Raw genomic sequence first — 230,686 nt, forward strand, 5'->3', positions numbered from 1 at the left:
GATTGTCCCATTGGCAAAGCCTGGCGCTCATTGCCATGCTCTGCGCCATGTTGTTCCTGGTAAAAAAATTCTCGCAGAGGCGGAAAGCCGACCCCGCCGATGCGCTATACTCGCTCCTGTGCCAGCGCCTCGGCCAGCTTGGCGTGCCGCGTGCGCCGGACGAAGGGCCGACCGCGTACGCGCAGCGCCTCGCCGCCGCCGACCTGGCTCCCGAGACTGGCGCGGCCGCGACGGAATTCCTGCGCCGCTACAGCGCTTACCGCTACGGACCGCAGAGTCCGGGCACCGGCCTCGTTCCCATCCTGAGAGATTTGCTGTCCCGAGTTCGATGAAATCCTTCGCTCCCCTGCTGCTTGCCCTGGCCATCGGCGCCGGGCCGGCGGCGGATGCCCTCGCCGCATCCTCGCTCCATCACACCAAGACCACGGCCAAGACCACGGCCAAGGCCGCCAAGGCCGCCAAGGCGGGGCGAAAGGCCGGCAGGAAGGCGAAAGCCGCCGCCCCCGCCCGCCCCGCCATCGATTACGACGGCGAGGCCGTCAATTTCAGCGACTGGCAGGCCGTGCGCGATTTCGAGGACGACATCGTCGCCCGCAACGGATTCGAGCGCGCGCAGATCGAGGATGTGATCAAACGCGCACGCTTCATCGATTCCGCCGTCCAGCTCGTAAAACCGGCGCCGCCCGGCAAGCCGAAGAACTGGCAGGCGTACAGCGACCGCTTCATCGAGCCGATCCGCATCAACGCGGGCGTGCGCTTCTGGAACGAGAACGCCGACCTCCTCGCGCGCGCGGAGGCGACGTATGGCGTGCCGGCCGAAATCATCGTCGGCATCCTCGGCGTGGAAACGATCTATGGCCGCGACACGGGCCGCTTCCGCGTCGTCGACGTGCTGACCACCCTCGCCTTCGCCTATCCGGAAGCGCCGAACCGCGCCAACCGCATGGCGTTCTTCCGCAGCGAGCTGGAACACACGCTGCTGCTCGCGCGCAAGGAAAACATCGACCCGTTCTCGCTGCTGGGCTCGTTCGCGGGCGCCGTCGGCATGCCGCAATTCATGCCAGGCAATATCCTGAAATACGGCGTGGACTTCGACGGCGACGGCATCGTCGACCTGCGCGGCTCGGCCGCCGATGCGATCGGCAGCGTGGCCAACTTCCTCGTCGAGCACGGCTGGGATCGCAACAACACGGGGCCGGCCGTGTTCCCGGCCAACGTGGCCCCCAGTCTCGCCTGGCAAGGGCTGCTGGGCGGCCTGGAAGCGCGCTACCGTCCGGGCGAGCTGGACGGTGCCGGCGTCGCGACGCGCACGGCCCTGCCGGACGGCCGCCTGTACGGCCTCGTCGATTTACAAAACGGGGCGGACCCGACGGAGTATTGGGTGGCGAACGCTAACTTTTTTGCTATCACTAAATACAATCGCAGTTATTTCTATGCCATGTCCGTGATCGAATTAGGCCGTGCGGTGCGGTTGGCGCGCGGAATCTAGTGTCCTCCAACCAACAACTTTGTATCAGTTTGTAACAGGATTGTCATAAATACGGCTGAGTCATGCAGTCGTGACAACCTTATACTCCCCGGGGGTATGCTTATTTCTTCTAGACAGTTCTCCTGAGAAACATAGCATTCTCCCCGATACCCCCTCTCAAGTTGTCATTCCACTACTCAATTCCTAATTGTGCGGCAGCGCATCGTTAATTGCTCTACACTTAAGTTTAAATAAAAAACAATGATATTCTCAGTGAGTTTGTGAGAGAATTGCATTGCGGCCATTGTTGCGATGGGACAACGAACTCAACGAAAGCCACTGATCCTTATTGCTCTTAAGTACTAAATTGGAAATTAGTTGTATAATTTAGTAGAAACTTTCATATCCTCACAGGAGTGGAAGTTCCGCCGCGAGCTCTGACAAACCCTCATAGGAATAGTGAATCATGACGAACCAAGTCGGTATCGATATGAACAGCGATTCGGAAAACGACGAACTGCTGCAATACAACCCGAATCGCCTGCTCGACACCCTGATCGAGAACCTGCGCCTGAAGAACGACGCCGCACTGTCGCGCGCCCTGGAAGTTGCGCCGCCGGTGATCTCGAAAATCCGCCACCACCGTCTGCCGGTCGGCGCTTCGCTGCTGATCCGCATGCACGAAGTCTCCGATCTGTCGATCCGCGACCTGCGTTACCTGATGGGCGACCGCCGTGCCAAGTTCCGCATCAGCGACAAGCAGTTCAAGCCGAAAGACAAGGACAGCAACGCAGGCGGCAGCGAGTAATAATGGCACGCACCGGACCGGACGGCGGCCATTGATGCCGCCGCACCGCCCGACTCTGCCGGCCTCCCGAATGATCGGATTGCCGGGTCAGGGATAGTATTTCCCCGCAGCGGATGCGGGATGGGGAAGACCCAGCGCCGGGAACCCGCGCCGGGCAAGCAAGCAATCAGGCGGGGAACACACCCGTCGACAGATAACGATCACCGCGGTCGCAGACGATGAACACGATCGTCGCATTCTCCACCGTTTGCGAGATACGCAAGGCGATTTCGCAGGCGCCGGCCGCGGAAATACCGCAGAAAATACCCTCTTCGGCCGCCAGGCGGCGTGCCATCTGTTCCGCCGCGGCCTGGGTCACATTCTCGACCTGGTCGATGCGCGATTTATCGAAGATCTTCGGCATATAGGCTTCCGGCCATTTACGAATGCCGGGGATCGACGATCCCTCCTCCGGCTGCGCGCCGATGATGCGGATCGCTTCGTTCCGTTCCTTCAGGTAGTGCGACACGCCCATGATGGTGCCGGTCGTGCCCATCGCGCTGACGAAGTGGGTGACGCGGCCTTCCGTGTCGCGCCAGATCTCCGGACCCGTCGTTTCGTAATGGGCGCGCGGGTTGTCCTGGTTGCCGAACTGGTCGAGGATGATGCCCTGGCCATCCTTCTGCATCTGCTCGGCCAGGTCGCGCGCGTATTCCATGCCGCCCGTCTTCGGCGTCAGGATGATCTGGGCGCCGTACGCGGCCATGCTCTGGCGGCGCTCGATGGACAGGTTGTCCGGCATGACCAGCACCATCTTGTAGCCGCGGATCGCGGCCGCCATCGACAGCGCGATGCCCGTGTTGCCGCTCGTCGCTTCGATCAGCGTGTCGCCGGGCTTGATCTGGCCGCGTGCCTCGGCCCCGCGCAGCATCGACATCGCCGCGCGGTCCTTCACGGAACCCGCCGGGTTGTTGCCTTCCAGTTTGCCGAGGATGACGTTGTTGCGGGCCGCCGCTTCCGGCCCGGGGATGCGCACCAGCTGCACCAGCGGGGTATTACCGATCGTGTCTTCGATGGTCTTGTATGCCATTGCCTACTCTTTTGCGAACGCGAAACCGACATTCTAATCCGAGTTGACGGGGCGCGTATGGGACCGGCAAGCGAAATACTTTTGTACAAACACAAAACCCCGCGCGGGGCGGGGTTCTCATGCGGCAGGAGCCGGATCAGGTCGCCGATTTGGCGGCCTCGGGTTTGGCTTCCGGCTTGGCCTTCGCGTCGGCCGGCTTGGCGCCGGCTTTGGCGGGCTTGGCGGTCTTGGCGGTCTTGTCAGCCGGTGCTGCGGCCATCGGCGCGCCGTCCTTGGCCTGGCCATTGACCTGCAGGCCGGCCTTCGACAGCTGGGCGGCGCGCTTGTCGGCCACACCTTTCACGCGCTTCTGGAAATCGGCCCAGTCCTTGAACGGACCGGCCTTGGTGCGCTCGTCGATGATTGCCTTCGACATGGCCGGACCGACGCCCTTGACCGAATCCAGCGCGGCGGCATCGGCCTTGTTGACGTCCACCTGGGCGAATGCAAAGCCCATCGACGCCACCAGCGTGGCGACTGCAAGCATCAGCTTCTTGATCATCTCGTATTCTCCGTTATCGTTGGCTTGGTTGGCGGCCGGGGATGGCCGCCTGTTGCCTTAACGGATAAATACGGCGATGGGTTGACACCCTGGTTTGCGACCACGCAATCACGCGTGGCCGTCGTCCTTGCGGCGTTGCGCGAACAGCTCGTCGCGCGTGACGGTCGCCGTACCCAGCTTGCCGACGACGATGCCGCCCGCGCGGTTCGCCGTCGCCAGCGCTTCCGGCAGCGATACGCCGGCACCCAGCATGGCGGCCATCGTCGCGATGACGGTGTCGCCGGCGCCGGAGACGTCGAACACCTCGCGCGCGTCCGCTTGCACGTGCAGGACCTCGTTCGCCGTGTACAGGCTCATGCCCTCTTCCGAGCGCGTGAGCAGCAGCGCTTCCAGGCCGAGGTCCTCACGCAGCTTCTGCGCCTTTTCCGTCAGCTGCTCTTCCGTCTTCCAGCTGCCGACGATGCGCTTCAGTTCCGACTTGTTCGGCGTGAGCACCGTGGCGCCCGCGTACGGCGTGAAATCGTCGCCCTTCGGATCGACCATCACGGTCTTGCCGGCCGCGCGCGCGGCGCGGATCATCTCGGCCACGTTGACGAGGCTGCCCTTGTTGTAGTCGGACAGGATGATCACGTCGTAGTCCGGCAGCAGCGCCTTGAACTGCGTGAGCTTGTCGCGCAGTGTCGTTTCGGTGGGCGCGTCCTCGAAGTCGATGCGCACCATCTGCTGCTGGCGGCCGATCACGCGCAGCTTGATGATCGTGGAGATCGCCTCGTCGCGCTTCAGGTAGCTGTGGATGCTCGATTCGCGCAGGATGCGTTCGACGTGGTCGCCCGCCTCGTCGGCACCGACGACGCCCAGCAGGCCGCAGTGCGTGCCGAGGGCCGCGGCGTTGCGCGCCACGTTGGCGGCGCCGCCCAGGCGCTCCTCGCGGCGTTCGATGCGCACGACGGGCACCGGCGCTTCCGGCGAAATGCGCGAGACGTCGCCGAACCAGTAGCGGTCGAGCATGACGTCGCCGACGACGAGCAGGCGCACGCTCTCCAGTTGGGGCGCTTCGGCCTGGCGGTAGCTGTCGGTCGGCAGCAGGCGGCTGGGGATCGTAGCGGTCATGCGTGCCTCACTTGCCCGTCAGGACCGAACGGCCGATGCCGTGGTACTCGATGCCCAGGCCCGTCATCAGCGGCGGCTCGAACAGGTTGCGGCCGTCGATGATCACCGGGTGCTTCAGGCGCGCCTTGATCTGCTCGAAGTCCGGGCTGCGGAACGCCTTCCATTCGGTGACGATCACCAGGGCTTCGGCGCCGTCCAGCGCTTCCATCGGCGTCTTCTTGAAGTCGACGCGCGCGAGTTGCGCTTCGGAGAGGTCCAGCGCCAGCACGCGCCGCGCTTCTTCCATCGCGACCGGATCGTGCACGGCGACGCTGGCGCCCCGCTCGATCAATTCCTTCAGCAGCACGCGCGACGGCGCCTCGCGCATGTCGTCCGTGTTCGGCTTGAATGCGAGGCCCCAGACGGCGAAGGTCATGCCCGCCAGGTCGTCGCCGAAGCGCTGCACGACCTTGCGGCCCAGCACCTGCTTCTGGCGGTCGTTGACGGCTTCCACGGCGCGCAGGATCAGGAGTTCCTGGTCGTACTGGCGCGCGGTGCGCTCGAGCGCCTGCACGTCTTTCGGGAAGCACGAGCCGCCGTAGCCGGCGCCCGCGTACAGGAAGCTGTGGCCGATGCGCGGGTCGGAGCCGATGCCGTGGCGGACGGCTTCGATGTCGGCGCCCACCTGGTCGGCGAGGTTGGCCAGTTCGTTCATGAACGAGATGCGGGTCGCGAGCATCGCGTTGGCCGCGTACTTCGTGAACTCGGCCGAGCGCACGTCCATCCAGTAGACGCGTTCGTGGTTGCGGTTGAACGGGGCGTACAGCAGCTTCATGAGGTCGCGCGCGCGCTGGCCCGCGGGGCTGTCGTCGTGGCCGATGACGATCCGGTCCGGGCGCATGAAGTCGTCGACGGCGGCGCCTTCCTTCAGGAATTCCGGGTTCGACACGACGGCGAATTCCATGCTTTCTTCACCACGCGCACGCAGCTCTTCGCGCAGGGCGGCGGCGACGCGGTCGGCCGTGCCGACGGGCACCGTGGACTTGTCGACGATGACCTTGTAGCCGTCCATGTGGCGGCCGATGTTGCGGGCGGCGGCCAGCACGTACTGCAGGTCGGCGGAACCGTCTTCGTCCGGCGGGGTGCCGACGGCGATGAACTGGAGCTGGCCATGCGCGACGCTGGCGGCGACGTCGGTCGAGAACTGCAGGCGGCCGCTGGCGCGGTTGCGCGCGACGACTTCTTCCAGGCCCGGCTCGTGGATCGGGATGCCGCCGTTGTTCAGCAGGTCGATCTTGCGTTGGTCGACGTCGAGGCAAAAGACGTCGTTGCCGAGTTCCGCCAGGCAGGCGCCGGTCACGAGGCCGACGTAGCCGGTGCCGATAATCGTAATCTTCATGGTTCGCTTTAGCTTAGTTCATCACGTTCAGTTCTTCGGTGCGGCGCGGCGGGTAAGTCTCCCACTTGCTGCACCCCGGGCATTGCCAGTAATACTGGCGCGCCTTGAAACCACAATGGCTGCACTGGTAGCGCGCCAGCTTCTGCGTGTACCCGTGCACCAGGTTCTTCACCATCGACAGCTCTTCCCACACGTTCGCCGGCGCATCCATCAGGCGCGCTTCCAGCAGCTTGTCGAGACCGAGCAGGGTCGGATTGCGGCGCAGCTCTTCCACCACCAGCTGTTTGGCAGCCTCCACGCCGTTGAGTTCAATGACGGCCTTGAAGACCACCTCGATCAGATCAATCGACGACGCTTCTTCCAGGTAGGAGCGCAGCAGGTTGACGCCTTCCTGCGGGCGGCCGACGGTGCGGTAGCCATCCATCAGGCGCGCGGCGACGAGGGCCACGTGCGGCACGCTTTGCTGCTCCACGCGGCGCCACGTCTTCAGCGCGCCCTCGATGTCGCCTTCGGCCTTGAGCGCATCGCCGCACAGCATCGTCGCGCGCACGTTCTTGCGGTCGGCCTGCAGCGCCTTGTCCAGCAGCGCCTTCGCTTCCTCGGACTGCATGTGCACGAGGGCGTCCTGCGCCAGCTCGCAATAGAACTGCGCGATTTCCTTGTGGTGCGCGCCGGCGCCGGATTCCATCAGGCCTTCCGCGGCGGCGATCGCGCGGCGCCATTCCTTTTCGCGCTGGAAGATCTCCAGCAGCGCGCGGCGGGCCTGCACGCCGTACTGCGTGTCGACGAGCAGGTTGAACGTCTCTTCGGCGCGGTCCAGCAGACCGGCCTTCAGGTAGTCCATGCCGAGTTCGTACTGCGCGTGCACCTGCTGCTCGATCGGCAGGTCGGGACGCGACAGCAGGTTCTGGTGGACGCGGATCGCGCGCTCCGTCTCGCCGCGGCGGCGGAACAGGTTACCCAGCGCAAAGTGCATGTCGGCCGTTTCGGGATCGAGCTTGACGATCTCGATGAACGCGTCGATGGCCTTGTCCGGCTGTTCGTTGAGGAGGAAATTCAGGCCCTTGAAATAGCCGCGCGGGAGGCTGCGCGATTCGGAGACGAGCTGCTTGATGTCGACGCGGGCGGCGATCCAGCCGAGGGCAAAAAAGACGGGGATGCCGAGCAGCCACCAGATTTCAAATTCCATATGTTGTTCTTATTGATGACTGAGTTACGGTCAGGCGCGCGGCGCGACGCTGTCCGGCTGCGGCGCATTGGCGGCGGTACCGGCCGCGCTCTGCAGGGCCTGGATCGTGTGCTTGTGCTGCGAGCTTTCGCGGCGGTGCCGGAACACGGTCGGCGTCACGGCCAGGATGCCGAGGAAGGCGCCGGCGATGAAAAACGCGAGCAGCATCAGCACCAGCGGTCCCCGCACCTCGTAATTCAGGAAGAAATGCAGGTCGACCTGATGCGTGTTCTTCAGGGCGAAACTGAAGAACAGGACGAACAGCAGGCATCCGACGATGGTGGAGACGAGTTTCATCAGCAGGTCCCGAAGAAAAGACGGCAAATGCGCAGTGTCGCATATTTGTAACGATATTCCTAGGACGGCTGGCCCTGCCGTTGTGCGCATGCGGCGTGATTATACGTGGGTTGCACGAACGGCATCGCCCCTGCAATGCGCGCTTACATTTTGACCATCCTGGCGTCAGAACGCGGCGATCGCGGCGCGTAGCCGGGACACCAGGTCCGGCACCAGATGGAGCCGTCCGGCCTCCTCCGCCATCACGCATTCGAATCCCGCCTTCTTCATGGCATGCAGGTCGATCGTGTTCCGGATCTGGTTCGGCAACGTACTGGACAAGATATCGAACAGCCGGTCGACTGCATGCAGCCGCCCCCACAGATAGTCGTTTTCGCGCGTCGCACGATTGAGAAAGCCGCCGAAACCGGCAAACGTCCCGCCCAGCAGGACGCGCGGGTTGCCCGGCGGGGCGAGGCCGGGCGCGTCGTCGGGGCTGATGCGATCGACCAGGATCTCTTCGATCGGTCCGGTTTCCAGCGCCAGTGCGGTGACGACTGGGTGAAGGATGACGTCCCAATAAAAATAGCCGAGATAGCCGGTGAGGATCGCCGCGCGGTAGTGCGGTTCCAGGTTCTGCACCAGCCCGGACGACAACAGCGTGTCGGCGTCGTCGTTCTTGCCCGGGAGGTCGCATTCGATGCCCAGCCGCCGTACCAGTGCGGTCAGCTCGGCGTCCCGGCCGGCGACGAACTGCTCGACATCCATCCGGTTGGGAGTCTCGGGCACGAACAGCGTGCGGCACATGGCGACCGCGCGCTCGCTGAGGAAATCGGCATTGTCGTACGTCGATAAGGCATCGATGAGTTTGTGGACCTGGATCTTGATGAGATCGAGGTCTTCCGCAGCCGTCGCGTCATACAGGTCGCTGATCTCGTGCAGTACGAAATTCAGGCGGCGTTTCTTGTACACGACGCCAAAGTCGATCGTCATCTTGGCCCACGGGGGCATGTCGACGTTTTCATAGGCGTTTTCCGCCGCCGTGTAGGAGTCGGCAAGGAGAATGGCATGCCGTGCGGCCCACAGTTCGATCGCCTCCTGCACGCGGTGCGATGCCGTCGATTCGCGGGCAAAGCCGCACGCACCGGCGATCAGTTCGGCGAGAAAATCCAGCGCCTCCAACACCAGCGTCCGGACGAACGAATCGTAGACGATCGGCGTGGTGGACAGCGCGTTGGTCGAGCTGAGACGCCAATGGCGGAGATCGCTGACGGTGTACCGGCCCCTGGCCTTGCCTTCGGTGACCTCGTCAACCAGTTTCGCGACCTGCGGCCGGGCGTAGGCGATCGCCTGCTTCAGGCGTCGCACCTGCTTGTTGTAGCGCCCGACGTCCGCCAGTTCCTTGTAGGTCGGGTCGGTGCGCGGCAGGTCGGACAATGCCCCACGCAAGGTCGCGAAGAAACCCGGCACGTCTGTTCCGGGCGGCGGCTTGTCGAGCTGGGAGTGCGGGTCGATGAAGATCAGCCGGCGATCGACCTCGCGGAACGCGCTGTGGGTGCGGATCGCGTCCAGCGTCGCCTTGATCGGCTTGTTGTCGAGGATGCTCCCGTCGACCAGCACGGCATCCTCGGGATCCTTGCGCTGGTCACGATAGCCGCCAAAGTTGTGTTTGATGAATTGGGCACGGGTCGGCCATGGCCGGTGGCGCGCGGCCAGCAGGTCGTCCACTTCGCGAATCCGGGCCGGCGGAAACGCCCCGGGATACGATGCGGATGCGCGTGCGGCGAACGCGAGCGACGGGACATTGTCGAGATCGAAGTCGCTGCGCAGGTGCCCGCTTTTTTCATGATAGAGCTGAAAGTGGAATGGACGCCTGTGCTCGCGCTCGGTGAGCACGGGCGGGTCATGGATGAAGATCGCGCGATCGAGGCCGCGGAAATCCGTCGCCGTGACCAGCAGGTCGAGCCGCGTGCCGGGAGGCAGCAGCGATTCGCCGGCTGCACCGGCACGTTCCATGGCCGTGAGGCCGTCGAGGATCAGGCTGGCGAGGCGGCAGCCGTCAAGCGGCGGCTTGAACCACCGCGAACGGAGGAACATCGACGCCCGTTCCTGCATTTCGCGATCGATGGGTCCGATGATGAGGCCTTCGCGTTTCAACCGGGACAGCAGGGGCCGGACGAAGGGCCAGAAAAACCATTTGCTCCAGCGCCTGGCCCTGGCGTCGGCGTGCAGCAATTGTCCGATATCTGCGTCGGCCAGCCACATGTCCGTCAACGGCGCCAGGCTGAGATCGTGCGCGAGCGCCCTGCCCAGCGCAACGCCATTCATCGCACCGGCCGAGGCCCCGGACACCACGTCGACGATCACCTGCAAATCGAGTTGCTTGCCGACCGTTTCGAGGAACTGCAGATAAACGTCGCCCGTCGAGTGTTCCGGCTCGTCGGGATAGTGGTCGTGCATGGAGGCGGGGCCGTCGTGCCGGCGATACCATTTCGACGCGCGCACGAGGTTGAGGATTTCGCGGTTGATGCCATGCTGGTAGACGGCCAGCGACACGCCGCCGAAGAATACGATTGCCAGCCGTAATTCTTTCTGTTTCATGGCCGAGGTCTGCGCAACGCATGAGAGATGGCACGTTCATTGTATTCCCATGGGTTCCAGGCCGCAAAAAAAAACGGCGCCCTTGCGGACGCCGTCTTGTGAGCCTGTTACAGACGAATCAGTCTTCGATGATCGGTTGCCCGACCATCGCATCCACCCGCTCGCGCAACTGTTTGCCCGGTTTGAAGTGGGGCACCCGTTTTTCGGGCACCATCACTTTGTCGCCGGACTTCGGGTTGCGGCCGATACGGGGCGGCCGGCTGTTCAGGGCAAAGCTGCCGAAACCCCGGATCTCGATGCGCTGGCCGCTCGCGAGAGCGCCCGTCATCGCATCGAGGATGGTCTTGACGGCGAACTCGGCGTCTTTTGCCACCAGCTGAGAATAGCGCTCGGCCAGGCGGTTGATCAGCTCGGACTTGGTCATCTGCTCATTCTCAGGTGATTAACCTTTGTTATCGAACTTGGCCTTCAGCAGGGCGCCCAGCGAGGTGGTGCCGGTTGCTGCGCTGTTGTCCGAAGCCAGCTTCTGCATGGCTTCCTGGGTCTCGGCGTTGTCCTTGGCCTTGATCGACAGCTGGATGCTGCGTGCCTTGCGGTCGATGTTGATGACCAGGGCTTCGACCTTGTCGCCCACTTTCAGGTGGGTGCCGGCATCTTCCACGCGGTCGCGCGAGATTTCCGAAGCGCGCAGGTAGCCTTCGACTTCGTCGTTCAGGGCGATCACGGCGCCTTTCGGCTCGACCGACTTCACGGTGCCGGTGACCAGGGTGCCCTTGTCATTCAGCGAAGCGAAGTTGTTGAACGGGTCGCCTTCCAGCTGCTTGACGCCCAGCGAGACACGCTCGCGCTCGACGTCGATCGCCAGAACGACGGCTTCCAGCTCGTCGCCCTTCTTGAAGCGGCGGACAGCTTCTTCGCCCGGCTCGGTCCACGACAGGTCGGACAGGTGCACCAGGCCGTCGATGTTGCCCGGCAGGCCGATGAACACGCCGAAGTCGGTGATCGACTTGATCAGGCCCTTGACCTTGTCGCCCTTCTTGTGGGTCATGCCGAAGTCGTCCCACGGATTCGCCTTGCACTGCTTCATGCCCAGCGAGATACGACGACGCTCTTCGTCGATTTCCAGGACCATGACTTCGACTTCGTCGCCCAGCTGGACAACCTTGTTCGGCGCCACGTTCTTGTTGGTCCAGTCCATTTCCGAGACGTGCACCAGGCCTTCGATGCCCTGCTCGACTTCCACGAACGCACCGTAGTCGGTCAGGTTCGTGACCTTGCCGAACAGGCGGGTGCCTTGCGGGTAGCGACGCGACAGGCCGGTCCACGGATCGTCGCCCAGTTGCTTGACGCCCAGCGAGACGCGGTTCTTTTCCTGATCGTACTTGAGGACCTTAGCGGTGATCTCTTGACCAACCGACAGGACTTCCGACGGGTGACGCACACGGCGCCATGCCAGGTCGGTGATGTGCAGCAGGCCGTCGATGCCGCCCAGGTCGACGAACGCGCCGTAGTCGGTGATGTTCTTGACGACGCCGGTGACGACGGTGCCTTCCTTCAGCGTTTCCATCAGCTTCGCACGCTCTTCGCCCATCGATGCTTCGATGACGGCGCGACGCGACAGCACGACGTTGTTACGCTTGCGGTCCAGCTTGATGACCTTGAATTCCAGGGTCTTGCCTTCGAACGGGGTCGTGTCCTTGACCGGACGGGTGTCGACCAGCGAACCCGGCAGGAATGCGCGGATGCCGTTGGTCAGGACGGTCAGGCCGCCCTTGACTTTGCCGTTCACGGTACCGGTGACGATCTCGCCCGATTCCATTGCTTTTTCCAGAGCCAGCCACGATGCCAGGCGCTTGGCCTTGTCGCGCGACAGGATGGTATCGCCGAAACCGTTTTCCAGCGATTCGATGGCCACGGAAACGAAGTCACCCACGTTGACTTCCAGTTCGCCCTGGTCATTCTTGAATTCTTCGATGGGGATGAAAGCTTCCGATTTCAGGCCGGCGTTGACGATCACGAAGTTGTGATCCAGACGCACGACTTCGGCGGAGATGACTTCGCCCGAACGCATGTCTTGACGCGCCAGCGACTCTTCGAAGAGTGCTGCGAAGCTTTCCATACCGGTATCTTGATTTGCTGCAGTAGCCATAAGTTTTGAGATGTTAGCCAGCAGATCGGCTATATGCGATCTGAACTGGGTCAAGTTGAACCACACCCGGGACATCCCGGGCACCAAAAAACGCCGCTCTCACGGCAGTTCCTACGCCTTCAGGAACGAATTCTTGTTCAGGGATGCGCGTACCAGGCCAGTACCTGTTCGACGGCTTCGTCCGCCGTCATCTGCGAGGTATCGAGGATGTGCGCCCCTTCCGCCGGCACCAGCGGGGCCACGGCGCGCTGGGTATCGCGCGCGTCGCGGGCCTGCAAATCCGCCAGCAGATCGTCCATATTAGCAGAAAACCCTTTGTCAATCAATTGCTTATACCGGCGTTGCGCACGTGCCTCAACACTTGCGGTCAGGAACACCTTCAGCTGGGCGCCGGGAAAGATCACCGTGCCCATGTCGCGGCCGTCGGCCACGAGCCCGGGCGTTTCGCGGAAGCTCAGTTGCAAGCCATACAACGCCTGGCGCACGGCCGGCAGCGCGGCGATCTTCGACGCGGTATTGCCGACTTCTTCCTGGCGGATGGCGTTGCTCACCTCTTCCGTGCCGAGATAGATGTGGCCGGCGTTGAAGCGGACGGGCAGGTGTTCGGCGACCTTGGCGAGCGCGTGCTCGTCGCGCAGGTCGGTGCCGCGGCGCAGCGCGGACAATGCGGTCAGGCGATACAGGGCGCCGGAATCCAGCAGGTGGAAGCCCAGGCGGTCGGCGACCTTGTGGGCAACCGTGCCCTTGCCCGAGGCGGTCGGGCCGTCAATCGTAATGACGGGAATATTCGAGTTCGGCATGTGAATTTGTTACCAAAATGCCGACGGGATGCTCGCATGATGGCGGGCACGGGGTGCCCACCCTACGGCAATCGTCGGACGTAGGGTGGGCACCCCGTGCCCACCGAAAATCAAACCATCAGGATACGGTGTCCTGGGCGATTCCGGAAAACGTTTCGAAATAATCCGGGAACGTCTTGGCCACGCACTTCGGATCGTTGATGCGCATCGCGTTGCCGCGGCGCGCGGCGCCATCCAGCGACGCCAGCGAGAAACACATCGCCATCCGGTGGTCGTCGTAGGTGTCGATCGTCGCATGCGACAGCGTGTCGGGCGGCGTTACGCGGATGTAGTCCGGGCCCTCCTCCACCGTCGCGCCGACCTTGCGCAGTTCCGTCGCCATCGCGGCCAGGCGGTCGGTTTCCTTCACGCGCCAGCTGGCGATGTTGCGCAGCGTGCTCGTGCCGTCCGCGTACAGTGCGGCGACGGCGATCGTCATCGCGGCGTCCGGGATGTGGTTGAAGTCGGCGTCGATCGCTTTCAGCACGCCGTTCGACTTCGCCTCGATCCAGTTGTCGCCCTTCGTGATCGTCGCGCCCATCTGCTCCAGCGCGTCGGCGAAGCGCACGTCGCCCTGGATGGAATCCTTGCCCACGCCTTCCACGCGCACCGGACCGCCGGCGATGGCGCCCGCGGCCAGGAAGTACGACGCCGACGACGCATCACCCTCGACGTGGATGCTGCCCGGACTCTGGTAGGTCTGGCCCGGCTGCACGGTGAACGACGCCCATCCGTCCTGGCCGACCGTCACGCCGAAGCGGCGCATCAGGTTCAGCGTGATCTCGATGTACGGCTTCGAAATGAGCTCGCCCACCACCTCGATCGTGACCGGCTTGTCGACCGCCATCAGCGGCGCGGCCATCAGGAGGGCCGTCAGGAACTGGCTCGACACGTTGCCGCGCACGGCGATGCGGTCCGGCTGGACCTTGCCCGCGCGGATGTGCAGCGGCGGGTAGCCCGGATTGCCGGTGTAGTCGATGCTGGCGCCGACCGCATTCAGCGCGTCGACCAGGTCGCCGATCGGACGTTCGTGCATGCGCTCGACGCCGTGCAGCGTGTAATCGCCGCCGATCACGGCCAGCGCCGCCGTCAGCGGACGGATCGCGGTGCCCGCGTTCCCCATGAAGAGGTCGGCCTGGCCGACGGGCAGCTTGCCGCCGGCGCCGTGGACGACGTGCGTGCGCTCGTCGACTTCTTCCCACCGGATGCCCAGCTTCCTGAGGGCGTCCAGCATGACGGACGTGTCGTCCGACGCGAGCAGGTCGTGGATGGTCGTCGTGCCTTCGGACAGTGCGGCCAGCAGCAAGGTGCGGTTCGAGATGCTCTTCGAGCCGGGCAGGCGTACGGTGCCCTGCACGCGCATCACGGGTTCGAGGTCGATGTGCTGGGGATAGATTTTAGCTTGTGTCATTTTCCAGATTCCTGATCGGGCGCCGGCGGTTTTTCCGCGGCTTCGATCGCTTCGGTCCACGCGCGGCGGGCGCGCTGGGCGTTGGCGTAGGTCGCCTCCAGCGCGGGTCCGTCACTGGCGGCGAGCCGCGCGCGAAGGTGTGTCAATTGAGCGAGATAGGCGTCCAGTTCGCCGAGCAGCGCGTCGCGGTTCGCGAGGCTGATGTCGCGCCACATTTCCGGCGACGAGCCCGCGATGCGGGTGAAGTCGCGGAAGCCGCTGGCGGCATACTGGAACAGCAGGTCCGCGTGCGGCTTGTTGGCGATGTCGTCGACAAGCGCGTACGCGAGGAGGTGCGGCAGGTGGCTGACGGCGGCGAACACCTTGTCGTGTTCCTGCGGCGTGAGCATGTGGATGATGGCGCCGCACGTGCGCCACGCGGCGGCCACTTTCTCGACGGCTTGCGGGGCATTTTCCGGCAGCGGCGCGAGCACGGCCTTCTTGCCGCGGTACAGGTCGGGGATCGCCGCGTCCGGACCGTTCGATTCACGGCCGGCGATCGGGTGGCCCGGCACGAACTGGTGGACGCGATCGCCCAGCGCGGCACGCGCGGCCGCCACGACGTCGGACTTGGTGCTGCCCGCGTCCGTGACGATCGTCTGCGGCTCCAGGTGCGGCAGCAGCGATGCGAGGATGGTCCCCGTCTGCGCGACGGGCGCCGCCAGCAGCACGAGGTCCGCACCGCGCAGCGCGACTTCCGGCGATGCCGCCGCTTCGTCGATGATCCCGAGTTCGCGCGCACGCGCCAGCGCCTGCGCGGAGCGTCCCAGGCCCACGATATGGCCCGCGGCGCCGGCCGCCTTCAGGCCCAGCGCGAACGAGCCGCCGATCAAGCCGACGCCGACGATGACGACTTTCGTGAACATCAACCGAGGGCCTTCTTCAGCGCTTCGATGAACTTCGCATTCTCTTCCGGCAGGCCGATCGAGATGCGCAGCCATTGCGGCAGACCGTACGCGCCGACCGGACGCACGATCACGCCCTGCTTCAGCAGCGCGAGGTTCACGCGCGCGCCGGCGCCCTCGTCGTCGCCCACTTTCACGAGCACGAAGTTGCCGTACGACGGGACGTACTCGAGCTTGAGCTCATCGAACGCCGCGGTCAGCTGCCGGTAGCCGGCGCGGTTGTTCTCGGCACCCTTCTGCAGGAATTCTTTATCGTTCAGCGCCGCGATGGCCGCGGCCTGCGCGAGCGAATTCACGTTGAACGGCTGGCGGATGCGGTTCATCAGGTCCGTCACGGCCGGCTGCGCGATGGCGAAACCGACGCGCAGGCCCGCGAGGCCATACGCTTTCGAGAAGGTGCGCGAGACGATCAGGTTCGGGTATTTGCGGACCCACTGCGTCGATTCGAACTGGTCCTTCTGCTCGAGGTATTCGTTATAGGCCTCGTCCAGCACGACGACGACGGATGCCGGCACCTTGGCCAGGAACGCTTCGATCTCGGGTGCCGAGATGAAGGTGCCGGTCGGGTTGTTCGGGTTGGCGATGTAGACGAGACGGGTGTCGGCATCGATGGCGGCCGCCATCGCATCGAGGTCGTGGCCGTAGTTCCTGGCCGGAACGACGATGCCGCGCGCGCCGACGCCCTGCGTGGCCAGCGCGTACACGGCGAACGAGTACTGCGCATAGACGACGGCCTGGCCCTTCTGCACGAACGCGTGCGCCGCGATCTCGAGGATGTCGTTGGAGCCGTTGCCGAGCGTGATCCAGTCGGCCGGCACGTCGTAGCGCTTGGCCAGCGCGGCCTTCAGCTCGAAGCCGTTGGCGTCCGGGTAGCGGCCGAGTTCAGTGGCGGCAGCAAGCATCGCGGCCTTGGCCGATTCGGGAACGCCGAACGGGTTTTCGTTGGACGCCAGCTTGACGATATTGGCTTCATCGAGGCCGAACTCGCGGGCGACTTCGGAAATGGGTTTGCCGGCCTGGTAAGGGGCGATGGCGCGGACGTAATCGGGACCGAATTGCGACATGGGATTCTCTTGGCTGTAGTGGTGTGATTCAGAGGCCGACGGGATAGGATCCCAATACCTTGAAGAAGGCGGCGTTGTCCTTGAGTTCTTCGAGCGCGCGGCCGACGGCGGCATCGGCGATGTGGCCTTCGACGTCGACGTAGAAGTAGTACTCCCACGTGCCGATGCGCGCGGGACGCGATTCGAAACGCGTCATCGACACGCCGTGCTTCGCGAGCGGCGCGAGCAGGCCGTAGACGGCGCCGGCCTTGTTCGGCACGGCCAGCACGATCGACGTGCGGTCCTTGCCCGACGGGCCCGTGGCCTGGCTGCCGATGATCAGGAAGCGCGTGCGGTTGTGCGGGTCGTCCTGGATGTGCGCCTGCACGACGCCCAGCTTGTACTGTTCGCCCGCCATCTCGCTCGCGATCGCGGCGATGGCCGGATCCTGGCTCGCCAGCACGGCCGCTTCCGCGTTCGACGCGACGGCGCGGCGCTCGATGCCGGGGTGGTGCAGGTTGAGCCAGACCTGGCACTGGGCCAGCGCCTGCGAATGCGCACACACGACCTTCACGCCGTCCATGCTGCCCGTCTTCGTCATGAGGCTGTGGTGCACGGGGATCGACACTTCGCCGCTGATGATCGTCGTGGTCGCGAGCATCAGGTCGAGCGTGCGGTTGATGGCGCCCTCGGACGAGTTCTCGACCGGGACGACGCCGTAGTCGGCGGTGCCGGCCTCGGTGGCGCGGAACACTTCGTCGATCGACACGCACGGCAGGCCTTCGACGGCGCTGCCGAACTGCTGGAACACGGCCTGTTCGCTGAACGTGCCGGTGGGGCCGAGGAACGCGACCGTCACGCGCTTTTCCAGCGCGCGGCAGGACGACATGATCTCGCGGAAGATGGTCTGCACGTCCTGGTTCTTCAGCGGACCGGGGTTGCGCTCGGCGACGCCGCGCAGCACCTGCGCTTCGCGCTCGGGGCGGAACACGGGGGCGTTCGTCTCGGCCTTCACGTGGCCGACTTCCTGCGCGACCCTGCCGCGGCGTGAAAGGAGTTCGAGGATTTGCGCGTCGATCGCATCGATCTGTTCGCGCAGGGGTTTGAGTTTGTCTGTCATTGTCTGCTCGTTGGGTGCGGTTCGCGTTTGGCCCGTACCATGGATACGTCGTCCCCGCGGAGGCGGGGACCCAATTTTTATGCGGACCGGAATGCGGGTTCGCGCGACTCCGGTGGTCAACTTGGGTTCCTGCCTTCGCAGGAACGACGATGGATGCGGCGACTCAGCGCCCCGCGAACTCGTTCAAATAATCGACCAGGGCTTGCACACCCTCGATCGGCATCGCGTTGTAGATCGATGCCCGCATACCGCCGACGGACTTGTGGCCCTTCAGTTGCAGCAGGCCGCGCGCTTTGGCGCCGGCCAGGAATTGTTCGTTCAACGACTCATCGCGCAGGTAGAACGGTATGTTCATGCGCGAGCGATATTCGGGCGCCACACGATTCTGGTAGAAGTCGTCGGCGTCCAGCGCCGCGTACAGCAGGCGCGCTTTTTCGATGTTGCGGCGTTCCATCTCGGCCACGCCGCCCTGTTTTTTCAGATGCGCGAACACGAGGCCCGCGATATAGATCCCGTACGTCGGCGGCGTGTTCAGCATCGACTCCGCCTCCGCCACCGCGCGCCAGTTGAACACACCCGGGCAGATCGGCAAGGCGTGATCGAGCAGGTCCTCGCGCACGATCGTGATCGTCAGGCCCGCCGGGCCGATGTTCTTTTGCGCGCCGGCGAAGATCACGCCGTACTTCGACACGTCGACCTGGCGCGACAGGATGTGCGAGGACATGTCGACGACGAGCGGCGTATCGCCTTGCACGGTCGGGACGTAACCGATCTCGACGCCGTCGATGGTCTCGTTCGTGCACAGGTGCAGGTAGGCCGCGTCGGCGCTCAGCTTCCACGTCTCCTGCGGCGGCACGGTGGTGAAGCGGCTCGCTTCGCCCGATGCGGCCACGTTCACGTTCGCGTAGCGCTTCGCTTCCTTGATCGACTTGCCGGACCACGAACCCGTGTGGACGAAATCGATGGTCGCGGGCTGGGGTTTGCGGCCCACCATGTTCATTGGGATGATCGCGTTCTGGCCCAGGCCACCGCCCTGCAGGAACAGGACCTTGTAGTTGTCCGGGACACCCAGCAGTTCGCGGAAGTCGGCTTCGGCCTGCTTCGCGATCGAAATGAACTCGGGGCCGCGATGGCTCATCTCCATCACGGACATGCCGCTGCCGTGCCAGTCGAGCATCTCGTCGGCCGCCTGGCGCAGCACTTCTTTCGGCAGAACGGCCGGGCCGGCGGAGAAGTTGTACACCTGGGTCATCGTCTCCTCCTTACTTGCCGACGATGCTTTGCGCGCTCTGCGCCATCATCTTCTGCACGCGCGGCATCATCACGCGGTTGCTGATCTCCATGCTGCGGCTCATCAGCGTCGGCATGTTCGCCAGCATCTTCTGGCCCAGCGGCGACGCGTAGAACGCGGACAGCTGGCGGATCTCGTCCAGCGTATAGGTCTCGGCGTACAGCGGCACCATTTCGGCCAGCATGTCGTCGACGAGGGTCGGGTCGCTGAATACGCCGTGCATCTGCGCGGTCAGCGTGGGCAGCGCTTCCTGCAGCTTCTTGTGCGCCTCGGCCTTCTTCTCCGCGGAGAGCGTGGCGTCGCTGTCGATCATCGCATTCATCGACGCGCTGATCTGGGCCGGCATCTGCTGGTCCGCCTGCTTCAGCGACGCCTGCATCACGTCGCGGATCTTCATCGACGCCAGCATCTGCTTGGTGGCGGCGACGACGGCCGGATCGGCTGACGGCACCGGCGTCGCGGCGAACGCGGCAGGGGAGCAAATGACGAGGGCGGAGGCGATGGCGACGAGAGTTTTTTTCACGGATGTCCTTGATGATGGCTGGTGCGGGGGCTTGCAATCCCGGCATGACAATGCGGGTTCCTCGATTTTCGCACGAAACTTGCAAAAAATCCTCAACAGGCCCCATTTCGACGGCATATGACACGTCGCCCCCGTGCAGGCGGGGGCCCAAGTTTTGCATCCAGGCTGCTCGAAATTGGGTTCCCGCCTGCGCGGGAACGACGGTCATCATCATGCCGAGGGCAAAAAAAGCCGCCGAGACGCGAGCGTCAGGGCGGCTTTGTCGCTGGCTATCCGGCTTATTCCGGCGCCGGCTCCAGTTCCGTTTCCTCGAGGTCGGTCTCGACCACGCGCTGCAGGCCGGACAGCCTGGTACCGTCTTCCACCGCGATCAGGGTGACGCCCTGGGTGGCGCGGCCCATCTCGCGGATCTCGGCCACGCGGGTGCGGATCAGCACGCCGCCGGTCGTGATCAGCATGATCTCGTCCGTCTCGTCGACCAGCGTCGCGGCGACGACCTTGCCGTTACGCTCGGACGTCTGGATCGCGATCATGCCCTTCGTGCCGCGGCCGTGGCGCGTGTACTCCGTGATCGGGGTACGTTTGCCGAAGCCGTTTTCCGTCGCGGTCAGCACGGACTGCTGCTCGTTCTCGGCGACCAGCAGCGCGATCACGTTCTGGCCCTCTTCCAGGTTCATGCCGCGCACGCCGCGCGCCGTCCGGCCCATCGGACGCACGTCGTTCTCGTCGAAGCGCACGGCCTTGCCGGCGTCCGAGAACAGCATCACGTCGTGCTTGCCGTCCGTGAGCGCGGCGCCGATCAGGAAGTCGCCGTCGTCCAGGTCGACCGCGATGATGCCGGCCTTGCGCGGATTGCTGAAGTCGCGCAGCGGCGTCTTCTTGACCGTGCCGAGGCTCGTCGACATGAACACATAATGGTCTTCCGGGAACGTCGAGTTCTCGCCCGACAGCGGCAGGATCACGGTGATCTTCTCGCCATCCTGCAGCGGGAACATGTTCACGATCGGCTTGCCGCGCGAGTTGCGCGAACCCTGCGGCACTTCCCACACCTTCAGCCAGTACATCCGGCCGCGGTTGCTGAAGCACAGCATGTAGTCGTGCGTGTTCGCGATGAACAGCTGGTCGATCCAGTCCTCGTCCTTCGTCGCCATCGCCTGCTTGCCGCGGCCGCCGCGCTTCTGCGCGCGGTATTCGGAAATCGGCTGCGACTTCATGTAGCCCGTGTGCGACAGGGTCACGACCATGTCCTGCGGCGTGATCAGGTCTTCCGTTTCCAGGTCGGACGCATTGTGCTCGATGGCCGAACGGCGGGTGTCCTTGCCGTTGTCCGCGTAGTCCGATTTGATCTGCGCCATCTCGTCGACGATGATGCTCGTGACGCGCTCCGGGCGGGCCAGGATGTCGAGCAGGTCGGCGATGTGCAGCATCACTTCCTTGTACTCGTTGACGATCTTGTCCTGCTCCAGGCCGGTCAGGCGCTGCAGGCGCATCTGCAGGATTTCCTGGGCCTGCTCGTCCGACAGCTTGTAGAGGCCGTCCTGCTGCATGCCGTAGTGCTTCGGCAGGTGCTCCGGACGGAACGCCTCGATGCCGCCGGACGCGCCGAGTTCGGTGCGGCTCAGCATTTCGCGCACGAGGGACGAATCCCACGCGCGCGACATCAGTTCCGTCTTCGCGACCGGCGGCGTCGGCGCGGCCTTGATGATGGCAATGAAATCGTCGATGTTCGCCAGCGCGACCGCGAGGCCTTCCAGCATGTGGCCGCGTTCGCGTGCCTTGCGCAGCTCGAACACGGTGCGGCGCGTGACCACTTCGCGGCGGTGCGACAGGAAGCACTCCAGCATCTGCTTCAGGTTCAGCAGCTTCGGCTGGCCGTTGACGAGGGCCACCATGTTCATGCCGAACGTGTCCTGCAGCTGGGTCTGCTTGTACAGGTTGTTCAGCACGACTTCCGGCACTTCGCCGCGCTTGAGCTCGATGACGACGCGCATGCCCGACTTGTCGGACTCGTCGCGGATGTCGGAAATGCCTTCCAGCTTCTTGTCGCGCACGTTTTCGGCGATGCGCTCCAGCAGCGATTTCTTGTTGACCTGGTACGGCAGCTCGTCGACGATGATCGCGATGCGGCCGCCGTCCTTGCCGTATTCCTCGAAGTGGGTCTTGGCACGCATCACGACGCGGCCGCGGCCCGTGCGATAGCCGTCGCGCACGCCCGAGACGCCGTAGATGATGCCGGCCGTCGGGAAGTCCGGCGCCGGGATCAGCTCGATCAGCTCGTCGATCGTGCAATCCGGGTTGCGGAGGACGTGCATCGCGCCGCTGATCACTTCGGACAGGTTGTGCGGCGGGATGTTCGTCGCCATGCCGACCGCGATACCGGACGAGCCGTTGATCAGCAGGTTCGGGATCTTCGTCGGAAGGACGGTCGGTTCTTTTTCCTTGCCGTCATAGTTCGGCTGGAAGTCGACGGTGTCCTTGTCGATGTCGGCCAGCAGCTCGTTCGAGATCTTGTCCAGGCGGCACTCGGTGTAGCGCATCGCCGCGGCGGAGTCGCCGTCGATCGAGCCGAAGTTGCCCTGCCCGTCCACGAGCGTGTAGCGCAGCGAGAAGTCCTGGGCCATGCGGACCAGGGTGTCGTAGATCGACGCGTCGCCGTGCGGGTGGTACTTACCCATCGTGTCGCCGACCACGCGCGCGCACTTCAGGTAAGGACGGTTCCACACGTTGTTCATCTCGTGCATCGCGTAGAGCACGCGGCGGTGCACGGGCTTCAAGCCGTCGCGCACGTCCGGCAGAGCACGGCCCACGATCACGCTCATGGCGTAATCGAGGTAGCTCTTGCGCATCTCTTCTTCCAGGGAAATTGGAACTGTTTCTTTTGCGAATTGATCCATTGTGCGGGTCGGCGCCTTCAGGCTGATAAGTGATATTCCAAGCCCATGATTTTACCACGGCAGCCCTATCAATAACCGATTTCAACGGCAAGCGGCGCCGATAGCAAACAAGCATAATTAGCCCTTTGACACATGCTTGTCATAAACCTTCGTCAAGCTTGCGTGCGACTTCCGACACCTTGTTGCGCAGAAACAACGCGACAAATAGCATGCACGGCAATTGGTCGCCGGTCGGTCGTGCGGATGTGGCGTATGTGGCAAAATGGCCGAGACGTTAATTGCTTGTTTCACAATGCGGAACTGACGTGCTGTCTCGAGTGTTAATATTATGCTCACGTCTTATTGCCCTGGGGCAGTTTCGCCGCTAGAAGATTTTACCGAAAGGAAGAAAAAATATGAACAAATTGGCAACCCTCGTATTCGCAGCTACGGCCGCGATGGCGGGCAGCGCATCCGCGCAAAGTGCGCCTCCGTATGCGCCGCTGACCACCGATATCAAGGCGCCGACGCCGTACAGCGCTTACGTGCAGGATGCCCGTGGTGTCATCGCCCGTAATCCGTTCGGCCTGTGCTGGCGCACGGGCTACTGGACCCCGGCCGACGCGGTCCCGGGCTGCGACGCACCGCTGTGCGTGGAACCCGAGCGTCTGGAAAACGGCAAGTGCGTCGCTCCGCCGCCGCCGCCGGTCGCCGCTCCGGCACCTGCCGCCCCGGCTCCGGCCCCGGCACCGGCTCCGGTCCCGACCTCGGAAAAAGTGAGCTACTCGGCTGACGCCTTCTTCGACTTCGACAAGGCCGTCCTGAAGCCGGCCGGCAAAGCGTCGCTGGACGACCTGGTCTCGAAGCTGAAAGACATCAACCTGGAAGTCATCATCGCCGTCGGCCACACCGACTCGGTCGGCACCGATGAGTACAACCAGAAGCTGTCCGTCCGCCGCGCCGAAGCCGTCAAGGCCTATCTGCAGAGCAAGGGCGTCGAATCGAACCGCGTCTACACCGAAGGCAAAGGCGAGAAGCAGCCGGTCGCCGACAACAAGACCGCCGCCGGCCGTGCGAAGAACCGCCGCGTGGAAATCGAAGTCGTCGGTACTCGCGGCAACAAGCAGTAATCTGGCTTAACGCCTGAACAACCCCGCTGCGGCGGGGTTTTTTTATGGCCCGGTTTTTTTCACGTTCCCATCCGTACCGCTACCCATTTCCGCTATCATTCCGTCCTATGACTACGACGACCAATGCCGATCCCTTAGAGATCCAGAAGTTCAGTGAACTGGCCCACCGCTGGTGGGACCCGACGTCCGAATTCCGTCCGCTGCACGACATCAACCCGTTGCGCCTGGAATGGATCAACGCGCGCGTGCCGCTGGCCGGTAAAAACGTCATCGACATCGGCTGCGGCGGCGGCATCCTGGCCGAATCGATGGCGCGCAAGGGTGCCAAGGTCACGGGCATCGACCTGTCGAAAAAGGCACTGAAGGTGGCCGACCTGCACAGCCTGGAATCGGGCGTGGAAGTGCGCTACAAACTGATCGCCGCCGAGGACATGGCCGCGGAAGAGCCGGGCCAGTTCGACGTCGTCACCTGCATGGAGATGCTCGAGCACGTGCCGGACCCGGCTTCCATCGTGCGCGCCGCGGCGGCGCTCGTCAAACCGGGCGGCCGCGTGTTCTTTTCCACGCTGAACCGCAACGTCAAATCGTATCTGTTCGCCGTCGTCGGCGCGGAATACGTGCTGCGCATGCTGCCGCGCGGCACCCACGATTACGCCAAATTCATCACGCCGGCCGAGTTGTCGAACTTCGTGCGCGACGCCGGCCTCGTCGTCGACGGATTGAAAGGCCTGACCTACAACCCGCTGACCAAGATCTACTCGCTGAACCAGGACACCGACGTCAACTACATGGTTGCCTGCAGTAAGCCGCTCTAAGTACCGACTCATGACCTTTTCTTCTTCCCTGTCCGCGCCGCGCGCCGTCCTGTTCGACCTCGACGGCACCCTGGCCGACACCGCGCCCGACCTCGCGGCGGCCGTCAACTGGATGCGCACGGAACGCGGCCTGGAACCGACGCCGTACGCCATCCTCCGCCCGACCGCATCGGCCGGCGCCCGCGGCATGATCGGCGCCGCCTTCGGCCTGGCGCCGGGGGACGATGGCTATGAAGAGATGCGTCTCGAATGGTTCGAACGCTACCAGTCCAACATGGCCGTGCACAGCACGCTGTTCGACGGTATCTCCGACCTGCTGGACGGCCTGACGGCGGCCGGCATGGCCTGGGGCATCGTCACCAACAAACCGGCCCGCTTCACGGACCCGCTCGTCCCGCTGATCGGCCTGGCGCACGCCGGCTGCGTGATCTCGGGCGATACGACCCCGCACGCCAAGCCCCACCCTGCCCCGCTGCTGGAAGCGGCGCGCCGCCTGGACATCGACCCGACCCACTGCTGGTACGTGGGCGACGACCAGCGCGACATCGAAGCGGGCCGCGCGGCCGGCATGGTCACCGTGGCCTGCAACTGGGGCTACTGCGGTGCCGTCGATCCGGCGACGTGGGGTGCTCACTACCAGCTGGACACGCCGCGCCACCTGCTGGACATGCTGCGCGAGCTGGCGGGCGCTGCTGTAACAACGGCCTGATCCGGCGTTCATCATTGCTTCATCCTGGCCGTGCCGCCTGCCCCGGCGGCGCGGTTGTATTGTCGCGGCGCGCGTCGGTTAGTTGCAGATATCACGCTCTCGTCTTCGTCTTCGTTAGATCGCGATCCCGATCGGTCAGCTCGTCATTTACATATCTTTACGATTGATACAGGGATACGTCTATCTCTCGACAATGCCTCTGGGTAATCTACAGCCATACGACAACAACGTCTCAGGAGCATACAAAATGGAAACGATCAAGACCGCCACCTCCCGTGTCCACCCGCTGGTTGCAGCTGCCGCGGTGTCCGTCATCGTCGTCAGCCTCGCTGGCACGGCCGCGATCACCGGCCTCCTGCCGAGCTCGCACAGCGCTCCCGAGGCTGCTCCGAGCCAGGTGAACCCGGCCTACGCCGCTGCGCCGACCGCCGCACCGGCCCTGCCGATGGCTGCGGATGCGACGGCACCGCAAGGCCTGCAGCCGGTCCAGGGCGCCTATGCACAGCCGGCCGTCGCCAGCGCCCAGCCGGCCCCGGCACCGACGGTGATCAAGGAAACGATCATCAAGGAAGTCCCGGCGAAACCGGCCCCGCGCCACACGACGCACCACACGAGCTACGCCCACAACGATGCGCCGTCGTATCGCGAGCCGGCACCGCGCCCGGCTCCGCAGCCTGCGCAACCGAACTACGTCGCCATCGGCACGGGCGCCGTCGTGGGCGGCCTGCTGGGCAACCAGGTGGGCAGCGGCAACGGCCGCAAACTGGCGACGGTCGCCGGCATCATCGGCGGCGGCATGCTGGGCAACCAGATCGCCAACCAGAACCAGGGCCGTTGATCCCCGGGCCTTGATTCTCCGCACCTCGCACCCATATCGGGTGTGAGGGCACTACAGGGCTCTCCGCTCGGAGGCCGATTGCGGTACAATGAGCATTCCTATCTGGGGGCGACCTGGTTTCGACGTGGGTTGCAAAGCAGAACAGGGCATACCGAGGACTGGTTACCTCGTAAATACATCCAGAAATCAATAACTGCAAACGATAACTCGTACGCACTCGCAGCCTAATCGCTGCTAGCTCTACACCACCTCGCCTCTGGGGTGTGCCGCAAGGCAAGTAGAGTCATTTACAGAGGCTAGGACTCAACCGGGTTACCTGGTTGCTTCCGAAACTTTAGGTAACTCGCTTGGCTGCAGGGTGCACGTCCCCGTCAACCAGGTTAAATTAAAAGACAGTGCTAAGTATGTAGAACTGTCTGTAGAGTGCTTGCGGACGAGGGTTCGATTCCCTCCGCCTCCACCATAATTCCGATAAACCCCTGATTCGTCAGGGGTTTTTCCTTTTCTGCTCCCCGGTTTTGGCTTGTTCACCCCAAGTCAGCACCGCAAGAGACAGAATGGCAATCCGACTACCTTCTCACCCCTAAATCCCGTTACTATTTTGGTTAGGGCATGATACTGACAGCAACCTGCCGAAATGGCTTGTGTTGAGAAACGGCTATGTACGACTTTGCTCGTTCTTTGAAAATTTGGAGAATTTATGGATGATGACCTATTGAAATCTCTGAAGCAACATGTCCCCTTAGGAGTTCCGTTAAGTACCTTGGTTGATTTTTCCGTACCAATTGCACAACGATTGTCAGACCTAACGGGAATTGAAGCGGACTTAGAAAACGTCGAAAAGATATGTAAACGACTCGAAGCCAGGGATAAGATCGACATGATGTCCGTTACGGACGGCATTGCCTATCTCGACAATATGATGTTATGTGATTCATTATTTGATGCTGCTGTGATCAAATACGGTCGCATCAAAGCGACAGGGGCGCGCGCAGGCTTGCCGCCGGAATGGATCAGTGAATTGCCACCTCACCTAAAGGAAAATCATCAACACATTACGGACCTACGTAATAAATTCATAGCGCATCCAATAGCGCCGCTGGAGGATAACCAAGTTTATGTAACAGTACAAATCCACGATGGCCAGGCAGTCGCCGTAAACGGAGTGACCGTTTCCAAAGGTAAAGTATATAGAGGAAGCCAAAACGACGCCGCATGCTTGCGCCAACTGGCAAGTACGCTTAGAGCCAGATTGCAGATCGAAATCGAACTGGAGAAAGCTGCGGTACTTGAGGCCGCTCGGTCTATGCCACTCAGCGACCTGCTTAAGCGCGGCTACCAAGAATTCCCAATCCCGTCAATTAATGACGTTAAGAAAGGACGGAAGAAATTCTAAGCTAACCTACCACTTGCCCGGCGTTTCGAAAGCCTTAGCTGTCTCAGCGACTTTCAGACATACTGGTACGCAAAGACGATCTATGTACTCGTCGCCGGCCTAAGCTATCTGATTAGACCGAACCGAACAACGGGTCACTCTTTTTTAGCTGTAACTTTTTCTTGCTCGCGAAATGGCTTCAATTTTCCTACCGCATCAATAAGCTGTGTGGCCTTCTCGACAATCTTCGGATCGAACTTATCAGAATCATCTTTTGAGAACGCAGAGGACGGCGCAATATTCCAGTGTTCAAAGGCTTCTTTGACGTGCTTCCATTCCGCGCTAACGCCATACGATTGAAGATAGAGCTTACCGAAATTAATCGCATGCTTTCTTTCGCTATTTTTAAGCGATTCGTGCATGAATGATTGGCTGTACGAAAAACAGTACTTTGCGATCGCAACAAACAGTGCGACTAGAATAACACCTTTGAAACCAAAAAAGATGACGCGCGCCCAGTCAGTGTCTTGACTAGTCGGGCCAAGTCCGAGGCCTACAAGCGCAAAATACCCCGCTGCACTGACTCCAGAAATAAGCGCTGCAAGACCCGTCAGAGACCAGTTCCGGGAAATACTGTGATATTTTTTCGCAGACTCATCAAGGGCGGATAATGCCTCATTGACATATTCCTCTGAATTTTTCTCGATCTTCTTCTGACTTTCTTCATTATATCTTTTCTTTTCTTGCTCCAACTCTTTCTGAGATAACTGCAAAAGCTCTTCGCGCGCTTGTAGTTCCTGATTCAAATTACGTCGCTCATCTTCTAGGGCAAGCATCTTTTTCGTAATTACATCCTCATTATGCTGCATTTTGAGCTGGTATTCATTCTGCTGCTCACGGAATCTCTTCTGCTGGCTCTCCAGTTCGGCCTGCAGTTCCTGCTCCCAAGTTGATTGTTCTATTCGAAGACGAGCCTGGGCCTCTTCCAATTCTTTTTGCTGCCGTTCTAACTGCCGTCGATAAGCTCGTTCTCTTTCGAACGCTTCCTTTTCCCGTTTCGATATTTCTTCTTGTCGAGCCTTTAGCTCATCAAGCAACATTTTTGTTCGGCGCCGATCATCGTCTGCTAGTGAAGCATTAATATCATGCCTTATCAAAACTAAATTATCAAGATCATCAGTACCCCCTGCATTCAACGGTTTAATGTGCTCAATGCTCAAATCCTCCGGTCGAGAAACCTCCTCGCCAGTAATGGCGCATCGCAGACCATCCCGCTCAATAAGTTTATTTTTTATTTCTTTTGAATTCATCTCAGTTAAATTATCTAGATTTTTTATTAGATTATATTGGAGACAATCGCGTTAAGTCTCGGCATATATAAACGTTAGAAGATTTTAGCGATGGCACGATAGACCTACTTTATTTTTGGTTTAGCAAAATGCCACTGTACAATACCACGATCAAGTACCCCGAGTGGTAGCAATTTTGCCCTGACCGTAAAGGTAAGGCCCTTACGAAGCAACGACCTAGTAATCAAGATGGTGGATGACCCGACAACGGCAACTAGTGCAATTTAAGCAATATCTTGAGGTTCACAGCCAGTTCTACACATTCTGTTCGTCAACGCCCCCTTGATGCTAGAATCCCAACTTGGCACCCCAAGTGGGGGGCGTTTTATGGGCCACGCCGGGGCCGAAACCGTAGAATCAAAGAGTTATGGAACAGATGGTGGAGGTTGGAGACTCCCTCCGCCTTCACCAGTATTTAAAATAAAAGCCCCACCGGCGCAAGCCGGTGGGGCTTTTATTTTGTGCGATTGCGCATACGGGCGGACGCAATACCGGACCCTCACGCCTCCGCAGTTTCCGCATTGCGCATCAGCCAGTGATAACGGAATGCGTCGGCGATACTCGCACATAAGGCCTCGTCATCCCAAGGCTTCGTGTGGAACCGGAATACGGCGCCGCTATTGGTCGCTTCGATGATCGCGTCGACCGCCGTGTAGCCCGACAACATGATCCGGATAACCTTCGGGTGAATCTGCTTGACGCGCGACAGGAATTCGATACCCATCATGCCGGGCATGCGCTGGTCCGAGATGACGACCTGGACGTCGTTCAAGGCAAGCAGGCTCAAACCTTCCTCTCCGCTTGCCGCATGCAGTACCCGATAGCCCTGGCGGCGCAGAAGCCGGCGCAATGCCGCACTGACGCCAGGGTCGTCGTCCACGAGCAGCAGCGTCCGCACCTGTTCGTCAGGACACGCCACCGGCAGCGCCCGCTCCTCGCGCAGCAACTGCTCGAATGCCGCGGCCGGAACCGGACGGCTGAAATAATAGCCCTGGATCTGGTCGCAACGGTACGTGGTCAGATAGCTGAGCTGCTCCTGGGTTTCCACGCCTTCCGCGATGACTTGCAATTGCAGGCTTTGGGCAAGCGAAATGATGGACCGCGCGATCGCCGCCGCGTCCGGATCGGTGGTAATGTCCCTGACGAACGACTTGTCGATCTTCAGCACATCGATCGGGAAGCGCTTCAGGTACGACAGGCTGGAGTAGCCGGTGCCGAAGTCGTCCAGCGACAGTTGTACGCCGAGCCCCTTGAGCGTATTCATGGTGGCGAGTGCGTGGTCGATGTCGGTCATGACCAGGCCTTCCGTCAGCTCGATGTCCAGGTAGCGTGCCGCGAGCCCTGATTCCGCCAGGACCCCTGTCACGACCTCGATCAGATCCGGCTGGTAGAACTGCTTGCCCGACAGGTTGACGCCCACGCGCAGGCCCTCCCAGCCGGCATCATGCCAACGCCTGGCGTCCGCGCACGCGGTCCGCAATACCCACGTGCCGATCGGGACGATGAGCCCGGTTTGTTCCGCCAGGTCGATGAACCGGTCGGGCGACATCATGCCGAGTTCGGGATGCGCCCAGCGCAGCAGCGCTTCCACGCCAACGATCCGACCGGTGCGCACGTCGACTTGTGGCTGGTAATGCAACAGCAATTCGCCCCGCTGGACGGCATGCCGCAGGTCGCCCTCGAGCCGCAGGCGTTCCATCGCGCGCGCTTTCATCGACGCCGTATAAAACTGCAGCTCGCCACCGCCTGCTTCCTTGGCACGCTGCATCGCGATGTGGGCATTCTTGATCAAGGCGTTCGCCGTGTCGCCGTCGGCCGGAAATACCGACAACCCGGACGTGCAGCTCAGGAAATGCTCGTGCTCCCCGACCTTGATCGGATCGCGCAGCGCGGCCATGACGCGCTGGACGGTATTGATCGCGGCGTGCTCGTCGGGTGTATCGGCGAGCACCAGCACAAATTCATCGCCACCGGTGCGCGCGGCCGTATCGTTCGGCCCCAGTGCCGTTCTCAGGCGCGCCGCTGTCTCTTGCAGGACCAGGTCGCCGGCTTCGTGGCCCAGCGTTTCGTTGACCAGGGCGAAGCGGTCGAGATCGATACAGACAAGCCAGGCCTGTTCGCCCCGGCTCAGGGCCCGTGCCATCGTTTGACTTGTCCTATCGCAAAGCAGATTACGGTTGGCAAGTCCCGTCAGGGTGTCGTAATTCGACTGATATGCAAGCTGGTCCTCGCTGGCGCGTGCCTTGCGTTCAATGTGAAGTCGTTCGACCGCGATGCTGACCGTGTGGGCGCACAGGCCAAGGATCTCCATTTCGCCCTGATCGGGCACGCGTCCGGCTTCGGTGAACACCGCGAGTGTACCGAGCAGCCGGTCCTGCCCGGAGCGAATGCCATACCACCAGCAGGCACGATCCGCATGCAGTGCGGCCGCATCGTGCGCGCCAGTCCAGCCCGGATCTTCCCCCACGTCGGCAACGAAGACCGGCCCGGCTTGCAGCCGTGCGCGTCGGTCCGGTGGCAATACCTCATCGACGTCGAATTCGTTCAGGATGCCTCGTAGCGAAGCCGGAAGACTTGGCGCGACAACGTGTTCGAAGGCGGCGCCGTCCGCACCCAGCAACATCACGGCACAGTGCATTGCATTTCCGGACGACTCGACAATGTGCGTGGCAAGTTCCAGGAGCTCCGGCAACGGCGCCCCCAGTGCCATCCGTTCCAGCAATTTCATCTGCTCGTTCTTGAACTTCTGCAGACGCCGGCTCGCGCTGATGTCGCGGCAATATACGGCAAGCCCTTCCGATGAAGGATAGGCACGAACCTTGAACCAGCGATTCAACGGCGGGAAGTAAATATCGAATTCGACCGTGCAATGTTCATGCATGGCCCTTCGAAATTCGGTATCGGCGATGCCGCCGACGAGCGCCGGATATTCCTGCCATAACATTCGTCCAAGCAATTGCTGGCGATCACGCTGAAGCAGGCGCTCGGTTTCCTTATTGACGTACGTAAATCTCCAGTCCAGATCGACTGTGAGGAATGCCTCCGTGATGCTTTCGAGCGTGGTGCCGAGCCGGTGTGCGAGCCTGCGGATTTCGTCGTTCGCCAACCGCGTGTCATGGTTGTCGGTGGTGGTGCCGTACCATTTTACGATCGTACCGTGTTCGTCCCGGATCGGTATGGCACGCACCTGATGCCAGCGATAGCTCTGGTCGGCGCTGCGAAACACGCGGTATTCGGTCTCGAAGATGGCGCCCGAGACGAGCGACGCCTCCCAGATGCGCAGCGTCGGCGCAACGTCGTCCGGGTGCAGTATCGTGACCCAGTTGTCGGCATCGATCTTCTCGACCAGTCCCGTGTAGGCATGCACCCAACTGTTGGCGTAATCGATCGCACCATCAGGGTCGGCAGTCCATACGATTTGCGGCATCGCATCGGCAAGCTGGTGAAAACGCTGTTCGCTTTGAAACAGGGCCTGCGCGGCGTGCATCTGCTCCATCTGAAGGAGCGTCTCTTCCCGCAGCTTACGATCGGTCAAGTCAGTATGGGTCCCGATCACCCGCGCCGCCTGTCCGCCCGCATCGGTACCGACGGCCATGCCGCGACTGAAGATCCAGCGCCAGCTACCATCCTTCGCCCGCATGCGGTATTCCATCGCGTAGGTCGGCACCAGCCCGGCCACCAACCTCGCCGTGGCGTCGAGAACCCGTCCACGGTCCTCCGGGTGGATCAGGCTTTCCCATTGTTTCCCGGTCCGGATCTCGGCGTCACCATAGCCGAGCATCTCGCGCCAGCGGTGTGAAAAGTACACCGTATCGGTCCGGCCGTCCCAATCCCAGACACCATCGCCCGCGCCTTCGAGCGCATATTTCCAGCGAAACTCGCTCTCCTCGAGCGCGGCCCGGGCGCGGGCACGGTCGCGCATTCCGGACAACACGCTGTAACCGATCAGGACAATCAGGATGGACAGCCCACAGGCGCCGCCCAACACCAGGTTCCGCTGCCGGACATACGATTCGAGGATTTCATCGCGGCTACGGCCGACCGCCACGGCCAAGGCCTTCTTCGGCAATACACGCCAGGCATAGAGTCGAACGACACCGTCGATCTGCGAGGCGCGTGAATACATCAGTGTTTCCGTGCCCATCACGCCGAAGTCCGGCATGGTCCTCAGTACGTTGCGCGGCTCGGACGACACCGCCGGCTCGCGCGCGACAATTGTACCGTCAGAGCGAACCAGGGCGACTGTCCCGTGCGCGCCAAGTTGCAGCTTCCCCGAAAACCGGGTGAAGTACTCCGGTGCCACCGACAACACGATCACGCCTGCGAAACGCTTCCCGCCGGCCAGCAATGGACGGGTGAACTGGATACTTCCCCGTCCCGACACCCGGCCCTTCACCGGGCGGCTGACGAACAGCTTGTCGATCCCGGCCAGATGGGTGCGAAAGTGCTCGCGGTCGCTCAAATCGAGCCGCGGCGCCGAGCGGTCCACGCTCGAATATGCCAGGTGCCCTGTGGCGTCGATGATACTTACTTGAAATGCCACGGGTTTTTCGAGAATCGCCTGACGCTTGCGCACGTGGTCATCAAACCTGTCCGGGTCGTCGAGCCATCGTTCGCGCAGGTCGATCGCCGCCAGGTCGATCATGTTGATGGAAGAATTGACTTCTTCAGCGAACAGACGCGCAATGTTATTGCTGTCCTTGGCGGCCTCGGCCAAGGTTTTCTCATAGGTGCCGTGTAACGACGCGATCACGACGGCCCACAGGCAAGGCAAGATAACTGCCGCAATGAGGGCGAGCTGTCCAGGCAACGGAAGTCGGGAAAAAACCTGCAATGGCAGGCCGATCGATTTGGAGCTCACTCAGCGACCTTCTTATCCGGAAGGGCATCGCCGGCGCAACGACCGCGCGATACCGTTAGATAGCCTTTGATTGGACCGGCGCTATCCAGGACGGCGGCGGCGCAGTCCAGTCACGGACATCTTGCATGGCATTTCCGACCACGTCATATCGTCAACAACAGCACATTGCCCGCCAAAACCACGGCTTACATTTTACATAGATTCCCACGGGAAACATAAATGCCTTTCCACGAAGAAGAAAAAATGTCGCATTTATGCTCAATATTATTCTTGCAAAGGATGAAACCGCTGGGGAGACACCCGCTCCACTCAGACGAGCTCGCGATAAAAAAACGTCGTATCGCACAGCCCGCCTTCCGGCAGCAACGCAAAGCCGGGCACGACACCCAACCGCGTCCACCCCATGCGCGCGTACAGGCGCTCCGCCTCGGCGCTGGCCGTATCCAGCACCAGCAGCGTCTTGCCGAGCGACCGCGCTTCCCGCTCCGCCGCATCCATCAGCGCCGCGCCGACGCCCTGCTTGCGCGCCCGCCGCATGACGAGCATCTTGCACAGGTCCGCCCGATGCGGCTGGTTGTCCGGCATCGCCAGCACGAGGTGGACGGTGCCCACGATGCCGTGCTCGTCCTCGGCGACGAGCAGCGCGCGCCGGCCAGACTCGACGTCGGCCGCGAGCCCGCGCCACCAGCCGAGCGCCTGCCCCAGCGTGTATGGCTGCATGAACCCGACGGACGCTCCACCCTCGACACAGTCGAAGAGAACGGCCGCCAGGCCTTCGATGTCGGGATCGGTCAGCGAATGGATACGGCGTACGCGGCAACTCATGATCAGCTCCTGCCAAGCGTGGTAAGGACGACGGCGTAGCGCGCCGGCACGTCCCCGGGGTTGTGGAAGGAATTCGGTGCGTCGAGGGGAATGACGAGGCAGTCGCCCGTCTCCAGCAGCCAGGATTCGCTGCCGTACGTGATCTGCATGCGGCCTTCGAGGATCCAGATCTGTTGCAGCACGGCGGGCGTGCGGGGACCGGCCTCGTACGTCACGCGCGTCCGCGGCGGAAACTCCACGTCGACGATGCGTGTCGGCGACTGGAATCCTTCGGGCGATACATTGCGGCGCAGATAGCCGGAATGCGGATCCCGCCACGTGACCTGGTCGGCATGGCGCGAGACAGGCTCGGCCTTGCGCGCCGGGTCGTCGAACAGCGATGCGAGCGGCACGCCGAGGCCGGCCGCGAGCTTGTCGAGCACGACGGCCGTCGGGCTCGTCTCGCCCCGCTCGATCAACGACAGCATCGAACGGCTCACGCCGCACTGGGTCGACAAGGCATCGAGCGACAGGCCGCGCTCGCTGCGGAGGAGGCGCACCTGCTGGGCGATGCGTTCGTTAACGGTAGAGTCATCTTTCATAATGGATGTATTCTCCAATATGAAAGATAGGACGTCAACTATTCTGGATTGGTTCTCCAGTTTATTGGATGCATCGACTACGACGTCGGCCCAGGGTCCGTCCCTGGCGCCACGAGCAATTCCTTCAACAACATGTCGTTGAAGGCGGGCAGATCATCCGGCTTGCGGCTCGTAACCAGCCGGGCATCCAGCACGACTTCCTCATCCGACCACTCGGCGCCTGCATTCATCAGGTCGCGCTTCAGGCTGGGCCAGCTGGTGAGATGCTTGCCGGTGGCGATGCCCGCATCGATCAGCGTCCACGGACCGTGGCAGATGGCCGCGACCATCTTGTCCTCGGCATCGAAGTCGCGAATGAAATCGATGGCTTCCTTGCTGAGGCGCAGTTGATCCGGATTGGCGACGCCGCCCGGCAGCACGAGCCCGTCGAAGTCCGCCGGTTTCGCGTCGCGCACGTTCATCTCGACCTTGAAGCGGTCGGCCGGCTGCATGTGATTAAAACCCTGCACTTCGTCGCCGGCGGCCTTCGGCGACAGCAACACGACGGTGGCGCCCTGCTCTTCCAGGAAAGAGCGCGGGCTCGTGTACTCGATCTGTTCCACGCCATCCGTCATGAGCATGGCGACGCGCTTGCCTTGCAAAGGCTTGTTGGCAACTTGTTCCATATAAACTCCTTTTGGTCGAACGTATGAGGACGATCGACCATTCTAGGCAGGGCTGGCGGGGCGCGTCGCACGCGGCGAATCAGGCAGACAGCGCCTGCCACACCATCCATGCATTGGCGGAGGAAATCACGACGAACAGGAACCACGACAGCACCGTGGTCCACCACTTGTTGCCGAACTGCCCCATCAGGTCGCGGCGGCCCGTCAGGCGGATCAGCGGGTACATGGCGAACGGCAGCTGCAGGCTCAGCACGACCTGGCTGCCGACGAGCATGTTGCCGATGGCGTGGTCGCCCAGCGTGAGCACGCCGATCATCGCCGGCCCCAGCGCCAGGCCGCGCGTGATCAGGCGGCGCTGCCAGCAGGGAATCCTGAGTTTCAGGAAGCCTTCCATGATGACCTGGCCGGCGATGGTGCCGGTGAACGTCGAGCTCTGGCCGGACGCCAGCAGCGCCAGGCCGAACAGGATCGCCGCGGCCGCCGTGCCGGCGACGGGGGCCAGCAGGTAATAGGCCTGGTCGATGTCCATCACATTGCCGCCGCCCGGTTTATGGAACGCGGCCGCGGCCAGCACGAGGATGGCGCCGTTGATGAACAGCGCCAGCAGCAGCGACACGACCGTGTCGATGCGCGACAGCTTGATCGCTTCGGCCAGGTGGGCGCCGTCCTGGTTGAGGTCGTGGCGCAGGACGCGCGTCTGCACGACGGACGAGTGCAGGTACAGGTTGTGCGGCATGACGGTGGCGCCGAGGATGCCGATGGCGAGGTACAGCGCGTCGCGCTGGCCCACCTTTTCCAGCGACGGCACGAGGCCCGCCAAGACGGCGCGCGGGTCCGGGTCGACGAGGAACAGCTCCGTGAACAGGCAGATGGCGATCGTCGCGATGAGGCCCAGCACGATGGCTTCCAGTTGACGGAAGCCCTTCCCTTTCAGGCCCAGCACGATGATGGTGTCGAGGGCAGTCAGTGCCACGCCGACGGGCAGCGACACGCCCAGCAGCAGATGGAACGCGAGCGCGCAGCCGAGCACTTCGGCCAGGTCGCACGCGATGATCGACAGTTCGGCGAACGCCCACAAGCCTTTCGCGTGCACCGGCGAATATTGTTCGCGGCAATGCACGGCGAGATCCTTGCCCGTGACGATGCCGAGCCGCATGCTCAGGCATTGCAGCGCGATGGCCGCCAGGCTGGACAGAACGACGACGAACAGCAGGTCGTAGCCGAACTGCGAGCCGCCCTGGATGGCGGTCGCCCAGTTGCCCGGGTCCATGTAGCCGACCGACACCAGCAGGCCGGGGCCCGCATAGCGCAGGATCTTTTTCCACAGCGGATCGTTCTCGGGCACGCTGACGGTGCCGGAGACTTCCGATGGGCAGAACGGTGCGGTGGCGTTGGTCGGTAGTTTGAGCATAGCGGGCAAGATAGCACGGCGAGTCTGGCGCACACCGTGCCCAGTCGCGCCCGCCATAAGGCCGGTGCCCGCAGGCGGCCGGACCTTTAGTCGATGCCGAGCACGCGCATGCGGGCGCGCAGGCGGCGGATCTCGTCGGCCATGTCGACCACGAGCGCGGCGAGGTCCTCGTTGGCGTCGAAGTCGCGTTCGACGCGCAGCAGGCGCCGGGCCCGTGCCAGGTCGCCGCTGCGGAAACGCCAGCTCGTCACCTGCACGCTGGTCTCGCCGCCCAGCACGCCCGCCTGCACGTGGCGCACGACCCAGTCGGTCTCCACGTTGCAGGCGCGCGCCAGTTCGTCGAGCGTCAGCGCCACGTCGTCCAGCAGCACGCCGGTGAGAATATCGTCATGCATCGTTCAGGCTCCTATGCGTTCGCGTGGATTGAAGGCAAGGTCGCGCGCCATCGCCTCGTACAGCTCGCGCGCACGGTCGCTGGTGGCGGGCGGCAGCACCACGTTCAGCATCAGGTACAGATCGCCCGGCGTCCTGGCCGGAATGCCGCGTCCTTTCAAACGCAGCTTGCGTCCGCTCTGCGACCCCGGCGGCACCGTCACCTCGACCGTGCCGGACGGCGTGGGCACCGAGATGCTCGCACCGAGCGCCGCTTCCCACGGCGCCACCGGCACGTCCTGGTACACGTGTGTCCCTTCGACGCGATAGCGCGGGTCGGGGTTCAGCTGGATTTCCAGATACAGGTCGCCGGCCGGCCCGCCGCCGAATCCCGGATGCCCCTGCCCCCGCATGCGCAGCTGCTGGCCCGGCGTGACGCCTTTCGGGATGTTCACGCTGAGGGTCTTGTCCTGCATCGTCGTGCGGCCCTGTGCATCGTGCTGCGGAACGCGCAGGCTGACCGTGCGCGTGGCGCCCTGGTAGGCGTCGCGCAGGTCGATGGAAATCGCCGCATGGATGTCCTCGCCGGGCATCTGGAACCCGCCGCCGCCCGCGTGCGCGCCCCCGCCCGCGCGCGAGCGCCGGCCCACGTGGGCGAACAGGTCGTTGAAGAAATCGTCCCCGCCGGCACCGCCGAAATCGAACTGCGTGCCCCAGTCCGGCGGCGGCTGGAAGCCCTGGCCGGGACGGTGCCCGCGGCCCAGCTCGTCGTAGGCCGCACGCTTTTCGGCGTCGCCCAGCACGTCGTAGGCCTCGTTGATTTCCTTGGTCTTCGCGTCCGCGTCCTTGTGCTTGCTGACGTCGGGGTGGTACTGCCGCACCAGCTTGCGGTAAGCCTTCTTGATGTCGTCCTGGGTCGCCGTTTTCTCGACACCAAGCGTCTGGTAATAGTCCTTGTATTCCACGAGCTTGCTCCTGGATCGGTTGGATAGTTGAATGTCCCGTAAGTTGTGGCGGGGGGCTTGCTTTTCAACTACGCCTCTTCCTGGCGTGGGATGACAAGTAGCTCGGTATCCCGGCATGCCTCCCTTAAAAATCAGTTTTTGAAATGTGGCTCTCCACCTTAACCACACGATCGCTCAACAGTGCTTGAATATGCACTTTAGTGACGAATCTTGTCGTGCCTTTTCGATCCGCGCTCACGATGATCGATTTTGCACTTCCGTCGTAGCAACACGGTGTATCGGTCTCGGGCGGACAAATAAAACCCAGTTCCTCCAAGGCTTTGCGGCGGTCGACCTGATTCACGACTCGAGGAGAATTGACCAGATTGCCTATCGAATGATCCACGGCCACCTCACCCAAAAAAAGCGAATGTTTTAGTTGTGCCGCGACTTCACTACCCAATAAATCAATGACGCATGCTTGATGCATGCCTCATCACGTCCCTCTGGCCGTGCTTAGCATTTCAACCAGTATCCGGCCAAAAACGGCAGTGCTAGATTCCTCGTGTTGCCGTTCGTCCAACAAGGAGAGAGTCATGGTGAGCAAATGGGTCAAGCGCACGAGCATCGCATTGGCGGCACTCGCCCTGCTGGGGGTCGCCACGGCCGGCGTCGGCAAGGTGCTGGGGGAACGCAAGATGGCGCGCAGCATCGCGTTGCAGGTGCGTCCGCTCGACGTCGTACCCGACGTCGCCCGCGTCGACCACGGCCGCTACCTGTACAACACGCGCGGCTGCGCCGAGTGCCATGGCGCGGACGGCGCCGGCAGGACGGTCGTGCGCGACGGCGCCATGCTCGTCGTCGCCCCCAACATCACGGCGGGCCCGAACGGCACCACGGCGCGCTACCGCGTGATCGACTGGGTGCGCACCGTGCGCCATGGCGTCAAGCCGAACGGCAATCCCGTCATGATCATGCCCAGCGAGGATTACAGCCGCCTCAGCGACGAAGACATGGCCGCCCTCGTCGCCTTCCTGGAACAGATGCGCCCCGTGTCCGGCGCGAAGGCCGTCATCGACGTGCCGGTGCCCGTGAAGGCGCTGTACGCGTTCGGCGTGATCAAGGATGCGTCCGAAAAGATCGACCACGCCCTCGCGCCGCCGCAGGCCGTGCCGGCCGCCGTCACGCCGGCGTATGGCGCCTATGTCGCCGCCACGTGCACCGGCTGCCACGGCGCGGACCTGGCCGGCGGCCGCGTCCCCGGCGCCCCGCCGTCCTGGCCGCCCGCCGCGCGGCTGGCGCCCGGCAAGGGCAGCGCGATGAACCGCTATCCGACGGCGGACGCGTTCATGGCCATGCTGCGGACGGGCCACCGGCCGGACGGCAGCGCGATCAGCGCCGTGATGCCGTTCGGGTCGTTCCGCCAGATGAACGAGACGGACCTGCGGGCGCTGTATGCCTACCTGAAATCGGTACCGGGGACGACCCTGGCGCAGCGCTAGTTGTCGTTCCCGCCCATGCTGAGCAACAAAATTCTGTACATGTTAGTCAGTGCAACCTGAGCCGACTTCGGAAACTCAGCTTGGATTCCCGCCTGCGCGGGAATGACGGGTTGGAAGTAAAATGATCGGTTTCCCCAGCAAACCGATCCATGACGTCCAACCTGTCCAGCGCCGGCGCCCTTGCACCGCATCCCGTCCGCACCGAGATCGCCACCTTGTGGCGGCTCTCGTGGCCCATGCTCGTGGGCCAGCTCGCGACCGTCGGCATGGGCGTGGCGGACGTCGCCATGACGGGCCACGTCAGCGCTGAAGAGCTTGCCGCGGTGTCGCTCGGCACGTCCGTGTGGTCGATCATCCTCGTCACCGTCATGGGCATCATGATGGCCGTGAACTCGGTCGTCTCGCACGAGATGGGCGCCGCCCGCTTCGACCGCATTTCCCACTCCGTGCGCGAAGCGCTGTGGATGGGTCTCGGCGTCGGCGTCGCGGGCTGTCTCGCGGCAAACCTGTGCACGCTCGTGTTCGACCACATCGGCCTGGACCAGGCCGTCGCGGACCGCGCCTCGAGCTTCCTGCACATCATCAGCCTTGGCATGCCCGCGTTCGCCTGCTACCGCGCGCTGTACGGCTATACGACGAGCATCAACCAGACCAAGCCGATCATGATCATCGCGCTCTGCGGCCTCCTGTACAACATCGGCATGAACTGGCTGTTCATCTTCGGCGAGTTCGGCTTGCCGAAACTGGGCGCGCTGGGCTGTGCCGTGTCGACGGCCAGCGGCATGTGGCTGATGCTGGGCGCGATGGTCGTGTGGATCAGGTTGTCCAGCGCGTACCGGCAGACGTATCCGTTCGCGCACTGGGAAGGCCCGAACTGGAAAGAGATCGGCAGCATGCTGCGCCTGGGCCTGCCGATCGGCGTCACGCACTTCGCCGAGGTCAGCGCGTTCGGCATCATCAGCCTGCTCGTGGCGCGCTTCGGCGTGATCGAGGTGTCGGCGCACCAGATCGCGCTGAACTTCGTGTCGCTCGTGTTCATGGTGCCGCTGAGCTTCGGCATCGGCGCGCTCACGCGCGTGGGCCAGGCGATGGGTGAAGGCAATCCGGTGCGCGCGCGTTTCGTCGCCTGGGTGGGTACGGGCATGTGCATCGCGTTCGGCCTGATGTCGGCCATCGGCATCGCCCTCTTCCGCTGGCAGATCGCGGCGATGTACACGTCCGACGCGGCCGTCCAGGCCACGTGCGTGATGCTGCTGCTGTTCGCCGCGCTGTTCCAGCTGTCCGATTCCACGCAGGTCGCGGCCGCCTCGGCCATCCGCGGCTACAAGGTGACGCGCTCGCCGATGGTGATCCAGATGATCGCGTTCTGGGGCGTGGCCCTGCCCGTCGGCTGGATCCTGGGCCTCGCGCCGGACTGGTTCCCGTGGTCGCCGGGCAAGCCGATGGCCGCGACCGGCTTCTGGATCGGCCTCGTGCTGGGCCTGACCGTGGCCGCCGTGTTGCTGGCATGGTCGCTGAATCAACTTTCCAAGCTGCGCATCCGCGACCACGCATAAACTCGGGGTCATAAATTCGGGGTCAGAGCACTTTTTTGTGCACAATCCTTGAAGCAAGCTTTAATGGTGGCCCAAGCCCGCTTGCACTTCCTGTTGCAAGCGCCGGGTGTCCTCGCAGCGATTTTGTCCAGCGACACATTGATCGAAAATGTGCTCTGACCCCGAATTTAAAGCAAAAAAAAGCCGATGGACGGGGAATCCATCGGCGTAACCCTAGGAGAGAGTTTCATCCTATTGTCGGCATTGGGGTGCCGACGAAATGATCATAGTGCATTGCAGCAGATGCAAACATTACAGTTCGTCCATCATCCCTTCCTTCCCGCCCGCCGTCTTTACAGCGTTTCGCGGACGACTCTGGTATCGTTCCGCCGTTGCACAAGAATAATTTCTTAATTCTTTACCCAAGAGCCCCCATGCGCCTTTTTCTCTGCCTTTTAGCCGCATTGTCGGCCGTTCCCGCATCGGCGGAACGGCTGACGCTGGACCGTATCCACGCCGACCCGGCGTTGGCCGGTCCAGGCGTCCGCAGCCTGCGCGTCTCGCCCGACGGCGAACGCGTGACCTTCCTGCGCGGACGCACCGACAACCAGTTCCAGCTGGACCTGTGGGAATTCAACATGAAGGACAAGACCACGCACCGCCTGGTCGACTCCAAGCAGCTGGTCCCGAACGAAAACCTGTCGCTGGAAGAAAAGGCAAGGCGCGAGCGTGCCCGCACGGCCAGCCTGTCCGGCATCCTGAGCTATAGCTGGTCGCCGGACGGCAAGCAGCTGCTCGTGCCGATCGCGGGCGACCTGTACCTCGTCGACGTCGATAAGCCGGAAGCCGCGCGCAAGGTCGCGTCCGGCAATGTCGGCGATCCGAAGATCTCGCCGAAAGGCCGCTACGTCTCGTACGTGCGCGACCAGAACCTGTTCGTCATCGACCTCACGACGGGCCAGGAGCGCCAGCTGACGACGGACGGCAAGGACACCGTGCACAACGGCGAAGCGGAATTCGTCGCGCAGGAAGAGATGGACCAGCACACGGGCTATTACTGGGCCCCGGACGATTCGGCCATCGCCTACCGCCGCTACGACGAGGCGCAGGTGCCCGTCGCGCGCCGCTTCGAGATCTTCGCGGACCGCACGGAAGTCATCGACCAGCGCTACCCCGCCGCCGGCGCGAAGAACGTCGAGATCGACCTGATGATCGTGAACCCGGCGACGGGCGCGCAGAAGAAGGTCGACCTCGGTCCCGAGAAGGACATCTACCTCGTGCGCGCCGACTGGAGCGCGGATGCCAGGACCCTCGTCTACCAGCGCCAGTCGCGCGACCAGAAGCGTCTCGATCTCGTCGCCGTCGACGCGGCCACGCTGACCCAGCGCCCGCTGCTGACGGAAACGTCGAAAACCTGGGTCAGCATCCACGACGACCTGCGCTTCCTCGGCCGCCAGAAAGCCTTCATCTGGGCCTCCGAGCGCAGCGGCCGCAAGCACCTGTACCTGTACGACCTGTCGGGCAAGCTGCTGCACCCGATCTCGAGCGGCGAATGGGGCGTCGACAACATCCTCGCCGTCGACGAGCAGGCCGGCAAGGTCTATATCGCGTCGAACAAGGATGCCGTCATCGACAAGCAGACGTATGTGCTGAACCTCGACGGCAGCAATGCGAACAAGCCGGTCCGCCTGACGAAGCAGGACGGCTGGCACGAAGACGTGTTCGCCCGCAACGGCAAGATTTTCGTGGACACGTTCTCCGATCCGGACACGCCGCCGCAAGTGTCGATCCGCCGCGCGGACGGCAGCATGGTCGAGTGGCTCGAACACAACGAGCTGAACGCCCAGCACCCGTACGCCAACTACGCGAAGGATCACCTGCCAACGGAATACGGCAGCATCAAGGCGCACGACGGCCAGACGCTGTACTACTCGATGATCAAGCCGGCCAACTTCGACGCCACGAAGCGCTACCCGGTCTTCCTGTTCACGTACGGCGGCCCGCATTCGCAGCGCGTCACGCGCCAGTGGGGCAACCTGTTCAACCAGTACATGGCCCAGCAGGGCTTCGTCGTGTTCGTGCTGGACAACCGCGGTTCGTCGCGCCGCGAGCGCGCGTTCACCGACGTCATCTACGGCAACCTCGGCGCGCATGAAGTCGAAGACCAGCTGACGGGCATCGACTGGCTGGCGCAACAACGCTTCGTCGATCCGAAGCGCGTGGGCGTGTTCGGCTGGAGCTATGGCGGCTTCATGACCCTGCGCCTGCTGGAGGCTGGCTCGGACAAGATCGCGATGGGCGTGTCGGTGGCGCCCGTGACGGACTGGGCGCTGTACGACACGCACTACACCGAGCAGTTCGTGGGCGCGACGCCGCAGGCGGATCCGGCCGCGTACGAGCGCAGCGGCGTGTTCGCGCACCTGGACGGCCTGAAGTCGCCGCTGCTGCTGGTACACGGCATGGCGGACGACAACGTGCTGTTCACGAACTCGACGCGCCTGATCGACGCGCTCGTCAACCGCAACGTGCGCTTCGAGCTGATGACGTATCCAGGTGCCAAGCACGGCATTTCGTCGCGTGCGGGACAGCGCCATGTGTACGGCCTGATCGAGGCATTCTTCAAGAAGAACCTGGGCGGGACCGCGCCGAAGTAAGATTCGTTTCCCAATAAAAAAATCGGTCGCAAGTGCGGCCGATTTTTCTTGGCGCCAGCTTATTTGGTGGCGTCGTGGATTTTTTCCTTCAGGTCGCCCAGCTTTTCCTGGGTCTTGCCTTCGAGCTGGTTCTGCAAGCCTTTCACCTGCTGCTCGGAGCTGCCGACGATCTTGCCGGCCTCCTCCTGGATCTTGCCGCCGATGTCTTGCAGTTTGCCGTTGATCTGGTCCGAATTCATGGTGTTCTCCTTTCGTTCAAAGTTCGACACCATCGTAGCGCCCGCGCCCGTATGGCTCAGTTAGCGCACGCACATTGCCACGCGCGCGACGGCCCCGCGGCGCCGCTGATAGCATTCTGTCATGAACGACACGTCCACCTCCCCCGCCGTCAAGCCGGCCCAGCGCAAACTGATGCGCCGCTTCGTCCTTGTCGACGGCATCGCGGTGCTGTTCCTCGCGCTCGTCGCGGCCGTCGTGCTGGCCATCGACGCGCTGCTGCTGCTCTTTGCCTGCGTCCTGTTTGCCGTGCTGTTGTACGAGCTGAGCGCGATCCTGTGCCGGCGCTTCGGCTGGAACCGCAAGCTCGCGCTCGTCGTCGTCGTGCTGGCGCTGCTGCTCATCATCGGGCTCGGCGGGTGGGCGATGGCGCCGCAGATTGCCGAACAATCGACCGAACTGGCGCAGCAGATTCCGCAATCGCTACAGCGCCTGCGCCAGATGGTGGAGAACCAGCCGCTGCTCGCGCGCATCGCCGCCGACCTGCCGGATGCCAGGCAACTGATCGGATCGATGCAGCAGTTCGTGCCGAACGCGGGCCTGTTCTTCGGCGGCGTGCTCGGCGCGCTCGGCAACGTCGTTATCATCGTGTTCGTCGGCATTTATTTTGCGCTGTCGCCGCGCCAGTACAAGCAAGGCATCGTGAAGCTCGTACCGCAGGGCAAGCGCGAGCGCGCCGTGCAGGTGATGGACGACATCGGCGACACGCTGGCGCGCTGGCTGATCGGCAAATCGCTGTCGATGCTGATCGTCGGCGCCGCGACGGCCGGCGCGCTCACGCTGCTGGGCGTGCCACTGGGTCTGATCCTCGGCATCATCGCCGGGCTGCTCGACTTCATTCCCTACATCGGCCCGATCATGGCGGGCGTACCGGCGGTATTGATCGCGCTGTCGATCAGTCCCGACCTGGCGCTGTACACGGTGCTGCTGTTCCTCGGCATCCAGACGGTCGAAGGCTATGTGCTGCAGCCGCTCGTCGAGGCGCGCGCGGTCGAGATTCCGCCTGCGCTCACCATCGTCATGCAGCTCGTGTTCGGCACGCTGTTCGGTTTCGCGGGCATCGCGCTGGCGACGCCGTTGACGGCCATGTTGATGGTGCTTGTCGACAAGCTGTACGTGGAAGACATCCTCGGCGACCGGCAGGCCGAATAAGTAAAACGGCCGCACGCGGCGGCCGTTGGTCAGGTGGACAGGCGCCGCGTATCAGCGGTTGCCCTTGTTGATCGCGTCACGCAGATCACCGGCTTTTTCCTGCACCTTGCCTTCGACCTGCTTCGACAGGCCCTTGGCCTGCTGTTCGCTGCTGCCGACAGCCTTGCCGACTTCCTCCTGAATCTTGCCGCCGATATCCTTGGCTTTACCTTTGATTTGGTCGTCGTTCATGTCGGAATCCTCCTTGATGAGTAAGACCGCTTGCGAATCAAGCGGGATGCACTCAGGATAATTGGATGGCGGCCTTCATTCTGTACGCAAACTAACAAACCATTAACTTGCCTTGCGCCACACGCTGGCCAGCCAGGGCTGCTGCTCGCGCGGCAATCCTTCCGGACGGTAATAGTGGCGCAGCGGCACGAAGCCGGCCTCGACGACGTAGCGCTCCCAGGCGGCGTAGTCGTGGAAGCAGCCGTAGCGCGGCCCGTTCCACCCTTCTTCGTTATGGCCGCGTGGATTCGAGCTGAACAGCACGCCGCCCGGCTTCAGCGCCGCGCACAATTCCCTCAGCACCTTCGGCAGCAGCTCGCGCGGCACGTGGAACAGCGACGCGTTGGCGAAGATGCCGTCGAACGCCGCGTCCGGCAGGTCCAGGTCGATGAAGTTCTGGTGCCATACCTCGCAGCCGCTGTACGCCCGCGCCATCTCGACGAATCGTTCGCTGCCGTCCAGGCCGATGGCGTGGTGGCCCAGCGCCGTGAACGTCTTGAGGTCGCGACCCGGACCGCAGCCGAAGTCGAGAATGGTGTACGGGGCCGGCGCCTCGATCGAACTCAGCAGCGCATCGATGTTCTGGCTGACGTCGTGGTCGATGGTGCCGGCGAAGAACCGGCGCGCGTTGTCGTCGTAATGGTGCAGCGTGCGCCGCGTGATGTCTTCGTAGTCGTCGTCTTCGATCATAGGTGCAAAGTGATGGATGATGCGCCGGTCGACGCCGAGATAATGCTGTTTCATAGCAAGAACCACGATGAAAGATGCCCGATCCATTCTAGTCCGGGGCTCTTTCCGACCGGCGCAGCTTACCCGTCAGACATAAATCGCCGGCTTACCAAACGCGTACGCGCTCGTCCGGCGGCAGGTACAGCGCCTGCCCCGGCTGCACGTCGAACGCCTTGTACCAGGCGTCCAGGTTGCGCACGGTGGCGGTGCGGTATTGCGGCGGAGCGTGGCCGTCCGTCAGGATACCGCGCCGCTCGGCCGCCTCGCGCGCCTTCGTGCGCCAGCTCTGCGCATAGCCCGTGAAGAACTGGCGGTCGCTCTCCGCCGACGCGTTCTTGCCGGCGGCGGCGCGGTAGGCATCATACGACGCTTCCAGGCCCGCCAGGTCGGCGAGGTTTTCGGACAGGGTCAGCTGGCCATTGACGGCGAGGTCCGGGTACGGTTTATAGGCGTTGTACTGCTCGACGAGCTTCCGGGACGCGGCCTTGAAGTGCTCCATGTCCTCCTTCGTCCACCAGTCGCGCAGGCGGCCCTGGGCATCGAACTGCGAGCCCTGGTCGTCGAAACTGTGGCTGATCTCGTGGCCGATGATGGCGCCGATCGCGCCGTAGTTGACGGCATCCGGCGCCTTCGGGTCGAAGAACGGCGGCTGCAGGATCGCGGCCGGGAAGTTCAGCGCGTTCTGCAGCGGCAGGTTGACGGCATTGACGAGCTGCGGCGGCATCGACCAGTCCGTGCGGTCCGGCTTCGCATGCAGCTTCGCGAATTCCTGGTCCGTGTGGAACGCCTCGGCGCGCAGCGCGTTGCCGAACGCATCCTTGGCATCGACCTTCAGGCCAGCGTACGATTTCCACCGGTCCGGATAGCCGACGCCCACGTACAAGGTCTTGAGTTTTTCCTTCGCCTGGGCGCGGGTGGCGGGCGCCATCCAGTCGAGCTTGTCGACGCGCTTGCCGAACGCCGCCACGATGTTCGCGACCATCTTCTGCAGCTGCGCCTTGTTCTCGGCCGGGAAATATTTCGCGACGTACAGTTTGCCGACCGCCTCATCCATCGCCTCGTTCGTCGCGCCCAGCGCCCGCTTCCAGCGCATCGATTGCTGCGGCGTGCCGGACAGCGCCTTGCCGTAGAACGCGAAGCGCTGGTCCACGAAGGCCTTCGGCAGCACGTTGGCCATGCGGTTGATGGTGTGGAAGGCGAGATAATCCTTCCAGGTCGCGAGGTCGATCTTGTCGACGAGCGCCGCCTCGCCTTTGACCGCGGACGGATGCCAGACGATGAACTTCTCCTGGCCGCCCAGGCGCGCGGCCTTGAAGAACGCATCCCAGTCCAGGCCCGGCGCGTTGGCGGCGAAGTCCTTGCGGGTCCATGTGTTGTCGGCCTTCAGCACGTCAGCCGAGTCGGCCCGGGTGCCGTGGGTGTTGGCGATGTCGACTTCGAGCGCGAAGATTTTCGCGGCACGGGCGTCGGCGTCCGCATCGGTCGCCGCATAACCCGCCAGTTTCAGCATCGCGGCGATGTGCTTCTGGTACTGGCTGCGCAGGCCGGCCATGCGCTCGTTGTTGTCCAGATAATAGGCGCGGTCCGGCATGCCCAGGCCGCCCTGCAGCAGGTACGGCCAGTTGTGGGCCGGATCGTGCAGGCCGGGCGAGATCCAGACGCCGAAGATGTTTTCGGTCGCAAAATGCGTATTGTTCAGCGGGTCGACGTCCGCGCGCACGGACGCGCCAAGCGCGCGCATGAGGCCCGCCTTGTCCTTGATGGCGCCGACCTGCGCCAGCAGCGGTTTCAGCGGGGCGGTGCCGCGCGCCTCGATCGCGGACTCGTCCATGTAGGCGTTGTAGTAATCGGCAACCTTGCGCGCTTCCGGTCCCGCTTTCTTGTTGGAGTCGACGCCTTCGATCAGCTTGACGATGCGCTGGTTGGTGTCTTCCGCCAGGTTGTCCATCGCGCCCCAGCGGCTGCGGTCCTCTGGGATGGTCGTTTTGGCAAGCCAGTCCTTGTTGGCCCAGGCAAAGAAATCGTCGCCCGGCCGCAAGGTGGCATGGGCGGTCCCGGCCGCATTGACGTCCTCCCTGGCCGCGGGCGGGGTCTGCCCGGATGCCGCCGCGCCCGTGGTAACGAGCGCGGTACCGCACATCGCGAGGACGATGACGGTCCTGACCGGAGTCCAGCTGATGTTCATGGTGCCTCTCCTAAAAGAATTTCAAAAAAATCTTTCGACAACCCTAAAGTTCTCCAAAACGCTGCCGTAAAAGGCAGACAACCGGCAATCCGGCCGGAGTTTGCCTCATTGGTGGAGCGCAGTCATGACGTCCAACGAAGTCCTCGCAATGTACGAAAACATCGCCGCCCTCAGCAGCCGCATGGCTGTCGCTGCGCGCGAAGGGGATTGGGACGGCCTGGCACGCCTGGAAACGCAGTGCGCCCTGCAGTCGAGCGCGGCGAAGAGCGGCGTCCCGCCGCTGGATGGCGCCGCCCGCAAGCGCAAGATCGACCTGCTCAAGCAGATCATGGCCAACGACCGCGCCGTGCGCGACATCACCGAGCCGTGGATGGGCCAGCTGGACCGCGCACTGAGCCCGGCCCACTGATCCGCCCTACCCCGCCTGCAGCCCCTTCGACTTGCCGTCCAAGGGGCTTTTTGCTTTCTGCGCGGCCAGGATGCCATCCATGTTCCCTTCGATCCATGCGGCGAGGTCGCCAAGCTTGTGCCCGATCTGCTCGCCGAGCGGCGTCAGCCGGTATTCCACGTGAGGCGGGACGACGGGATGGGCGATGCGCTGCACGAAGCCGTCCTGCTCGAGCCAATACAGCGTCTGGGCCAGCATTTTTTCGCTGATGCCGCCCACCTTGCGGCGCAGTTCGCCGAAGCGGTGCGTGCCATCCGTCAACGCGACGAGCAGCAGCACGCCCCAGCGGCTCGTCACATGTTTCAGCACTTCACGCGACGGGCAGTATTCGGAGAATAAATCCGCGCGTACCAGCTCGTTCATGCCCCCTCCTCGATCGATGATCTGCCCCTATGGTAGCGATAACCCGAGCGAGAGGCCAACGCGCGCCGCGCAAACAAAAACCGCGCAGCGACGTGGGTCATCAGCGCGGTTTCCGGGAATGGGGAGCGCGACTACCAGGCATCCCCTGGCGTCGCCTCTTGCCGGTTGCCTCCGGCGTCCGTCTGCCACTGTTGGCAGCGAACCGCTTCCGGCATCAGGCGCTTCCTCAGCGATCGTCCGACCCCGCGCCACGCTATCGGTGGTGGCTGCGGCGGACCCTGATCCGTGTACTTCTGGATTGAGTATAACGCAAAATCCGCACTTGTGTAGACGACTCGAGCGAAGATTTTGAACACTACTCCAGCGTCGGCTCGGCGGTCCCGCCTGCCGCGGGCGGCGCCTTGCGGCGACGGACGGCATATGCCCCCGCCCCACCCAGCGCCAGCACGCCGATGGCGGCGCCGATCCAGCCCCACGGCAAGCGTTCGTCCGGCGGCGGCGCCTTCGGCTTGTGCGGCACGAGCGGCTTGATCGACGAGATCGGGCGCGGGCCGGCGGGTTTCGGCGGAGGCGGCGCCGGCTTGCTCTCCGGCTTGCTCTCCGGCTTGGCCTCGGGCTTCGGCGCCTCGTGCGCCTCGTGCGCCACGGCCGGTGCGGCCAGCGACACCTGCAGCTTCTTCATCCGGTCCTCGACCTGGCCGAGGCGGGAACGCAACTCGTCGTTCTTCGCGCCGAGGGCCGCGCAGGCCTGCACTTCCTCGGCCCGAGGCGCACAGGCGGGCGGCGGGACCTCCGGCCTGGCGACGGGCGCCGGCGGCGGACGGCGCATCACCGGCCTGGGCGGCGGCGTTACCGGTTTTGCGGCTTCGCGCCGGACCACCGGCGCCGCGTGCGCCACGCGGGCCCGTTCGACCTGCGCGAGCAATACCGCGTCGGGGTTGGCCGGCGGCACCGGCGCCGGCGCAGGTGCCGCCACGCGCACGGGCGCGGGCGCGGGCGGCGGCGCGGGATTCGGATCCGGCGTCAGCCACAGCGTGGCCAGGCGCACGGCACGCTGGCCCTTGTCGACGAGTTCCAGGTACAGGTGCACATGGTCCGCGTCGACGGCACGCGGCGACGTCACGTGCAGGAACTGGCGGCCGTCGCGCCGCATCACCGACAAATTCAGGCTGGACAGCACGGGCGGGACGGCGATGCCCGCACCGTTGTAGACCTCCGGGCTGGCCACGCGCACCTGCACGGGCGTGGCGGCATCGTCGAGCATCGTCAGCTCGACGTCGGCCACGAGCGGCTGGCCGATGTGCGACGACACGCGCGGGTCGCCCAGCTCGGCCGCGTGGGCGGATGCAAGCGCGGCGAGAGCGAGGCTGGAGAGAAGAAGGCGGGTGCGGCGGGCCATGGCGTGGAAAAATGGGGGCTACAACGTGGTTAACGGCCGTTGCGGTACACTCTTTAATTCCATTGTCAAACCAACAGGATGCATCCATGGAAAACCGGATTGAGAAGGACAGCTTCGGCCCGATCGACGTACCGAACGATCAGCTGTGGGGTGCGCAGACCCAGCGTTCGCTGCACCACTTCCACATTTCGAGCGAGAAGATGGCGCCGGAACTGGTCGCCGCACTGGCGCAGGTGAAGCGCGCGGCCGCCGCCGTCAACCGCTCGCTCGGCAAGCTCCCGCAAGACAAGGCCGACGCCATCATCCGCGCGGCCGACGAAGTGCTGGAAGGCCGTCATCCGTCCGAATTCCCGCTGTCCGTGTGGCAGACCGGCTCCGGCACCCAGAGCAACATGAACATGAACGAGGTGCTCGCGAACCGCGCCTCGGAACTGCTGGGCGGCGAGCGGGGCGAGGCGCGCCTGCTGCATCCGAACGACCACGTCAACATGGGCCAGTCGTCGAACGACATGTTCCCCACCGCGATGCACGTGGCGGCCGCGCTGGCCGTCGCCAGGGACGTGCTGCCGGCGCTGGCGAAGCTGCGCGGCACGCTGGAAGTGAAGTCGCGCGACTTCGCCGACATCGTCAAGATCGGCCGCACGCACCTGCAGGATGCGACGCCGCTCACCTTGGGCCAGGAATTCTCCGGCTACGTGGCGCAACTCGAATTCGCCGAGCACGCGATCAAGAACACGTTGCCGGGCCTGCTGCTGCTGGCCGCCGGCGGCACCGCGGTGGGCACGGGCCTGAACGCGCATCCGGAATTCGCCAACCGCATCGCGGCCGAGATCTCGTCGCGCACCGGCCTGCAATTCAAGTCGGCGCCGAACAAGTTCATGGCGCTGGCCGGCCATGACGCGATGGTGCTGGCGCACGGCGCGTTCAAGACGCTGGCCACGGCGCTGATGAAGATCGCCAACGATGTGCGCTGGATGGCGTCCGGCCCCCGCTCCGGCCTGGGCGAGATCACGATCCCGGAAAACGAGCCGGGCAGCTCGATCATGCCGGGCAAGGTGAACCCGACCCAGTGCGAGGCGCTGACGATGCTGTGTTGCCAGGTGTTCGGCAACGACGTCGCGATCACGGTCGGCGGCGCGCAGGGCAATTTCGAACTGAACGTGTTCAAGCCGATGATCGCCCACAACTTCCTGCAGAGCGCGCGCCTGCTGGCGGACGGCATGCGCTCGTTCGACGAGCATTGCGCGCAGGGCATCGAACCGAATCGCAAGCGCATCGGCGAGTTGATGGAGCAGTCGCTGATGCTGGTGACCGCGCTGGCCCCGCATATCGGGTATGATCGCGCCGCGCAAATCGCCAAGACGGCCCAGCACAACGGCCTGACCTTGCGCCAGGCAGCCCTGCAATCGGGCTTCGTCGACGAGACGCAGTTCGACCAGTGGATCGTGCCGATCGAGATGACGCGGCCCAGCCCGGCCTGACGGTACCGCATCGGATACATGACGTCGCCCCGCTCGCGTGGAGGCGACGTTGTTTTTTTGAAAAGTGTTTTCTAAACGAACACAACAATACGACGCCCATTTTTAACAGAGGATAAAATGCAAACAACAACTTTTGAACTGACTTCCGAGTTCATCGAGCTGAACCAGCTGCTGAAGCTGGTCGGCGTGGTGGACAGCGGCGGCGCCGGCAAGCACGTGGTGGCAAGCGGCGACGTGTCGGTCGATGGGAAGAAGGAACTGCGCAAGACGGCCAAGATCCGTGCCGGCCAGGTCGTGACGCTGGGCGATATCCGCATTCAGGTACGCTGAAATGAGCTGAGGCGCACCGCGCGCGCCCCGCGGTTGCACCCCGCGAGCCGTCCCCGACGGTAGGGTTGACGTTTGCGCGCTGACAAACTTGGGCAGTCCCCCTTCTCTATATTGAAGTCGTAACATTCGGCCCAAAGGTGAGGAAGATGGAAACCCCAGAATCAAGCCCCATGACGCAGCAGCGCTTGATCGGCGACCTGCGTCTCGTCATCGAAAACGCGGAAGAGCTGCTCAAGAATACCGATCACTACACCGGTGTCGTGTACCAGAACGCCCGCGCCAAGCTGGCCGTCGCGCTCAATGCCGCCAATGAGGAACTGGCCCGCTTCGAAGAGGACCAGTTGAACCGGATGATGGAAGCGACGCGTGCGGCCAACGAGCTGCACCACGACAGGACCGGAGAAGAACGCATCCTGCGCGCCTTCTACCACTGAGCGCGCGGCGCCACCGTCCACGGCGCCGCGTTTGCCCCGCTTTTCACTCCCGCCACCATTCCCCGATCGAGCCAGCGCCGCAGGTGCATGGCCACGTCGAAGTCCTCGTCCACATCGAATGCCGCATCGAGCGCCGCGCCGAACGAATCGCCGCGCGCCAGGCACGCCAGCGCCGCATGTTCCGCCGCGCCGATGGCTTCCACTTCCACGTCGAGCCGGGGCCGCAGCACCAGCGCGTGCGTGGGCGCCTGCAATTTATCCGGGAAGCCCGGACCGTCCGCCTGGTGCGCGCGCCACAGCGCCACCGTGGCCCACGGCGACGCATGCAGGCGCAGCGCCGGATGCAGCACGGCGCGCGCCGCTTCGAATGCGTCGGGCGCGAGGCCGGCGATGCTCGCGGGTGCCACATCCGCATCGGGCGCGTACCACGCCTCGTGCACACACCATTCGAGGCGCGCGACGTCGGGCAGGTAAGGATGATCGGCCGCCGGCGTAAAACCGGCGAGGAAGTCCGGCAGCGCGGCGCCGAAGCGATTGAGGTCCGGATCGCGCGCCGGATGCGCCTGGCCGTAGACCCGGGCGAGCGCGTCGAAAAACTCCCCGCCCACGAGCTGGCGCAGCACGGGGTATGCCGACGCCAGCGCGCGCGTCCAGTGCGCGTGCAGGTTGCCCCGGTAGATGCCGACGCGGCGCGGATCGCCTTTCAGCAGCGGAGACAATGCGGCGTCGTGCGTGCTGTCGAACAGCGCCGCGCCGAACGTTTGCTGGAGTGCCTCCAGGCCGGCGGCCGGCGCCGGGTCGATGGGCGCGGCGGCGCTGTCGGCGCTGTCGGCGCTGTCGGCGCTGTCGGCGATGACGCCCTGCCCTACCGTCGCCGCCATCGCGTCCGCCTGCGCCGCCTCGTCGAGCAGCACGTCGAGCGGCGGCAGGTCCGTGTCCCATTCGACGAGCGTGGGCACGGCGCCGAAGCGCGCCAGCGCCGCGCGGTACAGGTCCCACACGGGCGGCGCGACCCGGGCGCCGTGGTGGTCGATGAGGCCATCGGCCGTGACGAGATGGCCGCCCAGGTGGATCTCGCCCACGCAGCCGGCCGGCAGCGCGGCGATGGCGGCATGCGGATCCTCGCCGTGATTGCGCTCGTTGACGTACAGGTTGTTCACGTCCAGCAGCACGCCGCAACCCGTGCGGCGCGCGAGTTCGGCGAGGAAATCCGCTTCGCTCATCGCGTCGCCCGCGAAGCGCACGTAGGTGGAGACGTTTTCGACGAGGATGCGCCGTCCCAGCACGTCCTGCACGCGCTGGATGCGCGCGGCGACGAGGCCGAGCGCCTCATGGTCCAGCCGCAGGGGCAGCAGGTCGTTCAGCTGGCGGTCGCGCAGCGCGCCCCAGGACAAGTGTTCGGAGACGAGGACCGGCTGGAGTGTACGCACGAGGGCGACCACGCGGGCCAGGTGGTCATCGGAAAAGCCGTGCACGGACCCTAGGCCGAGGCCCACGCCATGCAGGCTGACTTGATAGTCGCGGCGCACCGCGGACAGCACGCGCCAGTCGTGGCCCGCGCGCGCGAGAAAGTTTTCCGTGTGGACCTCGACCCAGCCAACGTCGGGCCGGCGGTCGAGGAAATCGCGGTAATGCGGCGCGCGCAGACCGATGCCGGCGGCCATGGTCGTGCTTATTTACCCGGCTTCGGCGGATTGAGTTTGCCGCCGGCTTTTTCGCAGGTGCCCTTCGGGACGAATTTCCATTCGCCCGGGTCCTTGTCGGCCGTCGCCATGCCGGCGCAACCGTGGGTCGCGGTGCCGCAATCGTTCTGGCCGGCCTTGGCGACGCCGTAGCATTTTTCTTCGTTGCCGGATTGCGCATCCATCTGGCCGCCGGCCGTGGCCTGGGTGGCGCAGACGCTCGCGAGCGCGGCAGCGATCAGGGCTTGTCGTTTGTTCATGAGCATTCTCCAAAAATACGCGTACGTACCGCGGGAGGCATTCTATCCCGGTCGGAACGTGCTGAGGGGAAAAGTAACCCGGCCGGGGCGGCCGTTGTCGGCTGCGCGCCGGACGTTGTCGTCGCTGGCGGCAGCCCGATGGTGGCGGCTGAGCGGATGGTATTGTGTGGCCGCCCCCGTCGCGCCGGGTACTGGGCCGATAACGCGGGCGGCGGGAATTCCGTTGACGCGCGCGCGTCAGGCCGTCGTGTTGATGTGGTTGCCCAGGTGCGGCGGCAGGTTCGACGCCGGCGCGGCGGACTGCACGGCTTCCAGCAGCTGGGTGGCTGCCGCAGCCTGGATGTCCTGCGTCTTTTTCAGCACGGCGACGGCGACGTCCTGGCGGGTGCCGGTGTCGGCGATGCTGGTGGCAAGCTTGGCGATACCTAAGGCGTCCATATGCGCTCCTGGTGGGTGTGTCGACAGTCGGGCAGCACGGCGGTCGCCCGCACTGCCGCTTATCCCCTGTTATCGACAGGGCGCGCAGGAACTTTAGGCGGGCAAACCATTAAATTGCCTGACCCAGCGCAAGACCGCGTCCGGGTCGAGCAGGTCGAGCCACGCCACGTGCGGCGCCAGCCCTTCGGGGCGCGCCATCGTGGACGCGACGGCCACGATGTGCGGGTCGCCCGGAAACATCGGCGGCTTGCCGACCTCCGGCCGGTAGACCTCCAGCTTGGGCAGCGCCTCCCATTTATAGCCTTCCACCAGGGTCAGGTCGGCCGGCGCGAGGCGTGCCAGGTGTTCGGCCAGCGACGGCTCCGCGGCACCGCGCAGCTCGCGCATGATGGCCACGCGGTACGGCGACGCGATCATGACCTCGGCCGCGCCGGCCGCGCGCATGCGGGCGCTGTCCTTGTGCGGCGGTTCCAGCATGACGTCGTGGTGGCTGTGCTTGACGACGTTGACGCGCAGGCCGCACGCCGCCAGCCGCGCGACGAGGAGTTCCAGCAGCGTCGTCTTGCCGCTGCCCGACCAGCCGATGACGCCCAGCACGGGCCCGCGGCCGGCGAAATCAGTAGGCGACACGGTAGCGGATTCCCCGGAAGTTCATGACGGCCGCCTTGGGCAGCAGCTTTTCCAGCACGAGGCCCGGGGCGACTTCCTCGCCTTCGTGGCGCAGCGCCTTGTCGACGATCAGCAGGCGGTCGGCCGCGTTGGCGGAATACATGTAGCCGCCGAACGTGACGCGCGGGATGTCGCGCTGCTGGGCGTCGGGCAGCTGCTGCAGGAACGGCAGGCTGTCTTCCGGCGCCGCCTTCGCGACGGGCGCCGGCGCGGCCGGCACCGGGGCCGGGCGGGAGGGCGCGGGCGCGGGTACGATTTCGCGCACGGTCACGGGCGGCGGCGCGGGCGCGCGTTCGCGCACGGTCACGGGCGTGGGCGCAGGTGCGCGTTCGCGCACGGTCACGGGCGGCGGCGCGGGCGCGCGTTCGCGCACGGTCACGGGCGGCGGCGCGGGCGGCGCGCTCACCACCAGCGGCTCCGGCGCAGGTGCTGCCGGCGCGGGCGCGCGCTGCGTGACGGTCTGCGGCGCAGGCGCCGGCGCCGGCCGCCACAGCACCAGCGCCCCCGCGACGACGACGAGCGCACCGGCGCCGAGGCCGACGAGGAGCGGCTTGCGGCTCGCCCCGGCGGCCGCCGGCGCGGGCGCCGCGGCCTGCGGCGCGTGAATCGTCGGCGCGTTGCCGAGCTGGCGTTCGGCCTGGGCCTTCTTCAAAGCTTCGAGGATGTACGACATATCACTTCCCGGTGGCTGCCAGCAGGCGCGGTTCGTCGACGCCCGACAGCTGGTTCAGGCGCATGTAGGTGCGCGGACCGGCCAGGCCGTCCGCCTTCAGGTTCTGCTTGACCTGGAACGCGCGCAGCAGGCGCCGCGTGGGCTCGTCCAGGACCTGCCTGGCCGGCGGCGCGGCGCGCCGGCCGTCCAGTTCGGCGAGGCGGGCGGCGATCCAGTCGACGTCCGGCCCGCTGTCGCCCGGCCCCACCTGGTCGCGGAAACCGCGCGGCACCTTCCACAAGGTCGTGTACTCGCCATCGATGCGGGTCGCGAGCAGCCCCAGGCTCACCGTGTGGCGCCGGCCGTTGATCGCGAGCGTGGCCGTGTCGTCGTCCATGCCGGTCAGCACGGCGTAGCCGACCCGGGCGCCGTCGTGCAGGCCGACGATGGCCGGCCGGTCGAGCAGGCGCAGTTCGTACAGGCCGCCACGGCCCTGGTAGCAGCGCAGGCCGGCGCGCGGCGCGGCGTCGCACGCGGCGGCGGCCGGCAGTTGCTGGCCCCACAGCGCGCCCAGTTCGCGCAGCGCGTCGTCCTGCGTGGACAGCGCCAGCGGCTTGGGCTGCATGCCCGCCTTCGCGGGCGCGGGCTGCGCTTTCACGGCCACGGGCGCAACCGGCGCAGGCGCCGGACGATGCGGCACCGCCTGCCACGCCGCCGCGCTGATGGCGGCGCCGGCCAGCACGCCGCCGGCCACGAGCGGCCAGCGCAGCGGCTTGCGCGGCGCGCCGCCGGCGCTCGCATCGTCGCCGGAAAATACTTCACGTGCGGCACGGCGCAGGATCGCCGGCGTGACGTCGCGGCTGTTCTCGACATAGGCGCCAAGCAGCGCGCGGTCGCACAACAGGTTGATGCGGCGCGGGACGCCGTCCGTCAGGCGATGGATCAATGGCGCCAGCGCGGCGGGAACCGGCGTCGCCGCCTGCACGCCCGCGACGGCCAGGCGGTGCGCGACATAGGCGCTCGTCTCCTCGGCGGACAACGGACCGAGATGGTAGCGGGCGATGACGCGCTGGGCCAACTGCTCCAGTTCCGGCCGCGCGAGCATCGTGCGCAGTTCCGGCTGGCCGATCAGGATGATCTGCAGGAGCTTGCGCTCGCTGGTCTCCAGGTTCGTCAGGAGGCGCAGCTGCTCCAGCACCTGGGCCGACAGGTTCTGCGCCTCGTCGATCACGAGCACGTTGTTGTGGCCTTGCGCGTGGCTGTCGAGCAGGTAGGCGTTGATCGCGTCCACATAGGCTTTCACCCCCGCCGCGGACGACACGGCGATGCGGAATTCGTCGCAGATCGTCTGCAGCAATTCCTCGACCGTCAGCTTCGGGTTGAAGATATAGGCCAGGCGGCAGTCGTCCGGCACCTGCTCGATGAAGCAGCGGCACACCGTCGTCTTGCCGGCGCCGATCTCGCCCGTGAGCAGCACGAAGCCCCCGCCGCTGCCTATCCCGTACAGCAGGTGCGCGAGCGCCTCGCGATGGCGTTCGCTCATGAACAGGTACCGCGGATCGGGCGCGATGGAAAACGGCGCCTGTTTTAAGTGGAAGTAGTTTGTGTACATGTCAATACCAAAAGCTTACCGGCGCGGGGGCAGCGGTTTGAACTTCGCGCAGTATATTTTGCTTTTGGCATTGTAGTAAGCGATCGTGCTGCCGGGGACGGATACGCGCAAAGGGTAAGGCGACGCATCGGCCGCCAGGTGGCGCACGCCCGCCGCCTTGCGGACGGCCTGCTCCAGTTCGTCCGGCGCCACGTCGGCGACGGCGCCCACGAACACCCATTCGCTCGTGTCGTCGCTGACCATCACCTCGGTGACGGGCGCGCCCCACAGGGTCGTCTCGCCCGTGCGGAACCAGTACGCGCCGCCCTCGTGCTTGTACGCGGGCCCGAAATGGGTCTTCAGCCAGGTATAGAAATACTTGTTGTCGAGATGGTCGTGGCACAGCAGGGCCGCGCCGATGACGGGGCCGAACGTGGACGGCGGCTTGTCCTGGGTCTGCGCGTGCACGGGCCCGGCGAGCGCCAGTGCGGCAGCCAGCAGGCCTACAATTTTCCCAACCATGCGCGGTTGGCGGCGATCTTCGCCTTCACCGAGGCCGGCAGCGCCTCGTAACAGCCTGGATGCTGCTTGAGCGCGTGCTCGCGCACTTCCTTTTCCATGCCGTTGACGATGAATATATAGACGGAGGCACCTTCCGCATTCTTGCGGGTGCCCATGTAGCGAATCACGATGATCTCCTTGACGAGCACCCATTATGACATTCGCCCTCCGTTCCGGCCACGGCCGGGCACCAGGCGTGCGTCGGGATGGGGTACGCGCAATGGCCCGGCAGGCGCCGTCGTTGCGCTCCAGCCACATCTGCAGCAGGTCGCGGTTGTCATGCTGCCAAGCAATCCGTAGCTATAATTCCGGCATGACGACCGCCCTCCTTCCTCGCATCTTCGCGTGCCTGCTCGCCCTGGCGGCCGGTACGGCGCATGCCGCCACGCCGCGTCTCTGGAAAGCCACGCATGCGGTCGAAGGCCATGGCACGACCACGCTGTACGTGCTCGCCGCGACGCCCGCCGGCCTGCCGGCCGAATTCGACGCCTATTACACGCGCGCCGTGCTGCCGGCGCTGCGCGCGTCCGCCACGCTGGCGGTCGAGGGCGTCGGCGATGGCGAGGAAGGCCCCGCGGCACCCGGATGCGACCTGCGCCAGCTCGACGAGCAAGGCATCGCCATGCTGAACGACGCGCGCCAGCGCATCCTCACGCTCGCGCTGCAGGCCGACATGGCCCGGCGCGACGCGCTCGACGTCAAGGCGCTCGCGAAGGCGCCCGATCCGGACACGCAGGCGCAGTCCTGGGCGCGCCTGGTCGAGATGAGCGACGAATTCACGCTGCTGCAGTTCGCGCGCATGCAGGTGGCCGCGCTCGCGTCCGCCGCGCCGGACCACAAACAAGGCGGCAACGTCGCCGAAGCCCTCGTGCGCGCACGGCCGGACCTCCCCGTGCACGACATCGATTACCGCACGGGCATGATGCACGCCTACTGCGCCGCCGGCCCGCGCCGCACGATGATGCTGCTGGACGTCGTGGACAGTGCGCCGCCCTCCCCGGCGGCCACGGCGCGCCTCACGCGCGATTTCGACGCCCTGCTGCACGGCCGCGCGCCGTCCGACGGGAGTCCGCTGACCAGGCTGGCGCCGCTCGACGCGGGCCTCGTGTGTGCGCGCAACCGCGCCTGGATCGCACGCATGGCGAAGGTGGCGGACGGCCGCACGCATTTCTACGTGGTCCCCGTGCGCAACCTGTTCGCGGCGCGGCATGACGACGCGGATTGCGGCGGGCTGCTGGACGATCTCGCACAGGCTGGATTCTCGGTTACGCCGATCAAATAGCCGCCCTGAAGACCGTCGCCCCTGCGAAGGCAGGGCCCCAATGTAGCGCTACCGAGAAGCACGCAAAATTGGATTCCCGCCTGCGCGGGAACGACGAGGTACGGGCCGTCCACTCCTTGTTTTCCGCAGCCTGTCCCCCGTTTTCGCGCATTCGTCGAAAGCCGGCTGCGCCGGCGTTCTGCCTGCCGTATCGTGCAGTCTCCCGGCGCTGCCGCAGACAACCACGACGACACCATGAAAAACGCCCTCAAGCTCACCGTCCTGGCCGCCGCGCTCGCGGCCGGCGCCTACGTCACGATGCCCGCCTCGTTCGCCCAGCCGCAGGAGACCGGCAATGCCACGGAACGGCGTGCCGTCACGGCATTCAGCGCGATCGAGCTGGCGGGCCCGTACCACGTCGTGATCGACGCGCAGGCGCAGCCGTCGCTGGAACTGAGCGGCGAACGCAAGCAGCTGGCCGACATCGAGACCGTCGTGCGTGGCGACACGCTCGTCGTGCGGCCCGTGCAGCGCAACGGTTTCTTCTTCAACTTCGGCAAGCGCCGCGAGACCGTCACCGTCCGCATCGGTGCGTTTGCCCTGAAACGCCTGACGGTGGCCGGCAGCGGCGACGTCGAGATCGACCGCATCAACGCCGAGCGCTTCACATTGGCCGGCAACGGCCCGGGCGACGTCCACGCGAGCGGCACCGTGCGCCAGCTGACCGTGACGTCCAGCGGCAGCGGCGACCTCGAGCTGCAGCACCTGAAAGCCGGCGACGTCGACCTGGCGCTGAACGGTCCGGGCGACGTGGAACTGGCCGACGTGAGCGGCACGCTGTCCGTGCAGGCCGGCGGCTCCGGCGACCTGGAAGCGGACGGCCTGCGCGCGAGCAAGGTGACGGCACGCATGCGCGGGCCGGGCAACGTCAAGCTGTCGGGCAGCGCGCGCGAACTGGACCTGGAGATGTCCGGCTCGGGCGATTTCGAAGGCTGCGACCTGCGCGTCGACGGCGGCGCGCGCAGCGTGCAGCGGGGACCGGGCAATGCGTGCCTCGCGGGCGCCATCCGCAAGTTCGACGGCGAAGTGGACGGCTCGGGCGAACTGGCCGTGCGCGGCCTGCAGGCCGGGACGGCGCAGCTGCGCATGAACGGGCCGGGCAACGTCGCGCTGGCCGGCACGGTGGGCGACCTGGACGTGGAACTGGCCGGCTCGGGCGATCTCGATGCGGCCGGCCTCAAGGCGGGCAAGGCGACGGTGCGTGCCCGCGGCCCCGGCGGCGTCACGCTGGCGAACGTGGGCGATACGCTGGACGCGGCCCTGTCGGGCTCCGGCGGCCTCAAGGCGAGCATGTCCGGCAAGCGCCTGCTGCTGCGCATGAACGGTCCGGGCGACGCCCGCATCGACGGCAACGTCGCGCAGGTCGACGCCCAGATCGCCGGCTCGGGCAGCCTCGATGGCCATGGCCTGACGGCCGCCCATGCGGACATCGTCGTGCACGGACCGGGCACCGCGTCGGTCAACGTCGTCTCTCAGCCCGACCGCGCGGACACGAAGACCGGCGCGCGCGGCCAGCTGCTGCTCGTCGACCGCAGCGGTTCGCACACGGCCCGGTAAGGACGTCGCCATGCTGTCCACGATGTCGCCTATACTCGCCCGCCTGAAACGCCGTCTCGTGCCGGCGCTTGCCCCCGCCGTGCGCGTGTTCCCGGACTGCTTCGCCGCCGGCGATACCGCCGTGCCGTGGGAAGACGTGAGCCGCGTGCCGGCCTATGCGAACGAGGACGGCCTGCGCATCGAGGTGCGCGCCGCGCATCTCGACGAGGCTATCGTGCTCGTCGAGACGCGGCCCGGCTTCGACGCCTTCGTGCGCATGGCCGACCGCCGCCTCACCTTCCCGCTCGCGTGGTGGGAAGCGCTGCCGCGCGCGCGCCGCGTGGTGCTGTTCGAGGCCGCGCTGCGCGAAGTCCAGCTCGACCATCCGCACGCCGGGCAACGTGCCGCCCACGGCTGAACGTCTGGTCCTTGTGCTAATGTAGCGGGCGCCGCCCACGACACGCCCAAGGATATCGATGACGTCATGCCCAGTCCGCCTCGCGCCGCTCATCGGTGCGGTGGCGCTCGCCGGTTTCGCGCACGCGCAGACCGCGCCGCAGTATACGGAACTCCCGTCCGAGACCCCGGCCGAATTCAGGCCACCCGACGCCGGCTTCAACTACGTGAAGCGCACGGTCATGATCCCGATGCGCGACGGGACGAAGCTGAACACCATCATCATCGTGCCGAAGGGCGTGCACGACGCACCCATCCTGCTCACGCGCACGCCGTACGATGCGTCCAGCCTCGTGAACCACGCGGACAGCTCGGACCTGGAGACGATCCTGACGGGCTACGACAACGCGGCCGACGTCATCGCCGGCGAAGGCTATATCCGCGTCGTGCAGGACGTGCGCGGCAAGTACGGGTCCGAGGGCGACTACGTGATGAACCGCCCGCTGCATGGCCCGCTGAACCCGACGCCCGTCGACCACTCGACCGACACGTACGACACGATCGAATGGCTGACGAAGAACGTGGCGGAGACGAACGGCCGCGTGGGCATCATCGGCATTTCGTATGACGGCTTCCTGCCGCTGATGGCGCTCGTGAACCCGCACCCGGCGCTGAAGGTCGCGGTGCCGATGAATCCGATGGTGGACGGCTGGAAGGGCGACGACTGGTTCCACAACGGCGCCTTCCGGCAGATCAATATGTCGTACATGCTCGAACAGGTCGTCACGCGCGCTAACACGGCCAAGTGGCCCATCACGAACTACGACGACTACGACATGTACCTGCGCGCCGGTTCCGCGGGCGCGCTGGGTCGCGAGCGGGGCCTGGAACAGAGCGGCTTCTGGAACAAGGTCGTCGCGCATCCGGCGTACGACGCGTTCTGGCGGCAGCAGGCGATGGACGGCATCCTCGCGCGCCAGCCCGTCACGGTGCCGACGCTCCTCGTGCACAGTTACTGGGACGCGGAAGACATCTACGGCGCCATCGCCGTGTGGAAGGCCATCAAGCCGCACGACACGGAGAACAAGGTATTCCTGTCGCTGGGCCCGTGGTCGCACGGCGGCGCGATCGGCGACGGCGCCACGCTCGGCACCCTGAAATTCGGCAGCGACACGGCGCTGTACTGGCGCCAGCAGGTCTTGAAACCGTTCCTCGCGCGCTACCTGAAAGGCGATGCGAATGTACCCGATATTCCGACGGTGACCGCGTTCGAAACGGGCACGAACAAGTGGCGCAACCTGCCCGCGTGGCCGGGCGGCGCCATCGAACCCGTCGCGCTGCGCCTGGCCGCGAACCAGAAGGCCCAGTTGGGCGGCGCGGCCGATGCGAAGGGCTACGACGAATACGTGTCCGACCCGGCCAAGCCCGTGCCGTTCCGCCAGCGTCCGATTCCGCCATACGGCTACGACGAAGCGAAGGGACAGACGTGGCCGCGCTGGCTCGTCGACGACCAGCGCGAGGCGTCGGGCCGCACGGACGTCGCGACGTTCGTGTCCGACGTCCTGACGGCGCCCGTGAAAATCAGCGGCGAGCCGGTCGCGCACCTCGTCGCGTCGACGAGCGGCACGGATTCCGACTGGGTCGTGAAGCTGATCGACGTGTACCCGGACCAGGTGGGGTCGCAGCCGGCGATGGGCGGCTACCAGCTGATGGTGGCCGGCGACATCTTCCGCGGCCGCTACCGCGAAGGCTTCGACAAGCCGAAAGCGCTGGCGCCGAACAAGGCGCTGGCGTACCGCTTCGGCCTGCCGACGGCGAACCACGTGTTCCTGCCCGGCCACCGCATCATGGTGCAGGTGCAATCGAGCTGGTTCCCGCTGTACGACCGCAATCCGCAGACGTTCGTGCCGAACATCTTCTTCGCCCAGCCGGGCGACTACCGCAAGGCCACGCAGCGCGTCTACCACAGCAGCTACGTCGAACTGCCGCTCGTGAAAGCGGCGCAATGACGGGCGGCGTGCGCACCTGGCACGGCAGCTGCCACTGCGGCGCGGTGCGCACGGAGCGCCACCTGTTCTGCGCCACGTGCGGCATCCGGCCGTTCGGCACGGGCACGTCGCCGCGCTGGGGAGACTACGTCGCGGTCAGCGTGCACTGCCTGGACGACCTGGCGGCCGACGCACGCGCGACGCTGCCCGTCAGGTACCTGAACGGCCGCAATGACGACTGGGACAACCCGCCCGTCGACGTGCGTCAGTTATAATTCCATTTTTTCGAAGAAATCCTTCTGTTTACTTCGCTTTTCCAAGATGCCTCCTTGTCCTATCCTTCGCCTTGACCACGGCCGCTTGCGCCGCGATTCTTGTTATTGATGAGAGATACGACCATGAAACGCATCCTGCTTTTCCTTGCCACCAACCTCGCCATCATGCTCGTGCTTGGCATCACGGCGAGCCTGCTGGGCGTTAACCATTACCTGACGGCCAAGGGCCTGAACCTGGGCGCCCTGCTCGTCTTCGCCGGCCTGATGGGCTTCGGCGGCGCGTTCATTTCGCTGTGGCTATCGAAGCCCATCGCGAAATGGTCGACCGGTGCGCGCGTGATCGCGCAGCCGTCCAACCCCACCGAGCGCTGGCTGCTCGACACCGTCGCCCGCCAGGCGCAGAAGGCCGGCGTCGCGATGCCGGAAGTCGCGATCTACGAAGGCGCGCCGAACGCATTCGCGACCGGCGCGACGAAGAACGCGTCGCTCGTCGCCGTGTCGACGGGCCTGCTGACGTCGATGACGCACGATGAAGTGGAAGCGGTGCTGGCGCACGAAGTGGCGCACGTCGCGAACGGCGACATGGTGACGCTCACGCTGATCCAGGGCGTCGTGAACACGTTCGTGATCTTCCTGGCGCGCGTCGTCGCATACGCCGTCGACCAGTTCCTGCGCCGCGACGGCGAGGAGCGCGGCCCCGGCATCGCGTTCACGATCACCTCCGTCGTGTGCGACCTGCTGTTCGGCCTCGTGGCCAGCATCATCGTGGCCTGGTTCTCGCGCCAGCGCGAATACCGCGCCGACCGCGGCGCCGCGCAGATCATGGGCACGCCCCGTCCGATGATCGCCGCGCTCCGTCGCCTGGGCGGCCTGGATCACGCCGACCTGCCGAAGAACCTGGCCGCGTCGGGCATCGCCGGCGGCGGCGTGCTGGCCCTGTTCAGCAGCCACCCGTCGTGCGAGGACCGCATCGCGGCCTTGCAGCAGGCATGACGGACCGGCGCGCGTCCAGGCTTCTCGTGCCGGCGCTGTTCGCGCTGGCGCTGGGCGTCCTCCTGCAGCACTTCCTCGGCGCGCTGGCCTGGGCCGGCCTGCTCGCCGTGATCACCTGGCCCGCGCACGTCCACCTGCAGCGCCGCGGCTGGCCGCCCGCCGCCAGCGCGGCCTGCCTCGTGGGCCTGCTGATCCTCGGTTTCGTCGGCCCATCCATCGTGTTGCTGAATACGCTGGGCGGCGAACTGGCCGGCGTGCAGCGCCTCCTGGCCCGCGCCAACGAGACGGGCATCCCCGTCCCCGCCTGGATCGCGCACCTGCCGATGGTGGCCGAACACGCGGTCCAGTGGTGGAACGAACACCTTGCCCTGCCCGGCGGCTTGAACCGCCTCGTCGGCAGCGCGGCCGGCGACTTCGCTCCGCACCTGACGGGCGCCGCGCGCCTGTGGGGCTCGACGATCCTCGCGAATGCGCTGTACCTGTTCCTCGCCCTGCTCACCCTGTTCGTGCTGTACCTGCACGGCCCCGCCGCCATCCGCCACGTCGACACGGCCGGCATGCGCGCGCTGCCGCGCCAGTATCCGATGCTGCGCCGCGTGTTCCCCCTGTCCGTGCGCGGCACCGCGCTGGGCCTCGTCTCCGTCGCCATCCTCGAGGGCTGCGTGCTCGGCGTCGCCTACGCCATCGCGGGCGCGCCGGCGCCGGCGCTGCTGGGCGTGCTCACGGGCTATCTCGCGCTCGTGCCGGGCGGCGCGCCGCTGTCGTTCTCGCTCGTCTCGTTGCTGCTGCTGGGCCAGGGTCATTCCGGTGCCGCGCTGGGCCTGTTCTGCTGGGGCGCGTTCGAGCTGTTCCTCGTCGATAAATTCATCCGCCCGAAGCTGATCGGCCGGCGCGTCAACCTGCCGTTCCTCGCCGTGCTGTTCGGCCTTCTCGGCGGCGTCTCGACCCTGGGCGTGCTCGGCCTGTTCGTCGGTCCGTTCCTGATGGCGATCCTGTTCGAGTGGCTGCGCGACAATACCGCTTTCAATACCAATTCGCCCTTCGACATGGATGCCTCCAGCAGAGAGGACGAGACCAATCTTGTCTCTTCCGACCGGCGCGACAATACCAATTAAATACCTGTTGACAAGCCTATCAGTGCTGCCTATAGTGCCCTGACCTTCCCGGCACAGCACTCATATGATCGACTATCTCATCGGCGTCGACGGCGGCGGCACCGGCACCCGCGTGCGCCTTGCGCGCTTTTCTCCCCACGGTGTCGTCGAACTGGCCCAGGGCGCCAGCGGCCCGTCCGGCCTCGGCCTGGGCATCGCCCGCGCCTGGGCTTCCGTCCAGGACGCAGTCGCCCAGGCCTTCGCCGCGGCCGGCATCGAACAACCTTCGCTTGACCGCATCGCCATCGGCCTGGGCCTCGCCGGCGTGCACAATCGCCAGTGGGCCCAGGCGTTCGAGCAAGCGGATCCCGGCTACGCCGCGCTGCGTCTCGAAACCGATGCTTTTTCTACCCTTTTGGGCGCGCACGGTGGCCGTCCCGGCGCCATCGTCGCCATCGGCACGGGCAGCGTCGGCGAAGTGCTGCAACCCGACGGCACGCGGCGCGAAGTGGGCGGCTGGGGCTTCCCCGCCGGCGACGAAGCGAGCGGCGGGTGGATCGGCCTCGCCGCCATCAACCATATCGAACAGGTGCTCGACGGACGCCGGCCCGGCGGCGCCTTCGCCGACGCCGTCGTCGACGCATGCGGCGGCAACCGCGCCGCGATCCAGGTCTGGCTCGGCCAGGCCACGCAGACGACGTACGCCACGCTCGCGCCCCTCGTGCTGCAGCACGCGGACGATCCGGCCGCGCGCGCCATCCTGGCGAAGGCCGGCGAGGAAGCTGCCGCCATCGCCCGCGCGCTCGACCCGGACGGGCGTCTCCCCCTCGCGCTGTGCGGCGGCCTGGGGAGCGCCCTGCGCGACTGGCTCCCGCCCGCGCTCGCGGCCCGCGCCCGCGCGCCCGAAGGCGATTCCGCACGCGGCGCACTACGGATGATCGAGCTGCACGTCGCGGCATGAAAGGGCCCACCATGCAAGGCAATATCCTGACTCCGGACGGCTGGATCCTCGGCCGCATCGTCATCGAAGACGGCACGGCGACGATCGCCGCCATCGAAGGCGACACGGCCGACCCGGCATCGAACAACGACGACTACATCCTGCCCGGCTTCATCGACCTGCACGTGCACGGGGGCGCGGGACGCGACATGATGGAAGGCGGCGACGCGCCGCACGTGATCGCCCGCCTGCACGCGCGGCACGGCACGACGAGCCTGCTGGCCACGACGATGACGGCGCCGCTGGACGATATCGACCGGGCGCTCACCGCCATCGGCACTGCGTGCGCGGAACGGGGCAAGGGCGAAGCGCGCATCCTCGGCGTGCACCTGGAAGGCCCGTACATCAACTCGGGCAAGCTGGGCGCGCAGCCGCCGTTCGCACGCGAAGCGACGATGGCGGAAGTGGAGCGATTCAACGCGCAGGCACCGATGCGGCTGATCACCGTGGCGCCCGAGATCGACGGCCACCTCGCGCTCGTGCGCCAGCTGGCCGACGCGGGCATCCGCGTGCAGATCGGCCACACGAACGGCAACTACGACGACGGCGTGCGCGCGCTGGAACACGGCGCGGCCGGCTTCACGCATTTGTTCAACGCGATGCCGGGCCTGCACCACCGCGATCCCGGCATGGTCGGCGCCGCGCTGGCGCATGCGCAGTACGCGGAAATCATCCCCGACCTGTTGCACGTGCATCCGGGCGCGATCCGCACGGCGCTGCGCTGCATCCCGCACCTGTACTGCGTGACGGATTCCACGGCCGCCGCCGGCATGCCGGACGGCCAGTACATGCTGGGCCGCCAGGTCGTCCACAAATGCATGGGCGGCGTGCGCCTCGCGGACGGCACGCTGGCCGGCAGCACGCTGACGATGGACCAGGCGCTGCGCAACCTCGTCTCGATCGGCCTCGATCTCGCCGATGCCGCGCGCCGCGTGTCGACGAACGCCGCCGACTACCTGGGCGAAACGCGCCGCGGCCGCATCGCGCCGGGCTGCTTCGCCGACCTCGTCGTGCTCGACCGCGACCTGAATCTGAAAACCGTTCATATCGAAGGAGAACAGTGTGACCTCGCTGATGCTTGAAGAAGCCGTGTCCGCGGCCGACTGCGTCGCCCTGCAGCTGGCAAACGACGCCGACCGCTACGCCGCGCTGGGCCACCACCTGCGGGGCGCCTCCTTCCATAACGCGGTGACGGTGGCGCGCGGCAGCTCGGACCACGCGTCCAGCTACCTCGCCTATTTGATCATGGCGCGCATGGGCCGTCTCGTGACGTCGCTGCCGATGTCGCTCGTCACGTTGTACAAGGCGCCGCTGCAGGCGTCCGGCACGCTGGCCATATCGATCTCGCAATCGGGCCAGAGCCCGGACGTCGTCGAACCGGTCCGCTACTTCCGCCAGGGCGGCGCGACGACGGTAGCGCTCGTGAACGACATCGATTCGCCGCTCGCACGCGCGGCCGAATGGGCGCTGCCGCTGCGCGCCGGGAAGGAGCAGAGCGTCGCCGCGACGAAGAGCTTCATCGCGAGCCTGACGGCCGGCGCGCGCCTCGTCGCGGAATGGCAGCAGGATGCAGAGTTGAAGGACGGCCTGGCCGCCCTGCCGGACGCGCTGCGCCAGGCCGCGCGGACCGACTGGTCGGCGGCGCTCGAGGTGCTGGCGCCGGCGCGCAACATCATGGTCGTGGGCCGCGGCATCAGCTTCCCCATCGCGCTGGAGGCGGCGCTGAAATTCAAGGAGACGTCCTCGCTGCAGGCGGAAGCGTTCTCCGGCGCCGAGATCAAGCACGGCCCGATGGCGTTGATCGACGAGGGCTATCCGCTGCTGATCTTCGCGACGCGCGGCCCGACGCAAGCGGGCCTCGTCGCGCTGGCCGACGAGATGCGCGGCCGCGGCGCGCGCGTGCTGCTCGCGGCGCCGACCGACATCGCCTCGCGCGATCTCGACCTGCCCGTGTCGACCTGCGCGGACCTCGACCCGATCGTCGCGATCAACGCGTTCTACGTGATGGCGGCGCACCTGTCGAAAGCGCGCGGGCTCGATCCGGACAAGCCGCGCCACCTGAACAAAGTCACAAAAACACACTGAGCCGCACTGATGCACACGAACGATTTGCGCCAACTTGCCGGGCGCCTGATCATGATCCGGCTGTTCGGCACGGCACTCGACGCCGACACGGCCGACTTCATCCGCGCCAACCGCATCCGCGGCGCGTGCCTGTTCCGCCAGAACATGACGGACGCCGCGCAGCTCACGCGCTTCACGAGCGACTTGAAGGATGCGATGGGCGAGCACGCCCTGATCGCGCTCGACCAGGAAGGCGGCGCCGTCGTGCGCGCGCTGTGGGTGCCGCCGCCGCCGTCCGCGATGGCGCTCGGCGCGGCGGGCGACGAACCGCTCGCGCGCGACGTGGGCGCGGCCGTGGCGCGCGCGATCCGCGCGCTGGGCTTCAACTGGAACTTCGCGCCCGTGCTGGACCTGAACAATAACCCGCGCAATCCCGTCATCGCGGAACGCTCGTTCGGCGCCGATCCGGATCGCGCCACGGCCCTCGCGCTCGCGTGGATGGCGGGCAGCGACAGCGAAGGCGTGGCCTGCTGCGTCAAGCATTTCCCCGGCCACGGCGACACGCACGTCGACTCGCACCGCGACCTGCCCACCGTCGACAAACCCTTGCCGGAACTGGAGCGCTTCGAATTCGCGCCGTTCCGCGCGGCCGCGCCGCACGCGCCGGCGGTGATGACGGCGCACATCGTCTACCCCGCCCTCGACGCCGACAATCCGGCCACGATGTCGCGCGCGATCCTGCATGACCTGCTGCGCACGCAATGGAATTACGACGGCGTGATCATCACGGACGGCATGGACATGCACGCGATCGCGCACCGGTACGACGCCGGCGACGCCGCCGTGAATGCGTTGATGGCGGGCGCGGACATGGTGATGGCCATCGGCAGCCGCGACACACAGGAACGCACGATCGCGGCGATCGCCGCCGCCATCGAGGACGGCCGCCTGCCGCTGGCCGACGTGCATGCGCGCCTGGCACGCCTTGACCGCCTCGCGCGCGCACATCCGGCGGGCGCCGTGCGGTATGCGACGGAAGACGCGGACCGCGCGCTGATGGCGGACGCATGGCGCCGGGCGCTCACGGCGCGCGGCAAGCCGCGGCGTCCCGCACCGGGCAGCAAGGTGCGCCTCGTGGCGCGGCAGGACGTCGTCAGCGACGGCGTGTCGGAAGCGGGCGTGCCGGCCAGCGCCATCGCGGCGATGCTGGCGACGCTGTTCGACGTGGACCTCGTGACGTTCGCCGATGCCGAGACGTTCGACTGGAACGCGCTGCCGGACGACGGCCGCTTCACGATCCTCGCGTCGACCTCGCGCCGCCGCTACGGCCCGCACGCACGTGGCACGTGGACGCCGGACCTGCACCTCGCGTTGTGGAATCCGTACCAGGCCCTCGACTTCGCCGCGCCCGCGCTGATGACCTATGGCTTCGCACCGCCCGCGCTGGATGCGGTCCGGGCCTGGCTGGCGGGCGGGATCGAGGCGGCGGGACAGTGCCCGGTGCCCGGCTTCTGACCTCGGGCGGTAACGCATTGTAACGACCCATACCGACGTCGCACCGCTGGGGCACAATTGCCACGCCCGTCAGCAGTTTGTGGGACAATGCACGCTTTGTCCGAGATCGGCACCCGGCACCGTCGGCGTATGTATTTGCAGTCTCTGATAGGTGCAACTTTATCGTCATTAAGAGAGGATTTTTCAATGTCCCAATTCCGTTTCGCCCGCCTTGCCATGATGCTGGCCGCCCTTGGCCTGAACGCCGCGCCGGCCCTGATGCACAGCGCGTCGGCGCAGGACAAGAAAACCGAGGCGCCCGCGCCGAAGCCTGATTCCGTCCGCCCGGAACTGTACAAGCTGCTCGACCCGGCGCAGATCAAGCCGCTGATGGACGCAAAGAACTATGGCGAGGTGAAGAACCGCATCACCCAGGCCGAAGCGTTCCCGGACAAGACGCCGTACGAGACCTATGTGTTGAACCGTATGAAGTTGTCGCTGGGTACGTCGACGGGTGACGACCAGATGGCGATCGGCGCGCTGGAAGCGATCCTGGCGTCGGGCAAGCTGCCGGACGCGGACAAGGGCAACTTCACGCAGGCGCTGGCCACGATGTACTACAACGCCAAGAATTATCCGAAGGCGATCGAGCTGTACAAGCAGATCCAGGCATCGGGCAAGTCGACTGACCAGATCAACTCGGCGCTGATCCGCGCGTACTACCTGAGCGGCGATTACGCGTCGGCGCTGAAAGCCCAGGAACCGGTGCTGCAGGCAGCGGAACAGGCCGGCAAGACCCCGACCCAGGAAGACCTGCGCCTGTACGCGTCGGCCGCGAACAAGGTCAAGGATGACGCCGCCTACCTGCGCGGCCTGGAAAAGCTGGCCGCCTACTACCCGACCGACGATTTCTGGACCGACCTGATCAGCCGCGGCATCGTGCGCAAGCCGGGCTTCCAGGACGCCAACATCCCTGACGTGCTGCGTCTCGAATTCGCGGCCGTCAAGCAGATGTCGTCGGACGCCTACACGGAACTGGCCGAGCTGGCCATGAAGGATGGCTTCCCGACCGAAGCGAAGAAGGTCGTCGACGCGGGCTTCGCCGCCGGCGTGCTGGGCACGGGCAGCGGCGCCGCCAAGGACCGCCAGCTGCGCGACCGCGCCACCAAGGAAGCCGCAAGCGATGCGAAAAACATCGCCGCGGGCGAAGCGGGCGCCGCCAAGGCCAAGACCGGTGCCGGCCTCGTCAACCTGGGCTGGGCATACGTCACGATGGACCAGTTCGACAAGGGCATCCCGTTCATCCAGCAAGGTATCGCCAAGGGCGGCCTGAAGTCGCCGGACGAAGCCAAGCTGCGCCTGGGCATGGCCTACGCGAAAGCCGGCCAGAAGGACAAGGCCATCGAGACCTTCCAGCAAGTGAAAGCCGGCGGCGGCCTGTCCGACACGGCCAAGTACTGGATCCTGCTGCTGAACCACCCGACGGGTGCGATGGCGGCCAAGTAATCCCGGCCGGATCACCGGCAGACAGGGCGGCGCGGACCACGGTTCGCGCCGCTTTTTTTCGTTTGTGTGAATTACCGTACGGGCAGAGCCGGAGCATGCGGCCGATAATCACCGCAACTCTTCTGGAAAGGGCGGCCATGACGACCGTACGCAAGGGCCAGGCGCCCGCGAAGCTGAACCGCGACGAATTTCATCTCGTCTTTTCGCGCGACTTCTACGATCCCGCCTACCAGGCCGTCGCGAAGGAACTGGCGGCCGTCGAAGAGGTCGCGTGGCGCGCCTACATTGATTCGCACAAGGCGCCGATCACGGTGAAGGCCGGCCCCGGGTTCGCCGACCCGGACTACGACTTATCCGCCGAATGGAAAGAGGCGCACGACCGCCTGCTGGCCGCCGAGGCCCGCCAGAAAGATCCGGCGACGCCGCGCCGCATCCTCTTGATCAATGGCGCCGCGCGCAACGACGGCAGTTGCCCCGGCGAAATCTCGAAGACGTGGCGGCTCGCGCAGTTGTGCGAGGCCACCATCGCGGCCGAGGGCATCGAGACGGATCTGCTCGACCTGTCGCGCCTCATTTCCGACTACGACCGCCACATCCACCCGTGCAAGGCCTGCGTGTCGACGGCGATGCCGCTGTGCCATTGGCCGTGCAGCTGCTACCCGAACCATTCGCTGAACCAGGAAAACGACTGGATGAACGAGATCTACGAGCGCTGGGTGGCCGCGCACGGGGTCATCATCCTCACGCCCACGTACTGGTACCAGTCGCCATCCGTGCTGAAGCTGATGATCGACCGGCTCGTGTGCGCCGACGGCGGCAACCCCGATCCCACCTCCACGCACGGCAAGAACGCGGAAGAAGCGAAGGTGCTGGAGCAGGACTGGGACTATCCGAAGCATCTCGCGGGCCGCGTCTACGGCCTCGTCGTGCATGGCGACGTGGCCGGCATCGAATCGACGCGGCGCTCGCTGTCCGACTGGCTCGACTGGATGGGCCTGATCGACGCGGGCCCCACTGCCCTGCTCGACCGCTACGTCGGCTATTACGAATCGTATGCCGAAAGCCACGACACGCTCGACAAGGACACGGCGTTCCAGGAAGAGGTGCGCAACGTGGCGCGCTCCGTGTCGGCGGCCGTCGCGGCGGTGCGCTCGGGCAAGCTGCTGCAGCCGGACCGGAAGCTGGCCAATCCCCGGCCGAAGTGATGGGCGGTCTTTTTTTGGTATCATCCCGGGATCGCTTGCCAATGAACCCCGCCGCATGTCCCACCTCGCGCAGCTGATGCATCAGCTTTCCGCCACCAGCAACCTGCCGCTCTACCAGCAATTGCAGCGCGCCCTGCGCGACGCGATCGACCGCGGCGTCTACGGCCCGGCGGAAGCGTTGCCGGCCGAGCGCCAGCTCGCGGCCGAACTGGACATCTCGCGCATCACGGTGCGCAAGGCAATCGACGGCCTCGTCGAGGAAGGCCTGCTCGTGCGCCGCGCCGGCTCCGGCAATTTCATCAACACGCGCATCGAGAAGAATTTCGCCAAGCTGACGTCGTTCTCGGAAGACATGCGCTCGCGCGGCCGCACGCCGCGCAGCGTCTGGCTCAAGCGTTCGGAAGGATTGGTGACGCCGGAAGAAGCACTGCGTCTCGGCCTGTCGCCGGGCGCCGCCGTCTATCGCTTCAACCGCATCCGCTACGCCGACGACATGCCGATGTGCCTGGAATACGCGACCATTGCCGCGTCCGCCCTGCCCTCGCTGGACGCGGTGGACGTGTCGATGTACGAAGCGCTGGAAGCGAACGGCAAGCGTCCCGTGCGCGCGCTGCAGCGCCTGTCCGCCCTGCTGCTGAACGCCGAGCAGGCGAAGCTGCTGCAATCGAAGGAAGGCGATGCGGGACTGTGCGTGGAACGGCTGGGCTTCCTGCCGGACGGCCAGGCCGTGGAATTCTGCCGCTCCTATTTTCGGGGCGACATGTACGACTTCGTGGCCGAGCTGAGCGCCGGCTGATCAACTTTTACAACAACAACACCATGACCAACCTGACCTACGAAGCCTATCTCGACGAAGTCGCCACCCTGCTGACCGAGCTGTACGACCTCGACGACGCCACCGCCATCAAGCTCGTCGTCGACGCGCAGGCGGCCGAGTATTTTTCGCCGCACGACGACCATCCGGACATGCGGACGCTCACGCGTGCGCGCGAGGATGCCGTGGCGTTATACAAGGCACGCCAGGCCCGGGTGAGCACGCAAGCGAAGCAACAGCGCGCCACCCACAAGAAACGGTAGGCAGGCGCCCGTCAGATCGCCGTCAGGCCGCCATCGATGGCCAGTTGGTGGCCGGTGACGAACGACGCCTGCTCCGAGCACAGCCATAGCGCCGCGTTGGCGATCTCGGACGGGTCGGCGATGCGGCCCATCGGATGCGCCGCCTTGAGCTTCTTGTCTCGCCCCGGCTCGCGCTCGAGCATGCGCGCCAGCATCGGGGTCTTGACGGCGCCCGGGCACACGCTGTTGACGCGGATGCCGTCCTTGGCGTATTCGACGGCCGCGCTCTTCGTCAGGCCGACGACGGCGTGCTTGGACGCCGAGTAGATGGCGCGGTGCGGTGCCGCCACGAGACCGCCGGCGTCCGCGATGTTGACGATCACGCCGCCGCCTTCCTGCTTGAGCATCTGGCGCAGCTGGCTCTTCATGCACAGCCAGACACCCTTGACGTTGACGCCCATGATGCGGTCGAACTGGTCGTCCTCGCCTTCGGCCAGCGGCAGGTATTCTTCCTCGACAGCGGCGCCATTGACGGCGCAGTCGATGCGGCCGTAATGGCCGACCGCCTTGTCCATCAAGGCCTCGACGTCCGCCGCGACCGTGACATTGGATTTCACAAACAGCGCCTTGCCGCCCGCTTCGACGATTAGCGCCGCAGTCATGTGGCCGCCGTCGACCGACGTGTCGGCGATGACGACACAGGCGCCCGCGCGCCCGAATGCCAGCGCCGTCGCCCGGCCGATGCCGCTGGCACCGCCGGTTACCAGCACTACCTTGCCTGCATACGAAATGCCGCTCGGAGTCTGCTTGGTCATGCCCTTCATCATGCTTCCTTTTCAATATCCTTGCGCAAGCTTTGCTTCCTACAAGCAATACTGCGCTCAGGCAACATGATAGCGCCCGTCCCGGGCAATGACCAAGTTTCTCAGCCATTCTGCAAGCGTATGAACGGCCGAGTGTTGCAATCAGGGTGCAGGTTTCACTTTTGCCTTGTCTCCAGCCATGACGACGGACATCTTCGCGGGGTCGACCGCCTTGCGGAACGCCGCGTTCAACTGGGGCAAGGTGACGGCCATCAAACGCTGCTCGAACTCGGCCGACCACTCGAAGGTGCGACCGCGGTACATGTACGACGTCCAGCCGGCGGCCAGCGCGCCGTCGTCGGCACGGTTCTGGATCCTCTGTTGCATCAGACCCGACTTGGCGCCATCGAGTTCCGCCGTCGTGAAGCCATCCTTGAGCACGCGCAGGAGTTCCTCCCGTACGGCGGCGTCGACCTTGGCCAGGTTCTGCGGCGCGGCGATGGCGCTGATCGCGAACATGCCTGCACGGTCGAGGTCGCCGGCGACGAGATTCGAGCCGCCGCCGTACGACAGCCCTTCTTTCTGGCGGATGCGGTCCATCAGGCGCGAGCGCATCCCGCCGCCGCCGAAGATGTAATCGGCCAGCATCAGCGCCGGGTAATCCGGATCTTCCACGTTCAGATCGACATTGATCCGCGCCGTATAAAAGCCGTTTTCCTTGTCGGGCGTATTCAGGAACGTATGGATGGGCGCGATGTCGCCGTTCTTGCGCAGCACGGGTGCCACGTGCATCGGGGCCTTCCACCGGCCGAACAGCTGGTCGACGAGGGGCGTGATCGCCTGCGCATCGAAATCGCCCACGATGGCCATCTCGGCCGGTACCGTGCCGTAGTAATCGCGGTGGAAGGCCTTGACCTGGTCCAGCGTCGCGCCCTTGATGTCCGCAAGATCTTCCTCGAGCGTCGTTTCGTGGCGAATATCACCCTTGGGATAAATATCAAAATGCTCGTTCAGCGCGCGCGATGCCACGTTGGTCGGCTCGCTACGGCTCGCTTCCAGCCCGACGATCGATTGCTGGCGCAATTGTTCGAATTCGGCAGCCGGGAAGCTCGGTTCGCGCAACACGTGGGCGACGAGTTTCAGCGCTTCGGGCAGGTTCTCGCGCGTCGTCTGGAAGTGCGTGAGGCTGCCGGAAATCTTGAGCTTGTCGAAGGCGTCGGCCAACTGCACGCGGTCGTACTTCGTCGTGCCGCGCATCAGCATCGCGTTCGTCAGCCCCGGTAGCGCCGCCTTGCCGAACAGGTTCTGCTCGTCGCCGATGTGCTGGCGCAGGTCGACGGTGACCGTCTGGCCGCGGTTCTTTTTCGGCAGCAACGCCAGTTTCACGCCGCCCGCCGTCGTCAGCGTCGTGCGTTTCATGATGTTGGCCTGGCTCGGATCGAAGTCCTCGGCGCTCAGGGTGGATGCCCGCGGCTTGAAATCCTTGAGCAGGCTTTGCACGCTGGGCGCGGGCGGGATCACGGCGCGCTGCGGATTGTCGTCCGGGATGAACTCGCCCGTGACGCGGTTATCGCGCTTGAAATAGCGCCCCGCTGCCGCGGCAACCTGTTCCGACGTAATCTTGTTGACGCGGTCGCGGCCGACGAAGAACAGGCGCCAGTCGCCCAGCGCGATCACTTCCGACAGCGCGACGCCAACCTGCTGCGGATCGTTCAGGCTGCGCTCGAATTCGTTCAGGAAGGTGCGCTTCGTGCGCTCCATCTCTTCCGGGGTCGGCGGGTTCTTGGCGAACTCTTCCACGGCCTGCGTGAGGGCGGCGCGCACGGGTTCGAGCGGCGCGTCCTTCTTCACCACGGCGCCGAAGTATTGCAGGCCGGGCGCATAGCCCGTTTGGCCATAGGCGAATACCTGGCTCGCCTTGCCCGTCTCGACGAGCAGCTTGTGGAGGCGGCCCGTCGGCGAATCGCCGAGGATGGTCGAGGCGAAGCTCAGCACGTCGCTGTCGTCGTGCAGGCCGGACGGCACCTTGTAGCCGAGCGCGACGATCTGCACGTCGCCCTGGCGCCGCACGGTGAACGTACGGTCGCCGTCCTGCGTGGGCTCGACGGTCCAGAATGCCGGCAACGTGCGTTTCGGCTTCGGGATCGCGCCGAACAGGCGATTGATCGACAGCAGGGTCTTCGCGGGATCGAACTTGCCCGCGACGAGCAGCACGGCATTGTCCGGCTGATAATACGTGTGATAGAAATTCTGCAGGTTCGAGATCCTGACGTTCTCGATGTCGCTCTTGTTGCCGATCGTCGAGCGGCCATACGAATGCCAGTCGTAGGCCACGCTCTGCATGCGCTTCATGAGGACGGCGCCCGGCGAGTTCTCGCCGTTTTCGTACTCGTTGCGCACGACCGTCATTTCGGAATCGAGATCCTTCCTGGCGATGCTGGAATGCGTCATGCGGTCCGCTTCCATGCCCAGCGCCCAGTTCAGGTTATCGTCGGACGCCTGGAACACCTCGTAGTAATTCGTGCGGTCGAGCGACGTCGTCCCGTTGAACTGCATGCCGCGGTCCTGGAACTGGCGCGTGATGTCGGGATGCTTCGGGCTGCCCTTGAACATCAGGTGTTCCAGCAGGTGGGCCATCCCCGTCTCGCCATAATTCTCGTGGCGCGAGCCGACGAGGTACGTGACGTTGACGGTGACGGTGGGTCGCGACGAATCGGGGAACAGCAGCACTTTCAGGCCGTTCGGCAGCCGGTATTCCGTGATGCCTTCGACGGACGGGCCTTGCACGACACCCTTGGGCAGGTCGAAGGCGAAGGCGTTGCCGGTCGCGATGAACGTCAGGCCGCCCGCGACCGTATAAGCGGCCAGGCCGCGCTGGAAAAACGTCAAGCTCATGTCACTCCGTCAGTTACTGTTGTCCTCGGGACATGGTAACAGACGGGTACTTAGGCGAGGCTTACCATTATTGCCGCACCCGGCGTTCGTGCTGTTGCTGGTAGGGACTGATGCGGGCGAGGTCTTCCATTTCCTCGGCCAGGAAGCCGAGCAGGTCGTCCGCGCTGACGATGCCCGCCAGGCGTCCGCCCTCGCCCACGACGGGCACGCGCCGGATGCCGCGCAGGCGCATGCGTTCGATGGTGACGGAGACGTCGTCGTGCTCGTCGGCCGTGAGCAGGTCGTCCGTCATGATGTCGCCGACCTGCAGGCCGGCCGGATCGAGGCCGAGGGCGACGACGGACACGACGATGTCGCGGTCCGTCACGATGCCGGCGGGCGTGCGTTCGCCATCGACGTCGTCGACGACGACGATGTCGCCCACGTGATGTTTGCGCATGAGTAAGGCCGCGCCCTGCACGCTTTCATCGCGGGCGCAGCAGACGGTGTCGACCGTGCAGAGTTTTCCGACTTCCATGGCGAGCTCCAACGTCAAGCGTTAAAGCTACCCATGGTGCATTGATCGGAGTTTGAGGTAGATCAGGACTTCTTCTTTTCGTCCGCAGGTGGGACGAAGCACGCCTCGACGACTTGCAGGTCGTTGTCTTTGGCGAAATTGCACACGAAGTGGTAAGCGAGCGGTTCGATGCTTTTGAGGGCGTTGTTCACGACGACCGCCTTGACACCGTTCACGACGGTCGGGTGCACGTAGGGCGAGAACTTCAGGTGGGCGTTCGGACCACCGCTGCCGGCCGGCCGGAAACACGACATGACGCCGCACAGACGCTCGGCCCAGTCACTCGGGCGGAATTGCCTGCCCTTACTTGTCACGCCGAGAATGAAGAATTCGTCGGCGCCTTTCCCGGTTTGCGGTGAGTCGGCCATAGTGCGGCTTCTGAAACAAAGGCGTGGATGAGAACAACCCGACTATTATATCTTATAGAAGACCTGCGGACGAGCCCCTTGTGCCGGCCCTGGTCGGACCGGCACGATGGACATCAGCCGAGCAGGACTGCGCCCGACAACAGCAGCAGGAGCAGCATCCATAATAACAGCGCGCGCCAGACCAGGCCGACCGTGCTTTGCAGTGCGCGCACGCTCGGCTCGTCGCCGGGCAGCATGTCGTCCTCGCTGGCGGTGCTGTCGACCGTCGCCGCGTCGGCCGGCAGGACGTGCGGTGCGTTCTCGGCCGGGCTGCCGAGGCGCACGCCCATCGCGCCGCCGCCGGCGGCCAGGATGATGCCTTTCGATTCGTCGGCCCAACGATTGGCGAAATTGCGCCACGCATAGATCGCATCCTCGAAATTGCCGACCACCGCAAACGCGATCGCCGTCAGGCGCACGGGAATCCAGTCGATCCAGTAGAACGCACGGGCCGCGAACTGGCCGAACGCCTCGTTGCGCATGTGATCCGGCTCGTTCCACGCGCGCGCGAGATATTCGGACACGCGGTACATGACGGCGCAAGCCGGGCCCAGCGGCATCAGGAACCAGAAGAACACGCCGAACACGTTGCGGTGCGTCGTGATCAGGGATTTTTCGACGGCGATGCGGGCGATCTCGGTGGCATCCATGCCGACCGTGTCGATCCTGGCCCACTCGGCCAGGAGTGTCCGCGCCGTCGCCTCGTCGCCCGCATTGAGGGCGAACTGGATCGACGTGAAGTAATGGCTGTAGTGGCGGAAACCGAGCGTGAGGTAGACGATCAGCACGTTCCAGGCGAACGCGGCGAACACGAAGCGGTAGTGCACGAGGACACCGTAGATGACGGCCGTCGGCACCATCAGCACGGCCATCATCAGGAACCAGCCCAGCCGGCCATGACTGACCTGGCCGGCATTGAACCAGCTCTCGATCTTCATGGCAAAGCGCTTGATCTCGGCGTAGATCTGGTTATCCGCGCGCAGCGGCTTCAGCTGTTCGATGAGCAGCGCGCACAGAATGGAGAAAAATGTCATGCACGGTCCTTTGTACGTTGTTGCCTTACTTCATTGCCCGCTAGGGTAGCGCAGAGACCGACTGGAGTCCATGCCCTTTAAGGCACCTCGAAAAACCGTCGCGAGCGGCAGCAGATTTGGCCGAGAAGCGCAGCTGTACGAAAGTACAGTGAGCATCGCAGGGCTAGGCGCCCCCGCCAATATGCAACGCGCAGCAGGTTTTTCGACGTGCCTGGTCAGGCGCGTAACAAATGAAACAGATTGCGGAGCATACCTGCTGTGGCGCCCCAGATGAAGAAGCGTTCGTACGGCATCGCATAAAAACTGCGGCGGCCGGCGCCGTCCGGCAGGTCGAACGACATGATCTGGTGGTTCATGCCATCCATGAGGAACCGCAAGGGCACTTCGAAGATGTCGGCCACTTCGTTCGATTCGGCCGTGAGGTCGAACGGCGGCGTGACGAGGCCCACGACGGGGGTGACGATGTAGGCGGACGCGGTGACGTGGTCGGGCAGCACGCCGACGATCTCGACGTGGCGGCGCGTGAGGCCGATCTCTTCTTCCGTCTCGCGCAGCGCGGTCTCGATGGGCGACGAGTCGTCCTCCTCCGCACGGCCGCCGGGAAAGCTGACCTGGCCCGCGTGGTTGCTCAGGTGTTCGGTGCGCTGCGTCAACAAGACCGTGAGGCCGTCCGGCCGGCGCACGAGGGGCACGAGGACGGCCGCGCGGCGCAACGTGGGGAAGCGCTGGCGCATGTCCTCGGGCAACTCCGGCGCCCACGACGGCGGATGGGCGAGGCGTTCGCGCAGCCAGGTGACGTCCAGGCGCTCGGCCGGCAAGGCGGGCTCGCCGGCGATGGCGTCGACGGGCAGGCGCTTGGGATCGATATGCAGTTTTGCCAAGGGCTTTCTCCAAAAGAAAAAGGCATCCGACCGGATGCCTTTTCCCTACCGCAATCGCTATTACTGCGCAGCAGTGGTAGCGGCTTTGCGGGTCGGCAGTTTCTCTTTGATACGTGCCGATTTGCCCGAACGCTCGCGCAGGTAGTACAGCTTCGCACGACGCACGTCACCACGACGCTTCACTTCGATCGAAGCGATCAGCGGCGAATACAGCTGGAACGTACGCTCGACGCCTTCGCCCGACGAGATCTTGCGAACGATGAAGTTCGAGTTCAGGCCGCGGTTACGACGCGAGATGACGACGCCTTCGTATGCCTGGGCGCGCTTGCGGTTGCCTTCGACGACGTTGACGCTGACGACGACGGTGTCGCCCGGTGCGAAATCAGGGATATTGCGGCCGAGGCGCGCAATTTCTTCTTGCTCGAGTTGCTGGATCAGATCCATTTTTATGACTCCTATTACCATCTTGCCGGCGCGTTCGATGCCCGGTAGAGGATGGGATTAGACATGCGGTACCCCGATGGGCACCGCCTTTATTCCGCGACCTTTTGCAAGGTTGCGAGAAACTGCTCGTCGGCCTTCGTCAGCAGACCGGCGCCACGCGCCTTGTCCAGCAGATCCGGCCGTTTCTTCGCGGTCGCCTCCAGCATGCGCTGTCGACGCCACTTCATGATCTCGGCGTGGTTGCCACCCATCAGCACGGGCGGCACGGCCACGCCTTCATAGACTTCAGGACGCGTGTAATGCGGCGAATCCAGCAAGCCGTTGACAAAACTGTCTTCGACCGCGGACGCGTCGTCGCCCAGCGCACCGGGCAACTGCCGCACCACGGCATCCATCAGCGCCATCGCAGGGAGTTCTCCGCCGGACAGCACGAAATCGCCGAGGGAGATTTCCTCGTCGACGACACGGTCCAGCAAACGCTGGTCGACCGCTTCGTAGCGTCCGCACAGCACGACGAGGCCGGGCTCGTTCTTCAAGCCCATCACACGTTCGTGCGTCAGCGGTTTGCCTTGCGGCGACATGAACACGACGCGCGGTGCGGGCAAGCCCATGTCGATCTGGCGCTGCTTCGCCGCGTTGATCGTCGCTTCGAGCGGCCTGGCCAGCATCACCATGCCGGGACCGCCGCCATACGGGCGATCGTCCACGGTGCGGTGGCGGTCCGTCGTGAAATCGCGCGGATTCCAGATCGACAAATTCCACAGGCCCTGCTCGTGCGCGCGCCGGGTCACGCCCGACTGCGTCAATGCGGCAAACATTTCGGGAAACAAGCTCACGACGTCAAACTGCATCGGGACCTCGCTTCAGGTGGACGGGATCAATAATCCAGGCCCCAGTCCAGGGTAATCACTTTGGCTTGCAAGTCGACCGTCTTGACGTACTGGTCCACGAACGGCACCAGCCGCTCCGGCGCTTTCGCATCGGGAGCGGCGTTCGGATCGGGCACGGGCGTGATCCGCAGGATGGACTGCGCGCCATTGTGCATCATGTCGGAAACCTTGCCGAGCGCTTCGCCCTGCAAGTTGACCGTATCCAAGCCGATCAGGTCGGTCCAGTAATACTCGTCTTCCGGAAGTTCCGGAAAGTCCGATCGCGAGACCTGCACCGTGGCACCCTTGAGCGCCTCGGCCGCTTCGCGGTCGGTCACTTCGACCAGCGTGGCCGTCACGTCGCCGCTGTGGTATTTCGCGTTCCGCACTTGCACGGTACGCAGCGACGGCTTGTCGATCCACCAGGTTTTGACGCTCAGCAGCGCATCCGCATCCATCGAATAGGGCGTCACGCGGACGCCGCCCCGGAGCCCGTAGGCACCGGTGATGTGGCCGACCTGGATCAGGTCGTCAGGCACCGCTTGCGCGGATACCGATGTCGAATGTGCTGCAGAATCGGTCAAACCGTAGAACCTTCGCTGTATTAAGCAGCAGCCTTTTGCGTAGCCACCAGGCGAGCAACAGCCGGCGACAGCTGTGCGCCCACGCCTTGCCAGTACGACAGGCGGTCAGCGGTGACGTTCAGGGCGACTTCTTTGCCCGAAGCCATCGGGTTGTAGTAACCGATGCGCTCGATGAAACGGCCGTCGCGGCGATTGCGCGAGTCGGTTGCAACGATGTTGTAGAACGGGCGCTTCTTGGCACCACCACGAGCTAAACGAATAACGACCATAATATTTCCAAAAGTAAGCTGGACGGAGAAAGCCGACGATTATAGCGCGCTCTATCCTGCATCAGCAAGCATTTACATAAAAACCAAGAACGCTGGCGCGCAGTCCCGGCCGAATCCAAGATTATCGCCGATTTCGCGACACTCCGCCACTATGGCGGCCGCTTTTGGACGATACTGATGGCTTTCCTTTCAACAAACAGTCGATGTCGCAACATAAGAACAAGACCTTCGCCACCACCCTCGCCTTCCTGCTCGGCGGACTCGGCGCGCACCGCTTCTATCTCAAGGGCAGCGTCGACCGCCTCGGCCTGCTCCACGTCTGCAGCCTTCCGGCGGCCGGCCTCGTGTACGGCCTCGGCCACGCGCCGAATCCGTTCTGGGTCCTGCTGCCCCTGATCCTGTCCTGGCTCGTCGGCTTCGGCGAAGCACTGATCCTCGGCCTCACGCCGGACGAGAAATGGGATGCCCGCTACAACCGCAACTCCGGCCGCCGCTCCGCGTCGCACTGGTTCGTGATCCTGCTCGTCGTGGTCACGATGCTGGTGGGCACGACGGCACTCATCGCCACCATCTCGCGGCTGTTCGACCTGCTCTACACGGGCGGCGCGTACGGCTGACCAGCTCGGAATCAGCTTTACAGGCCCGTCGCACTCCAGTCATACCGCGGCACCTGCACCGGCGGCGTACCCGTCACGATCACGATCTCGCGGTGCGCGTTCAGCACGATCGTGGCAGGGTCGCCCGTGAAGCGCGTTACTTGCTCCTTGTCGATCACGTAATAGGTCGGCGTGCCGGGCAGCCCCGCCACCGCCGCGGTGCCGAGCGGCTGCCCCCACAACGCAAAGAACTGCCCCAGCGTGAAGACCTTGGGCACATCCGTCTCGATGTGCAGGATGCCGGTGATGTCGTGGGTGTGCATTTCGTACGAACAGCCGCTGCCGCGCCCGATCGAATCCGGCAAGCCGAGCCGTACGCCGTCCTGGTAGATCGAGAGGAGCGCGTGGATGTGGTAATCCTCGTTCTTCGCGCACCCTACGCCGTCCACGACGGCCGTACCCGTATGGCTCCACGCCGGCCAGTGCGGGCTGCTGTCCAGGGTCGTATAGAGCTTGGTGTAGCCCGGCTCCAGCACGATGTCTGGCGGCGGCGCGGGATCGTCGGGCGGCTGCGGCGCCGGGGCGGGTGTCGGTGTCGGCGCCGGCGTCGGTGTCGGCGCGGGCGTGGGACTCGGCACCGCCGGCGGATCGTTCGCGGCCGTCGTGGGGGTGGCGTCGCCGCCGCCGCCGCAGGCCACCAGCGCGCACAATGCGGCGCCGGCGACGGCGATCGGTAATACCTTGCCAGGCTTCAGGGGATTCATGGGGCGCTCCTTCGATTGTGGATGCGACGAATCGATTCTAGGAGCGCCGCTTACCCATTACGCATGACGGGCATCAAACGCAGAGCAGCGGTCGGCAGTACGCAACAAATCGCCTGCTGCGGCCCATGAAAAAAGCGGCCCGCAGGCCGCTTCGAGATCACATCCAGCCGTCAGAACTGCTCGACGTCCAGCGCCAGCACGCCGGCGGCACCGTCCACGATCGCGTGGCGCAGTCCATCCGCCTGCGCCAGCACGTGGTCCGCGAAGAAGCGCGCGGTGGCGATCTTGGCGCGGTAGAACGCCGCGTCGCCATCGCCGGCGTCCAGCTTCTGGCGGGCCACGAGGGCCGCACGCGCCATCTGCCAGCCACCCAGCACGATGCCGGCCAGCTTCAGATACAGCACGCTGCCCGCGAACACGGCACGCGGGTCGGCTTTCGTGTTCGCCACGACGTAGTCGACGACCGCATCCAGCGCCGCGCTGCCGGCCGCCAACTGCGCGCGGATTGCCGCCAAGTCCGCGTCCTGGGCATCGCCCAGCTGCGCCTCGGTCGCACGCACCTGCGCCAGGATGGACTTGGCCACGGCGCCGCCGTCGCGCACGGTCTTGCGTCCCACGAGGTCATTGGCCTGGATCGCGGTCGTGCCTTCGTAGATCGTGAGGATCTTGGCGTCGCGGTAATGCTGCGCGGCGCCCGTCTCCTCGATGAAGCCCATGCCGCCATGCACCTGCACGCCGTCGCGGGCGACGTTCTCGCTCATCTCCGTCGACCAGCCCTTGATCACGGGGACGAGGTATTCGTACACGGCCAGGTTGGCCTTGCGGGTCGCTTCGTCCGGATGGCTGTGCGCGAGGTCCGAGAGGCCCGCGCCGACGTAGGCCAGCGCGCGCGCCGCTTCCGTCTGCGCGCGCATCGACATCAGCATGCGGCGCACGTCCGGGTGGTGGATGATGGCGACGGGGCCGGCGGAACCTTCGACGGCGCGCGACTGCACGCGCTCCTTCGCGAACGCGACGGCCTGCTGGTACGCGCGCTCGGCCAGGCCGATACCCTGCATGCCGACGCCGAAGCGGGCCGCGTTCATCATGATGAACATGTATTCGAGGCCGCGGTTCTCTTCGCCGACGAGCGTGCCGATCGCGCCGCCATGGTCGCCGAACTGCAGCACTGCGGTCGGGCTCGCCTTGATGCCCAGCTTGTGCTCGATCGACACGCAATGCACGTCGTTGCGCTCGCCCAGCGAACCGTCATCATTGACCATGAACTTCGGCACGATGAACAGCGAGATCCCCTTCACGCCCGGGGGCGCGTCCGGCGTGCGCGCCAGCACGAGGTGGATGATGTTCTCGGCCATGTCGTGCTCGCCGTAGGTGATGAAGATCTTGGTGCCGAAGATTTTATAGGTGCCGTCGCCCTGCGGCACGGCGCGCGTGCGCACGGCGGCGAGGTCGGAACCGGCCTGCGGTTCCGTCAGGTTCATCGTGCCGGTCCACTTGCCGGTAATCAGGGGCTCGATGAAACGGGTCTTCTGCTCGGCGCTGCCGGCCGTCAGCAGCGCTTCGATGGCGCCGTCCGTCAGCAGGCCGACGAGGGCGAACGCGATGTTCGCGCTGTTGAGCATCTCGATGCACGGCGTGGCGACGAGCTTGGGCAGGCCCTGGCCGCCGAATTCGGCCGGGTGCTGCACGCCCTGCCAGCCAGCGTCCGCGAAGCCGCGGAACGCTTCCTTGAAACCCTTCGACGTCGTGACCTCGCCGTCGTGCCAGTAGCTCGGCTCCTTGTCGCCGGAATGATTCAGCGGGGCGACGACTTCGCCGCAGAACTTCGCGTTCTCTTCCAGCACGGCTTCGACGGTGTCCGGCGTCGCGTCTTCGCAGCCGGGCAGTTGGTTGATCTCGGACAGGTTGGCCAGTTCGTTCACGACGAACAGCATGTCCTTCAGGGGGGCGTTGTAGGTCACCGCAGTCTCCTAGTTTCTCTTTACGTAAACGTCAATCGTCGGGCGCAAAAAAGGCGGGAACCCATACAAAATACACGCCGCAGTGACTACGTTTGATTCAGCATGGGTTCCCGCCTGCGCGGGAACGACGGTTTAGCCCAGTTCCTTGACCAGCGCCGGCACGACCTCGAACAGGTCGCCGACGATGCCGTAGTCGGCCACCGAGAAGATCGGCGCTTCCGGATCCTTGTTGATGGCGACGATGGTCTTCGAATCCTTCATGCCGGCGAGGTGCTGGATCGCGCCCGAGATACCGACGGCGATGTACAGCTGCGGGGCGACGATCTTGCCGGTCTGGCCCACCTGCCAGTCGTTCGGCACATAGCCCGCGTCGACGGCGGCGCGCGATGCGCCCATCGCGGCGCCCAGCTTGTCGGCCAGCGGCTCCAGGATCTTGAAGTTGTCGCCCGAGCCCATGCCGCGGCCGCCGGAGACGACGACCTTGGCACCGGTCAGTTCCGGACGGTCCGACTTGGCCAGCTCGCGGCCGACGAACGACGATTTGCCCGAGTCCGCGACGGCGGCGACGGTGTCGACGGCGGCCGAACCACCTTCCGCTGCGGCGGCGTCGAAGCCGGTGCCGCGCACGGTGATGACTTTCACGTTGTCCGTCGACTGGACGGTGGCGATGGCGTTACCGGCGTAGATCGGACGCTCGAACGTGTCGGGCGAGTCGACCTTGGTGATTTCCGAGATCTGGGCGACGTCCAGCTTGGCGGCAACGCGCGGCAGCACGTTCTTGCCGAAGGCAGAAGCCGGGGCCAGGATGTGCGAGTAAGCGCCAGCCACGGCCAGGATCTGCTCGGCGACGTTCTCGGCGAGGCCGTCGGCGAATTGCGGCGCGTCGGCGACCAGCACTTTCGCCACGCCCGCGACCTTGGCGGCGGCTTCCGCGACGGCGCCGCAGCCGCTGCCGGCGACGAGGATGTGAACGTCGCCGCCGCATTGCGCGGCCGCGGTGACGGTGTTCAGGGTGACAGCCTTCAGGTGGGCGTTGTCGTGTTCAGCAATGACGAGTGCGACCATGGTTATTCCTTAATTAGATGACTTTAGCTTCGGTGCGCAGCTTCGCAACCAGGGTCGCCACATCGGGCACCTTGACGCCGGCCGAACGCTTGGCCGGTTCGGCGACCTTGACGGTCTTCAGGCGCGGCGTGACGTCGACGCCCAGGTCCTCCGGCTTGACGGTCGTCAGCGGCTTTTTCTTGGCCTTCATGATGTTCGGCAGCGTGACATAGCGCGGCTCGTTCAGGCGCAGGTCGGTGGTGACGATGGCCGGCAGGCTCAGGGCCACGGTTTCCAGGCCGCCGTCCACTTCGCGGGTCACGGTGACCTTGCCGTCTTCCAGCACGACCTTCGACGCGAACGTCGCCTGCGGCCAGCCCAGCAGCGCGGCCAGCATCTGGCCGGTCTGGTTCGAATCGTCGTCGATCGCCTGCTTTCCCAGGATGATCAGCTGCGGCTGCTCTTCGACGGCCAGCGCTTTCAGCACCTTGGCGACGCCCAGCGGCTCGATCTCGGCACCGGTCTCGACCAGCACGCCGCGGTCGGCGCCGATCGCCATCGCGGTACGCAGGGTTTCCTGGGCCTGGGCCACGCCGCAGGTCACGGCCACGATCTCGGTGACCTTGCCGGCTTCCTTCAGGCGCGTGGCTTCTTCCACCGCGATCTCGTCGAACGGGTTCATCGACATCTTGACGTTGGCGATATCGACGCCGCTGCCGTCGGACTTGACGCGGACCTTGACGTTGTAGTCGACCACGCGTTTGACGGGTACCAGGACTTTCATAGTGTGCCTTTGAAAAATGGGTGAAAGACTAAAAATGATCCGAATTATAAGAGCAAATTCCGTTCAGGTCAGAATTAAAGCACGATCGTGCGTTTTTCGGTTAGAGGAAATGCCCTAATCGTACTTGATTGTGCGTCAGCGGGTTTCCTTGCGGGTGGGGATGGAATGCCCGGCGTGCCGGGCTTCAGGAAAAGGCTGTCGTTATTTCCGGCGCAGCCAGAACGTGAATTCGCCGTTGATGTGCGTGTGCGCCAGCAGGGCATTGCCCGTCTGCTTGGCGAACGCCTGGAAGTCGCGTACCGAACCGGTGTCGGTGGCGACGATGCGCAGCACCTCGCCGCTGGCCAGTTCCGCGAGGGCCTTCTTGGCCTTGAGGATCGGCAGCGGGCAATTCAAGCCACGCGCATCCAGGTCCTTCTGGACCTCGATGGTGCCGGTGTCGATTATGGTTTCGCTCATCGATTGCCTGCTAGTTGGTAGGGCATGGACCCGATAGTACTCCAATTAGCCCATTATGACGCGCCGCACCAAAATTTGGTATCAGTGTTGCGTTGTAACAACGGCAATTACTTGACAGGCAGATAGAGATGAGGCGGAGATGACCGGATGAGAGGGATGCGGGGCGGACGGCTGTGCCGTCCACTTACCCATCGAAACAAGAGTTGATTCAGCTCAAATCCCATTCGATTTACAACGTACGCGCCGCCACGACATGCATATTGCGGCGGCGCGGTTACAACGCGCGATTACGGTTATGCGGAAACGCGCTCGCCGACCCAGCCGGCGACGCCAGCCAGCGCCTGCGGCAGCGCCGCCGGATCCGTACCGCCGGCCTGGGCCATGTCCGGACGGCCGCCGCCCTTGCCGCCGACCTGCTTGGCGACGAAGTTGACGAGATCGCCCGCCTTGACCCTGGACGTCGCGTCGGCCGTGACGCCGGCGATCAGGCTGACCTTGCCCTCAAGCACCGACGCCAGCACGATGGCGGCCGTCCCAAGCTTGTCCTTCAGCTTGTCCATCGTCTCGCGGAGACTCCCAACGTCGGCGCCTTCCATCGTGGCAGCCAGCACCTTGATGCCGTTCACGTCGATGGCCTTCGTCACCAGTTCGTCGCCCTGGCCGGCAGCCAGCTTCGACTTCAGCGCGGCGATTTCCTTCTCCAGCGACTTGACCTGGTCCTGCACCTGGGCGATGCGCGACGGCAGTTCGTCCGGGCTCGTCTTCAGCGCGCCGGCCGCTTCGTTCAGCTTGCGGTTGATCGCTTGCACCAGGGCCAGAGCGCCCTCGCCCGTCACGGCTTCCACGCGGCGGATGCCGGCGGCCACGCCCGATTCGGACACGATCTTGAACAGGCCGATGTCGCCCGTGCGGGTGACGTGCACGCCGCCGCACAGTTCCTTCGACGAGCCGATGTCCAGCACGCGCACGGTGTCGCCGTATTTCTCGCCGAACAGGGCCATGGCGCCATGCTTGATCGCATCGTCCATCGACATGTGCTGGGCCTGGGTCGCGTGATTCTCGAGAATTTCGCGATTCACGATGGTTTCCACCTGGGCGATCTGCTCGGCCGTCAGCGGCGCGTTGTGGCTGAAGTCGAAGCGGGTCTTGTCCGGATCGACCAGCGAGCCCTTCTGCTGCACGTGGCCGCCCAGCACTTCGCGCAGCGCCTTGTGCATCAGGTGCGTCGCCGAGTGGTTGCGGATCGTGCGGGCGCGCTTCACTTCGTCGACTTGCGCGTCGACCATGTCGCCCACTTTCAGCGAGCCCGACTGCAGCACGCCGTGGTGGCCGAACACTTCCGCCTGGATCTTCAGGGTGTCTTCCACCTCGAACACGCCGCCCTGTGCCTTCAGCAGGCCCTTGTCGCCCACCTGGCCGCCGGACTCGGCGTAGAACGGGGTCGTGTCCAGCACGACGATGCCGTCCTGGCCCGCTTTCAGTTCCTGGACCGGTGCGCCGCCCGAGTACAGCGCGAGCACGCGGCTGTTGTGCACGAGGGCGTCGTAGCCGACGAAGGTCGTCTTCTCGCCCGAATACTCCACGTTGGCGGCCATCTTGAACTTGCCGGCGGCGCGGGCGGTCTTCTTCTGCTGCTCCATGGCGGCAGCGAAGCCCTCTTCGTCCAGCTTGATGCCGCGCTCGCGGCAGATGTCCGCGGTCAGGTCCAGCGGGAAGCCGTAGGTGTCGTACAAGGTGAAGGCGGTGCCGCCGTCGAGGTTCTGCGGATCCTTCGCGAGCTGCGCTTCCAGGATCTTCATGCCGTGCTCGAGGGTTTCGCCGAAGCGCTCTTCCTCGGCCTTCAGGGTCTGCATCACGCGTTCTTTCGCGTCGTGCAGCTCCGGATACGCGGCGCCCATCTCGACGTCGAGGTCGTCCACGAGCTTGTAGAAGAACGGCTTCGTCTGGCCCAGCTTGTGGCCATGGCGCAGCGCGCGGCGGATGATGCGGCGCAGGACGTAGCCGTGGCCTTCGCTGCTCGGGATGATGCCGTCGACGATCATGAAGCTGGCGGCGCGGATGTGGTCGGCGATGACCTTCAGCGAGTTGTTCGCGAGGTCGGTCGCGCCGGTTTCGCGGGCGGCAGCCTTGATCAGGTTCTGGAACAGGTCGATCTCGTAGTTCGAGTGCACGTGCTGCAGCACGGCGGCCAGGCGCTCCAGGCCCATGCCGGTGTCGATCGACGGCTTCGGCAGCGGGGTCAGCACGCCGGCTTCGTCGCGGTTGAACTGCATGAACACGAGGTTCCAGATCTCGATGAAGCGGTCGCCGTCTTCTTCCGGCGAGCCCGGAGGACCGCCCCAGATCTCGGCGCCGTGGTCGTAGAAGATTTCCGTGCACGGACCGCACGGGCCGGTGTCGGCCATCTGCCAGAAGTTGTCCGATGCGTAGCGCGCACCCTTGTTGTCGCCGATGCGGATGATGCGTTCCGTCGGCACGCCGATTTCATTCGCCCAGATGCCGTAGGCTTCGTCGTCTTCGAAGTAGACGGTGATGGTCAGCTTTTCCGCCGGCAGGTCATAGACCTTGGTCAGCAGTTCCCAGGCGAAGTGGATGGCGTCGCGCTTGAAATAATCGCCGAAGCTGAAATTGCCCAGCATTTCGAAGAACGTGTGGTGGCGCGCGGTGTAGCCGACGTTTTCCAGGTCGTTGTGCTTGCCGCCGGCGCGTACGCAGCGCTGTACGGTGGTGGCGCGCTTGTACGGACGCGTATCCAGGCCCAGGAACACGTCCTTGAACTGCACCATGCCGCTGTTGGTCAACAACATCGTCGGGTCGTTACCCGGCACGAGCGGGCTGGAGCGGACGATCGTGTGGCCTTTGGACTCAAAGAACTTGAGAAACTTTTCGCGTATTTCGGTGGATTTCATGTCGTAGGGGCGGATTCAGGCAGCTTGCTATATAAAGAAAATCGATTATAGCGTAGCTATTGTAAGTAAATAGTTTTCACGCGATCCGCTGTTGCAGGATCGGCAATGGTGGGCCCGGCCGTAGTGTAGGCACCCCGTGCCCACCGGGCGCCGCTCAGCGCAACAGGGCCAGCACCGCCCTCGGCTCGCCATTGGCCTGGCTCAGCATGGCGGATGCCGCCTGCTGCAGGATCTGGGCGCGCGTCAGCCGGACCGCGGCCCCGGCATAGTCGACGTCCTCGATGCGGCTCTTCGCCGCCTCCAGGTTCATCGACATCGTCTGGTTGTTGCTGGCCGCGGCGTCCATGCGGTTGCTGTAGGCGCCCACCTGCACGCGCTGCTCGTTGACGGACGCGAGGGCGTCGTCGATGTGCAGCAGCGCCACCGCCGGGTTGCGCATGTCCAGGTCCGCGAGGCCCAGCGCGCTGGCGTTCACGGCCGCGAACTCCATCTCGACCAGGTCGCCGGCGGACGCTCCGACCTGGATCTGCATCCGGTGCCTGCCCACACCCCCGCCGCCGATGTCCGGATACTCGACCTTGAAGTTGCGCAGCGGCCGGGCGGTCGTGCCGAAGCCGGATTCCGGCACGACGCCCCGCGCGTCGCGCGTCGGCCCGCCGTCCGCGTCGAGGCCGCCGATCGCGCCCGTGTCCGCATTCGCCAGGTTCATGCCCCCGATGAAGCCGGCGCCATTGGCGGCGAATTCCGTCATGAAGTCGCCGGTGCCCTGGTACTGCCCGCCCGTGACGGCCTTCAGCGCCGTGTCGAGGTCGGTGCCCTGGTGCCCGTTCAGGTAAGTCATCAGGCCCTTCATGCCGCCATCGACGCCCATCGATTTCAACCGCTCATGCAGGTAGCGCGAGGCGACGTAGCCGCCTTCATAGCTGAAGCCGCCGCCCGTGATCGTGTCGACGATGCCCTGCGCCGTCTGCCCGCCCGCCAGCGCACCGGCCAGGCGTTCGTCGGCGCCATGGATCAGCTCGGCCGTGCCCTCGATGAACCACTGGGGAAGATTCATGCCGGTCGAGTGCAGCATGATCGCGTGCACCATCTCGTGCGCAATGACGCGGTCGTCGTACATCGGTCCGGTGCCGCCGTCCGGCGTGCTGATGTCGCTGAAATCGGCCATGTCGATGTTCAGCGTGACGTCGTTGCCGAGCCCCGACGCGCCCGTGACGGACGCAAGCACGCCACTCTTGCCGTCCGTCGTGTCGAGGTTGATCTTCAGGGTCGAGCCATCGCCCTGCAGGCCGTAGTACTGCTGGACCATGTCTTCGGCGGCGCTCAGCCAGCCGGCCTTGAGGCTGTCGAGCACGGCACGCTTCTTCTTGTCCTCGCTACCGCTCTCGGACGCCGGCGAAAAGATCGCCTGGCCATTGAACGAGGCGCCATTGCCCACCTGGGTGATCTGGGACAGGATCTGGTCCGCTTCCGCCTGCAACGTGTTGCGGTCGCTGTCCGTGTACGAGCCGTTGCCGGACGCCACCGCCAATTCGCGCAGGCGCTGCAGGCTGTCGTTGATGTTCGACAGCGCGCTGTCCGCCACCTGCAGCATCGACGTCGCGTCGTTGATGCCGCGCGAGGCCTGGCGCATCCCGGTCAGCTGCGACCTCATGCGGCCCGTGATGGCCTGGCCGGCCGGATCGTCGGCGGCGCTCGCGATGCCGGTGCCCGAGCTCAGGCGCGCGACGAGGCGCGTCACCTCGTTCGTGTGCTCCGCCAGCTTGCGCTGGGCGTTCAGGGACAACGATTGATTATTGATCGAAAGTGACATAAGGCCGTGACCGGGAGCCGAATGTCATTAACGACAAGACGTTACAATTCTTGAGGGAAAATTTTGGTTCTAGGAAAAATCAGGCGGGATGAGGTCGATCCGGTCCGTGCACAACCCGTCCACGCCCCAGCCGAACAGTTCGCGCGCCCGCGCCGGCGCGTTGACCGTGTAGCAGAACAGGCCGAAGCCGGCGGCTTTCACGTGCGCGGCGCCGGCCGCCGTCAGCCGCGTATGGTCGGTGTGGATCGCGACGGCGTCCAGCGCCCGCGCACGGGCTTCCCAATCCCGCGGCAACGCCTCCGTCAGCCAGGCGCGCGGGACCTGGGGCGCGGCCTCCCGGGCCGCCGCCAGCGCGGTCTCGCTGAACGACGACAGCAGCGGCACCTGCGCCATCCTGCCTGCGGCGATCTCGGCGGCGAACAGCGCGGCCGCCAGGCGCGCGACCACGGTGCCGGTCGCCTCGTCATGGCCGGGCACGGGCTTGATCTCGATGTTCATCCACACGCCGTGGGCCTTGCAATACTGCGCGAATTCGACGAACAGCGGCACCGGTTCGCCCTCGTATTCCGGACCGAACCACGAGCCCGCATCGCGCGCGGCGAGGTCGAGCGCATCGATGTCCGCCACCGATCCCGTCCCGGCCACCGTGCGGCCCAGCCTGGGGTCGTGCAGCACGACGGGGACGCCGTCGCGCGCCAGCATGACGTCGAATTCGATGGCGCGAAAACCCGCGTCCATGCCGCGGCGCAGTCCGGCCACCGTGTTTTCCGGCGCCAGCGTGCCGCCGCCGCGGTGGGCCAGGATCCTGGGGTAAGGCCACATGGTATTCCTCCCGAACGGTAGTCAGGCCGGCGCCAGCGCGCGCGCCAGCCAGCAGAAACCGGCCAGGTTGAGGCCGACGGTCAGCCAGAACCCCTGCCGGAACGGACGTTTCACGGTCTTGTGCCGCAGCCATTGTTGCGCCAGCAAGCCGCCCGGCCAGCCGCCGGCCAGCCCCAGCAGCAGTAAGTGCCACTCGGGCGTACGCCGGTCGCCGCGCCGCGCGGCCGCCTTGTCGCGCGCATACAGTGCGAAACAGGCGGCGCTCGCGAGCGCGTACGCGACGCCCACCGCGGCCGGCAGGCCGAGGGCAAGTGCGGCGTAGCCATACAGGGCAAAAAAGAACAGCAGCGGCGTATAGATCATGGCGCCAGCTTACGCGCCGGCGGCGCGGGTGTCCACCGGGCAACCCCACCGTCAGGGCGTGGCCAGGAAGTCCGTGACGTCGCGCGTCAACCGGTCGGGCGCATCGAGGTACAGGAAGTGTCCGGCGCCCGCGTAGTCGACGACGCGCGCATGCGGCAACGCCTGGCCCAGCGCGCGCTGGGCCGGCAGGCCGATCGCATCGTCCGCGGCGCCGGCCAGCACGAGCACGGGCATCGTCATCCGTTCCGGATGGGCGTAGCGGTATTGCGTGAAGCCGCCGCCGAACAGCGCGTTGCCCAGTTCGCCCGTGCATAGTCTCTCTCGGGCAAGTTGTTTTATTTATGTACAGCAATGCGGATTATAGATGCCGCCCCTCCGTTAGCGAACGTACGGAGGAATGCTCCGCGAACGCCTACCCTTGCGCTTCGAGGTTTCAACGTGGAGAACATCATGAGCTTTGATTTGGGCAACCTGTTGCAGCAATACCTGGGCGGAGCCAACCCGAACGCCAACCCGGCGCAGGCCGAGAACGATTTCGACCACGTGGCGCAGAACGTGCCGCGCGCCACCGTCGCGCAGGGCGTGACGCAGGCGCTGCGCTCGGACCAGACACCGCCGTTTTCGCAGATGGTCGGCCAGCTGTTTGGCAACAGCAATCCCGACCAGCGTGCCGGCATGCTGAACCACCTGCTGGCCAATGTGGGACCGTCCGTGCTGGCGTCCGTCGCCGGCGGCTCGCTCGGCAACCTGCTCGGCGCCGACCAGGCCCGCGTGTCGCCGGAACAGGCGAACCAGGTCTCGCCGGAACAGGTGCAGGAACTGGCCGCCAAGGCCGAGCAGCAGAATCCCGGCATCGTCGAACGCATGGGCGACTTCTATGCCGAACACCCGACCCTGGTCAAGGCCATCGGCGGCGCCGCACTGGCGATCGCGCTTGGCCACATGGCCCAGGGCATGCAGCGCCACTGAGCGCATCCACCATCATCGAGAAGGAATCGACATGGGTATCCTGAGCAATATCTTCCACAAGATTTTCCCGTCCTCGCACCCGGCCGCGCAGAACAGCAGCCAGGCGGCCCCGGGCGCCCAGCAACGCGCGCCGCAGCCGACGCAGCCACCCGCGCAGCAACCGGCACAGCAGCCCGCGCAACCACCGCAGGCCGCGCCCGCGGCAAGCGCGCCGGCGGCGGCACCGATGCAGCAGGTCGACGTGGAAGCTGTCCTGAACAACATGCAGCAGCAATCCGGCCAACAGCTGAACTGGCGCACGTCGATCGTCGACCTGCTGAAGCTGCTGGGCCTCGATTCCAGCCTGCAGGCACGCAAGGAACTGGCCGCCGAGCTGAACTATTCCGGCGATACCAGCGACTCGGCCAGCATGAACATCTGGCTGCACCGCCAGGTCATGAACAAGCTGGCGGCAAACGGCGGCAAGGTGCCGGCCGACCTCAAGGACTAACCTCCTCCCACCCGCCGGCGGCGTCCATGCCGTCGGCGAATTTCATACCTCGAGTTGACGGTTTTCGGTCTGGCAGCGACGCCATGTCCCTCGCATAATCAACTCAACCATACATCCCCGATGACGCATCATCCGCTGCTTTCAGCGGCTTCAACGACGGCCGGCCGTTGAAGTCCGGCCTGCCCACGCCTGAACGGGACTGGCGCGACGAGCCCGGCCTGCACACGACAACGAGAAAAAGGATGGAGATCAAAAAAAGCGTACTGCTGACACTGGCAGCCTTGAGCGCACCCGCGTGGGCACAAACGTGCCAATCCAGTACCACCACCCCGTACGTCAACATCAATGGCACGACGTCATGGGCAATGACGTCGTCGCTCGCCCTGAACACCGGCTCGACCGTCGTCCTCGGGCCGCAACCGGCATCGGGCGGCACGTGGGCGTGGAGTGGTTGCGGCACATCGGGGGCGGCGCGCGAACAGACCATCAAGCTCGCCAATACCGGCACCAGCGCCACCACCTGCACGGCCACGGCCACGTACACGAACAGCTGCGGCGCCAAGTCGACCCAGCAGTACAACTTCACGGTGTGGCCGGCGCAGGCGGCCAATGCCGGCAAGTACATCATGGTCGACCAGTTCGGCTACCTGACCAACGCGCGCAAGGTGGCGGTGCTGCGCATGCCCCGCGCCGGCTACGACGCGAACAGCCCCCAGTTCTGGCCGCAACAGGTCAGCGTGGTGAACTCAGCCACGGGCGCGACCGTGTACACGTGGTGGCCCACGGAGTGGAACACGCGCGCCACCGATCCGTCGTCGGGCGACCAGGTCTGGCACTTCGACTTCAGCAACATCACGACGCCGGGCACGTATGAAATCGTCGATGCCGGCGGCCAGCGCTCGGCCCGCTTCGAGATCGGCGACAACGTCTACCGCAACGTGCTGGTCCAGGCCGTGCGCATGTTCTACTACCAGCGTCTAGGCCAGGCCCACACCGCGAACAATGCCGGCCTGAACTGGGCCGACGGCGCCAGCAACCTCGGCCCGGGCCAGGATTCGCAGGCACGGCGCTTCCTCGATTCCGGCAACGCCGCCACGGCGCGCGACCTGCGCGGCGGCTGGGCCGACGCGGGCGATTACAACAAGTACACGAGCTGGGCGGCCGGCTACGCGGGCGAACTGATGGACGCCTATGTCCAGAATCCGACCGTGTTCACCGACGATTTCAATCTCCCGGAATCGTGGAACGGCATCCCGGACATCCTCGACGAAGCGAAGTGGGGCCTGGACTGGCTGAAGCGCATGCAGAACAGCGACGGCTCCGTGCTGTCCGTCGTCGGCGTCGTGGGTGCGAGCCCGCCGTCCTCGTCCACCGGCCCCAGCTACTACGGCGACGCCAGCACGACGGCCACGCTGGCGGCGGCCGCCGCGTTCGCGGAAGGCGCCAAGGTGCTGGGCAGCCTGAACAACGCGTCGCTGAACACGTATGCGGCCGACCTGCTGACGCGTGCGAAAAACGCGTGGAACTGGGCGCAGGTCAACCCGAACGTCCTGTTCTACAACAACGATGCGAACCGCGGCACCCAGGGACTCGCCGTCGGCCAGCAGGAGACCGACGACAACGGACGCAAGTCGCTGAAGCTGATGGCTGCCGTCCGGCTGTTCGCCGCCACCGGCGATGCCACGTACAAGAGCTACGTCGACGCGAACTACACCGATGCGGCGATGTTCAAGAGCTGGAACCTGTCGGGCTTCAGCGCCGGCGACGCCCGCAACCTGCTGTACTACGCGTCGCTCCCGAACGCGACGTCCACCGTGGCCACCGCGATCCGTACGCAATTCCTCGACCTGTGGGGCCGCGCGGACTACGACGGCTGGGGCAAGGTCGATGCGCAGACGGACCCGTACCGCGCCTTCATCGGCTCGTACACGTGGGCCAGCAACGCGGTCAAGGCGAACGCCGGCTCGCTGTTCGCGGAAGAAAGCTATTACGGCATCAGCCGCCACACGGCCGAGCAGGATGCCAATGCCGCGGCCGACTACGTGCACTACCTGCATGGCGTGAACCCGCTGGGCAAAGTCTACCTGTCGAACATGGTCAGCTTCGGCGCGGAGAATTCCGTCAACCGTCTGTGGCATACGTGGTTCACCCAGGGCACGCCCTGGAACGACGCCAAGCAGTCGCCGTACGGCCCGGCACCGGGCTACCTGGCTGGCGGTCCGGCGGGCACGCAGTACAACTGGGACAGCAACTGCCCGAACGTGTCGGCGCAGTGCGGCTCGGCCCCGCCGTCGCCGCCGTATGGCCAACCGTCGCAGAAGACCTATCTCGACTTCAACGACGGCTGGCCGCTGAACTCGTGGTCGGTCAGCGAGCCGTCGAACGGCTACCAGACGGCGTACATCCGCCTGCTGGCCCGCTTCGTGAAGTAAGCTCCCCGCTCAGTCCGCAAGGCTGACGTTGGCCGGCGTGCCGCACGAAAAGCAGTAGCGCGTGAAAGCGTTCTTGCGCGTCGTGCACGCCGGGCAGCGGTCGAACAGGCCGATGCCGCAGTGCGGGCAATGGGCCAGGTGTTCGTCCTTGAAATTCGTCGCACGCTCGCACGACGGGCACACGCTCTTGGCGATGCGTTCCATCGCCACGTCGTAGCGCATCGTCGTGCGGCGCTCGGCATCGGGCATGGCCTCCGCGGCCCGCTGGCGTTCCAGCCACGCGTGCAGCCAGCGGATCGCGTAGCGGCCCACGACGACCGTCACCACGATGCCCACGCCGTAGCGCACGTAGCCGCCGTAGCTGGGCAAGTAAGGCACCAGCTCGACGAAGAACGCGAACAGCGCGAAGAAAATGAAACCCCACGTGAACGGCCAGTACGTGCCGTTGCGCTTGTATTTGAACAGCGCGCCCGCGACCAGCAGCAGCGGCAGGGTCACGCCGAGACGGATCAGGAAGACCTTGCGCGCGGCCCTGGCCGCGGCCTCGTTCGCGGCCTCGCGTGCCGGTTCCAGCAGTGCCTCGTAGGCCGCCGCGGCCTTCTGCTGGGCCTGTTTGGCGTCGAGTTCGACCTGCTCCTGGGCTTCGACCGCGGCGAGCGCGGCGCGTTCTGCTGCCACGAGTTTATCGAGTTCCCGGTTGCGCGCGATCAGTTCCGTGTCCTGGTCGGGGCGCGCCGTCACGTGGCGCGTCGCGATCCAGTTGTCGAAGGCGTCGCGTGCGCTTGTCGTGTTGGCCTGCGCCACGCGGTGTTTCTGCTGCGCCTGCTCCAGCGCCGCGTCCGCCGCTTCGCGCGTCTGCTTCGCCTGCTCGACCGCGGCCCGCAGCGGGCCCGCCTGCACGGGATCGAGAAATTGTTCGGCTGGGGGCACGGGCTCCAGGTACATCACGTTGTCGACGACCTGGTTGCCGAGCCCGATCAGGAACCCGGCGAAGACGAACGCGACGAGCCACAGCGCCCGGCGCATCCATTGTTCGGTCCAACGCAATCCTTTGCTCATGGTGCGGCTCCTTCATCGGTGGCGAAAGCCGCAGCTTGCCATCGATACACAAACCGGACCACAAGAAAGCGCAAGGCGATCACCTTGCGCTACCTCAAAGCGCGTTTTCCGCTACCCGCTGCGGTTTAGAAATACGACAACCCGAGGGCCTTGCGCACCTCGTCCGTCGTGCGCGCCGCCACTTCGCGCGCCTTCATCGTGCCTTCTTTGAGGATTTGCATGACCTGGCCCTTGTCCTTGGCCAGTTCCTCGCGGCGGGCGCGGATCGGCGCCAGCATGTCCTGCAGGATGCCTTCCAGGCGTTTCTTGACGACGGAATCGCCCAGGCCGCCGCGCACGTAATGCGCCTTCATCTCGGCCAGGCCTTCCTTGTCCGTGTCGAACGCGTCCAGGTACAGGAACGCGACGTTGCCTTCCAGGTGACCCGGGTCGGATACCTTCAGGTGCAGCGGGTCCGTGTAGACCATCTTGACGGCGGCGCGGATCTCGTCGGCGGACGCGCCCAGGTTGATCGTATTGCCCAGCGACTTGCTCATCTTGGCCTTGCCGTCGATGCCCGGCAGGCGGCCGACTTCCGGCACGATCGCCTTGCACTCGACGAGGATGTCGCGGCCGGCGTTGCGGTTGAACTTGCGCACGATCTCGTTGCACTGCTCGATCATCGGGATCTGGTCCTCGCCGACCGGCACGATGGTCGCCTTGAAGGCGCTGATGTCGGCGGCCTGGCTGGCCGGGTAGGTGAGGAAGCCGGCCGGGATGTCGCGCTCGAAGCCGCGCAGGATGATTTCCTGCTTGACGGTCGGGTTGCGCTCGAGGCGCGCGACGGTCACGAGGTTCAGGTAATAAAAGGTCAGCTCGGCCAGCTCCGGGATCTGCGACTGGATCAGGATGGTCGATTTGGCGGGGTCGATCCCTACGGCAAGGTAATCGAGCGCCACCTCGATCACGTTCCGGTGTACCTTACCGATATCATCCATATTGTCCGTGAGCGCCTGGGCGTCCGCGAGCATGATGAACTGGCGATATTGGTCCTGGTAAGTGACGCGATTGCGCAGGCTGCCGACGAAGTGGCCGAGGTGCAGCGGCCCGGTGGGACGGTCGCCGGTGAGGATGATGGGCGTGGTAGCGGTAGGGGTTTGCAGACTCATCGAGTTTTCCTTGGGAGTTTAACCGCCCTGCCTCGATCCTGCTGCGCCAACAAAAACGCCACCTTGGAATCGAGGCGGCGTTTCGGAATACCTATCCAATTCACTGGCCGCGCGCAATCAGCGGCGCCACCAGGTGAGAACAGGATGTGGATACGAAAAATTCATGGATGGCATGGTTGCAGGTTGACGCGTCGCTGTCAACCGCCACCACTCGAAAGCCAAAACGCTTCCCCGACTTTTTTGCCAGTTCGGGGCCATGCCGTATTTTTTGTTGCAATAAAATTAACAATATTGGTGATTTATGGATTCCACGAAGAGCACGAACAGCCACGCCCGCCCTCTCGAACTGTGGGGCGGCCTCGAATGCACCGTCAACCGCGTCCGCGACGACTACTTCCACCAGCTCGACCGTAACGGCCACGCCTCCCGGGCCGACGACATCGCCCGTTTCGCTTCCCTCGGCATCCGCGCCATCCGCTACCCCGTGCTGTGGGAACGCACGGCGCCCGACGGCGTCCACGCCGCCGACTGGTCCTGGCCCGACGAGCGCCTGAACGCGCTCCGCGCCCACGGCGTCACGCCGATCGCGGGCCTGATCCACCACGGCAGCGGCCCGCGCCACACGAGCCTCGTCGACCCCGCGTTCGCGGAACAGCTGGCGGAATACGCCGGCGCCGTGGCCGCGCGCTATCCCTGGATCGAGTACTACACCCCCGTCAACGAACCGTGCACGACGGCCCGCTTCGCCGGGCTGTACGGCGTGTGGTACCCGCACGGCCGCGACGACCGCACGTTCGTGCAGGCCCTGCTGAACCAGTGCCGCGCCGTGGTGCTGGCCATGCGCGCGATCCGCGCCGTGAATCCAAACGCGAAACTGGTGCAGACGGACGATCTCGGCAAGACCTACAGCACGCCCGAGATGGCCAAAGTCGCCGAGTTCTACAACGAGCGCCGCTGGCTCGCGTGGGACCTGCTGTGCGGCATGGTCGGTCCCGAGCACGCGCTGTGGTCGTATCTGACGAAGACCGGTATTCCGGCCGAGGAATTCCTGTGGTTCCGCGACAACCCGTGCCCGCCGGACGTCATCGGCGTCAATTACTACGTCACGAGCGAGCGCTGGCTCGACCACCGTCCGGACCGTTATCCGGCGCACCACCGCGGCGTGGCCGACGGCATCCCGTGCGCCGACATCGAGGCCTCGCGCGCGCTCGCGACGCCCACGGCCGGCATCGCCCCGCTGCTGCACGAGATCTGGGACCGGTACCACATCCCGCTCGCCGTCACCGAGGCCCACATCGACGCCAACCGCGAAGACCAGTTGCGCTGGCTGCTGGAGATCTGGGAAGCGGGCAAGGAAGTGCGCGCGAACGGCGTCGACCTGCGCGCCGTCACCGTCTGGTCGCTGCTGGGCTCGTTCGACTGGAACAGCCTCGTCACGTGCAACAACGGTTATTACGAACCGGGCCCGTTCGACGTGCGCGCGCCGGAACCGCGTCCGACGGCCGTCGCGCGCATGATGCGGGAACTATCGGCCGACGCACCGCTGTCGCACCCGGTGCTGCGCGGCCAGGGCTGGTGGCGCCGGCCGGGCCGCTGGCTGTGCACGCCCGTCGCGACGCCCGATGCGCTGACGTCGATCACCGCCGACGGCCACACGCTCGTCGGCAAGGACGCGGCACCGATCCTGATCACGGGCGCGTCCGGCACGCTGGGCCGCGCGTTCGCCCGCATCTGCCGCAAGCGCAACCTCGCGTACCGGCTGCTGTCGCGCCAGGACATGGACATCACGGACCCGGCCTCCGTCGAACGCGCGCTGGACAAGTACCGGCCCTGGGCCGTCGTCAACACGGCGGGCTACGTGCGCGTGGACGATGCCGAGCGCGACGCCGAGCGCTGCTTCCGCGAGAACGCGATCGGCCCCGCGATCCTGGCCGCCGCGTGCGCCCGCCACGGCGTGCACCTGACGACGTTCTCCAGCGACCTCGTGTTCGACGGCGCGCTCGACCGGCCGTACGTGGAAAGCGATGCGGTCGCGCCGCTGAACGTCTACGGCCGCAGCAAGGCCGAGGCCGAGCTGCGCGTGCAGGACAAGCACCCGGGCGCCCTCGTCGTGCGCACGAGCGCCTTCTTCGGCCCGTGGGACAAGTACAACTTCGTCACCCTCGCGCTGCAGACGCTGGAGCGGGGCGAACCGTTCCGCGCCGCGCGCGACATGGCCGTGTCGCCAACGTACGTGCCCGACCTCGTGCACGCCTGCCTGGACCTCGCGATCGACGGCGAGTCCGGCGTCTGGCACCTGGCCAACGTCGGCACGCTGACGTGGGCCGAGCTGGCCGAACAGGCGGCGGCGCGCGCGGGCGTTGACTCCAGCCGGCTGGAAGCCGTAGCGGCCGAGTCGTACGGCTTCGCGGCGCCGCGGCCGCGCTACACGGGGCTGCACAGCGAGCGCGGGATCCTGCTGCCGTCGCTGGACCATGCGCTGGGACGCTATCTCGAGCTGCGCAACGAGATCGACCAGGAGATGGAGGAAGTGATCCTGATGGCGGAGAGCAGGCAGGCCTGAAGGCTGCGCATCGTGGGCACGGGGTGCCCACGCGTTAAAATTGCCGGGATGATCATCCGTTAAAGGCCAGACCCCGTGCAAGAGCAACACGCCTTCCCCTTCCTGCGCGAAATCCTGTTGTTCCTCGCCCTTGCCGGCATCCTGATCCCGCTGCTGCAGCGCCTGCGCATCAACCAGGTGCTGGGCTTCCTCGCCGTCGGCGCCCTCCTCGGCCCGTTCGGGCTCGGGCGCATGGCGCAGGATTTCGCGCCGCTCGGCCTGTTCACGTTCCCCAACAACGACAACGTCGCCATGCTGGCCGAGCTGGGCGTGTTGTTCCTCATGTTCATGATCGGCCTGGAGCTCTCGGCCGCGCGCCTGTGGGCCATGCGGCGCTGGGTGTTCGGCACCGGCAGCGCGCAGGTGGTGCTGTGCGCCGCATTGATCGGCGGTGCGGCGTATCTTCTGCTCGGCCAGCGGCTCGGCGCGGCGCTCGTGCTGGGCCTCGTGCTGTCGCTGTCGTCGACGGCCGTCGTGATGCAGTTGCTGGCCGAGAGCCAGCGCACGGCGAGCCCAGTCGGCCAGGCCGCGTTCGCCGTGCTGATGCTGCAGGATCTCGCCGTCGTGCCGATCCTGATCCTGATCGGGGCGCTCGGCAAGAACGAAGGCGGCGGCGCGAACGTCGCGTTGATCGCCCTGCTCGCGATGGCCAAGGCGGCCGTCGCCATCGCCCTCATCTACCTCGTCGGCGGCAAGGTCGTGCACCCGCTGTTCCGCGCGTTTGCCCGCCATCGCCAGCCGGACGTGTTCATGGCCCTGATCCTGCTGTCGACCTTCGGCATCGCCGCGCTGTCGCACCTGGCCGGACTGTCGATGGCGCTCGGTGCGCTGATTGCCGGACTCCTTCTCGCGGAAACGGAATTCAAGCACGAGGTCGAGCTGATGGTCGAGCCGTTCAAGGGCCTGCTCATGGGGCTGTTCTTCATGACGGTCGGCATGGGCATGGACGCGCTGCAGATCCTGCACGCGCCGCTGTGGCTCGCGTGCGCCGTGCTGGGCCTCGTCCTGCTCAAGGGCGTCGTCGTCGCGCCGCTGCTGCGGCTCGGCGGCCTGCCGTGGGGCCGCGCGATCGAAGGCGGCCTGCTGCTGGGCCAAGGCGGCGAATTCGCGTTCATCGTGATCGGCTACGCGACCGCGTCGAAGCTGCTGGACGGCGCCCTCGGCGCGCGCGTGATGCTGGCCGTCGGCCTGTCGCTGTTCATTACGCCGCTGCTGGCGCGCATCGGCCATGCGATCGGCGAGCGCTCGGCGGCGGAATCCCAGGGCGCCGCGGCTCACCTCGCCGACAACGAGCTCGATGCGGCACGGGGCCGCGTGATCATCGCCGGTTTCGGACGCGTCGGCCAGCAGCTGGCCAAGCTGCTCGCGGCCCAGGAGATTCCCTACGTCGCGTTCGAGAACGACGCGAAGCTCGTCTCGCAGCTGCACGCGAACGGCGTGCCCGTTTATTTCGGCAACGCGGCGCGGCCGGAACTGCTGCGCCGCGTGCATGCGGACGAGGCGCCGGCAATCGTGCTGACGATGGATCACCCAGCCTCCGCGCTGCAGGCCGTGCGCGGCATCCGGCGCGAATTCCCGCACGTGCAGTTGTACGCGCGCTCGCGCGACGAAAAACACGCACGCGCCCTCAAGCGGGCCGGTGCCAACGTCGTCGTGCCGGAGACGCTCGAAGCGAGCCTGCAGTTGTCGGCCTTCGTGCTCGAAGGGATGGGGCTGGACGAGCGCATGGTCGACGACATCGTCGACCGCGAACGCGACGCATTCGCCGCCGCGCTGGACGACGCCCGCTCGCGGGAGCGCGACGAGCGCGACGTATAATCCGCGCCGAGAACAACTCATCGAATCGGAGACCAGATGGCATTCATTCCGAACGGACCGCACAACGGTCCGGACAATCGCCTGCAGGGCGCGCTGGGCCACATCCGCGTGCTCGACCTGTCGCGCGTGCTGGCCGGGCCGTGGTGCTCGCAGAACCTCGCCGACCTTGGCGCCGACATCATCAAGATCGAGCGCCCCGGCGCCGGCGACGACACGCGCGCCTGGGGCCCGCCGTACGCGCCGGACGCCGATGGCCGGCCCACCACCGAAGCCGCCTACTACCTGTCGGCCAACCGCGGCAAGCGCTCGCTCACGGTCGACATCGCGAGCGAACCGGGCCAGGCGCTGCTGCGCGAACTGGTGCGCCATTGCGACGTCGTCATCGAGAACTTCAAGGTCGGCCACCTCAAGCGCTACGGCCTCGATTACGACACGCTGAAGGCCATCAGGCCGGACCTCGTGTACTGCTCGATCACGGGCTTCGGCCAGGACGGGCCGTACGCGCACCGCGCCGGCTACGACTTCCTGATCCAGGGCATGGGCGGGCTGATGTCGGTAACGGGCGAGCGCGATGACCTGCCGGGGGGCGGCCCGCAGAAAGTGGGCGTCGCGCTGACGGACCTGATGACGGGCATGTACGCGACCGTCGCCGTGCTCGCCGCGCTGACCCACCGCGACCGCACCGGCGAAGGCCAGCACATCGACATGGCGCTGCTGGACACGCAGGTCGCGATGCTGGCGAACGTCGGCAGCAATTACCTGAACAGCGGCAAGCGGCCGACACGCTGGGGCAATGCGCACGCGAACATCGTGCCGTACCAGACGTTCGCGTGCAGCGACGGCCACATCATCGTCGCCGCCGGCAACGACGGCCAGTACCAGAAGTTCGTGGAAGCGGGCGGCCGCCCGGAACTGGCGCGCGACCCGCGCTTCGCCACCAATCCCGCACGCGTACAGAACCGCGACGTGCTCGTGCCGCTGCTGGCGGACATGGTACGCGCGCGGCCGCGCGCGGCGTGGATCGCGCTGCTGGAAGCCGTGGGCGTGCCGTGCGGTCCGATCAACGACCTGGACGAGGTGTTCGCCAACGAGCAGGTGCGCGCGCGCGGCATGGAAATCGCCCTGCCGCATCCGACCGCCGGGCAGGTGAAACTGGTGCGCAGCCCGATGCGCATGTCGGCCACGCCGGCGACGAGCGACAAGGCGCCGCCGCTGCTGGGCGAGCACACGGAGGAAGTCTTGCGCGACGTGCTGGGCAAGACCGACGCGGAGATCGCCGCCCTGCGCGAGGGCGGCGTCGTGTGAGGCCTGTCAGTGCAGCTTGTGCTTCAGGTCCGACAGTTCGGCATGCACGCGGGTCACCGCGGCTTCGACGTGGGCGGGCATCGTCGGCAGCGAGCGGCTGATGCGCTTGGCTTCGTCGCCCATGTCTTCCAGGCTGTCCACGCATTGCTGGATGCGCTGCTGGTCGTTCGACTGCATCACGCTCTGCGCCTGCCTGGCTTCGCGCGACAGTTTTTCGATGCAGTCGCGGATCTCGTTGGGCGCATCCTGCTGGCAGGCCTGCTGGGCTTCTTGAATGGTTTGCTGAATATGAGTGAATCGCTGCTGGATTTCGTTTGCTTGCAACATGACGTACTCCTTGCATTGATGGCTCGATACCGCATCCGCACGGGATGCGGGGCTGGAGCGTCATGGTAGTCCTGATGGGAATCGGGGGGCGCACGAACCGTATTGACGAGCTTGGCGCCGGGAGCTTGATTTACCGGATTTGACGACTCGGGCATCGCGTGGGCACGGGGTGCCCACCCTACGCGTAACGGCAACCGTAGCATCGCGTGGGCACGGGGTGCCCACCCTACGGCTGCGGTGATATGTAGGGTGGGCTCCCCGAGCCCACGCTACGGTTACGGATACTCGGCGTCGATCTCGGAGCCCGCATAATTCTCGAGCTCCACGAACAGCTCCTTCAGCGGCACCTTGCCCGCGATGTTCTGCAGGAGGATGCTGTTGCGGTAGCTCTGGATGCGGTCGGCGATGATGGCCTGGTGCGCGGCCGGGATCTGTTCCAGCAGCGCCGCCCAGCCCGCGTCGAAGTCCGGCTTCGCCTTGCGGACCGTCTGCACGAAGCGCTCGAATTCCTTCTGCCCCGTGCGCGCGACGATGCGTCCGCCGCCTTCGACGCCGAAGATGATCGCGAGCGCGATCACGCCTTCCGCGTTCAGGTCCGGATCCTTGACGGGGCCTTCCCAATGGTGCCGGCGCAGCCATTGCGCGGCGCGCACGACGGCCTGCACGTCCCGGCGCTGCTTCAGCTGTCCCTGGTAGCGCTCGTAGCCGGACCACGTCTCGCCCGGGTCGGCCGTGCAAATGTCGACGAACAGCTCCTTCAGGCGCCGCGCCGAGTACACGGGGTCGTTGTCGAATTCCCCGATCAAGGTGTCCTCCGGCAGCGCCGCCAGGTCGCGGATCAGGCGGAACCCCTGCTGGAACACGAATTCCGCGCCCTCGTCGAGCAGCACGTCGAGCGCGTCCAGGTCGCCCTGGGCGTCGTCCGATTCAACCAGGTGCTCCAGGCCCAGCGACACGCAGCCGATGCTCAAGAGCTGCGCGCGCTGGATGCCTTCGGCCGTGCGGTCGTTGGTGAACTTCTCGGCCACCATCGCCGTGATGCCGGCCAGCTCGTCGGCGAGGCCGGCCGCCTCGTCGGCATTGGCGTTCCCCGGGATCTGCCGGATCGCCCGGATCAGGCGGGGCAGTTTTTCGATGACGATAGCCGGCAGCATCGATGCGCTCGCCCCCGTCACGAGAAGATGTCCGTGCCCATGCTGCGGCGGCCGCTGCGGCGCTGCAGGCTGCGGACGGACGGCACCTGCTTGCGCAGGCGGTACAGCAGTTCGCGCGTGCCGCGCTGCTGGAATTCCGTCTCTTCGTCCGGATCGTCCGGCAACTCGACGTCCGCGAGGTCGGCCGTGTTGCGGTATTCCGGGAACAGTTCCAGCAGCGAGCGCTGCCAGCCGTCCTCGCTGGCCTTGGCCAGGTCGACGGCGAGCGGCACGATGTCGCTGTCGGACGTGGTGTGCACGTTGATGTGCGGGCCGCGGTTGTTGATCTCGCCGGCCACTTCGAGGATCTCGCGCGGCGCCAGCGACCACACGATGGCGAATGCCGTCGCGCCGTAGTCGGTGGCCGACGCTTCCGTCAGCAGCTCGTGGCGGCGCCCGTCGTCATCGGTCGCGTAGACGATGCCGTGGATGTGGTTGAACAGGTTTTCCGCGATGCGCTCGGGGTCGTCCTCGATCATGTCGTCCGGCCACGTGGCGGCGAGGTAGGCGAGGCTTTCGGCCCAGGCCTTCGGCGGCACCAGCAGGGTCGCCACCGACGTCTTGGCACCGTCGAAGCCGGCCAGGTGCAGCGCCGTCACCTGCGGGGGCAGCGTGGACAGCACTTCGGCCACGGCGTAGTCGCCATGCTCGTCGGCGGCCTGCGACAGCGCCTCTTCGGCGTGGTGCAGCGAACCGGCCAGCACGAGTTCGCCGACCTGCTTGCTCAGCGCGGGCAGGTTGGATTTGTTGTCGTCGCTCATTCGCGCTCACCTCCATCCTGGTCGAATAGCTGGGAGAAATCGTCGCCCACGGAGGTTTCGTCGAGTTCCTCGTCGTCGCCTTCGTCGTCTTTCGCAAGCTGGTCGAGCGACTGGTCGTCGTCTTCCCAGCGGGCCTGGTTCTTGTACAGGAACGCCGTCACGATGGCCTGGCGCGCCAGTTCCGGATGGTTGTCGCAGATGGCGGCATACATCGCGCGGCCTTCGTCGTCGCCGTCGCAGTTGGCCATCGCGAACACCTTGGCCGGGTCGCCGCCCTCGTAGTCGTAGGCTTCGCGGATCAGGCCTTTCGGGTCCGTGAAGCGGATGCGGTCGACGAGCGCGAACGCCATCATGTTGACGTCGTCGAGGCCATCGCCGTTGGCGTATTCGGACACGAGGGCCTGCACCATCATGTCGTAGTTCTTGCGGTTGGGCGGGTCACCCAGGGTGCCTTCGATCTGGCCTTCCAGCTCGCGCGACTGGAAAGCGAACTCCGGATGTACTTTTTTCATGATTGACTCGTATTCTGTTGGAACGTATTGAGGCAGGGAGCTCAGTTGACCAAATTGACGCCGTTCAGGGCGAACACCGAGCGCCACAATTCGAAGGCTTCGGCCTCCGCGTCGAGCACGATGCGGTGGTTCACGCTCTGGTCGTATTCCGCCCGCTTGATCGGGTCGGACAGCACCTCGTACGCCTTCGTGACGGCCTTGAAGCGCGCTTCCGCGCCCGGCGCCTGGTTGCGGTCCGGGTGGTAGCGCATGGCGAGCGAACGGTAGACCTTCTTGATGTCGTCGTCGCTGGCATTCGGCGCGACGCCGAGGATCGCGTATAAATTTTCCACTTGGAACTCTCCGGCTGTGGCCGAAAAAACATTAAACCGAGATTATCCTATAGAAAGCGCCAACTTGACAGGCATCCCAGTATGCGGACTGCCCCGCGCGTGGACCGTGCGCTTGGCCACATAGCGAACCGCATGCCGTCTTCTACGGTAAAATGCCGGGAATCATACCCATTCAAGATAGGCTTCATGAGTAACGACAAGAACGCTGCGGCGGCCACCCCGTCGCCGAATTTTGTCCGCGCGATCGTCGAATCCGACCTCGCCGCGGGCACCCACACGCGTGCCGGCATGCCGTCCGTGATCACGCGCTTCCCGCCGGAGCCGAACGGCTACCTGCACGTGGGCCACGCCAAATCCATCTGCCTGAACTTCGGGCTGGCACGCGACTACCAGGGCCGCTGCCACCTCCGGTTCGACGATACGAATCCGGAAAAGGAAGACCAGGAATACGTCGACACGATCATGGACAGCGTCAAGTGGCTGGGCTTCACGTGGGAGCAAGGCGGAGACTCCCACCTGCACTACGCCAGCGACTACTTCGACCAGCTGTACGCGATGGCCGAATACCTGATCCAGAACGGCAAGGCTTACGTCGACAGCCAGAGCGCCGAAGACATGTCGCGCAACCGCGGCAACTTCGGCACGCCGGGTACGAACTCGCCATTCCGCGACCGTCCGGTCGAGGAATCGCTGCAGATCTTCCGTGACATGAAGGCCGGCAAGTACAAGGACGGCGAACACGTGCTGCGCGCCAGGATGAGCGAGGACGCGATGGCCTCGCCCATCATGACGAACCGCGACCCGGCCCTGTACCGCATCCGCCATGCGCATCACCACCGCACGGGCGACAAGTGGTGCATCTACCCGATGTACGACTTCACGCACCCGATCTCGGACGCGCTGGAAAACATCACGCATTCGCTGTGCACGCTGGAATTCCAGGACCACCGCCCGTTCTACGACTGGCTCGTCGAGACGCTGGCGGCTGGCGGCTTCTTCGAACGTCCGGTGCCGCGCCAGTACGAATTCGCGCGCCTGAACCTGACCTACGTCGTCACCTCGAAGCGCAAGCTGCGCCAGCTCGTCACGGAAGGTGTGGTGAACGGCTGGGACGACCCGCGCATGCCCACGATCGTCGGCCTGCGCCGCCGCGGCTACACGCCCGAATCCATCCAGCTGTTCTGCGAGCGCATCGGCGTCTCCAAGGCCGACGGCTGGATCGACATGAGCACGCTGGAAGGCGCCCTGCGCGACGACCTCGACCCGAAGGCGCCGCGCGCCGTGGCCGTGCTGCGTCCGCTGAAACTCATCGTCGACAACTTCCCCGAAGGCGAAACGGTGGAGTGCAGCGCACCCGTCCACCCGCACCATCCGGAATGGGGCACCCGTTCGTTCCCGTTCGCGCGCGAGCTGTGGATCGAGCAGGAAGACTTCATGGAAGTGCCGACGAAGGGGTACCACCGCTTCTACCCGCCCATCGACGACAAGCCGGGCTCGCGCGTGCGCCTGAAGTACGGCTTCGTGACCGAATGCACCGGCTTCGACAAGGACGAGAACGGCAACGTCGTCGCCGTGCACGTGAACTATTTCCCGGACTCGAAATCGGGCACGCCGGGCGCGGACAACTACAAGGTCAAGGGCAATATCACGTGGGTCAGCGCGCAACACGCGCTGGAAGCGGAAGTGCGCCTGTACGACCGCCTGTTCCTCGACCCGCAACCGGACGGCGGCGGCAAGGATTTCATGAGCGTGCTCAATCCGAACGCGCTGGAAACCGTCACCGCGTACCTGGAGCCGGGCCTGGCCGGGGCCGAGGCCGACCAGCGCTTCCAGTTCGAGCGCCACGGCTATTTCGTCGCCGACCGCGTCGACTCGGTGCCGGGCAAACCCGTGTTCAACCGCGTGACGACGCTCAAGGACAGCTGGGGCAAGTAAAACTCATTTGATCTAGCGCAAAAGCCCGGTTCGGCGACGAATCGGGCTTTTTCTTTTCTCCACTGGGAGCCCAGCGTCGTGCTGGCTCGGCAACTCCCCGATCTGCTAGGTTCATCACGCACCCAAGCCGCGTAAGTTGAATTAAACCAACAATTTCGTGCCGTCGCGGTGCCACATGTCGATCACGCTGAGAGACGCATTTTCCGTTACGCGGTTCTCGTTCTGGACCGGTGTCATGCTGTCGACGCTGGTCGGCGGCGTGCTGTACGTTGTCACGACACGCTCCATCGAGAGCGACGTGCAGGAACGCTTCTCCCGCCACGCGAAATATGCGCAGGCCGTCATCAACATGCGCATCAAGTCGTACACGGACCTGCTGCACGGCGCGGCCAGCCTGCTGCAGAGCGGCGATACGATCAGCCACCGCCAGTTCCACGACTACGTGCAGGGGCTGCACCTGGCCAGGAATTACCCGGCCGTCGACACCCTCAACTTCGCTACCTGGGTGCGCGAAGACGAGCGTCCGCAATTCGAGGCAGACTTCGCGCGGGAACTGCAGGCCTTCCTCGGCCCGGGCGCGCGCCCGGTCGTCACGCCATCCGGCCGCCGTTCCGCGTACCTCGTCGTCACCTACATCGAGCCGGACGCCACGAATACGCAGCTGTACGGCCTCGACCTGATGAGCAATCCGTATTTCCGCACGCAGCTCGCGCAGTCGCGCGACGACGGCAAGTTGCGCGCGTCCGGCCGGCCGATCGCGGCGGTGTCGGCGCCCAACGACAACCACCTCGGCATGCGCCTGCCGGTGTACCGGCACAGCCCCCTGCTGGCCGGCGCGGAACAACGGCGCGCGGCCTATCTCGGCTCGCTCGGGATCGCGTTCAGCCTGCCCAAGCTGCTGCACGGGGTGATGGACGAGATGCCGATTCCCGGCGTGCGCATGACGCTGTTCGACGTCGGCCCGCGCGAGGTGATCGGGCACGATACGACGACCTGGCCCAAGGTGCTGTTCGACAGCCATGGCACGGCCGCCAATCCCACGCCGCCGCTCGACGGCGGCGATGACGTGTTCACGGCCACGCTGCCGCTCGATTTCAACGGGCGTCCATGGCAAACCACGTACAGCGTGCCGAAAGCCCGCCTGCGCACGCATTTCGACGTCTATTATCCGAAGCTGATGATGGCGTTCGGCTTCATCGGCTCCGTCCTGCTGTACGCCCTGCTGCACATCCTGACCTCGTCGCGCCGCGCCGCCCTCGAACTGGCGCAGGAGATGACGAGCGAGCTGCGCGAGAGCCAGACCAGGCTGCAGCTGTCGCACCAGAAGCTCAGGCGCCTGGCCGACCACGCGTACCAGATCAAGGAACTGGAGCGCAAGCGCATCGCGCGCGAGATCCACGACGACCTCGGCCAGAGCCTGCTCGCGCTGCGCATCGAAGCCGAACTGCTGGCCGGACGCACGCAGGGCACGCACAACCACCTGAACACACGCGCCCGTTCCACGCTGCAACAGATCGACACGACGATCAAGAGCGTGCGCCAGATCATCAACGACCTGCGTCCGACCGTGCTCGACCTGGGGCTGTCGGCGGCCGTCGAATGGCAGGTGAACCAGTTCCAGAAGCGCACGGGCATCCAGTGCGAGATCCGCGACGACCACGGCGAGATCGCCCTGCCCGACCATTGCGCGACAGCCTTCTTCCGCATCCTGCAGGAATCGCTCACGAACATCGTCCGCCATGCCAACGCGACCCATGTGAAGGTGGAGCTGCGCCTGAACGGCGGCTGGCTGTCGCTGACGGTACGCGACAACGGCTGCGGCCTGCCGCCCGGCGGACGCAACAAGTATGAGTCGTTCGGCCTGGTGGGCATCGAGGAGCGCATCGTGATCCTCGGCGGCACCTGCGCCGTCTTCAGCGAACCGGGCGGCGGCACGACCGTGATCGTGTCGGCGCCCGTCATCGGCGGGTCGGAACCCGCCGCTCCCCTGCAGCAGGAACACGGCCCGGGTTCGGCCGTCGTCTAAACACTTCCTTCGCAACGACCAGCGCCGCCCAACCGGGCGACGCCTCGTCACGCCTGTTCCCCGCGGGTATCGCAACTTCATAAGAAAGAAATTGCATAGCCGCTTCAACAACAAATGTTGTTTCTTTGACAAATATCAATATCTCATCAGATTGCCTGAATTACATTGACTACGTGTAAGGCGCGCCCACGAATCGACCCACTCGCTGGCAGATGTCATCACGAACCTTGAGGAATTACTGTCCAGCGCTGGCCCGACAAGCCAACACGACCACAACTAGGGAAGCAGTCACAACGCAATCTTCAACAACCAATGAGGATGACCAACATGAACGCCAACGACCTGTTTAACGCCGTAATGCAACTCGACCTGGAACCGATCAAGACGAAGTTGATGCACGTGGAGTCTGGCGAAGGCTGGAGCCTGGACAAGGCCAATGCCGTCGAAAAGGAATACCGGCGCTTCCTGTGCCTGATGAAGATGTATCCCGACGAGTCCATCGCGCCCCTGGTCGACGTGGACACGTTCTGGCACTACCACATCCTCGACACGATGAAGTACGCGGTCGACTGCGAGCAGGCTTTCGGCTACTTCGTCCACCATTACCCGTACGTCGGCATGCGCGGTGGCGACGACGCACAGTTCCGCATCGACAGCGGCGAGCGCATGCAGAGCCTGTACGAAGCGACGTTCGGCGAAGCCTATCCGGTGGCGGACGCGGCGCCGGTGGAAGCGTCCGGCACGGCCTATTGCGCCGGTCCGTGGGACAAGCAGGGCGCGCAGGCCGCCGCCCGCGGCGAGACCGCCTACTGCGCCGGTCCGTGGGACAAACCCCGCGCCCGCGCCGCCGCCGGCGCCGGTACGGCCTACTGCGCCGGCCCGTGGGACAAGCACGCCAGCACCGCCTACTGCGCGGGTCCGTGGGACAAGCCGCATGCCCATGGCGCCGCCCAGGCCACGACCGCCTACTGCGCCGGCCCGTGGGACAAGCACGCCGCCACCGCCTACTGCGCGGGCCCGTGGAAACAGGAGGGCGCACGGACCGGGAACAATGCCGCCACCGCGTACTGCGCCGGGCCATGGAAACCGGCCACCGCGACGTCGCCGCTGAACGTGTGAAGTACCGCCGGGGAGCGCGTTCCTCGTACGCACTCCCCGCGCCTACCCATTGCCCGCTCCGGAACAGGCGCGGGCCTTTTTCTTTTGAGATAATTCTGCCAGTGAACAACTCTTCGAATGACTAGGTGTCGCACCGCATCCGAGACGAGTAAGTTGCAAATTACAAACTTTGTGTCGCCGAACGCGATTCGGCCGCACGCCTCTGGGAAGATTATGCAGGCCGTTCTGAGGGACGCATTTTCCGTTAACCGGTTTTCGTTCTGGACCGGCGCACTGGTGTCGACGCTCGTCGGCAGCGCCCTGTACGTGATGACCCAGCGGTCGATCGAAACGAATGCCCAGGAACGGTTCATCAACCATGCCAAATATGCGCAAAGCGTCATCAACGTGCGCATCAAGTCCTATACCGACCTGCTGCGCGCGACCGGAAGCCTGATCCATAGCACCGACATCCTGAGCCACCGCAAACTTCACGAATACGTGCTCGGGTTGGACCTCGCCAACAACTTCCCGGCGGTCGATTCGATCAATTTTGCGCTGTACGTCACGGACGACAGGCGCCAGCCCTTCCTCAGCGACCTGCGCGAGGAAATGGGAGGGCACATCCACGCCGCGGCGCCGCTGGACATCGTGCCGCCGGGGCAGCGCGACGCCTATCTGATCATCAGTTATATCGAGCCGGACCAGTCGGGCCCGGGCCATTACGGCATCGACCTGATGGCCAACCGTTATTTCAGCAAGCAATTGGCCGAGTCGCGCGACAACGGCACGGTCTACGCCTCCGGCACACCCATTCTTGCCTTGTCCGGCCCCAACGATACCCATCTGGGCATGCGCATGCCGATCTATTATTTCGGCACCAAGCCCGACACCGTGGCGGCACGCCGCGCCGCCTATGTCGGGTCATTGGGCATTGCGTTCAGCGTGCCGAAACTCCTGTACGGTGTCATGGACGAGATACCGGTCAAGGGGCTGCGCATGACGCTGTTCGACATCGGCCCCGGCCTGGACGTCCATGGCCATGAAACCGCGGGGACGCCGCGCACGCTGTTCGACAGCCACGGTACCAGCAAGAACCCGATGCCGCCGCTCGCGGACGGCGACACGCGCATGTTCAGCACGACGCTTCCGCTGGATTTCAACGGCCGTACCTGGAAAACGACCTACAGCGCGCCCAAGGCCGCCCTGTACACGGAATTCGACACCTATTATCCGAAGCTCATGATGGCCTTCGGCTTCCTCGGCTCGATCCTGCTCTATGCCCTGGTGCACACGCTCACGTCGTCGCGCCGCGCCGCCCTCGCGCTCGCGCGGGAAATGACGAGCGAGCTGCGCGAAAGCCAGACCAAGCTGCAACTGTCGCACCAGAAGCTCAGGCGCCTGGCCGACCACGCGTACCAGATCAAGGAACTGGAACGCAAGCGCATCGCGCGCGAGATCCACGACGACCTCGGCCAGAGCCTGCTCGCCCTGCGCATCGAAGCCGAGCTGCTGGCCGGCCGCACGAAGGGCACGCACAGCCACCTGCACAAGCGCGCCCGCGCCACGCTGATGCAGATCGACACGACGATCAAGAGCGTGCGCCAGATCATCAACGACCTGCGCCCGACCGTGCTCGACCTTGGCCTGTCGGCGGCCGTCGAGTGGCAGGTCAACCAGTTCCAGCGCCGCACCGGCATCCAGTGCGACATCCAGGACGACCACGGCGAGATCGCCCTGCCCGACCACTGCGCGACGGCCTTTTTCCGCATCCTGCAGGAATCGCTGACGAACATCGTCCGCCATGCCAACGCGACGCGCGTGAAAGTGGAGTTGCGCCTGAACGGCGGCTGGCTGTCGCTGACGGTACGCGACAACGGCTGCGGCCTGCCGCCGGGCGGGCGCAACAAGTACGGCTCATTCGGCCTGGTCGGCATCGAGGAACGCATCGTGATCCTCGGCGGCACCTGCGCCGTGTTCAGCGAGCCGGACGGCGGCACGACCGTCATGGTGTCGGCGCCCGTCATCGGCAGTCCGGACCGCCCGCTGCCCGCGCCGATCGAGCACGGCTCCGGCTCATCCGTCATCTGACTTAACTCCCCCCTCCCCGGCTTCCTTTCCCTCCGCTATTCTCTCCAGATACGCCTACCCTATCCAAAGGCTTTGGCGTATCTACCTAAGCAACAAATGTTGTTTATTTGACAAATATCAATAACGCTGTGAATTGCCTCAACTAAATTGAGCACGTGTAAGACACGTCCGCAAATCTGACGAAGAGTTGCCGGGCGTCATCACATGTTTAATGGAAATGTTGTTTGAAAGCGGCAGATTCACCGCATAAAACCATAACTAGGGATAGCAGTACTTCACTAACTACTACGAGGATGACCAATGAATACCAACGACCTGTTTAACGCCGTGATGCAACTCGACCTGGAACCGATCAAGACGAAGCTGATGCATGCGGCATCGGGCGAAGGCTGGAGCCTGGAGAAGGCCAACGCCGTGGAAAAGGAATACCGCCGCTTCCTGTGCCTGATGAAAATGTATCCGGACGAGGACACGGCACCGCTGGTCGACGTCGACACGTTCTGGCACTACCACATCCTCGACACGATGAAATATGCCGCCGACTGCGAGCAGGCCTTCGGCTATTTCCTGCACCACTACCCGTACGTCGGCATGGGCGGCGACGATGACGAACAGTTCCGCCTCGCCAGCGGCGACCGCATGAAAGAGCTGTACGAAGCCACGTTCGGCGACGCCTACCCGGGCGCCGTCGCCCAGGCCGCGGACGGCGCCGGCGCCGGCGCCTACTGCGCCAGCCCGCGCATCGAAGCCGCCTACTGCGCCAGCCCCCGTATCGAGGCGGCCTATTGCGCCAGCCCGCGGATCGACACAGCCTACTGCGCCAGCCCGCGCAAGGAAGCACGCGAAGGTGCCGTGGCGGCGACCGCGTATTGCGCCAGCCCGCGGATCGACACCGCCTACTGCGCCAGCCCGCGCAAGGAAGCACGCGAAGGCGCCGTGGCGGCGACCGCGTATTGCGCCAGCCCGCGGATCGACACCGCCTACTGCGCCAGCCCGCGCAAGGAAGCACGCGAAGGCGCCGTGGCGGCGACCGCGTATTGCGCCAGCCCGCGGATCGGCACGGCCTACTGCGCCAGCCCGCGCAAGGAAGCACGCGAAGGCGCCGTGGCGGCGACCGCGTACTGCGCCAGCCCGCGGATCGGCACCGCCTATTGCGCCAGCCCGCGCAAGGAAGCACGCGAAGGCGCCGTGGCGGCGACCGCGTATTGCGCCAGCCCGCGGATCGGCACGGCCCGCTGCGCCAGCCCGCGCAAGGAAGCACGCGAAGGCGCCGTGGCGGCGACCGCGTATTGCGCCAGCCCGCGGATCGGCACGGCCCGCTGCGCCAGCCCACGCAAGGAAGCACGCGAAGGCGCCGTGGCGGCGATTGCGTACTGCGCCAGCCCGCGGATCGGCACCGCCTATTGCGCCAGCCCGCGCAAGGAGGCACGCGAAGGCGCGGTGGCGGCGACCGCGTATTGCGCCAGCCCCCGGGTCCAGACGCAGCCCGGTCGCAGTGAAGCGGCCACCGCCTGACCCGCCACAAGAACACCTTTCAATTCCTGCAACATCCCAGCCCGCTTCGGTTTCCGGAGCGGGCTTTTTCTTGTGCAAAGGACTTCGCGCGACACTCGACACAAGTTTTGCAACAAATTAACATTGCATATCCGGCCGTGCTGGAACACATTCTTTTCGAAAGCGTATTTGATGGCGACGACGCTGAAAGACACTTTTTCCGTGACCCGGTTCTCGTTCTGGGCCGGAGCATTGCTGTCTTCCCTGGTCGGCGCGCTGCTGTATCTGTTCACGGCACGTTCCATCGAAAGCGACGCCGAAGCCCGTTTCATCAGCCATGCCAGGCATGCGCAAAGCGTCATCACGGTCCGCGTGAAATCGTATACGGACCTGTTGCGCGCCACGGGCAGCATGATCCAGAGTTCCGACGTCCTGACGCACCAGGGCTTCCACGAATTCGTGGCCGGACTGGACCTGGCCAGGAGCTTCCCGGCGGTCGACTACATCAATTACGCGGTCCAGGTGCCGCATGACGGGCGCGACGCGTTCGTTGCCGCACTGCGCACGGACGTGTCGCACATCTTTGGCAAGCCGGTCGACCTGGATATCATGCCGCCCGGCATCCGGCCGTCGTACCTGGTCGTCGCCTTCGTCGAACCCGCGCCGCCGGGCGCCCACTACTATGCGATCGACCTGAAGGCCAACCGCTATTTCGGGAACTTGCTGCTGCAAGAGCGCGATAGCGGCATGATATTTTCGACCGGTACGCCGATCCCAATGTTGTCGCGTCCGAACAACATCTACGTGGGCATGCGTATGCCGGTCTACCGCAAAGGCGTGCCGCTGCGCACAGTCGACCAGCGCCGCGCGGCCTACACGGGTTCGCTCGGCATCGCGTTCAGTATCCCCAAGCTGCTGAACGGCGTCATGGACGAAGTTCCGGTCGCGAACCTGCGCATGACGCTGTACGACGTCGGCCCCGGCATCGACGCCCGCGGCCAGCCTACGGTATCGAAGCCGCTCGCGCTGTTCGACAGCCGCGGCACGCGCGCCGAGCCGACGCCGGCGCTCGACGTCGGCGATGACGTCTTCACGACCAGCCTGCCGCTCGATTTCAACGGCCGTCCATGGAAAACGACGTTCAGCGCGCCCAGGGCCGCCCTGTACACGGAATTCGACACCTATTATCCGAAGCTCATGATGGCGTTCGGCTTCCTCGGCTCGATCCTGCTCTATGCCCTGCTGCACACGCTCACGTCGTCGCGCCGCGCCGCCCTCGAACTGGCGCGGGAGATGACGAGCGAGCTGCGCGAAAGCCAGGCCAGGCTGCAGTTGTCGCACCAGAAGCTCAGGCGCCTGGCCGACCACGCGTACCAGATCAAGGAAATGGAGCGCAAGCGCATCGCGCGCGAGATCCACGACGACCTCGGCCAGAGCCTGCTCGCCCTGCGCATCGAGGCGGAACTGCTGGCCGGACGCACGCAGGACACGCACAGCCACCTGCACAAGCGGGCCCGTTCCACGCTGCAGCAGATCGACACGACGATCAGGAGCGTGCGCCAGATCATCAACGACCTGCGCCCGACCGTGCTCGACCTGGGCCTGTCCGCGGCCGTCGAGTGGCAGGTGAACCAGTTCCAGCGCCGCACCGGCATCCAGTGCGACATCCAGGACGACCACGGCGAGATCGCCCTGCCCGACCATTGCGCGACGGCCTTTTTCCGCATCCTGCAGGAATCGCTGACGAACATCGTCCGCCATGCCAACGCGACGCGCGTGAAAGTGGAGCTGCGCCTGAACGGCGGCTGGCTGTCGCTGACGGTACGCGACAACGGCTGCGGCCTGCCGCCGGGCGGGCGCAACAAGTACGGCTCTTTCGGCCTGGTCGGCATCGAGGAACGCATCGTGATCCTCGGCGGCACCTGCGCCGTGTTCAGCGAGCCGGACGGCGGCACGACCGTCATGGTCTCGGCGCCTGTCATCGGCGGCCCCGAACCCGTTCTCTCCCAGGAACAGGAACAAGGCGCGGGTTCGGCCGTCATCTGACATTTCACCGGCTCGCCTTACTCCACTATCGAACTTCTGCATAGCCGTTCAAACAACTCATATTATTTGTTTGACAAATATCAAAATCTGGGCGAATTCCCTCAACTACATTGAGGACATGCAACACACGCCCGACCACTCCTGAACCCTTGACAAGGATGACCATGAACACCAACGACCTGTTTAACGCCGTGATGCAACTCGACCTGGAACCGATCAAGATGAAGCTGATGCATGCGGCATCGGGCGAAGGCTGGAGCCTGGAGAAGGCCAACGCCGTGGAAAAGGAATACCGCCGCTTCCTGTGCCTGATGAAAATGTATCCGGACGAGGACACGGCACCGCTGGTCGACGTCGACACGTTCTGGCACTACCACATCCTCGACACGATGAAATATGCCGCCGACTGCGAGCAGGCCTTCGGCTATTTCCTGCACCACTACCCGTACGTCGGCATGGGCGGCGACGATGACGAACAGTTCCGCCTCGCCAGCGGCGACCGCATGAAAGAGCTGTACGAAGCAACGTTCGGCGACGCGTATCCGGGCGCCGTCGCCCAGGCCGCGGACGGCGCGACCGCGTGGTGCGCGAGCCCGCACGTCGAGCCGGGCCAGGCGACGGACAGCGCGACCGCATGGTGCGCGAGCCCGCATACCGCAGGCAAGCGCGCTGCCGCCACCGCCTGGTGCGCGAGCCCGCACATCGACAAACTGACCCGGCGCGCGATCGACACGGCCTGGTGCGCGAGCCCGCACATCGGCAAGCTGACCCAGGGCGGCAGCGCCACCGCCTGGTGCGCCAGCCCGCACAGCGCCGACAAGGCCGCCTGAGCGGGTCAGGCCACGCTGGTCTCCGCGTGGGACCGCACCATCAGCGCGCGCAGCTCGCGGATGCTGTAGTCGGACACCTCGTGCATGCGCAGCAGGAGGGTGGCGCCGATTGGCAGGGTGTGATGGCGGATCTTGCTGATCACGGGCGGCGCCACTTCCAGCAGCCGCGACAGCGCGGCGTCGTTCTTGAGCTTGAGTTTATCGATGATGGCGTCGAGGACCCGGTTCGGGTCGTACTCGGCGCCGTCAGGAATGCGTCTGATGGGCATGTTCGTCTTTCGCTTGTCACATCCATGGGAAATTTTCCACAGCCCATAGCGGGTTATGGAAAATCAGCCAGTTTCGGGAGATATAAGTTCTTTGTGTGGTCGCTCTACGGCGTACCCGAATGATACATGGGTTAGTTGCGAAATGCTTAAGACGCCCTTATGCCGCCGCCGACATGCGGATAGCGCAGCCGGGCCCGCAGCTCCGTGCCGAGGCGGCGGTTGTCCAGCCGGCGCGATTCCGACATGAAGGACAGCAGCATCGGCGACACCGCCTTCTCCAGCTCGGCGCGCGCGAGACGCGGCGGCCGCGCCAGGCCGAATGCGTCGGCCACGAGATCGAAATAATCCCCCATCTTCATGCGCGTGTCGTCGGACGCGTTGTAGACGCGCCCCGGCCAGGCGCGGAACAGCGCCAGCGCGCACAGCCGCGCCAGGTCGTCGGCATGGATGTGGTTCGTGTACACGTCGTCCGCGCTCGCCAGCGCCGGCGTGCCCCGCTGCAGCCGTTCGATGGGCAGGCGGTCCGCCGCATAGATGCCGGGCGCGCGCAGGATCGCCACCTTGCCCCCGCTCGCCACGGCCCATGCGCGCAGCACGCGTTCGGCGTCCACGCGGCGCCGCGCACGCGCATTGCGCGGGGCGACGGGCGTCGTCTCGGGGGTCGCCGCGCCGCCACGGTCGCCGTAGACGCCCGAGGTGCTGACATAAACCACCCGCGCGCCCTCGGGTAGAATGGCGGTCAAATTGCGCGTGCGCAAATCGAGCACGCCGTCCTGCTGTGGCGGCGCAAGATGAACGACCCGCCGCGCCAGTCCTGCCAATCGCTTCAGCGTCGCTGGCCGGTCGAGGTCGGCCACGACGGGGACGGCGCCCGCCGCACGCAGTGCCGCGCACCGGGCGGGCTGGCTCGTCACGGCGAACACGCGAAAACGCTCGCGCACCAGCGGCAGCAAACGCATGCCGACGTCGCCGCAGCCCACGATCAGGAGGCGCGGCTTGTTGAACCTGACTTTGTTTTTTGTATCCATTCGAGGATTGTATGACGTTTCAGATCACTGTCCAGCCCAGCGGCCACCACTACGACTGCGACGCGGACGAAACCGTGCTCGCGGCCGCGATCCGCTCCGGCATCGGCCTGCCGTACGGCTGCAAGAACGGCGCCTGCGGTTCCTGCAAGGGCAAGGTCGTCGAAGGCACGATCCACCACAAGCCGCACCAGGCGCGCGCGCTGACCGAGCAGGAAAAGCTGCAGGGCTTCGCGCTGATGTGCTGCGCCGTGCCCGAGGGCGACGTGGTGATCGAAGCGCGCGAAGTGGGCGGCAGCAGCGAGTACCCGGTGCGCAAGATGCCGACCCGCGTCACCGCCATCCGCCGCGCCGCGCCGGACGTCGCCATCCTCACCTTGCAACTGCCGGCCAACGAAGCCCTCGCCTACCGCGCCGGCCAGTACATCGAATTCATGCTCAAGGACGGCAAGCGCCGCGCCTACAGCATCGCCAGCGCGCCGTCGCTGGGCGGCCCGCTCGAGCTGCACATCCGCCATCTCCCGGGCGGTGCCTTCACGGACCATGTGTTCGGGGCGATGAAGGAACGCGACATCCTGCGCTTCGAGGGTCCGCTGGGTACTTTCTTCCTGCGGGAGGAGTCGGACAAGCCGATCGTGCTGCTGGCCTCGGGCACCGGCTTCGCGCCGGTCAAGGCGCTCGTCGAGCACATGATCCACCTGAAATCGGAACGCCCCGTCGCCCTGTACTGGGGCGGACGCCGGCCGCAGGACCTGTACATGCACGAGTTGTGCGAGCAGTGGGCGCGCGAGCTGCCCCACTTCACGTACGTGCCGGTCATCTCGGACGCGCTGTCGGAAGATGGCTGGACGGGCCGCACGGGCTTCGTGCATGCGGCGGTGATGCAGGACATCCCCGACCTGTCGAACCACCAGGTGTATGCGTGCGGCGCGCCGATCATGGTCGATTCCGCGCGGCGCGACTACGTCGAGCAATGCGGCCTGCCGGCCGACGAGTTCTACGCCGACGCCTTCACGACGGCAGCGGACCTGGCCCAGTCCTGACGTCCCCGGGCGGGGCGCACATGCAGACGCGATTCCTGTATATCTCGACAAGGATTTGGAGTATGTTCCCGTTTGCCCCGGCCGCACCGGCCGGTTACCAAACAAGAAAGGGTCGAATAACATGTACAAGACGCTCCGCCGTGCCCCTGTCCTGCTCGCCCTGTCGGCCGCCCTCGTATCGACAGCTCTCCTTTCGGGTGCCCTCCCCGCCCACGCCGCCGACCAGGCGGGCAACAGCTGGCAAACCGTCCTCGCCAGCCCGCTCCGCACGGACGACGACCGCAAGGGCGACGCACACCGCAAATCCGCCGAATTCCTCGCGTTCGCCCAGGTGAAGCCGGGCATGAAGGTGCTCGACGTGTCGTCCGGCGGCGGCGCCACCGCGGCCCTGCTGACGGCGGCCGTGGGCCCCAAGGGCGAGGTCTGGGCCCAGAACGCCAAGCCGAACGCCAAGCTGGACGCGCGCCTGGGCCAGGCCACGCTGCCGAACCTGCACGCCGTCGTCGCGGACTTCAACGATCCGGTCCCGAAAGGCACGCCGCCGCTCGACCTCGTCACGATCAACATGTCGTACCATGACATCGCCAACACGCCGGCCGACCGCGCCGCGCTGAACAAGCGCCTGTACGACGCCCTCAAGCCGGGCGGCCACCTCGTCATCATCGACAACGCGGCGAAGAAGGGCAGCGGCCTCACGGCGACGAAGACCCTGCACCGCATCGACGAGGACACGGTCGTCGACGAGGTGACGAAGGCCGGCTTCAAGGTCGACGCGAAGAGCGACTACCTGCGCGCGCCGTCCGACCCGCGCGAGCAGCCGTTCTTCGAAATGAAGGGCGCGCCGGACGACAAGTTCGCGATCCGGTTCGTCAAGAAATAAACCGCAGCCTGGCTGGTGGGCACGGGATGCCCACACCCTACGGCCACCTTCGAGGTAGGGTGGGCGGCCTCCGCCCACCCTGCGCAAGCGTCAAGACAGCGCATTCCCCCGACATCGGGCACAATGAGGGTTGCATTCCCGCCATTCCCTCTCCCAACCTATGTCCGTGCTTTCTCCGACAGGGCGCCTTGCCGTCCTGCGCAACCGTAACGTTTCGTTCTACCTCTCCTCGCGCTTCCTCGGCACGCTCGCCGTCCAGATGCAGAGCGTGGCCATCGGCTGGCAGGTCTACCAGATCACGCACAGCCTGTTCGACCTCGGCCTGATCGGCCTCGCCCAGTTCGCCCCGTTCCTCGTCCTGATCCTGTGGGCCGGCCACGTGGCCGACACGCACAACCGCCGCAAGATCGTTCTCGCGTGCATGGCCACGCAACTGCTGTGCAGCCTGCTGCTCGTCGCATTTACCTTGTCCGGCAGCAAGACCGTGTGGCCCGTCTACGCCGTGCTCGTGCTGTTCGGCAGCGCGCGCGCGTTCATGCAGCCCGCTTCGCAGGCCGTCCTGCGCAACCTCGTGTCCACGCAAGACTTTTCGCAGGCCGTGGCGCTGAGCTCGTCGACGTTCCAGGTATCCGTGATCGCCGGTCCCGTGCTGGGCGGCCTCTTGTACGTGTTCGGGCCGAACGTCGTCTATGCCGTGTCGAGCACGCTGCTCGTCATCGCCGTGCTGCTGATGGCCGGCACGAAGAGCGCGCCGCAGGCCAGAAGCAAGGCGCCCGTCAGCTGGCACACCCTGCTGGAAGGGCTGCGCTTCGTGTGGTCGCGGCCGATCGTGCTGGGCGCCATTTCTCTCGACCTGTTCGCCGTGCTGTTCGGCGGCGCCACCGCCCTGCTGCCCGCGTATGCGCACGACGTCCTGCATGCCGGGCCGACGAGCCTGGGCCTGTTGCGCACGGCCCCCGGCGCCGGCGCCACCTTGTGCTCGATCGCGCTCGCGTTCTGGCCCATCACGCGCAAGGTCGGCGCGTGGATGTTCGGCGGCGTCGCCCTGTTCGGCGCGGCCACCGTGACGACGGGCCTCACGCACAGTTTTTATGTCGCCCTCGCCGCGCTGTTCCTGCTGGGCGCGGGCGACATGGTCAGCGTCTACATCCGCCACCTGCTCGTGCAGTACGAAACGCCGGACGAGATCCGCGGCCGTGTCAGCGCGGTGAACGCCGTGTTCATCGGCGCCTCCAACGAACTGGGCGAATTCGAATCGGGCCTGACGGCGAGCTGGTTCGGCCTGGTGCGCGCGATCGTGTTCGGCGGCGTCGCCACGCTCGTCGTCACGGGCACGTGGATGAAGCTGTTCCCCGTGCTGTCGCGCATGGACCGCTTCCCGCACCACGAGGCGGAACAGGCGGCCAAGGCCGGGGCCGCGTGATGGAACAGCAGCCAGGCTTCCTGTTGCGCTTCATCCGCAGCCGCCCGTACCTGCTCGGCGCGCTGATGCTCGGCGTGGCGGTCGGGATCCTCGTCCCCGACCGCAACTTGGGACACTCCAGCGACCTGCGGCGCGCCCTGATCGGCTGGAACAGCGGCGTCTGGTCCTATCTGCTGATCATGGCGTGGACGATGTTCCGCGCCGACCACAGCCGCGTGCGCGCGATCGCCGAAAGGCAGGACGAAAGCGGCGGCGCCGTGCTGGGCGCCGTCGTCGTCGGCGCGATCCTGAGCGTCTATGCCATCGTGACGGAACTGGCGAACATGAAGGAAGCGTCGGAGCACGTCAAGGCGCTGCACTACGGATTCACGGCGCTGACCGTGATCGGTTCCTGGCTGCTGGTCGGCGTGATGTACTGCTTCCATTACGCGCACATCTACTACACGGCCAGCAAGCACGCGCTGCCGCTGGAATTCCCCGACCAGCACACGCAGCCGAACTACTGGGACTTCCTGTACTTCTCGTTCACGCTGTCGGTCGCCGTGCAGACGTCGGACGTGACCGTCAGGACGCGCGCCATGCGCAAGCTCGTGCTGGGCCATTGCGTGCTGGCGTTCTTCTTCAACCTCGTCATCCTCGGACTGTCCGTGAACATCGCGGCGAGCCTCGTGAACACCTGAGTGCGCGTGCGGGACGCCGGGTTTTCTCCGGAGCGGGTAACATCGATGCAAATGTGACCACTTTTGGAGGAGTTTATGGAAGTTAATGTCAACACCGATAACACCATCCAGCGCCATTCGGGCCTCGACGAACGCGTCCGCACAATGGTCGAAGAAGCGATCGCCCGCTTCGGCGACCACGTGCGCCGCGTGGACGTGCACCTCTCCAACGAGAACAAGGAAAAGCACGAAGACGGCAGCAACTACTGCATGATGGAAGCGCTCGTCTCCGGTTATGCGCCCGTCGTCGTGCATGCGCATGCGGAAAACCTGCAGCAGTCGATCACGAGCGCCGTCGGCAAGCTCAAGCGCGCCCTGGACAGCGCCATCGGCCGGCTGAACGACAAGAACAAGCGCGAACCGCTGCCCGTGGACGCCGAGTCCGATAAAGACCTGACCAGCAATTCCTGATCGCAGTCGCGGGCAACGGACTGCCGCCAGTCCGTTGCCCGCCAAAAGTGTTGCAAAAATTAAAATATGCTTGCGTCATCCGGAGCGTCCATATACGCTTGTCCGGACAACTGCAAGCATCATGACCACGACTGCACAACCCACACCCGTCGCCCGGACCGACAAGCTCCTGACCATCGAAGCGGCCCGCGGCATTGCCGCCCTGCTCGTCGCCTTCTTCCACGGATCGCACGTCGTCGAACTGGCCCAGCCGGAACGCGGCGCGCCGTTCGGCGGCTTCTTCGGCTTCGGCCACGCGGGCGTGCCGTTCTTCTTTGTCCTGTCCGGCTACATCATCTATTACATCCACCATGCCGACCTCGACCGTCCCGGCAGGCTGGGTTCGTTCGTGTGGAAGCGCGCGACGCGCATCTATCCGCTGTACCTGGTCGTGATGGTCCTGATCACCGCGAAATATTGGTTCGCGGGGAACCTCGCGTGGGATTACTGGGTGAAATCCGTGCTGCTGTTGCCGCAGAGCCAGTTGCCGATGCTGATCCAGTCCTGGACCCTCGTCCACGAAGTCCTGTTCTACGCCCTGTTCGGCCTGGCCATCTGGCGCGTGCGCGTGAGCCGCTGGGTGCTGCTTGCCTGGGCGATCCTGTTCTGCACGGCGCGCGTGGTCGATCTCCAACTGCCGGCCGGGCTGTTCGGCGACACCGTCCGGACGCTCGCCTCCCCGTACAACCTGCTGTTCCTCCTCGGCATGGGCGTCGCGTGGGTGCTGCGCCACCGCACGATCCGCTTCCCGCGGCTGCTCGCGCTGGCGGGGGGCCTCGCCTTCCTGGCCACGGGCCTCGTGGAGGACACCGGTCTCTACAAGAGCATGGCCGAGCACGGCCTGTTGCCGGTCGTGCTGTACGGCGTGAGTTCGGCCTGCATCATCATTGGCCTCGTCGCGGCCGAGGCCGCCGGCAACCTGCGCGTGGGCCGCATCGGCGGCCTGCTGGGCGCGCTGTCCTATCCGCTCTACCTCACGCACGGCATCGCGATCAGCATCGCCGTCGAGGCCGCGCGCAAGCTGCACTACGCCGGATCGGGCGCCCTGCTGCTGACCGGTGCCGTGGCCGTGGCCTGCGTGGCGGCACTGGTCGTGCACCGCTGCGTCGAAAAGCCGGTGGCCAGGTGGCTGCGCAACGTGTGGGCCCGCCGCGGCGCGGCCCCGGCCTTTACTTGAGCGTCTGCAGGTAACGCAGCCCGGCCAGCGCACGGCTGCCGTACCACGACATCATCTCGCCGTCGACGAGAACCACGGGAATCCCCAGCTGCTTTTCCAGCGCGTCCGCGTGCTCTTCCGTGAAGCGGTAAGGCTCGGTCGACAGCAGCACGGCGTCGAGCCCGTCGACGAGCGCCTGCGACCAGGCGAAGCGCGGATACCGGTCCGTGCCCAGGTCCGGCACGCGCCAGCCCAGTTCGGCCAGCATGTTCGCGATATACGTGTCCTTCGACACCGTCATCCACGGATCCTGCCAGATGCAGTAGAGCACCGTGCGCGCCGGTCCCTTCGGCGACGCGTGCAGCGCCGCGTACTCGGCCTCGAAGGCAAGGCACCAGCGCGCGGCGGCCTCTTCCGCGCCGAAGATCCCGCCCATCAGCCGCGCCAGGGGCACATTGTCGCGCGGCGTGTTCGGATGCGTGACGACGACGTGCGGCACGAACCCGGCGAGTTCCTCGACGGTCGGCTTGGCGTTCTCGTCGATGTTGACGACGACGTGCGTGGGCGCGAGCTTGCGGATCTTCTCGATGTTGACGTCCTTCGTGCCGCCCACCTTGGGGATGGCCGCGACCACGTCGCGTGGGTGGATGCAGAAACCCGTGCGGCCGACGAGCTTGCCGGCGAGGCCCAGGTCGCACAGCAGCTCGGTGATCGACGGCACGAGGCAGACGATGCGCGCTGCGGGCGCGGGTGCGTGCTGGTGGCCGAGGGCGTCGACCAGGAATTCGGGGGTGGTAGTCATGCCGCCATTGAAACACTGTTGTTTATCGGCGCCAAGCTTCGGCGCTGGTATTTCGTTCAGGTATCATGCGAGGTTGTCAATATAAGTTGTCGCCTGGCAGTCAATCCGATGATCGTAACCGGCACCTTCGGTGCATCCCCCTACCGCATTCGCGACTTGCAGCTCTTTCGCGACATCGACGATCCCGCCGTCACGCAAGCGCTCGCCGATTCCCGGCTCGTGCGGCTGCCGCGGGGCGAAGCGCTCGAGGACGGCCTGCGCGCCCGCCTCTACATCCTGCTCGCGGGCAGCCTCGCCGTGGAGGGCGCGCTGGGCGAAGGCAATGTCGAGCGCATCCTGCCGGGCGAAAGCGTGGGCGAGCAGTCCGTGCTGGACGATGCCGCGAACCTCGACGCCATCGTCGCGCTGGAAGACAGCGAGCTGCTCGTCATCGAACCCGACCGCGTGTGGCAATTGATCGATGGGCACAACGGCGTGGCGCGCAACCTGCTGCGGCTGCTGTCGTTCCGCATCCGCGCGACCAACGCCCGCCTGCGCCGGCGCCAGAAGCTGGGCGAGTTCTACCGCCAGCTGTCGTTCAACGACGGCCTCACGGGCCTGTACAACCGCGCTTGGCTGAACGACGCGCTGCCCAAGCTCGTCACGCGCACGCGCCAGGACGGCGGGCCGCTGTCGCTCGTGATGATCGACCTCGACCACTTCAAGCGCTTCAACGACACACATGGCCACATCGCCGGCGACGCCGCCCTGTGCGCGGCCGCGGGCGTGATCCGCGCGGGCCTGCGCCCGACCGATTTCGCCGTGCGCTACGGCGGCGAAGAAATGATGGCGATCCTGCCCGCCACCCCGCAGGCGCAGGCGCTGACGGTCGCCGAGCGCCTGTGCGCGCGCATGCGCGAGGCCGTCGTGTTCGACGACATGCGCCTGCCGCTGCCGCACGTCACCGGATCGTTCGGCGTCGCCACGCTGCTGCCCGGCCAGGACGAACGGGGCCTGGTCGAGGCCGCCGACGCCGCGCTGTACCGCGCCAAGGAAGCAGGCCGCGACCGGATCGGCACCTGAAGTTCACTAAGGTTCCCAAAGCCGGATTGAGCCGGTGCTAGGCCGTGCGAATCATGCACGTTAGAATGGCGCCACGATGAGCAACCACACCTTCCTCTGGCACGACTACGAGACCTTCGGCGCGGAACCGCGGCGCGATCGTCCCGCACAGTTCGCCGCGATCCGCACCGACGCCGACCTCAACGAGATCGGCGAACCGATCATGTTGTATTGCCAGCCGGCGCCCGACTACCTGCCCGACCCGCAAGCCTGCCTGATCACCGGCATCACGCCGCAGCACTGCCTGGAACACGGCGTGCCCGAGCATGAATTCGCGGCCCGCATCTGCGCCGCGTTTTCCGAGCCGGGCACGATCGGCGTCGGCTACAACACGATCCGCTTCGACGACGAGGTCACGCGCTTCCTGCTGTGGCGCAACCTGATGGACCCGTATGCGCGCGAATGGCAGAACGGCTGCGGCCGCTGGGACATGCTCGACGTCGTCCGCATGGCCTATGCGCTCCGTCCGGACGGCATCACGTGGCCGCGCCACGACGATGGCCGCCCCAGCTTCAAGCTCGAACACCTCACGCGCGACAACGGCCTCGTGCACGACGCCGCGCACGACGCGCTGTCCGACGTGCGCGCCACCATCGCGCTCGCGCGCCTGCTGCGCAGCAAGCAGCCGAAGCTGTTCGACTTCTGCCTGGAACTGCGCCGCAAGGACAAGGTCGCGGAACAGATGGGCCTGCACCTCGACCGCGCACTGCGCCAGCCGTTCCTGCACGTATCCGGCATGTTCCCGGCCGAGCGCGGCTGCCTGGGCGTCGTCTGGCCGCTCGCGACGCATCCCACGAACAAGAACGAAGTCCTCGTGTGGGACTGCCGCCACGACCCGTCCGAACTGTTCAACCTGAACGTCGAGACGATCCGCCAGCGCCTGTTCACCCGTGCCGCCGACATGCCGGAAGGGATGACGCGCCTCCCGATCAAGAGCGTGCACCTGAACAAGTCGCCGATGCTGGTCGGTAACCTGAAAACGCTCAGCACACAGATGGCGGCCCGGTGGGAACTGGACGTCGAACAATGCCTCGCCCACGCCCGCAGCGCCGCGGCCGGGCCGGACATGACGGCGATCTGGCAGAAGGTGTTTCAGCGCGAGGCGGTCACCGCCAGCGTCGACGTCGACGAAGACCTGTACGGCGGATTCGTCTCGAACGGCGACCGGCGCCGGCTGGAATCATTGCGCGCGGAAGCCGCGCCGAAGCTGGCGACCTTGCGCCCGTCGTTCGAGGACGAGCGCCTGTCGCACCTGCTGTTCCGCTACCGCGCCCGCAACTTCCCGCACACGCTGGGCGAGGACGAGCAGCAGGCCTGGGAAGACCACCGCGCCGCGCGCCTGTTCGACGGCGCGGGTGGTGCGCGCACGATCGATCAATTGTTTGCCGAGATCGACGCGCTGTCCGAGACGGCGGACGAGCGCGCTGAAGAAATCCTCGGAGCCCTGTATGATTACGCGGAGATGATCGCCCCCAGCCGGTACTGACCGGCATGACGGTGGGCACGTTTCATTTGAGGCGCCCGGCCTCGAATGCCCACCATTCACACCTCGATGTCCCGCGCCTTTCGCTCGCTCAGCAACTTCAATTACCGCCTCTGGGCCATCGGCGCCCTGGTCTCCAACGTCGGCACGTGGATGCAGCGTACCGCGCAGGACTGGCTCGTGCTGACGGAACTGACGCACCACAACGCGTCGGCCGTCGGCACCGTGATGGCCCTGCAGTTCGGCCCGCAATTACTCCTGCTGCCGTGGACGGGCTGGGCCGCCGACCACGTCGACCAGCGCAAGCTGATGATGGTCACCCAGACCGCGATGGGCACGCTCGCCCTCGTGCTCGGCGCGATGACGCTGGCCGGCGTCGTCGCGCTGTGGCACGTGTACGTGTTCGCCTTCCTGTTCGGCTGCGCATCGGCCTTCGACGCGCCCGTGCGCCAGACGTTCGTCGCGCACCTCGTCGGGGATGCCGATTTGCCCAACGCGGTCGCGCTGAACTCGACGTCGTTCAACGCCGCGCGGATGATCGGTCCCGCGGCCGCCGGCCTCCTGATCGCCGGCGTCGGCACCGGCTGGGCATTCGTCGTCAATGGGCTGTCGTACGTCGGGGTCCTGTGCTCGCTGGCCTGGCTGCGCAAGGACGAGCTGCACCCGCGCGCGCCCGGGAGCGCAGGCGGGCGGGGCATGCTGGACGGCGTGCGCTACGTATGGAAGCGGCCGGACCTGATGGCGCTGCTGGGCATGCTGTTCCTGATCGCCACGTTCGGCCTGAACTTCCCGATCTTCATCGGCACGATGGCCGTCTCGGTGTTCCATACGGATGCGCGGGGCTACAGCCTGCTGTCGTCGACGATGGCGGTCGGCAGCGTCGTCGGCGCGCTCCTCGCCGCGCGCCGCGAGCATACCCGGTTCAGCGCACTCGTCGTCGGTGCCGGCGTGTTCGGCGCCGGCTGCGCGCTGGCGGCCGTGTCGCCCGGCTACCTGTGGTTCGCGGCCGCGCTGGCGCTCACGGGCGTGGCCGCCCTCACCTTCACGAATACATCGAACAGCCTGCTGCAACTGTCCACGGAACCCGCGATGCGCGGCCGCGTGATGGCGTTGCGGCTCGGCATTGCCTTGGGCACGACGCCGATCGGCGCGCCCATCGTCGGCTGGGTGGCCGACCATGTGGGGCCGCGCTGGGCGCTGGGCGTCGCCGCCGCATCGGGCTTCGCGGCGCTGGCGGTCGGGATGCGCTACCTGGCTGTCGCCCGCCAGCGCGGGGACGGCCAGATACGGTAGGGTGGGCGGCCCTCCGCCCACCAAGCGTATGCGTCGCGCTCACGCATGGTGGGCACAGGGGCGGGGTCCCCCCCGCCCCCCGCCTACTGGGACGGACTCTTAGCCGCGGTGCGCGTTGATGGCGTCGCGCGTCGCGAGCGCCACGCGGCGCGCGGCCGCGGCGAAGTCTTCATCGCCCTGCGGCTGCGCGTAGATGATGGCGCGCGAGGAATTGATCATCATGCCCGTGCCGGCGGCCGTGCGGCCCGATTTGACGGTCGCCTCGATGTCGCCGCCTTGCGCGCCGATGCCGGGCACGAGCAACGGCATGTCGCCGACGATGGCGCGCACTTGCGCCAGTTCTTCGGGGAACGTGGCGCCCACGACGAGGGCGCACTGGCCGTTCCTGTTCCACTTCTCCGCGACGAGGCGCGCCACATGCTGGTACAGCGGCTGGCCGCCCACGTCGAGGAATTGCAGGTCGGAGCCGCCCGCGTTCGACGTGCGGCACAGGACGATCACGCCGCGGTCTTTCCACTCCATGTACGGTTCGACCGAGTCGAAGCCCATGTACGGGTTCACGGTGACGGCGTCGGCGCCATAGCGGTCAAAGGCTTCGCGCGCATACTGGTGCGCGGTCGCGCCGATGTCGCCGCGCTTGGCGTCCAGGATCAGCGGGATGTGGGAATAGTTCTCACGGAGGTAGCGGCAGATGGCTTCCAGCTGGTCTTCCGCGCCGAGGGCGGCGAAATAGGCGATCTGCGGCTTGAAGGCGCAGGCCAGGTCGGCGGTGGCGTCGATGATGGCCTTGCAGAACGCCACGATGCCGTCGGGGCGGCCCTGCAGGTGCGCGGGGAAGCGGGCCGTGTCCGGGTCGAGTCCCACGCACAGCAGGGAATCGTTGCGCTTCCAGGCGGCGTTCAGTTTGTCGATGAAGTTCATGGGCGGCTCTCTGATCTGATTGCAAACCCTCTATTGTAGCCTTCCGCCCGTTTGTCTCGCCATCGCTGTGGCATTTCGGTTATATTTTGGCCATTCGACAACTAATTACGGGTCCTCAGATGAAACCTTCCCTGTTCACGCGCTGGGCCGGCATGCTGCTGGCCGCCGTACTGGCCGCCACGCTGCTGTCGGGCTGCGGCTACAACCAGTTCCAGGCCAAGGACGAGGCCACCAAGGCCGCGTGGGCCGAGGTCGTCAACCAGTACCAGCGCCGCGCCGACCTGATTCCCAACCTGGTGAACACGGTCAAGGGCTATGCGACGCATGAAAAGGAGACGCTGGAAGCCGTCACGCGGGCGCGCGCGGCCGCGACCAGCTTCCAGATCACGCCGGAAGTCTTGAACAACCCGGAAGCCTTCCAGAAATTCCAGCAGGTGCAGGGTGAGCTGTCGAGCGCGCTGTCGCGCCTGATGGCCGTGTCGGAGAACTATCCGCAGCTCAAGGCCGACGCCAGCTTCCGCGACCTGCAGTCGCAGCTGGAAGGCACGGAGAACCGCATCACGGTGGCCCGCCAGCGCTATATCGCAGCCGTGCAGGACTATAACGTGACGGTCCGCAGCTTCCCGACCAACCTGACGGCCATGATGTTCGGCTACCAGGCCAAGCCGTCGTTCACGGTCGAGAACGAGAAAGCCATTTCGACGGCGCCGACCGTCAACTTCGGCAAATAAGGCCATGCCATGAACGCCCTGCCGCGGTTGCTGTGGGCCTGGATGCTGACCTTGCTGCTGGCCTGCCAGGCGCACGCCCAGCAGTTCAAGCCCGTGCCGGCGTTGCGCGCGCGCGTCACCGACGAGATCGGCATGCTGACGCCGGACCAACGCCAGAAACTGGAAGGCGTGCTGGCCGACTACGAGGCCAAGACGGGCAGCCAGATCGCCGTGCTGCTGATATCGTCGACGGAACCGGAAGCCATCGAGCAGTACAGCATCCGCGTGGCCGACGAATGGAAGCTTGGACGCAAGGGCGTCGACGACGGCGTGCTGCTGGTCGTTGCGAAAGACAATCCGAAGGCGCTGCGCCGCCTGCGCATCGAGGCGGGGCGCGGCGTGCAGGGCGTGCTCACGGATGCGCAATCGAAGCGTATTCTGGAAGACACGATCGCCCCGCACTTCCGCCAGCAGGACTGGTACGGCGGCCTCGTCGCGGGCGTGGGCGCCATCGCCACCCTGCTGAACGAGGAAAAATTCCCCGCACCGCAGGCGCAGCCGACCGCGCAACAACAGGAGGATGACGGCCCCAACATCGTCGTCAGCATCTTCCTGATCCTCGTCGGCATCACCGTCCTGCGTTCGGTGTTCCGCCCGCGCCGCACGCACCTCGCGCAGCCCGGCCGCTACGGCGCCGGCTGGGGCAGCGGCACGACCGGCTTCATCCTCGGCAACATCCTCGCCAACGCGGCCCACCAGCACGACAACGACCGCTGGCGCGGCGGCGGCGGCGGCTTTTCTGGCGGCTTTTCGGATGGCGGCGGTGGCGGCTTTTCGGGCGGTGGTGGCGGCAGCTTCGACGGCGGCGGCGCCTCGGGAGACTGGTGATGGACGAACCGAACCGCCTGCGGCGCGCCCTGCGCCATCTACTCAGCACGCGCAACGAAGCCGAGCGCGCGTTCCCGCCGGAAGCCCTCACGGCGATCATGGAAGCCATCACGGGGGGCGAACAAACGCACCGCGGCGAAGTGCGGCTGATCGTCGAAAAAGGCATGCCGCTGTCGCTCGCGTGGGCCGGCGTGACGACCCGCCAGCGCGCCATCGCCCTGTTCGCCGACTACGGCATCTGGGATACCGAAGACAACTGCGGAGTGTTGATCTACGTAAATCTTGCCGACCGGAAGGTCGATATCATTGCCGACCGGGGCATCGACCGCAAGATCGACGCGGCCACGTGGCAAGGCGTGTGCGACACGATGACGCGCGGCTTCGCCCGCGGCGAGTTCCACGCGGCGACCCTGGCCGCGATCGCCCAGGTGAACCAGCTGCTGCGCCAGCATTTCCCGTCCGGCGGCGCGCGGCCGAACGAATTGCCGGACCGGCCCGTGATGCTTTGAACGATCGGCACCTTCGACGGCGGCGGCGCCTCCGGAGACTGGACGACTGACCCGTCCCGCTACAATGGCGGCCTTTTCTTTTCACCGCAGCAGCGAGGACACCATGAAACTCATCGATAAAGTCGCCATCGTCACCGGCGCCAGCCAGGGCATCGGCCTGGCGTGCGCCGAACGCCTCGTGCGCGAGGGCGCGCGCGTGATGCTCGTCGACGTGCGGCCCGAAGGCGCGGCCGCGGCTGAGGCGCTGGGCGACACTGCCCGCTTCTTCCAGGCGGACGTGAGCGTCAAATCCGAAGTCGACGCGATGGTCGCCGCCACGCTGGCCGCGTTCGGCCACGTCGACATCCTCGTCAACAATGCCGGCGTCACGCATGCCGCCGATTTCCTCGACCTCGACGAGGAGGATTTCGACCGCGTCCTGCGCATCAACCTGAAGTCCATGTTCCTGTGCAGCCAGGCCGTCGCGCGCGGAATGGTCAAGCGCAACGATACGCAACAGCGCGGGTGCATCATCAACATGTCGAGCGTGAACGCGGAGCTGACGATTCCAAACCAGATCCCGTACGTCGTGTCCAAGGGCGGCGTCAACCAGCTCACGCGCGTGATGGCCATCAGCCTGGCCCAGCACGGCATCCGCGTCAATGCGATCGGCCCGGGCACGATCCTGACGGAACTGGCGAAGCAGGCCGTGCTGGGCAGCCCGGAGGCGCGCCACACGATCCTGTCGCGCACGCCGCTGGGCCGCTGCGGCGAACCGGAAGAAATCGCCGCCATCGCCGCGTTCCTCGCCAGCGACGATGCGTCGTACATGACGGGCCAGACGTTGTATGCGGACGGTGGCCGCATGGCGCTGAACTACACGGTGCCCGTCAAGAATGAATAGCGAGCTGAACCATTATCACCCGGGGCAATGACAGATATCCGAATTCATCATTGGACACATATATCGCACCGCAACATAATGGCACCTGTCTCCACTATTCTCCTCCAAGAAAATAGTTTGAAGCCCGCTAACAGCGGGCTTTTTTTTTATCGGCGTCACGCGACGTGACCGGTCCCATCCGAAAACGTTCCGGCACAAAGGGGCACACCCTTGATATGTGTCATCACCCTTTCACATTGTGTCTTTATACTGAGTTCATCTGCATACACGCAACCGATATGCGTGATCGCAGAAGGTGTGTCGCTCGCGGCACACCGCACCGGATTCTGCGTCTCTTGGCCCGATCTTGGGTTGTGCCCGTCCTCCGTTGGCGGGCATTTTTTTGTTCCGTATCCTTGTTGTTGTGTTCGCCACGCACTGGACAAATCTTTCGTTGTCGTACTTGAACCATCTCAGGTTTCCGCTATGATGAAATTCGCGCCTCGCGATTTTTCCAGTCGCGTGGGGACAAGACTATTCCAAGGAGCCGGTCCAATGACTTTACCTGTACCTGAGACGATGTCGCCACCCCAGCAGCACCCCGAACCATCGCGCCGCCGCCATGCGGAACCGGAAGACTGCCTGGTTCTCAGCGAGCTCAATCCGCGCATGGTCGTCGACCACCTCGACGATGACGGGCAACCCCTTAACGTACTGACTTTCGGCAGCGTCCGGGAGATCTGTCCCAAATGCCAGAGCGGCCACTTGAAACTGGTCCTGCGCCAGTCCTCGGTGCGCGTGGCCCACCTGTTCTGCGCCGACTGCGCCAGCTGTTTCGACGCCCACTACCCGAACGGCGCGTCAGCCCTCACGATCTGAGGCCGGCACACGTGTCATGTGCACGTGCACAACGAGCATGGTAAGGTGAGCGTTTTTCCGAGCTGCCTTGCCATGACGATGCCTTTATTCGCCTTCCTGCAGAATCCGCGCGTGCGCCTGCTGTGCCTTGCCGGAGCCGTCCTGGTGTACGTGACAATCATTACGGTCGGCAACGTTCCAGGCGCCCGCGCCGACATCGCCGCCTACGCACCGGGAGCCGTCCTGCATTCGATCGCCTATGCCGTGCTGGCTGCGCTGTGGTTCAGCGGCAGCCGCGGCACGCCGCTCGCACGCGCCTGCAAGGCCGTGCTGGCGGTCGCGGCGATGGGCGCGGGCGACGAATACGTGCAGAGTTTCTTTCCCTACCGCGGCGCCAGCGTGCGCGACTGGGCCGTCGACGTCAGCGCCGCCATCGTGGTGGGCAGCGTGATGGCCCTGCTGGCAGCGCGCGCCACCGTCGACGCCGGACGCTGAGCCGGCGCGCCACGACTTTGACGTGGCTCATGTTCAACGACAGGCAGTTTGAACGCCGATACCGAACACGCCTCTTACCAAAGTGGCACGCGGCATCGTCACTCATCTAACCTGACACTATCCCATCAGAAGGAGTTGATCATGAAGCAAAAACACCAGAGCGTCTTCCTGGCGGGCTTGCTGGCGCTGGCAGTCGGGCTGTCCGCGTGCAGTTCCTGGCGCGGCGGCGGCATGGGCAGCAGCGGCAGCAGCGGCGGCGGCGAGACAGGCAGCAGCGGCACGGCCACGGGCACGTCGACCAGCGGCGGCATGTCGGGCACCGGCGGCGGCACCGGATCGCAAGGATCGGGCAGCTGGGGTGGCGCCAGCGGGTCCTCGGGCTCGTCCGGTTCCTCCGGCAGCTCCGGCGCGGCGGGCAGCTCGAGCGGCTACGACACGTCCGGCTCGCAAGGCACCTCCGGCATGACGCAGGACCAGGGCGCCACCACCGGCAGCGGCATGACCGGCGGCAGCCAGAGCAGCTACGGCGCGTCGGGCGGCGGCACGGCCGCGTCCAGCATGAGCCCGAACGCCACCGTCGCCGCCATCGAAGTCATGCCCCGGTCGAGCAGCGCCGCCACCGAAGGCGATACCAGCGCCAGCGCCGCCATGGGCAGCAGCGCCGGCGGCACGTCGGGTTCCTCGTCCGACCGCGTCTACCGCGTCACCCTGCGCATGGACGACGGCAGCACGCAGGTCGTGACCCAGCAGGCGACGCCGGATTTCCGCACCGGCGACCGGGTCAGCCTGTCCGGCGGCGCCATACAACACTAGGCAGCACCAGGCGGGCGCGCGCCTCTATTCCGAACTGGCTTTCTGCGCCCGCGCGCGCTTGGCATGCACGATGTCGGCGCCGCGCTTGCCGGCCAGCAGGGCGTGGTCGGAATTGTAGTATTCCCACTCGCTGTAGCGGCCGACGAGCGTGATGTCGTACTGCTTCAGCCATGCCTTGCACGTCTCGACGTTGCGGGCGCGCGCGTGGTCGTACAGCACGTAGGCGTACGGCATGTCGACCTGGTTCGCGGCGAGGATCGTGTCGCCGTCCTGGATCATGCCGACCTTGCGGCAATCCTCGATGGCACGCGCGACCAGCGCCTCGCCGTCGACTGGCAGCGGTTTATACGGTGAGTACGAGATCTCGCAGGTGAAGCCGAAGCCGCCCGGCGGATTGCAGCCTGGGCTCGCATTGCCCTGCACGAAGATGCGGTGGAAGATCGTGTCTTCCGGATAGTAGATCCAGTGCTTGTCGGTGGCGACGCGGTCGATGCCGATGTTCACGCAGCGGATCGACACGTGGCGCAGGCCCTTTGCCGCCGCCCTCACCTCTTCCGGCGCCTCGTTGCCGATCGCCTTGATCAGCTCGGGCAGCGGCATCGTGGAAATCAGGTCGTCGTAGCGGAAGCGGCGCCCGTCGCGCAGGGCGACGATGTGTTCGCGCGGCAGCACCTGCACGACGTCGGCATTCAGTTCGATCTTGCCCTTGATATGCGGGAGGAAGCCGTTCATCAATGCCTGGAAGCCGCCCTTCAGCGGATAGCCGAAACGGGCGTTCGGCCCCAGCGGCTTCGGCGACGGTTCCAGCGCGCCCTGGATGATCTCTTCCAGGTTCGGCAGCGGCACGCGGCCGCCCAGCCACGACGTCTCCATCTCGGACAACGGTACGGTCCAGATCTTGCGGTTGTACGGGATCGCGAAGTGTTTCGCGATGCCCTTGCCCCACACCTTGTAGATGAACTGTTCGAAGTTCTTCACTTCGCCTTTCACCGAGCGATCCGTGTTGCACACGTCCGTCGTGCCGTCGGCGCAGCAGTCGTCGACGGCCTGCGCGGCCGCCGTCCTGCTCTCCGCGCTTTCGTAGCGCGCCTCGATGGCGCCCATGACGCACTCCGTGACGACCTTCGGCGGCAGGCCGTACAGCGCGCCCTGGAACGGGTAGCGGGTGTGGACGCCCTTGCTGTAGATCCAGGCTTCGCGGTTCTGCCAGTGCACGTTATCGCCCAGCAGCACCTCGTACATCTTGAGGACGTAGGGGTCGTTCGAGAACATGATGTGGCCCGCGTGATCGAACGTGAAGCCGTTGTCCTCGATGGAGCGGCACCAGCCGCCGACGGCTTCGTTGCGGTCCAGCAGCAAGGTATCCGCGCCGAGGTGGTACGCGGCCGACAGCCCCGTCGGTCCGCCGCCGATGACGACCGTGCCCACGTGCGGCTCGTGCGCGCGCAGCGTGTTCACTTTCGACCCGCGCAAGGACGCGGCGGCAGGATCGTCGGCCGCATCCAGGCTGCGCGGCGTGGCGCGCCGGTCCGTGTGCGGCGGCGCCGTGTCGATCAGCTCGCGCATGCGCGCGGCCGTGTTGTCCCACGACGTGGCGGCCACGACGGCCTGCATCGCGTCGACCATGTGGCGGCGCTGTTCGGAGGTCTGCGCGAGTGCCGCCTCGCAGGCCGCGACGAATTCGTCAGGCGTGTCCGCGATGGCGACCACGTGGCCGTAGGGATTGGCGACATCGGCGATCGGCGTGCTGACGATCGGCAGTTGCGCCGCCATGTATTCGAGCACCTTGGTGGGGCTGATGAACCTGGTCGCCTCGTTGATGGCGAACGGCATCAGGCACACGTCCCAGCCCGCCAGCAGGTCGGGTAACGCGGCGTACGGCTGCTGGCCCAGGTAGTGGATGTTGGGGCGGCGTGGAAGACGCTCCGGATCGATCTTGACGACCGGTCCGGCCAGCACGATCTGCCACTCGGGGTGCGCGTCGGCGACGACGCCGGCGAGGTCCGGGTCGAAGCGCTCGTCCAGCACGCCGTAGAAGCCGAGGCGCGGGTGCGGGATGGCGTCCTGCTGAGGATGCGTGCGCGTGCGGTCCAGCGCCTGCTGGAAGTGCACGACGTCGACGCTGCTGGAAAAGCAGTGGACGTTCGGGTGGCGGTGGCGCTTGGCCTCGTACAGGCTGGGGCCGCCGGCGAACACGAGGTCGGCGATGGAGAGCAGCGCGCTTTCACGCTGCAGCAATTGCTTCGGAGGATTGCGGAACGAGGCCAGTTCATCCATGCAGTCGTACACGACGAGCGCGGGCCGCAACGATTGCAGCAGCGGCAGGGCCATCGGCGTGTAGAACCACGCGACGACCTCCTCTCCTGGCGGTGCCAACTGCGCGACCATGGGCTGGAGCAGCCGCAGCTGGTCGTCGTGGAAACCGTTGGCGTGGATCGGGGTGTGCGCGCGGCACACGGTCACGTTCGGAGCGGGGCTGGATCGCTCCATGAACGGGGCGCCGTCATCGTACACCGGTTCCTCGACGAACAGGACCGGGTAATGCCGTGCCAGGCGCGACAGCAAATGCTGCGGCCGCTGGAACACGAAATCCCAGCGCAGGTGGCTGAAAACGACGATCGTGGACATGATGGCTCCTTCTCGCCCGCGCGGGGCGTTCAATTGATCGGTGGCGTGGGCCGACCGACCGCGCCGCTGCGGCGAACGCTCTGCACGCGGCACGGACGAGCGAACCCGTCCACAGCGTGGCCAAGGGTGAGCTAATCAACCGTGGCCGCGCTGCGATGGGGCGGGCGCCCAAAGGGTGCCGTGCTCGCGTCGGGGTTCGGAGCGCGCCGGGCGGCGCCTGCGTCAGCCCGGCTTGTCTCCCTCCTCTTCCACGTCCTTGGGTTCGAGGGCGACGTTGCGCGTTGCCGCGCTGATCAACTCGAACGGCAGCTTGGGTGTACGGTCCGCGTTGAGCAGGCCGTTCGCTTCCTGGAACGTGTCGGCGAACTGGGTATAGCAGAAGCCGCTGAACATGAAGGTCTCGTTGACCACCTTCAGCAGATCTCGGTACAGCGCGTGATAACTCTCGGCCGTATGGGCACGGGTATAGCCCCACGTGCCGTCCTCGGGCGTCGCGTTCGGATCGAATGCGATGCCGCCGAATTCGGTAAGCACGATGGGCTGGCCGCGGTGCGGGAAGCCGTCCAGGGTGAGGATGCGTCCGCCAGGGCGGCGCTGGTCGAACAGCGTGCGTACGGGGTCGGAGACCTCGTAGCGCGACTTCAGCTTGTCCGGATTGCAGTCGTAGTCATGGATGCCCAGGATGTCGGTGGCCGAGGCTTCCCAGCCGTCGTTGCCGATCACCGGGCGGGTCGCGTCGAGGGTGCGCGTCAGGTGGTACAGCGCCTCGACCGCGTTGCGGTGCGCCTGGGTCAGCGTCAGGTTCGGCACGCCCCAGGATTCGTTGAACGGCACCCACACGATGATGCACGGGTGGCTGTAGTCGCGCTCGATCGCCTCCGTCCATTCCTTGACGATGCGCGTGATCGCGCGCGGCGAGAACCGGTAGGCCGATGGCATCTCTTCCCACACGAGCAGGCCCAGCCTGTCGGCCCAGTACAGGTAGCGCGGGTCTTCGATCTTCTGGTGCTTGCGCACGCCGTTGAAGCCCATCAGCTTGGCCAGTTCGACTTCGCGTTTCAAATGCTCGTCGGACGGCGCCGTCAGGAACGATTCGGTCCAGTAGCCCTGGTCCAGCACGAGGCGCAAGGGATACGGGCGGCCGTTCAGCAGCAGGCGGTCGCGGTTGATGTGGAACGCGCGCAGCGCCGTGTACGACCTGACCGTGTCGACGACCTTGTCGCCGCAGCGCAGGATCACCTCAGCGTCCAGCAAGGTGGGCCGCTCGGGGCTCCACAGCAGCTCGTTGCGGGAATCGTCGATGCCGGGGTCGGACAGCGCGATCTTGCGGTTCGCCTCGCCCTGCAGCAGCTTGTAATTGTCGTCCGCGAGCAGCTGTTCGCCGTGCCAGATCTTGACCTCGACGAACATGTCTTCCTGGATGTCGCCGCCGGCAAACACTTCGCAGCCGATCTCGAACGTCTCGAAGATCGGCGTCCAGCGCAGCGAACGGATGAAGGTGCGCGCCACCTTCTCGATCCACACGGTCTGCCAGATGCCGGTCGTGCGCGGATACCAGATCGAGTGCGGTTCCAGCAGCCAGTCCTGCTTGCCGCGGGGCTTGGCGAGGTCGGCCGGATCGTCCTCGACGAACACGGTCACGGTCTGCCTGCCGTTGCCGTTCAGCGCGGACGTGATGTCGGCACTGAACGGCGTGTGGCCGCCTTCGTGCTCGGCCACGAGCTGGCCGTTGACCCACACGCGGGAAAAATAATCGACGGCGCCGAAGTGCAGGATCACGCGCTCCTCGGACGGCATCAGCTCGAAGTCGCGCTCGTACCAGCAAAAGCGGTGAAAGCCGGTGTCCTGGATGCCGGACATCTCCGTCTCGGGTGCGAACGGCACGTTGATCTCGTGGGTCCAGCCGGTCACGCCGGCCGGCATCTTGTTGACCAGCTCATCGTCGAAACGGAAGCGCCATTTACCGTTCAGATTGATCCAATTGTCGCGGACCAGCTGCGGGCGGGGATACTCAAACTGGCTCATTGTTTTCCTTTCCTTGAGTCGGGACCGGGATCAGGATGCGACCCTGACGTCCTGCTTTGTTGTAGGTGGAGAGTGCAGTTTCCGCTGCCTGTCGTGCCGAATTTTCTTTACCTTCGGCGCGGCATAGTGCGACGCAGGCACCGCCGAATCCCGCGCCGGTCAAGCGTGCTCCGAGCACACCCGGGGCGGCGCGCAACGCGGCCACCAGCTGGTCGAGCTCGGGAATCGAAACCTCGTAGTCGTCGCGCAGGCTCTCGTGCGACGCGTTCATCAGTTCGCCGAAGCGCTCGGCCGACACGCCCTTCGCCGCTTCCAGCACGCGCAGGTCTTCCAGCACGACGTGGCGCGCGCGCCGGCGCAGCGGCTCGGGCAGCGACTCCACGGCCGCCGGGTCGGTCACGTCGCGCAGCGCCTTCACGCCCAGCTTGCGCGACGCCTCTTCGCATTCGGCGCGGCGTTCGTTGTACTTGCTGGCCGCGAGCGTGCGCGGCACGCCGGAGTCGACGACGATCAGCTCCGCGCCTTCCGGCAGGGGCACGAGATGGTGTTCCAGCGTGCGCGCATCGATGAACAGCATGCTGCGTTCGTCGCACAGGCTCGACGCCATCTGGTCCATGATGCCGCAGTTGACGCGGGCGAACTCGATCTCGGCGCGCTGCGCGATCTGCGCCAGTTTCACGTCGTCGAGGGAGAACCCGAGCAGGTTGCGCATGGCGCGCAGCATCGCCACTTCGAGCGCCGCGGACGACGACAGGCCCGAGCCGACGGGCAGGTTCGTGGTCACGAACACGCGCAGCGGCGGCACGGTGACGCCCGTCGCTTCCACGAGGCGGATGCAGCCTTCGATATAGCTGCCGAAGCCCTGCGGTGCACTGCCCCCTTTCGCCGCGAACGTGACGTTGCCGTCCAGGGTGCCCGAGTACAGGTGGTGCTGGTCGTCGTGGCTGCGCGCGAGGGCGATCTCGGTACGCTGCGGCGTCGCCACGGGCAGCATGTAGCCGTCGTTGTAGTCCGTGTGCTCGCCCAGCAGGTTGACGCGGCCGGGGGCCGACGCGAACGCTTCCGGAGCGCCGCCGAAGAAGGTCTCGGGATTGTTCATGTCATGTCACCTCCAGCCAGACAGGGCGCGCACGGCCCTGGATTGTCGTCGCCGGCCAGTCCGGATCCAGCGTCAGGTTGTCCAGCCCGTTCGCGCCGAGCAGGAACGTGTCTTCCACCTTCATACCGGCGAAGCTCGGGTTGAACGCGAACGCCATGCCCGTCTCGATCCCGGTCGCGGTGCTCGGACTCGCGACGATCTCGCGCGCCTGGTAACCCGTGATGCCGCCCTGGTGGTGCTCGCGGATCGCGTCCGGCCGGTTCACGTGGCGGTACGCGGCTTCCAGCGCGTGGTAGACGGCCGCCAGCGACTGGCCCGGACGCACGGCGTCGAGCCCCGTCGCTTCGACCTGCAGCAGGTCGGCCTGCGCATTGCGTTCGTCGTCGGAGAGCGGACTGAATGCGACGCCACGCGACAGGCTCGCCACGAGGCCGTGACGGCGCGCGCAGAACACGAGCATCGCGCGTGCGCCCAGCGGCTCGTTGGCCGGCACGGGATGGCGGAACAGCGGCAGCCGCCGTGCGCCCGCGGCCAGCACGAGCGCGGGCTGGATCCCGCGCCGCCACAAGGCGTGTGCGCCTGCCGCCGCGAGTTCGAGTTCGGTCCATCCGGGCCGCGCGGCACGGAGTGTCTCCGCCATCGCGCTGGCCGCGTCGCGGCCCAGCGCGCGGTAGCGTTCCTGTTCGGCCGGCAGCAGCACCATGCGGCGCAGGCGCAGGCTCGCGGGCAGCGGCTGTTCGGCATGACTGTTGCCGTGGCGAGGATGGTCGGACAACACGGCGCCGCCATTCGCCACGCCCAGCACATAGGTGTCGCGCAGCTCCGTCTCGGCCCACGGCGCGATGTGGAATGTGAAGCCCGGCGGAACCTGTTCCACGCGGAGGCGCTCGGCTTCGATGGTGTCCGTCAGGATCACGGCGTCGTCGCGCGTGACGAGCACCTCGGCCACGCCGCAATCGGCGCCCAGCAGCACGGACGAATCTCCGCCCGCCGTCGCCCACGCGAACCAGTCGGTGCCGCGCAGCCGGATCGCCTGCGCGCCTGCCTCCGCCAATGCCGCGCGCAGCAGCGCGAGCTTGTCCGCGACCTCGGCGGCGCGGCTCATGTCCCGTCCTCCAGCCGCACCTCGACCTGCTGCAATTCGTACGCCGTGGTCTCGGGCAGCACGTCCATCGCGAACATGCCGGCGCCGATCTCCGTGCCGGCCAGGTATTTCAGCCGGTCGCGCGTGCGGTACGGCGGATAGAACTGGCAGTGCAGCTGCGTCTCGGGGTGATCCGCGCCATCCGTCGGCGCCTGGTACCACGTCATCAGGTACGGGAACGGGCGTTCCCACAGCGTGTCGAACTTGAGCAGCACCGTCTTCAGCGCGCGCGCCAGGCTCGTACGCTGCGCGGGGCTCAAGGCCGCGAAATCCTTGCAGGGCGCGGTCGGCATCACCCACACCTCGTACGGATAGCGCGCGCAGGCCGGCACGAAGGCGATCGCCTCGTCGTCGCGGTACACGACGCGCTTCTCGTCGGCCGCCTCGTCGCGCGCCATGTCGCACAACAGGCTCGTGCCGTGCTGCAGGTAGTACTCGCGTTCCTGTGCGAGCTGGCGCGCGGGCACGGGCGGGATGAACGGGTACGCGTAGATCTGGCCGTGCGGGTGGTGCAACGTGACGCCCACTTCCACGCCGCGGTTCTCGAACGGCAGCACGTACTGGATGTGGTGCCGGCCACCGATCCTGCGCGTGCGGTCGCCCCACACTTCCAGCAGCAGTTCGATGCGCGCCAGCGGCAGCCGGCCCAGGGCCGCCTGCGGGTCCTGCGTGAACACGACGACTTCGCACTTGCCGTTGGCGGGCGCGGTCGGCACGGTGAGCGTCGGCGGCTCGTGCGCGTCCAGCGCGAGCGACGGAAAGCGGTTGTCGAACACGGCGATCTCGTAGTCGCCCGCCGGCATCTCGGTCGGGTGTTCGGGATCGCGCGTGGGGGCCAGCGGGTTGTACTGCGGGGGCGGCTGATACGTGCGGTTCTGGCGGAACGCTGCATATGCGACCCATTCGCCGCGCAGCGGATGCCAGCGCAGGTGCGGGTTGGCGTGTTGCGATTCGGCGAAGGGACTGGTCGCGACGATGCCGTCCGGGATGGGCCGGCTGCTGTACAACGTCAGGTGTCTTCCGTCAGGTTTGATCAGTTCTTGGCTGTGCATGGCATCGACAGGTCAGGCATTGCTACGTCAGGTCTGATCCTATCATGGCGTTTTCGCCACATTTTCTCGGGGCCACCTCTAGCTTTTCCGACAATCAACGGGGCACAGGGAGGCCGGTCGGGCGGCCGTGGCCCGGCCTGCTGTCTCTCCTAGGGAAACGGGTATTTATCCCCTATGAAGACCATGCTCATGTAGGCCTAAACCTACAAAACTTTTGGAAGGATTTACACATTTTGGCGAGAAGCCGGCCTACATGACTGCCGGGCGTCCAACATCGTGAAGCGCCCCCGGAAACGGACCCGGCGGCGCTGCATTGCGACATTTATTTCGCGAGCTCGGCGAGCACGGCCGTGTACATCTGCAGGTTCAGCAGGAGCTGCTTCGTGGTGATGAACTCATGCTCCGAATGGCCCGTGTAGACCGTGCCCGGCATTGCCGGGCCAAAGCTGACCGCGTGCGGGAACAGGCGCGAATTCGTGCCGCCGCCGATCGCGACCGGCTTCGGATCCTTGCTGCCCGTGAAGTACGCGAACGTCTTCATCAGCACCGGCAGTTGCGGCGCATCCTTCTGCACCCATGGTTCGCCGATCTGCATGTTCACCTTCGCCAGCTGCACGTGCGCGCCCTGCCACTGCGCGAGCGCGGCGTTGATCTCGTTGGTCAGCTGTTCGGTCGTCTTGCCTTGCGGCCTTCTGATGTTGATCGCGACTTCAAGGCCACCAAACGGCGCGCCGCCATCCTGCTGGCGGATCACGGTCGGCGCGAACGTCATCGGGCCCATGAATGCGTCGCGGTAGGCGATGCTGCCGAACTTCTCGCCGTAGTAGCCGGTACCCACCATCTCGTTGAGGAAATTCACCAGCGCGCCTGCCGTCGTGTCCGGCCACGCCTGCACGGCGAGCGCGTCGGCCAGCATGCTGATCGCGTTGACGCCGTCTTCCGGTTTCGACGAGTGCGCCGACAAGCCCTTCGCGACGACGAGCAGGTCGCCGTCCTTGCGCTCGAACTGGTAGTGCATGCCCGCCTGCTTGCCGGCGCGCGCGCGGATCTGCGCTTCCAGTGCCGGCGTCGCGTTGGCGATCGTGGCCTGCGCATCTTCCGGAATCTGGCTGCCGAAGAAGCCGCCCCTGAATGCCTTGACGAACGGGCTACCGGCCGGCGGCGCGGCCGTGGTGGCCGGCATCGTCACGGCCAGCGTGCCATAGCCCTTCTCCGCCGTCACGGCCGGATACTCCGCATCGAGCGTGATGTTCATCTGCGGCAGCGGGTGCGTCTTGATGAAGGCTTCCAGCGGACCCCAGTCCGATTCCTCGGCCATATAGACGTACAGTTCGATACGCCTGGACAGCGGCACCTGCAGGTCCTTCAGCGACTTCATCGCATACAGCGCGGTGGCGATCGGCCCCTTGTCGTCCTCGGCGCCGCGCGCCAGCAGGCGGCCCGGCTCGCTCGTACGGTCCAGCTCGAACGGCGACTTCTTCCACTTGCTCGCGTCGACGGGCTGCACGTCGCCATGCGCGACGAGGCCCACGCGCACAGCGCCCTTGCCCAGGCCGACGATGGCCACGCAGCCGTAGTCCGCATAGTCCAGGCCCAGGCGCGTCGCTTCCTGTTTCAGGGCGTCCTTGAACGCCTGGTGGCGCGGGTTGCGGTCGCACGGGATGTCCTTGTCCGCGACCGTGTTGTAGCTGACCAGTTTGGCCAAGGTGTCGACGACGTCGTCGCGGTACGCCGTGACGGCATGTTTGGCCGCCTTGATCGCCGTGTCGCCGGGAACGGCCTGGGCGGGTGCGCCCGTCGCGCTTGCTGCCCAGGCGAGGCTGATGGCCACGGCCAGGTTGCGTGCGCTGGTCTTCGTATGCATTGTCTCCATCTCCAGGTGAAAGGGGGAAACGAGCATAGCAGGGATGCGTAAAGATTGCTGGCGACTCCTCCGCGCGCAATCGGTTATCGTAGTCGCTGCACATTCGAACGAAGACGAACATGACCCACAAGATCATCCGGCGCGTGCACCCCGCGCTGCGCGACGACATCGGCGACCTCATCACCCAGCGCCCCGTGCCGGGTCCGCATCTCGACCAGGTCGATCCGTTCCTGTTCCTCAACCATCACGGCCCGCAGGTCTATCCGCCGCATAACCGCGGCCTGCCGTTCGGCCCGCATCCGCACCGCGGCTTCGAGACGGTGACGTTCATCCTCGACGGCCTGCTCGCGCACCGCGACAGCGCGGGCCATGAAAGCGTGATCGGTCCCGGCGGCGTGCAATGGATGACGGCCGGCCGCGGCATCGTGCATGCGGAAGTGTCGCCGCGCGAGTTCATGGAACGCGGCGGGCCGCTCGAGATCCTGCAATTGTGGGTCAACCTGCCGCCCGCGCTGAAGATGACGGCGCCCCGCTACATCGGGCTGCAGCGCGACGAGATTCCCGTCGTGGACAAGGGCGATGGCGTGCGCGTGCACCTCGTGTCGGGCACGTATGGCGGCGTGACGGGGCCGATCGCATCGCTGACGGACGTGTCGCTGTGCACGGTGGAGATGAACGCGGGTGCGCGCCTGCACGTGGATGGACTACTCGACCGCAACGTGTTCCTGTACGTCGTGCGCGGCGTGATCCAGGGGGTGCCGGAAACGGTCAGCGCAATGCACCTTGCGGAGTTCGATGCGGAGGGCGATGAACTGGACATCCTGGCCGACCACGACAGCGTGCTGCTGCTCGGTCACGCCTTTCCGATCCGCGAACCCGTCGTGGCGCACGGGCCGTTCGTGATGAACACGCACGAAGAAATCCAGCAGGCGATCATCGATTACCAGGCCGGGCGCTTCGGCGCGCCGATCTGACCCGCGGTTGACATGCGCCGGCCCGGTCCGCATCGGCCAGGCCGGCCGTGTTCGGCGCCGCGCATCAGCGCGCGGCCTGGTTGACGACGACCTCGTCGGCGAACGGCACCTGGTTGAAGGCGATCTGGGCACCCGTGTCGCGCGTGACGAATTTCTTCGGAGCGACCGGCACCATTTCCTCGCGCTTGCCGTCCAGGTCCACGTACAGCTTGTTCATCCGGTTGGTGACCGTGATCGTGCGGCCGTCGGTGAGGCGGAACGAACCGCGCATGTGTTCGGCTTCATCCTGGGTCAGGCGGTAGGCGGTGTGCGTCGACGACGACATCGTGACGGCGCTGGCGGTGGCCGAGGACGGCGCGATGGACGGGTCGGCGAAAGCGCCCAGGGACAGGGTGGCGGCGGCGGTGAAGACCAGGGCTTGTACGATACGCATGATTGCTCCGAGATTAATTTTCGATATGTATTACGGACCATTAGCACGATTTCAAAAGAATCGTCGGATGCTCTAACGGTCCACCGTTTTTCGTATCACCGCGTCGTTAATGTGCGGCGAGTGATGACAGTGTAGGAAAGGCGGATTGAGGCGTCATCGGCGAGACGCCAAAGCGTCGAAATGGAGGGATGAACTGTCGAAAAACCGGACCGAAATGCTGTGGATGCATATAGTTTTTGGCATCGTTCCGGGCCGCGTTTGCGCTCCCCGGGCGGCCGGAATCCGTTACAGTGTCGGCTTCGAACAGCCCATCCAGACGAAGGAGCGAACCGATGCATCCAGTGCCTTTGGTCGCCACCACGCGTGGCTATCCGCCCGACGGCGAGCTTGCCGGCGGCTACGCGGTCGAGAACATCCATTACGGTTCGATCGCCGTCGTCGACGTCGCCGGCCGCCTGCTGTGGTCGGCGGGCGATCCCGACTTCATGACCTTCACCCGTTCCGCGCTGAAGCCGTTCCAGGCCCTGCCCTTCGTGCTCGACGACGGCCCCGCGCGCTTCGGTCTCACGCGTGCCGAGCTGGCCCTGCTGTGCGCCAGCCACTCGGGCGAAGAAAAGCACCTGGTGGGCGTGACGTCCATCCTCGACAAGATCGGCCTGGACGAAAGCCACCTCGCCTGCGGCTGCGCGGCGCCGCTCTACTACGACGCCGTCGGGCTGCCCGTGCCGGCCGAACGCCGCTGGCGCACGGTCCACCACAATTGCTCGGGCAAGCACAGCGGCTTCCTCGCCTGGTGCCGCCTGCACGGCGCGCCGACGGAAGGCTATGTCGATCCCGCGCACCCGCTGCAGCGCGCGATCCGCAGTACGCTGGCCGACTGCGTGCAGATGACGGAAGACACGCTCCCCACGGGCATCGACGGCTGCTCGGCGCCGAACTACGCGATGCCGCTGGCACGCCTCGCGCACCTGTACGCGCGCCTCGCGCAAGGCAGCGCGGACGCGCGCCTCGGCGCCGCGCTGGGCGACCTGTTCGACGCGATGACGGCGCATCCCGACATGGTGTCGGGCGACGCGCGCACCGACCTCGCGTGGATGCGGGCCGGCGGCGGCGACTGGGTCGCGAAGATCGGCGCGGACGCGGTGCAGGCCATCGGAATCCGCTCGGCCGGCATCGGCATCGCGATCAAGGTGGCCGATGGCGCCGTGCGCGCGCTGCATCCGGCCACGTTCGCCGTGCTCGATCAACTGGGCCTGCTGGACGACACGCGCCGCAAGCATCTCGAGCAATACCGCGCGCCGCCCATCAGGAATGCGCGCGGCGTCGTGGCGGGCGACGTGCACGCCGTGTTCACCTTGGACAAACCGGGGTCAGAGCCCGATTTTGGGCAATTGATTAAAAACGGGCTCTGACCCCGGTGTTGTCACTTGCGCAGTTCGGTTGCGCAGCATAAAATCGATAGGTTCCTATCTATTTTATGGCTAATGATGAGCAAACTACCTGAGTCGGTCGAGGAACGCTTCTCGGCGGCCCTGCACACGAGCGCTCGCCTGTGGCGGCTCGCACTGGACAAGCGCCTCAAGCACCTGGGCATCGGCCAGTCCGGCTGGATGACGATCGCGATGATCGCCAAGTCGGGCGCGCCGATGTCGCAGCGGGCGCTGGCCGACCTGGTCGGCGTCGAGGGGCCGTCGATGGTGTCCATGCTCGACCGCCTGGAGCGCGACGGTTTCGTCACGCGCGCGCCTTCGCCCACCGACCGTCGCGTCAAACTCGTGCAGCTGACCGACACCGGCAAGACCGTCTACGCCGAGGTGCTCGCGGAAGCGCAGCCGTTCCGCGCCGACCTGCTGGCCGGCCTCGACCGCGAAGCGCTGGCCGCCGCGACCGTCCTGCTGGAAACCCTCAGGAAGCGCCTCGAGGACGGCCTGTGACGACAGCGGCACCCATCAACCGCACCATGATCACGATCTCGATCATGCTGGCGACGATCATCCAGGCACTGGACGGCACCATCGCCAACGTGGCGCTGCCGCACATGCAGGGATCGCTGTCGGCGTCGCAGGACCAGATCACGTGGGTATTGACGTCGTTCATCGTGGCCGCCGCCATCGCGACGCCGCTGAACGGCTGGCTCGTCGACCGTTTCGGTTTGAAGAAAGTGTTCCTCGTCTCCGTCGCCGGCTTCACGCTTGCCTCGGTGCTGTGCGGGATCTCGGCGACGCTGACGGAAATCGTCATCGCGCGCATGCTGCAGGGCGTGTTCGGCGCCGCGCTCGTGCCGTTGTCGCAGTCGGTCCTCCTCGACATCAACCCGCGCGAAAAACACGGCTCCGCGATGGCCGTGTGGGGCATGGGCGTGATGATCGGGCCGATCCTCGGGCCGACGCTGGGCGGCTGGCTGACGGACAGCTACAGCTGGCGCTGGGTCTTCTTCATCAACGTGCCGATCGGCGCGCTGGCCTTCTGGGGCATCTGGCGCTACATCCACGCGGCCGATCCGGCCCGGCGCGTCCGCTTCGACACGTTCGGCTTCGTCACCTTGTCCATCGCCATCGGCGCGCTGCAGATGCTGCTGGACCGCGGCGAGCAGAACGACTGGTTCGCGTCGACGGAGACGTGGGTCGAACTGATTTTGACGACGCTCGCGTTTTCCTATTTCATCGGCCACACGCTGACGCGCCCCGCCGGTCAGTCGTTCGTCGATTTCCGCCTGCTGAAGAACGCGAACTACGTCACGGGGCTGCTGCTGATCTTCATCGTCGGCATGGTGCTGTTCGCGACGCGCGCGCTGATGCCGACGATGCTGCAAGGCCTGATGGGCTATCCGGCCAAGCTCGCGGGCCTCGTCACGGCGCCGTCCGGCCTCGGCACGATGGCCGCGATGATGATCGTCGGGCGCCTCACGGGCAAGGTCGATTTCCGGCTGCTGCTGGGCGTCGGCTTCGCGATCACCGCGTTCTCGCTGTGGCAGATGACGCATTACACGCTGGTGCTGTCCCAATCCGACATCGTGTGGCCCGGCGTGATCCAGGGCGTCGGGCTGGGCCTCGTGTTCGTGCCGCTGTCGGCCGCCACGTTCGCGACCCTGTCGCCCCAGATGCGCGCGGAAGGCACGGCGCTGTACAGCCTCGTACGCAACATCGGCTCGTCGATCGGCATCGCCCTCGTGCAGGCGCTCCTCGTGCGCAACACGCAGATCGCGCACGCGTCGCTGGCCACGCAGGTCACCGCGGCGAATCCCGCCGTGCACGATCCGACGAGCCTTTACGACATGGCCACGCAGGCCGGCCCCGCCCTCATCAACAACGAGATCACGCGCCAGGCGTCGATGATCGCCTACGTCGACGACTACTGGCTGATGATGCTGCTGACCATGGCCGTGATCCCGATGCTGCTGCTGATCCGCCCACCGAAGGCCGCCGCCGCGCCGGCGCAGGTGGACCATGCGGCCCTCGAATAGACCGAAAGACCCTAACGTGCGACACATCCAATTCATCCCCATCGCGGCCGCGGCACTGACGCTGCTGTCCGGCTGCATCAGCGTCCCGCCGGACGCGAACAAGGCACCAGGCCCGGACTTCGCCAAGGCCCAGCATGCGCCGGCGATCCAGTTGCCGGCCACCGTGTGGCCCGCCGAGCAATGGTGGCTCGACTACCACGACCCGCAACTGAACGCGCTCGTGGCCCGCGCCCTGCGCGACAACCCGACGCTCGGCGTCGCCGCCGCGCGCGTCGCCCGCGCCCGCGCCGCGTTCGGCGCGGAAGTCGCCAACGAAGGCGCCAAGGTCGACCTGGCCTCGGGCCTGAACCGCCAGCGCTATTCGTCGAACGGCTTCTTCCCGCCGCCGATCGGCGGGGCGTGGTTCAACGACGCCAGCGTGTCCCTGCGCGCCAGCTACGACGTCGACTGGTGGGGCAAGCACCGCGCCCTCATCGCCGCCGCGCTGGGCGAGACGAATGCGGCCGCCGCGGAAAGCGCGCAGGCGCGCCAGGTGCTGGCGGCGTCCGTCGTGCAAAGCTATCTGCGCCTGCAAATGCTGTGGGCGCGCCAGGACAACACGAACGCCCTCATCGCCGTGCAGCGCGACGTCATCGCCGGCCGCAAGGCCCGCATGGCCCACGGGCTCGTGAGTCTCGACAGCCTGCAAAGTGCGGAGCAGGACCTCGCCAGCCTGCAGGAACAGGCCGCGCGCTACGACACGGACGCCGCGCGCGAACGCGAAGGCCAGCGCGCGCTGATCGGGGGCGACGCCACCGCATTGACCGACCTCGCCCGCTTCCAGCCCGTACCGGCAAGCGACGCCGTCCCGCGCGAGCTGGGCATGGAGCTGCTCGCGCGCCGGCCCGACCTGCAGGCCGCGCGCTGGCGCGTCGAGGCGCAGCTGGGCCGCGTGGCCGCGAGCGAAGCCGCGTTCCGGCCCGACATCAATCTCGCCGCGGCCATCGGCCTCGATGCGACGTCGCTCGGCAAGCTGCTGCGCTACCCGAGCCGCACCCCACTGATCGGCGCAACGCTGGACCTGCCCCTGTTCGACAGTGGCCGCCTGCACGCCCAGCTGGGCCAGGCGCGCAGCAGCCGCGACGAATTGCTGGCCGAGTACAACGAGGCCGTGCTGAACGCGGTGCGCGACGTCGCGCGCGAAGCGGCCACCCTGCAAGGCATCGCGCAGGAGGCGGCAGCACACGCCGCGACCATTGACGCGAGCCGCAGGCTGGCCGCGAACGCCGAGGCGCGCATGCGGCGCGGCCTCGCCGACCGCGCCGCGGTCCTGCAGGCGCGGCTGGCCGTGCTGCGCCAGCGCGACGTCGACCTGCAGTTGACGGATGCCCGCCTGCAGACGCAGGTCGCCCTCGTGAAGGCGCTCGGCGGCGGTTATCACACCCAATCGAATACCAAATAAACCATGAGCACCCAAGCACCCACCAACAACAAGCGCCGCGTCGTCCTGGCCGGCATCACCGCCGCCTTCCTCGCCGCCGGCGCGGCCTATTCGGCCTATTACGCCCTGGTCCTGTCGAAGCGCGTCGAGACGGACAACGCCTACATCGGCGGCAACCTCGTGAACGTGTCGTCGCAGGTGACGGGCAGCGTCGTCGAGATCCGCGCCGACGAGACCCAGCTCGTGCAGGCGGGCACGGAGATCGTGCGCCTCGATCCATCCGATGCCGAGGTCGCGCTGGCCCAGGCCGAGGCGCGGCTGGGCACCGCCGTGCGCCAGCAGCGCGAGCGCTACACGAACGTGGCGCAGTACGAGGCCCTCGTCGACCAGCGCCGCGTGGAACTGAAGTCGAAGCAGGAAGACCTGGCACGGCGCGCGCCGCTGGCCGCGGACAACATCGTCTCCGGCGAAGACGTGGCGCACGCCCGCCGCGCCGTCGACGATGCGCGGGCGGCGCTCGTCGTCGCGCAGAAGCAGCTGGCGGCCGCGCGCGTGACGGTGGCCGGCGTCTCCCCGGCCGAACACCCGAACGTGCTGGCCGCGAAGGCCGACTACCTGTCCGCGTGGCTCGCCGCGCGCCGCAACGCCATCGTCGCGCCGGTGTCGGGCTATGTCGCCAAGCGCAGCGTGCAGGTCGGCAGCCGCATCGCACCGGGGGCGCCGCTGCTGTCGATCGTGCCCCTGGACCAGCTGTGGGTCGACGCCAACTTCAAGGAATCGGAACTGCGCGACATCCGCGTGGGCCAGGCGGCCACTATCGAGGCGGACATCTACGGCGGCAAGGTCGTCTACCACGGCAAGGTCGTGGGCCTCGGCGCGGGCACGGGCAGCGCGTTCTCGCTGCTGCCGGCGCAGAACGCGACGGGCAACTGGATCAAGGTCGTGCAGCGGGTGCCGGTGCGCATCTCGCTCGATCCGAAGGAACTCGCGGCGCATCCGCTGCGCGTGGGCCTGTCGGCCACGGTCGACGTGGACATCAGCCAGAAAGGCGGCAGCGCGCTGGGCACGGTGGCCGCGCCGGCGCCGGCCTATGCGACCACCGTATTGAACCAGCCGTTGCAGCAGGCGCGGGCGGCGACGGACGCCATCGTCGCCAGGAATATGGCCAACTAACGGCCGCGTGGGCTCGGCGAGCCTACCCTACGACGGATCCAACCGTAGGGTGTGTAAGAGCAAAGTTGTAATGTCCGCTTCTAGCAAAGTAGAAATGTCCGCTTTTGCTAGATAGTTCATGCTGTCGATTCCGAACGGTTTGGAGTCGAGTGTGGGCAAAGTCGGGAGCATTACGATGGAAGAGTTGGAGCGCGCCGATATCATCGCGGCTTGTGCCAAAGGTGAGATCACGGCGGTCATTGCAGCGAAGCGGTTGGGAATCACGACGCGGCAGGTTCGACGGCTGCAAAAGCGATTTGACGAAGACGGCGAACGTGGAATGATCTCCAGGCACAGGGGCAAGCCGAGCAATAATCGGCTTGCGCCCGAGTTGGCGCAAAAGGCATTGCAGCTGGTGCGCGAGCGCTATGCCGATTTTGGGCCGACGCTGGCGTGCGAGCAGTTGCGGGAGCGGCACGACTTGTGCCTATCGAAGGAAACTTTACGCAACTTGATGATTGAGGCCGGCTTATGGATTCCGAAAGCGGCCCGAAGTGCACGCTTGTACCAGCCGCGGGAACGACGGCCTTGCGTCGGAGAGTTGGTCCAGATAGACGGTAGCCGTCATCACTGGTTTGAAAAGCGCGACAACGCTTGTACCTTGCTGGTTTATGTCGACGACGCGACGGGAAAGATCCTGCATCTGCACTTCGCGGAGACTGAAACGACCGCCAGCTATTTCGCGGCCACTCGGCGATACATCGAACAGCATGGCAAGCCGCAAGCCTTCTATGCTGACCGAGCAGCGGTGTTCCGCTCGCCGTCGGCAACGAGTCGTACGAAGACCCAGTTCCAGCGTGCGCTCGACGAACTCGGCATCGAACTGATCTGTGCGAATTCCCCGCAAGCCAAAGGCCGCGTGGAACGTCTCAACCGTACTTTGCAAGACCGGCTGGTCAAGGCCCTGCGATTGGACGGAATCAGTGACATCGAAGCCGCCAACGTCTGGAGTGGCGACTTCATTCAACGTTACAACGCGACCTTCTCCCGGGTTCCGCGCAGCTCGCTCGACGTCCATGCGCCACTGCGTCCCGACGAGGATCTGGCGCTGATTCTGTCACTGTGCGACCACCGTAAGCTCACTGCCAAACTCACCCTGCAGCATGGCAAGCGGCTCTATCGCCTCGAAGACAAGCCAGCGTTACGTCAGCTGATCGGGCAGTCCATCAATATCCATACGTATGCCGATGGCCGAGTTGAAATTCGGGCAGACAGTCACGTACTCGCATACACCGCTATCGAGCAGCCTGACCGGGCCAACGTGACTTATGTCGATAGCAAAACTATTCATCACACCCTCGACAAGAAGGCGCGCAATCGTAACTACCGCCATGACCAACCTGCTACCGTCATCGCACAGGGTGTGACGGCAGCAAAGAAAATGTCCGCTCAAAAGCGCATCTGAACGCCCCAAAAAGCGGACATTTCTACTTTGCTGAAAGCGGACATTTTAACTTTGCCTTTACAGGGTGGGCACCCCGTGCCCACCAACCATCAGCCCGGTTCGACCGGCGTCAGCGCGCGCCCGCTGCGGAACCAGCTGCGCACGTTGTCGAGCATGAGCTGCGCCATCGCCGCGCGCGTCTCGTGCGTGGCGCTGCCCAGGTGCGGCGTCAGCAGCACGTTGTCCAGTGCGAAGAAGCGCGGGTCGATGTCCGGCTCGTTGTCGAACACGTCCAGCGCCGCGCCGGCAATGGTGCCCTGCTCCAGCGCCGCGAGCAATGCCGCCTCGTCGACGAGCGTGCCGCGCGCCACGTTCACGAGGTAGCCGTTCGGTCCGAGCGCGTGCAGCACGCGCGCATCGATCAGGTGCTGCGTCTCGGCCCCGCCGGGCGCCACGACGACGAGGATGTCGGAATCGCGCGCGAGCGCGGCCAGGTCGGGCTCGTAGCGCCACGCCAGCTGCTGGTCCGTGCGGCCGTGGTAGGCGAGCGCCACGCCGAACATCTCCAGCCGGCGCGCGATCTCCTTGCCGATGCGCCCCATGCCGACGATGCCCACGTGCTTGCCCGCGAGGCTCGTCGCCAGCGGGAAGTTCGCGTTCGTCCAGGCGCCCGCGCGCACGTAGCGGTCGGCCTGCGGCAGGCGGCGCAGCAGCGCCAGCAGGGAGCCGATGCACAGCTCGGCCACGGCCGCGTTCAGCACGTCCGGCGTGTTGGCGACGACGATGCCCCGTTCGGCCGCAAGCGCGCGCGGAATCAGGTCGTAGCCGACGCCGCACGTGGCGATGATTTCCAGCGCCGGCAGGCGCCGCACCACGTCTTCCGGCACCTCCTGGTTGCTGCGCGTGAGGATGGCGCCGACCTCGCTCGCCAGGCCGGGCTCGCGCTCGAGATCCGCGAGGCCGACGCAGCGGAATTCGGCGTCGATCCGGGCCTGGATCTCGGGCGCGAAGCCTCCGATCTGCAGGACCGTCTTCCGCATTACCCTCATTCTGCCGCGCCGATCTCGAGTTCGAACGAAGTCACGCCGTCGACGCCGCCGCGCACCTTGTCGCCCGGGTTCAGCGCGTCCACGCCGGCCGGCGTGCCCGTGTAGATCAGGTCACCCGGCGCCAGCGCGACGAGGCGCGACAGGGCCGCGATCACGTCGGGGATCGGCCAGATCATTTCGTTCAGGTTGCCCTCCTGCTTGAGCTGGCCGTTCACTTCGAGCCAGATGCGCGCTTCTTGCGGGTGGCCGGTGCGCGCGACGGGGATCAGCGGGCTGCACGGCGCGGAGGCGTCGAAGCCTTTCGCCATGTCCCACGGGCGGCCATCCTTCTTGGCGACGGCCTGCAGGTCGCGCCGCGTCAGGTCCAGGCCCACGCCATAGCCCCACACGAGGTCCAGCGCCTGTTCCGGCGCGATGTTCGTGCCGCCGCCTTTCAGTGCGACGACCAGTTCGACTTCGTGATGCAGCTCGCGCGTGGACGAAGGGTACGGCACGGTGCCGCCGGCCGGCACGACGGCGTCCGCCGGCTTGGTGAAGAAGAACGGCGGTTCGCGGTTCGGATCGGAACCCATCTCGCGCGCGTGGGCCGCGTAGTTGCGGCCCACGCAGAACACGCGCCGCAGCGGGAAAACCTGGTCGGAGCCGGCCACGGCGAGGGCCGGGACGGCGGGAGGCGTAATGACGAAGCCAGTCATGCGTATCCTTGTAAAGACAGTGACGGTGCAGCGGCCATGAGCCGGATGCACCGGACAGCCTATCACAATCGCAAGCTGGACGAAAAGGCAATAACGGTCAGAACGCTTCCCAGTCGCTCTCGGCGGACACCTTCGCGGCAGTGGCCTGCGGACGGGCCGGCGCCTTCGCAACCGGCTTGCTCAAGCGCGGTGCAGGCGCGGAAGTCATCGCACGTGTCGGCGCTGCCGCCGGCGCGCCGCCGTCGAGCCGGAACACGGCCACGGCCTCCGCCAGGCGCGCGGCCTGGTCCTGCATCGCCTGCGACGCGGCGGCCGCCTGCTCGACGAGGGCCGCATTCTGCTGGGTCACGTCGTCCATCTGCGTGATGGCCTGGTTGATCTGTTCGATGCCGGCGCTCTGCTCCTGGCTCGCGGCCGTGATCTCCGTGAGGATGTCGGCCACGCGGCGCACGCTGTCGACGATCTCGCCCATCGTGCTGCCCGCCTCGCGCACGAGCGAGCTGCCCGTGTCGACCTTGCTGGTGGAGTCGGCGATCAGCGTCTTGATCTCCCTGGCGGCGGCGGCCGAGCGCTGCGCCAGGTTGCGCACTTCGCCCGCCACGACGGCGAAGCCGCGGCCCTGCTCGCCGGCGCGCGCCGCTTCCACGGCCGCGTTCAGCGCGAGGATGTTGGTCTGGAACGCAATGCCGTCGATGACGCCGATGATGTCCACGATGCGGCTCGACGACGTGTGAATCTGCGCCATCGTGTCGACGACCTGCTCGATCACGTCGCCGCCCTTGGCCGCGACCGTCGATGCCGTCGCGGCCAGCGTGTTGGCCTGGCGCGCATTGTCGGCGTTCTGCTTCACGGTCGACGTCAGTTCTTCCATCGACGACGCCGTCTCTTCCAGCGCGCTGGCCTGCTGCTCGGTGCGCGCCGACAGGTCGCGGTTGCCCGCCGCCACTTCGCCGGACGCGAGCGCGATGGCGTCGGTGCCGCCGCGCACGGTGCCGACGGTGCCCACCAGGTTCTCGTTCATGCGCTTCAGGGCGCCCAGCAGCTGGCCCACTTCGCAGGTGCTGTCGACGTCCACGCGCGACGTCAGGTCGCCGCCGGCGACGGCGGTCGCCACGTCCAGCGCACGGCGCAGCGGCCGCGTGATCGAGGCGCTGATCCACCAGGCCAGCGCGCAGGCGAGCGCCAGCATGACGGCGCCCAGCACGATCATCAAGGTGCGCGTGTTCGTGTACATGACCTGGGCTTCCCGGGCCGTGTCGTTGGCGAGGCCGGCCTGGACCTGGATCTGCTGGCCGATCACGGCCTTGTAGTCCGCCAGCACGGGGCGCAGCTTCGTCTTCAGGTAGGCGCGCGCGCCCGCGTCGTCGCCGCTCTCGATCAGGCGGATCAGGTCGACCTGCCCCTGCGTGTACTTCGCATTGAGTTCGACTTCCTGCGCCAGCAAGGTGCGGGACCTGGGAGCGCGCAGCAGGCCGTCGAGCTGCACCAGCAGGCTGTCGAGGTCCTTGCGCATGGCGGTGATGCTGGCGACCTGCTTCGCGCGGTCGTCGGCGCTGTCGTCCAGCATCATGTTGCGCAGCGCAATGGCGATGTCGTTCACGTCGCTCAGCATGCGCGACGTCAGTTCCATGCGCGGCAGCCGCATGTTGACGATCTCGTCGGTGCCGTCATTGACCCGGCCCAGCATGATCGTGCCCTGCCCGACCATGAAGACGAGCGCCACGCACAGGAAGCCGAAGCCCAGCGCGAGGCGCTTGCCAATTTTTAAATTTCGAATGTTCATCGTTCTCTCTTTCCGCACGGATGTCCCGTTTTTCTGGTTTCCCACATCCCAGAAATGTTACGGTACGGAAAGATTCGAGTCGATGTCGAGATGTTAAATCAGGGCAATATATTTAAATGATGAAGTGTGCACGCAACGTTTTGGTGCATTGGATTCAATAGATCTCTTTTGCGGCGGCCCGCACGGCACGCAACAGCAGGTCGGCACCCGGCGACAGCAGATGGTCCTGGTGGCGGATGATGCCGAACGCATCCATCTTGCACGGGATCTCGATGGGCAGGATGCGCATCACGTTCAGCGACGCATAGTATTGCGCCACCTCGATCGGCATCACGTGCAGCGAATCCGTCTGCTGCAGCAGCGCCGTGATCATCAGCATCGCCGTCGTGTCGACCACGTTCGCGGGCGGCTCCAGGCCGGCGCGGCGGAACATCATGTCGAAGCGGTAGCGCAGGATACTGCCGTGCGGCGGCACGATCCACGGCAGCGGCGCGATGTCCTGCAAGGTGAGGTTCTTGCGCTCCAGCAGCGGATGGCCGGGGCGCACGACCGCGCAGGCCGGTTCCTCCGTCAGCTCTTCGTAGATCAGGCCGGAAGTGTCGCCGGTGTCGAAGATGCGGCCGATCATGAAGTCCAGCGTGCCATGCTGCAGCTTGTCCAGCAGCAGGTTACTGGTTTCCAGCTGCACGCCGATGCGCAGCAGCGGCGCTTCTTCCTTGACGCGGGCGATGGCGCGCGGCAGGAGCGCCATCGCGGGCGTCATGATCACGCCAACCTCGACCTGGCCCGTGAGGCCGGCCTTCAGCGTGACGATGTCGTCGTGCGCCAGCGCCAGGCTCGTCAGGGCCATGCGCGCGTGGCGGATCATCGTTTCGCCGTAGATCGTCGGCTCCATCCCGCGCGGCAGGCGTTCGAACAGCTTGACGTCCAGCATCTCCTCCAGATCCTTGATCTGCTTGGAGGCGGCCGGCTGCGTCATGTGCAGCTCATCGGCCGCGCGGTGGATGTTGCGGTAGTCGTCCAGCGCGATCAAGAGGAGCAGTTGACGCGTCTTGAGGCGGGCCTTGAGAAACCAGTTCGGATTGGTCGTGTCCATCAGACAATCATATCATTATCGATATCGGTTCTGCGTAGTTTTACGCGGAACTTTTATCGCTTGCAGGCTGCCGACGGATTGGCGGCAGGACCTTGTACTGTCTGGGGCACGGGCAGGATCTTGCCGTCCGGACCATAGTGCAATTCCTCGACGGCGACCGAGCGGCGGAACTCGCCACCGGTCGGCAGCTTGCCGTTGTGATATGCGATGTAGGACTTGCCGTTGAAATCGAAGATCGCGTGGTGGATCGTGCCGACGTTCTCGTTCTTTTCCATGATCACGCCACCGAAGGACCACGGCCCGGTAGCCGTCGGGCCCGTCATGTACACGGTCTCTTCCGGCCACTTGCGCGAGTACGACAGGTAGTATTTGCCGGCGTGCTTGTGCAGGTACGACGCTTCGGTGAACGCTTCCAGGCCCACCGTGTGGATCGGGCCGTCCAGCTCGATCATGTTCGGTTTCAGCTTCGCGTACTTCATGACGGTGTTGCCCCAGTACAGATAGGCCTGGCCGTCGTCGTCGACGAAGACTCCCGGGTCGATGTCGTCCCAGCTGATCGGCGTTTCGTGCGTCATGTCGTTCGTGACCAGGGCCGTGCCGCGCGCGTCGACGAACGGGCCCGTCGGGCTGTCGGACACGGCCACGCCGATCGCCTTGCCCGGGACGGTCTTGTGCTCGACCGTCACGTACAGGTAGTACTTGCCGTTGCGCTTGGCGACGTCGGTGGCCCAGGCATCCTTGGCCGCCCATTTGAAAATGGAAAACGGCACGCCGGCCGGATGCTCGGTCCAGTTCTGCATGTCGCAGCTGGAGAACACCTTCCACTCGTTCATCAGGTAGTCCTTGCCGCCGACGGGGGCGTCGTCGCGGCCCACGTACAGGTAGACGCGGCCGTTGTCGACGAGGGCCGCGGGGTCCGCGGTGAAGATCTTGCTGGTGATGGGGTTGGCGGCACCGGCGAGTGCCGTCGTCGCGAGCAGCGTCGCGGCGATCAGGGGCTTGAGCATGTGGTCTCCAGTTTTTATGTTTATTCGGTGGGCAACAAGCCCACGTCGCCCCCGCGGCGGCGGGGGCGCACGTTCAGCGCCGTGGCAACGTGACTTGTTATTGCTTGGCGCGGCCGCCCATCACCCTCTGCACGACGCAGAAGACGAACAGCAGCGCGCCAATGACGATCTTGGTCCACCACGAGCTGAGCGTGCCGTCGAAGGCGATCAGCGTCTGGATGGCACCCAGCACCAGCACGCCCGACAATGCGCCGGCGATGTAGCCGTAGCCGCCGGTGAGGAGCGTCCCGCCGATGACGACGGCGGCGATGGCATCGAGCTCCGTGCCCTGACCGTGCAGGCCGTAGCCGGACAGCATGTAGAAGGCGAACAGCACGCCGCCCAGCGCCGCGCAGAAGCCCGACAGCGCGTACACGAGGACCTTGGTGCGGCCCACGTTCAGGCCCATCATCGCGGCCGATTGCTCGTTGCCGCCGACGGCGTACACGGCACGGCCGAACGCGGTGAAGTGCGCGAGCCAGATGGCGACCAGCAGCACGACCAGCGCGATGATGGCGCCCGGCGACAGGAAGCCGTCGAGGATGGGCACCTGCGTCTGCGACATCGCCGTGAACAGCGGGTCATCGATCGTGATCGACTCGACGCTGATCAGGTAGCACAGGCCGCGCGCCAGGAACATGCCGGCCAGGGTGACGATGAACGGCTGCAGCTTGAACAGGTGGATGATCGCGCCCATCGCGCCGCCGAAGCACGCGCCCAGCAGCAGCACGAGCGCGATGACGGCGGCCGGCGGCCAGTGGGCGTGCTGCAGCAGCCAGGCCGAGATCATCGTCGACAGCGCCAGCACGGAACCGACGGACAGGTCGATGCCGCCCGCCAGGATCACGAAGCCCATGCCCACCGCGATCACGAGCAGGAACGCGTTGTCGATCAGGAGATTGAAGATCACCTGCAGCGACAGGAAGCCCGGATAAACGGACCCGCCGATGCCCATCATCGCGACCAGCAGGATCACGGTGACGAGGGACGTGAACCACGGCGCACTGGTGACGCCGCGGGAACCGGTTGCGACCGCGCTCATGCGGACCTCCGCAGGATGTTCTTGAATTCGCTCGACTGCGAGATGCAGACGACGAAGACGACGATGGATTTGACGACCATGTTCACTTCGGGCGGCACGCCCAGCGAGTAGATCGTGTAGGTCAGGGTCTGGATGATCAGCGCGCCGATCATGCTGCCCACGAGGCTGAATTTGCCGCCGGCCAGCGACGTGCCGCCCAGCGTGACGGCGAGGATCGCGTCCAGCTCCAGCAGCAGGCCCGCGTTGTTCGCGTCCGCGCTCTTGATGTTCGACGTGATCAGCATGCCGGCCAGGCCCGCGCAGGCACTGCAGAACACGTACACGAAGGTGATCAAGGTGGCCGTGCGCAGGCCCGCGAGGCGCGCCGCCACCGGATTGATGCCGACCGCCTGGATGAACAGGCCGAGGGCCGTCTTCTTCACCAGCAGCAGCGTCACCGCGAACACCGCCGCGACGACGAACAGCGAGAACGGCAGGCCGGCGAGATAGCCGCTGCCCAGGAAGAAGAACGGCTCGTAGTACACGGTGACGATCTGGCCGTCCGTCAGCAGCTGCGCGAGGCCGCGGCCCGCCACCATCAGGATCAGCGTGGCGACGATCGGCTGCAGCTTGATGCCGGCGACGAGGACGCCGTTCCACAGGCCGCACAGCAGCGCGACACCCAGCGACGCCGCGAGTGCGAGCGCCATCGGCGTCGTGGGCTCGCTGCCGCCGATCAGCATCGCGGACACGGTGCCGGACAGGGCGACGACGGCGCCCACGGAGATGTCGATGCCGCGCGTGGCGATGACGAGGGTCATGCCGAGCGCCGCCAGCATCAGCGGCGCGGCGCGGTTGAGGATGTCGATGATCGCGCCGTACAGGTGGCCTTCCTTGACCTCGAGGTGGAAGAAGCCGGGCACGAGGAACGCGTCGACGAGCAGCAGCGCGACGAGCGCGCCCAGCGGCCGCACGAGCGGGTGCTGCAGCCAGGCGGTGCGCGATGCCCCTGCCTGCGCGGACGGTTTGACGGTAGCGCCGGTCGTGCTCATGCCGTCTCCCCTGCGATCACGTGCAGCACGGACGTCTCGTCCAGTTCACCGCGCCGGTATTCGCCGCACGCCTTGCGGTCGCGCATGACGACCATGCGGTCGGACACGCGCAGCACTTCCGGCAGCTCGGACGAGATGAAGAGAATGGACATGCCCTTGCGGCACAGGTTACTGACGTAATCCATGATTTCCTGCTTGGCGCGCACGTCGATGCCGCGCGTCGGTTCGTCGAGGATCATCAGGCGCGGATCAGTCGCGAGCCAGCGCGCCAGCAAGACCTTCTGCTGGTTGCCGCCGGAGAGCGTGCCGATCGGCGTCTCGATGCTGGCCGTCTTGATGCCCAGCCACTTGACGTAGTCGGTCGCCAGCTGCTGCTGGCGCTTGAATGGAATGGCGCGGAAGATGCCTTGTCGCGCCTGCAGCGCGAGGATCAGGTTTTCGCGCACGGACAGCGCGAGGATCGCGCCTTCGTGCTTGCGGTCTTCCGAGCAGAAGCCGATGCCCTCGCGAATCGCGTCGCGCGGGTTCGAGAAGCTCACCTGCCTGCCGTCGATGTCGAAGCTGCCGGCATCAAGCTTGTCGGCGCCGAACAGCAATCGCGCCGTCTCCGTGCGGCCGGAGCCGAGCAGGCCGGCAAGGCCCAGCAATTCGCCGCGGCGGATTTCCAGGTCGACCGGCGACAGCACGCCCTTGCGCGCGATGCCGCGGGCGCGCAGGAAGACTTCGCCGTGTGCGTTGGATTCACCGGCGGCCGCCGTCTCGGTCGCGTGTTCCGCGTCGGCCGGCGCGCCGATCATCTTGTTGACGAGGGCAAGGCGCGACAGGTCCGCGCACGCGTACTCGCCTTCGCGCTCGCCGTTGCGCATCACGGTGATGCGGTCCGAGATCGCGTACGTCTGGTCGAGGAAGTGCGTGACGAACAGGATCGCCATGCCCTCTTCGCGCAGGCGGCGCAGCACCGAGAACAGCATCTGCACTTCCGCCTCGTCCAGGCTGGACGTGGGTTCGTCGAGGATCAGCACGCGCGATTCCGTGTTCAGCGCACGGGCGATGGCGACCATCTGCTGGATCGCGAGCGGGTAATCGGCGAGCGGCTTGCTGACGTCGACGTGGATCTCGAGGCGCGCGAGCAGCGCCATGGCCTGCGACCGCATCGAGCGCCAGTCGACCATGCCGAAGCGGCGCGGATAGCGGCCGATGAAGATGTTTTCCGCGACCGACAGGTTCGGGCACAGATTGACTTCCTGGTAGACGGTGCTGATACCGAGGTTCTGCGCATCCTGCGTGGAGCGCGGCTGGATGGCCCGGCCCTCCAGCACGATGCTGCCGGCGTCCGGCTGGTAGACGCCGGTGAGGACCTTGATCAGCGTGGACTTGCCCGCGCCGTTCTGGCCCATCAGCGTGTGGACTTCGCCGGGGAACAGGCGCAGTCCGGCATCGGACAGCGCCTTCACACCCGGGAAGGCTTTATGGATGCCGGTGACTTCCAGCACCGGCTGCTTCGAATCGATCATGCCCCGCCCGATCAGTATTTGCGGTTCGGGAGTTCCTTCGCCGCCACCTCAGCCGGGAACACGCCCTCGTTGACGACGATGCGTTTCGGGACCGGCTTGCCGGCCACGACGTCCTGCGCCGTCTGGATCAGCGTCGGACCGAGCAGCGGATTGCACTCGACCGTCACATTCAGTTTGCCGGCCTTCATGGCTTCGAACGCGCCCTTCACGCCATCGATCGAGATGATGATGATGTCCTTGCCCGGCTTCAGGCCCGCTTCCTCGATGGCCTGGATGGCGCCGATGGCCATGTCGTCATTGTGCGCGTACAGCACGTTGATCTTCTTGCCTTCCGACTTCAGGAAGGCTTCCATGACTTCCTTGCCCTTGGCGCGGGTGAAGTCGGCGGTCTGCGAGCGGATGATCTTCAGCTTCGGATTCGTGCCGATGACTTCCGCAAAACCGTTCTTGCGGTCGATCGCCGGCGCGGCACCGGTCGTGCCCTGCAGCTCGACGATGTTCAGCGGCTTGTCGCCATTCTTCTTGGCGTAGTCCAGCAGCCAGCGGCCGGCGCGGCGGCCCTCTTCCACGAAGTCGGAACCGATGAAGCTGACGAACAGCGACGGATCGGTGACCTTGACGGCGCGGTCGGTCAGGATCACGGGGATCTTGGCGTTCTTCGCTTCGCGCAGCACGGTCTCCCAGCCGGTTTCCACGACCGGCGAGAACGCGATCACGTCGACGCGCTGGGCGATGAACGAGCGGATGGCCTTGACCTGGTTCTGCTGCTGCTGCTGGGCGTCGGCGAATTTCAGGTTGACGCCGGCCTTCTTGGCGGCGTCCTTGATCGAGGCGGTATTCGCGGTGCGCCATTCGCTTTCGGCGCCGACCTGCGAGAAGCCGATCGTGAGGGGTTTGGCGGCGAAAGCCGGGATGGCGGCGGCGCACGCGATGGCGGCAGCGGCGCCCAGGAGGGTTCTGCGGGTGATGATCATCACTTAGTCTCCGGAATTGTTGTGCACGGATACTATGACAGAACTGACATATCTATCCAATCATTTTTTTGACGGTAGACATATCCATTTCGGCATCAATACAAATGTCGGTTGCATGGCCGAGCCGCCGCGCTATACTTGCCTTTTCATTCACTGACGAGGAGCGCCCCATGAACCAGCCGGATATTGCCCTCCCGTCGGCCGCCTGACCGCCTTTCTTCGCCGATCACCGTCGTCGCTCATCGTCGTTGCGAATGGGCGCGCCAGCCGCGCCGACTACCCCTGACCGAATCCATCGTTGCCGCCGCATCGTATTGCGTGCGGCAACGTGCCCGCGCGTCCGCGCGCTTCGCAACAGGAACACAACGACCATGATAGCCTTCGATATCGCGGCACTGCGCCGCATCGGACTCACCAACCCTATCGCCGCACGCCTCGCCCCGCACGACCGCGGACGACCCGCGCGCGTGGCGAGCGTGCACCGCACCGCGCTCGTCCTGCACGACGGCCTGCGCGAATTCCCCGCCCGGCCGCATCCATCCCTCGACGCCTCGCTTGCCGTCGGCGACTGGGTGCTGTTCGACCTTAACGAGCAAAACGAAGCGTGGGTCCACACGCTCGTCGACCCGCTGAACGAGCTGGTACGGCGCGACGCCCACGGCACGCGCCAGCGGCTGGCGGCCAACGTCGACACGGCCCTGCTGGTCATGGGCCTCGACGGCGATTTCAATCTGCGCCGGCTGGAGCGCTACCTGATGGTCGCCAGATCCTGCGACGTGGCGCCCGTGATCGTGCTGACGAAGGGCGATCTCGTGCCCGACGCGGATACGAAAGCGGCGCAAGTGGGCGCGCGCCTGCCGCCGACGGTGCCCGTGGTGCGCGTGCATCCGCAGGAAACCGGCGCGGCCGACACGCTGGCGCCGTGGACCGGAGAAGGCCAGACGCTCGTCCTGGTCGGCACGTCCGGCGTGGGCAAGTCGACGCTCACGAACACCCTGACCGGCGCGCACCAGCAAACGGGCGGCGTACGCAAGGGCGACGACCGCGGCCGCCACACGACGACGTCACGCTCGCTGCACCTGTGCGCGGGCGGCGCGTGCGTGATCGACACGCCGGGCCTGCGTAGCTGGCAGCCGGACGCCGACGAGGACGACGTCAACGCGGCGTTCGACGACATCGAGACGCTGGCCGCGCACTGCCGCTTCCATGACTGCACGCACGTGGAGGAACCGGGATGCGGGGTGCGCGGCGTCGTGGATGCGGACCGGCTGCGCAACTACCACAAGCTGTTGCGCGAGGTGCGGCATGCGGCGGCGACGCCGCTGGATCGCATCGCGGAGCGGGCGCGGTGGAAGGTACTCAACAAGATGGCGAAGGCGCGGGCGCAGGCTAAACGTTAACGTCTGAAACGTCGTCCCCGCGCAGGCGGGGACCCAATTTGCACGCGTTATCGCGACGCGTGCAGAGCTTGGATTCCCGCCTGCGCGGGAATGACGGTTTTTAGCTCAACGTAGTGCTTTTTGAGTCAGCGCATCAATCGCAGCCCGTACAACCCACCCGCCATCGAGCCTTCCTTCGCGACGAACTTGACTTCGAGCTTGCCGTTCGCGCCCTGCACCAGCGCGGGCGGCAGCGCGAAGTCGCGCGTGTAGAACTCCTGGTCCTCGCCGGCCGCCAGTTCCACTTCGGCGATCCGCTGCCCGTCGACGACGATGTCGAACCTGCGGCCCGCGTCCCCGCGCGCGAACGTGAGGCGCAGCGCCTTCGCTTCGTGCTTGGGATCGTTCAACTGGTAGCTGAACCACTTGTTGGCATGGCGCCAGTGGCGGCCGTTGTTCAGGCCCGCGTCGGCACCCTCGCCCTTGAAGCCGTGGTCCGATTCCGGCTGCTGTTCGCCCGGCGCCACCTGGTCGATGGTCTGCGCGTCCAGCGCGAGGCGCTCCGCTTCGTTCGCCGCGTTCTCTTCCTTCATGCGGGCGAATTCGGCCGGGGTGCTCTGCTGCCAGTAGATCATGTAGCGCGAATCGTGCAGGCGGAAGAACGGGATGAACTCCGTCGACGACCCCGCCCCGCCCTGCACGACGCCGGGTGCCGTGAACGTCAGCGGCTTGCCTTTGACCGGCTTGAAGCGCCGGGTGAAATCCTTGCTGTCCGAGACGAAGGTCGGCGCCGCCTCCAGCGGGCACACCTGGCCGGACGGGCTATGGCCCATGCGCGAATCGTCCGCGAGGAAGTTCAGGTGCTCGGTCGGGAACGGATTCGTCTTCGCGGCCAGCACGATGGGGCCGTACAGCACCGCGTAGTAATTCGACTTGTCCGGCATCTGCTCGAGGCGCATCGTCATCGGCAGGCTCACGTCGACGCGGTCGCCCTTCTTCCACGCGCGCTCGATGCTGACGTAGCTGCCCGGCTGCGCATTCACCTTCACGGCCTTGCCGTTCACCTTCACGCCCAGCTTGCCCGGCGCGACCCAGGCCGGATAGCGGATCTTCAGCGCGAAGCGGGCATCGCCGTCCACCGTGATGCGGGTAGAGGCCTGGTCCGGGAAGTTGTTCGCCTGGGCGACCTTGACGTTCTTCTCGCGCCAGTCGAGCGTCGACGGGATGAACAGGTTCACGAACAACGCATCGCCCTCATGGGCATAGATGAATTCACCGTACTTCGCGTGGCTCTCGATGCCGGAGCCCACGCAGCACCACATCGCCTGGTCCACCTGCGAGTACACGCGGTAGTGGTTCGGGCGCATCGGCGTGAAGTAGACGAAGCCGCCCGTGCCAGGACGTTCGGACGCGAGGATGTGGTTGTACAGCGCACGCTCGTAGTAGTCGGCGTACGCTGCCTTGTCCGACGTCTCGAACAGCATCTCCGTCAGCTTCAGCATGTTGTAGGTGTTGCAGGTCTCCGGTCCCTCGACCTCGTTGATCATGGGGCTGAAGTCCTTGTCGTCATGGAAGTGCTCCCTGACGCTGTTGCCGCCGATGGCCACCGTGCGGTGGTCGACGACGGTCTGCCAGAAGAACGCGGCGGCATCCGCCATGTCCTTGCGGCCCGTGAGGTCGCCGATGCGCTTGAAGCCGATGACTTTCGGGATCTGCGTGTTCGCGTGCAGGCCCGTGAGCTTGTCCTCGTGCTTCTCCAGCGGCTGCAGGATGGCCTGGTGCGAGAACCTCAGCGCCAGGTCCATGTAACGCTGGTCCCCCGTCATCTGGGCGACGTCGGCCAGCACCTCGTTCATGCCGCCGTGTTCGGCCTTCAGCATCTGCTGCATCTGCTCGTCCGTCAGGCGGCTTGTCAGGCGCAGGGCCCAGTCGGCCATGGCGATCAGCATCGCCTTCGCATCCTCGTTGCCGGCATAGCGGTACGCGTCGCGCAGGCCCGCGTAGACCTTGTGCAGGTTGTACCACGGGACCCACTTGCCGTTGACGGAGAAGTTGTCCGCATGGAGCTTGCCCGCGGCGACATCGCGCCACGCGGCGCGGCCACCGGGCACGCCGCCGACATAGCCGTCGCCGTTGGCCGTCTGCGCGCGCTTCAGCTCCGCGACGAAGTAGTCGAGGCGCTTCTTGACCTCGGCATCGCCGGTCGACGCATACATCAATGCCAGCGCCGACAGGTAGTGCCCGCCCATGTGGCCGTCCAGTCCCGACGATTCCCAGTTGCCGTAGCTGGGCTGCTTCGGCGTGAGCCCCGCTTCGCGCAGGAACGGCGCCAGCAGGCGGTCCGGCTCCATCGCCATCAGGTAGTTCAGGTCCGTCGCCTGGGCGTCGAGGAAGGGGCTGGGCCCCAGGCGCACGGCCTGCAGCGGGAACAGGTCGGCGGCCTGGGCGCACGTCGCGCCCAGGGTGAACAACAGCGCGGCGATGTGGGTCAGCTTCATTTCAGTTCTTCGCTCACATACTTGTTGAGGTCTTTGGGATCGACCGTGGGCCAACCGTCCTTGTCCCAGCGGATGTCCATCACTTTCAGCTTCTGCTTGTACTTGTCGGCCGTTTCATAGGCGTGCAGCACGAGGTAGTCCTTGCCGTCGAACGTGTAGGCGCTGTTGTGGCCGAGTCCCTGCCAGTCCTTGTCGCCCTTGACGACGAGCGAGCCGCCGCCTTTCGCCATATCCTTGCCCTGGCGGTCGAGGTACGGCCCCTTCACGTCCTGCGCGCGGCCCACGACGACGTGGTACGTGCTCTTCGGCCCCCGGCAGCACAGGCCCCACGAGACGAACAGGTAGTAATAACCGTTCTTTTTGAAGATGAACGGCCCCTCGATCTCGGCCGGCGCCGCGTCCTCGTCCGGCGTGAACGCGGGACGCTCACGGCGCGCGATCGTGTGCCATTCCTGCGGTTCGGCGAGCTTCGTCCAGCTGGCGTCCAGCTTCACGAGCTTGATGCCGCCCCAGAACGAGCCGAAGCTCATCCAGCCCTCCCCCTTGTCGTCCTCGACGACGTTCGGGTCGATGGCGTTCCACAGGTCGCGGCCCGGCACCGACTGCACCATCATGCCCTGGTCGTCCCACCGATAGTTGGGAGAACGCGGGTCGAGCGTGGCGTTCGTCGTCACGCCGATGCCCGACGTGTTCTTGCCGAAGCCGGACACCGAGTAGTACAGCAGCCAGCGGCCGTTGTGCTGGTGGATGTCCGGCGCCCAGATATGGTCGTTGAACGTGGGCGCGGCGCGCTTCGCCCACGTGGGCTCGCCCGCGAACACGCGGCCTTCCGGCTTCCAGTGCAGCATGTCGGACGACGAATAGAACGTGATCCCGGGGCCCGTGCTGTACAGGTAGTAGGTGCTGCCGTCCCTGGCCATCACGGGGTCGTGCACGCCGACCTGCGACGCCTGCGCCATCCACGCCGCGGCCAGCGCCACCGCGCCGACGCCGAGTACCACTGCTTTACGCATGCCTGCTCCTTTCGATTACGAGCCCGTGCGGATGCCCCACAGCGACACGCCGGTCTTCGACTGCGCCGTGAAGGTCACGGCAAACGCGTTCGCGTTCGGGTTCCACTGGCGCGACAGCACGCCGCTGTACGTGACGCCGTCGATCACGATGGCCACGTTGTTGTTGCCCTTGTGCGTCCACGTGCCGCTCGCGCCGCCCGTCACCGTGCCGGCGGCGTCGAGCCGGATCGCGACGGACGGCTTCACGGTGGCCGAGATGTCCTTGCCGTGGTTGACCATCTTGTATGCGCCCGCGGTGTCCGCGCCTGTGACGGTCGGTGCGATCGGCGTCGCGCTCTTCGCCAGCGGCACGTAGCGCAGCGGCGCCGCCACCGGCCAGCCGTCCTCGTTGATGAACATTTCGTGCACGCGCACTTCGTGATACTCGCCCTGGCCCGGGAAGCGGGTGTGGAAGATCAGGAAGTACTGGTTCGTCGCCGCTTCGTAGCGGGCCGAATTGTGGCCGGGCGACACGTAGCCGAGCGGCGTGCCGGATTCTCCGGCCGCCAGCGCGAACTGGTGGCTGCCCACGAGCTTCTGGCCGAACGGCGCGATGCTCGCGTCGTCGAACAGGGGTTTCGTCGGATCCGACTTCACCTCGGCCATGTCCTTGCCGGAGGCGTCCAGGTACGGGCCGTCCGGGCTCGTCGCACGTGCCACGCGCAGGTTGTAGCCGCCGGCCGCATCCAGTCCGCCGAACGACGTGAACAGGTAGTAGTACTTCGTGGCCGGACTGTACATCACGTATGCGCCTTCGATGCGCGCGTGGTTGCCGCCCATGAGGTGCTTGCCGTAGCCCTGCCCGGCGACGGGCAGGCCGGTGGCCGGGTCCATCGCCATGATGAAGATGCCGCCGGAGTAGGAGCCGTAGATCATCCACAGCTTGCCGGCCGCGTCGCGGAACACGTTCGGGTCGACGACGTTCGGATGCTTCAGCGCGTCGTACACCGTGCCGTCCGGGCTCGCCTCGCCCCACATGCCGGATTTCAGGAACACCTGCTTGTTGACGTACGGGCCATCGACCTTGTCGGCCACGGCCACGCCCAGCGCCGAGCGGGGCGAATCGCCCTTGCACGCGTCGTAGTACATGTAGAACTTGCCGTCGTCCAGCTGGATGACGTCGGGCGCCCACAAGTCCGTCACCTGGGCCCACGCGAACGTATCGGCCAGCGCCGCCGTTACTTTCGTGAACAGCGGGTTGGCGTCGTTGACGCCGTCGGCGATCTTCGTCCAGTTCATCAGGTCCGTCGTCTTCGCGGCCGCGAGGTGCGAGCCGAACGCGTACCACGTGTCGCCGACCTTGATGACGGCCGGGTCGTGCACGGACACGTTGGCGAACGTGATCGCCGCCTGGGTCGGGGTATCGGGCGTCGTCGCCGGCGCAGGCGCAGGCGCGGCCGGCGTCGCGGCGACGGGCGTGCCGACCGCCGCAGTGCCGCCGCCGCCCCCGCCGCCGCAACCGGCGAGGACGAATGCGGCCGCGACCGCCGCAGCCAGCGCACGCGGAGTGAATGCGTGCGCCATGGGTCAGCCTTCCACGGCCACCACCAGCACCGACTTGGCCGGCACCTTGATCGTCAGCTTGCCGCCGCTGGCGTTGGCGCTGAACGGCACGGGCTTCACGGCGTCCTTGCGCTCGAAGGTGTTGTGGGCGTCCATCGCATCGGCCGTCAGCAGCTGGCCGCGCACGGCGCCGACGTTCTGGCCGGCGACGTTCAGCACGACGTCGGTGGCGTCATGCGGGTTCGTGTTGACGAGGGCGACGTAGGTCTTGCCGTCCTTGGCCTTCGCGGCCGACGCGCTGATGCCCGGCACGCCCTGGCCGTTCGAGCCGTAGGTCGTGTTGTTCGACAGCGAAACCGGCAGCGACGTCGCGCCCTGGAACGGCACGTACATCTTGAAGGCGTAGTACGTCGGCGTCAGCAGCATCTTCTCGTTGTCGGTGATGATCATGGCTTGCAGCACGTTGACCATCTGCGCGATGTTCGTCATGCGCACGCGGTCGGCGTGGGCATGGAAGATGTTGAAGTTGAGCGCGGCCACGACGGCGTCGCGGATCGTATTACGCTGGAACAGGAAGCCCGGGTTGGTGCCCTTCTCGACGTCGTACCAGGTGCCCCACTCGTCCACGTCGAAGCCGATCTTCTTCTCCGGGTCGTTCTTGTCGAGGATCGCGACGTTCTTGCGGATGAAGTCATCCATGCGCAGCGTCTGCGACATCGTCGAGAACCATTCCGATTCCGGGAAGCCGGTGGCGGCGCCCTTCACTTCCCATTTACCGGTCGGCAGCGTGTAGTAGTGGAAGCTGATGCCGTCCGTGCGGCCCTTCAGGTCGCGCGACAGGACGTCGGTCCAGGTGGTGTCGTCGGCGGTGCCGCCGCTGGCGATCATCTTCGGACGCAGGTGCTGCGGCGCCTTCAGGAAGGTATTCCATTGGCGGTACAGGTCGGCGTAGTACTCGGGACGCATGTTGCCGCCGCAGCCCCACGACTCGTTGCCGATCGCGAAATAGGCGACCTTGAACGGCGCCGGGTGCCCGTTCTTCGCGCGCAGTTCGGCCAGCGTCGACTTGCCTTCCGACGTCATGTATTCGATCCACTCGGCCGCTTCCTGCGGGGTACCGGTGCCCAGGTTGCCGTTGACGTAGGCGTCCGCGCCCAGCATCTCGACGAGGTCGAAGAATTCATGCGTACCGACCGCATTGTTTTCCGGGACGCCGCCCCAGTTCGTGTTGACCTTCACCGGACGCTTGTTGCGCGGGCCGATGCCTTCGCGCCAGTGGTATTCGTCGGCGAAGCAGCCGCCCGGCCAGCGGACCAGCGGCACGTGCATGTCCTTCAGCGCGCCGACGACGTCGTTGCGCCACCCTTTGGTGTTCGGGATCTTCGAATCCGGGCCAACCCACAGGCCGCCGTAGATGCCGGTGCCGAGGTGCTCGGCGAACTGGCCGTAGACGTCCTTGTCGATCACCGCGCCCGGCTTGGACGCGTCGACGGTGACGTTCACCTGGGCGAACGCGGCGCCGGCGCAGAATGCGGCGGCAAGGCCGAGGGCGAGGACTTTGGGTTGGAATGCCTTCATGTGGTCTCCGTTTGTTTTGGTCGTTAAGGTGATTGCATTAACAGCCGTCATTCCCGCGGAAGCGGGAATCCATAGGACACGTGCCGGAGAGGCCCAGTATGGATTCCCGCGTGCGCGGGAATGACGGTCTTGAAGGTAGCGGCGGGATCGGAAATGCGACGGTATATCCGTCACACCCACCCAGCATCCACGATGAATTCCTGTCCCGTGCACATCTTGCTGTCGTCGGCGGACAGGAACAGCACCATCGCGGCGATATCCTCGGGCATCAGCTTGCCCGGCAGGCATTGCGAGCGCGCGATCTCGGCCTCGCCCGCCTCGTCCAGCCACAGGTCGATCTGGCGCTGGGTCATCACCCAGCCCGGCGTCACGGTGTTGACGCGGATGTTGAATTGTCCGAGGTCGCGTGCGAGGCAGCGCGTCAGGCCGATCACGGATGCCTTCGTGGTCGCATAAATCGGGTAGTTCGGGTTCTTGGCGTGCCACGACATCGAACTGAAGTTGATGACGGAGCCGCCGCCGCGGCGCTTCATGCCTTCGAGCGCCGCCTGCACGGTGAAGAACATCGGACGCTGGTTGATGGCGATGCGCTCGTCCCAGTACTCGACCGACACCTCGCCGATCTGGTGGCGCTGGTCGTTGGCGGCGTTGTTGACGATGACGTCGAAGTCGCCCAGCTTGGCGGCCATCTCGGCCATCACGGCCTGCAGGCTCGGGATGTCGGTGATGTCGCAGTAACGGTAGATCGGCGCCTTGTGGCCCGCCGCAGCGAGTCGCGCCACCAGCGCCTCGCTGGCGTCGCGCATGATGTCGACGAAGCCGACCAGCGCGCCCTGCTCCACCAGCGCGGCGACGATCGCTTCACCGATCCCGCTGCCGCCGCCCGTCACGAATACCCGTTTGCCTTCGAGGCTACCGTACTTGGCTAAAGTACCCATCGTCGTCTCCTTAATCTTATTCTATGCGTTACGCGTGGGCACGTGATTGATGCCCCCGGCATCAATCACCCCACCCTACCGTCGCCGCTTGCGTAGGGTGGGCACCCCTGTGCCCACGCGTGACGTTAGCGGCGTGTTGGCGTGTCAGTCTTTGCCCAGCGCGCCGTCGCGGCGGCGCCAGATGCCGCGCGGGTTCTCGTCGCGCAGCACCGCCGGCAGCAGCGCCTGCGGCAGGTTCTGGTACGCCACGGGGCGCAGGAAGCGGAAGATCGCGCCCGTGCCCACCGAGGTGCTGCGGCCGTCGGCCGTGGCCGGGAACGGACCGCCGTGCACCATCGCATGCGCCACTTCCACGCCGGTGCCGAAACCGTTGGCCAGGATGCGGCCGACCTTGCGCTCCAGCGTCGGCAGCAGGACCTGCGCCGCCGCGATGTCGCCCTCTTCCAGGTGGATCGCGGCCGTCAGCTGGCCTTCCAGGTGCTCGACGATGACGCGCATCTGCTCGACGTCCTTGCACACGACCAGCAGCGAGGCCGGGCCGAACACTTCTTCATGCAGCTCCTTGCGGGCCAGGAAGGCGTCGCCTTCCACGCGGAACAGCGCGGCGTGGCCCTGGTTCTCTTCGTGCTCCAGGCGCAGCAGCGTGGTCACCGCTTCGTTGCTGGCCAACGCTCCCACGCCGCGGCGGAAGCTCGACGCGATACCGGCCGACAGCATCGTGGCGGGCTGCGTGTCGTTCAGCGCGGCCGTCGCCGATGCGCAGAACGTGGACAGGCCCGGACCGTCGATCGCCAGCACGAGGCCGGGGTTGGTGCAGAACTGGCCGACGCCCAGCGTGAGCGACGCGGCGAATTCGCGGCCGATGCGCTCGGCGTGCTGTTCCAGCGCCTGCGGCAGGAGGAACACCGGGTTGATGCTGCTCATCTCGGCGTAGACCGGGATCGGCTGCTGGCGGCCGGCTGCGACGGCCATCAGTGCGGTGCCGCCCGAACGCGAACCGGTGAAGCCGACGGCCTGGATGGCCGGATGCGCGACGAGCGCCTGGCCGATGCCGTTGCCCGTGCCGGTCAGCAGTGCGAACGTGCCGGCCGGCAGGCCGCACAGTTCGACGGCTTTCACGACGGCGCGCGCCACCAGTTCCGACGTGCCCGGGTGGGCCGAGTGGGCCTTCAGCACGACCGGGCAGCCGGCCGCGAAGGCCGATGCCGTGTCGCCGCCGGCGACGGAGAACGCGAGCGGGAAGTTCGATGCGGCAAACACGGCGACGGGACCGACGCCGATCAGGCGGCTGCGCAGGTCCGGACGCGGCGGCGTGCGCTGCGGCAGGGCCGGGTCGATGCGCGGATCCTGCCACGAACCTTCGCGCAGCAGGCTGGCGAACAGTTTCAGCTGGGTGCAGGTGCGGCCACGCTCGCCTTCGATGCGGCCGCGCGGCAGGCCGGTTTCCGCCATCGCGCGCTCGACCAGGGCATCGCCCAGGGCCATGATCTGCTCGGCGACCGTGTCGAGGAACGCGGCGCGCTCTTCGTCGGTCGTGTTGCGGAAGATGTCGAACGCCTTGCCGGCCAGGCTGCAGGCCTCGTCGATCTGGGCGATGTCGACCATGTTGAATGCGGGTTCGATGTGCGTGCGCGCGCCCGGGTTCCAGGCTTTGAACGAGCCGCCGGCGCCGCGCTGGGCGACGCCGCCGATGAGGGCTTCGCCCGTGATCTGTGCGATGGTCATAAGGTCTTTACTTTCGCGAACTGGGTGGACTGGACGGCGAGCTTGTTGCGCAGCGCGGGGCCGAATTGCGGCGACTCGACTTCGAACGTCTCGCCGGCCTGCACGCTGATATTGTCGGCGAAGCTCAGGGTCGCGGTGCCGAAGAAGTGGATGTGCACGTCGCCCGGGCGGTTGAACAGGCCGTACTTGAAGTGATGGTATTCCAGGTTGCCGATGGTGTGCGACATATTCTGCTCACCCGACACGAACGCTTTTTCCCAGCGCACGGAACCGTCGGCGGCGCGGATGCGCGACACGCCTTCGACGTGGGCCGGCAGTTCGCCGACCAGCAGCGCCGGGCCGACGCCGCAGTTGCGCAGCTTCGAGTGCGCGAGGTACAGGTAGTTCTGGCGTTCCGTCACGTGGTCCGAGAACTCGTTGCCGATCGCGAAACCGACGCGGTACGGCTGGCCGTCGTCGCCGATCACGTACAGGCCGGCGATCTCCGGCTCTTCGCCGCCGTCCAGCGAGAAGTCCGGCATTTCCATGTCCTCGCCGCTGGCGCGCACGATCGAGCCGTCGCCTTTGTAGAACCATTCCGGCTGCACGCCGGCCTTGCCCGCTTCCGGCTTGCCGCCTTCGACGCCCATGCGGAACATCTTCATGGAGTCGGACAGCGACTCGACGTCGCCGCCGATCTTCTTGTGCATGGCGTCGCGCGCGTCGGCGCTGCCCAGGTGCGTCAGGCCCGTGCCGGTGACGTAGGTGTGCGCGGCGTCCGGGTGGTCGATCGGGGCCAGCACGCGGCCTGCCTGCGCGATCACTTCGTAGGAGTCCTTGTCGCCGGTTGCGGCGGCGTCGGCCAGGCTGGCCAGGCTCTTGCCCTGCGCGATGGCGGCCTTGGCCAGTTCCAGCGTGGTGGCGTAGCCGGTGATGGCGGTGACGGTGTCGCCGTTCAGGATGCCGACGCGGCGGTCGCCGGCGGCGGATTTGTATTGGATGAGCAGCATAGTGGTATCTCAAAGAGCGCGTGGGCTCGGGGAGCCCACCCTACGCAAACGGTAGGGTGGGCACCCCGTGCCCACGCGAATGCCAACATTAATGGGAATGCTTGGGAACTGCGGACCCGCGGCAGCCGACGAGGAAGTCGAAGTCGCAGCCCTCGTCCGCCTGCAGCACGTGATCCAGGTACAGGCCCGCGTAACCGGTGCGCGGCGCTTCCTTCTGGTTCTCGGCGCGGTCGGCGAGACGGGTCTTGATCTCGTCTTCCGGCACGTCCAGGTGCAGGCGGCCGGCCTTGCAATCGAGTTCGATGAAGTCGCCGTCCTTGACGATGCCCAGCGGGCCGCCGGCCATCGCTTCCGGCGCCACGTGCAGCACGACGGTGCCGTAGGCGGTGCCGCTCATGCGCGCGTCGGAGATGCGGACCATGTCGGTGATGCCCTTCGCCAGCAGCTTCGGCGGCAGCCCCATGTTGCCCACTTCGGCCATGCCCGGGTAACCCTTCGGACCGCAGTTCTTCATCACGAGGATCGAGTTCTCGTCGACGTCCAGGTCCGGATCGACGATGCGCGCCTTGTAGTGATCGAAGTCCTCGAACACGACGGCCTTGCCGCGGTGCTTCATCAGGTGCGGCGAGGCGGCCGACGGTTTCAGCACGGCGCCGCGCGGGGCCAGGTTGCCGCGCAGGATGCAGATGCCGCCGTCGTCGATCAGCGGATTGTCGATCTTGCGGATCACTTCGTCGTTGTAGATCGGCGCGTCCTGGACGTTTTCCCAGATCGTCTTGCCGTTCACGGTCAGCGCGTCCTTGTGCGGCAGCAGGTTGCTTTCGCCCAGGCGGCGCAGCACGCCCGGCAGGCCGCCGGCGTAATAGAACTCTTCCATCAGGAAGCGGCCGGACGGCTGCAGGTCGACGATGGTCGGGGTGCCCTTGCCGACGGCGGTCCAGTCTTCCAGTTCCAGCGGCACGCCCATGCGGCCGGCGATGGCTTTCAGGTGGATCACGGCGTTGGTCGAGCCGCCGATCGCGGCGTTCGTGCGGATCGCGTTCTCGAAGTTCTCGCGCTTGAGGATCTTCGACAGCTTCAGGTCTTCGTTGACCATCTCGACGATGCGCATGCCCGACATGTGCGCCAGCACGTAGCGGCGCGCGTCGACGGCGGGGATCGCGGCATTGTGCGGCAGCGAGACGCCGAGCGATTCGGCCATGCAGGCCATCGTCGACGCGGTGCCCATCGTGTTGCAGGTGCCGGCCGAGCGCGCATGGCCGGCTTCGGCGGCGAGGAAGTCGTGCATCGAGATCTGGCCGCCCTTGGCCTGCTCGTGCAGTTTCCAGACGGCGGTGCCGGAGCCGATGTCCTGGCCGTTCAGCTTACCGTTCAGCATCGGGCCGCCGGTGACGACGATGGCCGGAATGTCGACGCTCGCGGCGCCCATCAGCAGGGCCGGCGTGGTCTTGTCGCAGCCGACCAGCAGGACGACGCCGTCCATCGGGTTGCCGCGAATGGATTCTTCGACGTCCATGCTGGCCAGGTTACGGGTCAGCATGGCGGTCGGGCGCAGGTTCGACTCGCCGTTCGAGAAGACGGGGAATTCGACCGGGAAGCCGCCCGCCTCCAGGATGCCGCGCTTGACGTGCTCGGCCAGCTTGCGGAAATGGGCGTTGCAGGGCGTGAGTTCGGACCAGGTGTTGCAGATGCCGATGATCGGCTTGCCCTGGAATTCATGATCGGGGATACCCTGGTTCTTCATCCAGCTCCGGTACATGAAGCCGTTCTTGTCCTGGGTACCGAACCACGCTGCTGAACGCAGGGTGGGCTTCTTTTTTGTCTCGGACATTCTTCCTCCGTCGTTTTTGTAATCTGAGCGACCCTTGTCGTCGTCCAGCTCAGCGATGAAGGAAGTCTAAAGGCCGCTAAGATAACTTTCCAATCAATTTTTAGCAGCAATCGATATCGTTATCGACATCGCTGTTACCGCTATCGGCTCCGGCCAGCGAATTTAACCTCTGCCAAGCCCTTAATTGTTAGCGATTTTGCAAACACACCGCCCGATTTTGGTGCATCCGCCAGTTGGCTGGCGCGCAGGCCAACTGTTGCGGAAGTGACATACAAGACGTCCAGGTTCCGGCCGCCGAACGCGGGGCACGTCGGTTGCGGCGCCGGCAACGTCAATACGCGGTCGACGGTACCATCCGGGGCGAAGCGCACGACCTGCCCCGCGCCCCAGCGCGTGCTCCACAGATAGCCGTCCGCATCGATCGTCGAGCCGTCCGGATCGCCCGGGGCCGCGTCGGCCGCCGCGAATTCGCGCAGGTTCGACACGGCGCCCGTGTCCGGATCGTAGTCGCAGCAACGGATCTCGCGCGTGCCCGAGTCCGCGTAATACATCGTGCGGCCGTCCGGGCTGAAGCAGATGCTGTTGGCGATGGCGACGCCGCCCAGCGGCAGGCGCTCCAGCGACAGGTCGTGGTTCAGCCGGTAGAAGCCGCCGATCGGCTCCTTCGGGTTCTCGGCCTGGTTGAACACGCCGAAGACGAAGCGGCCCTGGCGGTCGGTGCGGCCGTCATTGAGACGCGTGGTGGGCAGGTCTGCCTCGACGTCGCAGATGCGGTCGAGTTCCCCGCTGGCGAGATCGAAGAACGCCAGGCCGGAGGCGAGGCCCAGCAGCAGGCGGCCGTCGTCGTGCGTCAGCGCCATCGAGCACAGGCGCTCGGGAAGCGGCCAGCGCTGCAGCGCGCCCGTCGCGGGGGCGTGCGACCACAGTTCGCTGCCTTCGATATCGGTCCAGAACAGGCGTGCGCCCCTGTCGTCCCAGACGATGCCCTCGCCGAGTATATTCCGGCCATCTACTACCAGTTCCATCATGTCAGCCTTCTCCTGTTTCACTTGCTGCACCACGGTAGGGTGGGGGGGCCCCCCCCGTGCCCACGCGTGACGTTCGCGGCCTGTTGGCGTCACGCGTGGGCGGAGGGCCGCCCACCCTACGCCACCGAGAAGCGGAAGCGCGATTCCGTTTCGTAGACCTCGCCCGGACGCAGGATCGTGTTCGGGTACGTCGGCTGGTTCGGCGAATCCGGGTAGTGTTCCGGCTCGATGCAGAAGCCGCTGCGGAAAATCCAGGGATGACCCTTGCCGCTCAGCGAGCCGTCGAGGAAGTTACCGCTGTAGAACTGCACGCCCGGTTCCTGCGTGAACAGTTCGAGCACGCGGCCCGTCGTGGGCTCGAACACGTGGACGGCGCGCTTCAGGCTCTTGTCGCCCAGGTGCTTGTTCAGCACCCAGCAATGGTCGTAGCCGGTACCGTGGCGCAGTTGCTTGTCCGGTTGCGTGATGCGCTCGCCGATCGCGCGCGGCTTGCGGAAATCGAACGGCGTGCCCGTCACGGGGGCCAGTTCGCCGAACGGGATCGATTCCGCATCGATGGGCACGAATTTATCCGCGTCGATCGTGATCTCATGAGCGAGGATGTCGCCCTGCCCTGCTCCGGCCAGGTTGAAATAGCTGTGCTGGGTGAGGTTGACGGGCGTCGGCTGGTCGGTCACGGCGTGGAAGCGCACGACGATCTCGTTGTCGTCGGTCAGCACATACGTGGCGATGGCGTCGAGATTGCCGGGATAGCCCTGCTCGCCGTCCGGGCTGTGGTAGCGCAGGACGAGGCTGTCGCCTTCGACGGCGGCCGTCCACAACACCTTGTCGTAGCCCGGATCGCCGCCATGCAGGTGGTTGTTGCCGTTGTTGGTCGTCAGCTGGACCTCCTTGCCGTCGAGCGTGAAACGGCCCTTGCCGATGCGGTTGCCGTAGCGGCCGATCAGCGCGCCGAAATACGGGCTGTCCTTGACATAGGGCTCGAGCGTTTCGAAGCCGAGGGCGACGTCGGCAAAGACGCCGTCGCGGTCCGGGACGTGGATCTCGGTGATGATGCCGCCGAAGTCCAGCACCTTGACGACCATGCCGTTATTGTTCTTGAGCGTGTACTGGTTGACTTGCCGACCGTCGGGCAAGGTCCCGAACGGCGCTTGGGTAATTCCGTTTTGCACGTTGTTGTTTCCTCAGAGGGTAGATGGCCGCCCGAATACCGGCATGCCGTTCTCGTCCCAACGCAGCGGTTTGACGAAGGTATGGCGGTCCGGGTTCCACAACGGATCGCCGACGATTTCCGTATAAGTGCGCGCGTGGTAGACGAGCATCACGGTGTCGCCATCTTCAGCATAGGTAAAGCTGTTGTGGCCGGGTCCGTAAATGCCGTGATCGTAGCATGTACGGAACACGGGCTCGCGCGACTTTGTCCATACGGCCGGATCGAGCAGGTCCGCATTCTCGTCGGCCCACAGCAGGCCCATCGCGTAATTCTCGTCGGTGGCGCTGGCCGAATACGAAATAAAAATCTTGCCGTTGCGGCGCAGGACGGACGGGCCTTCGTTGACCCAGAAGCCGCGGATTTCCCAATCGTGTTCGGGCTTCGACAGCAGCACGGGCTTGCCTTCGATCTGCCACGGCGTCTTCATCTTCGCGATGTACAGGTTCGAATTGCCTTCGATCTCGTTATCCTTCTGCGCCCACAGGTAGTACAGCACGCCGTTGTGGTTGAACGTGGTCGCGTCCAGGCAGAACGTGTCGATGCCCGTGTCGACCTGGCCCATGAATTCCCACGTGCCTTCGAGCGGATTCGCGTTGGTATTGCGGATCGCGTACATGCGGTGCTGGAACAGCTTGTACTTGATCTCGCGGCTCGGCGCGGCGGCGAAATAGACGTACCACGCGCCCATGTTGAAGTGCAGCTCGGGCGCCCAGATCAGCTCGCTGTACGGGCCCGTGTCCGGCTTGACCCACGCGTCGACGGTGGGTGCGGCGGCCAGTTCCGCGATCGTCCTTGCACGGCGCAGTTCGATGCGGTCGTATTGCGGGACCGAGGCGGTGAAGTAGTAATAGCCGTCCGTGTGCTTGTAGATGTACGGGTCGGCGCGTTGTTCGATGAGGGGTTTCAGTACGGTTTCCATCGTGTTCTCTAGAGTTACATTTGATACGTCGCCCCCGCGCAGGCGGGGGCCCAAGTGGGTGCTACCGATCACGCATGCAAAATTGGGTCCCCGCCTCCGCGGGGACGACGCTGGTTAAGTCGCCTGGCTCGCCCGCAAATCTTCCTTGACGGTAGAGTAATACTCATCGCTGATGCGGTACTTGAACATCAGCGCCCCCATCAGGAAATGGAAGAAGCCGGGAATCACGGACAGCATCAGGGCGATGCCCTGCAGCGCCAGCGCGCTCTGTTCCTGGTTCGGCTGGTAGTGGAAATAATTCAGCAGCAGGCCCACCATGCCGCCCGCGAGTCCCATGCCGGCCTTCTGCGCGACCGAGATGCCGCCGAACGCGAAGCCCGACACGCGCTTGCCCGTTTTCACCTGGCCATAGTCGATGGTCTCGGCGATCGCGGACCAGAACACCGGTGCGTGCAGGTCGACGACGAGCGACAGCAGGAAGTACAGGAAGAAGGCCAGTGCCGTGTCGCCCGGCTTGACCAGGAAATAAATCATCACGGACAGCACCGCCACCATCAGCTGCGTGTAGCGGAACAGTTTGACCTTGCAATAGAACTTGGTCACCCACGTCGACACGACCATCGCGATGATCGCGGCCGCGACACCTGTCGACAGGAAGGCGGACACGGTCTCCGTGTCGCCGTGCAGATAATACTTGGCGTAATAAATCGCGACGGAGCCGCGGATCACGTAGCCGATGGTGCCCGTCACGCAGACCGCGCACAGGATCAGCCACTGGTCGTTCTGTGCCAGCACCGCGATCTGTTCCAGCAGCGGCTGGCGCTTCGTCTTGTAGACGACGCGTTCGGTCGTCGTGAAGAACGTGAACAGGAACAGCACGACGCCCAGCACCGCCATCAGGGCCATCGCCGCCTGGTAGCCGGCGGCCTGGTTGCCGTTGCCCCAGCGCTGCGCGAGGATCGGCACGACGATCGTGACCATGAACGCGCCGACCTTCGCGAGGAACAGGCGGTAGCCGTTGGCCGACAGGCGCTCCTGCGGGTCGCTCGTCAGGCCGCTGATCAGCGAGATGTACGGCACGCCCACGCCCGACGTCATCAGCGTCATGACGATGTAGGTGGAATAGGCCCACACGAGCTTGGCGTCGTAATTCCAGTCCGGCGTGCTGAACACGGCGTACACGGACAGGCCGTACGGGATCGCGAGGAACAGGAAATACGGACGGTAGCGGCCCCAGCGGGACAGGAAACTGTCCGTCATCTGGCCGACGATCAGGTCGGAAATCGCGCCCACGATCTTGACGAGCACGAACAGCAGCGCGAGGTCGGTCGTCTTGAGTCCATAGACGTCCGTATAGAAGAAAGTGATGATCAGCATCATCGATGAGATCACCACGTTGAGCGCCATGTCACCGGCGCCAAAGCCCACTTTTTCGAGCGTGGAGAGTTTCTGGGTTTGCATACGGACCTCTTTCCAAACGACGAAGGTGCTACCCGGATTCGTTCCGCGCAGCACCCTGATTATTGCCTAGTGATTAGAAACCTGAATCAGTGTTTCCAACGGAGGGCAAAGCCGACGACACGGTCATAACGGCGCACGTCACGCGGCAGCAACGGGGTGCCGTGGTAGTCGTGGTACTCCTGGTCCAGCAGATTGCTGCCGTCCAGGGTTGCCGTCAGGTTGTCCGTGATCTTGTACGAGATCGAGGCATCCAGCGTCTTGATCGGGTCGACGACCAGGTCCAGGCCGAGGCCGCGGTAGTTGTACGTGTCCACGAACTTGTCGCGCCAGTTGTAGGCCACGCGGGCCGACCACGGGCCGCGCTCGTACAGGCCGACCAGGTTGTAGGCCCGCTTGGACATGCCGGGGAACGTGTTGCGCGTGCCGTCCGGCTCCGTCATGCCGCCGTTCATGTACGTGAAGTTCGCCTGCATGCCCAGGCCGCTCAGCCAGCCCGGCAGGAACGAGAAGAATTGCTGGTAGGCGCCCTCGAAGCCGTACAGCTTGGCCGTGTCCGTGTTGTACGGACGGTCCATCAGGTAAGCCTGGCCGTTGATCGTTTCCGTCGTCGTCTTGTGGCGGATAAAGTTCTTGAAGTCGTGCTGGAATACCGTGCCGGTCACCGAGCCGTCCTTCGCGAAATACCACTCCAGCGCGACGTCCAGGTTGCGGGCTTCCTGCGGTTTCAGGTTCGGGTTGCCGCCGGAGCCGCCCGGCGGATTGCCGTTGGTCGTGGTGACGGAACCGAGCACGACACCCGGGTTGTAGTCGCCGAACGCGGCGCGCTCGATCGCCTTGCCGTAGACGAGGCGGCCGACGAGGTCGTTGCGGAAGTTGGCGCGCAGGTTCAGGCTCGGCAGCACGTCCGTATTGCTGGTCGAGACCGCGACCGGCGTGACGGGGCCCGTGCCGCTGCGCGAGTTGCCGTTGACACTCTGCTTGGTGTTCACGACGCGCACGCCGGCCGTCGCGTCGATCGGCACGCCGAAGGCGTCGAAGCCAAGCTTGGCCTTGCCGTAGATGGCTTGCGACGTCTCGCGGTCCGTGTAGAACGACAGCGGATCGTCCGGCAGGCCGTTCGGCGTGCCCAGGATGGCCTGGCGCACGACGGACGTGTTATCCAGCAGGAAGTTGTAGCAGGCGGCGTAGTACTGGTTGATGCCGTAGTTGCCGTGGGTTTCCGGGCTCAGGCACGACAGGCCGGGAACGCTGCCCGGATTCTGGCCGGTGATCGTCGCGGGACGGTAGTTGCCCAGTTCGTGCGCATACGAGGCGTCGCGTTGCGCCCAGCGCAGGCCGCCGCTCAATTCCTTCAGCAGGCCGTCGTTCTCCGGGGTCCACGACACGTCGCCGCGCCAGTCGTTGGCGGAGCCGTTCGCGTGGTTGTGGTTGTCGTACAGTGCGATCATCGTCCACTTGGACGGATCGGTCAGGTCCGTGCCCGGATAATCGACATAGCCGCCGCCGTCGCGGGTGCCGCCGACGACCGCATGGGGCGCCGTGTAGATCGAGTCCAGGATCGGGTTTTCCTGGCGGGTGGTCGACACCGTGCGCACGGCTTCCGTCGACAGGCGGATCGTCGGCGTCGCGTCCCACGTGCCGCCGACGGCCAGCTGGCTGCCCTTCGACCAGTCGCGGCGCGCCTGGGTCGAGCTCAGCACCAGCGACGTGTCGCTCGGATTGCTGATGCTGTCCAGGTAGTTCTTGCCATTCTCGGTGATCGTCTTGATCGTCGACGTCGGGCTGTTCACGGGGAAGCCGCCGACGAAGAACACGCTCTGCGCATCGTGGTCGATCTTGGTGCCGAAACCTTCCGCGTAGAACTGCATGTCGCGGTTCGGGCGCCACTGGGCCGCGAAGTTCAGCGCCAGGCGCTTGCGGTCGCCGGTCGTCATCACGCGGCCGTTGCCGTCCGCGCCCTGCACGGTCTGGCCGTTGGCCTGGTACGTGGCCGGCTGGCCGGCCCACGCCACTTCATCGCTGTAGCGGCCGCGCTGGTACGACAGGCCGCCCAGCAGGCCGACTTCGCCGATACCGGTCTTCCAGCGGTTCGACCACAGGCCGCCGACCTGCGGATCGGTCTTGCCGGCCTTGTCGCGGTTTTCGGCGCGGGCGTTGATGGCGACCTGCGACCCCTTGAAGTCGAACGGACGGAAGGTCCGCACGTCGATGGTGCCCGCGGTGCCGCCTTCGACCATGTCGGCGCCCTGCGATTTATACACGTCCACGCGCTGCAGCATGGAGACGGGCACGTCGGCCAGGAACAGCGAACGGCTGGCGGCGGTGAACATCTCGCGGCCGTTGAACAGCGTCTTCGCGCCGCCGAGGCCGCGGATCACGACCGTGCTGGCTTCGCCGGCGCCGCGCAGGACCTGTACGCCGGTGACGCGGGCGAGGATCTCGGCCACGTTCTTGTCGGGGAATTTGCCGATGTCGTCGGCGACGATCGAATCGAGGACCTGGTCCGCGTTCTTCTTGATCGTCTGGGCGCTCTGCGCCGCCTGGCGCTGGCCGCTGACGACCACGACGTTGTTGCCGCCGTTGGCCTGGTTGGCGTCCTGGGACGCGCCGGCGTCCTGGGCGCGGACGGAAACGCTCGTCAACAGCCCGATGCCCATGAGTGCGGCCACGGTGCCGCGCAATGCGAAGGCGCGGCTGGCGGGCGCGAAACGGCCCGATACGGTGGGTTCCATACGTCTCCTGTTACTTTGTAAGTATTGTTATGTTTCTGAAAGCTGGGGAACGCTTTCAGAACTGGCATGCTCATCGGTAATGTTAGGCGCAACATCGAGAACGATCCAATCAATTTTTCCGCAACTTCGATATCGTTTTTCGTATGTGTAAAACCGCGTAAAGAGAAGTGACAACGATTTCACGTGGCACAATGCGAGGCTTCGGCACTTTTGACACTTTTTATGCAGGCGACCTTTTCCACGTTCCGCGACCTCATCCTGGACACCGATCCGGACCTCGCGGGCACGCCCGCGCAGATCCCGGCCGGCTTCCTGCTGGCGCGCGCGGGCACCATCAGCGCGCACTACATCCCGTTCGATTACGTGAACCACGGGGCGCGGCTCGTCCTCGTCGGCATCTCGCCCGGCTTCGTGCAATGGAAGAACGCCGTGCGCGAGGCGCGGCGCCTGCTGGCGCAAGGTGCCGCGGAGGATGAGATTCTGCGCGCGGCCAAGTACACCGGCGCGTTTTCCGGCGCGATCCGGCCGAACCTCGTCGCCCTGCTCGACCACGTGGGCCTGCAGCGCTGGCTCGGCATCGCCAGTTGCGCGTCGCTGTTCGGCGCGCACGCGCACCTGATGCACGTGACGGCCGTGCTGCGCCATCCCGTCTTTGTTAACGACAAGAATTACAACGGCGCGGCGCCGAACATGCTGACGACGCCGCTGCTGCAGACCCAGTTGCTCGACTATTTCGCGGCCGAAGCGGCGTCGCTGCCCGACGCGGTGTACGTGCCGCTGGGCCCGAAAGTCGGCCTCGCGCTCGACTGGCTGGCGGCGCGCGGCGTGCTGGATGCGGACCGGATCCTGCACGGCATCCCGCACCCGTCCGGCGCCAACGCCGAGCGCATCGCCTACTTCCTCGGCCGCAAGGACAAGGCCGCGCTGTCGCGCCAGACGAACGGCGCGCAGATCGATGCGGACCGGCTGGCGCTGCGGGCGAAAATGGCGGCGCTGGGCGTGGATTGAACCGGTCGCGTCCGCCAGGCAACCCGATGCGGACACCGCTGTCTTTCGTGCTGCATGCCGGCCTCAGGCGGCGTTACACTGATAACGTCCAGCGCCAAGGTAGACGATCATGCAGAATTGTTCTCCTGAAGAAGTCCGCTCCCTCCTCGACAAGATCGAACAGTTGCCGGTGCCGTTCTTCAAGCGACTGATCGAGGCGAGCAACACGGGCATCATCATTTCCGACGCGAGCCTGCCGGACAATCCCATCGCGTACGTCAACCCCGCGTTCGAACGGATGACGGGTTACGCGCTGTACGAAGTCGTCGGCCGCAACTGCCGCTTCCTGCAGCGCGGCGACCGCGACCAGCCCGAGATCGCGCTGATCCGCCACTGCGTCGAGCGCGCCGAGATCTGCACGGCGCTGCTGCGCAACTACCGCAAGGACGGCACCCCGTTCTGGTGCCGCATGCACCTGTTTCCCGTGCGCGAGAACGGGAACACACCCACCCACTTCGTCGCCTTCCTGCAGGATGTGACGGAAGTCGTCGAAGCCCAGCAGGCCGCCGTGCAGGCGCGCGAACGCCTGAGCACCGTGCTGGAGAGCATCTCCGACGGCTGCGTATCGCTCGACCGCGAATGGCGCTTCACGTACATCAACGCGCGCGGCGCGGCCTGGATCGACCGTAGCCAGGACGACCTCATCGGCAAGAACATGTGGGACGAGTTCCCGGAAGCCGTCGGGGGCCCGTTCTACGACGCCTACCAGCACGCGATGCACGACCGCGAAGTCGCCCGTTGCGAGAACTTCTACGCGCCGCTGGGCATCTGGCTCGAATTGCGCGTGTACCCGTCGCGCGAAGGCGTCACCGCGTTCTTCGCCGACGTCACCGAGCGCAAGGAAGCGGAGACGCGGCTGCTGCACCTGGCCACGCACGACAGCCTGACGGGCCTGCACAACCGCCTCAGTTGCCTGCGCGCGCTCGACGAGGCCCTGGCACGTTCGGTCGAGGACGAGCGCCCGGTCGGCGTCCTGTTCGTCGACCTCGACCACTTCAAGGAAGTCAACGACGCCCACGGCCACAGCGCGGGCGACATGGCCTTGCAGGAAATCGGACGGCGCCTGGGCAGCCTCGCCGGCGCCGGCATCACGGTCGCGCGCATCAGCGGCGACGAGTTCGTGGTCGTCCTCGAAGGCATGAACGCCGACGGCGCGAAGGGTGTGGCCGCAGCCGTCCTGCGGCACCTCGCGACCCCCATCGCCGTCGACGGCCATTACGTGACGGTGGGCGGCAGCATCGGCATCGCGATCGGCAACGGCCGCGAGTATTCGGCCGACGAGCTGCTCAACAACGCGGACGCGGCGATGTACGAGGCCAAGGACAATGGCCGCCACACGTACGCCATCTTCTCGACGGCCGCGCGCCACCTGCTCAAGCAGCGGCTGGAACTGCGCCAGGACGTGTTCTCCGCCCTCGAACGCCGCCAGTTCGTGCTGTTCTACCAGCCGCAGGTGAGCGCCGTGAACGGCGCCGTCGTCGGTGCGGAGGCGCTGCTGCGCTGGGAACATCCGCGCCTCGGGCTGCTCGCCCCCGACCTGTTCCTGCCGATGCTGGAAGGCTCGCCCGCCATCACGGCCGTCGGCGCCTGGGTGTGCGAAGAAGCGTGCCGCCAGGCGCGCGAATGGGAATTGCTGGGCTACCGGCTGCGCATGGCGGTGAACGTCTCGCCGCGCCAGCTGACGGACGAAAACCTGCCGCCGCTGCTGAAGAACCTCGTCAACCGCTACGACCTCGACCCTGAGTGCATCAAGCTCGAAGTCACCGAGAGCATGCTGATGCAGGACATCGACAACGCGGCGTCGGTGCTGCGCTCACTGCAGCGCGACGGTTTCCGCATCGCGCTCGACGACTTCGGCACCGGCTATTCGAACCTGTCGTACCTGCGCACCTTGCCGATCACCGCGATCAAGATCGACCGCTCGTTCGTGCGCGAGATCGAACAGGACCGGCGCTGCCTGGACATCGTCAACGGCGTCATCGCCTTTGCCAAGTCGCTCAAGCTGGACGTGATCTGCGAGGGGATCGAGACGGAGCTGCAGAAGGAAGCGATCCGCTCGACCGGATGCGACGTGCTGCAGGGCTATTTGATCGGCAAGCCGATGCGGTCGGACGATTTCCGGGCACTGCTGCTGGCGCAGACCGCGGCGCCGGACCAGGCCGATCCAGGATGCAAAACGTAGATGCGGACAGGGCGTTGCTGGTGTGAACCGAGCAACGCCCTGTCCGGCTGGCGGGGTCGTTCGACCCCAGGGCCTTACAGCTTCCAGCGCAGGCCGACCGCGACCGAACGTCCGATCTGGAGCGTACCGAAATTGGTCAGCTGCGCGTTACCCGCAGTGCCGAAATGGTAGTACGCCTGCTGCACTTCGTTGGTCAGGTTGACACCACTGATGTCGAGCGTCGTGTTGTCGTTGATCTTGTAGGAGATCTGCATGTCGACGCTCTTCTCCGGATGACGCCAGATACCGATCGGATTGGCAAACAACGCAGCTTCGTTGCTGGCCAGGAAGCCGGAGCGCCAGACCTGGGACAAGCGCGCGCTGACCGGGCCCTTTTCGTACGCCAGCGTGGCGTTGTAGGACTTGTTGGACACGCCGAAGAACGGCGTCTCGAGCTGCGAGACGATGTCGCCGGCATCATTAACCTCGGGCACGTTCTGCGACGAGGTGAGACGCGTATAGCTGGCCTGGATGCCGAAGCCGTCCAGCGCGCTCGGCAGCCACTTCGGGAAGTAGATCAGGCCGATCTCGGCGCCCTTCATGGTGCCGTTCGAGGCGTTGGTCGGCGAGTTGATGACGTAGTCGTAGCCGTTCGTATGGTCGCCGCCCGAGGTCGAGTTGCGGAACGGATCGTTCGCCGGATCGACGTGAACCTTGCGACGCAGGGGCACGACCAGGCCGTCGATCTTGCGCTTGAACAGCGTGCCGTAGAGTGCACTATCCTTCTGGAAATACCACTCACCCGTCAGGTCGAGGTTCTTGGACTGCGTCGGTTTCAGGTCGGGATTGCCGCCGCTGCCCGAGCCGTAACCCACCTTCGACACGTCGTCGGCGAGTTGATAGACAGGGTTCAGGTCACCGAAGCCCGGGCGGCGCAGGGTTTCGCCATAGTTGAAGCGCAGCACGACGTCCTTGGACGGGTCGTAGATCAGGGTCATGCTGGGCAGCAGCTTGCTGGTCGACTTGCTGGCACCGGTCGCGGTGACCGCCTTCGTGGTGGCATCGACCTTGTAGAAGTTCATGTCGGTCTTGACCTTGACGTAGCGCACGCCGAAATTGCCGCGCAGGCGATGGCCGAACAGGTCGTTCTGGGTATTCCCCATCAGGAACAGGTTGGTCGTCTTTTCATCGACATCGAACGTCTTCTGCAGGCTCAGTTTATCCGTCGTCTGGAAGTTCGCGTCGACCGAGTTGTAGAGCTTGCGCCAGTCGTCGATATGATCGCGGATGTAGTAGGCATTGGGCTCCACCCACGAGCGCGGAACGTCCGAGATGCCCGTGCCGAAGCCCGAGTTGACGATGGAATACTCCGGACCCAGCGAGGCGAGGTTGCGGTTCAAGGCAGCCGATTGCGTCCGGTTGGCTTCCGACGCCTTGCGGTCGTCGAAGCGCGCACCGAACTGGATCGTCTGCAGCGCACCCCAGTCGGCATCGAAGACGCCCGCCAGGCTGGCCGTCGCGGCGCTGCCCTTGTTGCGGTTGGCGTTATCGAAGAACTGCGCGACATTCCACTTGCTCGGGTCGGCCAGGTCGGCATCGTTGTTGAAATGGAACGCCGTGTTGTTGCTGCCGTCATTGAACTTGACGTTGATGGACGGCGCAACGCGATCGATGCGGGTGGCGGTGAATTCCGAGTGGAAGGTACTCGTCTGGTACGACACGTCGCCTTCCAGCTTCAGGCGGTCGCCAATATCCCATTTGCCGTTCAGGGCATACACGTAGGAATCGGTTGCCGACGTGGTGTAATCGCCGCTGTTGAAGCCGTAGACGTTATTGACCGTACGGCTCTGGATGATGTTCGTTCCCGGGAACGTCGTGATCGAGCCCGCGGGGTTGGTGCCGAGATCGCCCCACCAGTCGACGAAGCTGAACAGCAACTTGTTGAACGACTTGTTACGATAACCGTTGTACATCGATTCGAACGTGTAGACCGAATCGCTGTTCGGTTTCCACTGCAAGGCGATATTGGCGGAAGGACGCTCCCGCTCGCCCTGCAGGTCGCTCTGGAAAACTGCGTCACGCGACAGGTAGTACGGATACGCCTTGCCGTTGAAATTCAGCGTCGAACCCGCGGCGGTCGGCAAGCCGGTACGCGTACCGGGCGTCCAGACACTGTTGTCGAAAATGCGCTGCAAGGGCGTATAACCTGCGGGATCTTCGGCGGCATTGGGGCTGGCGAACGGCACCATCGCACCCGGCGTCACGCTTTCGTTGCGGTATTTCGTCTTGGTATCCGACAGATTGACCAGGGCGCCGAATTCGCCGAAGCCGGTTTGCCAGCGGTTGCTCAACATGCCGCTGAGCTGCGGGTTCCCCGTTTTCGCGGGATCGAGATAGGTTTCACGCGCCGACAGCGAAATTTTCGAACCCTTGAAATCGAACGGCCGCAGCGACTTGACGTCGACCTGGCCTGCGATCCCGGTTTCCAGCTGGCTGGCGTCGCGCGTCTTGTAGACGTCGATCTGGCGCACCAGGGTCGACGGAATGTCCTGCAGCGCGACCTGCGTGCCGGACGCGGTAAAAATGGTGCGGCCGTTCCAGGTGGTCTGCACGTCGGGCATGCCACGGATGGACAGGGTGCCGACTTCGCCGCCGGCGCGGTCGGTGACCTGGATGCCCGTCACGCGCTGCAGCGCTTCGACGACATTGTTATCTGGCAGCTTGCCGATGTCGTCGGCGACGACCGATTCCACGACCTGGTCGTTGGTGCGCTTGATCGCCAGGCTCTTGATCAGCGATGCCTTGACGCCCGTGACGACCACGGTCTCGACCGGCGCGGTCGTTTCGGGTGCCGCTTGCGCCCATACGGAGGCGCTGGTGAGCAGTCCGGCGCCCATCAACGCGGTAACCGACATCTTCAGGGCCAAAGGACGTGCAGATAATTGCGATTTCATACGTCTCCTGTGTTTCTAGTTATAGAAATATTGACTTCTCGACTGGCATGTTTTGAATGTTAGAGACGCGGCAATGATCGATCCAATGATTTTTTCTGGCTTTCCCATATCGGTTTTGATATCAAACCAAACTTAGTGACAACAAATTGGGAGTCGATTTTGCGCGCGATCAAATGGCGCAAAAGCGGTTCCCCAGAGGGAAACGTAGTCGGATGGGCGGGAAAAACGGGGGCGATCAGCCGCACATGCGGCGGCGATCACGAGGCGGCACATGAAATGCCGCCATCAGGAAGGGACAGGTCAGAACGTAGCGGATCAGCAACAAAGATGTCCTTGCGGATCCGTAAAGGAGGTCAAATCAACTCGTGCGGCCGGGCCGTCCACGCCGCGCCGGCGGTCTTTTCGACCTGCCGCTTGAACGCGTACAGGCTTCCCACCATCAGCACGATCGGCACGAGCGTCAGGTAGAACGCGAAGTGCCCGTTCACGTGGCCGAACACATACCCCGTGATCAATGACCCCGTGGTGCCGCCAAGCGCCGAGAAGATCACGAGCAGGCCCGTCATCGGTGCGTGCTGGTGGCGCGGCAGGGAACTCAGCATCACGGAATTGATGCCCGGGTAGATCGGCGCCATGAACAGGCCGATGAGCGGGAACAGGAACGCGGCGACAGGCGCCGTCGACCACGTCACGTTCGGATCGTGATTGACGCCGTGCGTGAGCGGCAGTGTAAGGAGCACCGTCGCGCCCATCGCCAGCATGCACACGGTCAGCACGGGATACCAGTTCAGGCGGCGCATCACGACGCCGGCCAGCAGGCGTCCCACCGCGAGGCAGCCCGCGAAGATGCTCGTCACCTGCACGCTCATCGTGGCGGGCAGCATCAGGATCTCGTTGTTGAACGTGGGGAGCCACGAACCGATCGCCTGCTCGACGAGGACGGACAGGAACGCCGTCAGCACGAACACGTACACGAGCGGCCGCACGAACAGGCGCAGCATCTGCAGGAAGTCGGCCGCCGGCCCGCGGCTGTCCGGCGGCGCGGCGCCGGCTTCGTCGAACGTCGTCGCCAGCACGAGCACGAACGTGGCCGCGCACAGCACGGACAACAGCCAGTAGACGTTCAGCCAGCTCGTCGACGCGGGATGATCGGCATCGATGAAGAAGCCGAAGATCCAGTACGCCGACAGCACGCCGACCATGAAGAAGCCTTCCAGCATGTTCGTGATGCCCGCATGGTGCTTGCGGTCGCGCGCGACGAGGCCGATGGTCGAGTACACGGACACCTTCACCAGCGCAAACGCGACGCCCACGCACAGGAACAGCAGTTTCGCCGTCGCGAAGGCCGGGATCAGCGGCATCGCCAGCGTGGCGATGGTGACGATCGCCAGCGCCACCAGCATCGCCTTCTTGTAGCCGAAGCGCGGCAGGGTCGACGCGACGAAGAACGACACGATCGCGATCGGCAGGTCCTTGAACCCTTCCAGCACGCTCGCCGCGCCCTTGTCGACGCCGTAGGTGTGGATGACCTGCAGGATCACCGTCCCCACGCTGTTGAGCAGGATGGCGAACACGAAATAAATCATGAACAGGGCGAGCAGGATGCGTCGTTGGTTCATGTTGTCTCCAATGTGTTTTATGTTTTATGTTTTTTAGTAGTCCTGCAGCCGGAACGCGTCCATCGACGGTATCACACGGTCGGCGCGATGCAGCACCTCGGGACTGCCGACACCGACGGCGAACATGCCCGCATCCTTGATCGACGCGACGCCCGCCGCGGCATCTTCCACGCCCAGGCAATCCTTGGGATCGACGCCCAGGTGCGCGGCCGCCGTCAGGAAAATCTCGGGATCGGGCTTGCCGTTGACGATGGTCGCGGCGTCGACGACGTCGTCGAAGCGGTCGCGGATGCCCAGGCGGTCCAGCACCGTGAACGCGTTGCGGCTGACCGACGCGAGGCCGATATGGAGTCCCGCCGCGCGCACCTCTTCCAGCGCGCGCAGGGCGCCCGGCAGCAGATCGTCCGGGGTCATGGTCGCGATCAGTTGCTGGTAATGCGTGTTCTTCGCATCGGCCAACGCGCGCTTTTCTTCAAGCGTGTACGTGCGCGGCGCGCGTGCGAGGATCAGGTCCAGGGATCCCATGCGGTCGACGCCCTTCAGTTGTTCGTTGAACGCTGCGTCGAACGGCGCATCGACGCTGTCCGCGAGGCGCTTCCACGCCAGGTAGTGGTAGTGCGCCGTGTCGGTGATGACGCCGTCGAGGTCGAAGATGACGGCTTTGAATCTTGAAGTCATTATGAGTTCTCCATGCGGATGTGGGCGCGCTGCGCGTCCAGGGCGATCGTGGTTCCAGCGTGCGCGAAGGTGAGGCTGGCGCCGCGCAGCAGGCGGTAGTCGGTGCCGGCGCCGTCGACCGCGACTTCCAGCAGCGCGCCGCGCACCTGCGCCTTGAAGCGGTAGCCCGTCCACCGGTCGGGAAGCGTCGGCGCGAAGCGCAGGCCCGCGTCGTCGAGGCGCATGCCGGCGAAGCCGTAGGCGACGCCGAGCCACGTGCCGGCCATCGCGGCCGTGTGCACGCCGTATTGCGTGTTCGCGTGCGTGTTGTCGAGATCCAGGCGCGCCGTCTCCATGAAGTAGCCGTACGCCTTGTCGCGGTAGCCGATCTCGCTCGCGACGATGCTGAAGATGCACGAGGACAGCGAGGAATCGTGCGTCGTCACACGCTCATAGAAATCGAAGTCGCGGCGCTTGTCGTCGAGCGAGAACTGGTTCGACAGCAGCAGCAGCGCCAGCACGACGTCCGCCTGCTTGCACACCTGGTGGCGATAGATCACGAGCGGGTGGTAGTGCAGCAGCAGCGGGTAATTCTCCTTCGGCGTGTTCGCGAAGTCCCACGGTTTCTTGGACAGGAAGCTGTCGTCCTGCTCGTGGATGCCGAGCGCGTCGTCGTACGGCAGGCGCATCGCGGCGCTGGCGGCGCGCCACGCCCGGATCTCGGCGTCCTCGAGGCCGATGGCTTGCGCCACGCGCGCGTAGTCCGCCGGGCGTTCGGCACGCAGGCGCTCCGCGACGTCCGCCGCGAACGTCATGTGCATGCGCGCCATCGCGTTCGTGTAGTAGTTGTTGTTGACGATGGCCGTGTATTCGTCCGGTCCCGTCACCGCGTTGATGCAGAAGCGCTGCGCGCGGTCGTAGCTGCCGATGCCCGTCCAGATGCGCGCCGTCTCCAGCACGATCTCGGCGCCCTGCTCCGCCATGAAGTCGAAGTCGCCGGTCGCCAGCAGGTATAAACGGATCGAGTACGCGACGTCCGCGTTGATGTGGTATTGCGCCGTCCCGGCCGGGAAGTAGGCCGAGCATTCCTCGCCGGCGATCGTGCGCCACGGGTACAGCGCGCCTTTCGCATGCGCCATCTGGCGGGCGCGCTCGCGTGCCTTCGGCAGGCCGTTGTAGCGGTACTGCAGCAGCGCGCGCGCAATCTCGGGACGGGAATACAGGAAGAACGGGAACACGTAGATTTCCGTATCCCAGAAATAGTGGCCTTCGTAGCCTTCGCCCGTCACGCCCTTGGCCGCGATATTCGTCTTGCCGTCGCGGCCGACCGATTGCAGCAGGTGGAACTGGTTGAAGTGCACGCCCTGCTGCAGGGCGTCGTCGCCGGAGATCGCCACGTCGGCGTCTTCCCAGAAGCGGGACAGATAGCCGGCCTGCTCGGCGGCCAGGGCATCGAAGCCGGCCGCGCGAGCCTGCGCCAGCTCGGCGCGCGCGTGCGGGCCGACGGCGTCCTGCGCCATGTCGCGCGAGCTCGCGTAGGCGACGTACTTGTGCACGGTGAACGTGGCGCCCTGCGCGACGTCGGCATCGAACGCGTGGCCCAGTCCGACCTGCTCGACGCGGGCGGCGCTGGACGGCACGGCATCCGTCGCCGTGGCCAGCGTAAAACCGCTGTGGCGCGTGCGCTGCAGCAGCAGCACGTCGTGTGCGCCGGGCTCGCCGCCCACCTCGCGCTGCGTCTCGATCAGCGACGCCCCAGTCAGCGCGGAACCGACGCGCGGATCGTCGCCGGCCTGCAGATTCGTCACGTCCGCATCGATGTCCGCGACGATGCGCACGCCCCCTGAAAAATTCAGCGGCGTGACGGCGTATTCGATCGCGGCGACGTGCTTGCGTGCGAGGGACACGAGGCGGCGGCTGGCGATGCGCACGCGCTTGCCCGTGGCGGTCTCCCACTCGACCGTGCGCTCGAGCAGGCCGGTGCGGAAGTCCAGCGTGCGGTCCCACGCGAGCACGTTGCCGGCGTCCAGCGCAAAGCGTTCGCCATCGATGACGGCCGCGATGCGCTTCGCATTCGGCACGTTCAGCATGAATTCGTTGATGCGGGCGAGGCCGTACGCGTTTTCCGGGTAGCGGATCGCTTCGGTGTCGTGGAAGCCGTTCAGGTACGTGCCTTCCAGCGTCTGGCCGGCAGCGCCGACGGTGCCTTCGTCCGGCGTGCCGCGCATGCCGATCCAGCCATTCCCCAGGGTGAACAGGGTCTCGTGCAGGAACGCACGCGCCGGGTCCAGCGCGTCTTCGCGGATGCGCCACGACTCGGCCGCGATGGCGTTATTGTTATCGATGTCATTAGTGTTATCGATGTCATCTTTCACTTCAGTTTCCTCGTCTCGTGCGCGGGGCGCGTTCTTCAAGCTTATGGGTGATGTAGCGTGATCAGGTGTGGCGTACGATCAGCGTGGTCGGCAGCATTTCCGAATGCGCCGGCTGGCCTTCGATCATGGCCAGCATTTTTTTCGCGAGCAGCACGCCGCCGTCGCGCAGGTATTGGTGGACGCTCGTGAGCGGCGGCACGAAGCTGGCGGCGCCCGGCGTGTCGTCGTAGCCGATCACGGAAATATCGTCGGGCACGCGCAGGCCCGCTTCGGTCAGCGCGCGGATGGCGCCCATCGCCAGCAGGTCGCTGGCGGCGAACAGGCCGTCGATGCTGTGGCCGTTCTTCTTTTTCAGGATCGACGTGACGCAGTCGAAGCCCGCTTCGAACGTGAATGCCTTCGGACGCAGGATGTGCACGGTGGCGCGGCCGGACAGCGCGTCGATGAAGCCGGCACAGCGTTCCTGCACCTCGGCGTGGTCGACGTCGCCGACGAAGATCAGCTTGCGCCGGCCCTGCTCCAGGAAGCGCTCGGCGACGCTGGCGCCGCCCTTGCGGTTGTCGGAACCGACGACCGTGTACGTGGCGCCCTCTTCCGGCGCGCCCCACACGACGAGCGGCAACGTGGTCTGCTGCAAGGCTTTCACCGCCTCGCCGTGCGAGCCCTGGCCCAGCAGGATCAGGCCGTCGGCGCCCTGCACCGGGGCCGTGTCGAGCAGCTGCTTGGACGTGAGCACGACGCTGTAGCCGGCGGTGGTGAGTTCCTGCGTGATGCCGCCCAGCAGTTCGAGCGGATACGGGTCGGACATCGGCCGGCCCTTCACGGGCGTCATCTCGACGACGACGGCGACGGAATACGACCGGCGCATGCGCAGGTTGCGGGCGCTGATGTTGAAGCGATAGCCCTGCTCCTGCGCGATCTTGCGAATCTTTTCCCGCGTGTTTTCCGTCACGAGCGGACTGTCGCGCAATGCCCGCGACACCGTGATCGTGGAGACCCCGGCGATCTTCGCCAGGTCTTCCATCGTCACGGCAGAGTCGCCGGTCAGGGGTTTCTTCGCTTGCGCCATAGTCTTGTAAGCAATAGGTCGTGAGAAATAAGCTTGGGGTAGCGGTAACAGATTACTTGAGCGGGATGGATTATGACAGATTTTTTTGTCGTGTCGACAAAAAATGACATCGATAGCATTTTGATTGACATCGATGTCAATCCGATGTTTCAATGGCCAGACTTTCCTTGTCGAACCATCAAACGACAAGTAAATCGGGGAGGAGACGCCCCGCAGCCGGTTCCCAATCACTGAGAGCGTAAGATGAATAAAACAATGCTGAAAAACACCATGCAGTTCCCGCAGCTGTCGGCAGTTGCCCTCGCTGTCCTCGCCCTCGTTGCCCAGTCCCATGCGGCCGCTCAGGACAATGTCCAGAAAGAAATCCAGCAAGTCGTCGTGACCGGTACGGCATCGGCCTCCGGCACGCGCAAGATCGACACGAGCTTCTCGATCACGACCGCGACCGAAGAGCAGCTGAAGCAGGCCGCACCGTCGTCGACCGCCGACGTGCTGAAGATCGTCCCGGGCGTGTATGCCGAAGCGACGGGCGGCCAGTCCGGCGCCAACATCGAAGTGCGCGGCTTCCCGTCGGGCAGCGACTCGCCGTTCGTCTCCGTGCAGATGAACGGCAACCCGATCTTCCCGGTGCCCGTGCTGTCGTTCTTCGAAGGCTCGTCCGCGTTCCGCCTCGATGACACGATCGAGCGCGTGGAAGTGCTGCGCGGCGGTCCGAGCACGATCTACTCGAGCGGCCAGCCGGGCGCCACGATGAACTTCATCATGAAGAAAGGCGGCGACGAGCCGGAAGGCAGCCTGCGCTTCACGACCGGTACCGGCAGCCTGCGCCGCTTCGACGGTGTCTACAGCGGCAAGATCGCCGACGGCTGGTACGGCATGATCGGCGGCTTCTACCGCACGACGAACGGCGTGCGCGACGCCGGCTTCCCGGCCGACGACGGCGGCCAGCTGTCCGCCTCGCTGACCCGCAAGCTGGACCAGGGAGAACTGACGGTCTACGCCCGCTCGACGTCGGACAAGAACGCGTTCTACACGGGCGTGCCGCTGATCTCCTCGAACAACGGCCACACGATCTCGTCGTTCCCCGGCTTCGATCCGCTGCGCGGGACGCTGATGAGCAACGAGATGCGCAACTTTACGGTGGAAGCCGGTCCGGGCAAGACCTTGACGTACGACCTGGGCGACGGCCGCGGCCTGTCGTCGAACCTGGTCGGCGCGGATTTCCAGCAAAAGCTGAACGGCTGGGACGTGTCGAACAAGTTCAACTACTTCAAGGGTGACCTGAACACGATCGCCATGTTCACGGGTAACAACCCGCTGAGCGCGGCCGACTACGTGAGCCAGGCCGTCTCCTCCGCCAACGGCAATTCAGCAGTGCTGGCCGCGGCGGGCGGCGTCGCTGCCACCGGCGGCGCAATTACGTACACGAACGGCGGGGGCACCGTCGCGGCCAACCAGCAGGTGGTGCAGGCGGGCCTGTGGGCCGTCGAGAAGAAGCTGCGCTCGTTCACGGACGAGTTCCGCGTCTCGAAAGACATCGGCAATGACAACACGATCACGGCCGGCGCGTATATCGCGAACTATTCGTCGCACGACGTCTGGTACCTGGGCAACAGCCACCTGATGACCGCGACGCCGAACGCGCGCCTCATCGACGTCAAGCTGAACAACGGTGCCGTCGTCTCGCAAAATGGCACGGATGGCAACGTGTTCTACGCGCCAATCGCCTCGTACGACGGCCGCAACACGGCGGTGTTCATCGCCGACGAATGGCGCATCAACGACCGCATCAAGGTCGACGCCGGCATGCGCCACGAGAAGCAGCACATCTCGGGCTCGATCTCGAACCTGACCTCGGTCGATCCGGACAACAATCCGCTGACGGTCTACAACAACGGCACGTCGACGCCGAGCGGCAGCTTCACGGGCCTGTCGCGCGACGACACCGCGAACTCGTTCACCGCGGGCGGCCTGTACAAGCTGACCAAGGATTCCAGCGTGTTCGTGCGCGCCAACCAGGGCCACACGTTCATCTACTTCGACGACCTGCGCAACGCCGGCACGCAGGATGTCGTGAACGACCGCAATCGCGTCCCGACGCCGAAAGTCACGCAGTACGAGATCGGCTACAAGACGGCGACGCCGCTGTACAGCGCCTACGTGAACGCGTTCTTCACGGACTTCACGGGCATCTCGTTCCAGCAGATCACGACGTCGGGCGTGCTGTATTCGGTGAGCGGTTCGCACGGCAAGGGCGTGGAATTCGAACTGGCGGTGCGTCCGATCGCGGGCCTGCAACTGCAGCTGACGGGCGACTGGCAGGATTCGACGTACAAGGACAATCCGACCATCGCCGGCAACCAGGTGCAGCGCCAGCCGAAGTTCCAGTACCGCTTCTCGCCGAGCTACCGCCTGCCGATCGGCGACTATGCCCTGCGCTTCTACGGCACCTACTCGCACATCGGCGCGCGCTGGGCGGACCAGCAGAACACCCAGTACCTGCCGTCGTATAACACGCTGGACCTGGGCATCCTGGCCGAGCTGTCCGACAAGCTGGAATTCCGCGTCACGGGCACCAACGTCAACAATTCGCTCGGCCTGACCGAGGGTAACTCGCGCCTCGTGGGCGCCAGCACCGGCCCGATCAACGCGCGTCCGATCTTCGGCCGCGCGTGGGAGGCGTCGCTGACCTACCGCTTTTAAGCCGACGTAACGCTTTACCTCCTCTTCTGCTGTACCCTCTTGGCGGGACTTCGGTCCCGCTTTTTTTTCAGGATTTGCGCGACAGCGCCACGGCCGCCGCCAGCACGACGATCGCGGCCACCGCATACGGCGCACTCGCCGCGACGCCGTACAGCCAGGCCGACGCCAGCGGTCCCGCCGTCCGGGCGATGGCCTGCTGCGCCTGGTTTGCGCCCTGCACTTCGCCCTGCCGTTCCGGCGGCGCGGCATTGGCGATCAACGCGCTCGCGGATGGCTGGAACAGACCGTCGCCGAATGTGAAGACCGCGATCCCGGCCACGAGCAGCGGCACGATGGCGTGCAGCGGCAGCAGCGCGACGATGGCGAGGCCGAGTCCATTGATCGCGAGGCCGGCAGCGGCGACGCGGCGCTCGCCGAAACGGGTTTGCAGCTGCGGCGCGGCGAAGCCCTGGCTGACGATGTCCATCACGCCTACGCCTGCCAACACCAGCCCGATGCTGCCCGGCTGGAAGGCCAGCAAGTCCTTCAGCAGCACCGTCAGGTTCGCCTGCAGCACGGTGCCGCCCAGGGCGAAGCAGAACACGACCGCGAACAGCAGGCGCAGGCGCGATTCGCGCAGCGCGCGCAGCAGCTGGCCCACGGCGTTGAACTGGCCCCAATGCAGGCGTACGCTGCGGCGCGCGTGCGGATGGCTTTCCGGCATGCAGAACCAGACCAGCACGCAATTCAGCAGCGCCACGGCGGCCGCGCCATACAGCGGCGCCGACAGCGACACCTGGCCGAGGGCACCGCCCAGGACGGGCCCCACCATGAAGCCAAGACCGCCCGCGGCGCCGAGCGTGCCGAACGCCGGACCGCGTTCGGCGGGACCGTGGGTGTCGGCGACATACGCATACAGGGCCGAGATGCTGCCGGCCGTCAGGCCTTCGATCACGCGGCCCAGCACCAGCACCCATAACGTCCCGCCGACACCGAACACGGCGAATCCGAGGGCGGAGCCGCACAGCGACACCAGCATCACCGGCCGCCGCCCGAAGCGATCGCTCAGCGCGCCGAGCACGGGCGCCGCGATGAACGAACAGAGCGAATACAGGGCGAGGATAGCCGACACCCACCAGGCGACGTCGGGTGCCGCGACGTAGCGCGCCACCGAAAACGGCAGCACGGGGATGATCAGGGTGAAGCCGGCGAAGTTGAAGAAAACGGAGACGGCGATGATGCCGGTGCGACCGGTAAAGCGGAGAAAAAATGAGGATGACGATGCGTCCATGGGCTGCTCCTTGATCGACTGTTCGACCGGAGCGGCGCATCGACATGACGACCACACGGACGAACAGTTGGCGCCGACGGGCGCCAGTGTTCGTCGAGGGTTCGCACGCGCGGACGCATGAAACAGAGCTTTCGTTTCCGAAAGGACTTGGGCCTACCTATAACCAAGTCTGCCTTTTCCGACAACGCAAGTCTAACGTGGTTTTTCCTGACGGGCAATCAGAAGCCGACCTTCAGCCCCGCCGACCACACGCCCGCGCGCGCGCCGAAATCCTTGCGCTTGCCGTAGTTCTCGTACTCGCCGACGAGGGACAGCGTGTCGTTCAGCTTGTACTGCGCGCCCACGCCGGCATACACGTCGTTGTCGTTCTCCGTTGCCGAGTAGCCGATGCTGTTGCTCCACTTGCGCTGGCTGTGCGCGAGACCCAGCTTGCCGTATGCGGAGAAACGGTCGGTGATGGGCACCGTGTACTTCGCGGCGACGTACGCGCCGTACCCCTTCGTCGTCGTATTCACGCCGCCCGGGATGCTCGTCAACGCTTCCGAATACTGGCGGTCGCGGCTGGAGAAATTGACGTAGCCCGCTTCCACGCCCAGGTTGTTCGAGAAGTCCACGCCGCCGAAGATCTTCGCGTCGGCGTGGCGGCCGTCGGTTTCCCGGTTGCTGGTGCTCGCGACGCCCGCGCCGATATACGGCTTGAACGTCGTCGACTGCTGCGCGTGGGCGGCAGTGCCGGCGACGAGCGTGGCAGCGGCGAGGGCGAAGGTCAGTGCTTTCATGGCTATCTCCTGTGGTGGTGTGAGGCGCCACGATAGCAATGTGTTCCAGAACGAAACATTGGGGATTGGTAAGGATCTGTTACCGGTGTGCATATCAATGACCGGAAGATCAAATATGCATGCAGACAAGCACGCGTGCGTTGCAAGACGTAGCGCGGCGTTGACTGCACGATCCCAGCCATACGCCGACGCCACTCCTGTTTCACTTGCTTACGATTGCGAGGATCATTTAACGCCGTTGCTCACGTTGATGAACGGGACCGCACCACCCGCCACGCTGGGCAGCTTGCCATCCCACTTCTCGATCGCCATGCGCTGGTTCTCCATCTCGCGCAGGCGGATCAGTTCCGGCGTCACCTGCTGGCGCTGCACGGCCAGCGATTCGGCTTCGGCCTTGGCCTGGGCGACGCGCTGCTTCGCCTCCACCTCGATGCGCTGCAGGTCGCGTTCCGCCTTCAGCTTGAGCTGTTCGGCCGTCGTCTTCGCTTCGATCGCCTCATTGAACGAGCGCGAGAAATTGAAGTTCACGATCGAGAACTCGTCCACGACGATGCCGTGGCGCGCCAGCCGTTCGCGCAGCTGGGTGACGATCTGGTCGCGCACGTCGGTACGCTTGGCGATCAGTTCCTCGGCCGTGAAGCGGGCCGTGACGGCCTTCACCGCTTCCTGCACGGCGGGGATGATGATGCGCTGGCCCGGCTCGTTGCCCAGGTCGCGGAACACCGTCATCGCGGCATCCGGACGGACGTGGTAGTTCAGCGCCACGCGGGTGTGCACGGTCTGCAGGTCGCGCGAGGCGGCATCGCCATCGCCTTCGCCCTTCTGGATCGAGACGTTGACGAGGTTGAGCTTCTGCGCGATCGGCACGCGGAAGTGGATGCCCTCGCTCAGCACCTGGTCGCTCGGGCTGCCGAACGTCGTCATCACGCCGCGATGGCCGGCCGGCACCGTCCCGAACGGTGCCAGCGCGAACAGCAGGATCAGCACGACGACGGCGATGACAAGCTTCACGCCCGCGTTCAATGACACTCGATTCATTTCAATTCCCTTTCAGCTGTGGTTCCGCCGATCGACTCTGGATCGGCAGGTCGCCTTATATTGACGACGGACAAAGTGTAAAGCTGTCAGAGGAACAATAGAATCAGAAATATCGGAAGCAGAAGTTCGGGAAAGCCGAAGCACCCGGGTTCAGGCCGCGGCGATGGCGGCGGCGAATGCGCGATAGCTGCGCAGCGGACGGCCCAGCAGCGCGGTCAGGCGCTCGACGTCGCCGGCGGCCGGCACCATGCCGTCGGTGAGGAAGCGCTCGCTCATCAGGCGCATGTCGTAGGCCATCCAGGCCGGCATGAACTGGCGCAGGTTCTGTTCGAAGGCGGCCGTGTCGTCGCCGCCGTACGCGATCGGACGCTGCAACACGTCGGACCAGATGGCGGCGACGTCGGCACCCGTCAGCGTGTCCGGGCCGACGACGTTGATGCGCTCGAGCGGCAGCGGCTGCGCGGCATCGTGGCGGCGGACCAGTTCAATGGCGGCCACCTCCGCGATGTCGCGCGCATCGACCATCGCGAGGCCCCTGGCGCCGACCGGCATCGGATACACGCCGTAGCCCAGCACCACGTCCTTGATCGTGACGTCGTTGTCGATGAAATAGGCCGGACGCAGGATGGTGGCGGCAAAGCCCATCTGCTCGATCATCCGCTCGACGCCGAATTTACCGGCGAAGTGCGGCACGTTCACATACAGGTCGCTGTGGATCACGGACAGGTAGACGACCCGCTGCACGCCCGCTTCCCGCGCCACGTTCAGCGTGACGAGCGCCTGCGTGAATTCGTCGGGGACGACGGCGTTCAGCAGGAACAGCGTCGACACGCCGTCGAATGCGCGGCGCAGGACATCCACGTCGAGGAAGTCGCCCTGGACGACGTCGACGCCATCCGGAAATGCAGCCTTGGCGGGATTGCGGACGAGTGCGCGCACGGGGGCGCCGCGCTGCACGAGCTGGCTAACGACGTGGTGGCCGATGTTGCCCGTTGCGCCGGTGACGAGAATGGTCATGATGTGTGCTCCTGTTGGGTTGTGAAAAGTGTCGGTTGACGCTTCACAGCTTAGACATCCCGCAGATGGACCGATAGACGGTAATATTGGACATGCCGTCTCACAGGTGGAACACATGGACTTGCTCGCCCTCGCCGATTTCAATCTCGTCGCCCGCCACGGCGGCTTCGGCCGTGCCGCCCGCGAGACGGGCCGGCCGAAGGCGACGCTGTCGCGCCGCGTCGCGGAACTGGAAGCGGATCTCGGCCTGCGCCTGTTCGAACGGGGCGCTCGCCTGCTGAAGCTCACGCAGGAAGGACGCGCGCTGCACGAGCGGACCGGGGCACTCCTCGCGGAGATCGACGAGACGGCGGCGGCCCTCGCCTCGGGCGGCGACCGGCCGCGCGGCCGGCTGCGCATCAGCGCCCCGCTGCTGTTCTCGCAGACGGCGATGGGCATGCTGGCCGCAGGCTTCGCGCGGGCGTATCCCGACGTGCGGCTGGAGGTGACGACGGAAGACCGGCCCGTGGACATGGTCGAGGAAGGCTACGACCTCGTCATCCGCGTGAATCCCGATCCGGACGAGAACCTCGTCGGCCGCATCTTCCTGCGCGACCGGCTCGTCGTCGTGGCGGCACCGCATCTGGCGCGGCCGGACGATGGGGCACCCGTGCCCGCCGTCGTGCGGCCCGTGGGCGACCAGGCGGCGTGGCAGGTGGCGGGCCAGCCGGACATCGCGATCGACCCGGTCTTGCGCCTGTCGTCGCTCGTGATGGTGCGCGACGCGGTGCGGGCGGGCGTCGGTGCGGGCTGTTTGCCCGCGTCGGTCGTCAGCCACGATCTCGCGGCCGGGCGGCTGGTGCGCTGGGGCGACGTGGCCGGGCCCGAGATCGCGCTGTGGGCGTTGTACCCGTCGCGCAGGCTGCTGAGCGCGCGCGTGTCGGCGTTCCTCGATTATTTGAAAGCGGCGTTTCCGAAAGGGACGCCGGACGAGCTGGCGGCCTGTCTCGCGCCGTGATCAGCGCACGCGCCGCTTCGTCATGACCACGGGCCGGATCGTGCCGTCGTCGTTGAAGTAGAGGCGCTCGACGGCCAGCTCGCGATGGTTGCCGTCGGTCTCGCCCAGCGGGCGGCGGTGGTAGGCGATGTACCACTCGTCGGTGCCGGGCACGTTGACGATCGAATGGTGGCCCGCGCCGCGCGCGATCTTGCCATCCTGCGCGAGGATCGTGCCGACGCGCTTGAACGGTCCGAACGGCGACGGGCCCATCGCATACGCGACGCGGTAGTCCGGCCCGGTCCACTCCCCTTCCGACCACATGAAGTAGTACACGCCACGGCGCTTGGCCATGAACGGGCCTTCCACGTAATCCGGATCGGGCGTGATGTCCTTGTACGTCGTCCCGTCCGGGAACGGCACGACACCGAGCAGGTCCGGCGCGAGTTTCACGACGTTGGCGTGCTTCCAGCCGCCGTAGACCATGTACGCCTGGCCGTCGTCGTCCTTGAACACCATCGGGTCGATCGGCTGCGCGCCGTTGTGGATCCGGCCGATCAGCGGCTTGCCGAGTGCATCCTTGAACGGACCTTCGGGCCGGTCGCCGATGGCCACGCCGATGCCGCCCAGCTGGTCGTTGCCCTTGATGTCGTTCGCGCCGAAGAACAGGTAGTACTTGCCGTCGTGCGCGATGGCCGACGGCGCCCACACGGCATACGCGGCCCAGGCCACGTGCGCGACGTCGAGCACGCGCTCGTGCCGCGTCCAGTGCACGAGGTCGCGCGACGAGAAGGCGTCGAGGAACGTCTGCGTCAGGAACGGCGCCCAGATCAGGTCCGAGCGTGCGCGCATCCGCTGCTGGTCCGGCGTGAAGGCCGTCGGTCTCGCAGGTCGTTCGTAGTCCGCGGAATACGTGGGATAGATCCAGTACGTGTCGCCGAAGAGGCGGATCTCCGGATCGGCATACCAGCCCTGGACGATCGGGTTGGCCGCCTGCGCGTTCAGCGCGACGGCGGCGGCCGCGGCCAGCAAGGCGCGCTTCATCGCGGCAGCGTGAAGCGGAACGTGGGTTCGATGCCGCGCGCGTGCAGGACGCGGACGATGTCTTCCAGCGTCGCGTCCTTCAGCAGCAGGCCGTCGGCGGCGGGAGTCGGCGGCGCGGCGACGGGTGCCGCGGGGGCCTCGAGCCGCGCCAGCGCTTGCGCGAACTGGCCGGGCGCGATGCTGTCCAGGCCTTCCAGGAACGCGACCTGCCCCGCCGCGGGCGGCGCCATGTCGAGCCCGGACTCGTCCGCGAACGACGCACCCATGCCCGGATGGATGAACGCGGCCCACGTCCCCGTCGCCGCGTTCGGGCACGGCGGCAATTCGACGGGGACGCCGATCGTGTCGGCGGGCGGCAGCGTGTCCGGCCACAACCGGCCCAGGCCGGCGACGAAGCGGCGCGCATCCGCGACCGGCACGGGCGCCGCCAGCGACAGCCACAGCATGAAGCCGCCGGTGCTCGTCACGCTCACCGCGGGGGCCGGGAAGCCGAAGTCGGCCTGCAGGCCGTTCGCGACGGTGCACAGGCGTTCCCAGTGCTGGGCGTCCGCGCCGGGCGCCTTGCGGAACGGGATCGCGATGGCGCGCAGGAGGCCCGCGCCGGAGACAAGGTCCGCGGCCGGGCCGGGACCGCGCTGCGCGGCCGGGCTGTCCGGCAGCAGATACAGGCGGTTCAATTCGGAGAGCAGTTTTTCCATGCCCGCGATTGTGACACAGGCTCAGAAACCCATCTTGAACTTGGCCTGCAGGCCCGAGTTATTGGTCTCGCTTCCCCATTTCTTCGCGGTGTTGCCGTACTGCTCGTAGCCCGCCGTCACGGACGCCTTCTCGCCGACCTTGTAGCGCGCGCCCATGCCGACGTACGGGCCGACGTCCGTGTCCGACGCGGTATTGCGATACGTCTTGTCGTGGGCCACGCGCTCGCTGACGGCGACGCCCAGCTTGCCGTACGCGGAGAACTGGTCGTTGACGGGCACGTTCAGCCGCGCCGCCAGGTAGCTGTTGGCGCCCTTCGTGCCGAGCGCGCCATTCACCTCGTCGGGCCGGGCGTAATCGGCGAAGTGGTAGCCGCGCGTGTACAGGTTCGCGTAGCCCGTCTCGATGGCGAAGTTCGGCGACAGGTTGACGCCCGCGAACAGCTTGGGATCGGAGACGTAAACGCCGAACGCGCTCTTGTCCTGGTAGCGCAGGCCATCCGTTTCCGCCGCATTGCCCATGTACGTGCGCGGGACGGGCTGGATCTTCGCGAACGGCGGGGACAGCGTGCGCGTGGCCGACAGGTCCTTCGATGCCGCCGCGCCGTCCAGCAACTGCGCGTGCGCACCGCCGGCGGCGAGCAGCCCGGCGGCCAATGCGAGATGGATGGTATTCATGCGTGTCCCCTTTGTCATGGAAGCCTCCGCTCAGGATAGCAGTCCGTGTTCAAAATCGCATCATCCGGCACGTAAGCGTTTGTGACTAAAAATATGCATTCCTCAAGTATGGTCGGCCAGTTTACCGCGCAACATGTCCAGCTGACGCTTGAGCGCAGCGAGATCGGACGGTTCGCACGCGGTGGCGCACAGCACGCCGTCGTAGATCGCGGCGGCTTCCTGCTCCAGCGCGCGGCCGGCGGGGCGCAGGGCCACGACGACCTGCCGTTCGTCGGCGGCGGAACGGGTCCGGCTCACCAGGCCGGCCGCCTCCAGCCGCTTGAGCAGCGGCGTCAGCGTCGCCGAGTCCAGGAACAGCCGGGCGCCGATCTCGGACACCGTCTGCTCGTCCTTTTCCCACAGCACCAGCATGACGAGGTATTGCGGGTAAGTCAGGTCCAGCCTGCGCAGCAGCTTGCGGTACACCTTGTTCATCGCCAGACCGGTCGAGTACAGCGCAAAGCACAACTGGTCGTCGAGCAGCGGGGTCCGCTTGCCTTGCTTGGTCGATGTGTCGTTCGCTTCCATGGTTTGCCTATCCGATCGCGAGGCAGCCTCCACATCAGTGTAGACCTTTTACGGCCGACCAGCGCACGGCATCACGCGGCCGCTTCGTGTCCCTCGCGCGACACGACGCGGTTGCGGCCGGCGTCCTTGGCCTCGTACAGCAGCCGGCCGGCCACGTCGACCCAGGCCAGCGGATCGTTGCGCTCGGCCAGCGCCGGATGGCCCACGTACAGGCCCATGCTGAGGGTGACGCGGCCGGCCGGGTTGTCCGCGTGGCGCAGGTCCAGGGCCGCCACGGCCGCGCGGATCGTGTCGGCCACCGCGTTGGCGCCGGTGAGGTCGGTGTCGGCCAGCATGATGGCGAATTCCTCGCCACCGTAGCGCGCGGCCAGGTCGCCCGGCCGCCGCGCCCCGCTCTCGATGGCACCGGCCATCTTGCGCAGGCACTCGTCGCCGGCGGCGTGGCCGTAGCGGTCGTTGTACTGCTTGAAGTGGTCGACGTCGGCCAGGATGAGGCCGAACGGCGCCCCGCTGCGGCGCGCGCGCTCGTATTCGCGCACGAGGCGGTCTTCGAACAGGCGACGGTTGGCCAGGCCCGTCAGCGCATCGCTGTCGGCCAGGTTCTGCAGCGACGCGTTGTGGCGCCTGAGCGAGACGCCCACGCGGATCAGGTCGCGCTCGAGCCGTTCGCGGACGCGGATCTGGCGCACGAGGATCACGCCGCCGCACGCCAGCAGGAGCATGGCCGCCGCGCCCAGGATCGCCGTCTGCACCGTGGTGCGGCGCCATCCGGACAGGACCTCGTCCGTCGCCTGCCCGCTGGCGACGAACAGCGGATAGCCCGCCAGGTGCCGGTAGCTGTACAGGCGCTCGACGTTGTCGATGCGGGGCGTCGCCACCATCGAGCCGGCCTGGCCGTCGCGCTGGATCTGCTGCCAGATGGTGCCGTTGCGGATGTCCATGCCGACCTGGTCGTCGCGGAACGGCCGGCGGTAGATCAGCGTGCCGTTGTCGAACGCGAACAGGATCGTGCCGTTCTCGCCGACATCGAAACTGTCGTAGAAGCGGCCGAACCACGCCAGGTTCAGCGTGGCCAGCACCACGCCGGCAAAGCTGCCGTCGGGTGCTTCGAGGCGGCGCGACAGCGGCAGGATCCACACCCCGGTCGACCGGCTGCGCACCGGCACGCCCACGTGGGTCGCGCGCCCGTCGTGCAGCAGGTGGAACTGGAAATATTCGCGGTCGAAATTATTGCCCTGCATGGGGCGCGGCAGCGACGATGTCAGCCACTTGCCGTCCGGCCCGTACACGAACAGGCCTTGCAGTTCGCCCACGTCGCGCGTAATCGCGCGCAGCCGTCCCGTCAGGCGTGCCGTGGCGGCCTCGCCCAGGCCATCGTGCTCGACGCGCTCGACCATCTCGGTCAGCACGGCGTCGCCCAGCCGGATCGACGTCTCCGCATGCGTCGCGAGCGCCCGCGCCATGTTGGCCGTGGCGACGCGGCTGTCCTCCCGTTCGGCCTCGTAGGCATGCCAGGCGCTCCAGCCCTGCAGGCCGCCCAGCAGCAGGCAGAAACAGGCGAGCAGCCCGACGGCCAGCGCGACCAGCGGACGGCGCTGGCCGTCGAGTGCGGACAATCCCTGGCCGTCGTGGCCGGCGGCGCTGTGGTCGGCATCGTGCATGGTGCGGATTTCCCTCCGGCTCCAGCTTATCCGCGTCGGCGCCCGCCGTCCACATTCGCACGAGCGGCGCCGCTAGATTTCCACCTGCGTACCCAGCTCGATGACCCGATTCGTTGGAATGCGGTAGTAATCGGCGGCGTCGCGGGCGTTGCGCTGCATCGCGACGAACAGGTGCTCGCGCCACGGCGCCATGCCCCCGCCCGGCGTCGAGATCACGGTCTGGCGCGCGACGAAGAACGAGGTCTGCATCATGTCGAACGCCAGGCCATGCGCCGCGCACTGGTCGAGGATGCCGGGGATGTCCGGCTCGTCCTTGAAGCCGAATTTCACGTCGACCTGGTGGCAGCCGTGTCCAAGATCGGTAATGCGGATCCGGGACGCCGCATCGACGTACGGCTCGTCGCCAATGTACACGGTGAGAAACACGACGCGCTCGTGCAGCACCTTGTTGTGCAGCAGGTTGTGCAGCATCGCATGCGGGACGCCATCGCTTTCGCCGCGCAGGAAGATGGCCGTGCCGGCGACCCGCGTCGGCGGCGCGATAAACAATGATTCGAGGAAAGCGTCGAGCGGGATGGCGTGCTTCTGCAGGTTCTCGAACATCTGCGCGCGGCCGCGGCGCCACGTGAGCATCAACGTGAACAGCAGCACGCCCAGCGTCAGCGGGAACCAGCCGCCGTGCAGCAGTTTCAGCACGTTGGCCGAAAAGAACGCCGCGTCGATCACGAAGAAGAAGCCGGTCGCGCCCAGGCACAGCAGCAGATTCATGCGCCAGCGGTAGCGGATCACGAAGTAAGTGAGGATGGTGGTGGCCAGCATCGTCGCCGTGACCGCGATGCCGTAGGCGGACGCCAGCGCGTCGGACGAGCCGAACCCGACGACGGCCAGCAGCACGGCGATCAGCTGCAGCCAGTTGATGACGGGGAGATAAACCTGGCCGATCTCGCGCTCCGACGTGTGCACGGTGCGCATGCGCGGCAGGAAGCCGAGCGCGATCGCTTCCTTCGTCATCGAGAACGTGCCGGAGATCGTCGCCTGCGACGCGATGACGGTGGCGATCGTGGACAGCACGACGAGCGGATAGACGCTCCAGCTGCCCAACTGCTGGTAGAACGGGTTGGCGATCGCGTCCGGCCGCGCCAGCAGCAGCCCGCCCTGCCCGAGATAGTTCAGCGCGAGGGCCGGAAAGGCGACGGCGAACCACGCGAGGCGGATCGGTTTGCGGCCGAAATGGCCCATGTCGGCATACAGCGCCTCGGCACCCGTGAAGGCCAGCACGATCGCGCCCAGGGCCAGGAAGCCGAGGCTGCGGTTATCGAGGAAGAAGCGCACCGCATGCCACGGATTGAGCGCGACGAGGATGCCCGGACTGCGCACGATGTTCAGCACGCCCATCGCCGCCAGCGCCGCGAACCACACCAGCATGACGGGGCCGAACCAGCGGCCGATGCCCGCGGTGCCGTGGCGCTGCGCCGCGTACAGGCAGATCAGGACGACGATCGTCAGCGGCACGACCCAGGCCTGCAGCGCCGGGGTCGCGACTTCGAGACCCTCGATGGCGGACAGCACCGAGATCGCGGGCGTGATCACGCTGTCGCCGTAGAACAGCGACGCGCCGAACACCCCGATCAGCAGCAGCCCGAGGTGCATCCGCCTGCGGTCGCCGACCGCGCCCAGCGCGAGCGCCAGCAGGGCCATGATGCCGCCCTCGCCGCGGTTGTCGGCGCGCAGCACGAGCGTCACGTACTTGAACGAGACGATGACGGACAGGCCCCAGAAGATCAGCGACACGACGCCGACCAGGTTGGCGGGCGTGAGCGGCAGGCCGTGCGCGGGGTCGAAGACGGTCTTCAGCGAATACAACGGGCTCGTGCCGATGTCGCCGTACACGATGCCGATGGCGGCCAGCGCGAGGCCGGCGATGTTCTTGTTGTTCTTGTGCTTGTCCAAACGGTTTCTCCGGCAATGTTCGTGGACCGTATCGTACTGGCGCCGGCGTAAAGATTTTGTAAAAACGGGACCGCCCGGCGCGCATAAACGAAGCCTTTATCCGGGGCGGGCGTCTTTTTAGAAAATTTTTACGTGATGCTTTCTACACTGCTTCCATCGCAATCAATGCTGCAAGGAGACCACGTGATCGTCACGATCGTCCACGCCGCCCTGCCTGCCGCCGACGCCCGCCTGGCCGCGGACCTCGCCCTCCAGCGCGCACGCCACGGCCGCAAGGTCGTGCTGCTGGCCACCCGCACCCTGCGCGGCGCCAGCCTGTCGGAGCAACTGGAACGGATGCCGGCGCGCCACGACGACATCGTCGTCGCTACCTGCGGCGACGATCCCGCATGCCGCAGCGCGCTGGTCGCCGCCCAGGTCGCGCTCGTCCCGCTGGCGCCGGAACAGGCCGACGTCGATACCCGCTACGGCCGAATCGCCGGCCGCAACCACGCCCGCATGTTCAATCCCGGCCTGCGCGTGCTGTTCGTGACGGTGGGCGGCGCGACCGATCCGGCGCCGCAGGCGCAGTGCGCCATGCGCGCCTACGCGGCACAGGTGATGTCGGCCGGGATCGCCGACACCGTATTGCACCTGCCCGATTTCCGCAGCGCCGCCGAGATGGCGGCGTTGTACGAGGAGGTCTACCAGGCTCCTCACGCGTCGCCGCAGCCCCGGCGACGCACACCGTTCGCCTCCGCCCACCCGGCGGACGGACGGCTTTTACAAAAACAAGGAACGAACCGACCATGAGAAACACCGTCTTCATCCCCGCCCTCCTCGTTGCGCTGGCAGCGCCGCTGCATGCACAGGAAACGCCGCCGGCCGACAGCGTCACGTTCAACGCGGCGCTCGCGTCCGACTACCGCTACCGCGGCATCTCGCAGACCCGGCTGCAGCCCGCGCTGCAGGGCGGCGCCGACTGGACCCACAGCCCGACCGGCCTGTACGCCGGCACGTGGCTGTCCACCATCAAGTGGACGAAGGACGCGGGCGGCGGCGGCGACATCGAGTCGGACCTGTATGCCGGCAAGCGCGGCCAGTTGAGCGCCGACGTGACCTACGACGTCGGCGTGCTGGGCTACGTCTATCCGGCCAATGGTCTGAAGGACGTGCCCGGCTCGGCCGACGCGAACACGGCGGAAGTCTACGGCCAGCTGGGCTACGGCCCCACGTACGTGAAGTATTCGGCGGCGCTGACCAACCTGTTCGGCTTCACGGACAGCCGCCACAGCCGCTACCTGGACGCCGGTGCCAACATCGACCTGGGCAACGCCTTCACGCTGAACCTGCACGCCGGCCGCCAGGACGTACGCCACCACGACGCCGCCAGCTACACCGACTACAAGATCGGCGTGACGAAGGATCTCGGTTTCGCGAGCGTGGCGGCGGCCTTCGTCGGCACGAATGCCGACGAGACCGCGTACGCGTCGTCCGCCAACGGCAAGTTCCTCGGCCGGAAGGCGCTCGTCGTCACCGTCGGCAAGACATTCTGATCAACCGTAACGAGGGAACCATGGATATCGTCTTCATCGGCGCCATCGCCCTGTTCGCCGCCCTGATCGCGGGCATGGCGCACGGCTGCGCCAGACTGGGAGAACGCAAATGACATTGTTTTACCTGATCGGCGTGCTCGCATCGGGCGCGCTTCTCGCATACCTGCTGTACGCCATGTTCTGCGCGGAGGATTTGTGATGGATACGCAATCGCTGGCGCTGCTCGCCCTGTTCTTCGCGATCCTGCTCGCCCTGTCGTGGCCGCTCGGCATCCTGTTCGCACGCGTGGCCGAAGGCGGCCGCGTGCGCGGCTTCGGCTGGCTGTATCGCATCGAGGCCGGCCTGTATCGCGCGGCCGGCGTCGACGCGACCACGGGCATGCACTGGAAAACCTATGCGCTGTCCCTGCTCGCGTTCAACGCGCTCGGCACGCTGGTCGTCTACCTGCTGCAGCGGGTCCAGGCCTGGCTGCCCTTCAATCCCCAGAGCCTCGCCAACGTCGCCCCCGATTCGGCGTTCAACACCGCCGTCAGCTTCGTCAGCAACACCAACTGGCAGGGCTACGGCGGCGAGCAGACGATGAGCTACCTCACGCAGATGCTCGCCCTCACGTGCCAGAACTTTTTCTCGGCCGCCACCGGCATCGCCGTCGTGTTCGCGCTGATCCGCGGCTTCTCGTCGAAGTCGGCGCGCGCCATCGGCAACTTCTGGGTCGACCTCGTCCGTACCACCCTGTACGTGCTGCTGCCGCTGTCGCTCGTGTTCGCCGTGTTCCTGACCGGCCAGGGCGTGATCCAGAATTTCTCGGGCTACCAGGAGGTGCAACTGCTCGAACCGCTCACGTACACGCAGCCGAAGACGGACGCGGACGGCCAGCCCGTGCTGGACGCCCAGGGCCAGCCGGTCACCGAGGCCGTGACCACGACGACGCAGACGATCGCGATGGGCCCGGTCGCCTCGCAGGAAGCGATCAAGATGCTGGGCACGAACGGTGGTGGCTTCTTCAACGCGAACTCCGCGCACCCGTACGAAAACCCGACCCCGCTGTCGAACCTGTTCCAGATGGTGTCGATCTTCCTGATCCCCGCCGGCCTGTGCTTCGCGTTCGGCCGCCTCGTCGGCGACAGCCGCCAGGGCTGGGCGATCCTCGCCGCGATGACGGTGCTGTTCGTCGTGATGGCGGCCGGCGTGATGACGGCCGAGCACCAGGCGCATCCCGGGTTCGCGGCGCTGGGCATCGAGGGCGGCAACATGGAAGGCAAGGAAACCCGCTTCGGCATCGACGCCTCCGCGCTGTTCGCCGCGGTCACCACGGCCGCCTCGTGCGGCGCGGTCAACTCGATGCACGATTCGTTCACGCCGCTGGGCGGCGCGGTGCCGCTGCTCCTGATGCAGTTCGGCGAAGTGGTCTTCGGCGGCGTCGGCTCCGGCCTGTACGGCATGCTGGTCTTCGCAATCATGGCCGTGTTCATCGCCGGCCTGATGATCGGCCGCACGCCCGAATACCTCGGCAAGAAGATCCAGGCCTACGAGATGAAGATGACGTCGGTCGCCATCCTCGTCACGCCCGTGCTGGTGCTGGCCGGTACCGCGATCGCCGTGCTGGCGGCCGCGGGCAGGGTTGGCGTCGCCAACCCCGGCGCGCACGGCTTCTCGGAAATCCTGTACGCGTTCAGCTCCGCCGCCAACAACAACGGCAGCGCGTTCGCGGGCCTGTCCGCCAACACCCCGTTCTACAACTGGATGCTGGCGTTCGCGATGTGGTTCGGGCGCTTCGCCGTGATCGTTCCCGTGCTGGCGATCGCCGGTTCGCTCGCGGCCAAGCAGCGCCTGCAGACGACCGCCGGCAGCATGCCCACGCACGGCCCGATGTTCGTCGGCCTGCTGGTCGGCGTGGTCGTGCTGGTCGGCGTCCTCAACTACGTGCCGGCGCTGGCACTCGGCCCCGTCGTCGAACACCTGCAGCTGTTTGCCAAATAACCTGGAGTCGCCATGAACCAACTGAAATCCCCGGTGACGGCCCCCCTGGCCGCGCCGGCCGCCGCGGCGCCGGGCCAGCGCCTGTCGTTGCTCGACACGAAGCTGGCCGGCCCCGCCCTCGTCGACGCCTTCAAGAAGCTCGGCGTGCGCACCCAGCTGCGCAGCCCCGTCATGTTCGTCGTGTACGTCGGCAGCATCATCACGACCCTGCTGTACGTGCAGGCCCTGTTCGGCACAGGCGAAGCGCCGTCCGGCTTCATCCTCGCCTGCGCCGTGTGGCTGTGGTTCACGGTGCTGTTCGCGAACTTCGCGGAAGCGCTGGCCGAAGGCCGCAGCAAGGCCCAGGCGGCCTCGCTGCGCGGCCTGAAGGAAGCCGTGACCGCGAAGAAGCTGGCGGTGCCGAAGCACGGCACGACGTGGCTGCCCTGCCCCGCCACCGACCTGCGCAAGGGTAACCACGTGCTGATCGAGGCGGGCGACGTCGTGCCCATCGACGGCGAGGTCGTCGACGGGGTCGCGTCCGTGGACGAAAGCGCGATCACGGGCGAATCCGCGCCGGTGATCCGCGAATCCGGCGGCGATTTCTCGGCCGTCACGGGCGGCACGCGCGTGCTGTCCGACTGGCTCGTCGTGAAGGTGACGGCGAACCCGGGCGAGACCTTCCTCGACCGCATGATCGCGATGGTCGAAGGCGCGAAGCGCAAGAAAACGCCCAACGAGATCGCGCTGACGATCCTGCTGGTGGCGCTCACCATCGTGTTCCTCGTCGTGACGGTGACCCTGCTGCCGTTCTCGCTGTACGCGGTCGACGTCGCCAAGTCCGGCACGCCGGTCACGATCACCGTGCTGATCGCGCTGCTCGTGTGCTTGATCCCGACGACGATCGGCGGCCTTCTCTCGGCCATCGGCGTCGCGGGCATGAGCCGGATGATGCGCGCCAACGTGGTCGCGACCTCGGGCCGCGCCGTGGAAGCGGCCGGCGACGTCGACGTCCTGCTGCTCGACAAGACCGGCACCATCACGCTGGGCAATCGCCAGGCCGCCGCCTTCCTGCCCGCCGCAGGCGTCACCGAACACCAGCTGGCCGACGTGGCCCAGCTGGCGTCGCTGTCCGACGAGACGCCGGAGGGCCGCAGCATCGTGGTGCTCGCCAAGCGCTTCGGCATCCACCAGCGCGAGCTCGAAGCCCTCCATGCCGTGTTCGTGCCGTTTTCCGCGCAGACCCGCATGAGCGGCGTCGATTGCGGCGAGCGCCGCATCCGCAAGGGCGCCTACGACGCCGTGCGCCGCCACGTCGAGTCGCTCGGCGCGACGTTCCCGGCCGACGTCGTGCGCCTCGCGGAAGACGCCGCGCGCCGCGGCAGCACCCCGCTCGTCGTGGCCGAGGATGGCCGGGTGCTGGGCGTCGTGGAGCTGAAGGACATCGTCAAGGGCGGCATCAAGGAACGCTTCGCCGAACTGCGCCGCATGGGCATCAAGACCGTGATGATCACGGGCGACAACAAGCTGACGGCGGCGGCCATCGCCGCCGAGGCCGGGGTCGACGATTTCCTCGCCGAGGCCACGCCGGAAGACAAGCTGAAGCTGATCCGGCAATACCAGGCCGACGGCCGCATGGTCGCGATGACGGGCGACGGCACCAACGACGCCCCCGCGCTCGCGCAAGCCGACGTGGCCGTGGCGATGAACTCCGGCACGCAGGCGGCCAAGGAAGCGGGCAACATGGTGGACCTCGACTCGAACCCGACCAAGCTGCTGGAGATCGTCGAGATCGGCAAGCAGATGCTCATGACGCGCGGCGCGCTGACCACGTTCTCGATCGCGAACGACGTGGCCAAGTATTTCGCGATCATCCCCGCCGCCTTCGTCGGCACCTATCCGCAGCTGCGCGCGCTCGACGTGATGCATCTCGCGAGCCCGTCGTCGGCGATCATGTCCGCGCTGATCTTCAACGCGCTGATCATCGTGTTCCTGATCCCGCTCGCGCTGCGCGGCGTGCGCTTCCGCGCGATCGGCGCCACCGCCCTGCTGCGCCGCAACCTCCTCGTCTACGGCCTGGGCGGCATCGTCCTGCCGTTCATCGGCATCAAGCTGATCGACCTGCTGCTCGCGGCGCTGAACCTCGCCTGACCCTGGAGACCACCATGACATCACTGTTTCGTCCCACGTTCGTCCTGTTCGGCGCCCTGACCCTGCTGTGCGGCGTGCTGTACCCTGCCGCCGTCACCGGCGTCGGCCGCGTCGCCTTCGCGCACCAGGCCGGCGGCAGCCTGATCGAAGCGAACGGCAAGACCGTCGGCTCGACCCTGATCGGCCAGCCGTTCTCCTCGCCCGGCCACTTCTGGGGCCGTCCGTCCGCGACCGCGCCGATGGCCGACAACGCGGCCGGCTCGGGCGGCTCCAACCAGGGGCCGACCAATCTCGCGCTGCTCGACGCCGTCAAGGCGCGGGTCGACGCGCTCAAGGCGCTCGACCCCGGCAACGACGCGCCGATCCCCGTCGACCTCGTCACCGCGTCCGCCAGCGGCCTCGATCCCGAGATCAGCGTGGCGGCCGCCGAGTACCAGGCCGCGCGCGTCGCCGCGGCGCGCAAGCTGCCCGTGGCGCAGGTGCGCGCGCTGATCGAGCGCTACCGCCGGGACCCGGCCCTGGGCTTCCTCGGCGAGGCGCGCGTGAACGTGCTGGCGCTGAATCTCGCCCTGGACGGCAAGGCGCCATGAGGACGAACGCATGAGCGTGCCCGGCGACGAGGTACGGCGCGATCCGGACGCGCTGCTGGCCCGCGTGCAGGAAGAAGAACGGCGCGCCGCGCGCGGCCGGCTGCGCATCTACTTCGGCGCGTCGGCCGGTGTCGGCAAGACGTACGCGATGCTGTCGGCCGCGCGCCAGCTCGCGGCCGCGCGCACGGTGCTGGTCGGCGTCGTCGAGACCCACGGCCGCGCCGAAACGGAAACGCTGCTGGACGGATTGCAGGTCCTGCCTCGCCGCCAGATCGCCTACCGCGGCAAGGTTCTGTCCGAGTTCGACATCGACGCGGCGCTGGAACGGCGCCCGGAACTGGTGCTCGTCGACGAGCTGGCGCATTCGAACGTCCCGGGATCGCGCCACCCGAAACGCTGGCAGGACATCGACGAGCTGCTGGCCGCCGGCATCGACGTGTTCACGACGGTGAACGTGCAGCACCTGGAGAGCCTGAACGACGTGGTCGGCGGCATCACCGGCGTGCGCGTCGGCGAGACGGTGCCGGACTCCGTGTTCGATGCGGCCGACGAGGTCGTGCTGGTCGACCTGCCCGCCGACGAGCTGCTGGCGCGGCTGAAACTCGGCAAGGTGTACCAGCCGGTGCAGGCCGAGCGGGCCGGCCGCAACTTCTTCCGCAAGGGGAACCTCATCGCCCTGCGCGAGCTGGCGCTGCGACGCACGGCGGAACGCATCGGCGACGACGTGCGCGCGTACCGGGTCGAGCAATCGATCGACACCGTGTGGCGCACCGGGACGACGTTCCTCGCCTGCGTCGGTCCCGGTCCCGGCGCGGAAGGCGTCGTGCGCAGCGCGGCGCGCCTCGCGGCCCAGCTGGGTGCGGACTGGCACGCCGTCTATGTCGAGACGCCGGCCCTGCAGCGCCTCGACGCGGGCCGGCGCGCGCGCACCCTGGACGCCCTGAAGCTGGCGCGCGACCTCGGCGCCGTCACCGCCGTGCTGTCCGGCGACAGCGTGGAATCGGCTGCGGCCGACTACGCGCGCAGCCACAACCTGGGGCGTATCGCGCTGGGCCGCGGCGACCCGCGCTGGCCGTGGCAGGCGACGCGCGCCCGGCGTATCGCGCGCCTCGCGCCGGACGTCGAACTGCTGGAAGTGGCCATGCCGCCGGCCTCCGCCGCACCGTCCATGCCGGCCGCGCGGCGCATGACCACCCGCCTGGACATCGCCGCACACGGCGTGGCGGTGCTGTCGAGCGTCGGCATGGCGCTGGCGCTGACGCCCACCGTCGGCCACCTGGACCTCGCCAACATCGCCATGCTGTTCCTGCTGGTCGTGCTGATGGTGGCGGTGCGCCTGGGCCGTGGCCCGTCCGTCACCGCGACCTGCGTCAGCGTCGCGTGCTTCGACTTCTTCTTCGTCCCGCCGCGCTTCACGTTCGCGATCTCGGACGTCCAGTACCTGGTGGCGTTCGGCGTCATGCTGGCGGTCGGCCTGATCACGGGCCACCTTACGGCCGGCCTGCGCTTCCAGGCGCACGTGGCGGCGCGCCGCGAGAGCCGCACGCGCGCGCTGTACGAATTCGCCCGGGCCTTGTCGGGCGTGCTCCAGACGGACCAGATCCAGGAAGCGACGCGCGACGCGATCGGGCGCACGTTCGGCGCGCGCACCGTCCTGCTGGTGCCGGACGCCGCCGGGCGCGTGGCCGTGGCCGGCGACGACGCCATCGCCGCGCTCGACACCGGCATCGCGCAATGGGCGTTCGACCATGGCGCCAGCGCCGGGATGGGCACCGACACCCTGCCCGGCAGCCCCGTCTTCTACCTGCCGCTCGTGGCGCCGATGCGCACGCGCGGCGTGCTGGCGATCGAGGCCGCGACGCCGCACTGGCTCACGGCGCCGGAACAACGCCAGCAGCTCGACACGTTCGCGGCGCTGGCCGCCATCGCGCTGGAACGGGTGCACTACATCGAGGTGGCGCAGGACGCCCTGGTGCGCATCGAATCGGAACGGCTGCGCAACTCCCTGCTCGCGGCGCTGTCGCACGACCTGCGCACACCGCTCACGTCGCTGATGGCGCAGGCCGAGGCGCTGGCGGGCTCCACGCCGCCGCTGGCCGCGAGGCAGCGCGCGATGGCCGACGCGCTGCGCGAGGAAACGGTGCGCATGGGCCGCCTCGTGACGAACCTGCTCGACATGGCCCGCATCGAGAGCGGCGACGTCAAGCTCAGGCTCCAGTGGCAGCCGGTCGAGGAGGTCATCGGCAGCGCCCTGGCGGCCAGCCGCGCCGCGCTGGCCGGCCACGTGGTCGCGACCCGGGTACCGGCGGACCTGCCGCTCGTGCAGTACGACGCGGTGCTGGTCGAACGGGTGCTGTCCAACCTGCTGGAAAACGCGGGCAAGTACACGCCGCCCGGCAGCACGGTGACCGTCGCCGCGGAGCAGCACGGACAGTGGCTGAACGTCGCCGTGACGGACGACGGGCCGGGCCTGCCGCCCGGCCAGGAAGAAGCCGTGTTCGAGAAATTCACGCGCGGCGAACGGGAATCGGCCAAGCCCGGCGTGGGCCTCGGGCTCGCCATCTGCCGCGCGATCGTGGGCGCGCACGGCGGCACCATCCGCGCGGCCAACCGCCCGGGCGGCGGCGCCGCGTTCACGTTCACGCTGCCCCTGGGCACGCCGCCGGCGCCGCCGCCGGACGACATGGAGAACGACGATGAGTGATTTCACCGGTACCGCACTGCTCGTGGAAGACGAGCCCCACATCCGCCGCTTCGTACGCGCCGCGCTGGAACGGGAAGGATGGCAGGTCCACGAGGCGGCGACGCTCGATCGCGGCCTGACGGAGGCGGGCACGCGCAAGCCGGATGTCGTCATCCTCGACCTCGGCCTGCCCGACGGCGACGGCGCCGACTTCATCGCCGACCTGCGCACATGGTCCGCCGTGCCGGTGATCGTGCTGTCCGCGCGCGTCGACGAGGAAGAAAAAATCCGCGCGCTCGACCGCGGCGCGGACGACTACCTGACGAAACCGTTCGGCGTGGGCGAACTGCTGGCGCGCGTGCGCGCCTCCCAGCGGCGCCAGCGCGGCCCGGCGACGGGCGGCGACGGCAAGGTGCGCTTCGGCGACGTCGTCGTGGACGTGCACAACCGCCAGGTGACGAAAGGCGGCGCCACCGTGCGGCTCACGCCGACGGAGCACCGGCTGCTGGCGGTGCTCGTCGCGAACGCGGGCAAGGTGATGAGCACGCCGCAGCTCCTGCGCGGCGTGTGGGGACCGAACCAGTCCGACCAGGCGCACTACCTGCGCATCTACATGGGCCACCTGCGCCACAAGCTGGAAGACAATCCCGCCCAGCCCCGCTACCTGGTCACCGAGACAGGTGTCGGCTACCGCTTCCAGCTGCCGTAGTCTCCTCGACGACGAGCACGGACGCCGTATCGCGCCCCGCGTGCTTCGAGCGGTACAACCCGTCGTCCGCCGCATGGGCCAGCGCGACCTGCTCCGGCCGTGCGCTCCACGCGATGCCGATGCTGCTGGTGACCGCGAGCGTGTGCCCGTCCAGCAGGAACGGCGCGCGGATCGCGTCGAGCAGCTTGGCCGCGATGCGTTCGCATTCCAGCGGCGAGCCGACCTGCTCCAGCACGATGACGAATTCGTCGCCGGCCAGGCGCGCCACCGTGTCGGTGGCGCGCACCGTGGCGCCGAGGCGGCGCGCGAACTCGCGCAGCACGGCGTCGCCCACCGCGTGGCCGAGGCTGTCGTTGATCTGCTTGAAGTGGTCGAGATCGAGGTAGGCCAGCGCCAGCGGCGTGGCGCCGCGGCGCGCGCGCGCGATGGCCTGCGCGAAGCGCTCCTCGTAGCTGCGCCGGTTCGGCAGGCCGGTCAGGTGGTCGGAATGGGCGAGCGCGTGCAGCTGGCGCTCGTATTCGCGCGCGGAGGTCGCATCGGTCGACAGCACGTAGATGCCCTGCACGATGCCGTCGCGGATGTGCGGCAGATAGGTCGAGCTGATCACGCGCGTGCGGCCGCGGCGCCGTTCCTCGATCTCCAGGTGCGACGCGTGCCCGGCCAGGCAGCGCTCCAGCGCTTCGCGGCGCGGCGCGTAGAACCCGTCGCCCATCGCGTCGAGCACCGTCCTGCCGATCATGTCGGCGGTCTTCACGCCGAACCATTCGCGATAGCGTTCGTTGGCGAAGCGGTAGCGCAGGTCGGTGTCGACGTAGGCGATCAGCGCCGGCACGTTGTCGGCGATGGTGCGCAGCCATTCGCCGCTTTCGGCCAGGCGTGCGCGCGACGCATCCAGTTCCGTCACGTCCTTCATCGCGACGACGGCGCCCAGCGGCTCGCCGGTGCTGCCGTGCAGCGCGCGGCCGCTCGCGAGCAGGCGGCGCGGCGGCTCACCCGCCACGTGGATCGTCATGCCGGCGTCCATCACGCGCTCGCCGCGCAGCGCGCGCACCAGCGGGATGTCGTCCGGCGCCAGCGGCGTGAGGCCGTCCTCGCCGTACAAATCGTAGTGCGCGGGCCAGGCGGCCTGTGGCAAGGCGCTGTCCGCGTCGAGGCCGTGGAAGGCACGCGCGGCGCGGTTGAACAGCATCAGGTGGCCGTCGGCGTCGCACGCGACCACGCCCACGTCCACCGTTTCCAGCACGGCGTCCAGCAATTCCTGCTTCTGGCGCAGGGCCTGCTCGGCCGCCTCGCGCAGGCGCATCGTCAGTTCGAGGGCGGCGTTCTTGTCCTGCAGTTCGCGCGTGCGGTTGGCGACCAGCACGTCGCGGTTCAATTCGTCCTGCACCAGTTGCGCGAGGTCGCGCAGCATGCGCCGCTCGGCGTCGCCGAACGTGCGGGGACGCCTGTCGATGATGCACAGGGTGCCGAGCGGCTGGCCGTCCACGCTGTGCAGCGGCTGGCCGGCATAGAAGCGGATGCGGGGCGTGCCCGTCACGTGCGGGTGCGCGGCGAACCGCTCGTCGAGGAGCGTGTCCGAGACGACCAGCATGTCGTCCAGGGCGACGGTGTGGCTGCAGAAGGCGAGCGAGCGCGGCGTTTCGCAGTAGTCGAGGCCCGCCTGCGACTTGAACCACTGGCGCTCGCGGTCGACGAGCGACACGAGGGCGATCGGGACGTCGAACGCGGCGGTGGCGAGGCGGGTGAACCGGTCGAACCGGTCTTCGCGGGGCGTGTCGAGCAACCCCAGCGCGTGAAGGGCCTGGAGGCGTGCTTCTTCAGCGAGATCTTGTTGACTGAGCATGGGCATCCTTGATCGGCGAAGCACGCAGCCTGTGCAGCAAATTCTATCCGATTATCACCAATCTGTGCGGTAGAGCCACATCCGTTGCATCCCGGGTACACCCCGTGCCGTTGTAAAACTTTGAAAACATTCTACTTCGAAATAATTGATGAGAATTCACCTTTTATGCAAAATCCATGCGGACTGCTGCACAAATGACACACCGCATTGCCAGATGATCGCACGGTGTGGGAGCGAACCGGGCGGCGGCATCGTCGTCGCGAAGTGCCTGTCGGAAAGTAAAGATTTTCCATCCGGAATTTGAATCGTCGCATCGGCAACACGGGGCAAACGAAATCTCTCGAAAACTCATCTTTCGCTTGCCCAGCGAAACAATCTGACCCTATTCTTCCCGTTCGCGGTTCACCCGCGGAGAGTCTGCCCGGAATGACAACGGACGAGAAGACATGACGCATAACGACACGGGCAATGTCGAGGTGACCCTCGACGAAGTCTTGATCACGCACGAACTGGCACGCCGCCCGGCGCGTGCACCCGATCACCGCGCGCAGAGCCGCGCCCTCACGCTGCTCGGCCAGGAGCTCGTGACCCATCCGCGCGGCGTCCTGCAGCGCCTTGCCGAACTCGCGCTGCAGCTGTGCCGCGCCGGCACCGCCGGCGTCAGCATTCTCGAACATGGCGCGAAGGGCGACGTGTTCCGCTGGCACGCGATGGCCGGCGTGTATGCGAACGCGGTGGGCAGCGCAGTGCCGCGCGGGGACAGCCCGTGCGGCGCCGTCATCGAACGCAATACGACCTTGCTGTTCGACGGGCCGGGGCGCCGCTTCGCCTCGCTGCGCTGCGACGGCCCGCCGCTGCTCGAATGCCTGCTCGTCCCCTGGGCGATCGACGACCAGCCGATCGGCACGGTCTGGATCCTCTCCCACGATCCCGAGCGCCAGTTCGATGCCGAGGATGCGCGCCTGCTGGCGGAACTGTCGTCCTTTGCCGCCGCGGCGCACCAGGTCGTGAAGGCGCTGGACGAGGCGCAGGCGGCAAGCCATGTCGAGCGCGGTCTCGCGACGCTGCGCCACCATGTCGAAACGCGTGCCGGGGGCACCGCCGAAGCCGCGCTGCTGGCCAGTCCCGCCATCCTGCGGCCGCTGCTCGAACTGCACGTGGCGCCGCCCGGCCAGGGCGACCTGCCCGCGGCATTGGCCCCGGTGCTGAATCGCGCCTGCGCATTGGCGGGGGCCGCCTACGGCCGCATCGAACTGGCCGCCGGCGCGGATGCGGGGCGCGCCATCGTGGCCCAGCGCACGCACGGCGCCGCCGCCTACCGCAACGACGTCGTCCCCATAGCGCGCGCCGCCGCGACGGATGCGCCGTATGCCCTGCCCCTGACGGCCCACGACGGCACCGCGCTGGGCACCTTGCGCCTCGCGCTCGTGCGGCCGCCCGCGGCGGACGGCACGGGCCTGCTCGACCTGCTCGTGCGCACGGCGGCCGGCGCCATCGAACGCCACCGCAGCCATGCGGCAAGGCGTGACGACGAGCGGCGCCACGCCTTCCTGCTGCGCCTGAACGATGCCCTGCGCCCGTTGGCCGACCCGCGCCGCATCCAGGAAGAAGCCGCGCGCGTGCTGCGCGCCCACCTCGGCGTCGACCGGATCGGCTATGCGGCCGATTGCGGCGACGGCGAGCACGTGATCGTCACCCATGCGGACGGCACGCGCGCGTCCGCGTTCGGCAGCAAGATGCGCTACGCCGACTTCGGTCCCGGCCTGCTGGCCGCGCTGCGCAAGGGCCGGCCGGTCGTGCGGCCGGATATCCTGTCCGATCCCGAGCTCGACGCGGCCGCACGCGAGGCGCATGCCTTGCTCGGCGCCCTCTCCGTGGCCGACGTGCCGCTGGTGAAGGAAGGCCGCCTCGTCGCCATCCTGTTCGCGCACCACGGCAGCGCGCGCGCGTGGAACGCCGCCGACCTGGCCGTCATGCAGGAGACGGCCGAGCGCACCTGGGCCGCCGTCGAACGCGCGCAGGCGCAGGCCGAGCGCGAGGCCGCGCACGCGGAACTGATGCGCCAGTCGCGCTTCGTCGCGACGACGATGGATGCGCTGCCCGACTTCGTCTACGCGTTCGACCGCGCGCACCGCTTCGTCTACGTCAACCGCGCGATGGAAGAACTGTACGGCATGGAAGCCGGCGCGCTCGTGGGCCGCAGCTTCGCCGACCTGGACTTCCCGTCCGACCTGGCCGCGCGCCTGGACGGCCACCTCGACACCATCTTCCGCACCGGCGTCACCATCCAGGACGAGGTGTATTTCACGAGCCCGGCCGGCACGAGCGCCTATTTCCAGTTCCGCTGGGGGCCCGTGCTGGCCGAGGACGGATCGGTCGAGCAGGTCGTGGGCGTATCGCGCGACACGACCGGCCGGCGCATGCTGGAAGCGCGCCTGCGCGAGAGCGAGGAACGGGCGGCCTTCTTGCTGCGCCTGTCCGACGCGATGCGCTCGCTGGACGATGCCGACGCGATCGAGGCGACGGCCACGCGCATGGTGGCCGCGCACCTGGAGGCAAGCCGCGTGCTGATCGGCGAACTCGAGGAAGGCCGCGTCCACATCCGGCGCGACCACGTGGACGGTGTCGCGTCGCTGGCCGGCACGTATCCGATGCCCTCGCTGGGTGCGCGGGCGCTCGCCGCGTTCGAGCGGGGCGCGCCCTTCGTCGTCGAGGACACCGCGCGCGACCCGCATACGGACAGCGCCACGCGCGCCGGCTGGATCAGCGTCGGCATTGCTTCCCACGTCGGCGTCGGGCTGTATTCCGGCGGGCGCATCGCCGGCGTGTTCTGCGTGCACCACGCGGCGCCGCGGCACTGGAACGCGGCCGAAGTGAACCTCGTGCGCGAAGCGGCCGAACGCACGTGGGCCGCGATCGAGCGCGTGCGCGCCGAGCAGGCGCTGAAGGACGCGGACCGGCGCAAGGACGAGTTCCTCGCCACGCTGGCGCACGAGTTGCGCAATCCGCTCGCACCGATCAGCAACGCGATCCAGCTGATGCGCCGCGCCGACAGCCGCGATGCCGCCGATCGTCTCACGGGCATCGTCGAGCGCCAGGTACGGCAGATCGTCAAGCTCGTCGACGACCTGATGGAGATCGCGCGCATCTCGCGCGGCAAGATCGAACTGGACCGGCGCGCGCTGGCGCTGGCCGACATCGTGCGCGACGCCGTCGAAGCGAGCCGGCCGCAGGCCGAACGCGCCGGCCACGTCCTCGACGTGACGGAGCCGGACGCGTCCCTCGTCGTGCACGGCGACGCGGTGCGCCTCACGCAGGTGCTCACGAATCTGATCAACAACGCCGCCAAGTACACCGGCGCGGGCGGCCGCATCGAATTGCTCGCCCGGCGCGAAGGCAGCGCCGTCGCGCTGCGGGTGCGCGACAACGGCCGCGGCATCCCGGCCGCGCAGCTGCCGCACGTGTTCGACATGTTCGCGCAGCCGCACCTGGGCGACCGGGGCGGCGGCGACGGCCTGGGCATCGGCCTCGCCATCGTGCGCAAGCTCGTCGAGATGCACGACGGGACCGTGGAAGCCCACAGCGCGGGCCCGGGCTGCGGCAGCGAATTCGTCGTGCGGCTGCCCCTGCTGCACGACACGGCGCCGGACGGCGAAGCGGGGACGACGTGT

197 protein-coding genes and 1 other RNA gene (2 of these 198 only partly in view) are annotated in these 230,686 nt (G+C 65.9%); 82 read left to right on the forward strand and 116 right to left on the reverse strand.

From position 1 onward, the window contains the following. From ACL58G_RS27795 to ACL58G_RS27805, 3 genes are all read left to right on the forward strand, one after another. Positions 1–332, forward strand: the final stretch of a protein-coding gene (locus tag ACL58G_RS27795) for a transglutaminase TgpA family protein (protein WP_413387330.1). 1,648 nt of this gene lie to the left of the window's left edge; the window shows 332 of its 1,980 coding nt (coding positions 1,649–1,980); its start codon lies beyond the left edge, outside the window; the stop codon is at positions 330–332. Then, the gene (gene mltB / locus ACL58G_RS27800; protein WP_440963825.1) at positions 329–1,489 is read left to right on the forward strand and encodes a lytic murein transglycosylase B; all 1,161 of its coding nucleotides are present in this window, start codon (positions 329–331) and stop codon (positions 1,487–1,489) included. Before ACL58G_RS27795 ends, mltB begins: the two co-directional genes overlap by 4 nt. Before the next feature lie 445 nt (positions 1,490–1,934). After that, the gene (locus tag ACL58G_RS27805) at positions 1,935–2,276 is read left to right on the forward strand and encodes a hypothetical protein (RefSeq protein WP_371764786.1); all 342 of its coding nucleotides are present in this window, start codon (positions 1,935–1,937) and stop codon (positions 2,274–2,276) included. 166 nt (positions 2,277–2,442) lie between these two features. Here ACL58G_RS27805 and cysM read toward each other — a convergent pair whose 3' ends face one another. The 17 genes from cysM to gyrA all read right to left on the reverse strand — a co-directional run bounded on the left by cysM (position 2,443) and on the right by gyrA (position 22,693). Then, the gene (gene cysM / locus ACL58G_RS27810; RefSeq protein WP_413343973.1) at positions 2,443–3,345 is read right to left on the reverse strand and encodes a cysteine synthase CysM; all 903 of its coding nucleotides are present in this window, start codon (positions 3,343–3,345) and stop codon (positions 2,443–2,445) included. Positions 3,346–3,481: 136 nt separating this feature from the next. Continuing rightward, positions 3,482–3,886: a helix-hairpin-helix domain-containing protein gene (locus tag ACL58G_RS27815; RefSeq protein WP_440963826.1), complete on the reverse strand. Its 405-nt coding sequence runs from the start codon at positions 3,884–3,886 to the stop codon at positions 3,482–3,484. Between the two features lie 108 nt (positions 3,887–3,994). Further along, on the reverse strand, positions 3,995–4,996 hold the full coding sequence (gene rfaE1, locus ACL58G_RS27820) for a D-glycero-beta-D-manno-heptose-7-phosphate kinase (RefSeq protein WP_413387327.1): 1,002 nt from the start codon (positions 4,994–4,996) through the stop codon (positions 3,995–3,997). Positions 4,997–5,003: 7 nt separating this feature from the next. Beyond that, the gene (locus tag ACL58G_RS27825) at positions 5,004–6,374 is read right to left on the reverse strand and encodes a UDP-glucose dehydrogenase family protein (protein WP_440963827.1); all 1,371 of its coding nucleotides are present in this window, start codon (positions 6,372–6,374) and stop codon (positions 5,004–5,006) included. 13 nt (positions 6,375–6,387) lie between these two features. Beyond that, positions 6,388–7,563: a lipopolysaccharide assembly protein LapB gene (gene lapB / locus ACL58G_RS27830; protein WP_413344619.1), complete on the reverse strand. Its 1,176-nt coding sequence runs from the start codon at positions 7,561–7,563 to the stop codon at positions 6,388–6,390. Positions 7,564–7,593: 30 nt separating this feature from the next. Beyond that, positions 7,594–7,899 (reverse strand): LapA family protein, encoded by a 306-nt coding sequence (locus ACL58G_RS27835; protein ID WP_056129565.1) that lies wholly within the window; start codon positions 7,897–7,899, stop codon positions 7,594–7,596. Positions 7,900–8,064: 165 nt separating this feature from the next. Next, positions 8,065–10,479: a patatin-like protein gene (locus ACL58G_RS27840; RefSeq protein WP_413387325.1), complete on the reverse strand. Its 2,415-nt coding sequence runs from the start codon at positions 10,477–10,479 to the stop codon at positions 8,065–8,067. Positions 10,480–10,597: 118 nt separating this feature from the next. Then, on the reverse strand, positions 10,598–10,903 hold the full coding sequence (locus ACL58G_RS27845; RefSeq protein ID WP_056450593.1) for an integration host factor subunit beta: 306 nt from the start codon (positions 10,901–10,903) through the stop codon (positions 10,598–10,600). An 18-nt stretch (positions 10,904–10,921) separates the two neighbouring features. Beyond that, positions 10,922–12,628: a 30S ribosomal protein S1 gene (rpsA, locus tag ACL58G_RS27850; protein ID WP_413387324.1), complete on the reverse strand. Its 1,707-nt coding sequence runs from the start codon at positions 12,626–12,628 to the stop codon at positions 10,922–10,924. Between the two features lie 137 nt (positions 12,629–12,765). Beyond that, positions 12,766–13,428 (reverse strand): (d)CMP kinase, encoded by a 663-nt coding sequence (cmk, locus tag ACL58G_RS27855; protein WP_413387323.1) that lies wholly within the window; start codon positions 13,426–13,428, stop codon positions 12,766–12,768. Positions 13,429–13,546: 118 nt separating this feature from the next. Next, on the reverse strand, positions 13,547–14,878 hold the full coding sequence (gene aroA / locus ACL58G_RS27860) for a 3-phosphoshikimate 1-carboxyvinyltransferase (protein WP_440963828.1): 1,332 nt from the start codon (positions 14,876–14,878) through the stop codon (positions 13,547–13,549). Further along, positions 14,875–15,783 (reverse strand): prephenate dehydrogenase, encoded by a 909-nt coding sequence (locus ACL58G_RS27865; protein ID WP_413387321.1) that lies wholly within the window; start codon positions 15,781–15,783, stop codon positions 14,875–14,877. The genes aroA and ACL58G_RS27865 overlap by 4 nt, the downstream gene beginning before the upstream one ends. Further along, entirely contained in the window at positions 15,783–16,886 is a 1,104-nt protein-coding gene (hisC, locus tag ACL58G_RS27870; RefSeq protein ID WP_440963829.1) for a histidinol-phosphate transaminase, read from the reverse strand. Before hisC ends, ACL58G_RS27865 begins: the two co-directional genes overlap by 1 nt. Positions 16,887–16,914: 28 nt before the next feature. Then, complete coding sequence (pheA, locus tag ACL58G_RS27875; protein ID WP_413387318.1) at positions 16,915–17,985, reverse strand: prephenate dehydratase; 1,071 nt, start codon at positions 17,983–17,985, stop codon at positions 16,915–16,917. Positions 17,986–18,148: 163 nt separating this feature from the next. After that, entirely contained in the window at positions 18,149–19,237 is a 1,089-nt protein-coding gene (serC, locus tag ACL58G_RS27880; RefSeq protein ID WP_440963830.1) for a 3-phosphoserine/phosphohydroxythreonine transaminase, read from the reverse strand. Positions 19,238–19,247: 10 nt separating this feature from the next. After that, positions 19,248–19,799 carry a DUF2059 domain-containing protein gene (locus ACL58G_RS27885; RefSeq protein ID WP_440963831.1) on the reverse strand — a complete coding sequence of 184 codons (552 nt, stop codon included), beginning with the start codon at positions 19,797–19,799 and terminating at the stop codon, positions 19,248–19,250. 278 nt (positions 19,800–20,077) lie between these two features. Next, positions 20,078–22,693, reverse strand: coding sequence for a DNA gyrase subunit A (gene gyrA / locus ACL58G_RS27890; RefSeq protein WP_371764795.1), 2,616 nt, complete (start codon positions 22,691–22,693; stop codon positions 20,078–20,080). A 395-nt stretch (positions 22,694–23,088) separates the two neighbouring features. Between gyrA and ompA the strand changes: the two genes are divergently transcribed. The 6 genes from ompA to ACL58G_RS27920 all read left to right on the forward strand — a co-directional run bounded on the left by ompA (position 23,089) and on the right by ACL58G_RS27920 (position 27,560). Continuing rightward, positions 23,089–23,802: an outer membrane protein OmpA gene (gene ompA, locus ACL58G_RS27895; RefSeq protein ID WP_440963832.1), complete on the forward strand. Its 714-nt coding sequence runs from the start codon at positions 23,089–23,091 to the stop codon at positions 23,800–23,802. 107 nt (positions 23,803–23,909) lie between these two features. Then, the gene (ubiG, locus tag ACL58G_RS27900; protein WP_440963833.1) at positions 23,910–24,617 is read left to right on the forward strand and encodes a bifunctional 2-polyprenyl-6-hydroxyphenol methylase/3-demethylubiquinol 3-O-methyltransferase UbiG; all 708 of its coding nucleotides are present in this window, start codon (positions 23,910–23,912) and stop codon (positions 24,615–24,617) included. A gap of 10 nt (positions 24,618–24,627) precedes the next feature. Then, positions 24,628–25,326, forward strand: a complete 699-nt coding sequence (locus tag ACL58G_RS27905; protein WP_440963834.1) for an HAD family hydrolase — start codon at positions 24,628–24,630, stop codon at positions 25,324–25,326. 247 nt (positions 25,327–25,573) lie between these two features. Continuing rightward, on the forward strand, positions 25,574–26,164 hold the full coding sequence (locus tag ACL58G_RS27910; protein WP_440963835.1) for a glycine zipper 2TM domain-containing protein: 591 nt from the start codon (positions 25,574–25,576) through the stop codon (positions 26,162–26,164). Between the two features lie 104 nt (positions 26,165–26,268). Further along, positions 26,269–26,627, forward strand: a transfer-messenger RNA (tmRNA) gene (gene ssrA, locus ACL58G_RS27915). A gap of 237 nt (positions 26,628–26,864) precedes the next feature. Beyond that, positions 26,865–27,560 carry a hypothetical protein gene (locus ACL58G_RS27920; RefSeq protein ID WP_440963836.1) on the forward strand — a complete coding sequence of 232 codons (696 nt, stop codon included), beginning with the start codon at positions 26,865–26,867 and terminating at the stop codon, positions 27,558–27,560. 134 nt (positions 27,561–27,694) lie between these two features. On the opposite strand, the gene ACL58G_RS27925 is transcribed toward ACL58G_RS27920, so the two are convergent. From ACL58G_RS27925 to ACL58G_RS27965, 9 genes are all read right to left on the reverse strand, one after another. Beyond that, a complete protein-coding gene (locus ACL58G_RS27925) occupies positions 27,695–28,849 on the reverse strand; it encodes an HNH endonuclease (protein ID WP_440963837.1) in 1,155 nt (384 codons plus the stop codon). A gap of 538 nt (positions 28,850–29,387) precedes the next feature. Next, complete coding sequence (locus ACL58G_RS27930; protein WP_413387312.1) at positions 29,388–33,749, reverse strand: EAL domain-containing protein; 4,362 nt, start codon at positions 33,747–33,749, stop codon at positions 29,388–29,390. Positions 33,750–34,058: 309 nt separating this feature from the next. After that, entirely contained in the window at positions 34,059–34,574 is a 516-nt protein-coding gene (locus ACL58G_RS27935) for a GNAT family N-acetyltransferase (protein ID WP_413387311.1), read from the reverse strand. Positions 34,575–34,576: 2 nt separating this feature from the next. Beyond that, positions 34,577–35,155, reverse strand: coding sequence for a helix-turn-helix domain-containing protein (locus ACL58G_RS27940; RefSeq protein WP_413387310.1), 579 nt, complete (start codon positions 35,153–35,155; stop codon positions 34,577–34,579). 77 nt (positions 35,156–35,232) lie between these two features. Further along, entirely contained in the window at positions 35,233–35,820 is a 588-nt protein-coding gene (locus tag ACL58G_RS27945; protein WP_056129148.1) for a type 1 glutamine amidotransferase domain-containing protein, read from the reverse strand. Between the two features lie 79 nt (positions 35,821–35,899). Next, on the reverse strand, positions 35,900–37,231 hold the full coding sequence (locus ACL58G_RS27950; RefSeq protein ID WP_440963838.1) for an Nramp family divalent metal transporter: 1,332 nt from the start codon (positions 37,229–37,231) through the stop codon (positions 35,900–35,902). A gap of 86 nt (positions 37,232–37,317) precedes the next feature. Further along, a complete protein-coding gene (locus ACL58G_RS27955; RefSeq protein ID WP_258850413.1) occupies positions 37,318–37,626 on the reverse strand; it encodes a chaperone modulator CbpM in 309 nt (102 codons plus the stop codon). A gap of 3 nt (positions 37,627–37,629) precedes the next feature. Continuing rightward, positions 37,630–38,568, reverse strand: a complete 939-nt coding sequence (locus tag ACL58G_RS27960) for a DnaJ C-terminal domain-containing protein (RefSeq protein WP_413387307.1) — start codon at positions 38,566–38,568, stop codon at positions 37,630–37,632. Between the two features lie 124 nt (positions 38,569–38,692). Next, positions 38,693–39,037 (reverse strand): hypothetical protein, encoded by a 345-nt coding sequence (locus tag ACL58G_RS27965; protein ID WP_413387306.1) that lies wholly within the window; start codon positions 39,035–39,037, stop codon positions 38,693–38,695. 106 nt (positions 39,038–39,143) lie between these two features. Here ACL58G_RS27965 and ACL58G_RS27970 point away from each other — a divergent pair, with 106 nt between their 5' ends. The 3 genes from ACL58G_RS27970 (at position 39,144) to ACL58G_RS27980 (ending at position 44,238) form a co-directional block, all read left to right on the forward strand. Continuing rightward, positions 39,144–40,049, forward strand: a complete 906-nt coding sequence (locus ACL58G_RS27970; RefSeq protein ID WP_440963839.1) for a c-type cytochrome — start codon at positions 39,144–39,146, stop codon at positions 40,047–40,049. 149 nt (positions 40,050–40,198) lie between these two features. Further along, on the forward strand, positions 40,199–41,605 hold the full coding sequence (locus ACL58G_RS27975) for an MATE family efflux transporter (protein WP_440963840.1): 1,407 nt from the start codon (positions 40,199–40,201) through the stop codon (positions 41,603–41,605). Positions 41,606–42,018: 413 nt separating this feature from the next. Further along, on the forward strand, positions 42,019–44,238 hold the full coding sequence (locus tag ACL58G_RS27980; protein ID WP_440963841.1) for a S9 family peptidase: 2,220 nt from the start codon (positions 42,019–42,021) through the stop codon (positions 44,236–44,238). A 59-nt stretch (positions 44,239–44,297) separates the two neighbouring features. On the opposite strand, the gene ACL58G_RS27985 is transcribed toward ACL58G_RS27980, so the two are convergent. Then, the gene (locus tag ACL58G_RS27985) at positions 44,298–44,477 is read right to left on the reverse strand and encodes a CsbD family protein (RefSeq protein WP_440963842.1); all 180 of its coding nucleotides are present in this window, start codon (positions 44,475–44,477) and stop codon (positions 44,298–44,300) included. A 121-nt stretch (positions 44,478–44,598) separates the two neighbouring features. On the opposite strand from ACL58G_RS27985, the gene ACL58G_RS27990 reads away from it, so the two are divergent. Beyond that, positions 44,599–45,666: an AI-2E family transporter gene (locus ACL58G_RS27990; protein ID WP_440963843.1), complete on the forward strand. Its 1,068-nt coding sequence runs from the start codon at positions 44,599–44,601 to the stop codon at positions 45,664–45,666. 51 nt (positions 45,667–45,717) lie between these two features. Here the strand turns inward: ACL58G_RS27990 and ACL58G_RS27995 are convergent, their stop codons facing one another. The 3 genes from ACL58G_RS27995 to ACL58G_RS28005 form a co-directional block, all read right to left on the reverse strand. Beyond that, positions 45,718–45,897, reverse strand: coding sequence for a CsbD family protein (locus tag ACL58G_RS27995; RefSeq protein ID WP_056129126.1), 180 nt, complete (start codon positions 45,895–45,897; stop codon positions 45,718–45,720). A 102-nt stretch (positions 45,898–45,999) separates the two neighbouring features. After that, entirely contained in the window at positions 46,000–46,626 is a 627-nt protein-coding gene (locus tag ACL58G_RS28000; RefSeq protein ID WP_440968143.1) for a class I SAM-dependent methyltransferase, read from the reverse strand. Between the two features lie 145 nt (positions 46,627–46,771). Further along, positions 46,772–48,850 carry a M13 family metallopeptidase gene (locus ACL58G_RS28005; RefSeq protein WP_440963844.1) on the reverse strand — a complete coding sequence of 693 codons (2,079 nt, stop codon included), beginning with the start codon at positions 48,848–48,850 and terminating at the stop codon, positions 46,772–46,774. A 124-nt stretch (positions 48,851–48,974) separates the two neighbouring features. Here ACL58G_RS28005 and ACL58G_RS28010 point away from each other — a divergent pair, with 124 nt between their 5' ends. Beyond that, on the forward strand, positions 48,975–49,259 hold the full coding sequence (locus tag ACL58G_RS28010; protein WP_091659394.1) for a flagellar protein FliT: 285 nt from the start codon (positions 48,975–48,977) through the stop codon (positions 49,257–49,259). A gap of 6 nt (positions 49,260–49,265) precedes the next feature. On the opposite strand, the gene ACL58G_RS28015 is transcribed toward ACL58G_RS28010, so the two are convergent. Together ACL58G_RS28015 and ACL58G_RS28020 are read right to left on the reverse strand one after the other, a co-directional pair. Then, the gene (locus ACL58G_RS28015; RefSeq protein ID WP_413387299.1) at positions 49,266–49,661 is read right to left on the reverse strand and encodes a winged helix-turn-helix transcriptional regulator; all 396 of its coding nucleotides are present in this window, start codon (positions 49,659–49,661) and stop codon (positions 49,266–49,268) included. A 355-nt stretch (positions 49,662–50,016) separates the two neighbouring features. Then, positions 50,017–51,060, reverse strand: coding sequence for a hypothetical protein (locus ACL58G_RS28020; protein ID WP_413387298.1), 1,044 nt, complete (start codon positions 51,058–51,060; stop codon positions 50,017–50,019). 86 nt (positions 51,061–51,146) lie between these two features. Between ACL58G_RS28020 and fumC the strand changes: the two genes are divergently transcribed. The 3 genes from fumC to ACL58G_RS28035 all read left to right on the forward strand — a co-directional run bounded on the left by fumC (position 51,147) and on the right by ACL58G_RS28035 (position 53,305). Beyond that, positions 51,147–52,541, forward strand: coding sequence for a class II fumarate hydratase (gene fumC, locus ACL58G_RS28025; protein ID WP_413387297.1), 1,395 nt, complete (start codon positions 51,147–51,149; stop codon positions 52,539–52,541). Positions 52,542–52,658: 117 nt separating this feature from the next. Continuing rightward, the gene (locus tag ACL58G_RS28030; protein ID WP_036238457.1) at positions 52,659–52,871 is read left to right on the forward strand and encodes an RNA-binding S4 domain-containing protein; all 213 of its coding nucleotides are present in this window, start codon (positions 52,659–52,661) and stop codon (positions 52,869–52,871) included. A 170-nt stretch (positions 52,872–53,041) separates the two neighbouring features. Next, complete coding sequence (locus ACL58G_RS28035) at positions 53,042–53,305, forward strand: DUF883 family protein (RefSeq protein ID WP_413345057.1); 264 nt, start codon at positions 53,042–53,044, stop codon at positions 53,303–53,305. Here ACL58G_RS28035 and bufB read toward each other — a convergent pair. The 8 genes from bufB to ACL58G_RS28075 all read right to left on the reverse strand — a co-directional run bounded on the left by bufB (position 53,296) and on the right by ACL58G_RS28075 (position 59,286). Beyond that, on the reverse strand, positions 53,296–54,969 hold the full coding sequence (gene bufB, locus ACL58G_RS28040; protein ID WP_440963845.1) for an MNIO family bufferin maturase: 1,674 nt from the start codon (positions 54,967–54,969) through the stop codon (positions 53,296–53,298). The genes ACL58G_RS28035 and bufB overlap by 10 nt on opposite strands. Positions 54,970–54,977: 8 nt before the next feature. Further along, positions 54,978–55,247, reverse strand: a complete 270-nt coding sequence (locus tag ACL58G_RS28045) for a BufA1 family periplasmic bufferin-type metallophore (RefSeq protein ID WP_413387295.1) — start codon at positions 55,245–55,247, stop codon at positions 54,978–54,980. Between the two features lie 237 nt (positions 55,248–55,484). Continuing rightward, positions 55,485–55,685 carry a YjfB family protein gene (locus ACL58G_RS28050; RefSeq protein WP_413345589.1) on the reverse strand — a complete coding sequence of 67 codons (201 nt, stop codon included), beginning with the start codon at positions 55,683–55,685 and terminating at the stop codon, positions 55,485–55,487. Between the two features lie 93 nt (positions 55,686–55,778). Further along, the gene (mobB, locus tag ACL58G_RS28055) at positions 55,779–56,315 is read right to left on the reverse strand and encodes a molybdopterin-guanine dinucleotide biosynthesis protein B (protein ID WP_440963846.1); all 537 of its coding nucleotides are present in this window, start codon (positions 56,313–56,315) and stop codon (positions 55,779–55,781) included. Beyond that, positions 56,302–57,027: a general secretion pathway protein GspB gene (locus ACL58G_RS28060; protein WP_440963847.1), complete on the reverse strand. Its 726-nt coding sequence runs from the start codon at positions 57,025–57,027 to the stop codon at positions 56,302–56,304. Before ACL58G_RS28060 ends, mobB begins: the two co-directional genes overlap by 14 nt. Before the next feature lies 1 nt (position 57,028). Next, a complete protein-coding gene (locus tag ACL58G_RS28065) occupies positions 57,029–58,618 on the reverse strand; it encodes an AAA family ATPase (protein ID WP_440963848.1) in 1,590 nt (529 codons plus the stop codon). Between the two features lie 15 nt (positions 58,619–58,633). Next, positions 58,634–59,119 (reverse strand): hypothetical protein, encoded by a 486-nt coding sequence (locus tag ACL58G_RS28070; protein ID WP_413387291.1) that lies wholly within the window; start codon positions 59,117–59,119, stop codon positions 58,634–58,636. Then, the gene (locus ACL58G_RS28075) at positions 59,101–59,286 is read right to left on the reverse strand and encodes a hypothetical protein (protein WP_036238481.1); all 186 of its coding nucleotides are present in this window, start codon (positions 59,284–59,286) and stop codon (positions 59,101–59,103) included. The genes ACL58G_RS28070 and ACL58G_RS28075 overlap by 19 nt, the downstream gene beginning before the upstream one ends. Positions 59,287–59,471: 185 nt before the next feature. On the opposite strand from ACL58G_RS28075, the gene ACL58G_RS28080 reads away from it, so the two are divergent. The 15 genes from ACL58G_RS28080 (at position 59,472) to ACL58G_RS28150 (ending at position 75,107) form a co-directional block, all read left to right on the forward strand. Then, entirely contained in the window at positions 59,472–60,440 is a 969-nt protein-coding gene (locus ACL58G_RS28080) for a hypothetical protein (RefSeq protein ID WP_440963849.1), read from the forward strand. Positions 60,441–60,674: 234 nt separating this feature from the next. Then, a complete protein-coding gene (locus tag ACL58G_RS28085) occupies positions 60,675–62,036 on the forward strand; it encodes a GIN domain-containing protein (RefSeq protein WP_440963850.1) in 1,362 nt (453 codons plus the stop codon). Between the two features lie 10 nt (positions 62,037–62,046). Then, positions 62,047–62,433 carry a hypothetical protein gene (locus ACL58G_RS28090; protein ID WP_440963851.1) on the forward strand — a complete coding sequence of 129 codons (387 nt, stop codon included), beginning with the start codon at positions 62,047–62,049 and terminating at the stop codon, positions 62,431–62,433. Positions 62,434–62,491: 58 nt separating this feature from the next. Then, entirely contained in the window at positions 62,492–64,420 is a 1,929-nt protein-coding gene (locus ACL58G_RS28095) for a CocE/NonD family hydrolase (protein ID WP_440963852.1), read from the forward strand. 8 nt (positions 64,421–64,428) lie between these two features. After that, a complete protein-coding gene (locus tag ACL58G_RS28100; protein ID WP_440963853.1) occupies positions 64,429–64,674 on the forward strand; it encodes a hypothetical protein in 246 nt (81 codons plus the stop codon). A 123-nt stretch (positions 64,675–64,797) separates the two neighbouring features. Continuing rightward, complete coding sequence (gene htpX, locus ACL58G_RS28105) at positions 64,798–65,667, forward strand: protease HtpX (RefSeq protein ID WP_440963854.1); 870 nt, start codon at positions 64,798–64,800, stop codon at positions 65,665–65,667. Then, entirely contained in the window at positions 65,664–66,782 is a 1,119-nt protein-coding gene (locus ACL58G_RS28110) for an AI-2E family transporter (RefSeq protein WP_413387283.1), read from the forward strand. Before htpX ends, ACL58G_RS28110 begins: the two co-directional genes overlap by 4 nt. Positions 66,783–66,846: 64 nt before the next feature. Further along, positions 66,847–67,722 (forward strand): BadF/BadG/BcrA/BcrD ATPase family protein, encoded by an 876-nt coding sequence (locus ACL58G_RS28115; protein WP_413387282.1) that lies wholly within the window; start codon positions 66,847–66,849, stop codon positions 67,720–67,722. An 11-nt stretch (positions 67,723–67,733) separates the two neighbouring features. Continuing rightward, entirely contained in the window at positions 67,734–68,843 is a 1,110-nt protein-coding gene (nagA, locus tag ACL58G_RS28120) for an N-acetylglucosamine-6-phosphate deacetylase (protein WP_413387281.1), read from the forward strand. Further along, entirely contained in the window at positions 68,836–69,846 is a 1,011-nt protein-coding gene (locus ACL58G_RS28125; RefSeq protein ID WP_440968145.1) for an SIS domain-containing protein, read from the forward strand. The genes nagA and ACL58G_RS28125 overlap by 8 nt, the downstream gene beginning before the upstream one ends. Positions 69,847–69,855: 9 nt before the next feature. Next, a complete protein-coding gene (locus tag ACL58G_RS28130) occupies positions 69,856–71,340 on the forward strand; it encodes a glycoside hydrolase family 3 protein (protein WP_413387280.1) in 1,485 nt (494 codons plus the stop codon). A 186-nt stretch (positions 71,341–71,526) separates the two neighbouring features. Continuing rightward, the gene (locus ACL58G_RS28135; protein WP_440963855.1) at positions 71,527–72,825 is read left to right on the forward strand and encodes a tetratricopeptide repeat protein; all 1,299 of its coding nucleotides are present in this window, start codon (positions 71,527–71,529) and stop codon (positions 72,823–72,825) included. Positions 72,826–72,962: 137 nt separating this feature from the next. After that, positions 72,963–74,030 (forward strand): flavodoxin family protein, encoded by a 1,068-nt coding sequence (locus ACL58G_RS28140; RefSeq protein WP_440963856.1) that lies wholly within the window; start codon positions 72,963–72,965, stop codon positions 74,028–74,030. A gap of 55 nt (positions 74,031–74,085) precedes the next feature. After that, positions 74,086–74,826 carry a GntR family transcriptional regulator gene (locus ACL58G_RS28145; protein ID WP_036238498.1) on the forward strand — a complete coding sequence of 247 codons (741 nt, stop codon included), beginning with the start codon at positions 74,086–74,088 and terminating at the stop codon, positions 74,824–74,826. Between the two features lie 23 nt (positions 74,827–74,849). Further along, positions 74,850–75,107: a hypothetical protein gene (locus tag ACL58G_RS28150; RefSeq protein WP_371764848.1), complete on the forward strand. Its 258-nt coding sequence runs from the start codon at positions 74,850–74,852 to the stop codon at positions 75,105–75,107. Between the two features lie 11 nt (positions 75,108–75,118). On the opposite strand, the gene ACL58G_RS28155 is transcribed toward ACL58G_RS28150, so the two are convergent. From ACL58G_RS28155 to rpsP, 10 genes are all read right to left on the reverse strand, one after another. Further along, positions 75,119–75,901, reverse strand: a complete 783-nt coding sequence (locus ACL58G_RS28155; protein WP_371764849.1) for an SDR family oxidoreductase — start codon at positions 75,899–75,901, stop codon at positions 75,119–75,121. A gap of 150 nt (positions 75,902–76,051) precedes the next feature. After that, a complete protein-coding gene (locus ACL58G_RS28160; RefSeq protein ID WP_440963857.1) occupies positions 76,052–78,784 on the reverse strand; it encodes a M16 family metallopeptidase in 2,733 nt (910 codons plus the stop codon). A gap of 67 nt (positions 78,785–78,851) precedes the next feature. Continuing rightward, positions 78,852–79,301, reverse strand: a complete 450-nt coding sequence (locus ACL58G_RS28165) for a CBS domain-containing protein (RefSeq protein WP_056129047.1) — start codon at positions 79,299–79,301, stop codon at positions 78,852–78,854. 62 nt (positions 79,302–79,363) lie between these two features. Beyond that, the gene (locus ACL58G_RS28170) at positions 79,364–79,708 is read right to left on the reverse strand and encodes a DUF3579 domain-containing protein (protein ID WP_056129044.1); all 345 of its coding nucleotides are present in this window, start codon (positions 79,706–79,708) and stop codon (positions 79,364–79,366) included. Positions 79,709–79,821: 113 nt separating this feature from the next. Next, positions 79,822–80,781 carry a CobD/CbiB family protein gene (locus ACL58G_RS28175; RefSeq protein WP_413387276.1) on the reverse strand — a complete coding sequence of 320 codons (960 nt, stop codon included), beginning with the start codon at positions 80,779–80,781 and terminating at the stop codon, positions 79,822–79,824. A gap of 215 nt (positions 80,782–80,996) precedes the next feature. Then, on the reverse strand, positions 80,997–81,662 hold the full coding sequence (locus ACL58G_RS28180; RefSeq protein ID WP_440963858.1) for a CoA pyrophosphatase: 666 nt from the start codon (positions 81,660–81,662) through the stop codon (positions 80,997–80,999). A 60-nt stretch (positions 81,663–81,722) separates the two neighbouring features. Further along, positions 81,723–82,106 (reverse strand): 50S ribosomal protein L19, encoded by a 384-nt coding sequence (gene rplS / locus ACL58G_RS28185; RefSeq protein ID WP_413387274.1) that lies wholly within the window; start codon positions 82,104–82,106, stop codon positions 81,723–81,725. An 89-nt stretch (positions 82,107–82,195) separates the two neighbouring features. Then, positions 82,196–82,957 (reverse strand): tRNA (guanosine(37)-N1)-methyltransferase TrmD, encoded by a 762-nt coding sequence (gene trmD / locus ACL58G_RS28190; protein WP_440963859.1) that lies wholly within the window; start codon positions 82,955–82,957, stop codon positions 82,196–82,198. A 26-nt stretch (positions 82,958–82,983) separates the two neighbouring features. Then, positions 82,984–83,514, reverse strand: a complete 531-nt coding sequence (gene rimM, locus ACL58G_RS28195; protein WP_440963860.1) for a ribosome maturation factor RimM — start codon at positions 83,512–83,514, stop codon at positions 82,984–82,986. A gap of 65 nt (positions 83,515–83,579) precedes the next feature. Continuing rightward, positions 83,580–83,828, reverse strand: a complete 249-nt coding sequence (gene rpsP, locus ACL58G_RS28200) for a 30S ribosomal protein S16 (RefSeq protein WP_036238507.1) — start codon at positions 83,826–83,828, stop codon at positions 83,580–83,582. A gap of 203 nt (positions 83,829–84,031) precedes the next feature. Between rpsP and ACL58G_RS28205 the strand changes: the two genes are divergently transcribed. After that, entirely contained in the window at positions 84,032–84,445 is a 414-nt protein-coding gene (locus tag ACL58G_RS28205; RefSeq protein WP_413340368.1) for an NINE protein, read from the forward strand. 17 nt (positions 84,446–84,462) lie between these two features. On the opposite strand, the gene ACL58G_RS28210 is transcribed toward ACL58G_RS28205, so the two are convergent. The 10 genes from ACL58G_RS28210 to ACL58G_RS28255 form a co-directional block, all read right to left on the reverse strand. Then, complete coding sequence (locus tag ACL58G_RS28210; protein ID WP_440963861.1) at positions 84,463–85,188, reverse strand: hypothetical protein; 726 nt, start codon at positions 85,186–85,188, stop codon at positions 84,463–84,465. Positions 85,189–85,358: 170 nt separating this feature from the next. Next, positions 85,359–87,149 (reverse strand): acyl-CoA dehydrogenase, encoded by a 1,791-nt coding sequence (locus ACL58G_RS28215; protein ID WP_440963862.1) that lies wholly within the window; start codon positions 87,147–87,149, stop codon positions 85,359–85,361. A 132-nt stretch (positions 87,150–87,281) separates the two neighbouring features. Continuing rightward, positions 87,282–88,214 (reverse strand): electron transfer flavoprotein subunit alpha/FixB family protein, encoded by a 933-nt coding sequence (locus ACL58G_RS28220; protein ID WP_413387267.1) that lies wholly within the window; start codon positions 88,212–88,214, stop codon positions 87,282–87,284. A gap of 13 nt (positions 88,215–88,227) precedes the next feature. Further along, complete coding sequence (locus ACL58G_RS28225) at positions 88,228–88,977, reverse strand: electron transfer flavoprotein subunit beta/FixA family protein (protein ID WP_056129015.1); 750 nt, start codon at positions 88,975–88,977, stop codon at positions 88,228–88,230. Between the two features lie 201 nt (positions 88,978–89,178). Continuing rightward, positions 89,179–89,406 carry a sulfurtransferase TusA family protein gene (locus ACL58G_RS28230; protein ID WP_036238555.1) on the reverse strand — a complete coding sequence of 76 codons (228 nt, stop codon included), beginning with the start codon at positions 89,404–89,406 and terminating at the stop codon, positions 89,179–89,181. 323 nt (positions 89,407–89,729) lie between these two features. Beyond that, entirely contained in the window at positions 89,730–92,345 is a 2,616-nt protein-coding gene (gene alaS / locus ACL58G_RS28235; protein ID WP_440963863.1) for an alanine--tRNA ligase, read from the reverse strand. A gap of 154 nt (positions 92,346–92,499) precedes the next feature. Then, complete coding sequence (locus ACL58G_RS28240) at positions 92,500–94,158, reverse strand: flagellinolysin (RefSeq protein WP_413387264.1); 1,659 nt, start codon at positions 94,156–94,158, stop codon at positions 92,500–92,502. Between the two features lie 69 nt (positions 94,159–94,227). After that, positions 94,228–94,980, reverse strand: coding sequence for a glycerophosphodiester phosphodiesterase (ugpQ, locus tag ACL58G_RS28245; RefSeq protein ID WP_413387263.1), 753 nt, complete (start codon positions 94,978–94,980; stop codon positions 94,228–94,230). Between the two features lie 21 nt (positions 94,981–95,001). After that, the gene (locus ACL58G_RS28250) at positions 95,002–95,343 is read right to left on the reverse strand and encodes a DUF1294 domain-containing protein (RefSeq protein WP_413387262.1); all 342 of its coding nucleotides are present in this window, start codon (positions 95,341–95,343) and stop codon (positions 95,002–95,004) included. Between the two features lie 51 nt (positions 95,344–95,394). Further along, on the reverse strand, positions 95,395–95,583 hold the full coding sequence (locus ACL58G_RS28255) for an alpha/beta fold hydrolase (protein ID WP_413387261.1): 189 nt from the start codon (positions 95,581–95,583) through the stop codon (positions 95,395–95,397). Positions 95,584–95,793: 210 nt separating this feature from the next. On the opposite strand from ACL58G_RS28255, the gene ACL58G_RS28260 reads away from it, so the two are divergent. The 3 genes from ACL58G_RS28260 (at position 95,794) to ACL58G_RS28270 (ending at position 99,234) form a co-directional block, all read left to right on the forward strand. Continuing rightward, on the forward strand, positions 95,794–96,312 hold the full coding sequence (locus ACL58G_RS28260) for a hypothetical protein (RefSeq protein WP_413387260.1): 519 nt from the start codon (positions 95,794–95,796) through the stop codon (positions 96,310–96,312). 31 nt (positions 96,313–96,343) lie between these two features. Next, positions 96,344–96,802 carry a DUF3597 domain-containing protein gene (locus ACL58G_RS28265; protein WP_413387259.1) on the forward strand — a complete coding sequence of 153 codons (459 nt, stop codon included), beginning with the start codon at positions 96,344–96,346 and terminating at the stop codon, positions 96,800–96,802. 242 nt (positions 96,803–97,044) lie between these two features. After that, on the forward strand, positions 97,045–99,234 hold the full coding sequence (locus tag ACL58G_RS28270; RefSeq protein WP_440963864.1) for a glycoside hydrolase family 9 protein: 2,190 nt from the start codon (positions 97,045–97,047) through the stop codon (positions 99,232–99,234). A gap of 9 nt (positions 99,235–99,243) precedes the next feature. Here the strand turns inward: ACL58G_RS28270 and ACL58G_RS28275 are convergent, their stop codons facing one another. Beyond that, positions 99,244–100,293 (reverse strand): serine endopeptidase, encoded by a 1,050-nt coding sequence (locus ACL58G_RS28275; RefSeq protein ID WP_440963865.1) that lies wholly within the window; start codon positions 100,291–100,293, stop codon positions 99,244–99,246. 125 nt (positions 100,294–100,418) lie between these two features. Then, positions 100,419–101,441: a tryptophan--tRNA ligase gene (gene trpS, locus ACL58G_RS28280; protein WP_036238519.1), complete on the reverse strand. Its 1,023-nt coding sequence runs from the start codon at positions 101,439–101,441 to the stop codon at positions 100,419–100,421. A gap of 301 nt (positions 101,442–101,742) precedes the next feature. On the opposite strand from trpS, the gene ACL58G_RS28285 reads away from it, so the two are divergent. From ACL58G_RS28285 to ACL58G_RS28295, 3 genes are all read left to right on the forward strand, one after another. Continuing rightward, on the forward strand, positions 101,743–104,004 hold the full coding sequence (locus ACL58G_RS28285; protein WP_413387256.1) for a family 1 glycosylhydrolase: 2,262 nt from the start codon (positions 101,743–101,745) through the stop codon (positions 104,002–104,004). 75 nt (positions 104,005–104,079) lie between these two features. Continuing rightward, positions 104,080–105,861, forward strand: coding sequence for a cation:proton antiporter domain-containing protein (locus ACL58G_RS28290; protein WP_413387255.1), 1,782 nt, complete (start codon positions 104,080–104,082; stop codon positions 105,859–105,861). Between the two features lie 36 nt (positions 105,862–105,897). Then, entirely contained in the window at positions 105,898–107,166 is a 1,269-nt protein-coding gene (locus ACL58G_RS28295) for a CaiB/BaiF CoA transferase family protein (RefSeq protein ID WP_413387253.1), read from the forward strand. 6 nt (positions 107,167–107,172) lie between these two features. On the opposite strand, the gene ACL58G_RS28300 is transcribed toward ACL58G_RS28295, so the two are convergent. The 5 genes from ACL58G_RS28300 to ACL58G_RS28320 form a co-directional block, all read right to left on the reverse strand. Further along, positions 107,173–107,493, reverse strand: a complete 321-nt coding sequence (locus tag ACL58G_RS28300) for a hypothetical protein (protein WP_413387252.1) — start codon at positions 107,491–107,493, stop codon at positions 107,173–107,175. A gap of 275 nt (positions 107,494–107,768) precedes the next feature. After that, a complete protein-coding gene (locus ACL58G_RS28305; protein WP_440968147.1) occupies positions 107,769–108,647 on the reverse strand; it encodes a hypothetical protein in 879 nt (292 codons plus the stop codon). A gap of 17 nt (positions 108,648–108,664) precedes the next feature. After that, positions 108,665–109,447 (reverse strand): hypothetical protein, encoded by a 783-nt coding sequence (locus ACL58G_RS28310; protein WP_413338424.1) that lies wholly within the window; start codon positions 109,445–109,447, stop codon positions 108,665–108,667. Then, positions 109,444–109,959 carry a hypothetical protein gene (locus ACL58G_RS28315; protein WP_413338422.1) on the reverse strand — a complete coding sequence of 172 codons (516 nt, stop codon included), beginning with the start codon at positions 109,957–109,959 and terminating at the stop codon, positions 109,444–109,446. The genes ACL58G_RS28310 and ACL58G_RS28315 overlap by 4 nt, the downstream gene beginning before the upstream one ends. Positions 109,960–110,000: 41 nt before the next feature. After that, positions 110,001–110,291, reverse strand: a complete 291-nt coding sequence (locus tag ACL58G_RS28320; protein ID WP_413387250.1) for a DnaJ domain-containing protein — start codon at positions 110,289–110,291, stop codon at positions 110,001–110,003. Between the two features lie 186 nt (positions 110,292–110,477). On the opposite strand from ACL58G_RS28320, the gene ACL58G_RS28325 reads away from it, so the two are divergent. The 7 genes from ACL58G_RS28325 to ACL58G_RS28355 all read left to right on the forward strand — a co-directional run bounded on the left by ACL58G_RS28325 (position 110,478) and on the right by ACL58G_RS28355 (position 121,811). Continuing rightward, the gene (locus tag ACL58G_RS28325) at positions 110,478–112,226 is read left to right on the forward strand and encodes a glutamine--tRNA ligase/YqeY domain fusion protein (protein WP_440963866.1); all 1,749 of its coding nucleotides are present in this window, start codon (positions 110,478–110,480) and stop codon (positions 112,224–112,226) included. A 235-nt stretch (positions 112,227–112,461) separates the two neighbouring features. Continuing rightward, on the forward strand, positions 112,462–114,252 hold the full coding sequence (locus ACL58G_RS28330; protein ID WP_440963867.1) for a CHASE domain-containing protein: 1,791 nt from the start codon (positions 112,462–112,464) through the stop codon (positions 114,250–114,252). Positions 114,253–114,579: 327 nt separating this feature from the next. Next, entirely contained in the window at positions 114,580–115,371 is a 792-nt protein-coding gene (locus ACL58G_RS28335; RefSeq protein WP_440963868.1) for a glycine-rich domain-containing protein, read from the forward strand. A 213-nt stretch (positions 115,372–115,584) separates the two neighbouring features. Beyond that, positions 115,585–117,441 carry a CHASE domain-containing protein gene (locus ACL58G_RS28340; RefSeq protein ID WP_440963869.1) on the forward strand — a complete coding sequence of 619 codons (1,857 nt, stop codon included), beginning with the start codon at positions 115,585–115,587 and terminating at the stop codon, positions 117,439–117,441. A gap of 300 nt (positions 117,442–117,741) precedes the next feature. Further along, complete coding sequence (locus ACL58G_RS28345; RefSeq protein WP_440963870.1) at positions 117,742–118,956, forward strand: hypothetical protein; 1,215 nt, start codon at positions 117,742–117,744, stop codon at positions 118,954–118,956. Between the two features lie 171 nt (positions 118,957–119,127). Further along, a complete protein-coding gene (locus ACL58G_RS28350) occupies positions 119,128–120,981 on the forward strand; it encodes a CHASE domain-containing protein (RefSeq protein WP_440963871.1) in 1,854 nt (617 codons plus the stop codon). A gap of 164 nt (positions 120,982–121,145) precedes the next feature. Continuing rightward, a complete protein-coding gene (locus ACL58G_RS28355; protein ID WP_440963872.1) occupies positions 121,146–121,811 on the forward strand; it encodes a glycine-rich domain-containing protein in 666 nt (221 codons plus the stop codon). Positions 121,812–121,816: 5 nt separating this feature from the next. On the opposite strand, the gene ACL58G_RS28360 is transcribed toward ACL58G_RS28355, so the two are convergent. Both ACL58G_RS28360 and ACL58G_RS28365 read right to left on the reverse strand, forming a co-directional pair. Continuing rightward, the gene (locus tag ACL58G_RS28360) at positions 121,817–122,080 is read right to left on the reverse strand and encodes a hypothetical protein (RefSeq protein WP_440963873.1); all 264 of its coding nucleotides are present in this window, start codon (positions 122,078–122,080) and stop codon (positions 121,817–121,819) included. 146 nt (positions 122,081–122,226) lie between these two features. After that, a complete protein-coding gene (locus tag ACL58G_RS28365) occupies positions 122,227–123,108 on the reverse strand; it encodes an NAD-dependent epimerase/dehydratase family protein (protein ID WP_413387241.1) in 882 nt (293 codons plus the stop codon). An 11-nt stretch (positions 123,109–123,119) separates the two neighbouring features. Between ACL58G_RS28365 and ACL58G_RS28370 the strand changes: the two genes are divergently transcribed. The 6 genes from ACL58G_RS28370 to ACL58G_RS28395 all read left to right on the forward strand — a co-directional run bounded on the left by ACL58G_RS28370 (position 123,120) and on the right by ACL58G_RS28395 (position 128,797). Next, the gene (locus ACL58G_RS28370; protein WP_440963874.1) at positions 123,120–124,148 is read left to right on the forward strand and encodes a CDP-6-deoxy-delta-3,4-glucoseen reductase; all 1,029 of its coding nucleotides are present in this window, start codon (positions 123,120–123,122) and stop codon (positions 124,146–124,148) included. A 121-nt stretch (positions 124,149–124,269) separates the two neighbouring features. Continuing rightward, positions 124,270–125,028, forward strand: coding sequence for a class I SAM-dependent methyltransferase (locus ACL58G_RS28375; RefSeq protein ID WP_440963875.1), 759 nt, complete (start codon positions 124,270–124,272; stop codon positions 125,026–125,028). A gap of 160 nt (positions 125,029–125,188) precedes the next feature. Next, a complete protein-coding gene (locus tag ACL58G_RS28380) occupies positions 125,189–126,451 on the forward strand; it encodes an MFS transporter (protein WP_440963876.1) in 1,263 nt (420 codons plus the stop codon). Continuing rightward, a complete protein-coding gene (locus ACL58G_RS28385) occupies positions 126,451–127,131 on the forward strand; it encodes a DUF1345 domain-containing protein (protein WP_440963877.1) in 681 nt (226 codons plus the stop codon). Before ACL58G_RS28380 ends, ACL58G_RS28385 begins: the two co-directional genes overlap by 1 nt. 75 nt (positions 127,132–127,206) lie before the next feature. After that, positions 127,207–127,581 carry an HPF/RaiA family ribosome-associated protein gene (locus ACL58G_RS28390; RefSeq protein ID WP_440963878.1) on the forward strand — a complete coding sequence of 125 codons (375 nt, stop codon included), beginning with the start codon at positions 127,207–127,209 and terminating at the stop codon, positions 127,579–127,581. Between the two features lie 121 nt (positions 127,582–127,702). Further along, entirely contained in the window at positions 127,703–128,797 is a 1,095-nt protein-coding gene (locus tag ACL58G_RS28395) for an acyltransferase family protein (RefSeq protein WP_440963879.1), read from the forward strand. Here the strand turns inward: ACL58G_RS28395 and ACL58G_RS28400 are convergent. After that, complete coding sequence (locus tag ACL58G_RS28400) at positions 128,790–129,578, reverse strand: helical backbone metal receptor (RefSeq protein WP_440963880.1); 789 nt, start codon at positions 129,576–129,578, stop codon at positions 128,790–128,792. The two genes, ACL58G_RS28395 and ACL58G_RS28400, sit on opposite strands and share 8 nt — an antisense overlap. A 108-nt stretch (positions 129,579–129,686) precedes the next feature. On the opposite strand from ACL58G_RS28400, the gene ACL58G_RS28405 reads away from it, so the two are divergent. From ACL58G_RS28405 to ACL58G_RS28415, 3 genes are all read left to right on the forward strand, one after another. Beyond that, positions 129,687–130,640 carry a GGDEF domain-containing protein gene (locus ACL58G_RS28405; RefSeq protein WP_440963881.1) on the forward strand — a complete coding sequence of 318 codons (954 nt, stop codon included), beginning with the start codon at positions 129,687–129,689 and terminating at the stop codon, positions 130,638–130,640. Positions 130,641–130,716: 76 nt separating this feature from the next. Continuing rightward, entirely contained in the window at positions 130,717–132,165 is a 1,449-nt protein-coding gene (gene sbcB / locus ACL58G_RS28410) for an exodeoxyribonuclease I (protein WP_440963882.1), read from the forward strand. 45 nt (positions 132,166–132,210) lie between these two features. Beyond that, positions 132,211–133,455 carry an MFS transporter gene (locus ACL58G_RS28415; protein ID WP_413387232.1) on the forward strand — a complete coding sequence of 415 codons (1,245 nt, stop codon included), beginning with the start codon at positions 132,211–132,213 and terminating at the stop codon, positions 133,453–133,455. A gap of 99 nt (positions 133,456–133,554) precedes the next feature. On the opposite strand, the gene pyrF is transcribed toward ACL58G_RS28415, so the two are convergent. After that, positions 133,555–134,376: an orotidine-5'-phosphate decarboxylase gene (pyrF, locus tag ACL58G_RS28420; protein ID WP_413387231.1), complete on the reverse strand. Its 822-nt coding sequence runs from the start codon at positions 134,374–134,376 to the stop codon at positions 133,555–133,557. 152 nt (positions 134,377–134,528) lie between these two features. On the opposite strand from pyrF, the gene ACL58G_RS28425 reads away from it, so the two are divergent. The 7 genes from ACL58G_RS28425 to ACL58G_RS28455 all read left to right on the forward strand — a co-directional run bounded on the left by ACL58G_RS28425 (position 134,529) and on the right by ACL58G_RS28455 (position 139,511). After that, entirely contained in the window at positions 134,529–135,107 is a 579-nt protein-coding gene (locus ACL58G_RS28425) for a LemA family protein (protein WP_413343666.1), read from the forward strand. Positions 135,108–135,116: 9 nt separating this feature from the next. Then, positions 135,117–135,974 carry a TPM domain-containing protein gene (locus tag ACL58G_RS28430; protein WP_440963883.1) on the forward strand — a complete coding sequence of 286 codons (858 nt, stop codon included), beginning with the start codon at positions 135,117–135,119 and terminating at the stop codon, positions 135,972–135,974. Then, positions 135,974–136,483, forward strand: a complete 510-nt coding sequence (locus tag ACL58G_RS28435) for a TPM domain-containing protein (RefSeq protein WP_413387229.1) — start codon at positions 135,974–135,976, stop codon at positions 136,481–136,483. Before ACL58G_RS28430 ends, ACL58G_RS28435 begins: the two co-directional genes overlap by 1 nt. 103 nt (positions 136,484–136,586) lie before the next feature. After that, positions 136,587–137,366, forward strand: coding sequence for an SDR family NAD(P)-dependent oxidoreductase (locus ACL58G_RS28440; RefSeq protein ID WP_440963884.1), 780 nt, complete (start codon positions 136,587–136,589; stop codon positions 137,364–137,366). A 534-nt stretch (positions 137,367–137,900) separates the two neighbouring features. Then, positions 137,901–138,224, forward strand: a complete 324-nt coding sequence (locus ACL58G_RS28445; RefSeq protein ID WP_440963885.1) for a hypothetical protein — start codon at positions 137,901–137,903, stop codon at positions 138,222–138,224. Positions 138,225–138,296: 72 nt separating this feature from the next. After that, the gene (locus tag ACL58G_RS28450) at positions 138,297–138,698 is read left to right on the forward strand and encodes a VanZ family protein (protein ID WP_413344336.1); all 402 of its coding nucleotides are present in this window, start codon (positions 138,297–138,299) and stop codon (positions 138,696–138,698) included. 141 nt (positions 138,699–138,839) lie between these two features. Next, positions 138,840–139,511 carry a hypothetical protein gene (locus tag ACL58G_RS28455; RefSeq protein WP_440963886.1) on the forward strand — a complete coding sequence of 224 codons (672 nt, stop codon included), beginning with the start codon at positions 138,840–138,842 and terminating at the stop codon, positions 139,509–139,511. A gap of 24 nt (positions 139,512–139,535) precedes the next feature. Here the strand turns inward: ACL58G_RS28455 and ACL58G_RS28460 are convergent, their stop codons facing one another. The 6 genes from ACL58G_RS28460 to ACL58G_RS28485 form a co-directional block, all read right to left on the reverse strand. Further along, on the reverse strand, positions 139,536–142,139 hold the full coding sequence (locus ACL58G_RS28460; RefSeq protein WP_440963887.1) for an NAD(P)-binding protein: 2,604 nt from the start codon (positions 142,137–142,139) through the stop codon (positions 139,536–139,538). 222 nt (positions 142,140–142,361) lie between these two features. After that, entirely contained in the window at positions 142,362–144,164 is a 1,803-nt protein-coding gene (locus tag ACL58G_RS28465; RefSeq protein ID WP_440963888.1) for a glycoside hydrolase family 2 protein, read from the reverse strand. Further along, entirely contained in the window at positions 144,151–145,263 is a 1,113-nt protein-coding gene (gene galK / locus ACL58G_RS28470) for a galactokinase (RefSeq protein WP_413387221.1), read from the reverse strand. Before galK ends, ACL58G_RS28465 begins: the two co-directional genes overlap by 14 nt. A 1-nt stretch (position 145,264) precedes the next feature. Next, positions 145,265–146,368, reverse strand: coding sequence for a M24 family metallopeptidase (locus tag ACL58G_RS28475; protein ID WP_440963889.1), 1,104 nt, complete (start codon positions 146,366–146,368; stop codon positions 145,265–145,267). Continuing rightward, entirely contained in the window at positions 146,365–147,459 is a 1,095-nt protein-coding gene (gene galT, locus ACL58G_RS28480) for a galactose-1-phosphate uridylyltransferase (RefSeq protein ID WP_440963890.1), read from the reverse strand. The genes ACL58G_RS28475 and galT overlap by 4 nt, the downstream gene beginning before the upstream one ends. A gap of 322 nt (positions 147,460–147,781) precedes the next feature. Next, positions 147,782–149,323 (reverse strand): dipeptidase, encoded by a 1,542-nt coding sequence (locus ACL58G_RS28485; protein WP_440963891.1) that lies wholly within the window; start codon positions 149,321–149,323, stop codon positions 147,782–147,784. Positions 149,324–149,442: 119 nt separating this feature from the next. On the opposite strand from ACL58G_RS28485, the gene ACL58G_RS28490 reads away from it, so the two are divergent. After that, on the forward strand, positions 149,443–150,297 hold the full coding sequence (locus tag ACL58G_RS28490; RefSeq protein WP_440963892.1) for a pirin family protein: 855 nt from the start codon (positions 149,443–149,445) through the stop codon (positions 150,295–150,297). A 64-nt stretch (positions 150,298–150,361) separates the two neighbouring features. Here ACL58G_RS28490 and ACL58G_RS28495 read toward each other — a convergent pair whose 3' ends face one another. Then, positions 150,362–150,730: a hypothetical protein gene (locus ACL58G_RS28495; protein ID WP_413387216.1), complete on the reverse strand. Its 369-nt coding sequence runs from the start codon at positions 150,728–150,730 to the stop codon at positions 150,362–150,364. A gap of 332 nt (positions 150,731–151,062) precedes the next feature. Here ACL58G_RS28495 and ACL58G_RS28500 point away from each other — a divergent pair, with 332 nt between their 5' ends. From ACL58G_RS28500 to ACL58G_RS28525, 6 genes are all read left to right on the forward strand, one after another. After that, complete coding sequence (locus ACL58G_RS28500; protein WP_440963893.1) at positions 151,063–152,142, forward strand: asparaginase; 1,080 nt, start codon at positions 151,063–151,065, stop codon at positions 152,140–152,142. 75 nt (positions 152,143–152,217) lie between these two features. Then, positions 152,218–152,664: a MarR family winged helix-turn-helix transcriptional regulator gene (locus tag ACL58G_RS28505; protein WP_413387214.1), complete on the forward strand. Its 447-nt coding sequence runs from the start codon at positions 152,218–152,220 to the stop codon at positions 152,662–152,664. Positions 152,665–152,690: 26 nt separating this feature from the next. Beyond that, positions 152,691–154,193, forward strand: coding sequence for an MDR family MFS transporter (locus ACL58G_RS28510; protein WP_160410626.1), 1,503 nt, complete (start codon positions 152,691–152,693; stop codon positions 154,191–154,193). Positions 154,194–154,209: 16 nt separating this feature from the next. Beyond that, the gene (locus ACL58G_RS28515) at positions 154,210–155,634 is read left to right on the forward strand and encodes an efflux transporter outer membrane subunit (RefSeq protein WP_413387213.1); all 1,425 of its coding nucleotides are present in this window, start codon (positions 154,210–154,212) and stop codon (positions 155,632–155,634) included. Between the two features lie 3 nt (positions 155,635–155,637). Beyond that, on the forward strand, positions 155,638–156,786 hold the full coding sequence (locus ACL58G_RS28520; protein ID WP_413387212.1) for an HlyD family secretion protein: 1,149 nt from the start codon (positions 155,638–155,640) through the stop codon (positions 156,784–156,786). 118 nt (positions 156,787–156,904) lie between these two features. Then, the gene (locus ACL58G_RS28525; RefSeq protein WP_413382907.1) at positions 156,905–158,230 is read left to right on the forward strand and encodes an ISNCY family transposase; all 1,326 of its coding nucleotides are present in this window, start codon (positions 156,905–156,907) and stop codon (positions 158,228–158,230) included. 89 nt (positions 158,231–158,319) lie between these two features. Here the strand turns inward: ACL58G_RS28525 and ACL58G_RS28530 are convergent, their stop codons facing one another. The 9 genes from ACL58G_RS28530 to ACL58G_RS28570 form a co-directional block, all read right to left on the reverse strand. Beyond that, on the reverse strand, positions 158,320–159,249 hold the full coding sequence (locus ACL58G_RS28530) for a 2-hydroxyacid dehydrogenase (protein ID WP_413387211.1): 930 nt from the start codon (positions 159,247–159,249) through the stop codon (positions 158,320–158,322). Positions 159,250–159,254: 5 nt separating this feature from the next. Then, positions 159,255–159,953: a fumarylacetoacetate hydrolase family protein gene (locus ACL58G_RS28535; protein ID WP_413387210.1), complete on the reverse strand. Its 699-nt coding sequence runs from the start codon at positions 159,951–159,953 to the stop codon at positions 159,255–159,257. A gap of 97 nt (positions 159,954–160,050) precedes the next feature. Continuing rightward, positions 160,051–161,736 (reverse strand): methyl-accepting chemotaxis protein, encoded by a 1,686-nt coding sequence (locus tag ACL58G_RS28540; protein WP_413387209.1) that lies wholly within the window; start codon positions 161,734–161,736, stop codon positions 160,051–160,053. Between the two features lie 154 nt (positions 161,737–161,890). Then, positions 161,891–162,832, reverse strand: a complete 942-nt coding sequence (locus ACL58G_RS28545) for a LysR family transcriptional regulator (protein ID WP_036238599.1) — start codon at positions 162,830–162,832, stop codon at positions 161,891–161,893. A 53-nt stretch (positions 162,833–162,885) separates the two neighbouring features. Next, complete coding sequence (locus ACL58G_RS28550) at positions 162,886–163,839, reverse strand: glycoside hydrolase family 43 protein (protein ID WP_440963894.1); 954 nt, start codon at positions 163,837–163,839, stop codon at positions 162,886–162,888. A gap of 97 nt (positions 163,840–163,936) precedes the next feature. After that, entirely contained in the window at positions 163,937–164,920 is a 984-nt protein-coding gene (yjfF, locus tag ACL58G_RS28555; RefSeq protein WP_413337208.1) for a galactofuranose ABC transporter, permease protein YjfF, read from the reverse strand. Beyond that, entirely contained in the window at positions 164,917–165,951 is a 1,035-nt protein-coding gene (locus tag ACL58G_RS28560; RefSeq protein ID WP_413337207.1) for an ABC transporter permease, read from the reverse strand. Before ACL58G_RS28560 ends, yjfF begins: the two co-directional genes overlap by 4 nt. Then, entirely contained in the window at positions 165,948–167,465 is a 1,518-nt protein-coding gene (locus ACL58G_RS28565; protein ID WP_413387208.1) for a sugar ABC transporter ATP-binding protein, read from the reverse strand. Before ACL58G_RS28565 ends, ACL58G_RS28560 begins: the two co-directional genes overlap by 4 nt. Before the next feature lie 11 nt (positions 167,466–167,476). Further along, positions 167,477–168,439 (reverse strand): ABC transporter substrate-binding protein, encoded by a 963-nt coding sequence (locus tag ACL58G_RS28570; RefSeq protein ID WP_413387207.1) that lies wholly within the window; start codon positions 168,437–168,439, stop codon positions 167,477–167,479. 371 nt (positions 168,440–168,810) lie between these two features. On the opposite strand from ACL58G_RS28570, the gene rsgA reads away from it, so the two are divergent. After that, positions 168,811–169,839: a ribosome small subunit-dependent GTPase A gene (gene rsgA / locus ACL58G_RS28575; protein WP_413387206.1), complete on the forward strand. Its 1,029-nt coding sequence runs from the start codon at positions 168,811–168,813 to the stop codon at positions 169,837–169,839. 125 nt (positions 169,840–169,964) lie between these two features. On the opposite strand, the gene ACL58G_RS28580 is transcribed toward rsgA, so the two are convergent. The 13 genes from ACL58G_RS28580 to ACL58G_RS28640 form a co-directional block, all read right to left on the reverse strand. Then, positions 169,965–172,316: a beta-L-arabinofuranosidase domain-containing protein gene (locus ACL58G_RS28580; RefSeq protein WP_440963895.1), complete on the reverse strand. Its 2,352-nt coding sequence runs from the start codon at positions 172,314–172,316 to the stop codon at positions 169,965–169,967. Next, positions 172,313–173,329 (reverse strand): arabinan endo-1,5-alpha-L-arabinosidase, encoded by a 1,017-nt coding sequence (locus ACL58G_RS28585; protein ID WP_440963896.1) that lies wholly within the window; start codon positions 173,327–173,329, stop codon positions 172,313–172,315. Before ACL58G_RS28585 ends, ACL58G_RS28580 begins: the two co-directional genes overlap by 4 nt. 15 nt (positions 173,330–173,344) lie before the next feature. Beyond that, a complete protein-coding gene (locus ACL58G_RS28590) occupies positions 173,345–174,892 on the reverse strand; it encodes a glycoside hydrolase family 43 protein (RefSeq protein ID WP_440963897.1) in 1,548 nt (515 codons plus the stop codon). A gap of 3 nt (positions 174,893–174,895) precedes the next feature. Then, positions 174,896–176,449: an alpha-N-arabinofuranosidase gene (locus ACL58G_RS28595; RefSeq protein WP_440963898.1), complete on the reverse strand. Its 1,554-nt coding sequence runs from the start codon at positions 176,447–176,449 to the stop codon at positions 174,896–174,898. A 170-nt stretch (positions 176,450–176,619) separates the two neighbouring features. Continuing rightward, positions 176,620–177,387, reverse strand: a complete 768-nt coding sequence (locus ACL58G_RS28600) for an SDR family NAD(P)-dependent oxidoreductase (RefSeq protein ID WP_413337199.1) — start codon at positions 177,385–177,387, stop codon at positions 176,620–176,622. A 144-nt stretch (positions 177,388–177,531) separates the two neighbouring features. Then, positions 177,532–179,112, reverse strand: coding sequence for an aldehyde dehydrogenase (NADP(+)) (locus ACL58G_RS28605; protein ID WP_440963899.1), 1,581 nt, complete (start codon positions 179,110–179,112; stop codon positions 177,532–177,534). Next, positions 179,109–180,101, reverse strand: coding sequence for an AraD1 family protein (gene araD1, locus ACL58G_RS28610; RefSeq protein WP_440963900.1), 993 nt, complete (start codon positions 180,099–180,101; stop codon positions 179,109–179,111). Before araD1 ends, ACL58G_RS28605 begins: the two co-directional genes overlap by 4 nt. Positions 180,102–180,189: 88 nt before the next feature. Further along, complete coding sequence (locus ACL58G_RS28615) at positions 180,190–181,932, reverse strand: IlvD/Edd family dehydratase (protein WP_371765825.1); 1,743 nt, start codon at positions 181,930–181,932, stop codon at positions 180,190–180,192. Between the two features lie 140 nt (positions 181,933–182,072). Next, positions 182,073–182,960 (reverse strand): SMP-30/gluconolactonase/LRE family protein, encoded by an 888-nt coding sequence (locus ACL58G_RS28620; protein WP_440963901.1) that lies wholly within the window; start codon positions 182,958–182,960, stop codon positions 182,073–182,075. A 116-nt stretch (positions 182,961–183,076) separates the two neighbouring features. Further along, on the reverse strand, positions 183,077–184,132 hold the full coding sequence (locus ACL58G_RS28625) for an aldose epimerase family protein (RefSeq protein WP_413387190.1): 1,056 nt from the start codon (positions 184,130–184,132) through the stop codon (positions 183,077–183,079). Positions 184,133–184,144: 12 nt separating this feature from the next. Next, complete coding sequence (locus ACL58G_RS28630; protein WP_413337194.1) at positions 184,145–185,092, reverse strand: glycoside hydrolase family 43 protein; 948 nt, start codon at positions 185,090–185,092, stop codon at positions 184,145–184,147. 114 nt (positions 185,093–185,206) lie between these two features. Then, entirely contained in the window at positions 185,207–186,553 is a 1,347-nt protein-coding gene (locus ACL58G_RS28635; protein ID WP_413387188.1) for an MFS transporter, read from the reverse strand. An 86-nt stretch (positions 186,554–186,639) separates the two neighbouring features. Next, positions 186,640–189,285: a TonB-dependent receptor gene (locus tag ACL58G_RS28640; protein WP_440963902.1), complete on the reverse strand. Its 2,646-nt coding sequence runs from the start codon at positions 189,283–189,285 to the stop codon at positions 186,640–186,642. Between the two features lie 222 nt (positions 189,286–189,507). Here ACL58G_RS28640 and ACL58G_RS28645 point away from each other — a divergent pair, with 222 nt between their 5' ends. Both ACL58G_RS28645 and ACL58G_RS28650 read left to right on the forward strand, forming a co-directional pair. Beyond that, a complete protein-coding gene (locus ACL58G_RS28645) occupies positions 189,508–190,293 on the forward strand; it encodes a hypothetical protein (protein WP_413387184.1) in 786 nt (261 codons plus the stop codon). Positions 190,294–190,402: 109 nt separating this feature from the next. Continuing rightward, positions 190,403–192,514, forward strand: coding sequence for an EAL domain-containing protein (locus ACL58G_RS28650; RefSeq protein ID WP_440963903.1), 2,112 nt, complete (start codon positions 190,403–190,405; stop codon positions 192,512–192,514). Positions 192,515–192,588: 74 nt separating this feature from the next. On the opposite strand, the gene ACL58G_RS28655 is transcribed toward ACL58G_RS28650, so the two are convergent. From ACL58G_RS28655 to ACL58G_RS28675, 5 genes are all read right to left on the reverse strand, one after another. Further along, positions 192,589–195,447, reverse strand: coding sequence for a TonB-dependent receptor (locus tag ACL58G_RS28655; protein ID WP_440963904.1), 2,859 nt, complete (start codon positions 195,445–195,447; stop codon positions 192,589–192,591). A gap of 353 nt (positions 195,448–195,800) precedes the next feature. Next, entirely contained in the window at positions 195,801–197,066 is a 1,266-nt protein-coding gene (locus ACL58G_RS28660) for an MFS transporter (protein WP_440963905.1), read from the reverse strand. Positions 197,067–197,099: 33 nt separating this feature from the next. Further along, on the reverse strand, positions 197,100–197,744 hold the full coding sequence (pgmB, locus tag ACL58G_RS28665; protein ID WP_440963906.1) for a beta-phosphoglucomutase: 645 nt from the start codon (positions 197,742–197,744) through the stop codon (positions 197,100–197,102). Then, complete coding sequence (locus ACL58G_RS28670) at positions 197,744–200,098, reverse strand: glycoside hydrolase family 65 protein (RefSeq protein WP_440963907.1); 2,355 nt, start codon at positions 200,096–200,098, stop codon at positions 197,744–197,746. The genes pgmB and ACL58G_RS28670 overlap by 1 nt, the downstream gene beginning before the upstream one ends. Positions 200,099–200,159: 61 nt before the next feature. Beyond that, the gene (locus tag ACL58G_RS28675) at positions 200,160–201,167 is read right to left on the reverse strand and encodes a LacI family DNA-binding transcriptional regulator (protein WP_440963908.1); all 1,008 of its coding nucleotides are present in this window, start codon (positions 201,165–201,167) and stop codon (positions 200,160–200,162) included. A gap of 255 nt (positions 201,168–201,422) precedes the next feature. Here ACL58G_RS28675 and ACL58G_RS28680 point away from each other — a divergent pair, with 255 nt between their 5' ends. Next, a complete protein-coding gene (locus ACL58G_RS28680) occupies positions 201,423–203,870 on the forward strand; it encodes a TonB-dependent receptor (protein ID WP_440963909.1) in 2,448 nt (815 codons plus the stop codon). A gap of 67 nt (positions 203,871–203,937) precedes the next feature. Here the strand turns inward: ACL58G_RS28680 and ACL58G_RS28685 are convergent, their stop codons facing one another. From ACL58G_RS28685 to ACL58G_RS28700, 4 genes are all read right to left on the reverse strand, one after another. Further along, entirely contained in the window at positions 203,938–205,140 is a 1,203-nt protein-coding gene (locus ACL58G_RS28685) for an MFS transporter (protein WP_440963910.1), read from the reverse strand. 218 nt (positions 205,141–205,358) lie between these two features. Beyond that, positions 205,359–205,919, reverse strand: a complete 561-nt coding sequence (locus ACL58G_RS28690; protein WP_440963911.1) for a porin family protein — start codon at positions 205,917–205,919, stop codon at positions 205,359–205,361. Between the two features lie 225 nt (positions 205,920–206,144). Beyond that, the gene (locus ACL58G_RS28695; RefSeq protein WP_413387168.1) at positions 206,145–206,957 is read right to left on the reverse strand and encodes a prohibitin family protein; all 813 of its coding nucleotides are present in this window, start codon (positions 206,955–206,957) and stop codon (positions 206,145–206,147) included. A gap of 150 nt (positions 206,958–207,107) precedes the next feature. Next, a complete protein-coding gene (locus ACL58G_RS28700) occupies positions 207,108–207,974 on the reverse strand; it encodes an SDR family oxidoreductase (RefSeq protein WP_440963912.1) in 867 nt (288 codons plus the stop codon). Between the two features lie 115 nt (positions 207,975–208,089). Here ACL58G_RS28700 and ACL58G_RS28705 point away from each other — a divergent pair, with 115 nt between their 5' ends. After that, positions 208,090–208,971, forward strand: a complete 882-nt coding sequence (locus ACL58G_RS28705; protein ID WP_440963913.1) for a LysR family transcriptional regulator — start codon at positions 208,090–208,092, stop codon at positions 208,969–208,971. On the opposite strand, the gene ACL58G_RS28710 is transcribed toward ACL58G_RS28705, so the two are convergent. From ACL58G_RS28710 to ACL58G_RS28735, 6 genes are all read right to left on the reverse strand, one after another. Beyond that, positions 208,972–209,994, reverse strand: coding sequence for a glycoside hydrolase family 43 protein (locus ACL58G_RS28710; protein ID WP_440963914.1), 1,023 nt, complete (start codon positions 209,992–209,994; stop codon positions 208,972–208,974). It abuts the gene before it with no gap. Further along, complete coding sequence (locus ACL58G_RS28715) at positions 209,991–210,692, reverse strand: hypothetical protein (protein ID WP_440963915.1); 702 nt, start codon at positions 210,690–210,692, stop codon at positions 209,991–209,993. The genes ACL58G_RS28710 and ACL58G_RS28715 overlap by 4 nt, the downstream gene beginning before the upstream one ends. A 21-nt stretch (positions 210,693–210,713) precedes the next feature. Next, a complete protein-coding gene (locus ACL58G_RS28720) occupies positions 210,714–211,367 on the reverse strand; it encodes an outer membrane protein (RefSeq protein ID WP_440963916.1) in 654 nt (217 codons plus the stop codon). A 102-nt stretch (positions 211,368–211,469) separates the two neighbouring features. Continuing rightward, positions 211,470–211,934, reverse strand: a complete 465-nt coding sequence (locus ACL58G_RS28725) for a MarR family winged helix-turn-helix transcriptional regulator (RefSeq protein ID WP_413342118.1) — start codon at positions 211,932–211,934, stop codon at positions 211,470–211,472. Positions 211,935–212,005: 71 nt separating this feature from the next. After that, positions 212,006–213,595 (reverse strand): diguanylate cyclase, encoded by a 1,590-nt coding sequence (locus ACL58G_RS28730; RefSeq protein ID WP_440963917.1) that lies wholly within the window; start codon positions 213,593–213,595, stop codon positions 212,006–212,008. Between the two features lie 72 nt (positions 213,596–213,667). After that, positions 213,668–215,545 (reverse strand): potassium transporter Kup, encoded by a 1,878-nt coding sequence (locus tag ACL58G_RS28735; protein ID WP_413387161.1) that lies wholly within the window; start codon positions 215,543–215,545, stop codon positions 213,668–213,670. 183 nt (positions 215,546–215,728) lie between these two features. On the opposite strand from ACL58G_RS28735, the gene ACL58G_RS28740 reads away from it, so the two are divergent. From ACL58G_RS28740 to kdpE, 7 genes are all read left to right on the forward strand, one after another. Continuing rightward, the gene (locus ACL58G_RS28740; RefSeq protein WP_440963918.1) at positions 215,729–216,337 is read left to right on the forward strand and encodes a hypothetical protein; all 609 of its coding nucleotides are present in this window, start codon (positions 215,729–215,731) and stop codon (positions 216,335–216,337) included. Continuing rightward, positions 216,334–217,080: a TorF family putative porin gene (locus tag ACL58G_RS28745; RefSeq protein WP_413387159.1), complete on the forward strand. Its 747-nt coding sequence runs from the start codon at positions 216,334–216,336 to the stop codon at positions 217,078–217,080. Before ACL58G_RS28740 ends, ACL58G_RS28745 begins: the two co-directional genes overlap by 4 nt. Before the next feature lie 198 nt (positions 217,081–217,278). Further along, positions 217,279–219,060 carry a potassium-transporting ATPase subunit KdpA gene (gene kdpA / locus ACL58G_RS28750; protein WP_440963919.1) on the forward strand — a complete coding sequence of 594 codons (1,782 nt, stop codon included), beginning with the start codon at positions 217,279–217,281 and terminating at the stop codon, positions 219,058–219,060. A 12-nt stretch (positions 219,061–219,072) separates the two neighbouring features. Next, entirely contained in the window at positions 219,073–221,190 is a 2,118-nt protein-coding gene (gene kdpB / locus ACL58G_RS28755) for a potassium-transporting ATPase subunit KdpB (protein WP_413387157.1), read from the forward strand. Positions 221,191–221,204: 14 nt separating this feature from the next. Then, positions 221,205–221,780, forward strand: coding sequence for a potassium-transporting ATPase subunit KdpC (gene kdpC, locus ACL58G_RS28760; protein WP_440963920.1), 576 nt, complete (start codon positions 221,205–221,207; stop codon positions 221,778–221,780). 10 nt (positions 221,781–221,790) lie between these two features. After that, positions 221,791–224,484, forward strand: coding sequence for a DUF4118 domain-containing protein (locus ACL58G_RS28765; protein WP_440963921.1), 2,694 nt, complete (start codon positions 221,791–221,793; stop codon positions 224,482–224,484). Beyond that, complete coding sequence (gene kdpE / locus ACL58G_RS28770) at positions 224,477–225,172, forward strand: two-component system response regulator KdpE (protein WP_413387154.1); 696 nt, start codon at positions 224,477–224,479, stop codon at positions 225,170–225,172. The genes ACL58G_RS28765 and kdpE overlap by 8 nt, the downstream gene beginning before the upstream one ends. On the opposite strand, the gene ACL58G_RS28775 is transcribed toward kdpE, so the two are convergent. Continuing rightward, positions 225,132–227,015: a diguanylate cyclase domain-containing protein gene (locus ACL58G_RS28775; protein WP_440963922.1), complete on the reverse strand. Its 1,884-nt coding sequence runs from the start codon at positions 227,013–227,015 to the stop codon at positions 225,132–225,134. The two genes, kdpE and ACL58G_RS28775, sit on opposite strands and share 41 nt — an antisense overlap. A gap of 446 nt (positions 227,016–227,461) precedes the next feature. On the opposite strand from ACL58G_RS28775, the gene ACL58G_RS28780 reads away from it, so the two are divergent. Beyond that, a protein-coding gene (locus ACL58G_RS28780; protein ID WP_440963923.1) for a GAF domain-containing protein crosses the window boundary here: on the forward strand, positions 227,462–230,686 show its 5' portion. Its footprint extends 366 nt past the window's final position; only the first 3,225 of its 3,591 coding nucleotides appear in the window; its start codon is at positions 227,462–227,464; the stop codon falls past the right edge of the window.

Origin of the sequence: Massilia sp. GER05 (genome assembly GCF_052056005.1) — a bacterium.
GTDB lineage: Bacteria > Pseudomonadota > Gammaproteobacteria > Burkholderiales > Burkholderiaceae_D > Telluria > Telluria orientalis.

Coding starts and splice junctions, on each gene's coding strand:
- mltB (WP_440963825.1), top strand. CDS start 329: ATGAAATCCTTCGCTCCCCTGCTGCTTGCCCTGGCCATCGGCGCCGGG.
- ACL58G_RS27805 (WP_371764786.1), top strand. CDS start 1,935: ATGACGAACCAAGTCGGTATCGATATGAACAGCGATTCGGAAAACGAC.
- cysM (WP_413343973.1), bottom strand. CDS start 3,345: ATGGCATACAAGACCATCGAAGACACGATCGGTAATACCCCGCTGGTG.
- ACL58G_RS27815 (WP_440963826.1), bottom strand. CDS start 3,886: ATGATCAAGAAGCTGATGCTTGCAGTCGCCACGCTGGTGGCGTCGATG.
- rfaE1 (WP_413387327.1), bottom strand. CDS start 4,996: ATGACCGCTACGATCCCCAGCCGCCTGCTGCCGACCGACAGCTACCGC.
- ACL58G_RS27825 (WP_440963827.1), bottom strand. CDS start 6,374: ATGAAGATTACGATTATCGGCACCGGCTACGTCGGCCTCGTGACCGGC.
- lapB (WP_413344619.1), bottom strand. CDS start 7,563: ATGGAATTTGAAATCTGGTGGCTGCTCGGCATCCCCGTCTTTTTTGCC.
- ACL58G_RS27835 (WP_056129565.1), bottom strand. CDS start 7,899: ATGAAACTCGTCTCCACCATCGTCGGATGCCTGCTGTTCGTCCTGTTC.
- ACL58G_RS27840 (WP_413387325.1), bottom strand. CDS start 10,479: ATGAAACAGAAAGAATTACGGCTGGCAATCGTATTCTTCGGCGGCGTG.
- ACL58G_RS27845 (WP_056450593.1), bottom strand. CDS start 10,903: ATGACCAAGTCCGAGCTGATCAACCGCCTGGCCGAGCGCTATTCTCAG.
- rpsA (WP_413387324.1), bottom strand. CDS start 12,628: ATGGCTACTGCAGCAAATCAAGATACCGGTATGGAAAGCTTCGCAGCA.
- cmk (WP_413387323.1), bottom strand. CDS start 13,428: ATGCCGAACTCGAATATTCCCGTCATTACGATTGACGGCCCGACCGCC.
- aroA (WP_440963828.1), bottom strand. CDS start 14,878: ATGACACAAGCTAAAATCTATCCCCAGCACATCGACCTCGAACCCGTG.
- ACL58G_RS27865 (WP_413387321.1), bottom strand. CDS start 15,783: ATGTTCACGAAAGTCGTCATCGTCGGCGTCGGCTTGATCGGCGGCTCG.
- hisC (WP_440963829.1), bottom strand. CDS start 16,886: ATGTCGCAATTCGGTCCCGATTACGTCCGCGCCATCGCCCCTTACCAG.
- pheA (WP_413387318.1), bottom strand. CDS start 17,985: ATGACAGACAAACTCAAACCCCTGCGCGAACAGATCGATGCGATCGAC.
- serC (WP_440963830.1), bottom strand. CDS start 19,237: ATGACCCAGGTGTACAACTTCTCCGCCGGCCCGGCCGTTCTGCCGAAA.
- gyrA (WP_371764795.1), bottom strand. CDS start 22,693: ATGGATCAATTCGCAAAAGAAACAGTTCCAATTTCCCTGGAAGAAGAG.
- ompA (WP_440963832.1), top strand. CDS start 23,089: ATGAACAAATTGGCAACCCTCGTATTCGCAGCTACGGCCGCGATGGCG.
- ubiG (WP_440963833.1), top strand. CDS start 23,910: ATGACTACGACGACCAATGCCGATCCCTTAGAGATCCAGAAGTTCAGT.
- ACL58G_RS27905 (WP_440963834.1), top strand. CDS start 24,628: ATGACCTTTTCTTCTTCCCTGTCCGCGCCGCGCGCCGTCCTGTTCGAC.
- ACL58G_RS27910 (WP_440963835.1), top strand. CDS start 25,574: ATGGAAACGATCAAGACCGCCACCTCCCGTGTCCACCCGCTGGTTGCA.
- ACL58G_RS27920 (WP_440963836.1), top strand. CDS start 26,865: ATGGATGATGACCTATTGAAATCTCTGAAGCAACATGTCCCCTTAGGA.
- ACL58G_RS27925 (WP_440963837.1), bottom strand. CDS start 28,849: ATGAATTCAAAAGAAATAAAAAATAAACTTATTGAGCGGGATGGTCTG.
- ACL58G_RS27935 (WP_413387311.1), bottom strand. CDS start 34,574: ATGAGTTGCCGCGTACGCCGTATCCATTCGCTGACCGATCCCGACATC.
- ACL58G_RS27940 (WP_413387310.1), bottom strand. CDS start 35,155: ATGAAAGATGACTCTACCGTTAACGAACGCATCGCCCAGCAGGTGCGC.
- ACL58G_RS27945 (WP_056129148.1), bottom strand. CDS start 35,820: ATGGAACAAGTTGCCAACAAGCCTTTGCAAGGCAAGCGCGTCGCCATG.
- ACL58G_RS27950 (WP_440963838.1), bottom strand. CDS start 37,231: ATGCTCAAACTACCGACCAACGCCACCGCACCGTTCTGCCCATCGGAA.
- ACL58G_RS27955 (WP_258850413.1), bottom strand. CDS start 37,626: ATGCATGACGATATTCTCACCGGCGTGCTGCTGGACGACGTGGCGCTG.
- ACL58G_RS27965 (WP_413387306.1), bottom strand. CDS start 39,037: ATGCATCAAGCATGCGTCATTGATTTATTGGGTAGTGAAGTCGCGGCA.
- ACL58G_RS27970 (WP_440963839.1), top strand. CDS start 39,144: ATGGTGAGCAAATGGGTCAAGCGCACGAGCATCGCATTGGCGGCACTC.
- ACL58G_RS27975 (WP_440963840.1), top strand. CDS start 40,199: ATGACGTCCAACCTGTCCAGCGCCGGCGCCCTTGCACCGCATCCCGTC.
- ACL58G_RS27980 (WP_440963841.1), top strand. CDS start 42,019: ATGCGCCTTTTTCTCTGCCTTTTAGCCGCATTGTCGGCCGTTCCCGCA.
- ACL58G_RS27985 (WP_440963842.1), bottom strand. CDS start 44,477: ATGAATTCGGACCAGATCAACGGCAAACTGCAAGACATCGGCGGCAAG.
- ACL58G_RS27990 (WP_440963843.1), top strand. CDS start 44,599: ATGAACGACACGTCCACCTCCCCCGCCGTCAAGCCGGCCCAGCGCAAA.
- ACL58G_RS27995 (WP_056129126.1), bottom strand. CDS start 45,897: ATGAACGACGACCAAATCAAAGGTAAAGCCAAGGATATCGGCGGCAAG.
- ACL58G_RS28000 (WP_440968143.1), bottom strand. CDS start 46,626: ATGATCGAAGACGACGACTACGAAGACATCACGCGGCGCACGCTGCAC.
- ACL58G_RS28005 (WP_440963844.1), bottom strand. CDS start 48,850: ATGAACATCAGCTGGACTCCGGTCAGGACCGTCATCGTCCTCGCGATG.
- ACL58G_RS28010 (WP_091659394.1), top strand. CDS start 48,975: ATGACGTCCAACGAAGTCCTCGCAATGTACGAAAACATCGCCGCCCTC.
- ACL58G_RS28015 (WP_413387299.1), bottom strand. CDS start 49,661: ATGAACGAGCTGGTACGCGCGGATTTATTCTCCGAATACTGCCCGTCG.
- ACL58G_RS28020 (WP_413387298.1), bottom strand. CDS start 51,060: ATGGCCCGCCGCACCCGCCTTCTTCTCTCCAGCCTCGCTCTCGCCGCG.
- fumC (WP_413387297.1), top strand. CDS start 51,147: ATGGAAAACCGGATTGAGAAGGACAGCTTCGGCCCGATCGACGTACCG.
- ACL58G_RS28030 (WP_036238457.1), top strand. CDS start 52,659: ATGCAAACAACAACTTTTGAACTGACTTCCGAGTTCATCGAGCTGAAC.
- ACL58G_RS28035 (WP_413345057.1), top strand. CDS start 53,042: ATGACGCAGCAGCGCTTGATCGGCGACCTGCGTCTCGTCATCGAAAAC.
- bufB (WP_440963845.1), bottom strand. CDS start 54,969: ATGGCCGCCGGCATCGGTCTGCGCGCGCCGCATTACCGCGATTTCCTC.
- ACL58G_RS28045 (WP_413387295.1), bottom strand. CDS start 55,247: ATGAACAAACGACAAGCCCTGATCGCTGCCGCGCTCGCGAGCGTCTGC.
- ACL58G_RS28050 (WP_413345589.1), bottom strand. CDS start 55,685: ATGGACGCCTTAGGTATCGCCAAGCTTGCCACCAGCATCGCCGACACC.
- ACL58G_RS28060 (WP_440963847.1), bottom strand. CDS start 57,027: ATGTCGTACATCCTCGAAGCTTTGAAGAAGGCCCAGGCCGAACGCCAG.
- ACL58G_RS28065 (WP_440963848.1), bottom strand. CDS start 58,618: ATGTACACAAACTACTTCCACTTAAAACAGGCGCCGTTTTCCATCGCG.
- ACL58G_RS28070 (WP_413387291.1), bottom strand. CDS start 59,119: ATGGTTGGGAAAATTGTAGGCCTGCTGGCTGCCGCACTGGCGCTCGCC.
- ACL58G_RS28080 (WP_440963849.1), top strand. CDS start 59,472: ATGACGACCGCCCTCCTTCCTCGCATCTTCGCGTGCCTGCTCGCCCTG.
- ACL58G_RS28085 (WP_440963850.1), top strand. CDS start 60,675: ATGAAAAACGCCCTCAAGCTCACCGTCCTGGCCGCCGCGCTCGCGGCC.
- ACL58G_RS28090 (WP_440963851.1), top strand. CDS start 62,047: ATGCTGTCCACGATGTCGCCTATACTCGCCCGCCTGAAACGCCGTCTC.
- ACL58G_RS28095 (WP_440963852.1), top strand. CDS start 62,492: ATGACGTCATGCCCAGTCCGCCTCGCGCCGCTCATCGGTGCGGTGGCG.
- htpX (WP_440963854.1), top strand. CDS start 64,798: ATGAAACGCATCCTGCTTTTCCTTGCCACCAACCTCGCCATCATGCTC.
- ACL58G_RS28110 (WP_413387283.1), top strand. CDS start 65,664: ATGACGGACCGGCGCGCGTCCAGGCTTCTCGTGCCGGCGCTGTTCGCG.
- ACL58G_RS28115 (WP_413387282.1), top strand. CDS start 66,847: ATGATCGACTATCTCATCGGCGTCGACGGCGGCGGCACCGGCACCCGC.
- nagA (WP_413387281.1), top strand. CDS start 67,734: ATGCAAGGCAATATCCTGACTCCGGACGGCTGGATCCTCGGCCGCATC.
- ACL58G_RS28125 (WP_440968145.1), top strand. CDS start 68,836: ATGCTTGAAGAAGCCGTGTCCGCGGCCGACTGCGTCGCCCTGCAGCTG.
- ACL58G_RS28130 (WP_413387280.1), top strand. CDS start 69,856: ATGCACACGAACGATTTGCGCCAACTTGCCGGGCGCCTGATCATGATC.
- ACL58G_RS28135 (WP_440963855.1), top strand. CDS start 71,527: ATGTCCCAATTCCGTTTCGCCCGCCTTGCCATGATGCTGGCCGCCCTT.
- ACL58G_RS28140 (WP_440963856.1), top strand. CDS start 72,963: ATGACGACCGTACGCAAGGGCCAGGCGCCCGCGAAGCTGAACCGCGAC.
- ACL58G_RS28145 (WP_036238498.1), top strand. CDS start 74,086: ATGTCCCACCTCGCGCAGCTGATGCATCAGCTTTCCGCCACCAGCAAC.
- ACL58G_RS28150 (WP_371764848.1), top strand. CDS start 74,850: ATGACCAACCTGACCTACGAAGCCTATCTCGACGAAGTCGCCACCCTG.
- ACL58G_RS28155 (WP_371764849.1), bottom strand. CDS start 75,901: ATGACCAAGCAGACTCCGAGCGGCATTTCGTATGCAGGCAAGGTAGTG.
- ACL58G_RS28160 (WP_440963857.1), bottom strand. CDS start 78,784: ATGAGCTTGACGTTTTTCCAGCGCGGCCTGGCCGCTTATACGGTCGCG.
- ACL58G_RS28165 (WP_056129047.1), bottom strand. CDS start 79,301: ATGGAAGTCGGAAAACTCTGCACGGTCGACACCGTCTGCTGCGCCCGC.
- ACL58G_RS28170 (WP_056129044.1), bottom strand. CDS start 79,708: ATGGCCGACTCACCGCAAACCGGGAAAGGCGCCGACGAATTCTTCATT.
- ACL58G_RS28175 (WP_413387276.1), bottom strand. CDS start 80,781: ATGACATTTTTCTCCATTCTGTGCGCGCTGCTCATCGAACAGCTGAAG.
- rplS (WP_413387274.1), bottom strand. CDS start 82,106: ATGGATCTGATCCAGCAACTCGAGCAAGAAGAAATTGCGCGCCTCGGC.
- trmD (WP_440963859.1), bottom strand. CDS start 82,957: ATGCAGTTTGACGTCGTGAGCTTGTTTCCCGAAATGTTTGCCGCATTG.
- rpsP (WP_036238507.1), bottom strand. CDS start 83,828: ATGGTCGTTATTCGTTTAGCTCGTGGTGGTGCCAAGAAGCGCCCGTTC.
- ACL58G_RS28205 (WP_413340368.1), top strand. CDS start 84,032: ATGTCGCAACATAAGAACAAGACCTTCGCCACCACCCTCGCCTTCCTG.
- ACL58G_RS28210 (WP_440963861.1), bottom strand. CDS start 85,188: ATGAATCCCCTGAAGCCTGGCAAGGTATTACCGATCGCCGTCGCCGGC.
- ACL58G_RS28220 (WP_413387267.1), bottom strand. CDS start 88,214: ATGGTCGCACTCGTCATTGCTGAACACGACAACGCCCACCTGAAGGCT.
- ACL58G_RS28225 (WP_056129015.1), bottom strand. CDS start 88,977: ATGAAAGTCCTGGTACCCGTCAAACGCGTGGTCGACTACAACGTCAAG.
- alaS (WP_440963863.1), bottom strand. CDS start 92,345: ATGAAATCCACCGAAATACGCGAAAAGTTTCTCAAGTTCTTTGAGTCC.
- ACL58G_RS28240 (WP_413387264.1), bottom strand. CDS start 94,158: ATGTCACTTTCGATCAATAATCAATCGTTGTCCCTGAACGCCCAGCGC.
- ugpQ (WP_413387263.1), bottom strand. CDS start 94,980: ATGTGGCCTTACCCCAGGATCCTGGCCCACCGCGGCGGCGGCACGCTG.
- ACL58G_RS28250 (WP_413387262.1), bottom strand. CDS start 95,343: ATGATCTATACGCCGCTGCTGTTCTTTTTTGCCCTGTATGGCTACGCC.
- ACL58G_RS28255 (WP_413387261.1), bottom strand. CDS start 95,583: ATGACGATGCCCGTGCTCGTGCTGGCCGGCGCCGCGGACGATGCGATC.
- ACL58G_RS28260 (WP_413387260.1), top strand. CDS start 95,794: ATGAGCTTTGATTTGGGCAACCTGTTGCAGCAATACCTGGGCGGAGCC.
- ACL58G_RS28265 (WP_413387259.1), top strand. CDS start 96,344: ATGGGTATCCTGAGCAATATCTTCCACAAGATTTTCCCGTCCTCGCAC.
- ACL58G_RS28270 (WP_440963864.1), top strand. CDS start 97,045: ATGGAGATCAAAAAAAGCGTACTGCTGACACTGGCAGCCTTGAGCGCA.
- ACL58G_RS28275 (WP_440963865.1), bottom strand. CDS start 100,293: ATGAGCAAAGGATTGCGTTGGACCGAACAATGGATGCGCCGGGCGCTG.
- trpS (WP_036238519.1), bottom strand. CDS start 101,441: ATGAGTCTGCAAACCCCTACCGCTACCACGCCCATCATCCTCACCGGC.
- ACL58G_RS28285 (WP_413387256.1), top strand. CDS start 101,743: ATGGATTCCACGAAGAGCACGAACAGCCACGCCCGCCCTCTCGAACTG.
- ACL58G_RS28295 (WP_413387253.1), top strand. CDS start 105,898: ATGGCATTCATTCCGAACGGACCGCACAACGGTCCGGACAATCGCCTG.
- ACL58G_RS28300 (WP_413387252.1), bottom strand. CDS start 107,493: ATGTTGCAAGCAAACGAAATCCAGCAGCGATTCACTCATATTCAGCAA.
- ACL58G_RS28305 (WP_440968147.1), bottom strand. CDS start 108,647: ATGCTGCCGGCTATCGTCATCGAAAAACTGCCCCGCCTGATCCGGGCG.
- ACL58G_RS28310 (WP_413338424.1), bottom strand. CDS start 109,447: ATGAGCGACGACAACAAATCCAACCTGCCCGCGCTGAGCAAGCAGGTC.
- ACL58G_RS28315 (WP_413338422.1), bottom strand. CDS start 109,959: ATGAAAAAAGTACATCCGGAGTTCGCTTTCCAGTCGCGCGAGCTGGAA.
- ACL58G_RS28325 (WP_440963866.1), top strand. CDS start 110,478: ATGAGTAACGACAAGAACGCTGCGGCGGCCACCCCGTCGCCGAATTTT.
- ACL58G_RS28330 (WP_440963867.1), top strand. CDS start 112,462: ATGCTGTCGACGCTGGTCGGCGGCGTGCTGTACGTTGTCACGACACGC.
- ACL58G_RS28335 (WP_440963868.1), top strand. CDS start 114,580: ATGAACGCCAACGACCTGTTTAACGCCGTAATGCAACTCGACCTGGAA.
- ACL58G_RS28340 (WP_440963869.1), top strand. CDS start 115,585: ATGCAGGCCGTTCTGAGGGACGCATTTTCCGTTAACCGGTTTTCGTTC.
- ACL58G_RS28345 (WP_440963870.1), top strand. CDS start 117,742: ATGAATACCAACGACCTGTTTAACGCCGTGATGCAACTCGACCTGGAA.
- ACL58G_RS28350 (WP_440963871.1), top strand. CDS start 119,128: ATGGCGACGACGCTGAAAGACACTTTTTCCGTGACCCGGTTCTCGTTC.
- ACL58G_RS28355 (WP_440963872.1), top strand. CDS start 121,146: ATGAACACCAACGACCTGTTTAACGCCGTGATGCAACTCGACCTGGAA.
- ACL58G_RS28360 (WP_440963873.1), bottom strand. CDS start 122,080: ATGCCCATCAGACGCATTCCTGACGGCGCCGAGTACGACCCGAACCGG.
- ACL58G_RS28365 (WP_413387241.1), bottom strand. CDS start 123,108: ATGGATACAAAAAACAAAGTCAGGTTCAACAAGCCGCGCCTCCTGATC.
- ACL58G_RS28370 (WP_440963874.1), top strand. CDS start 123,120: ATGACGTTTCAGATCACTGTCCAGCCCAGCGGCCACCACTACGACTGC.
- ACL58G_RS28375 (WP_440963875.1), top strand. CDS start 124,270: ATGTACAAGACGCTCCGCCGTGCCCCTGTCCTGCTCGCCCTGTCGGCC.
- ACL58G_RS28380 (WP_440963876.1), top strand. CDS start 125,189: ATGTCCGTGCTTTCTCCGACAGGGCGCCTTGCCGTCCTGCGCAACCGT.
- ACL58G_RS28385 (WP_440963877.1), top strand. CDS start 126,451: ATGGAACAGCAGCCAGGCTTCCTGTTGCGCTTCATCCGCAGCCGCCCG.
- ACL58G_RS28390 (WP_440963878.1), top strand. CDS start 127,207: ATGGAAGTTAATGTCAACACCGATAACACCATCCAGCGCCATTCGGGC.
- ACL58G_RS28395 (WP_440963879.1), top strand. CDS start 127,703: ATGACCACGACTGCACAACCCACACCCGTCGCCCGGACCGACAAGCTC.
- ACL58G_RS28400 (WP_440963880.1), bottom strand. CDS start 129,578: ATGACTACCACCCCCGAATTCCTGGTCGACGCCCTCGGCCACCAGCAC.
- ACL58G_RS28405 (WP_440963881.1), top strand. CDS start 129,687: ATGATCGTAACCGGCACCTTCGGTGCATCCCCCTACCGCATTCGCGAC.
- sbcB (WP_440963882.1), top strand. CDS start 130,717: ATGAGCAACCACACCTTCCTCTGGCACGACTACGAGACCTTCGGCGCG.
- ACL58G_RS28415 (WP_413387232.1), top strand. CDS start 132,211: ATGCCCACCATTCACACCTCGATGTCCCGCGCCTTTCGCTCGCTCAGC.
- pyrF (WP_413387231.1), bottom strand. CDS start 134,376: ATGAACTTCATCGACAAACTGAACGCCGCCTGGAAGCGCAACGATTCC.
- ACL58G_RS28425 (WP_413343666.1), top strand. CDS start 134,529: ATGCTGCTGGCCGCCGTACTGGCCGCCACGCTGCTGTCGGGCTGCGGC.
- ACL58G_RS28430 (WP_440963883.1), top strand. CDS start 135,117: ATGAACGCCCTGCCGCGGTTGCTGTGGGCCTGGATGCTGACCTTGCTG.
- ACL58G_RS28435 (WP_413387229.1), top strand. CDS start 135,974: ATGGACGAACCGAACCGCCTGCGGCGCGCCCTGCGCCATCTACTCAGC.
- ACL58G_RS28440 (WP_440963884.1), top strand. CDS start 136,587: ATGAAACTCATCGATAAAGTCGCCATCGTCACCGGCGCCAGCCAGGGC.
- ACL58G_RS28445 (WP_440963885.1), top strand. CDS start 137,901: ATGACTTTACCTGTACCTGAGACGATGTCGCCACCCCAGCAGCACCCC.
- ACL58G_RS28450 (WP_413344336.1), top strand. CDS start 138,297: ATGACGATGCCTTTATTCGCCTTCCTGCAGAATCCGCGCGTGCGCCTG.
- ACL58G_RS28455 (WP_440963886.1), top strand. CDS start 138,840: ATGAAGCAAAAACACCAGAGCGTCTTCCTGGCGGGCTTGCTGGCGCTG.
- ACL58G_RS28460 (WP_440963887.1), bottom strand. CDS start 142,139: ATGTCCACGATCGTCGTTTTCAGCCACCTGCGCTGGGATTTCGTGTTC.
- ACL58G_RS28465 (WP_440963888.1), bottom strand. CDS start 144,164: ATGAGCCAGTTTGAGTATCCCCGCCCGCAGCTGGTCCGCGACAATTGG.
- galK (WP_413387221.1), bottom strand. CDS start 145,263: ATGAACAATCCCGAGACCTTCTTCGGCGGCGCTCCGGAAGCGTTCGCG.
- ACL58G_RS28475 (WP_440963889.1), bottom strand. CDS start 146,368: ATGAGCCGCGCCGCCGAGGTCGCGGACAAGCTCGCGCTGCTGCGCGCG.
- galT (WP_440963890.1), bottom strand. CDS start 147,459: ATGCACAGCCAAGAACTGATCAAACCTGACGGAAGACACCTGACGTTG.
- ACL58G_RS28485 (WP_440963891.1), bottom strand. CDS start 149,323: ATGCATACGAAGACCAGCGCACGCAACCTGGCCGTGGCCATCAGCCTC.
- ACL58G_RS28490 (WP_440963892.1), top strand. CDS start 149,443: ATGACCCACAAGATCATCCGGCGCGTGCACCCCGCGCTGCGCGACGAC.
- ACL58G_RS28495 (WP_413387216.1), bottom strand. CDS start 150,730: ATGCGTATCGTACAAGCCCTGGTCTTCACCGCCGCCGCCACCCTGTCC.
- ACL58G_RS28500 (WP_440963893.1), top strand. CDS start 151,063: ATGCATCCAGTGCCTTTGGTCGCCACCACGCGTGGCTATCCGCCCGAC.
- ACL58G_RS28505 (WP_413387214.1), top strand. CDS start 152,218: ATGAGCAAACTACCTGAGTCGGTCGAGGAACGCTTCTCGGCGGCCCTG.
- ACL58G_RS28510 (WP_160410626.1), top strand. CDS start 152,691: ATGATCACGATCTCGATCATGCTGGCGACGATCATCCAGGCACTGGAC.
- ACL58G_RS28520 (WP_413387212.1), top strand. CDS start 155,638: ATGAGCACCCAAGCACCCACCAACAACAAGCGCCGCGTCGTCCTGGCC.
- ACL58G_RS28525 (WP_413382907.1), top strand. CDS start 156,905: ATGCTGTCGATTCCGAACGGTTTGGAGTCGAGTGTGGGCAAAGTCGGG.
- ACL58G_RS28530 (WP_413387211.1), bottom strand. CDS start 159,249: ATGCGGAAGACGGTCCTGCAGATCGGAGGCTTCGCGCCCGAGATCCAG.
- ACL58G_RS28535 (WP_413387210.1), bottom strand. CDS start 159,953: ATGACTGGCTTCGTCATTACGCCTCCCGCCGTCCCGGCCCTCGCCGTG.
- ACL58G_RS28540 (WP_413387209.1), bottom strand. CDS start 161,736: ATGAACATTCGAAATTTAAAAATTGGCAAGCGCCTCGCGCTGGGCTTC.
- ACL58G_RS28545 (WP_036238599.1), bottom strand. CDS start 162,832: ATGGACACGACCAATCCGAACTGGTTTCTCAAGGCCCGCCTCAAGACG.
- ACL58G_RS28550 (WP_440963894.1), bottom strand. CDS start 163,839: ATGCTCAAGCCCCTGATCGCCGCGACGCTGCTCGCGACGACGGCACTC.
- yjfF (WP_413337208.1), bottom strand. CDS start 164,920: ATGAGCGCGGTCGCAACCGGTTCCCGCGGCGTCACCAGTGCGCCGTGG.
- ACL58G_RS28560 (WP_413337207.1), bottom strand. CDS start 165,951: ATGAGCACGACCGGCGCTACCGTCAAACCGTCCGCGCAGGCAGGGGCA.
- ACL58G_RS28565 (WP_413387208.1), bottom strand. CDS start 167,465: ATGATCGATTCGAAGCAGCCGGTGCTGGAAGTCACCGGCATCCATAAA.
- ACL58G_RS28570 (WP_413387207.1), bottom strand. CDS start 168,439: ATGATCATCACCCGCAGAACCCTCCTGGGCGCCGCTGCCGCCATCGCG.
- rsgA (WP_413387206.1), top strand. CDS start 168,811: ATGATAGCCTTCGATATCGCGGCACTGCGCCGCATCGGACTCACCAAC.
- ACL58G_RS28580 (WP_440963895.1), bottom strand. CDS start 172,316: ATGAAGCTGACCCACATCGCCGCGCTGTTGTTCACCCTGGGCGCGACG.
- ACL58G_RS28585 (WP_440963896.1), bottom strand. CDS start 173,329: ATGCGTAAAGCAGTGGTACTCGGCGTCGGCGCGGTGGCGCTGGCCGCG.
- ACL58G_RS28590 (WP_440963897.1), bottom strand. CDS start 174,892: ATGGCGCACGCATTCACTCCGCGTGCGCTGGCTGCGGCGGTCGCGGCC.
- ACL58G_RS28595 (WP_440963898.1), bottom strand. CDS start 176,449: ATGAAGGCATTCCAACCCAAAGTCCTCGCCCTCGGCCTTGCCGCCGCA.
- ACL58G_RS28600 (WP_413337199.1), bottom strand. CDS start 177,387: ATGGGTACTTTAGCCAAGTACGGTAGCCTCGAAGGCAAACGGGTATTC.
- ACL58G_RS28605 (WP_440963899.1), bottom strand. CDS start 179,112: ATGACCATCGCACAGATCACGGGCGAAGCCCTCATCGGCGGCGTCGCC.
- araD1 (WP_440963900.1), bottom strand. CDS start 180,101: ATGCTGCTCATCCAATACAAATCCGCCGCCGGCGACCGCCGCGTCGGC.
- ACL58G_RS28615 (WP_371765825.1), bottom strand. CDS start 181,932: ATGTCCGAGACAAAAAAGAAGCCCACCCTGCGTTCAGCAGCGTGGTTC.
- ACL58G_RS28620 (WP_440963901.1), bottom strand. CDS start 182,960: ATGATGGAACTGGTAGTAGATGGCCGGAATATACTCGGCGAGGGCATC.
- ACL58G_RS28630 (WP_413337194.1), bottom strand. CDS start 185,092: ATGGAAACCGTACTGAAACCCCTCATCGAACAACGCGCCGACCCGTAC.
- ACL58G_RS28635 (WP_413387188.1), bottom strand. CDS start 186,553: ATGCAAACCCAGAAACTCTCCACGCTCGAAAAAGTGGGCTTTGGCGCC.
- ACL58G_RS28640 (WP_440963902.1), bottom strand. CDS start 189,285: ATGGAACCCACCGTATCGGGCCGTTTCGCGCCCGCCAGCCGCGCCTTC.
- ACL58G_RS28645 (WP_413387184.1), top strand. CDS start 189,508: ATGCAGGCGACCTTTTCCACGTTCCGCGACCTCATCCTGGACACCGAT.
- ACL58G_RS28650 (WP_440963903.1), top strand. CDS start 190,403: ATGCAGAATTGTTCTCCTGAAGAAGTCCGCTCCCTCCTCGACAAGATC.
- ACL58G_RS28655 (WP_440963904.1), bottom strand. CDS start 195,447: ATGAAATCGCAATTATCTGCACGTCCTTTGGCCCTGAAGATGTCGGTT.
- ACL58G_RS28660 (WP_440963905.1), bottom strand. CDS start 197,066: ATGAACCAACGACGCATCCTGCTCGCCCTGTTCATGATTTATTTCGTG.
- pgmB (WP_440963906.1), bottom strand. CDS start 197,744: ATGACTTCAAGATTCAAAGCCGTCATCTTCGACCTCGACGGCGTCATC.
- ACL58G_RS28675 (WP_440963908.1), bottom strand. CDS start 201,167: ATGGCGCAAGCGAAGAAACCCCTGACCGGCGACTCTGCCGTGACGATG.
- ACL58G_RS28680 (WP_440963909.1), top strand. CDS start 201,423: ATGCTGAAAAACACCATGCAGTTCCCGCAGCTGTCGGCAGTTGCCCTC.
- ACL58G_RS28685 (WP_440963910.1), bottom strand. CDS start 205,140: ATGGACGCATCGTCATCCTCATTTTTTCTCCGCTTTACCGGTCGCACC.
- ACL58G_RS28690 (WP_440963911.1), bottom strand. CDS start 205,919: ATGAAAGCACTGACCTTCGCCCTCGCCGCTGCCACGCTCGTCGCCGGC.
- ACL58G_RS28695 (WP_413387168.1), bottom strand. CDS start 206,957: ATGAATCGAGTGTCATTGAACGCGGGCGTGAAGCTTGTCATCGCCGTC.
- ACL58G_RS28700 (WP_440963912.1), bottom strand. CDS start 207,974: ATGACCATTCTCGTCACCGGCGCAACGGGCAACATCGGCCACCACGTC.
- ACL58G_RS28705 (WP_440963913.1), top strand. CDS start 208,090: ATGGACTTGCTCGCCCTCGCCGATTTCAATCTCGTCGCCCGCCACGGC.
- ACL58G_RS28710 (WP_440963914.1), bottom strand. CDS start 209,994: ATGAAGCGCGCCTTGCTGGCCGCGGCCGCCGCCGTCGCGCTGAACGCG.
- ACL58G_RS28715 (WP_440963915.1), bottom strand. CDS start 210,692: ATGGAAAAACTGCTCTCCGAATTGAACCGCCTGTATCTGCTGCCGGAC.
- ACL58G_RS28720 (WP_440963916.1), bottom strand. CDS start 211,367: ATGAATACCATCCATCTCGCATTGGCCGCCGGGCTGCTCGCCGCCGGC.
- ACL58G_RS28725 (WP_413342118.1), bottom strand. CDS start 211,934: ATGGAAGCGAACGACACATCGACCAAGCAAGGCAAGCGGACCCCGCTG.
- ACL58G_RS28730 (WP_440963917.1), bottom strand. CDS start 213,595: ATGCACGATGCCGACCACAGCGCCGCCGGCCACGACGGCCAGGGATTG.
- ACL58G_RS28745 (WP_413387159.1), top strand. CDS start 216,334: ATGAGAAACACCGTCTTCATCCCCGCCCTCCTCGTTGCGCTGGCAGCG.
- kdpA (WP_440963919.1), top strand. CDS start 217,279: ATGGATACGCAATCGCTGGCGCTGCTCGCCCTGTTCTTCGCGATCCTG.
- kdpB (WP_413387157.1), top strand. CDS start 219,073: ATGAACCAACTGAAATCCCCGGTGACGGCCCCCCTGGCCGCGCCGGCC.
- kdpC (WP_440963920.1), top strand. CDS start 221,205: ATGACATCACTGTTTCGTCCCACGTTCGTCCTGTTCGGCGCCCTGACC.
- ACL58G_RS28765 (WP_440963921.1), top strand. CDS start 221,791: ATGAGCGTGCCCGGCGACGAGGTACGGCGCGATCCGGACGCGCTGCTG.
- kdpE (WP_413387154.1), top strand. CDS start 224,477: ATGAGTGATTTCACCGGTACCGCACTGCTCGTGGAAGACGAGCCCCAC.
- ACL58G_RS28775 (WP_440963922.1), bottom strand. CDS start 227,015: ATGCTCAGTCAACAAGATCTCGCTGAAGAAGCACGCCTCCAGGCCCTT.